The 230,686-nt window shown below is 61.3% G+C and carries 184 protein-coding genes, 10 tRNA genes and 1 other RNA gene (2 of these 195 only partly in view); 125 read left to right on the forward strand and 70 right to left on the reverse strand.

Annotated features, from left to right (window positions below; genetic code table 11):
• Positions 1-1,710 carry the 5' portion of a xanthine dehydrogenase molybdopterin binding subunit gene (gene xdhB, locus EIY71_RS04235; protein WP_134020600.1) on the reverse strand. 684 nt of this gene lie to the left of the window's left edge, so the window shows 1,710 of its 2,394 coding nt (coding positions 1-1,710); the start codon lies at positions 1,708-1,710; its stop codon lies off the left edge, out of view.
• Positions 1,703-3,157, reverse strand: coding sequence for a xanthine dehydrogenase small subunit (xdhA, locus tag EIY71_RS04240; protein WP_134020603.1), 1,455 nt, complete (start codon positions 3,155-3,157; stop codon positions 1,703-1,705). Before xdhA ends, xdhB begins: the two co-directional genes overlap by 8 nt.
• Positions 3,158-3,423: 266 nt before the next feature.
• On the opposite strand from xdhA, the gene EIY71_RS04245 reads away from it, so the two are divergent.
• From EIY71_RS04245 to EIY71_RS04275, 7 genes are all read left to right on the forward strand, one after another.
• Positions 3,424-4,083 carry a GntR family transcriptional regulator gene (locus EIY71_RS04245; protein ID WP_011333269.1) on the forward strand — a complete coding sequence of 220 codons (660 nt, stop codon included), beginning with the start codon at positions 3,424-3,426 and terminating at the stop codon, positions 4,081-4,083.
• 2 nt (positions 4,084-4,085) lie between these two features.
• Positions 4,086-7,574, forward strand: a complete 3,489-nt coding sequence (smc, locus tag EIY71_RS04250; protein ID WP_134020606.1) for a chromosome segregation protein SMC — start codon at positions 4,086-4,088, stop codon at positions 7,572-7,574.
• 259 nt (positions 7,575-7,833) lie between these two features.
• A complete protein-coding gene (gene zipA / locus EIY71_RS04255; RefSeq protein WP_064378762.1) occupies positions 7,834-8,700 on the forward strand; it encodes a cell division protein ZipA in 867 nt (288 codons plus the stop codon).
• Between the two features lie 87 nt (positions 8,701-8,787).
• Positions 8,788-11,145, forward strand: a complete 2,358-nt coding sequence (gene ligA, locus EIY71_RS04260) for an NAD-dependent DNA ligase LigA (RefSeq protein ID WP_134020609.1) — start codon at positions 8,788-8,790, stop codon at positions 11,143-11,145.
• Between the two features lie 92 nt (positions 11,146-11,237).
• Positions 11,238-12,404 (forward strand): putative zinc-binding metallopeptidase, encoded by a 1,167-nt coding sequence (locus tag EIY71_RS04265; protein WP_134020612.1) that lies wholly within the window; start codon positions 11,238-11,240, stop codon positions 12,402-12,404.
• A gap of 111 nt (positions 12,405-12,515) precedes the next feature.
• Positions 12,516-12,612: signal recognition particle sRNA small type (ffs, locus tag EIY71_RS04270), an RNA gene on the forward strand.
• A gap of 230 nt (positions 12,613-12,842) precedes the next feature.
• Positions 12,843-14,798 carry a hypothetical protein gene (locus tag EIY71_RS04275; RefSeq protein WP_134020615.1) on the forward strand — a complete coding sequence of 652 codons (1,956 nt, stop codon included), beginning with the start codon at positions 12,843-12,845 and terminating at the stop codon, positions 14,796-14,798.
• A gap of 9 nt (positions 14,799-14,807) precedes the next feature.
• Here EIY71_RS04275 and EIY71_RS04280 read toward each other — a convergent pair whose 3' ends face one another.
• Positions 14,808-15,557: an ABC transporter substrate-binding protein gene (locus EIY71_RS04280; protein WP_134020618.1), complete on the reverse strand. Its 750-nt coding sequence runs from the start codon at positions 15,555-15,557 to the stop codon at positions 14,808-14,810.
• Positions 15,558-15,702: 145 nt separating this feature from the next.
• Between EIY71_RS04280 and dnaX the strand changes: the two genes are divergently transcribed.
• The 5 genes from dnaX to EIY71_RS04305 all read left to right on the forward strand — a co-directional run bounded on the left by dnaX (position 15,703) and on the right by EIY71_RS04305 (position 21,405).
• Positions 15,703-17,787 carry a DNA polymerase III subunit gamma/tau gene (gene dnaX / locus EIY71_RS04285; RefSeq protein ID WP_134020621.1) on the forward strand — a complete coding sequence of 695 codons (2,085 nt, stop codon included), beginning with the start codon at positions 15,703-15,705 and terminating at the stop codon, positions 17,785-17,787.
• Positions 17,788-17,854: 67 nt separating this feature from the next.
• Positions 17,855-18,193: a YbaB/EbfC family nucleoid-associated protein gene (locus EIY71_RS04290; RefSeq protein WP_007951650.1), complete on the forward strand. Its 339-nt coding sequence runs from the start codon at positions 17,855-17,857 to the stop codon at positions 18,191-18,193.
• Between the two features lie 288 nt (positions 18,194-18,481).
• Positions 18,482-19,516, forward strand: a complete 1,035-nt coding sequence (locus tag EIY71_RS04295) for an NADP-dependent oxidoreductase (RefSeq protein WP_085747889.1) — start codon at positions 18,482-18,484, stop codon at positions 19,514-19,516.
• 66 nt (positions 19,517-19,582) lie between these two features.
• Positions 19,583-20,185 (forward strand): recombination mediator RecR, encoded by a 603-nt coding sequence (recR, locus tag EIY71_RS04300; RefSeq protein WP_007951652.1) that lies wholly within the window; start codon positions 19,583-19,585, stop codon positions 20,183-20,185.
• Between the two features lie 71 nt (positions 20,186-20,256).
• Positions 20,257-21,405 (forward strand): acyl-CoA dehydrogenase family protein, encoded by a 1,149-nt coding sequence (locus EIY71_RS04305; protein ID WP_134020623.1) that lies wholly within the window; start codon positions 20,257-20,259, stop codon positions 21,403-21,405.
• Between the two features lie 58 nt (positions 21,406-21,463).
• Here the strand turns inward: EIY71_RS04305 and EIY71_RS04310 are convergent, their stop codons facing one another.
• Both EIY71_RS04310 and fnr read right to left on the reverse strand, forming a co-directional pair.
• Positions 21,464-22,012, reverse strand: coding sequence for an adenine phosphoribosyltransferase (locus EIY71_RS04310; RefSeq protein ID WP_003223345.1), 549 nt, complete (start codon positions 22,010-22,012; stop codon positions 21,464-21,466).
• Positions 22,013-22,090: 78 nt separating this feature from the next.
• The gene (gene fnr, locus EIY71_RS04315; protein WP_007951654.1) at positions 22,091-22,825 is read right to left on the reverse strand and encodes a fumarate/nitrate reduction transcriptional regulator Fnr; all 735 of its coding nucleotides are present in this window, start codon (positions 22,823-22,825) and stop codon (positions 22,091-22,093) included.
• Between the two features lie 155 nt (positions 22,826-22,980).
• On the opposite strand from fnr, the gene EIY71_RS04320 reads away from it, so the two are divergent.
• Positions 22,981-23,463 (forward strand): hypothetical protein, encoded by a 483-nt coding sequence (locus EIY71_RS04320; RefSeq protein ID WP_085747887.1) that lies wholly within the window; start codon positions 22,981-22,983, stop codon positions 23,461-23,463.
• Here the strand turns inward: EIY71_RS04320 and hemN are convergent.
• The 6 genes from hemN to ccoG all read right to left on the reverse strand — a co-directional run bounded on the left by hemN (position 23,460) and on the right by ccoG (position 30,466).
• Entirely contained in the window at positions 23,460-24,842 is a 1,383-nt protein-coding gene (gene hemN, locus EIY71_RS04325; RefSeq protein WP_134020626.1) for an oxygen-independent coproporphyrinogen III oxidase, read from the reverse strand. The two genes, EIY71_RS04320 and hemN, sit on opposite strands and share 4 nt — an antisense overlap.
• A gap of 82 nt (positions 24,843-24,924) precedes the next feature.
• A complete protein-coding gene (locus tag EIY71_RS04330; protein WP_134020629.1) occupies positions 24,925-25,608 on the reverse strand; it encodes a sulfite exporter TauE/SafE family protein in 684 nt (227 codons plus the stop codon).
• Positions 25,601-25,813: a cbb3-type cytochrome oxidase assembly protein CcoS gene (gene ccoS / locus EIY71_RS04335; RefSeq protein WP_007951659.1), complete on the reverse strand. Its 213-nt coding sequence runs from the start codon at positions 25,811-25,813 to the stop codon at positions 25,601-25,603. The genes EIY71_RS04330 and ccoS overlap by 8 nt, the downstream gene beginning before the upstream one ends.
• Positions 25,814-25,835: 22 nt before the next feature.
• Positions 25,836-28,286 (reverse strand): heavy metal translocating P-type ATPase, encoded by a 2,451-nt coding sequence (locus EIY71_RS04340; RefSeq protein WP_134020632.1) that lies wholly within the window; start codon positions 28,284-28,286, stop codon positions 25,836-25,838.
• Positions 28,287-28,499: 213 nt separating this feature from the next.
• The gene (locus EIY71_RS04345) at positions 28,500-29,039 is read right to left on the reverse strand and encodes a FixH family protein (RefSeq protein WP_007951661.1); all 540 of its coding nucleotides are present in this window, start codon (positions 29,037-29,039) and stop codon (positions 28,500-28,502) included.
• 11 nt (positions 29,040-29,050) lie between these two features.
• The gene (gene ccoG / locus EIY71_RS04350) at positions 29,051-30,466 is read right to left on the reverse strand and encodes a cytochrome c oxidase accessory protein CcoG (RefSeq protein ID WP_085747882.1); all 1,416 of its coding nucleotides are present in this window, start codon (positions 30,464-30,466) and stop codon (positions 29,051-29,053) included.
• A 541-nt stretch (positions 30,467-31,007) separates the two neighbouring features.
• Between ccoG and EIY71_RS04355 the strand changes: the two genes are divergently transcribed.
• Positions 31,008-32,003 (forward strand): metallophosphoesterase, encoded by a 996-nt coding sequence (locus tag EIY71_RS04355; RefSeq protein WP_134020635.1) that lies wholly within the window; start codon positions 31,008-31,010, stop codon positions 32,001-32,003.
• Between the two features lie 68 nt (positions 32,004-32,071).
• Positions 32,072-32,329: a hypothetical protein gene (locus EIY71_RS04360; RefSeq protein ID WP_085747881.1), complete on the forward strand. Its 258-nt coding sequence runs from the start codon at positions 32,072-32,074 to the stop codon at positions 32,327-32,329.
• A 75-nt stretch (positions 32,330-32,404) separates the two neighbouring features.
• Here EIY71_RS04360 and ccoP (EIY71_RS04365) read toward each other — a convergent pair whose 3' ends face one another.
• From ccoP (EIY71_RS04365) to ccoN (EIY71_RS04400), 8 genes are all read right to left on the reverse strand, one after another.
• A complete protein-coding gene (gene ccoP, locus EIY71_RS04365) occupies positions 32,405-33,388 on the reverse strand; it encodes a cytochrome-c oxidase, cbb3-type subunit III (protein WP_039770046.1) in 984 nt (327 codons plus the stop codon).
• The gene (locus EIY71_RS04370; protein ID WP_003175465.1) at positions 33,385-33,570 is read right to left on the reverse strand and encodes a CcoQ/FixQ family Cbb3-type cytochrome c oxidase assembly chaperone; all 186 of its coding nucleotides are present in this window, start codon (positions 33,568-33,570) and stop codon (positions 33,385-33,387) included. Before EIY71_RS04370 ends, ccoP (EIY71_RS04365) begins: the two co-directional genes overlap by 4 nt.
• 5 nt (positions 33,571-33,575) lie before the next feature.
• Positions 33,576-34,184: a cytochrome-c oxidase, cbb3-type subunit II gene (gene ccoO, locus EIY71_RS04375; protein ID WP_011333287.1), complete on the reverse strand. Its 609-nt coding sequence runs from the start codon at positions 34,182-34,184 to the stop codon at positions 33,576-33,578.
• Positions 34,184-35,626 carry a cytochrome-c oxidase, cbb3-type subunit I gene (gene ccoN, locus EIY71_RS04380; protein ID WP_134020637.1) on the reverse strand — a complete coding sequence of 481 codons (1,443 nt, stop codon included), beginning with the start codon at positions 35,624-35,626 and terminating at the stop codon, positions 34,184-34,186. Before ccoN (EIY71_RS04380) ends, ccoO (EIY71_RS04375) begins: the two co-directional genes overlap by 1 nt.
• A 500-nt stretch (positions 35,627-36,126) precedes the next feature.
• Entirely contained in the window at positions 36,127-37,083 is a 957-nt protein-coding gene (ccoP, locus tag EIY71_RS04385) for a cytochrome-c oxidase, cbb3-type subunit III (RefSeq protein WP_134020640.1), read from the reverse strand.
• The gene (locus EIY71_RS04390) at positions 37,080-37,277 is read right to left on the reverse strand and encodes a cbb3-type cytochrome c oxidase subunit 3 (RefSeq protein WP_011333290.1); all 198 of its coding nucleotides are present in this window, start codon (positions 37,275-37,277) and stop codon (positions 37,080-37,082) included. The genes ccoP (EIY71_RS04385) and EIY71_RS04390 overlap by 4 nt, the downstream gene beginning before the upstream one ends.
• A gap of 5 nt (positions 37,278-37,282) precedes the next feature.
• On the reverse strand, positions 37,283-37,891 hold the full coding sequence (gene ccoO, locus EIY71_RS04395; RefSeq protein WP_039770055.1) for a cytochrome-c oxidase, cbb3-type subunit II: 609 nt from the start codon (positions 37,889-37,891) through the stop codon (positions 37,283-37,285).
• Between the two features lie 10 nt (positions 37,892-37,901).
• Positions 37,902-39,326, reverse strand: a complete 1,425-nt coding sequence (gene ccoN, locus EIY71_RS04400; protein WP_102717704.1) for a cytochrome-c oxidase, cbb3-type subunit I — start codon at positions 39,324-39,326, stop codon at positions 37,902-37,904.
• A gap of 86 nt (positions 39,327-39,412) precedes the next feature.
• On the opposite strand from ccoN (EIY71_RS04400), the gene EIY71_RS04405 reads away from it, so the two are divergent.
• Positions 39,413-40,090, forward strand: coding sequence for an alpha/beta family hydrolase (locus EIY71_RS04405; RefSeq protein WP_134020643.1), 678 nt, complete (start codon positions 39,413-39,415; stop codon positions 40,088-40,090).
• Between the two features lie 876 nt (positions 40,091-40,966).
• A complete protein-coding gene (locus tag EIY71_RS04410; RefSeq protein WP_134020646.1) occupies positions 40,967-41,326 on the forward strand; it encodes a DUF6124 family protein in 360 nt (119 codons plus the stop codon).
• Between the two features lie 106 nt (positions 41,327-41,432).
• Here the strand turns inward: EIY71_RS04410 and EIY71_RS04415 are convergent, their stop codons facing one another.
• From EIY71_RS04415 to inhA, 5 genes are all read right to left on the reverse strand, one after another.
• Positions 41,433-41,852 (reverse strand): type II toxin-antitoxin system YafO family toxin, encoded by a 420-nt coding sequence (locus EIY71_RS04415; RefSeq protein WP_039770062.1) that lies wholly within the window; start codon positions 41,850-41,852, stop codon positions 41,433-41,435.
• Between the two features lie 6 nt (positions 41,853-41,858).
• On the reverse strand, positions 41,859-42,005 hold the full coding sequence (locus tag EIY71_RS28530; protein ID WP_165369536.1) for a hypothetical protein: 147 nt from the start codon (positions 42,003-42,005) through the stop codon (positions 41,859-41,861).
• A gap of 208 nt (positions 42,006-42,213) precedes the next feature.
• A complete protein-coding gene (locus EIY71_RS04420) occupies positions 42,214-43,779 on the reverse strand; it encodes a PAS domain-containing methyl-accepting chemotaxis protein (protein ID WP_064594745.1) in 1,566 nt (521 codons plus the stop codon).
• A gap of 102 nt (positions 43,780-43,881) precedes the next feature.
• On the reverse strand, positions 43,882-44,673 hold the full coding sequence (locus EIY71_RS04425; protein WP_085609004.1) for a CPBP family intramembrane glutamic endopeptidase: 792 nt from the start codon (positions 44,671-44,673) through the stop codon (positions 43,882-43,884).
• A 242-nt stretch (positions 44,674-44,915) separates the two neighbouring features.
• Positions 44,916-45,602 carry an isonitrile hydratase gene (gene inhA, locus EIY71_RS04430; protein ID WP_134020649.1) on the reverse strand — a complete coding sequence of 229 codons (687 nt, stop codon included), beginning with the start codon at positions 45,600-45,602 and terminating at the stop codon, positions 44,916-44,918.
• 90 nt (positions 45,603-45,692) lie between these two features.
• Here inhA and EIY71_RS04435 point away from each other — a divergent pair, with 90 nt between their 5' ends.
• Positions 45,693-46,676: a GlxA family transcriptional regulator gene (locus tag EIY71_RS04435; protein ID WP_102717698.1), complete on the forward strand. Its 984-nt coding sequence runs from the start codon at positions 45,693-45,695 to the stop codon at positions 46,674-46,676.
• On the opposite strand, the gene EIY71_RS04440 is transcribed toward EIY71_RS04435, so the two are convergent.
• The 4 genes from EIY71_RS04440 to EIY71_RS04455 all read right to left on the reverse strand — a co-directional run bounded on the left by EIY71_RS04440 (position 46,645) and on the right by EIY71_RS04455 (position 50,876).
• The gene (locus tag EIY71_RS04440; RefSeq protein WP_134020652.1) at positions 46,645-47,544 is read right to left on the reverse strand and encodes an alpha/beta fold hydrolase; all 900 of its coding nucleotides are present in this window, start codon (positions 47,542-47,544) and stop codon (positions 46,645-46,647) included. The genes EIY71_RS04435 and EIY71_RS04440 overlap by 32 nt on opposite strands.
• A gap of 11 nt (positions 47,545-47,555) precedes the next feature.
• Positions 47,556-47,945: a hypothetical protein gene (locus EIY71_RS04445; RefSeq protein ID WP_085747873.1), complete on the reverse strand. Its 390-nt coding sequence runs from the start codon at positions 47,943-47,945 to the stop codon at positions 47,556-47,558.
• 308 nt (positions 47,946-48,253) lie between these two features.
• Positions 48,254-50,083 (reverse strand): glycoside hydrolase family 15 protein, encoded by a 1,830-nt coding sequence (locus EIY71_RS04450; protein WP_134020654.1) that lies wholly within the window; start codon positions 50,081-50,083, stop codon positions 48,254-48,256.
• A complete protein-coding gene (locus EIY71_RS04455) occupies positions 50,076-50,876 on the reverse strand; it encodes a glucose 1-dehydrogenase (RefSeq protein WP_134020657.1) in 801 nt (266 codons plus the stop codon). The genes EIY71_RS04450 and EIY71_RS04455 overlap by 8 nt, the downstream gene beginning before the upstream one ends.
• A 208-nt stretch (positions 50,877-51,084) precedes the next feature.
• Between EIY71_RS04455 and EIY71_RS04460 the strand changes: the two genes are divergently transcribed.
• From EIY71_RS04460 to EIY71_RS04490, 7 genes are all read left to right on the forward strand, one after another.
• The gene (locus EIY71_RS04460; protein ID WP_085747871.1) at positions 51,085-52,257 is read left to right on the forward strand and encodes an MFS transporter; all 1,173 of its coding nucleotides are present in this window, start codon (positions 51,085-51,087) and stop codon (positions 52,255-52,257) included.
• Between the two features lie 71 nt (positions 52,258-52,328).
• Complete coding sequence (locus tag EIY71_RS04465; RefSeq protein ID WP_039770083.1) at positions 52,329-53,069, forward strand: thioesterase II family protein; 741 nt, start codon at positions 52,329-52,331, stop codon at positions 53,067-53,069.
• A gap of 39 nt (positions 53,070-53,108) precedes the next feature.
• Positions 53,109-54,092 (forward strand): TauD/TfdA family dioxygenase, encoded by a 984-nt coding sequence (locus EIY71_RS04470; RefSeq protein ID WP_085747869.1) that lies wholly within the window; start codon positions 53,109-53,111, stop codon positions 54,090-54,092.
• A gap of 187 nt (positions 54,093-54,279) precedes the next feature.
• Entirely contained in the window at positions 54,280-57,681 is a 3,402-nt protein-coding gene (locus EIY71_RS04475; protein ID WP_134020659.1) for a non-ribosomal peptide synthetase, read from the forward strand.
• Positions 57,678-65,513 carry a non-ribosomal peptide synthetase gene (locus tag EIY71_RS04480; protein WP_134020662.1) on the forward strand — a complete coding sequence of 2,612 codons (7,836 nt, stop codon included), beginning with the start codon at positions 57,678-57,680 and terminating at the stop codon, positions 65,511-65,513. Before EIY71_RS04475 ends, EIY71_RS04480 begins: the two co-directional genes overlap by 4 nt.
• 13 nt (positions 65,514-65,526) lie before the next feature.
• Entirely contained in the window at positions 65,527-77,853 is a 12,327-nt protein-coding gene (locus EIY71_RS04485) for a non-ribosomal peptide synthase/polyketide synthase (RefSeq protein ID WP_134020665.1), read from the forward strand.
• Between the two features lie 75 nt (positions 77,854-77,928).
• Positions 77,929-78,885 (forward strand): alpha/beta hydrolase, encoded by a 957-nt coding sequence (locus EIY71_RS04490; RefSeq protein ID WP_134020668.1) that lies wholly within the window; start codon positions 77,929-77,931, stop codon positions 78,883-78,885.
• A 64-nt stretch (positions 78,886-78,949) separates the two neighbouring features.
• On the opposite strand, the gene EIY71_RS04495 is transcribed toward EIY71_RS04490, so the two are convergent.
• The 5 genes from EIY71_RS04495 to pvdM all read right to left on the reverse strand — a co-directional run bounded on the left by EIY71_RS04495 (position 78,950) and on the right by pvdM (position 86,874).
• Positions 78,950-81,430: a TonB-dependent receptor gene (locus EIY71_RS04495; RefSeq protein ID WP_134020671.1), complete on the reverse strand. Its 2,481-nt coding sequence runs from the start codon at positions 81,428-81,430 to the stop codon at positions 78,950-78,952.
• A gap of 113 nt (positions 81,431-81,543) precedes the next feature.
• Positions 81,544-83,193, reverse strand: coding sequence for a cyclic peptide export ABC transporter (locus tag EIY71_RS04500; RefSeq protein ID WP_085747863.1), 1,650 nt, complete (start codon positions 83,191-83,193; stop codon positions 81,544-81,546).
• 109 nt (positions 83,194-83,302) lie between these two features.
• Positions 83,303-84,190 (reverse strand): formylglycine-generating enzyme family protein, encoded by an 888-nt coding sequence (locus tag EIY71_RS04505; RefSeq protein ID WP_102686980.1) that lies wholly within the window; start codon positions 84,188-84,190, stop codon positions 83,303-83,305.
• Between the two features lie 39 nt (positions 84,191-84,229).
• On the reverse strand, positions 84,230-85,507 hold the full coding sequence (locus tag EIY71_RS04510; protein ID WP_134020674.1) for an aminotransferase class V-fold PLP-dependent enzyme: 1,278 nt from the start codon (positions 85,505-85,507) through the stop codon (positions 84,230-84,232).
• Positions 85,504-86,874: a pyoverdine-tailoring dipeptidase-like protein PvdM gene (gene pvdM, locus EIY71_RS04515; protein WP_102686982.1), complete on the reverse strand. Its 1,371-nt coding sequence runs from the start codon at positions 86,872-86,874 to the stop codon at positions 85,504-85,506. Before pvdM ends, EIY71_RS04510 begins: the two co-directional genes overlap by 4 nt.
• A gap of 218 nt (positions 86,875-87,092) precedes the next feature.
• Between pvdM and EIY71_RS04520 the strand changes: the two genes are divergently transcribed.
• Positions 87,093-88,718 carry a PvdJ/PvdD/PvdP-like protein gene (locus EIY71_RS04520; protein WP_134020677.1) on the forward strand — a complete coding sequence of 542 codons (1,626 nt, stop codon included), beginning with the start codon at positions 87,093-87,095 and terminating at the stop codon, positions 88,716-88,718.
• A gap of 58 nt (positions 88,719-88,776) precedes the next feature.
• Here EIY71_RS04520 and EIY71_RS04525 read toward each other — a convergent pair whose 3' ends face one another.
• Genes EIY71_RS04525 through EIY71_RS04535 form a run of 3 tightly spaced genes read right to left on the reverse strand, consistent with a single transcriptional unit; the run spans position 88,777 to position 93,316 of the window.
• Positions 88,777-90,171, reverse strand: coding sequence for an efflux transporter outer membrane subunit (locus tag EIY71_RS04525; RefSeq protein WP_134020680.1), 1,395 nt, complete (start codon positions 90,169-90,171; stop codon positions 88,777-88,779).
• Between the two features lie 7 nt (positions 90,172-90,178).
• On the reverse strand, positions 90,179-92,152 hold the full coding sequence (locus EIY71_RS04530) for a MacB family efflux pump subunit (RefSeq protein WP_134020683.1): 1,974 nt from the start codon (positions 92,150-92,152) through the stop codon (positions 90,179-90,181).
• A complete protein-coding gene (locus EIY71_RS04535) occupies positions 92,153-93,316 on the reverse strand; it encodes an efflux RND transporter periplasmic adaptor subunit (RefSeq protein ID WP_085747856.1) in 1,164 nt (387 codons plus the stop codon).
• A gap of 321 nt (positions 93,317-93,637) precedes the next feature.
• Here EIY71_RS04535 and EIY71_RS04540 point away from each other — a divergent pair, with 321 nt between their 5' ends.
• From EIY71_RS04540 to EIY71_RS04570, 7 genes are all read left to right on the forward strand, one after another.
• Complete coding sequence (locus EIY71_RS04540; RefSeq protein ID WP_085747855.1) at positions 93,638-94,120, forward strand: sigma-70 family RNA polymerase sigma factor; 483 nt, start codon at positions 93,638-93,640, stop codon at positions 94,118-94,120.
• Between the two features lie 113 nt (positions 94,121-94,233).
• Positions 94,234-95,571, forward strand: coding sequence for a lysine N(6)-hydroxylase/L-ornithine N(5)-oxygenase family protein (locus EIY71_RS04545; protein WP_102717682.1), 1,338 nt, complete (start codon positions 94,234-94,236; stop codon positions 95,569-95,571).
• Between the two features lie 589 nt (positions 95,572-96,160).
• Positions 96,161-98,860: a magnesium-translocating P-type ATPase gene (gene mgtA, locus EIY71_RS04550; RefSeq protein ID WP_134020686.1), complete on the forward strand. Its 2,700-nt coding sequence runs from the start codon at positions 96,161-96,163 to the stop codon at positions 98,858-98,860.
• Positions 98,861-98,914: 54 nt separating this feature from the next.
• Positions 98,915-99,631, forward strand: coding sequence for an MgtC/SapB family protein (locus tag EIY71_RS04555; RefSeq protein WP_085607898.1), 717 nt, complete (start codon positions 98,915-98,917; stop codon positions 99,629-99,631).
• A gap of 109 nt (positions 99,632-99,740) precedes the next feature.
• Positions 99,741-100,175 (forward strand): chemotaxis protein CheY, encoded by a 435-nt coding sequence (locus EIY71_RS04560; protein ID WP_085747852.1) that lies wholly within the window; start codon positions 99,741-99,743, stop codon positions 100,173-100,175.
• 107 nt (positions 100,176-100,282) lie between these two features.
• Positions 100,283-100,909 carry a response regulator transcription factor gene (locus tag EIY71_RS04565; protein WP_085747851.1) on the forward strand — a complete coding sequence of 209 codons (627 nt, stop codon included), beginning with the start codon at positions 100,283-100,285 and terminating at the stop codon, positions 100,907-100,909.
• Positions 100,910-100,919: 10 nt separating this feature from the next.
• Entirely contained in the window at positions 100,920-104,132 is a 3,213-nt protein-coding gene (locus tag EIY71_RS04570; protein ID WP_134020689.1) for an ATP-binding protein, read from the forward strand.
• A 4-nt stretch (positions 104,133-104,136) separates the two neighbouring features.
• Here the strand turns inward: EIY71_RS04570 and dkgB are convergent, their stop codons facing one another.
• A complete protein-coding gene (dkgB, locus tag EIY71_RS04575; protein WP_134020692.1) occupies positions 104,137-104,940 on the reverse strand; it encodes a 2,5-didehydrogluconate reductase DkgB in 804 nt (267 codons plus the stop codon).
• Between the two features lie 221 nt (positions 104,941-105,161).
• On the opposite strand from dkgB, the gene EIY71_RS04580 reads away from it, so the two are divergent.
• Both EIY71_RS04580 and EIY71_RS04585 read left to right on the forward strand, forming a co-directional pair.
• Positions 105,162-106,028 (forward strand): pirin family protein, encoded by an 867-nt coding sequence (locus EIY71_RS04580; RefSeq protein WP_134020695.1) that lies wholly within the window; start codon positions 105,162-105,164, stop codon positions 106,026-106,028.
• Positions 106,029-106,167: 139 nt separating this feature from the next.
• Positions 106,168-107,610, forward strand: a complete 1,443-nt coding sequence (locus tag EIY71_RS04585) for a mechanosensitive ion channel family protein (RefSeq protein WP_134020698.1) — start codon at positions 106,168-106,170, stop codon at positions 107,608-107,610.
• 4 nt (positions 107,611-107,614) lie between these two features.
• On the opposite strand, the gene EIY71_RS04590 is transcribed toward EIY71_RS04585, so the two are convergent.
• Positions 107,615-108,202, reverse strand: coding sequence for a GNAT family N-acetyltransferase (locus tag EIY71_RS04590; protein WP_134020701.1), 588 nt, complete (start codon positions 108,200-108,202; stop codon positions 107,615-107,617).
• 117 nt (positions 108,203-108,319) lie between these two features.
• On the opposite strand from EIY71_RS04590, the gene EIY71_RS04595 reads away from it, so the two are divergent.
• Both EIY71_RS04595 and EIY71_RS04600 read left to right on the forward strand, forming a co-directional pair.
• The gene (locus EIY71_RS04595; RefSeq protein WP_085747846.1) at positions 108,320-109,114 is read left to right on the forward strand and encodes an exodeoxyribonuclease III; all 795 of its coding nucleotides are present in this window, start codon (positions 108,320-108,322) and stop codon (positions 109,112-109,114) included.
• 101 nt (positions 109,115-109,215) lie between these two features.
• Positions 109,216-110,043, forward strand: a complete 828-nt coding sequence (locus EIY71_RS04600; RefSeq protein WP_134020704.1) for an arylamine N-acetyltransferase — start codon at positions 109,216-109,218, stop codon at positions 110,041-110,043.
• Positions 110,044-110,046: 3 nt separating this feature from the next.
• Here EIY71_RS04600 and EIY71_RS04605 read toward each other — a convergent pair whose 3' ends face one another.
• Positions 110,047-110,376, reverse strand: a complete 330-nt coding sequence (locus EIY71_RS04605; RefSeq protein WP_085747844.1) for a BrnA antitoxin family protein — start codon at positions 110,374-110,376, stop codon at positions 110,047-110,049.
• 346 nt (positions 110,377-110,722) lie between these two features.
• Between EIY71_RS04605 and EIY71_RS04610 the strand changes: the two genes are divergently transcribed.
• Positions 110,723-112,243, forward strand: a complete 1,521-nt coding sequence (locus EIY71_RS04610; protein ID WP_085747843.1) for a nucleobase:cation symporter-2 family protein — start codon at positions 110,723-110,725, stop codon at positions 112,241-112,243.
• 121 nt (positions 112,244-112,364) lie between these two features.
• Here EIY71_RS04610 and EIY71_RS04615 read toward each other — a convergent pair.
• Positions 112,365-112,440 (reverse strand) — tRNA-Asn (locus EIY71_RS04615).
• A gap of 226 nt (positions 112,441-112,666) precedes the next feature.
• On the opposite strand from EIY71_RS04615, the gene EIY71_RS04620 reads away from it, so the two are divergent.
• Positions 112,667-112,897, forward strand: a complete 231-nt coding sequence (locus EIY71_RS04620) for a hypothetical protein (RefSeq protein ID WP_011333336.1) — start codon at positions 112,667-112,669, stop codon at positions 112,895-112,897.
• Here the strand turns inward: EIY71_RS04620 and EIY71_RS04625 are convergent.
• Both EIY71_RS04625 and EIY71_RS04630 read right to left on the reverse strand, forming a co-directional pair.
• Entirely contained in the window at positions 112,894-113,094 is a 201-nt protein-coding gene (locus tag EIY71_RS04625; protein ID WP_007956421.1) for a hypothetical protein, read from the reverse strand. The genes EIY71_RS04620 and EIY71_RS04625 overlap by 4 nt on opposite strands.
• Positions 113,095-113,206: 112 nt before the next feature.
• Positions 113,207-114,403, reverse strand: coding sequence for an amino acid aminotransferase (locus tag EIY71_RS04630; protein ID WP_134020707.1), 1,197 nt, complete (start codon positions 114,401-114,403; stop codon positions 113,207-113,209).
• A 335-nt stretch (positions 114,404-114,738) separates the two neighbouring features.
• Between EIY71_RS04630 and uvrB the strand changes: the two genes are divergently transcribed.
• The gene (gene uvrB, locus EIY71_RS04635) at positions 114,739-116,754 is read left to right on the forward strand and encodes an excinuclease ABC subunit UvrB (RefSeq protein WP_129973129.1); all 2,016 of its coding nucleotides are present in this window, start codon (positions 114,739-114,741) and stop codon (positions 116,752-116,754) included.
• A 60-nt stretch (positions 116,755-116,814) separates the two neighbouring features.
• Here the strand turns inward: uvrB and EIY71_RS04640 are convergent, their stop codons facing one another.
• Together EIY71_RS04640 and EIY71_RS04645 are read right to left on the reverse strand one after the other, a co-directional pair.
• Positions 116,815-118,305, reverse strand: coding sequence for an MDR family MFS transporter (locus EIY71_RS04640; RefSeq protein WP_170844900.1), 1,491 nt, complete (start codon positions 118,303-118,305; stop codon positions 116,815-116,817).
• Positions 118,306-118,354: 49 nt separating this feature from the next.
• Positions 118,355-119,404 (reverse strand): HlyD family secretion protein, encoded by a 1,050-nt coding sequence (locus EIY71_RS04645; RefSeq protein WP_134020710.1) that lies wholly within the window; start codon positions 119,402-119,404, stop codon positions 118,355-118,357.
• Between the two features lie 230 nt (positions 119,405-119,634).
• Between EIY71_RS04645 and gltX the strand changes: the two genes are divergently transcribed.
• The 12 genes from gltX to EIY71_RS04705 all read left to right on the forward strand — a co-directional run bounded on the left by gltX (position 119,635) and on the right by EIY71_RS04705 (position 129,061).
• Complete coding sequence (gltX, locus tag EIY71_RS04650) at positions 119,635-121,116, forward strand: glutamate--tRNA ligase (protein WP_134020713.1); 1,482 nt, start codon at positions 119,635-119,637, stop codon at positions 121,114-121,116.
• 201 nt (positions 121,117-121,317) lie between these two features.
• Positions 121,318-121,393, forward strand: a tRNA-Ala gene (locus EIY71_RS04655).
• 79 nt (positions 121,394-121,472) lie between these two features.
• A tRNA-Glu gene (locus tag EIY71_RS04660) sits at positions 121,473-121,548 on the forward strand.
• Positions 121,549-121,601: 53 nt separating this feature from the next.
• Positions 121,602-121,677 (forward strand) — tRNA-Ala (locus EIY71_RS04665).
• Between the two features lie 78 nt (positions 121,678-121,755).
• A tRNA-Glu gene (locus EIY71_RS04670) sits at positions 121,756-121,831 on the forward strand.
• 183 nt (positions 121,832-122,014) lie between these two features.
• A complete protein-coding gene (locus EIY71_RS04675; protein WP_007956432.1) occupies positions 122,015-122,554 on the forward strand; it encodes a TetR/AcrR family transcriptional regulator in 540 nt (179 codons plus the stop codon).
• Positions 122,555-122,584: 30 nt separating this feature from the next.
• Positions 122,585-123,418 carry an alpha/beta fold hydrolase gene (locus EIY71_RS04680; RefSeq protein ID WP_102687000.1) on the forward strand — a complete coding sequence of 278 codons (834 nt, stop codon included), beginning with the start codon at positions 122,585-122,587 and terminating at the stop codon, positions 123,416-123,418.
• Positions 123,419-123,465: 47 nt separating this feature from the next.
• The gene (locus EIY71_RS04685) at positions 123,466-123,927 is read left to right on the forward strand and encodes a thioesterase family protein (RefSeq protein WP_011333342.1); all 462 of its coding nucleotides are present in this window, start codon (positions 123,466-123,468) and stop codon (positions 123,925-123,927) included.
• A 35-nt stretch (positions 123,928-123,962) separates the two neighbouring features.
• The gene (locus tag EIY71_RS04690; RefSeq protein WP_129974179.1) at positions 123,963-124,922 is read left to right on the forward strand and encodes a tRNA-dihydrouridine synthase; all 960 of its coding nucleotides are present in this window, start codon (positions 123,963-123,965) and stop codon (positions 124,920-124,922) included.
• Positions 124,923-125,042: 120 nt separating this feature from the next.
• Positions 125,043-125,486: an Hsp20 family protein gene (locus tag EIY71_RS04695; protein WP_011333344.1), complete on the forward strand. Its 444-nt coding sequence runs from the start codon at positions 125,043-125,045 to the stop codon at positions 125,484-125,486.
• A 186-nt stretch (positions 125,487-125,672) separates the two neighbouring features.
• The gene (locus EIY71_RS04700) at positions 125,673-126,368 is read left to right on the forward strand and encodes a DUF1266 domain-containing protein (protein ID WP_102687002.1); all 696 of its coding nucleotides are present in this window, start codon (positions 125,673-125,675) and stop codon (positions 126,366-126,368) included.
• On the forward strand, positions 126,365-129,061 hold the full coding sequence (locus EIY71_RS04705) for a J domain-containing protein (protein ID WP_134020716.1): 2,697 nt from the start codon (positions 126,365-126,367) through the stop codon (positions 129,059-129,061). Before EIY71_RS04700 ends, EIY71_RS04705 begins: the two co-directional genes overlap by 4 nt.
• Here EIY71_RS04705 and EIY71_RS04710 read toward each other — a convergent pair.
• The 3 genes from EIY71_RS04710 to EIY71_RS04720 all read right to left on the reverse strand — a co-directional run bounded on the left by EIY71_RS04710 (position 129,058) and on the right by EIY71_RS04720 (position 135,094).
• Positions 129,058-130,749: a molecular chaperone HscC gene (locus EIY71_RS04710; protein ID WP_134020719.1), complete on the reverse strand. Its 1,692-nt coding sequence runs from the start codon at positions 130,747-130,749 to the stop codon at positions 129,058-129,060. The two genes, EIY71_RS04705 and EIY71_RS04710, sit on opposite strands and share 4 nt — an antisense overlap.
• A gap of 107 nt (positions 130,750-130,856) precedes the next feature.
• Positions 130,857-134,135, reverse strand: coding sequence for a bifunctional diguanylate cyclase/phosphodiesterase (locus EIY71_RS04715; protein WP_085747835.1), 3,279 nt, complete (start codon positions 134,133-134,135; stop codon positions 130,857-130,859).
• A gap of 68 nt (positions 134,136-134,203) precedes the next feature.
• Complete coding sequence (locus EIY71_RS04720) at positions 134,204-135,094, reverse strand: LysR family transcriptional regulator (protein ID WP_007956444.1); 891 nt, start codon at positions 135,092-135,094, stop codon at positions 134,204-134,206.
• A gap of 140 nt (positions 135,095-135,234) precedes the next feature.
• Between EIY71_RS04720 and leuC the strand changes: the two genes are divergently transcribed.
• The 23 genes from leuC to EIY71_RS04835 all read left to right on the forward strand — a co-directional run bounded on the left by leuC (position 135,235) and on the right by EIY71_RS04835 (position 159,938).
• Complete coding sequence (gene leuC / locus EIY71_RS04725; RefSeq protein WP_011333350.1) at positions 135,235-136,653, forward strand: 3-isopropylmalate dehydratase large subunit; 1,419 nt, start codon at positions 135,235-135,237, stop codon at positions 136,651-136,653.
• Positions 136,654-136,664: 11 nt separating this feature from the next.
• Positions 136,665-137,309, forward strand: coding sequence for a 3-isopropylmalate dehydratase small subunit (leuD, locus tag EIY71_RS04730; RefSeq protein ID WP_007956446.1), 645 nt, complete (start codon positions 136,665-136,667; stop codon positions 137,307-137,309).
• Between the two features lie 35 nt (positions 137,310-137,344).
• Positions 137,345-138,109 (forward strand): class I SAM-dependent methyltransferase, encoded by a 765-nt coding sequence (locus EIY71_RS04735; RefSeq protein ID WP_085747833.1) that lies wholly within the window; start codon positions 137,345-137,347, stop codon positions 138,107-138,109.
• A 69-nt stretch (positions 138,110-138,178) separates the two neighbouring features.
• Positions 138,179-139,261 carry a 3-isopropylmalate dehydrogenase gene (gene leuB / locus EIY71_RS04740; protein WP_134020722.1) on the forward strand — a complete coding sequence of 361 codons (1,083 nt, stop codon included), beginning with the start codon at positions 138,179-138,181 and terminating at the stop codon, positions 139,259-139,261.
• Between the two features lie 66 nt (positions 139,262-139,327).
• Positions 139,328-140,440: an aspartate-semialdehyde dehydrogenase gene (gene asd, locus EIY71_RS04745; protein WP_003226428.1), complete on the forward strand. Its 1,113-nt coding sequence runs from the start codon at positions 139,328-139,330 to the stop codon at positions 140,438-140,440.
• 193 nt (positions 140,441-140,633) lie between these two features.
• The gene (locus EIY71_RS04750; protein ID WP_102687006.1) at positions 140,634-141,644 is read left to right on the forward strand and encodes an aspartate-semialdehyde dehydrogenase; all 1,011 of its coding nucleotides are present in this window, start codon (positions 140,634-140,636) and stop codon (positions 141,642-141,644) included.
• A 209-nt stretch (positions 141,645-141,853) separates the two neighbouring features.
• Positions 141,854-144,478 (forward strand): FimV/HubP family polar landmark protein, encoded by a 2,625-nt coding sequence (locus EIY71_RS04755; RefSeq protein ID WP_134020725.1) that lies wholly within the window; start codon positions 141,854-141,856, stop codon positions 144,476-144,478.
• A gap of 150 nt (positions 144,479-144,628) precedes the next feature.
• Positions 144,629-145,453, forward strand: coding sequence for a tRNA pseudouridine(38-40) synthase TruA (gene truA, locus EIY71_RS04760; protein ID WP_085607862.1), 825 nt, complete (start codon positions 144,629-144,631; stop codon positions 145,451-145,453).
• Between the two features lie 64 nt (positions 145,454-145,517).
• Complete coding sequence (locus tag EIY71_RS04765) at positions 145,518-146,132, forward strand: phosphoribosylanthranilate isomerase (protein WP_085747830.1); 615 nt, start codon at positions 145,518-145,520, stop codon at positions 146,130-146,132.
• Between the two features lie 192 nt (positions 146,133-146,324).
• Positions 146,325-147,245 carry an acetyl-CoA carboxylase, carboxyltransferase subunit beta gene (accD, locus tag EIY71_RS04770; RefSeq protein ID WP_064378840.1) on the forward strand — a complete coding sequence of 307 codons (921 nt, stop codon included), beginning with the start codon at positions 146,325-146,327 and terminating at the stop codon, positions 147,243-147,245.
• Positions 147,242-148,549, forward strand: coding sequence for a bifunctional tetrahydrofolate synthase/dihydrofolate synthase (folC, locus tag EIY71_RS04775; protein WP_134020728.1), 1,308 nt, complete (start codon positions 147,242-147,244; stop codon positions 148,547-148,549). The genes accD and folC overlap by 4 nt, the downstream gene beginning before the upstream one ends.
• Positions 148,533-149,201, forward strand: coding sequence for an SPOR domain-containing protein (locus EIY71_RS04780; protein WP_134020731.1), 669 nt, complete (start codon positions 148,533-148,535; stop codon positions 149,199-149,201). Before folC ends, EIY71_RS04780 begins: the two co-directional genes overlap by 17 nt.
• 98 nt (positions 149,202-149,299) lie before the next feature.
• On the forward strand, positions 149,300-149,860 hold the full coding sequence (locus tag EIY71_RS04785; protein WP_007956464.1) for a CvpA family protein: 561 nt from the start codon (positions 149,300-149,302) through the stop codon (positions 149,858-149,860).
• 41 nt (positions 149,861-149,901) lie between these two features.
• Positions 149,902-151,407, forward strand: a complete 1,506-nt coding sequence (gene purF, locus EIY71_RS04790; protein WP_007956466.1) for an amidophosphoribosyltransferase — start codon at positions 149,902-149,904, stop codon at positions 151,405-151,407.
• Between the two features lie 80 nt (positions 151,408-151,487).
• Positions 151,488-152,699: an O-succinylhomoserine sulfhydrylase gene (locus EIY71_RS04795; protein ID WP_085747827.1), complete on the forward strand. Its 1,212-nt coding sequence runs from the start codon at positions 151,488-151,490 to the stop codon at positions 152,697-152,699.
• Positions 152,696-153,472 carry an SDR family oxidoreductase gene (locus EIY71_RS04800; protein WP_085747826.1) on the forward strand — a complete coding sequence of 259 codons (777 nt, stop codon included), beginning with the start codon at positions 152,696-152,698 and terminating at the stop codon, positions 153,470-153,472. Before EIY71_RS04795 ends, EIY71_RS04800 begins: the two co-directional genes overlap by 4 nt.
• 90 nt (positions 153,473-153,562) lie before the next feature.
• A tRNA-Val gene (locus EIY71_RS04805) sits at positions 153,563-153,638 on the forward strand.
• Between the two features lie 55 nt (positions 153,639-153,693).
• A tRNA-Asp gene (locus EIY71_RS04810) sits at positions 153,694-153,770 on the forward strand.
• Between the two features lie 93 nt (positions 153,771-153,863).
• Positions 153,864-153,940: transfer RNA gene (locus EIY71_RS04815), tRNA-Asp, on the forward strand.
• A gap of 422 nt (positions 153,941-154,362) precedes the next feature.
• The gene (locus EIY71_RS04820; protein ID WP_134020734.1) at positions 154,363-157,194 is read left to right on the forward strand and encodes a xanthine dehydrogenase family protein molybdopterin-binding subunit; all 2,832 of its coding nucleotides are present in this window, start codon (positions 154,363-154,365) and stop codon (positions 157,192-157,194) included.
• Positions 157,187-157,726 carry a (2Fe-2S)-binding protein gene (locus EIY71_RS04825; protein WP_007956473.1) on the forward strand — a complete coding sequence of 180 codons (540 nt, stop codon included), beginning with the start codon at positions 157,187-157,189 and terminating at the stop codon, positions 157,724-157,726. The genes EIY71_RS04820 and EIY71_RS04825 overlap by 8 nt, the downstream gene beginning before the upstream one ends.
• A gap of 2 nt (positions 157,727-157,728) precedes the next feature.
• Positions 157,729-158,964 (forward strand): cytochrome c, encoded by a 1,236-nt coding sequence (locus EIY71_RS04830; protein WP_102688382.1) that lies wholly within the window; start codon positions 157,729-157,731, stop codon positions 158,962-158,964.
• 2 nt (positions 158,965-158,966) lie between these two features.
• The gene (locus EIY71_RS04835) at positions 158,967-159,938 is read left to right on the forward strand and encodes an XdhC family protein (RefSeq protein WP_102688383.1); all 972 of its coding nucleotides are present in this window, start codon (positions 158,967-158,969) and stop codon (positions 159,936-159,938) included.
• A gap of 52 nt (positions 159,939-159,990) precedes the next feature.
• Here EIY71_RS04835 and EIY71_RS04840 read toward each other — a convergent pair whose 3' ends face one another.
• Positions 159,991-161,274 carry an FAD-binding oxidoreductase gene (locus EIY71_RS04840; protein WP_102717968.1) on the reverse strand — a complete coding sequence of 428 codons (1,284 nt, stop codon included), beginning with the start codon at positions 161,272-161,274 and terminating at the stop codon, positions 159,991-159,993.
• 184 nt (positions 161,275-161,458) lie between these two features.
• Here EIY71_RS04840 and EIY71_RS04845 point away from each other — a divergent pair.
• The 3 genes from EIY71_RS04845 (at position 161,459) to EIY71_RS04855 (ending at position 162,936) form a co-directional block, all read left to right on the forward strand.
• Positions 161,459-161,535, forward strand: a tRNA-Val gene (locus tag EIY71_RS04845).
• Positions 161,536-161,677: 142 nt separating this feature from the next.
• A complete protein-coding gene (locus tag EIY71_RS04850; protein WP_102688385.1) occupies positions 161,678-162,133 on the forward strand; it encodes a GNAT family N-acetyltransferase in 456 nt (151 codons plus the stop codon).
• 347 nt (positions 162,134-162,480) lie between these two features.
• On the forward strand, positions 162,481-162,936 hold the full coding sequence (locus EIY71_RS04855; RefSeq protein WP_102717969.1) for a DUF2214 family protein: 456 nt from the start codon (positions 162,481-162,483) through the stop codon (positions 162,934-162,936).
• 205 nt (positions 162,937-163,141) lie between these two features.
• Here the strand turns inward: EIY71_RS04855 and csrA are convergent, their stop codons facing one another.
• Positions 163,142-163,336 (reverse strand): carbon storage regulator CsrA, encoded by a 195-nt coding sequence (gene csrA, locus EIY71_RS04860; protein WP_003179932.1) that lies wholly within the window; start codon positions 163,334-163,336, stop codon positions 163,142-163,144.
• 251 nt (positions 163,337-163,587) lie between these two features.
• Here csrA and EIY71_RS04865 point away from each other — a divergent pair, with 251 nt between their 5' ends.
• Positions 163,588-163,953, forward strand: a complete 366-nt coding sequence (locus tag EIY71_RS04865; protein WP_102688387.1) for an SPOR domain-containing protein — start codon at positions 163,588-163,590, stop codon at positions 163,951-163,953.
• An 86-nt stretch (positions 163,954-164,039) separates the two neighbouring features.
• Positions 164,040-164,942, forward strand: coding sequence for a siderophore-interacting protein (locus tag EIY71_RS04870; protein WP_134020737.1), 903 nt, complete (start codon positions 164,040-164,042; stop codon positions 164,940-164,942).
• 54 nt (positions 164,943-164,996) lie between these two features.
• Here the strand turns inward: EIY71_RS04870 and EIY71_RS04875 are convergent, their stop codons facing one another.
• The 3 genes from EIY71_RS04875 to EIY71_RS04885 all read right to left on the reverse strand — a co-directional run bounded on the left by EIY71_RS04875 (position 164,997) and on the right by EIY71_RS04885 (position 167,235).
• A complete protein-coding gene (locus EIY71_RS04875; RefSeq protein WP_085612799.1) occupies positions 164,997-165,686 on the reverse strand; it encodes an endonuclease in 690 nt (229 codons plus the stop codon).
• Between the two features lie 4 nt (positions 165,687-165,690).
• Positions 165,691-165,960 (reverse strand): DUF1654 domain-containing protein, encoded by a 270-nt coding sequence (locus EIY71_RS04880; RefSeq protein WP_371857356.1) that lies wholly within the window; start codon positions 165,958-165,960, stop codon positions 165,691-165,693.
• A gap of 186 nt (positions 165,961-166,146) precedes the next feature.
• The gene (locus EIY71_RS04885; protein WP_011333374.1) at positions 166,147-167,235 is read right to left on the reverse strand and encodes an asparaginase; all 1,089 of its coding nucleotides are present in this window, start codon (positions 167,233-167,235) and stop codon (positions 166,147-166,149) included.
• Between the two features lie 349 nt (positions 167,236-167,584).
• On the opposite strand from EIY71_RS04885, the gene EIY71_RS04890 reads away from it, so the two are divergent.
• From EIY71_RS04890 to EIY71_RS04925, 8 genes are all read left to right on the forward strand, one after another.
• Positions 167,585-168,037 (forward strand): hypothetical protein, encoded by a 453-nt coding sequence (locus tag EIY71_RS04890; protein WP_134020740.1) that lies wholly within the window; start codon positions 167,585-167,587, stop codon positions 168,035-168,037.
• Between the two features lie 201 nt (positions 168,038-168,238).
• Entirely contained in the window at positions 168,239-169,195 is a 957-nt protein-coding gene (locus tag EIY71_RS04895) for a sugar ABC transporter substrate-binding protein (RefSeq protein WP_007956008.1), read from the forward strand.
• A gap of 55 nt (positions 169,196-169,250) precedes the next feature.
• Positions 169,251-170,804: a sugar ABC transporter ATP-binding protein gene (locus EIY71_RS04900; protein WP_085747806.1), complete on the forward strand. Its 1,554-nt coding sequence runs from the start codon at positions 169,251-169,253 to the stop codon at positions 170,802-170,804.
• Positions 170,801-171,778: an ABC transporter permease gene (locus EIY71_RS04905; protein WP_064594871.1), complete on the forward strand. Its 978-nt coding sequence runs from the start codon at positions 170,801-170,803 to the stop codon at positions 171,776-171,778. Before EIY71_RS04900 ends, EIY71_RS04905 begins: the two co-directional genes overlap by 4 nt.
• Positions 171,779-171,781: 3 nt before the next feature.
• A complete protein-coding gene (locus EIY71_RS04910; RefSeq protein ID WP_102688390.1) occupies positions 171,782-172,801 on the forward strand; it encodes a LacI family DNA-binding transcriptional regulator in 1,020 nt (339 codons plus the stop codon).
• A 24-nt stretch (positions 172,802-172,825) separates the two neighbouring features.
• The gene (rbsK, locus tag EIY71_RS04915) at positions 172,826-173,743 is read left to right on the forward strand and encodes a ribokinase (RefSeq protein WP_129973554.1); all 918 of its coding nucleotides are present in this window, start codon (positions 172,826-172,828) and stop codon (positions 173,741-173,743) included.
• A complete protein-coding gene (gene rbsD / locus EIY71_RS04920; RefSeq protein ID WP_007956017.1) occupies positions 173,740-174,144 on the forward strand; it encodes a D-ribose pyranase in 405 nt (134 codons plus the stop codon). The genes rbsK and rbsD overlap by 4 nt, the downstream gene beginning before the upstream one ends.
• A gap of 44 nt (positions 174,145-174,188) precedes the next feature.
• Positions 174,189-175,217 (forward strand): nucleoside hydrolase, encoded by a 1,029-nt coding sequence (locus EIY71_RS04925; protein ID WP_134020742.1) that lies wholly within the window; start codon positions 174,189-174,191, stop codon positions 175,215-175,217.
• Between the two features lie 33 nt (positions 175,218-175,250).
• On the opposite strand, the gene EIY71_RS04930 is transcribed toward EIY71_RS04925, so the two are convergent.
• Complete coding sequence (locus EIY71_RS04930) at positions 175,251-175,463, reverse strand: hypothetical protein (RefSeq protein WP_102688393.1); 213 nt, start codon at positions 175,461-175,463, stop codon at positions 175,251-175,253.
• 129 nt (positions 175,464-175,592) lie between these two features.
• On the opposite strand from EIY71_RS04930, the gene EIY71_RS04935 reads away from it, so the two are divergent.
• Both EIY71_RS04935 and EIY71_RS04940 read left to right on the forward strand, forming a co-directional pair.
• Positions 175,593-175,898: a hypothetical protein gene (locus tag EIY71_RS04935; RefSeq protein WP_102688394.1), complete on the forward strand. Its 306-nt coding sequence runs from the start codon at positions 175,593-175,595 to the stop codon at positions 175,896-175,898.
• A 167-nt stretch (positions 175,899-176,065) separates the two neighbouring features.
• Positions 176,066-176,383 (forward strand): I78 family peptidase inhibitor, encoded by a 318-nt coding sequence (locus tag EIY71_RS04940; protein WP_085747800.1) that lies wholly within the window; start codon positions 176,066-176,068, stop codon positions 176,381-176,383.
• Positions 176,384-176,455: 72 nt separating this feature from the next.
• Here the strand turns inward: EIY71_RS04940 and EIY71_RS04945 are convergent, their stop codons facing one another.
• Entirely contained in the window at positions 176,456-176,668 is a 213-nt protein-coding gene (locus EIY71_RS04945) for a cold-shock protein (RefSeq protein ID WP_003179963.1), read from the reverse strand.
• A 290-nt stretch (positions 176,669-176,958) separates the two neighbouring features.
• Positions 176,959-177,261 (reverse strand): hypothetical protein, encoded by a 303-nt coding sequence (locus tag EIY71_RS04950; RefSeq protein WP_085747799.1) that lies wholly within the window; start codon positions 177,259-177,261, stop codon positions 176,959-176,961.
• Between the two features lie 371 nt (positions 177,262-177,632).
• On the opposite strand from EIY71_RS04950, the gene thrS reads away from it, so the two are divergent.
• From thrS to EIY71_RS04995, 9 genes are all read left to right on the forward strand, one after another.
• Positions 177,633-179,555 carry a threonine--tRNA ligase gene (gene thrS / locus EIY71_RS04955; protein WP_085747798.1) on the forward strand — a complete coding sequence of 641 codons (1,923 nt, stop codon included), beginning with the start codon at positions 177,633-177,635 and terminating at the stop codon, positions 179,553-179,555.
• A complete protein-coding gene (gene infC, locus EIY71_RS04960; RefSeq protein ID WP_169432615.1) occupies positions 179,555-180,106 on the forward strand; it encodes a translation initiation factor IF-3 in 552 nt (183 codons plus the stop codon). The genes thrS and infC overlap by 1 nt, the downstream gene beginning before the upstream one ends.
• Positions 180,107-180,166: 60 nt before the next feature.
• The gene (gene rpmI / locus EIY71_RS04965; RefSeq protein ID WP_002553160.1) at positions 180,167-180,361 is read left to right on the forward strand and encodes a 50S ribosomal protein L35; all 195 of its coding nucleotides are present in this window, start codon (positions 180,167-180,169) and stop codon (positions 180,359-180,361) included.
• Positions 180,362-180,391: 30 nt separating this feature from the next.
• Positions 180,392-180,748 (forward strand): 50S ribosomal protein L20, encoded by a 357-nt coding sequence (gene rplT, locus EIY71_RS04970; RefSeq protein WP_002553161.1) that lies wholly within the window; start codon positions 180,392-180,394, stop codon positions 180,746-180,748.
• Between the two features lie 109 nt (positions 180,749-180,857).
• Entirely contained in the window at positions 180,858-181,874 is a 1,017-nt protein-coding gene (pheS, locus tag EIY71_RS04975) for a phenylalanine--tRNA ligase subunit alpha (protein ID WP_011333387.1), read from the forward strand.
• Positions 181,875-181,900: 26 nt separating this feature from the next.
• Positions 181,901-184,279 (forward strand): phenylalanine--tRNA ligase subunit beta, encoded by a 2,379-nt coding sequence (gene pheT / locus EIY71_RS04980; RefSeq protein ID WP_129973551.1) that lies wholly within the window; start codon positions 181,901-181,903, stop codon positions 184,277-184,279.
• Positions 184,280-184,282: 3 nt separating this feature from the next.
• Entirely contained in the window at positions 184,283-184,585 is a 303-nt protein-coding gene (ihfA, locus tag EIY71_RS04985; protein WP_002553164.1) for an integration host factor subunit alpha, read from the forward strand.
• Complete coding sequence (locus EIY71_RS04990) at positions 184,566-184,922, forward strand: MerR family transcriptional regulator (protein WP_003179985.1); 357 nt, start codon at positions 184,566-184,568, stop codon at positions 184,920-184,922. The genes ihfA and EIY71_RS04990 overlap by 20 nt, the downstream gene beginning before the upstream one ends.
• An 89-nt stretch (positions 184,923-185,011) precedes the next feature.
• Positions 185,012-185,088 (forward strand) — tRNA-Pro (locus tag EIY71_RS04995).
• A 143-nt stretch (positions 185,089-185,231) separates the two neighbouring features.
• Here the strand turns inward: EIY71_RS04995 and EIY71_RS05000 are convergent.
• Together EIY71_RS05000 and EIY71_RS05005 are read right to left on the reverse strand one after the other, a co-directional pair.
• A complete protein-coding gene (locus EIY71_RS05000) occupies positions 185,232-186,353 on the reverse strand; it encodes a Gfo/Idh/MocA family protein (RefSeq protein ID WP_134020745.1) in 1,122 nt (373 codons plus the stop codon).
• A 120-nt stretch (positions 186,354-186,473) separates the two neighbouring features.
• On the reverse strand, positions 186,474-187,394 hold the full coding sequence (locus EIY71_RS05005; protein WP_085747795.1) for a MurR/RpiR family transcriptional regulator: 921 nt from the start codon (positions 187,392-187,394) through the stop codon (positions 186,474-186,476).
• Positions 187,395-187,702: 308 nt separating this feature from the next.
• Here EIY71_RS05005 and iolC point away from each other — a divergent pair, with 308 nt between their 5' ends.
• From iolC to EIY71_RS05060, 11 genes are all read left to right on the forward strand, one after another.
• Positions 187,703-189,640, forward strand: a complete 1,938-nt coding sequence (gene iolC / locus EIY71_RS05010) for a 5-dehydro-2-deoxygluconokinase (RefSeq protein WP_134020748.1) — start codon at positions 187,703-187,705, stop codon at positions 189,638-189,640.
• Positions 189,641-189,683: 43 nt separating this feature from the next.
• Positions 189,684-190,577, forward strand: a complete 894-nt coding sequence (iolE, locus tag EIY71_RS05015) for a myo-inosose-2 dehydratase (RefSeq protein WP_134020751.1) — start codon at positions 189,684-189,686, stop codon at positions 190,575-190,577.
• Positions 190,574-191,383, forward strand: a complete 810-nt coding sequence (gene iolB, locus EIY71_RS05020) for a 5-deoxy-glucuronate isomerase (protein WP_085747792.1) — start codon at positions 190,574-190,576, stop codon at positions 191,381-191,383. The genes iolE and iolB overlap by 4 nt, the downstream gene beginning before the upstream one ends.
• Positions 191,384-191,413: 30 nt before the next feature.
• Positions 191,414-192,916, forward strand: a complete 1,503-nt coding sequence (locus tag EIY71_RS05025; RefSeq protein WP_134020754.1) for a CoA-acylating methylmalonate-semialdehyde dehydrogenase — start codon at positions 191,414-191,416, stop codon at positions 192,914-192,916.
• Between the two features lie 25 nt (positions 192,917-192,941).
• On the forward strand, positions 192,942-193,763 hold the full coding sequence (locus EIY71_RS05030; RefSeq protein WP_102688400.1) for a TIM barrel protein: 822 nt from the start codon (positions 192,942-192,944) through the stop codon (positions 193,761-193,763).
• A gap of 45 nt (positions 193,764-193,808) precedes the next feature.
• On the forward strand, positions 193,809-195,740 hold the full coding sequence (gene iolD, locus EIY71_RS05035; RefSeq protein ID WP_134020757.1) for a 3D-(3,5/4)-trihydroxycyclohexane-1,2-dione acylhydrolase (decyclizing): 1,932 nt from the start codon (positions 193,809-193,811) through the stop codon (positions 195,738-195,740).
• Between the two features lie 35 nt (positions 195,741-195,775).
• Positions 195,776-196,801: a Gfo/Idh/MocA family protein gene (locus tag EIY71_RS05040; protein ID WP_102717978.1), complete on the forward strand. Its 1,026-nt coding sequence runs from the start codon at positions 195,776-195,778 to the stop codon at positions 196,799-196,801.
• A 131-nt stretch (positions 196,802-196,932) separates the two neighbouring features.
• Positions 196,933-197,982, forward strand: coding sequence for a Gfo/Idh/MocA family oxidoreductase (locus tag EIY71_RS05045; protein ID WP_134020759.1), 1,050 nt, complete (start codon positions 196,933-196,935; stop codon positions 197,980-197,982).
• Positions 197,983-198,142: 160 nt separating this feature from the next.
• Positions 198,143-199,069 (forward strand): sugar ABC transporter substrate-binding protein, encoded by a 927-nt coding sequence (locus EIY71_RS05050; protein ID WP_134020762.1) that lies wholly within the window; start codon positions 198,143-198,145, stop codon positions 199,067-199,069.
• 70 nt (positions 199,070-199,139) lie between these two features.
• The gene (locus EIY71_RS05055; RefSeq protein ID WP_134020765.1) at positions 199,140-200,705 is read left to right on the forward strand and encodes a sugar ABC transporter ATP-binding protein; all 1,566 of its coding nucleotides are present in this window, start codon (positions 199,140-199,142) and stop codon (positions 200,703-200,705) included.
• Between the two features lie 57 nt (positions 200,706-200,762).
• Complete coding sequence (locus EIY71_RS05060) at positions 200,763-201,785, forward strand: ABC transporter permease (protein WP_007956055.1); 1,023 nt, start codon at positions 200,763-200,765, stop codon at positions 201,783-201,785.
• A gap of 99 nt (positions 201,786-201,884) precedes the next feature.
• Here the strand turns inward: EIY71_RS05060 and EIY71_RS05065 are convergent, their stop codons facing one another.
• Positions 201,885-202,142, reverse strand: a complete 258-nt coding sequence (locus EIY71_RS05065) for a hypothetical protein (RefSeq protein WP_007956057.1) — start codon at positions 202,140-202,142, stop codon at positions 201,885-201,887.
• A 225-nt stretch (positions 202,143-202,367) separates the two neighbouring features.
• Here EIY71_RS05065 and EIY71_RS05070 point away from each other — a divergent pair, with 225 nt between their 5' ends.
• On the forward strand, positions 202,368-202,697 hold the full coding sequence (locus EIY71_RS05070) for a hypothetical protein (RefSeq protein ID WP_085747785.1): 330 nt from the start codon (positions 202,368-202,370) through the stop codon (positions 202,695-202,697).
• 57 nt (positions 202,698-202,754) lie between these two features.
• On the opposite strand, the gene EIY71_RS05075 is transcribed toward EIY71_RS05070, so the two are convergent.
• The 4 genes from EIY71_RS05075 to EIY71_RS05090 all read right to left on the reverse strand — a co-directional run bounded on the left by EIY71_RS05075 (position 202,755) and on the right by EIY71_RS05090 (position 206,668).
• Positions 202,755-203,168, reverse strand: coding sequence for a VOC family protein (locus tag EIY71_RS05075; RefSeq protein ID WP_134020767.1), 414 nt, complete (start codon positions 203,166-203,168; stop codon positions 202,755-202,757).
• 160 nt (positions 203,169-203,328) lie between these two features.
• A complete protein-coding gene (locus EIY71_RS05080) occupies positions 203,329-204,273 on the reverse strand; it encodes an alpha/beta hydrolase (protein ID WP_085747783.1) in 945 nt (314 codons plus the stop codon).
• 112 nt (positions 204,274-204,385) lie between these two features.
• On the reverse strand, positions 204,386-205,384 hold the full coding sequence (locus EIY71_RS05085; RefSeq protein WP_085747782.1) for an NAD(P)H-quinone oxidoreductase: 999 nt from the start codon (positions 205,382-205,384) through the stop codon (positions 204,386-204,388).
• 63 nt (positions 205,385-205,447) lie between these two features.
• Complete coding sequence (locus tag EIY71_RS05090) at positions 205,448-206,668, reverse strand: YbfB/YjiJ family MFS transporter (protein WP_085747781.1); 1,221 nt, start codon at positions 206,666-206,668, stop codon at positions 205,448-205,450.
• Positions 206,669-206,779: 111 nt separating this feature from the next.
• On the opposite strand from EIY71_RS05090, the gene EIY71_RS05095 reads away from it, so the two are divergent.
• The gene (locus EIY71_RS05095; RefSeq protein ID WP_085747780.1) at positions 206,780-207,655 is read left to right on the forward strand and encodes a LysR family transcriptional regulator; all 876 of its coding nucleotides are present in this window, start codon (positions 206,780-206,782) and stop codon (positions 207,653-207,655) included.
• A 326-nt stretch (positions 207,656-207,981) separates the two neighbouring features.
• Positions 207,982-208,809 (forward strand): hypothetical protein, encoded by an 828-nt coding sequence (locus tag EIY71_RS05100; protein ID WP_134020770.1) that lies wholly within the window; start codon positions 207,982-207,984, stop codon positions 208,807-208,809.
• Between the two features lie 51 nt (positions 208,810-208,860).
• Here EIY71_RS05100 and EIY71_RS05105 read toward each other — a convergent pair whose 3' ends face one another.
• Positions 208,861-209,583 carry a pirin family protein gene (locus tag EIY71_RS05105; RefSeq protein WP_085689135.1) on the reverse strand — a complete coding sequence of 241 codons (723 nt, stop codon included), beginning with the start codon at positions 209,581-209,583 and terminating at the stop codon, positions 208,861-208,863.
• 211 nt (positions 209,584-209,794) lie between these two features.
• Here EIY71_RS05105 and EIY71_RS05110 point away from each other — a divergent pair, with 211 nt between their 5' ends.
• Together EIY71_RS05110 and EIY71_RS05115 are read left to right on the forward strand one after the other, a co-directional pair.
• A complete protein-coding gene (locus EIY71_RS05110; protein ID WP_064378886.1) occupies positions 209,795-210,745 on the forward strand; it encodes a GlxA family transcriptional regulator in 951 nt (316 codons plus the stop codon).
• 90 nt (positions 210,746-210,835) lie between these two features.
• Positions 210,836-212,302 carry a winged helix-turn-helix domain-containing protein gene (locus EIY71_RS05115; protein WP_134020773.1) on the forward strand — a complete coding sequence of 489 codons (1,467 nt, stop codon included), beginning with the start codon at positions 210,836-210,838 and terminating at the stop codon, positions 212,300-212,302.
• On the opposite strand, the gene EIY71_RS05120 is transcribed toward EIY71_RS05115, so the two are convergent.
• Positions 212,270-215,056, reverse strand: a complete 2,787-nt coding sequence (locus tag EIY71_RS05120) for a winged helix-turn-helix domain-containing protein (RefSeq protein ID WP_134020776.1) — start codon at positions 215,054-215,056, stop codon at positions 212,270-212,272. The two genes, EIY71_RS05115 and EIY71_RS05120, sit on opposite strands and share 33 nt — an antisense overlap.
• 333 nt (positions 215,057-215,389) lie before the next feature.
• Here EIY71_RS05120 and EIY71_RS05125 point away from each other — a divergent pair, with 333 nt between their 5' ends.
• Positions 215,390-215,959, forward strand: a complete 570-nt coding sequence (locus EIY71_RS05125) for a flavodoxin family protein (RefSeq protein ID WP_102717987.1) — start codon at positions 215,390-215,392, stop codon at positions 215,957-215,959.
• A gap of 7 nt (positions 215,960-215,966) precedes the next feature.
• Here the strand turns inward: EIY71_RS05125 and EIY71_RS05130 are convergent, their stop codons facing one another.
• On the reverse strand, positions 215,967-216,368 hold the full coding sequence (locus EIY71_RS05130) for a helix-turn-helix domain-containing protein (RefSeq protein ID WP_085747774.1): 402 nt from the start codon (positions 216,366-216,368) through the stop codon (positions 215,967-215,969).
• 248 nt (positions 216,369-216,616) lie between these two features.
• On the opposite strand from EIY71_RS05130, the gene EIY71_RS05135 reads away from it, so the two are divergent.
• The 7 genes from EIY71_RS05135 to ycaC all read left to right on the forward strand — a co-directional run bounded on the left by EIY71_RS05135 (position 216,617) and on the right by ycaC (position 224,126).
• On the forward strand, positions 216,617-217,600 hold the full coding sequence (locus EIY71_RS05135; protein ID WP_129973536.1) for an MBL fold metallo-hydrolase: 984 nt from the start codon (positions 216,617-216,619) through the stop codon (positions 217,598-217,600).
• Positions 217,601-217,645: 45 nt separating this feature from the next.
• Positions 217,646-218,569 (forward strand): LysR family transcriptional regulator, encoded by a 924-nt coding sequence (locus EIY71_RS05140; RefSeq protein ID WP_007956084.1) that lies wholly within the window; start codon positions 217,646-217,648, stop codon positions 218,567-218,569.
• Positions 218,570-218,684: 115 nt separating this feature from the next.
• On the forward strand, positions 218,685-220,415 hold the full coding sequence (locus tag EIY71_RS05145) for a hypothetical protein (RefSeq protein WP_085747772.1): 1,731 nt from the start codon (positions 218,685-218,687) through the stop codon (positions 220,413-220,415).
• Positions 220,416-220,511: 96 nt separating this feature from the next.
• Complete coding sequence (locus EIY71_RS05150; protein ID WP_039771512.1) at positions 220,512-220,928, forward strand: DoxX family protein; 417 nt, start codon at positions 220,512-220,514, stop codon at positions 220,926-220,928.
• Complete coding sequence (locus EIY71_RS05155) at positions 220,921-221,547, forward strand: antibiotic biosynthesis monooxygenase (protein ID WP_085747771.1); 627 nt, start codon at positions 220,921-220,923, stop codon at positions 221,545-221,547. Before EIY71_RS05150 ends, EIY71_RS05155 begins: the two co-directional genes overlap by 8 nt.
• Before the next feature lie 45 nt (positions 221,548-221,592).
• Complete coding sequence (locus tag EIY71_RS05160) at positions 221,593-223,431, forward strand: amidohydrolase (protein ID WP_085747770.1); 1,839 nt, start codon at positions 221,593-221,595, stop codon at positions 223,429-223,431.
• 68 nt (positions 223,432-223,499) lie between these two features.
• Positions 223,500-224,126 (forward strand): isochorismate family cysteine hydrolase YcaC, encoded by a 627-nt coding sequence (ycaC, locus tag EIY71_RS05165; protein WP_039771508.1) that lies wholly within the window; start codon positions 223,500-223,502, stop codon positions 224,124-224,126.
• A 294-nt stretch (positions 224,127-224,420) separates the two neighbouring features.
• Here the strand turns inward: ycaC and EIY71_RS05170 are convergent, their stop codons facing one another.
• A complete protein-coding gene (locus EIY71_RS05170) occupies positions 224,421-225,848 on the reverse strand; it encodes a mechanosensitive ion channel family protein (RefSeq protein ID WP_134020779.1) in 1,428 nt (475 codons plus the stop codon).
• Positions 225,849-225,911: 63 nt separating this feature from the next.
• On the reverse strand, positions 225,912-226,928 hold the full coding sequence (locus tag EIY71_RS05175) for an alpha/beta hydrolase (RefSeq protein WP_102717991.1): 1,017 nt from the start codon (positions 226,926-226,928) through the stop codon (positions 225,912-225,914).
• Positions 226,929-227,088: 160 nt separating this feature from the next.
• Between EIY71_RS05175 and EIY71_RS05180 the strand changes: the two genes are divergently transcribed.
• Positions 227,089-227,988 carry a LysR family transcriptional regulator gene (locus tag EIY71_RS05180; RefSeq protein ID WP_134020782.1) on the forward strand — a complete coding sequence of 300 codons (900 nt, stop codon included), beginning with the start codon at positions 227,089-227,091 and terminating at the stop codon, positions 227,986-227,988.
• 149 nt (positions 227,989-228,137) lie between these two features.
• On the opposite strand, the gene EIY71_RS28535 is transcribed toward EIY71_RS05180, so the two are convergent.
• The 3 genes from EIY71_RS28535 to gspG form a co-directional block, all read right to left on the reverse strand.
• On the reverse strand, positions 228,138-228,752 hold the full coding sequence (locus EIY71_RS28535) for a hypothetical protein (protein ID WP_256661082.1): 615 nt from the start codon (positions 228,750-228,752) through the stop codon (positions 228,138-228,140).
• Positions 228,753-228,829: 77 nt separating this feature from the next.
• Complete coding sequence (locus EIY71_RS05185; protein ID WP_007956102.1) at positions 228,830-230,017, reverse strand: type II secretion system F family protein; 1,188 nt, start codon at positions 230,015-230,017, stop codon at positions 228,830-228,832.
• A gap of 14 nt (positions 230,018-230,031) precedes the next feature.
• Positions 230,032-230,460 (reverse strand): type II secretion system major pseudopilin GspG, encoded by a 429-nt coding sequence (gspG, locus tag EIY71_RS05190; RefSeq protein ID WP_011333421.1) that lies wholly within the window; start codon positions 230,458-230,460, stop codon positions 230,032-230,034.
• A gap of 203 nt (positions 230,461-230,663) precedes the next feature.
• Here gspG and EIY71_RS05195 point away from each other — a divergent pair, with 203 nt between their 5' ends.
• Positions 230,664-230,686 carry the 5' portion of a lytic transglycosylase domain-containing protein gene (locus tag EIY71_RS05195; protein WP_085613420.1) on the forward strand. 589 nt of this gene lie beyond the right edge of the window, so the window shows 23 of its 612 coding nt (coding positions 1-23); the start codon lies at positions 230,664-230,666; its stop codon lies off the right edge, out of view.

The raw sequence follows: 230,686 nt of genomic DNA on the forward strand, positions 1-230,686 counted from the left end.
GTCTTCTTCGCTGACCTTGTAGTGGCGGGCTGCGAATTCGACCAGACGCCGCTTGATTGTCTCGGCAGCGTTCTGCGCCGCTTTGCCGTTGAGGTCGGCGCCGCTGGAGGCCGCGGTCGGCGAGGTGTTCGGCACCTTGTCGGTATTGGTCGCAGTGATCTGCACGCGGTCCATTTCCACCTGGAACACTTCGGCCACGACTTGCGCGACTTTGGTGTTCAGACCCTGGCCCATTTCCGTGCCGCCATGGTTCAGGTGGATGCTGCCGTCGGTGTAGACGTGTACCAAGGCACCTGCCTGGTTGAGGAAGCTGGCGGTGAAGGAAATGCCGAATTTCACCGGGGTCAGCGCCAGGCCTTTTTTCAGGATCGGGCTGTTGGCGTTGTAGCGACGGGTCGCTTCGCGGCGCTCGGCGTACTGGCTGCTTTCTTCCAGTTCAGCGGTCATCTCCTCGAGCATGTTGTGTTCGACGGTCTGGTAGTAGTGGGTGACGTTGCGCTCGGTCTTGCCGTAGTAGTTGGCCTTGCGCACGGCCAGCGGATCGAGGTTCAGGTGACGGGCGATGGCGTCCATCACTTCTTCGATCGCGACCATTCCTTGCGGGCCGCCGAAACCACGGTACGCGGTGTTCGACGCGGTGTTGGTCTTGCAGCGGTGACCATTGATGGTCGCGTCGCCCAGGTAGTACGAGTTGTCCGAGTGGAACATCGCCCGGTCAACGATCGAGGCCGACAGGTCAGGCGAGCAGCCGCAGTTACCGGCCAGATCCATCGCAATCCCGTGCAGGCGCCCGGTGCTGTCGAAGCCGACGTCGTACTCGACGTAGAACGGGTGACGCTTGCCGGTCATCAGCATGTCTTCGACCCGTGGCAGGCGCATCTTGGTCGGCTGGCCGGTGAGGTGCGCGATCACTGCGCACAGGCAGGCCGGGCTCGCGGCCTGAGTTTCCTTGCCGCCGAAACCACCGCCCATGCGGCGCATGTCCACCACGATCTTGTTCATCGACACGTCGAGAACTTCGGCCACCAGTTTCTGCACTTCGGTGGGGTTCTGGGTCGAGCAGTAAACGATCATGCCGCCATCTTCGGTCGGCATTACCGAGGAGATCTGGGTTTCCAGATAGAAGTGTTCCTGGCCGCCGATGTGCAGCGTGCCCTGAATACGATGTTCGGCCGTGGCCAGCGCCGTGGTCGAATCGCCGCGCTGATGGGTGTGGCTGTCGAGCACGAAGTGGCGCTTGCGCAGGGCTTCGACCACGTCCAGCACCGGCTCCAGATCTTCGTATTCGATGATCGCGGCCATGGCGGCCTTGCGTGCGGTTTCGAGGTCTTTCGCGGCAACGGCCAGCACCGGTTGACCGACGAACTGCACGTCATCGATGGCCAGCAGCGGATCGCCCGGCAGTAGCGGGCCGATGTCTTTCAGGCCCGGTACGTCTTCGTGGGTAATGGCGATGCGCACGCCTTCGAAGGCGTAGCAGGGCTTGGTGTCGATGCTGATGATTTTCGCGTGGGCGCGATCCGACAGCCGTGCGTAAACGTGCAACTGGTTTGGGAATTCCAGGCGGTCGTCGATGTACTGCGCTTCACCGGACACATGCTTGGCGGCGCTGTCGTGCTTGACGCTGCGGCCGACGCCGGTGGTCAGGTCCCTGGCGAACAATTCAGCCAGTTCAGCTTGAGTTTTCTCTACGCCGTGATGGTTAGACATAAGCGGTCACCCGAGTCTCGATGTGCGGTGTTTGCAGTTCGATGAAGTATTTGCGCAGCAGGTTCTGCGCGCTGAGCAGGCGGTATTCCTTGCTGGCGCGGAAGTCCGAGAGCGGGGTGAAATCCTCGCCCAGCGCGGTGCAGGCGCGTTCGACCACAGCGTTGTTGAACGGCTGACCGAGCAGCACGGCTTCGCAATGAGCGGCGCGTTTCGGGATTGCGGCCATGCCACCGAATGCGACGCGGGCGTCGGTGATGACGCCGTTCTCGACCCGCAGGTTGAACGCGGCGCAGACGGCAGAGATGTCGTCGTCCAGACGCTTGGAGACTTTGTAGGCGCGGAAGCGCTGCTCGGCCGTGGCGCGTGGGACGATGATCTTCTCGATGAACTCGCTTTCCTGACGTGCGGTAACCCGGTAATCGATGAAGTAATCCTCGAGGGCCAGCGTGCGGCGGGTCTCGCCCTTGCACAGCACGATCTGCGCGCCGAGGGCAATCAGCAGCGGTGGCGAGTCACCGATCGGCGAGGCGTTGCCGATGTTGCCGCCGAGGGTGCCCTGGTTGCGGATCTGCAGCGAGGCGAAGCGGTGCAGCAGTTCGCCGAAGTCCGGGTACTCGGCGTTCAGCGCTTCGTAGCAGTCGGAGAGGGCGGTGGCGGCGCCGATTTCGATGCGATCGTCGAAGTGCTCGATGCGCTTCATTTCGGCGACGTTGCCGACGTAGATCATCACCGGCAAGGTACGGTGGAACTGAGTGACTTCCAGCGCCAGATCAGTGCCGCCGGCCAGCAGGCGAGCCTGTGGATAAGCGTCGTAGAGATCGGCCAGATCGGCGACGGTCAGCGGCACCAGGCAGCGTTTGTCGCCGCTGTTGAGTTCGCCGATCGACGTCGGGGCAATGGCTTTGAGGCGGGAGATGGTTTCGGCTTCGCGAGCGTCGAACTGGTCCGGTTGCTTGCCGCAGCAGGATTGTTCGGCAGCGGCCAGGATCGGCCGGTAGCCGGTGCAGCGGCAGAGATTGCCCGCCAGCGCTTCGTGGGCCTTGGCCTGATCCGGTGCATCGCTGTTCTTTTGCAGGGCGAACAGCGACATCACGAAACCGGGGGTGCAGAAACCGCACTGCGAACCGTGGCATTCGACCATGGCTTTCTGCACGCTGTGCAGTTCGCCCTTGTGCTTGAGGTCTTCGACACTGATCAATTGCTTGCCGTGCAGCGACGAAACGAACGTCAGGCACGAGTTGAGGCTGCGATAGCGAATGTGCTCGCGGCCATCGTCATCCGTCTGCAACTCGCCGACCACCACCGTACACGCGCCGCAGTCACCGCTGGCGCAGCCTTCTTTGGTGCCGGATTTACCCACGTGTTCGCGCAGGTAGTTGAGCACAGTCAGGTTCGGGTCCAGGGCGTGCTCGCTACGGAGTTCCTGGTTAAGTAAAAACTGGATCACGGAAGGCCTCGCAGACTCATTATTGTTGTTGAGCGACTTGAGCCGAATTTAGCAGGTCTGACTTTTCGGTCAATGGTTTTCTGACTTAAAGGTCAGGAAAAACCGTTTTGTCGCTCAACCACGTGTCTCTTCAGTATTGACCCTCATTGGATCAAGCGCTTTTTTGCGGGATTCGTGCCAAAAACCGCTGTGCGGGCACTCCGCCATGACCGCGCATTGCGCTACACTGCGCCGCTTGTGCAGATCGAAGAGTTTGAAGGACAACCATGACGTTCAAGGCGCCGGACAGCCTCGCCGAGCAAATCGCTCACCACCTCGCCGAACGGATCATCCGCGGCGAAATGAAGCCGGGAGAGCGTATCCAGGAACAGAAGGTCACGCTGGCGCTGAACGTCAGCCGCGGCTCGGTCCGCGAAGCCTTGCTGATCCTCGAGCGCCGTCACCTGATCGCGATCCTGCCGCGCCGCGGCGCCCACGTCACTGAGCTGACGGCGCACAAGGTGCAGAGCCTGTGCACGCTGATGAGCGAGTTGTACATCCTGCTCGGCAACGCCGTGGCCAATGGCTGGCAGACCCAGGCCGACATGGCGCCGTTCGTGCAGATCCAGCAGCGCCTGACCGCCAGCTACGAGCGTCAGGACATCCGCACCTTCGTCGACGACAGCTTCAACGTGATGCGCGCGGCGTACCCGTTCGCCAACAACCCGTACCTGCAGGAAACGGTGGAAAACCTGCAACCGGCCATGAGCCGTGCGTACTTCCTAGCGCTGGAACAGCGCAAGGCCGAGATGAGCGAGTTCCTCGAACTGTTCGAACGCCTGCTCGCCGCCGTCCTCGCCCGTGACCTGCCGCAGATCCGCATCGTGCTGACGGCTTACGCCCAGCGCAGCTGCGATCTGGTGGTGTCCGCCCTGACGGTTGCCTGACCTTGCGGCTCAAGTGCATCAAGCTGGCGGGGTTCAAATCCTTCGTCGATCCGACCACGGTGAACTTCCCCAGTAACATGGCGGCGGTCGTCGGGCCGAACGGTTGCGGCAAGTCGAACATCATCGACGCCGTGCGCTGGGTGATGGGCGAAAGCTCGGCCAAGAACCTGCGTGGCGAGTCGATGACCGACGTCATCTTCAACGGCTCGACCAGCCGCAAACCGGTGAGCCAGGCGAGCATCGAACTGGTGTTCGACAACTCCGACGGCACGCTGCTGGGCGAGTGGGCGGCGTATGCGGAAATCTCGATTCGCCGCAAAGTGACCCGCGACAGCCAGACGACTTATTACCTCAACGGCGCCAAATGCCGTCGTCGCGACATCACCGACATTTTCCTCGGCACCGGCCTCGGCCCGCGCAGCTACTCGATCATCGAGCAGGGGATGATCTCCAAGCTGATCGAGTCCAAGCCGGAAGACCTGCGTAACTTCATCGAAGAAGCCGCCGGCATCTCCAAGTACAAGGAGCGTCGGCGCGAGACTGAAAACCGCATCCGCCGCACTCACGAAAACCTTGCCCGTCTGACTGACCTGCGCGAAGAACTCGAGCGCCAGCTCGAACGCCTGCACCGGCAGGCCGAGGCCGCCAAGAAGTATCAGGAATACAAGGCTGAAGAACGCCAGCTCAAGGCGCAACTGTCGGCCCTGCGCTGGCAGGATCTGAACGATCAGGTCGGTCAGCGCGAATCGATCATCGGCAACCAGGAAATCAGCTTTGAAGCGCTGGTCGCCGAACAGCGCAACGCCGACGCGGCGATTGAACGCCTGCGCGACGGGCACCATGACCTGTCCGAGCGCTTCAATCTGGTGCAGGGGCGCTTCTATTCGGTCGGCGGCGACATCGCCCGGGTCGAGCAGAGCATCCAGCACGGTCAGCAGCGCTTGCGCCAATTGCAGGACGATCTGAAAGAAGCCGAGCGCGCACGCCTCGAAACCGAATCGCACCTGGGCCACGACCGCACCTTGCTGCTGACCCTCGGCGAAGAGCTCGATCAACTGACCCCCGAGCAGGAAATCACCAACGCCGCCGCCGAAGAAGCCGCCGCTGCGCTGGAAGATTCCGAAACCGTGATGCACGGCTGGCAGGAGCAGTGGGACGCCTTCAACCTGACCGCCGCCGAACCCCGTCGTCAGGCCGAAGTGCAGCAGTCGCGCATCCAGCAGCTGGAAACCAGCATGGAGCGCCTGGCCGATCGGCAAAAGCGTCTGGGCGAAGAGCGCGCGCTGCTGTCGGCCGATCCGGAAGACGCGGCGATCATGGAACTCAGCGAACAGCTCGCCGAGTCCGAAGCCACCCTTGAAGATTTGCAGACCAGCGAAGAAGCCCAGGTCGAAAAACTTGAGCAACTGCGTCAGGAATTGCAGCAAGCGCTGACCGCGCAGCAACAGGCGCAGGGCGATTTGCAGCGCCTCAATGGTCGCCTTGCATCGCTGGAAGCCTTGCAGCAGGCCGCGCTCGATCCGGGCACCGGCACTGCCGAATGGCTGAAGGAACACAACCTCGCCGAGCGCCCGCGTCTCGCCGAAGGCCTGAAGGTCGAGGCCGGTTGGGAGCTGGCGGTGGAAACCGTGCTCGGCGCCGACCTGCAAGCGGTGCTGGTGGATGATTTCGACGGTTTCGATCTGTCCGGTTTTGCCCAGGGCGATCTGCGTTTGCTCAGCCCCGGCAATGACGGCGTGCGCGTGGCCGGCAGCCTGCTGGACAAGGTCGAGGCGCAGGTGGATTTGTCGCCATGGCTCGCTCAGGTCAAACCGGTCGATAGCCTTGAACAGGCGCTGGCTATGCGTGGCCAACTGGCTGCCGGGCAAAGCCTGATCAGCCGCGACGGTTACTGGGTCGGCCGGCATTTCCTGCGGGTGCGCCGCGCCAGCGAAGCCGAAAGCGGCATGCTCGCGCGCGGCCAGGAAATCGAATCGCTGCATGCCGAACGCGAAGAGCGTGAAGCCACGGTCGAGGCCATGGAAACCCGTCTGCAAACCCTGCGCGCGCAACAGCGTCAGCAGGAAAACGGTCGCGAACACCTACGTCGCTTGCTGCAAGACGAAGCCCGTCAGCAAGGCGAGTTGAAAGCTCAGCTGTCCGCCGGCAAAGCCAAGGCCGAGCAGTTGAACCTGCGTCGCACCCGTCTCGACGAAGAACTGGTCGAACTCGCCGAGCAGCGCGAGCTGGAACACGAAAACATCGGCGAAGCGCGGATCCAGTTGCAGGACGCTCTCGACGCCATGGCCCTCGACACCGAGCAGCGCGAATTGCTGCTGGCCCAGCGCGACAGCCTGCGCGAACGCCTGGATCGGGTGCGTCAGGAAGCCCGCCAACACAAGGATCACGCCCATCAATTGGCCGTGCGCCTCGGCTCGCTGCGCGCACAACACGATTCGACCCGACAGGCCCTTGAACGTCTGGAAATGCAGGCCGAGCGCCTCACCGAAAAGCGTGAACAGCTCAGCCTGAATCTGGAGGAGGGCGAGGCACCGCTGGAAGAGCTGCGCCTCAAACTCGAAGAGTTGCTCGACAAGCGCATGAGCGTCGACGACGAACTCAAGACCGCCCAGATCGCTTTGGAAGACGCAGACCGCGAACTGCGCGACGCGGAAAAACGCCGGACCCAGGCCGAGCAGCAATCGCAATTGATCCGTGGTCAGCTCGAACAGCAACGCATGGAATGGCAGGCCCTGACCGTGCGCCGCAAGGCTCTGCAAGATCAACTGCTGGAAGACGGCTACGATCTGCACGGCGTGCTCAACACCCTGACCGCCGAGGCCAGCGAGAAGGCTGCCGAAGAAGAACTTGAACGCATTGCCGCGCGCATTCAGCGCCTGGGCGCGATCAACCTCGCGGCGATCGACGAATACACGCAACAATCCGAGCGTAAACGTTATCTGGATGCCCAGGACGCCGATCTGGTCGAAGCCCTGGAGACCCTGGAAAATGTCATCCGCAAGATCGACAAGGAAACCCGTAACCGTTTCAAAGATACCTTTGATCAGATCAATGGCGGTTTACAGGCACTTTTCCCAAAAGTTTTCGGTGGCGGGCGGGCGTATTTGGAACTGACGGGCGAAGATCTACTCGATACAGGGGTGACGATCATGGCGCAGCCGCCCGGGAAGAAGAACAGCACCATCCATTTGCTCTCCGGTGGCGAGAAGGCCCTGACCGCGCTGGCACTGGTTTTTGCGATCTTCAAATTGAATCCGGCGCCGTTCTGCATGCTCGATGAAGTTGACGCACCACTGGATGACGCTAACGTTGGACGCTACGCACGATTGGTCAAAGAGATGTCGCAGACCGTGCAGTTCATCTATATCACCCACAACAAGATCGCCATGGAAATGGCTGACCAGTTGATGGGGGTGACGATGCATGAGCCGGGTTGTTCGCGACTGGTAGCCGTGGATGTCGAGGAGGCGATGGCGATGGTGGATGCCTGAGCCGGCGCGTGTCGGAAAATGTATTTGTAGTCTGTAGGACATATTTACCGGCTTCGACTTGCTGGCCAATCGACATAATCGCGCAAGCCAATGAGACAGACGGTGTAAAGTTGTCTTTGGTCGTGCTAGTTTAATGTCAATTTTTCGTATACGTGGGCAAAACGCCTGTCAGAACATAGAGTTGGCGCCACGTTTTAAAGCGGTTTGCACAGTGTAAACCCCTTATTTTTCAGCATTTTTTATAGAGGCACGGGATTACATGGAAATCGGTCTGCGCGAGTGGCTGATCGTCATCGGCATCATTGTGATAGCCGGTATTCTTTTCGATGGCTGGCGCCGTATGCGCGGCGGCAAGGGAAAACTGAAATTCCGTCTTGACCGAAGTCTGTCCAACCTGCCGGACGAGGACACCAGCGCTGAGCTGTTGGGCCCGGCCCGCGTGCTGGATACCCATAAAGAGCCGCAACTGGACGAACACGATCTGCCATCGGTGAGCATGCCGGCCCGCGAAGCACGCGAGCCTCGCGAATCCGGTTCCAAGCGCGGCAAGCGCGGCAGCAACGGTCCGGCCCAGGGCGACCTGAACCTCGATCTGGATCTGGACGGCGGCCCGAGCTTCAGCAGCCGTGACGATGATTTTGTCGAACCTGCCGCCAAGTCCTCGCCGGCAGTGGCCGACAAGGATCAGCCGCAAGCCGAAGAAGTGCTGGTGATCAGCGTGATCTGCCGCGACCCGGCCGGCTTCAAGGGCCCGGCACTGCTGCAGAACATTCTGGAAAGCGGTCTGCGTTTCGGCGAGATGGATATCTTCCACCGTCACGAAAGCATGGCCGGCAACGGTGAAGTGCTGTTCTCCATGGCCAACGCGGTCAAACCGGGCATTTTCGATCTGGACGACATCGACCATTTCAGTACCCCGGCGGTGAGCTTCTTCCTCGGCCTGCCAGGCCCGCGCCATCCGAAGCAGGCCTTCGACGTGATGGTCGCGGCAGCCCGCAAGCTGTCCCAGGAACTGAACGGCGAGTTGAAAGATGACCAGCGCAGCGTCCTGACCGCGCAGACCATCGAGCACTACCGTCAGCGCATCGTCGAATTCGAACGTCGCGCCCTGACCCAGAAGCGTTGATTGAAAAGGTTGCCTCGCAATAAAGGGGCAATCGGCAAAATAGATTGAGCAGCCTCGGCTGCTCTTTTGCTTTATGAGAGAACACCCATGACTGCCGCCAAAGACCGCATTCTAGAGCTGCGCGCTGAACTCGATCAGCACAACTACCGTTACCACGTCCTCGATGAGCCGAGCATTCCGGATGCCGAGTACGACCGGTTGTTCCACGAGCTCAAGGCGCTGGAAGCGGCCAATCCGGAATTGATCACCAGCGACTCGCCGACCCAGCGTGTCGGCAGCGTGGCGCTGACCGCGTTCACCCAGGTGCGTCACGAAGTGCCGATGCTCAGCCTCGGCAACGCCTTCGAAGAAACCGACATGCGCGAGTTCGATCGCCGGGTGACCGAAGGTCTGGATCTCCCGGCCGGCGACCTGTTCGGCGGTGGCGCGGCGGTGGAATACAGCTGCGAGCCGAAACTCGATGGTCTGGCGGTCAGCCTGCTGTATCAGGACGGCGTGCTGGTGCGCGGTGCCACGCGCGGCGACGGCACCACTGGCGAAGACATCAGCGTCAACGTGCGCACGGTGCGCAACATTCCGCTGAAATTGCACGGCACGGGCTGGCCGGCGACCCTGGAAGTGCGCGGCGAAGTGTTCATGTCCAAGGCCGGTTTCGAACGCCTCAACGCCTCGCAACTGGAAGTCGGCGGCAAGACCTTCGCCAACCCGCGCAACGCCGCCGCCGGCAGCCTGCGACAGCTGGATTCGAAGATCACCGCCAACCGTCCGCTGGAATTCTGCTGCTACGGCATCGGTCAGGTCTCCCACGATATTTCCGACACCCACATCGGCAACCTCAAGCAACTGCAAGCCTGGGGCATGCCGATCAGCCACGAATTGAAGCTGGCCAAGGGCATCGGCGAATGCCTGGATTACTACCGCGATATCGGCGAACGCCGTAACTCGCTGGCCTATGAAATCGACGGTGTGGTGTTCAAGGTCAACAGCATTGCCGATCAGCGCGAACTGGGTTTCCGCGCCCGTGAACCGCGCTGGGCCATCGCCCACAAGTTTCCGGCCATGGAAGAACTCACCGAACTGCTAGACGTGGAATTCCAGGTCGGCCGCACCGGCGCCGTCACCCCTGTGGCGCGGTTGAAACCGGTCAAGGTCGCCGGCGTCACCGTGGCCAACGCCACGCTGCACAACATGGACGAAGTCGCACGGTTGGGTCTGATGATCGGCGACACGGTGATCATTCGCCGCGCTGGCGATGTGATCCCGCAAGTGGTGCAAGTGGTCATGGAGCGCCGCCCTGAAGACGCGCGCCCTGTGCAGATTCCCGAGAGCTGCCCGGTTTGTGGCTCCCATGTCGAACGCACGCAACTGGTCAAACGCAGCAAGGGCAAGGAAACCATCAGCGAAGGTGCGGTGTATCGCTGCGTCGGCCGACTGGCCTGTGGTGCGCAGCTCAAGCAGGCGATCATTCACTTCGTCTCCCGTCGCGCGATGGACATCGAAGGCCTTGGCGACAAGAGCGTCGAGCAACTGGTGGACGAAGGTCTGGTCAGTTCGCCGGCCGATCTCTACGCGCTGAAGTTCGAAGACATCGTCGACCTCGAGGGCTTTGCCGAGGTTTCGAGCAACAAGTTGCTGGCTGCGATTGAAGACAGCAAGAAGCCGGGTCTGGCGCGCTTCATCTATGCGCTGGGCATTCCGGATGTCGGCGAAGAGACGGCCAAGGTGCTGGCGCGTTCGCTGGGGTCGCTGGAGCGTGTTCAGCAAGCCTTGCCGCAGGTGCTGACGTACTTGCCGGACATCGGCCTGGAAGTGGCGCACGAGATTCACAGCTTCTTCGAAGATGCGCACAACCAGCAGGTGATCACCGAGCTGCTGGGCCACGGTTTGCAGATTCAGGATCAGGGCGAGCTGGGCGCCGAGTTTGCCGCGAGCACCACGCTGGGCGGCTTCCTCGACAAGCTGCACATTCCTTCGGTCGGGCCGGGCGGGGCGCAGAAGCTGGCGGACAAGTTCGAAACGCTGGAAGGGGTGATGAACGCTGACTGGCTGGACATGCGCCAGGCATTGCCGGAGAAGCAGGCGAACTCGGTTCGCGAGTTCTTTGCCTTGCCCGAGCATCGTCAACTGGCTGAAGACGCCGAGAAGCAACTGCGCGATTTCGGTATGCACTGGCAGAGCGAAAAGAAAGTCGTCGAAGGTCTGCCACTTTCCGGGGAAACCTGGGTGCTGACCGGCAAGGTCGAGCTGATGAGCCGCGACGTCGCCAAGGAACACCTGGAAAGTCTCGGCGCTAAGGTCGCCGGCTCCGTGTCGGCCAAGACCCATTGCGTGGTCGCCGGGCCGGGCGCCGGGTCGAAACTGACCAAGGCCAACGAACTGGGCGTGAAAGTGATGGATGAGGAGGCGTTTATCGCGTTCCTGAAAGGGCACGGTATCAGCGCCTGACTGATCGACAGGTGATCGTTCCCACGCAGAGCGTGGGAACGATCTTTGGGCGGGAATGATCTAGTCTTGGCAAGCCCAAGGGAGAGATCGCCATGTACCGCTTTTTCGAGCAGCTCAGTTCCCGCATCGTCGCGCCGTTCATGGGCGAATCCTCGCGCAACAGCAAAGTCTGGCCGTGCCGCTGCGGCCAGTCGCTGTTCTTTCGCAACAGTCAGTGCCTGGCCTGCAACGCGGCACTGGGTTATCAACCGGAACACAGTCGCCTGACCTCGCTGCAACCGGGGCCGCAAGAGGGTACCTGGACGCTGGACGTCGATCCCGACGCCGGGCTGTTCCGGCGCTGCGCCAACCTTGATACGCCGGCGGCCTGTAACTGGCTGCTGCCCGCCAATGATCACGACACCCTGTGCGCGGCCTGTGCTCTGAATCGCACCATCCCCGATCTGTCCGTCCCGGAAAACCCCGAACGCTGGCGCAAGGTGGAAATCGCCAAGCGCCGACTGGTGGCGCAACTGATCAGCCTCGGCCTGCCGGTCGTCCCGAAAACCGTCGACGAAGCCACCGGCCTGGCCTTCGATTTCATCGGCGTCGATCTGCAAGGCAATGCACCCATGACCGGCCACGCCAACGGCCTGATCACCCTCGACATCGAAGAGGCCGACGACGCCCACCGCGAGCGCGTCCGGGCGCAGATGCACGAACCTTATCGCACGCTGCTCGGGCACTTTCGCCATGAGGTCGGGCATTACTACTGGGATCGCCTGATCGACAACGGCCCGTGGCTCGGTTCCTTCCGCAGCCTGTTCGGCGACGAACGCGTCAGTTATGCCGAGGCGCTTGAACGGCATTATCAACAGGGCGCGCCGGCGGACTGGCCGCAGCATTACGTCAGCGCCTACGCCACCATGCACCCGTGGGAAGACTGGGCGGAAACCTGGGCGCATTACCTGCACATGATGGACGCGGTGGATACGGCGCTGGGCTTCGGCATGAGCGCCCGGGAGATGGACCTGGATTACCAGCCGTTTCCGTCAAGCACCCTGTACGACCCCGAACATCCCGGCGGCGCGGCATTCCTGTCGTTCGTCAATGCGTGGATCGAACTGGCCGGCATGCTCAACGAACTGTCGCGCAGCATGGGCCAGCCGGATTTCTATCCGTTCGTCCTGCCGCCGGCGGCGATCGCCAAGCTGCACTTCATTCATCTGGTGATCCAGCAGGAGGGCGGCCGCGCGGACGAGGTGCTGCAGGCGCAATAGCAAGTGCTTGAAGCCCTTCATATTTTTAATCTGCAACCAGCGGTTGTAACTTCGTCTCAGATAGGTACAATGGCGCGGCTCGCCGACAGGCGAGTGTCGTTATGGTGACCCTATCGGTCCCCCCGCAACGATTACCCGTGAACCTGGTCAGAGCCGGAAGGCAGCAGCCACAGCGGGAACATTGTGTGCCGGGGTGTGGCTGGTAGGGTTACCACCTTAACGAACATCGAACGCGTCGACTGAACTGCATGGGTTTCGCCCACTGCGGTTTTTTTATGTCTGCGATTTGTCGGTTCGTACCCAAACCTCCTGCTCCCGAGTGCGCCGACACGGGGTAATCATTTCCTCTGCAATCGCGCATACTCGCAGCCACCGAAATAAATGAAGAGTCTGGCCAGGATCGACCTTGCAAGGTCTGCGCCCTGGCCGCGAGGTTTTATGCTCCCGGAACATTCCGATCTATCCAGCCCTGTGTTCTTGCCCGTCACGGATGAAACCTGCGCGAACCTGTTGCAGGCGGGTGGGGCCAAAACCCTCGAAAGCCTGACCGATCCGGAGTTGGCGGCGGTGCTGGTCATCCAGAATCTGGTGCAGACGAAAGAGCAGGATCTCGGCGCCGTGGCGGCAGAGAAAATTCTGGCCAAGCTGTTGGCGTGGGCTGTCGATACTCGTCAGGCAACGACCGCGGGCCTGCTGTCGGAAGCGCAGCGACTGTTCGATCCGCGCAAACTGTATTTCGGCCTGAAGGTCCTTAACCCTCTGAACCTGCGTTTTCTGCTGGCCGAAGAAATATCGGCACGCGACTACTTGTTGCCCGATGGCCAGTGGGATTTCGAATACAAAGTCCGGCGCCATCGCAGCCATGACCCGTTCACCCAGCCGATCGTGACGCCCCGGCAGCGCGAGCGCTGGTTAAGCCCGGCGCAGGACAAACTGGTCAGAACCTTCCGCGCCAACCTGGACGAAGACCTGCACGTTCAAGGTTACGCGGGGATCGGCAAAAGCCATCTGCTGGTCGCTTTGCTGGAACATCTACGCCCGGAAAAAACCCTGTTGCTGGCGCGCACCCCGGCCAAGCTGGAAGTCCTTCGTCAGCGCATGCTGGGGCCGAGCGAGAAGAAGGCCGGCAAGACCTTCCTGGCATTTGCGCAGTCGCTGATGCTCGGGCGCAGGCCTCAGGCGGAGGCGGGGCGAATCCCGACCCGTCAGGCGCTGGCGCAGGAACTGAATATCTTCGGTTTCCGCCACCACGACGGGCCGGCGACCCTTGAGCTCTGCCTCAAAGTGATCGAGCGCTACTGCCGCTTCCGCGATCACACGTTTTCGGCGAAGCATCTGCCGCATTTCAACCAGCCGCTCTCCAGCGTCGACGCTCAGGTGTTGCTGGAGTATTCGAGCCGGGTGTGGGGCTACCTCGAGCTCAACCCGGCGTGGGGCAGTCAGACCGGGTTCGAAGCGCTGCTGATGATCAAGCGCGCCTGCATCGCCGGCTGCGTGGTGCCGGCGCGCTACACGCACGTGTTGATCGATGAGAGCCAGGACATTCCCGGATCGCTGTTGCAGATCATCGAGCGCGGTCGTCAGGTGCTGATCACCCTCGGCGACGAGTACCAGCAGGCCAGCGGTGTGCCGGTCAAACGGCACCGTGAGGTTCGCCAAAGCGATATCAGCTATTCCGTGCGTTCGGGTCGCAACGTCGAACGGCTGGTCAATCCGCTGATCGCCCGGCACTCGCAGAAGGGCAAGATTCCGTTCGAAGGCGCCAGTGACGCCGATGTTGTTATCAAGGAGTACCCGGAAGGTTTCGTACCGTCCGAGGGTTGCGTAGTGCTGACGGCATCGCCGTGGGACAGCATGATCTGGGCTATCCACCTGCACGATTCCAACTGCAAGTTCAGATTCCCCGACAAGCGAACCCAGGATGAACTCAAGCATTTCATGGCCACCGCCATCGAACTGTTCAAACCTGACTTCTACCGTTCCGAATTCAGCGAAAACGGCGTGCATCCGTACTTCAGCGACCTGCCCGACTGGCAGGCGGTGTGTGACGCCAACCGGTTCGACGAGTCTTTTCTGCGGGTCAAGGCCAAGCTGGAGAACGGCTTCATGATTGCCGACCTGACGCGCCTGAACCGAATGATCGACAACGCCGGCAACGGCTGCCTGCTGATGCTCGCGGAAGAGGCGGGGGGCATGGAGTTCGACAAGGTGCTGCTGACTCCCGGCCTGCTGACCAACGAGAAATTCAAGGATGCCTACGCGTTCGATCAACGGATCTGCGCCGTGTACATCGCCATCTCCCGCGCCAGGCTGAAGCTTTACGTGCCGTACGATGTGGTGGCGTGGGTCGAGTATCACGAGTACCAGCGGTTTCGTGATACGGCGGGGCATTGAGGGTCTGGCTTAAGGCTCGCCGCCCGAACCACCGGTATACAACCGGATAATGTCATCAATCTCCCCCGACATTTTCATCCGCAGCAACGCCCTCAATATCCGCTGCACCGGCACATTCGGGTCGTTGCGCACATAGCAGCCGACCTTCTGCTCCTGCAACACCGCCACCGCTTGCAGTTGCTGCCCCGGCAGCAGGCGCTGGTTGAACCAGTCCAGGGTCCATTGATTGCTCACGGCGTAGCGGTAGCGCCCGGCCAACAGTTTGTCGAGCACCTGCTCCTGATTGCGCGCGTCTTCGCGCCAGAGTCGATCGGCGTCGAATATCGGTTGTAGCGTGGGGTAGCTGTAGCCGAGCACGGTGCCGATCGACTGGCGGGGCAGGTGGGCCGGATCGGCGCTGGGTGGTTCGTCCTGACGGCTGATCAGCAGGTCGCGCTGGAAGAACAGCGGGAGGCTCCAGATGTAATCGCCAGACAGGTTCGGCAGCCAGGATTGTGCGGCATAGCAGCGCACGTCGACTTCGCCGTGTTCCATGGCGTTCTGCACCCGGGCGCGGGGCAGGACGTGAAATTGTGCTGGCACGCCGATCTGGGTCGCCAGGCTGAGCATCATGTCGTAGAGGATGCCCTGGGTCGGGCGGCCGCGTTCGATCTGCACCATCGGCATCGCCCAGCTGTCGGCAACCACGAAGCGCAGCGGCGGTTGCGACGCCATCGCGCTCAGGCTCAATCCCAGTAATGCCCCCACGGCCCACCGCATAAACGCTCCGGTAATTCCCGATCCCGAGCCGACAAAAGCCCTCGCTCATGCAGCTTAGCCAGAATAGACGAGCACACCGGATGCAATTTTGCCCTTGCTCCGCTAGCATTAGCCGCTTCTGCTTCCTTTGCCGCGACGGTTTTCGATGAGTTATCAGGTTCTTGCACGTAAATGGCGTCCGCGCTCGTTCCGCGAAATGGTCGGCCAGACCCATGTGCTCAAGGCTCTGATCAATGCCTTGGACAGCCAGCGGCTGCACCACGCCTACCTCTTCACGGGTACGCGGGGCGTCGGCAAGACCACGATTGCGCGGATCATTGCCAAATGCCTGAACTGTGAAACAGGTATCACTTCAAGCCCTTGTGGCGAGTGTTCGGTGTGCCGCGAGATCGATGAAGGCCGCTTCGTCGACCTGATCGAGATCGACGCCGCGAGCCGGACCAAGGTCGAGGACACCCGCGAGCTGCTCGACAACGTGCAGTACGCACCAAGCCGCGGGCGCTTCAAGGTCTACCTGATCGACGAAGTGCACATGCTCTCCAGCCATTCCTTCAATGCGCTGCTGAAAACCCTCGAAGAGCCGCCGCCCTACGTCAAGTTCATCCTGGCGACTACCGACCCGCAGAAACTTCCGGCAACGATTTTGTCGCGATGCCTGCAGTTCTCCCTGAAGAACATGACCCCGGAGCGGGTGGTCGAGCATCTGACCCACGTTCTGGGCGCCGAAAACGTCCCGTTTGAAGACGACGCCTTGTGGCTGCTCGGCCGCGCGGCCGACGGTTCGATGCGTGACGCCATGAGCCTGACCGATCAGGCCATCGCCTTCGGTGAAGGCAAGGTATTGGCCGCCGACGTGCGGGCGATGCTCGGTACGCTGGATCACGGTCAGGTCTACGACGTGCTGCATGCGCTGATCGAAGGCGACGCCAAGGCGTTGCTCGAAGCCGTGCGCCATCTGGCCGAACAGGGGCCGGACTGGAACGGCGTGCTCTCGGAAATTCTCAACGTGCTGCACCGCGTCGCCATCGCCCAGGCCTTGCCGGAAGGTGTCGACAACGGTCACGGCGACCGTGACCGGGTGCTGGCACTGGCCCAGGCCTTGCCGGCCGAAGACGTGCAGTTCTATTACCAGATGGGCCTGATCGGTCGCCGCGACTTGCCGCTGGCGCCGGACCCGCGAGGCGGTTTCGAAATGGTGCTGCTGCGGATGCTGGCCTTCCGGCCGGCAGACACGGCGGACGCCCCGAGGCAACCGCTAAAGCCAGTGGGGATCAGCCAGGCCACAGTTGATTCCGCAAATTCAGTGGCTGCCGCGCCGAAACCTGCGCCGGTAGTTGCTGCGGCTGTTGCGCCCGCGCCAGCGCCGGTGGTTGCACCTGCGCCGGCTCCCGAGCCTGCACCGGTTGCCCCGGTGATTGCGCCTGAAACCGTTCCTGAGCCAGAGCCCGAGCCGGTCGCCGTTGAAGAAGTCGTCGACCTGCCGTGGAACGACCCGGTAGAACCGGCGCCTGTGCAGCAGCCAGCGGTAGAGCCGGTGCTGGAAACCACCGCCGAACAACCGGATTTGCCGCCGATGCCGCTGCCGACCCCGGACAGCGTCGTGCCGGACGCCCCGGAGTGGGCCGCCGCGCCGATTCCCGAGCCGTCAGTGGCCGAGGTCGATGCCGCCACACCGGGCATGGACATGGACGACGAGCCGCCGCTCGACGAGGACTACATCGAACCGGACATGGATTCGGCCTTCAGTTACCTCGACGATCTGGCCAGCGAACACGCCGCAGAACCGGCCCCGGAGCCCGAGCCGGAACCTGCCGCCGCGCCGGCCACCGGTCTGGCCCTGCAATGGCTGGAGCTGTTCCCGCAACTGCCGATCTCCGGCATGACCGGCAGCATCGCCGCCAACTGCACGCTGATTGCGGTCGATGGCGACAACTGGCTGATGCACCTGGACCCGGCCCACAGCGCCTTGTTCAACGCCACTCAGCAGCGTCGTCTGAACGATGCGCTGAACCAGTTCCACGGGCGCACGCTGACCCTGACCATCGAGCTGATCAAGCCCGAGCAGGAAACCCCGGCCCAGGCCGCGTCCCGGCGCCGTGCCAACCGTCAGCGCGAGGCGGAGGAATCGATCCACGGCGATCCGTTCATCCAGCAGATGGTGCAGCAGTTCGGTGCGATCGTGCGACACGATACTATTGAACCTGTCGACGCCCTGGTCAGTCAGGGCTAATAACTGAGGGCGTCCGGCCTGTCTGGCCGGGCGCTGTTTTGATCCAAGTACTTTTGAGGTGATTCCCATGATGAAAGGTGGCATGGCCGGCCTGATGAAGCAGGCGCAGCAGATGCAGGAAAAAATGGCCAAGATGCAGGAAGAACTGGCCAACGCCGAAGTCACCGGCAAAGCCGGTGGCGATCTGGTCACCGTGGTGATGACCGGTCGTCATGACGTGAAAAAAGTCAGCATCGACCCGAGCGTACTGCCGGGCCTGGACGAAGACGACCGCGAAGTGGTCGAGGATCTGGTGGCCGCTGCCGTCAACGCCGCCGTGCGTCAGATCGAAGCCAACAGCCAGGCGAAAATGGGCAGCATGACCGCTGGCATGAACCTGCCGGCCGGTATGAAACTGCCGTTCTGATTCGCCTTTGCGGGTTGGATGAGCTACAAAAAATGCCAGGCATCGCGCCTGGCATTTTTGTTTCCGCCCGATCGTTCCCACGTCGAGGCGTCGAACCGTCTGCGTGGGAATGCAGCCGGGGACGCTTCGCGTCCCAAATCCAACGCCGTACACGGAGCGTCCGTTAAGCTATTCCCGCGTGGGCAGATCGAGACCTCGAACGGACAACGATTATCAAGCGGAACGCACCATGCCCACCAAGGTCTGCTCCCTATACCGCCGAATTCACCATTCACAGGAGACGCTGACATGTCCGACCCTCTGACCCTCAATCAACGCTTCGTGCTGGCTTCGCGGCCGGTGGGCGCGCCAACGCCCGAGAACTTCCGTCTGGAGCGCGAGGCGCTGCCGGACCTTGAAGACGGCCAGGTGTTGCTCAAGACCCTGTACCTGTCGCTCGATCCCTACATGCGCGGGCGCATGAGTGACGCGCCGTCCTACGCGGCGCCGGTACAAATCGGCGAGGTGATGACCGGCGGCGCTGTCAGCCGGGTCGAACAGTCGCGTCATCCGAAATTCCATCCCGGCGATCTGGTCGTCGGTGCCACTGGCTGGCAAAGCCACAGCATCAGCGATGGCCGCAACATCATCCCGATCCCGTCCGGGCTGCCGAGCCCGTCGATGGCGCTCGGGGTACTGGGCATGCCTGGCATGACCGCGTACATGGGACTGATGGACATTGGCCAGCCGAAAGAAGGGGAGACCCTGGTGGTCGCCGCCGCTTCCGGCGCAGTGGGTTCGGTGGTCGGCCAGGTTGCCAAGATCAAAGGCCTGCGCGCCGTCGGCGTGGCCGGTGGTGCCGAGAAGTGCAAATACGTGGTCGAGGAACTGGGCTTCGACGCCTGTATCGATCACAAGGCACCGGACTTCGCCGAGCAACTGGCCAAGGCCTGCCCCAATGGTATCGACATCTATTATGAAAATGTCGGCGGCCATGTCTTCGATGCGGTCGTCCCGCTGCTCAATCCCAAGGCTCGAATCCCGCTGTGCGGCCTGATCGCCGGCTACAACGCCTCGGAAGCGCCGAAAGGCCCGGATCGTTTGCCCGCCTTGCAACGCACCTTGCTGACCAAACGCGCACGTATTCAGGGTTTCATCGTGTTCGACGACTACGGCGACCGTCAGCCTGAATTCATCAGCGCCATGGTGCCTTGGGTGCGTGACGGCAAGGTCAAATTCCGCGAAGACGTGGTCGATGGCCTGGAGCAGGCGCCGCAAGCGTTTATCGGTCTGCTGGAGGGGCGCAACTTCGGCAAACTGGTGGTGAAGGTCGCCCAGGACTGAGGATTTGACGCTGGCCGGAGGCGCGGGTATAAACCGCGTCTCGTTGTTTTGTCGGACTTTTTCCCCATGAGCTTCAGCCCTTTGATTCGCCAACTGATCGACGCCCTGCGAACTTTGCCGGGCGTGGGTCAGAAAACTGCTCAGCGTATGGCGTTGCAGTTGCTCGAACGTGACCGCAGCGGCGGTACGCGTCTGGCCCAGGCCTTGAGCCAGGCCATGGAAGGGGTCGGACACTGCCGCCAGTGCCGCACGCTGACCGAAGACGATCTGTGCCCGCAATGTGCCGACACCCGCCGCGACGACACGCTGCTGTGCGTGGTGGAAGGGCCGATGGACGTTTACGCGGTCGAGCAGACCGGATTTCGCGGTCGCTATTTCGTGCTCAAGGGGCACCTGTCCCCGTTGGACGGGCTCGGCCCGGAGGCCATCGGCATTCCGCAATTGATGGCGCGGATCGAAGAGGCGGGCACCTTCACCGAAGTCATCCTCGCCACCAACCCGACGGTAGAAGGCGAAGCAACCGCCCACTACATCGCCCAGTTGCTGCAGAACAAAGGCCTGATCGCCTCGCGCATCGCCCACGGCGTACCGTTGGGTGGCGAACTGGAACTGGTGGACGGCGGCACGCTGGCGCACTCGTTTGCCGGGCGCAAGCCGATTTCCCTCTGAGCCACACAATCCTGTTGAAAACCAAGCAAGCGCTCGGTTAAGTTCGGCGAACCCTTCCATGGAGTTCGCCGATGCCCGCCTTCCAGGAATACTTCGACCCCAGCCACCAAATGATCCGCGACAGCGTCAGACGTTTCGTCGAGCGTGAGATCCTGCCGGACATTGATGCGTGGGAAGAAGCCGAAAGCTTCCCTCGTGAGCTGTACCTCAAGGCCGGTGCGGCCGGCCTCCTCGGCATCGGTTACCCCGAAGCGCTGGGCGGCAGTCACGAAGGTGATCTGTTCGCCAAGATCGCCGCCAGCGAAGAACTGATGCGCTGCGGCTCCGGCGGGCTGGTGGCCGGGCTTGGTTCGCTCGATATCGGTTTGCCGCCGATCGTCAAATGGGCCCGGCCTGAAGTCCGTGACCGGGTCGTCCCCCAAGTGCTCCGCGGCGAGAAGATCAGCGCCTTGGCCGTCACCGAGCCGGGCGGCGGTTCCGACGTCGCCAACCTGCAGACCCGCGCCGTACGCGATGGCGATTATTACCGGGTCAGTGGCAGCAAAACCTTTATCACCAGTGGCGTACGCGCCGACTACTACACCGTCGCGGTGCGTACCGGTGCGCCCGGTTTTGGTGGCATCAGCCTGCTGTTGATCGAGAAGGGTACGCCGGGTTTCACCGTCGGCCGGCAACTGAAGAAAATGGGCTGGTGGGCGTCGGACACGGCTGAATTGTTCTTCGACGATTGTCGTGTGCCTGTGGGAAATCTGATCGGCGCGGAGAACATGGGCTTTGCCTGCATCATGGGCAACTTCCAGAGCGAGCGTCTGGCCCTTGCGTTGATGGCCAACATGACCGCGCAACTGGCGCTGGAAGAAAGCCTGAAGTGGGCGAAGGAGCGGCAAGCGTTCGGCAAACCCATCGGCAAGTTCCAGGTGATCAAGCATCGCCTCGCGGAAATGGCCACGGCGCTGGAAGTCTCGCGGGAGTTCACCTACCGGCAGGCGGCGAAGATGGCGGCGGGGCAGAGCGTGATCAAGGAGATTTCCATGGCCAAGAACTTTGCCACGGACACTTCGGATCGCATCACCAACGAGGCGGTGCAGATTCTTGGCGGGTTGGGTTATATGCGCGAAAGCCTGGTGGAGCGGCTGTACCGGGATAACCGCATCTTGTCGATTGGCGGCGGGACGCGGGAAGTGATGAACGAGATCATCAGCAAGCAGATGGGACTGTAATCTTCGGTGTTCGATCGTTCCCACGCGGAGCGTGGGAACGATCGAGGCGCGGGGCTGATTATTTATCAGTCAACGCAAACTGCGTCAGGCAGAACGTCGGAATCCCCATGTCCTCAAGACGCTGCGAACCACCCAGTTCCGGCAGATCGATGATCGCCGCCGCTTCATGAACGCGGGCGCCCATGCGGCGGATCAGGTTGGCCGCTGCGATCAGCGTGCCACCGGTGGCGATCAGGTCATCGAACATCACCACCGAATCGCCTTCGCACAGGCTGTCGGCGTGTACTTCCAGAAACGCTTCGCCGTACTCGGTCGCGTACCCTTCAGCCAGCACGTCCGCCGGCAGTTTGCCTTGCTTGCGGAACAGCACCAGCGGCTTGTTCAGTTGATAGGCCAGCACCGAACCGATCAGGAAACCGCGCGCATCCATCGCGCCGATGTGGGTGAAGTCGGCTTCGACGTAGCGGTGGGCGAAGCTGTCCATCACCAGGCGCAGGGCCTTGGGCGACTGGAACAGCGGGGTGATGTCGCGAAAGATCACGCCCGGTTTCGGGAAGTCGATCACGGGGCGGATCAGGGATTTGATGTCGAAGGAGTCGAAGACCATCGTCGAGGTGTCCTGGCAGGGCTGCAAACGGCGCAGTATACCCGCGGCTGAAACGATTCGCTCGGCCGCGGGTCGAGATCAGACTTCGAGCGAGCCGCCGGCCAGGGCGCAGAGCTGGATCGGGTCGAGGATATGGATTTCCTTGCCTTCGGCGGCGATCAGTTCGTTCTGCTGGAAGCGGGTGAAGACCCGGGACACGGTTTCCACTGCCAGCCCAAGGTAGTTGCCGATTTCATTGCGCGACATGCTCAGGCGGAACTGGTTGGCCGAGAACCCGCGAGCGCGGAAGCGTGCCGACAGGTTGACCAGGAACGTGGCGATGCGCTCGTCGGCGGTTTTCTTCGACAGCAGCAACATCATTTGCTGGTCGTCGCGGATTTCGCGGCTCATCACGCGCATCAACTGGCGGCGCAGCTGCGGCAATTGCAGGGCCAGCTCGTCGAGGCGTTCGAACGGAATCTCGCAGACCGAAGTGGTTTCCAGCGCCTGGGCGGAAACCGGGTGTTTCTCGGTGTCCATGCCGGACAGCCCGACCAGTTCGCTCGGCAGGTGGAAGCCGGTCAGTTGCTCTTCGCCGGTGTCGCTCAGGCTGAAGGTCTTGAGGGCGCCGGAGCGTACTGCATAAACGGAATCGAAGGTGTCGCCCTGGCGGAACAGGAACTCACCCTTTTTCAACGGGCGGCCACGTTTAACGATTTCGTCCAGCGCATCCATGTCTTCCAGATTCAGCGAAAGTGGCAGGCAGAGAGGGGCCAGGCTGCAATCCTTGCAATTAGCCTGGTTGTGAGCGCGCAGTTTAACTGGCTCGGACATTTCTTAAATCCTTGTGGGAAAACACACATAAGGCGTAAGGGTAACCCAGCGGAGGACATTCAGGCCAGCCTGTGGCGAGATTGCCCCCACGGCATAAAGCCGCAGGGATGACGGCCGATAAACAGGTATCTGACGGCATGCAAGGAACCGCTTCGATGACTGCTATTGGTACGCTGACCCCCGGTAACAGTGGCGTTGCGTCGTTGCTGGAAAGTGCTGAAACCTCCGTTGACGATGAGTCCGGCACAGACGCGGCATCGTTGGGAAGCCCGACCTTGGTCGAGGGCGTCAAAGTGTCGCTGTCCGGTGCCGCCATTGCAAAATCCGCCGGCTCCGGCGGAAAAAACCGCGATATCGAAGAAAGCGGGCTGCCTGAAAACGTCCAGCAATTGCTGAAGATGATTCGCAAGTTTCGCCAGCAGATCGCCGAAAAGAACGCCCAGATCAACGCGCTGATGGCCAACAAGACCCTTTCCAACGAAGAGCGGTTCGCCAAGATCGCTGCCCTCAAAGGCGCCATCTCCGCCCTCAACAACGGTCTGATCACCGCCAATCTGTCCCTGGCCAAGGTCATCGACCAATCGGGCCTGACCGCTGACCAGAACCTGAAAACCAACTCGCTGTTGATGAAGAGCTAAATCACCCGCGAAAAACGCTGGCGGTTCTGCTGTTCCAGATACGCGTCGAACACCATGCACACCGAACGCACCAGCAGGCGCCCGGCCGGCAGCACGGTGATGCGCTCGCGATCCAGTTCGATCAGCCCGTCCTGCGCCATGCCTTGCAGTTGCGGCCAGAGCGCGCCGAAGTAGCCCTGAAAATCGATGTTGAAGCTGCGCTCGATCTCGGCGAAATCCAGGCTGAAATTGCAGATCAGTTGCTGAATCACCGCGCGGCGCAAGCGGTCGTCGGCGTTGCACACCAGGCCTCGGCTGGTGGCCAGTTGCGCGCCGGCGAGGGTGTTCTGGTAGTGATTGAGGTCGCTGCTGTTCTGGCAGTACAGGTCGCCGATCTGGCTGATGGCCGACACGCCCAGGCCGATCAAGTCGCAATGGCCGTGGGTGGTGTAGCCCTGGAAATTGCGTTGCAGGGTTGATTCTTCCTGAGCAATCGCCAGTTCATCGTCGGGCAGGGCGAAATGGTCCATGCCGATGTAGCGATAGCCAGCAGCGGTCAGTTGTTCGATGGTGCGTTGCAGCATTTCCAGTTTCTGCGCCGGGCTCGGCAGTTCGTTGCCGTTGATCCGCCGCTGCGGCATGAAGCGTTCCGGCAGGTGCGCGTAGTTGAACACCGACAGACGGTCCGGTTGCAGGCTGATGACTTCCTCGACGGTGCGGGCGAAGTTGTCCGGGGTCTGCTTGGGCAGGCCGTAGATCAGGTCGATGTTGATCGAACGAAATTGCAGTGTCCGTGCTGCATCGATCACCGCACGGGTTTCTTCCAGGCTTTGCAGGCGATTGACCGCCCGTTGCACCGCCGGGTCGAGATCCTGCAGGCCGATACTGACTCGGTTGAAACCAAGTTCGCGCAGCAGGCCCATGGTCGACCAGTCGGCTTCGCGCGGGTCGATCTCGATGCCGTAATCACCGGAGCCATCGTCCAGCAGATTGAAATGTTTGCGCAGGTGCGCCATCAACTGGCGCAATTCGTCGTGGCTGAGAAAGGTCGGCGTGCCGCCGCCGAAATGCAGTTGTTCGACTTTCTGCGCCGGGTCGAGGTGGCAGGCGATCAGCTGGATTTCCTGCTCGAGCCGTTGCAGATACGGCAGCGCACGGCCGCGATCCTTGGTGATGACCTTGTTGCAGGCGCAGTAATAGCAAATGTTCGCGCAGAACGGCACGTGCACGTACAGCGACAACGGGCGCAGGGCCTTGCGGCTATCGCGCAGGGCGTGGAACAGGTCGAAGGTGCCGACCTGACTGTGAAATTGCACGGCCGTCGGGTACGAGGTGTAACGCGGCCCCGCCAGGTCGTAGCGGCGGATCAAATCGGTGTCCCAACGAATGGCGTCGAGCATGCGGGCATTCCCCCGGATAGGCTGGCAGTGTGCCAAGTCTAGGGGAGGGCGCGAAAAGGCATCTTGATTTGCATCAACGGGATCAGTGGCCCATCAGCCAGTGCTGGTGCGGCCCCGGCAGAGTCCAGATGCCGAACAGGATCACCAGCAGGCCGCCGACCATGCGCACGCTGCGTTTGCGCAACAACGCGGTCACTCGTTCGGCGGCGAGGCCGGTCGCCAGCAACACCGGCCAGGTACCGAGCCCGAAGGCGAGCATCAGCAACGCGCTGTCCAGCGCATTGCCCTGACTGGCCGACCACAGCAACGTGCTGTAAACCAGCCCGCACGGCAGCCAGCCCCACAGCGCGCCGAGCAGCAAGGCCCGGGACAGGCTCGACACCGGCAGCAGGCGATTGGCGACTGGCTGAATGTAACGCCACAGTCCACGACCCAGGCTCTCAATGCGGGTCAGGCCGCTCCACCAGCCCGCCAGGTACAAGCCCATGGCGATCAGCAGCAACCCGGCCAGAACTCGCATAAACAGCGCAGCAGGACTGTTGGCCACGGCCCATCCCGCTAGCCCGATCAGCAATCCGGCCGTGGCATAACTGAGGATTCGCCCAAGGTTATAGGCCAGCAGCAATCGAAAGCGTCGGCTGCGTTGCTCCTTGGGAATCGCCAGGGTCAGCGCGCCCATCAGGCCGCCGCACATGCCCAGGCAATGCCCGCCGCCGAGCAGGCCGAGAATCAACGCAGACACCAGCAGTGGCGCCAGTTCAAGCATGGGGTGGCGCCTTGTCGTCCGGTTTGGCCGGGTTGGCTTCGTCCACGGCGGCGGTGTGGTTCGGGTCCTGGTCGTCGAACAGGATACTGTGGGCCGGACCGTCGAGGTCGTCGTACTGGCCGCTGTCCACCGCCCAGAAGAAGATGTAGACGGCGATGGCCACGATCAGCAGCGCGGCCGGAATCATCACGTAGAGAGCTGGCATCTGTACTCCATGCCCGCGCGGCTCAGGCCGGCAGCGGGCGGGTTTCTGACGTGGCGCTGACGGCCGGCGCACTCGGCAGGCGAGTCAGGCGCAGGGCGTTGAGCACCACGGTCAGCGAACTGATCGACATGCCGACGGCGGCCCATACCGGAGTGATCCAGCCGAGGGCGGCGAACGGCAACATGAGGCCATTGTACAGCGCGGCCCACAACAGGTTCTCGATGATCACCCGACGGGTGCGGCGGGCCAGTGTGAAGGCTTGTACCAAGGCGTCGAGGCGGTTGGACAGCAGCACCGCGTCGGCACTGGTTTTCGCCAGATCGGTAGCCGAGCCCATGGCCACGCTGATGTCCGCAGCGGCCAGCACCGGCACGTCGTTGACCCCATCGCCGAGCATCAACACCTTGCGGCCGTCCCTGTGCAGTTGTTGCAGCACTTGCAGCTTGTCGTCCGGGCGCAAGCCGCCACGGGCCTCGTCGATACCCAGTTCGTCGGCGACACTGGCGACCATCGGCGAACTGTCGCCCGACAGCAGCAGTGTGCGCCAGCCGCGCGCCTTGCAGGCGGCGAGCAGGGCCGGAGCGTCGTCGCGCAGACGGTCGTCGAGGGCGAACCAGGCCAGCGGTCCCTGGAGGTCACCGAGCAGCAGCCATTGCCCCGGCTCCTTCGGCATCGACGGCACAGGCGCGGCGCTGAGATCGCAGACAAAATCCGCCTGACCGATGCGCAAACGTTGTTCGCCGACCAATCCTTCAAGCCCCAGGCCCGGCGTGCTGTGGACATCTTCGGCAGCCAGCGGTGCGCGACCGAAGGCGCGGGCGATCGGGTGTTCGGAACGGTTCTCCAGAGCCGCGGCGAGGCTCAGGCATTGATCGCTGTCGAGGGCGCCAAGCGGGCGGATCGAACGCAGCACCAACCGGCCTTCGGTGAGGGTGCCGGTCTTGTCGAAGATCACCGTGTCGATCTGGTTCAGGCCTTCCAGCACATGACCGCGGGTCAGCAGCAGGCCGAGTTTATGCAGGGTGCCGGTGGCGGCGGTGAGGGCGGTCGGCGTCGCCAGCGACAGCGCGCACGGGCAGGTTGCAACCAGCATCGCGAGGACGATCCAGAACGCTCGCGACGAATCCAGCTCCCACCACAGCAGGCCGATGGCGGCGGCTGCGATCAACGACAACAACAGGAACCATTGCGCGGCGCGGTCGGCGATTTCCGCCAGCCGTGGTTTTTCCGCCTGGGCGCGATCCAGCAGGCGAACAATGGCCGAGAGTCGCGTGTCCTGGCCGAGCGCCTGCACCTCGACGGTCAGCGCGCCTTCCACGTTCAGCGTGCCGGCGGTGACGGCATCGCCCTTGGTACGCGGCTGCGGCAGGTATTCGCCGGTCAGCACCGATTCGTCGATGCTCGATTGACCGTCGAGAATCTTGCCGTCCGCCGGCAGCACAGAACCCGGTTGCACCAGCACGCGATCACCGAGGCGCAGTTCGCTGAGCAGGATGCGTTCGCTCTGGCCGGCGTCGTCGAGGCGCAGGCACGAGGCGGGCAACAGATTGACCAGTTGTGCGGTGGCAGCGGCGGTGCGCTCGCGGGCGCGACGTTCGAGGTAGCGCCCGGCGAGCAGGAACAGGGCGAACATGCCTACCGCGTCGAAGTACAGCTCGCCGACCCCGGTGATCGAAGTCCAGATCCCGGCAACATACGCCGCGCCGATCGCCAGTGATACCGAGACGTCCATGGTCAGGTGACGGGTGCGCAGGTCGCGCATGGCCCCTTTGAAAAACGGCGCGCAGCTGTAGAACACGATCGGCGTGGTGAGGAACAGCGCGACCCAGCGCAGGATCGTGTGCAGTTCCGGGCTGAGGTCGATGTTGAATTCCGGCCAGGTCGCCATGGTCGCCATCATCGCCTGAAACCACAGCAGCCCGGCGACCCCGAGTTGGCGCAGGGCAAGGCGGTTTTCGCTGGCCAGTTGTTCGCTGGCGCGGTCGGCCTGATACGGGTGTGCGGCGTAGCCGATGTGGCGCAGTTCGCCGAGGATCTGGCTCAGCGGCAACTGAGTGTCTGCCCAGCGCACATGCAGGCGATGGTTGGACAGGTTCAGCCGCGCCTCGGCCACAGCGGGCAGGGTGCGCAGGTGTTTCTCGATCAGCCAGCCGCAGGCGGCGCAACTGATGCCTTCCATCAGCAACGTGGTTTCGGCCAGTTCACCTTCGTGGCGCACGAACGGTTGCTGCACGTCGGCGCGGTCGTACAGCTCAAGTTCATCGACCAGTTGCACCGGCAGCGCTTCGGGGTTGGCCGAAGCTTCGCTGCGATGCTGGTAATAACTTTCCAGGCCGCCGGCGACGATGGCTTCGGCCACGGCCTGGCAGCCGGGGCAGCAGAACTCGCGGGACTCCCCGAGCACGACGGCGGTGAAGCGGCTGCCGGCCGGGACGGGCAGGGCGCAGTGGTAGCAGGGGATTGGAATGGTCATGGCATTGTCGAGGGAATAAACCCTTGGAATCGAGTGGTCCGCTTGCCCTCACCCCAGCCCTCTCCCGGAGGGAGAGGGGGCCGATCGGTGGTGGCCGGATTAATGGGTTCAGTCAGCGACATCGTCACTGGCATACATGGCGCGTGCAAGCGTCCGAGATCAGTTCCCTCTCCAGGGGGAGAGGGCCAGGGTGAGGGGGCACTTGCAGGCTGCTTACTTCTTCAAATCCTCAGCGCCTTGAAGCGGCTCATCCCCCAGCAACAAATCCTTGTCATGGCTGACCAGCTCTTCTTCGAACATCCGCCAAACGTGATCGTCCTGAGTGCCCAGCAATTCAACAAAACGCCGACCTTCGATCTTGTCGCTCAACTGGCCGATGTAACGACCCGTTTCAGTCTCGCTGCGGGCCAGGACGATCTTGCGATCCTTCTCCGGCTGGGTCGGCGAGATCAGGTTCAGTTCCAGGGTTTTCGGCTGGCTGTCGCCGCTCAGGCGCAGGTCGACTTCGCCGGTCACATCATCCAGATGCACGGCAGCGCGCATCTTCAGGGTCTGGGCCAGCAGTTCGCGATCCAGCGAACGGTTGATGCCTTTGCCGGCCTCGTAGTAGTTGTCGTTGACCAGGTTGTCCGGGTTGTTCACCGCGATGGTCACCATGGACAGCGTCAGGGTCACCGAACAGGCCAGAATCCCGATGATGATCCATGGCCAAAGGTGCTTGTACCAGGGACTTGCGGCGTTTGCTGCGGGCATGTTCAGTTCTCTCAACGATTTTGTGGGCCGATGAAACGGCTCTTGGCTTCTACGTGGACGCTGTCGTCATCGGCATCCTTGAGGATGAATTTCACCTCGTTGGTGCTCGATGGCAATTGTTCAGGCGCGCTCGACAGCTCGACCGGCATGCTGAAGATTTCTCCGGCAGGCACCTTGATCTCGCGCTTGCCTTGCAGGCGCAGATCCGGCAATCCGGCGGCTTCCAGCACGTAGGTGTGGTCGCGCTGATCCTTGTTCATGATCTTCAGGCTATAGACGTTTTCGATCCGGCCTTCAGCGTTTTCACGGTACAGCACGCGGTCCTTGCTGACGTCGAAACCCACTAGCGAACGCATGAAGAAGGCTGTCACTAACAGGCTGATCATCGCCAGCAGCACCACGGCATAACCGATCAGGCGCGGCCGCAGTTTATGGGTTTTCTGCCCGGACAAGTTGTGCTCGGTGGTGTAGCTGATCAGCCCGCGCGGGTAATCCATCTTGTCCATGATGCTGTCGCAGGCGTCGATGCACGCGGCGCAACCGATGCATTCGATCTGCAGGCCGTCGCGAATGTCGATGCCGGTCGGGCAGACCTGGACGCACATGGTGCAATCAATGCAGTCGCCCAGGCCTTGGGCCTTGTAGTCGACGCCTTTCTTGCGCGGGCCACGGCTTTCACCGCGACGCGGGTCGTAGGAAACGATCAGGGTGTCCTTGTCGAACATCACGCTTTGAAAGCGCGCATACGGACACATGTAGATGCACACCTGCTCGCGCAGCCAGCCGGCGTTGCCGTACGTGGCGAGGGTGAAGAAACCGACCCAGAAATACGACCAGCCATCGGCTTGCCCGGTGAAGAACTCGAAGACCAGTTCGCGGATCGGCGAGAAGTAGCCGACGAAGGTCATGCCGGTGACGAAACCGATCAACAGCCACAACGCATGCTTGGCGAATTTACGCAGAAACTTGTTGGCGCTCATCGGCGCCTTGTCGAGTTTGATGCGCTGGTTGCGGTCGCCTTCGGTGACCTTCTCGCACCACATGAAAATCCACGTCCACACGCTTTGCGGGCAGGTGTACCCGCACCAGACCCGGCCGGCATACACGGTGATGAAGAACAGGCCGAACGCCGCAATGATCAACAGGCCCGAGAGCAGAATGAAGTCCTGCGGCCAGAACGTGGCGCCGAAAATGAAGAACTTGCGTTCCGGCAGGTTCCACCACACGGCCTGATGGCCGCCCCAGTTCAGCCAGACCGTACCGAAATACAGCAGGAACAAGGCAGCGCCGCCCATCATCCGCAGATTGCGGAACAGGCCGGTGAAAGCACGGGTGTAGATTTTTTCTCGAGAGGCGTAAAGGTCGACGCTGTTGTTCGCGTTCTTGTTGGGGGGCGTGACGTCGTGTACCGGAATCTGGTTGCTCATCATTGCATCCCACGGCAGTGGAAAAATGCCTCGGTCGATACGTGCCGGCCGGGGTCAAAAAGGGGTGTTGCAGTGGCCCAATGATACGCCTGTCATACCGACGAACGGGTGCGACCTTTGGTCGCGTTGGGGAAAAATCATGGATGGTGTAGCGAATGTAACAAAGCGTGATGCAGATCAATTGACTTGTTGAGTATGGACGGTTTTTTCCGGGTGGCGAGTCGAATCGTCCAACACGCCTGGGGGGCAGCCTTGGCTCAGGATGCCGTTTGCTTCAGGGGCATCCGGCGGAGTTATTGCAAGTCTCAAGCTGAAAAGCGCTGGAAGGTTTAACTTTTTATAGAGTCGATTGAATAGTTAAGTTGGGCTGTGTGTTGTGGGTATTAGTTGTTGCATGAAGTGTTTTGCTCGGGCTTGAAATATATGAAATCAATTGCTGGTTGTCGGGTATTTGAAATAAACATCGTTCTCGAATAGTTTGCGTCTGCGGCTGTTCGCAGATGAGTTTAACTATTATTTATATGAGCAAGGATTGAGCTGTATGTTTATCAAGGAAGTAACAAGGCTGGTGGCGTGTCTGTGTGTATTGTTTGCACCGTTCGCGCTGTCCAGTGAAATGATGCCGCGGCATATGGTTTGCGCATCGGATCCTCAGTACCCATGGACGGACAGAACGGATAGTGGCCAGGCAGAGTCGGATGAGGATTTTGAAAAGCGCGCCAAATGGCTCGTGGATAGCCAGTTTGCGAGCATTGTGGAGTTTCGCAGCAAAATGGGTGGTCAGGCTGAAGTGCCATTGATGATCAACGGCGATATCACGGCTTTCGGTCATCCTTATCAGATTTCATACATGAAGTCCGCGCTGAAAAAATACTTTGGCAGTGATTATTTATATGGATTGGGGAATCATGACTATCAGAATAACGTCGATGATTGTCTGGGTAATCGCTGCGCCGTAAACAGCGTCGTCGAATACCATGAACATCATGCTGGCAAGGTCGATGATTTTGATGTGCGTGTGACGGGTGGCGGATTTGGCAAACAGTATGATGGCAGTCTTGCCTACTCGAAGAATATCGGTCAGGTGCACCTTGTTCAGTTGAACAATGAGCCTACTTACGAAGTTCAACTCAAACATCCGTTGCACGACATGAAAATCAGCCAGTCCCTGGATTGGCTTGAGAAAGACTTGAGGGTTGCGTGGGCTCAGGGTTACGCAATCATCATCAATATGCACAAGCCCGATGACTGGGAGGGCGATGCGCAGCAGTGGCAGCGTTTTCAGGACATGATCGAAAAGTATGAGGTCACGGCCATTTTTGCCGGCCACTACCACACGCGGGGAGGCTCCAGAAAATGGTGGGGTAACGTCCCGGTTTTTCTCAGCGGCGGGACTTCCCAACAGACCTACCTGACGGCGAGCTTCACCGAGGATGGCAAGCAAATGCACGTCAACCTGGTCGAGAACAATGAGTGGCAAAAGCCGCGATTCGTGCACACGGTTCCGGTGAAATCCATCTGGGCCAGTCGCCCGTAAATAATTGCCTGGGCATCGCTTTTATTGGCGTTGCCCGGGACAGCTGACACTTTTCAAGGATGAAACGTATGAACAAAAGCAAGATCAAGGCACTCGGCATTACTCAGAAAGAAATCGATGCATTGGACGTCATTCTCAATAGCGCCATTCCGGGGGCTTCCCTGGCCGTCGCGTACCTGCAAGCGGCTTTGGGAACGATTGAGTCGGCTGAAGATGGAGAGGGCACGAAGCAGCCGGGTGGCCCGAACAGCAACCGGCCTGATGACGCTGGCAAGCAGCGCAAGCCCTCAGGCCTGGACAGTCTCGGTGGAGGCAACATTCTTTGAATCAGCACTGAGGTGAAACAAAACGGCCCCGCCAATTCTCATGGGCGGGGCCGTTTTTTGCTTCAAGCGTTGGCCTTACTGGGCCTCGGCTTCCGCTGGTTTTTCACCGTGGGACAGGCTGTAAACGTACGCCGCCAGCAGGTGAACCTTGTCGTTGCCTTGCAGTTGTTCCTGGGCAGGCATCTGGCCCTGACGGCCGTAACGGATGGTCTGCTGCAGTTGGGCGAAGCTCGAACCGTAGATGAATGCGGCCGGGTGGGTCAGGTCAGGTGCACCCATCGCTGGCGTACCTTTACCCGCCGGGCCGTGGCACGCCACGCAGTTGGCGGCGAACAGTTTCTGGCCGTTGGCCGGATCTGCCTTGGTGCCTTCCGGCAGCTTGCGGCCATCCAGATTGGTCAGCACGAATGCGGCTACATCGGCCACGCCTTGCTCGCCGATCACTTCTGCCCAGGCCGGCATCACCGCGTGACGACCGCCCATGATGGTGGTCTTGATGGTTTCCGGCTCGCCGCCCCAGCGCCAGTCGGCGTCGGTCAGGTTAGGGAAACCATAAGCGCCCTTGGCGTCGGAACCGTGGCAGACCGAGCAGTTGGAGGCGAACAGACGGCCACCCATCTTCAGGGCTTGCGGATCCTTCGCCACTTCTTCGATCGGCATGGCGGCGAACTTGGCGAAGATCGGACCGAACTTGGCGTCCGAGCGAGCCATTTCCTTTTCCCACTCGTGAACGCCGGTCCAGCCGGTCTGGCCGTTGGCGAACGCGGTCTGCTTCTCGGTATCGAGGTAGTTGTAACCCGGCAGCAGGCCTTTCCAGTTGCCCAGGCCCGGGTACAGCACCAGATAACCCAGAGCGAAGACGATGGTGCCCACGAACAGCATGAACCACCATTTCGGCAGCGGGTTGTCGTACTCCTCGATCCCGTCGAAGGAGTGGCCCACTGTCTCGTCCGTCTGTTCGCTGCGCTGGCCCTTGCGGGTCGACAGCAGCAGCCAGGTCAGGGAAAAGATCGTACCGAGACTGAGGACTGTGACGTACAGACTCCAGAATGTAGTCATTCTTTGTTACTCCTAGAAGCTTGCTCGACGTGCTTGATGGCTTCGGGATCATCCGCGAAGGGCAGCAAGGTCGCGTCTTCAAACTCCGACTTGCGCTTGGGGCTGAACACCCACAACGCCAGGCCGATGAAGGCAACCATCACGACAACGGTGCCCAGGCCTCGAATCATCCCGATATCCATCAGAATCACCGTTTGCTTTTGATGATGGTGCCCAGGCCTTGCAGATAGGCCACCAGCGCGTCCATTTCGGTTTTACCCTTCACGGCATCTCTTGCACCGGCGATGTCTTCGTCGGTGTAAGGGACGCCGAGCGTGCGCAACACTTCCATTTTCTTGGCCGTGTCTTTGCCGTCGAGCTTGTTTTCCACGAGGAACGGGTAAGCCGGCATTTTCGACTCAGGCACGACGTTGCGCGGGTTGTACAAGTGCGCACGCTGCCAGTCATCGGAGTAACGACCGCCGACACGGGCCAGGTCTGGGCCGGTACGTTTGGAACCCCACAGGAACGGGTGATCCCAGACGCTTTCACCGGCGACCGAGTAGTGGCCGTAGCGTTCGGTTTCGGCACGGAACGGACGGATCATCTGCGAGTGGCAGCCGACACAGCCGTTGGCGATGTAAACGTCGCGGCCTTCCAGTTCAAGGGCGGTGCGCGGCTTCATGCCTTCGACCGGCTTGTTGGTGACATCCTGGAAGAACAGCGGAACGATTTGGGTCAGGCCACCGACGCTGACGGCGATGACCATGAAGAAGGCCAGCAGGCCAATATTCTTCTCGACAGCTTCATGCTTCATCAGTGAGCTCCAACTACGGCGATCTTGGCGGCGGCTTCAGCTTCAGCCGGGTCCGAGGCGCGAACGGTGCGCCACACGTTGTAGGCCATCAGGAACATGCCGCTGGCGAAGAACGCACCGCCCAGGGCGCGAACGATGTAGCCAGGGTGGCTGGCCTGCAGCGCTTCGACGAACGAGTAGGTGAGGGTGCCGTCGTCGTTGATTGCACGCCACATCAGGCCCTGAGTGATGCCGTTGACCCACATCGAAGCGATGTACAGAACGGTACCGATGGTCGCGAGCCAGAAGTGCGCGTTGATCAGGCCGGTGCTGTGCATCTGCGCACGGCCGAACAGTTTCGGGACCATGTGGTAGATCGCGCCGATCGAGATCATCGCTACCCAGCCGAGCGCGCCGGCGTGTACGTGGCCGATGGTCCAGTCGGTGTAGTGCGACAGCGAGTTGACGGTCTTGATCGCCATCATCGGACCTTCGAAGGTCGACATGCCGTAGAACGCCAGCGATACCACGAGGAAGCGCAGGATCGGGTCGGTGCGCAGCTTATGCCAGGCGCCCGACAGGGTCATCATGCCGTTGATCATGCCGCCCCAGCTCGGTGCCAGCAGGATGATCGACATCGCCATGCCCAGCGACTGTGCCCAGTCCGGCAGTGCGGTGTAGTGCAGGTGGTGCGGGCCGGCCCAGATGTACAGGGTGATCAGTGCCCAGAAGTGCACGATCGACAGACGATAAGAGTAGATCGGACGTTCGGCCTGTTTCGGCACGAAGTAGTACATCATCCCCAGGAAGCCGGTGGTCAGGAAGAAGCCCACGGCGTTGTGGCCGTACCACCACTGGATCATCGCGTCGGTGGCGCCCGAGTAGGCCGAGTAGGACTTGAACAGGCTGACCGGCAACGACATGTGGTTGACGATGTGCAGCATCGCGGTCACCACGATGAACGCACCGTAGAACCAGTTGCCGACATAGATGTGCTTGGTCTTGCGCTTGGTGATGGTGCCGAAGAACACCAGACCGTAGGTGACCCAGACAATGGCCAGCAGAATGGCGAGGGGCCATTCCAGTTCCGCGTATTCCTTGGTGGTGGTGTAACCCAGCGGCAAGGTAATGATCGCGCCGACGATCACCGCTTGCCATCCCCAGAAGGTGAAGGCCGCGAGGCTGTCGGAAATCAGTCGCGTCTGGCAGGTTCGCTGCACGACATAGTAGGAAGTGGCAAACAGTGCACAACCACCGAAGGCGAAAATCACCAGGTTTGTGTGCAACGGGCGCAGGCGTCCAAAGCTCGTCCACGGCAGACCGAAATTCAACTCCGGCCAGACCAGTTGCGAGGCGATGAAGACACCAAGCCCCATGCCAAGGATCCCCCAGACCACCGTCATGATGGCGAACTGGCGGACTACCTTATAGTTATAAGCAGTCGGACTGATTGCTGTGCTCATTCTAAGGTTCCACGGTTTGGGTGTTTTATTAGGATTAAAATCGGCCGCAAGTATGTAGAAAGCAGGGGGTCAATGCAACGCGCCATGACCTGGGTCAATGCTTTCCAACGCTGATTCTGCGGCCTTTCCATGCGCCGCGTAAGGACAAAATTGCCCTCGGGCAAAATGTCGCAGCGGACGAAAAAAGCGAGGGGTCCCGGTCGGATGTAACGGGGTGTGTTCGAACGCTCGGTTCGGGTGACGGACGGTAATTGGCACGACAGCCGGTATCTACCGGCCTTTGCGGCCATGTCAGTCAGCTGATTCGTTCAACGCCTCGCTCGGGGTCGACCTGGAACCGGCACGGGCCAGTCCGCATCGAGCAAGCGTAGACCCGAATCCGGGTAACCGAAAGGAGAGGGGGTGAAGGGGTGCGACAAAAGGAAGCAGCTGCAAGCTGCAAGCTGCAAGCGACAAGACGAATCATGTCGCCTGCAGGATTGTATACATTGCTTGTGATTTTACTTGGAGCTTTCAGCTTGAAGCTTGTCGCTCAACTGCTCAGTATTTTTTGACAGACTGTATACGTAAGCGGCGAGCAGTTGCACTTTATCGTTGCCCAGCAGCTCGTTCTGAGCTGGCATGTGGCCTTGACGGCCATGGCGAATGGTCTGCTCGAGCTGGGTCAGGCTGGTGCCGTAGATGAAACCGGCCGGGTGCGTCAGGTTCGGTGCGCCCATGGCTTCGGTGCCCTGGCCGTTTGCCCCGTGACAGGCGGTGCAAGTTGTGCTGAACGCCTGCTGACCCGCTTGGAGATCAGCCTTGTTGTCCGCCTGCAGTGGCAGCCCCGCCAGTTCATGACGCACATAGGCGGCGACGTTTTTCACCCCAGCCTCGCCCAGCACTTCACCCCACGCCGGCATCGCCGCCATCCGGCCACCCATGATGGTGGTCTTGATGGTGTCGGCGCTACCGCCCCAACGCCAGTCCTTGTCGGCGAGGTTAGGGAAACCGAACGCGCCCTTGGCGTCCGAGCCGTGGCACACCGAGCAATTGGAGGCGAACAGACGGCCACCCATTTTCAGCGCCTGCGGATCCTTCGCCACTTCTTCCACCGGCATCGCGGCGAACTTGGCGAAGATCGGCCCGAATTTGGCGTCGGCCTTGCTCATTTCCTTTTCCCACTCGTGGACGCCGGTCCAGCCGTCCTCGTAGCCGGGCAGGATGCCTTTCCAGTTGCCCAGGCCCGGATAAAGGATCAGATAACCCACGGAAAACACCAGCGTGCCGGCGAACAGCATGAACCACCACTGCGGCAGCGGGTTGTCGTACTCCTCGATGCCGTCGAAGCTGTGGCCCATGGTCTGGTCGACGCTGCCCTTGGTTTCGCCCCGACGGGTGCCGACCAGCAGCCAGGTCAGGCCGATCAGGCTGCCGATGGTCAGTACGCAGATCCACGTACTCCAGAAGGTGGTCATGGCCGGGTACTCCTTGTTTCATTAACTTGGGTAGTGTCGGGTTGCGGCTCGTCGGCGAACGGCAGCAGGCGTGCTTCGGCGAATTCCGGCGTGCGCTTGCGGTTGAACACCCACAGGGTCAGGCCGACGAAGGCCACGAACACCACGACCGTGCCGAGGCCGCGAATCAGCCCCGCGCTCATTTCAAAGGCCATCTCGATCACCTCTTGCTCTTGATCGCAGTGCCGAGCACTTGCAGGTAGGAGACGAGGGCGTCCATTTCGGTCTTGCCCTTGAGGCTGGCCACCGCGCCGCTGATGTCGTCGTCGGTGTAGGGCACGCCGAGGGTGCGCATGGTCTTGAGCTTGGTTTCGGTGTGGCTGCTGTCGACCGGTTGGGTGACCAGCCATGGGTAGGCCGGCATTTTCGATTCCGGTACAACGTTGCGCGGGTTGTACAAGTGCGCGCGGTGCCAGTCATCCGAGTAGCGCGCGCCAACCCGGGCCAGGTCCGGACCGGTACGCTTGGAACCCCACAGGAACGGGTGATCCCACACGCTTTCACCGGCCACCGAGTAGTGCCCGTAGCGTTCGGTTTCGGCGCGGAACGGACGGATCATCTGCGAGTGGCAGCCGACGCAGCCTTCGCGGATGTAGATGTCGCGGCCTTCCAGTTGCAGCGCGGTGTAGGGCTTCATGCCTTCCACCGGTTTGTTGGTCACGTCCTGGAAGAACAGCGGGACGATCTGGGTCAGGCCGCCGATGCTCACGGCGAACACCATCAGCAGCATCAGCAGGCCGACGTTCTTTTCAATCGTTTCGTGTTTCATGGCGGACTCCTCAGGCCATCTGCGCGGCAGCAACGACGTCAGCAGGCTGCGAGGCCCGCACGGTGCGCCAGGTGTTGTAAGCCATCAGGAACATGCCGCTGAGGAAGATCGCCCCGCCAATCAGCCGCACGACGAAGCCAGGGTGGCTGGCCACCAGGGTTTCGACGAAGGAGTAGGTCAGCGTGCCGTCCTCGTTCACCGCACGCCACATCAGGCCCTGGGCGATGCCGTTGACCCACATCGAGGCGATGTAGAGCACGGTGCCGATGGTCGCGAGCCAGAAGTGCGCATTGATCAGGCCGATGCTGTGCATCTGCTCTTTGCCGAAGACTTTCGGGATCATGTGATACAGCGCGCCGATGGAAATCATCGCCACCCAGCCGAGTGCGCCGGCGTGTACGTGGCCGATGGTCCAGTCGGTGTAGTGGGAGAGGGCGTTGACGGTTTTGATCGCCATCATCGGACCTTCGAAGGTCGACATGCCGTAGAACGCCAGCGACACCACCAGGAAGCGCAGGATCGGATCGCTGCGCAACTTATGCCAGGCGCCCGAGAGGGTCATCATGCCGTTGATCATGCCGCCCCAGCTCGGGGCCAGCAGTACGAGCGACATCACCATGCCCAGCGACTGCGCCCAGTCCGGCAGCGCGGTGTAGTGCAAGTGGTGCGGGCCGGCCCAGATGTACAAGGTGATCAGCGCCCAGAAGTGCACGATCGACAGGCGATACGAATACACCGGACGTTCGGCCTGTTTCGGCACGAAGTAGTACATCATCCCGAGGAAGCCGGCGGTGAGGAAAAAGCCTACGGCGTTGTGGCCGTACCACCATTGCACCATCGCGTCGGTCGCACCGGCGTACACCGAGTAGGACTTGGTGAAACTCACCGGCAACTCAAGGTTGTTGACGATGTGCAGAATCGCCACGGTGATGATGAACGCGCCGAAGAACCAGTTGCCCACATAAATGTGTTTGGTCTTGCGCTGCATGATCGTGCCGAAGAACACGATGGCGTAGGCGACCCAGACGATGGTGATCAGAATGTCGATCGGCCATTCCAGCTCGGCATATTCCTTGGAGCTGGTGTAACCCAGTGGCAGGCTGATGGCTGCCAGCAGGATCACCAGTTGCCAGCCCCAGAAGCAGAACGCGGCGACTTTCGGCGCAAACAGCTGGGTCTGGCAGGTGCGCTGCACCGAGTAGAACGAACTGGCGAACAAGGCACAGCCGCCGAACGCGAAGATCACCGCGTTGGTGTGCAGCGGGCGCAGGCGTCCGAAGCTGGTCCACGGCAGGTTGAAGTTGAGTTCGGGCCAGACCAATTGAGCCGCGAGAAAAACCCCGAGCCCCATGCCGACGATGCCCCACACCACCGTCATAATGGCGAATTGGCGGACCACCTTGTAGTTGTAGGCGGTACTGATAGAAGTGTTCATGGTTCCCCATCCACGGTTCAGCCGAAGTGAGCGCCAACAGCGCGTCCTTCGCCTGGAGTTATAGGCAGACTAAAAGCGAGGCAAGCATGGACAAACAGCACAAGGCCAGTATTGACGGGGATCAATGGGCACAGTGTGTGCGGGATCGTGGGTGGCTGTGGGATGGCGCTGTTGGTGAGGCTTCGGCGACGCTCATTCTCGCGCATGGGGCGGGGGCGCCGATGGATAGCGACTGGATGAACGATATGGCTGGGCGCCTTGCCGGGCTGGGCGTGAACGTGTTGCGGTTTGAGTTTCCTTATATGGCGCAGCGGCGGGTTGATGGGGTTAAGCGACCGCCGAATCCTGCGGGGAAATTGCAGGAGTGCTGGCGTGAGGTTTTCGCTGAAGTGCGACGTCATGTCGCTGGGGTTTTGGCGGTTGGCGGGAAGTCGATGGGGGGGCGGATGGCGAGTTTGCTTGCCGATGAGCTTGGCGTTGATGCGTTGGTTTGTCTGGGCTATCCGTTTTATGCGGTTGGGAAACCGGAGAAACCACGGGTCGAACATCTCGCTGGGTTGAAGACTCGGACGTTGATTGTTCAGGGGGAGCGAGATGCGCTGGGGAATCGCGAAGCGGTCGAAGGTTATTCGTTATCGCCGGAAATTGAAGTGTTTTGGCTGGCGGCGGGGGATCATGATTTGAAGCCGCTCAAGGTGTCCGGGTTTACGCATGAGCAGCATTTGGCTTCGGCTGCGGAGAAGGTTGCCGGGTTTCTTCGTTGAGGTTTGGTTGGGGGTGTATATCCGTTGCTGCGGTTATGGCTGCTTAGGGTTCCGCCCTTACGGCGGGTCACTTTTGGCAAACGCCCCAAAAGTAACCAAAAGGTCTAGGCCCCGGCGTTCGGCCCCTCGCTGAGGCTCGGGGTTCCTTCGTTCCGGGATTCGTCCGGGGGGCATCGCCTACGGTTTGCTTCGCTGCACCTCCTCTCGATGTGTTTGGCTTCGCCAAACGGTCGCTGCGCTCCCACCCCCGGACGAATCCCTCCACTCAGCCTGCCGAAGGGGCCCGAAGATCAAAAGCTTTACTCGAGCTAACGCTCATCGTGTTGAGTGGTTAGAAGCGGGATGTTTGCTTTTTAAGGCCAGAGTTCACCTCGGTATTTCACGTCGGCGTACCTCGTCCAAACACCTCGGTCAGTCCCCTCTCCCTCGGGGAGAGGGCTAGGGTGAGGGGAAGGTTTCACTGACACACCACCAAAACTGAAAGCTCCCCCAGCCCGGCATTTCCAGCGCATAAACACGATCGCGTAACCACGTTTAAAGTACACGAACCGTTACGCCATAAGGGCTACGACACCTTGCGTCGTTGCCTACGCCTACGCCAGAATCCGCCGGCTTACGCAGCTTGGAGAGGGCTATATCGTTTCCCTGTCACTGAAAAGTGGCTGGGTTTGGTAGCCCGATTCGAGTTGTGGTTATTGCGACACCTTCAATGCTGTCTCTTTTTGAGGTGCAGCTTTGTATGGTGGGCATGCGTGGGGCTCATTCGTGAGCGCCGGATTTCCCAATTCGACCGGTCTACCAACCCGCGCATGGCCGCCACCCGCCGTTTGGTAGCGAGGGTGATGGCTCTCATTTTTTCGAATTGGAGTTTTATCCATGTTCAAAGCCACACCCAATCCACCAGTAACCGATCCAACCTCCAACGACCCCGAGCTCGAGTCCAAAAAGACAAAAGAATCCGCCGATCGCGCACTCGACTATTACCTCGGCCCCGAAATCCCGAAGTACTTCCCGCCCAAGTCCCGCCCCATCTACATGGTCGACCCCACACTCGATGACGAAACACTGCTCGTCGAAGCCAGTGAATCACTGTCGTCCGCCAATGCCATGGCCGGCAATATCGCCAACTTGGTAAAAGGCCCGGAGCGCAAGCCGCTGCTGGCGCTGCAACAACTGATCATGTTGAACGAGTTGCTGGTGAATCGACTGCTGGACAGGCTGCGCTTGCCGCAGTAACCGCGTGTAACGCCAAATCAAAAACAAAAAACCGGATAGCTCTCACTATCCGGTTTTTTGTTATCACCCACTCAATACATTTTCCGAGAACTGGCCAGCCAGTTAATCAAAAGTCGTCGAGGTCCAGATAGATGACTTTTCCCACGACCCATGGCTCAACAATCTCGTAATGCACCGTTCGCAGAAATGAACCCCACTCACTCCGGTTATGGGCATCCGGGCCTGTGATTGTCAGCAAAAGGTATTCATCCCGGAAAGCATCGTAGGCGTAGATAAGCCAGAAGTCGTTGTCAGGATCGTCAACCAGGGCAGTTCGATAATACTGGCGGTCTATTTTTGCCCACCGCGCCTGGGTCGCTTGGGTACTGGCCAGGTGGATGTGATGCATATCGCTGAGGTCGAGTCGTTCGTCTCGCCCAAAAATAGCGGGCAGTTCACCGCACACTTTGTAGTTATAAAAATGAGCGGCGAAGTTTTTCCAGTTGTTGATTTGTTCGAAAAGCGCAGAGATTTTGACTGCTGGCATCTATGGCTACTTTGTTATGGGTAGCTTGCCAGTGATCACATATTTATCGAACGCTTTCTGCCCATCACGCGCGGCTTGCCGGACATCAAGAAAAGTCAGTTCATCGCGAATGACTTTTTTAACCGGCTTGTCGATCTTTCTGGTGGTGGCCATCGGAGCCTCCAAAGGAGATGTATTCATACTGACCAGCTTAAGGGATTGGATTTCTACCGGCAAACGATAGAACCGACCCCAAAGGTGCACCAGTCAGCGGATTCTGGCGTGCTTGTAGGGCATAGCGCCCCTATGTGTAGTCACGCCGTAAGCCACAATAAAAAACCCGGAAGCTCTCGCTATCCGGGTTTTTTCTATTGCAGAACAATCAGCGGTTAAACCGCTCCACCAACGAATACTGCGTATTAGCCGTCTTCGTCAGCTCTTCACTCAGCAACGCCGAGTTATGCGCCTGTTCCGAGGTCTGGTCCGCCAGTTCCGAGATGTTGCTGATGTTGCGGCTGATTTCTTCAGCCACGGCACTTTGCTCTTCGGTCGCGGCGGCGATCTGGGTGGTCATGTCGGTGATGTTGGCCACCGCTTCGCTGATGCCGACCAAGGCCTGGTCCGCTTCCAGAACCCGCGCTACACCTTCTTCCGCCTGGCGATGCCCGGCTTCCATGGTTTGTACGGCGCTGGACGCAGTCTGTTGCAACTTGGCGATCAGGGCGTGGATCTGGCCGGTGGATTCGCTGGTGCGTTGTGCCAGTTGGCGGACTTCGTCGGCGACTACGGCAAAACCACGGCCCATTTCGCCGGCACGCGCTGCTTCGATCGCGGCGTTGAGTGCGAGCAGGTTGGTCTGATCGGCAATGCCTTTGATCACGTCGACCACGCCGCCGATTTCGTCGCTGTCCTTGGCCAGTTGGGTGACGGTCAGGCCGGTTTCACCGACGACGACCGACAGACGCTGGATGGCTTCGCGGGTTTCCCCGGCGATGTCGCGGCCGCGGCCGGTCAGACGATTGGCTTCCTGGGTGGCGTCGGCGGTGCGCTGGACGTGGCTCGCCACTTCCTGGGTGGTGGCGGCCATCTGGTTGACGGCGGTGGCGACCTGTTCGGTTTCCACGCGCTGACGTTCCAGACCGCTGGAGCTGTTGTGCGCCAGGGCGTCGGACTGTTTGGCCTGATCGGTCAGGTGCTCGGCGGTGTCCTGCAGACGGGTCAGGCAGGTTTTCAGGCGCGCTTCCTGGCTGAGGATCGACATTTCCAGACGCGCCTGGGCGCCACGGCTGTCGGTGTACATCTGCGCGATCAACGGGTCGGAGGTGGTCTGCTCGGCCAGACGCAGCAGGCGCTTGAGCCCGCGTTGTTGCCATTGCAGGCCCAGCAGGCCCAGCGGCACCGACAGACCGGCGGCGAGGGCGAAGCCCCACTGCGAGTTCAGGGTGGCGCCGATCATGAAGCTCAACTGGCTGACCAGAATGAACGGCAGCCAGTCCTGCACAATCGGCAGCCACTTGTCGCTCGAAGGAATCGCCGACTTGCCCTGGTTGATGCGTTGGTAGAGCGCTTCGGCACGGCGGATCTGTTCGGCGGTGGGTTTGACCCGCACCGACTCGTAACCGACCACCTGATTGCCGTCGAACACCGGCGTTACATAGGCGTTCACCCAGTAGTGATCACCGGTCTTGCAGCGATTCTTGACAATGCCCATCCATGGCAAGCCTTGTTTCAGTGTGCCCCACATGTGCGAAAACACCGCCGCCGGCACGTCAGGGTGACGAACCAGGTTGTGCGGCGCACGGATCAGTTCCTCACGCGAAAACCCGCTGATTTCGACGAAAGCGTCGTTGCAGTAGGTGATCACGCCCTTGGCGTCGGTTGTGGAAATCAACCGTTGCTGAGCCGGGAAAGTCCGTTCGCGTTGTGTAATGGGCTGGTTGTTACGCATGGTTTTTCAATCCGCAAGGCTTTGAAAGGTTGTCGGCGGGGTCGGCCATTTATTGAAATTTTTTTTCATTTATAAGTACGGCGTCGCAAAACGGCCCTTGCTTCAACCCGCGAGCATCGGATAGGTGAACAGGCCGAAATGCAGCAGGTTCAGGCCAAAATGCGTGGCGATCGCCGCACCGAGCCCGCCAAAACGGTAGGCCAGACCATAGCCGACACCCGCCAGGCTCGCCAGCAACACCCATTGCCAGCCAGCGCCCACATGCACCAGGCCGAACAGCAGGGACGCCAGCAGCAGCGCGAGGTTTTCGCCGTAGGGCAGGTGTTTGAAACGTCGGCTCAGGCCGCCCTGGATATAGCCGCGAAACAGCGCCTCTTCGACCAGCGTCACCAGCAGCAGATTGTTCAGCACCCACAGCCACGCCTGATCCGGCCATTTCGGCGCCCAGGTGATCATGCCCAGCAACACCGCACCGCCGAGCGCCAGAATCACACTCAACGTCAGTGCCAGCGCGGTGGCGTAAACCGTCAGGCGCAACGAACGACGCGCGACGATCCACGGGCAGACCAGCAGCAGCCAGAAGCCAATCAGCGGTTTGTCGAGATTCAGGTACATCGAGAACGGCACGGCGTTGTCGGTGAAGCGCTGCGGTTCGATGGCCCGGCCGTTGTAGAAACCCGGCAGCCAGTGCAGGGCCAGCGCCAGGGCCAACACGATAAACAGGCCATGGCCGAGATAACGCCCGACCGGCACGGTTTGCTGGCGCACGGCATAACCGGCGAAAACCAGCAGTGCAATGGAGATCAGCGCCAGCCAGCCGAGCTGGCCGAAACTCAGCGCCAATCCGTAACCAAGGCTGAGAAGCCCGAGATAGAGCCATGGCAGAGCTGTCATGGAAAGTCCTTGTGCACGATTTGTGGACAGGCTTTCTACACGGGTGGGGGCGAGGGGACAAGTGAAGGTGTGGCGAGAAACCGGGACAACTCGCAAACCTGTGGCTGACACTGAGACCTGTGAGAGATCTGTGGGAGCTGGCTTGCCAGCGATGGCGTCTGCACAGTCGACATCTTCATTGACTGACTCACCGCTATCGCTGGCAAGCCAGCTCCCACAAGTTCTCGGGTGTGGCTGAAATGTCAGCGCAGGTTGAGCTTTGCCGCCGCGCGCTCGGTGATTTCCGTGCGCAACTTCAGCGAAGGCGCCGCACGCTTGCGCGCTTCATCGACAACAGCACTCGGCGCCGTGTCCGGGCTGCCCGAATCAAACGGCGGCGCCGGCGCATATTCCAGCTGCAACTGCACCAGTTGTGCCGTATCGACTCCCACCAGTTCCTGCGCCAGGGTCAGAGCAAAATCGATCCCGGCCGTAATGCCGCCCCCGGTAAACAGATTGCCGTCGCGCACCACCCGATCCTTCACCGGGATCGCACCCAGTGTCGGCAGCAGATCGTGATAGGCCCAGTGCGTGGTCGCCCGCTTACCTTGCAACAGACCCGCCGCGCCGAGCACCAGCGAACCGGTGCACACCGACGTCACGTACCGCGCCTGCGCCGCTTGCGATTTGATGAACGCCAGCGTCTGCTCATCCTCCATCAACGGCCCGACGCCCGCACCGCCGGGAACGCAAATCACATCCAGATCCGGGCAGTCCTCGAAGGTGGTCGTCGGTTTCAGCACCAGCCCGGTGCTGGCGGTGACCGGCACCAGATCCTTCCAGATCAGGTGCACCTGCACGTCCGGCAATGAGGCCAGCACGTCGTACGGGCCGGTCAGGTCGAGTTGCTGCACTTGGGGAAACAACAGAAAACCGATCTGCAACGCCATGGTTCTTCTCCGTGAAAAGGGGGGTAGACGGCTTTACTGTAGGCGCGTAGGTTTTGGCGCATACGCCAATCAGCCCACGAATTACGCCAAATGCCGAAAACCATCCACGTCCTCGCGTTCGCCAATGTGCAATTGCTCGATGTCACCGGGCCGTTGCAGGTCTTCGCCTCGGCCAACGACATCGCCCGCCAGCAGGGTTTGCCTGCGCCGTACGCGCCAACGGTGATTGCCAGCGGTGGCGGGGCGGTGAACTCGTCCGCCGGGTTGGCGATGTTGGCCGAGCCGCTGCCGCCGCAGCCCAGCGATACGCTGATCATCGCCGGCGGCTGGGGCGTCTACGCCGCTGCCGAAGACGCCGAATTGGTGAGTTGGGTGCGTGAGCACGCCAACGGATGCCGGCGCGTGGCCTCGGTCTGCACCGGCGCCTTTCTTCTGGCTGCCAGCGGCTGGCTCGACGGCCGGCGAGTCGTCACCCACTGGACCCGCTGCGAACAACTGGCGCAGCAACACCCACGCTTGCAGGTCGAGCCCAATCCGATCTTCATCAACGACGGCCCGGTCTGGACCTCGGCGGGCGTCACCGCCGGCATCGACCTGGCGCTGGCCATGGTCGAAGACGATCTCGGCCGCGACATGGCCCTGGACGTCGCCCGGCAACTGGTGGTGTTCCTCAAACGCCCGGGCGGGCAGTCGCAATTCAGCGTGACGCTGTCGCTGCAAAAACAGGGCAACCGCTTCGATGATCTGCACGCGTGGATCGCCGAACACCTGACCTGCGACTTGGGCATCCCGACCCTCGCGGAACAGGCCGGCATGAGCGAACGCAGCTTCGTGCGCCACTACCGCGCCGACACCGGCCAGACCCCGGCCCGGGCCATCGAACTGATCCGCGTCGAAACCGCCCGCCGATTGCTGAGCGACACCGGATTGCCGATCAAACGGGTGGCGGCGAATTGTGGATTTGGCAGTGAAGAAACCTTGAGACGCAGTTTCCTGCGGGCCATGGGTGTGACGCCGCAGGCTTATCGGGAGCGGTTTTCGGTCAGCGCTGGAGCAGATCCAGTAATGCCTTGAGCGTTTCGCCCGGCGCTTCCTCGGGAATGTTATGCCCGACACCCGCCAGCACCCGCCGCTCGTAAATCCCGGTGAAGTGGTGGGCATCTTCATCGTCTTCCGGCGCCGGGCCAACGCCATCATCCGCACCGCACAGCGAAATCGTCGGCACGCCGATCGCCGGTTGTTTCTCCAGCGCCTGCTCCATCCACTCCAGCGCCGGATCGCCCGGCGCATACATGAAGCGATGGCGATAAGAGTGAATCACCACCTCGACGAAGTCCGGGTTATCGAACGCCGGCGCGCTCAGCGGATAACGCTCGGCGTTCCGCGCCCAGGTCGGTGACCACAACTGCCAGAGCAACTCGCACAGCGCCCGCCGGTTTTGCGTCAGCCCTTCAACGCCACGGGGCGTATGGAAGTAGTACTGATACCAGTAGCGATGCTCGCTCTGCGGATCCAGCGGCTGGATCGAATTCGGAATGTCTTGCAGGTTATAGCCATCGCCCGTCACCAACCCGCGCACGCGCTCGGGATACAACGCCGCCACAATGCACGCCGCCCGACCGCCCCAGTCGTAACCGCACAATGTCGCTTGTTCGATCCCCAGTGCATCCATCAGATCCAGCAGATCCTGCGCCAGCGCCGCTTGCTGGCCGGAACGCGGCGTGTCCGGGCTGTTGAAACGGGTCGGTCCGTAGCCGCGCAGGTACGGCACGATTACCCGATAACCCTTGGCGGCTAGGGGCGGGGCGATTTCGTCGTAGGCGCGGGGGGAGTAGGGGAAGCCGTGGAGCAGGATGACCGGTGTGCCGTTTTCCGGGCCGTGATGCTCATAGGCGATGGTCAGGCTTGGAGTTTGGCTGAATCGGATTTCGGCACGGGTCATGGAAAGTCTCCTTACACCTCGGCTTCCGCCACCTGATTGAAATACTTGCTCCGATCCGGCGTAAACGTCACCACCATTTTCGTCCGCGAGCAGGTCATGACGCGCTCGGCACCCAGGTCAATATCCAGATCTTCCCCGCGCAGACCCTGCCACTGGGCAAGGTATTTCAGCGATCCGTATTTTTCATTCTTCTTCAGGCTGCGACTGACCCCGCCTTTCCAGCCCAGTACCGGCAGTTCATCGGCACTGCAGCGTTGGGCGAGGTCGGGGAAACGGGCGGCGCGCTGGCGGCCGATTTCCCAGCATTTGATCAGGCCCTTGTCGGCGGCTTCCCACAGTTCGTCGCGCTTGAGGCCGGTGCGCAGTGGGGTATCGATCTGGCGGTGGATGCGTTGGCTCATTCTGGTTCCTTGAATCGGGTTTTTATTGGACAGCTCCGCTGTGCCCGTTGCGGTGGATGGTAGGGGGCGATGTAACAGCTGGCAACAAGGTATTTCGGGGTGTAAGTGTGAGTTGCGGGCCAAGCGTTACACGGGGTTGGCAGGTTTCTGTAGGCCGTGCCATCAACAAGTTGTATCGAAAGGAATCGATTGTGTGGGCCAGCCCTTCAACCGCAAGGCTCGGGGGTGTTTGCCGTTCGTAGGTAGCCATCCTACAAACGGCGATTGGAGTTGGGATCTTTCTTACAGACTCTGGCGAAGAAGGATGACTACGGCTGCCAGTAATTCTTCTCCCCACTCAACTTGCGATCCAGAAAACTCGCCGCGCTGATCAGCGCCAGATGCGTCAATGCCTGTGGCGTGTTGCCCAGATGCCGGCCTCGGTTGTCGAACTCTTCCGCGTACAACCCCAGCGGATTGGCGTAGCGCAGCAATTGTTCGAATTCCAGGTGGGCCTTTTCTACTTGCCCGGCGCGGGCCAGACATTCCACGTACCAGAATGAACACGCGGCGAAGGCGCCTTCGGTGCCGGACAATCCGTCGATACCCGCATCGTCATTGCGATAGCGATAAACCATGCCGTCACGCACCAAGTGTTTTTCGATGGCTTCCAGCGTCGCCAGCCATTTCGGATCCTTGGCGCTGACGAACCTCACCAACGGCATCAGCAACATCGAGCCGTCCAGCGCCGTGCCGCCCTGGTACTGCACGAAATGCCCGCGCTCTTCGTTCCAGAAGTTGTCCCAGATGTCGGCATGAATCGCCTGACGGGTCTGGTCCCAGCGGGCGAAGGGCGCCGGCAGCGAGCGTTTCGAGGCCAGGCGGATGGCCCGGTCCAGCGCCACCCAGCACATCAGTCGCGAGTGCAGGAAGTGATGTTGCTCACCGCGCATTTCCCAGATGCCTACGTCCTTGGTCTGCCAGGTCTCACAGACCTGATCGACCACTTCCATCACGTGTTGCCAGCCTTCGTGGGAAATCGCGTCGCCGTATTTGTTGACCAGATAAACGGCGTCCATCAGTTCGCCGAAGATATCCAGTTGAATCTGGTCGTAGGCGCCATTGCCGATGCGCACCGGTTTTGCACCGCCATGGCCGGACAAATGCGTGAGTTCGGTTTCCGGCAGTTCCTGGCGGCCGTCGATCGCATAGAGGATGTTCAGCTTCATCGACGACTGGCCGCTGCAATCGCTGACCCGCCCGCGCAGCCAGCGCATGTAGGCATTGGCTTCGTCGACAAAGCCCAGGCGCATGAAAGCGTAAACGGTGAACGAGGCGTCGCGGATCCAGGTGTAGCGGTAGTCCCAGTTGCGTTCGCCGCCGGGTGTTTCCGGCAGGCCGAAGGTGGCGGCAGCGAGAATTGCGCCGTGCTGGCGTGAGGTCAGCAACTTCAGAGCGAGGGCCGAGCGGTTGACCATTTCCCGCCAGCGACCGCGATAGTTGGACTGGCCGATCCAGTCGCGCCAGAACTTCAGCGTGCGTTCGATGCACAGCTGCGCGGCGCCTTCGGCAAAGCGCGGATCGTCGCTGGCGCCGAGCATGAACGCCGCCGTTTGATCCTGTTTGAGGGTGAATTGCGCAGCCGCCGCATTGTTATCGACGTTCAGGGTTTGATCCGAGGCCAGGCGCAGCGTCGGCTGCCCGCTGGCGCTGAACAGCACATCCTGTTTATCGATGACGGCGCGGGTCTCAGCGCGGGCGTAGTCATGCCGCACCGCGCAGCGCAGATGAAACGTCGCCTGCCCGCTGACCATCCGCACTCGGCGCATCAACAGCGGCAAGGCATCGTCGTTGTCGCCAATCGGCAGCAGGTCGGTGATTTCCACCACGGCGTGATCGCTGAGCCAGCGGGTTTGCAGGACGTTGGTGTCCGGCAGGTAAATCTGCTCGCGTCGGGCATCGGGCAGATCCGGAGCCAACTGGAAAATCCCCGCGTCGGGGGTATCGAGCAGCGAACAGAAGATCGACGGACTGTCGAACTCCGGCCAGCAGAAAAAATCCACGCTGCCCTTGTCATTGACCAGCGCCGCGCTGCGCATGTCGCCAATGATGCCGTGGGCGTCGATGGGGCTTTGTCGTTCGGATTGATGCTCAGCCATTGCCACGGAACTCCGGATAGAGGCTCATGCCGCCGTCGATGAACAGGGTGGTGCCGACGATGTAGTCGGAGGCGTCGGAGGCGAGAAACACCACCGCGTTGGCCACGTCCTCGACATCGCCGATGCGCCCGTAGGGGATGAGTTTGAGCAGGTCCTTTGCGGCGTCGCCTTCGGTGGCGTCCTTATTGATGGCCGTGCGGATCGCCCCCGGTGCGATGCCGTTGATGCGGATTCGCTGGTGGCTGACTTCCTGGGCCAGGGTCTGCATCAACTGATCGACGCCGCCCTTGGACGCTGCGTAGTTAACGTGCCCGGCCCAGGGAATATGCTGGTGCACCGAGCTCATGTGGATGATCTTGCCGGCGGCTCGCGACACGCCTTCGCGCACGCCCTGGCGATTGAAGATCCGCAGCGCGGCGCGGGCGCAGAGGAACTGGCCGGTGAGGTTGACGCCGATCACTGCGTTCCAGTCGGCCAGCGACATATCCACAGCCGCCGCGTCTTTTTGCAGGCCGGAATTGGCCACCAGAATGTCCAGCGTGCCGAAGGTGTCGAGGGTCTGCTGGAACAGCCGCTCCACGTCTTCCTCCTTCGAAACGTCGGCGCCGATGGCGATGGCCTGACCACCGTCGGCGACGATCTGCCGGGCCAGCGCTTCGGCGGGTTCGGCCTGACGGTTGTAGTTGATGACCACGGCGGCACCGGCGGCGGCCAGGGCTTTGGCAGCGCCGTGGCCGATGCCGGAGCTGGCGCCGGTGACCAGTGCCACTTGGCGGGCGAGGGAAATCTGCATGCAGGGTCGCGCCTTGGGTTGAGAGCTTATTTAGCTGACTGATGGGCGGCGGCGAGAGTTCATCCGCGTACATGAAATCATCGACAGGTTTATGCGGCAGCGATTGGCCCTGCGTGCGTTGGGGACTTCACATTCCACCAACAATTCCTTGCTTCCCCGGCCGTCAGGCTTTGTGGCAACTTGGCCGCCCCTGATGAGGCTGCATCCGATGGCAAACCCTTACCGCGAACTGTTCAACGCCCCCGGCGCCCGGGCTTTTGTGATTGCCGCGATGATCGCGCGCATGCCGATTTCCATGACCGGCATCGGCGTGATCACCATGCTTTCGCAATTGACCGGCGGCTATGCGTTGGCGGGTGGGGTGGCGGCGACGTTTGCGTTGGCCACGGCGTTTTGCGCGCCGCAGGTGTCACGACTGGTGGACCGCTTTGGTCAGGGGCGGGTGCTGCCGGTGGCGGCGCTGATCGGCGGGGGCGCGCTGCTGATGTTGCTGCTGTGCACCCGCTTGCAGGCGCCGACCTGGACACTGTTTGTCTGCGCAGCACTGGCCGGTTGCATGCCGAGCATGTCGGCGATGGCGCGGGCGCGCTGGACCGAAATCTATCGCGGCCAGCCGCAGTTGCAGACCGCTTATGCGCTGGAGTCGGTGCTCGACGAAGTCTGCTTTATCGTCGGCCCGCCGCTGTCGGTAGGCTTGTGCGTCGGTGTGTTTCCCGAGGCCGGACCGCTGGCGGCACTGTTGATGCTGGCCATCGGCGTCACGGCATTCGTCGCCCAGCGCAGCACCGAGCCGCCGGTACATCCGCACGAATCAGAGCATAAAGGCTCGATCATTCGTTCGACCGACGTGCAATGGCTGCTGGCGTTGATGCTCGCCATGGGCGTGATTGTCGGCGTGGTGGATGTGGTCAGCGTCGCGTTCGCCCAGCAGCAGGGTCAGCCGGCGGCGGCCAGCATCGTGCTCTCGGTGTACGCCATCGGTTCCTGTCTGGCCGGTATCGCCTTCGGTGCGATGCGCTCGAAGCTGCCGTTGCCGCGGCTGTTTCTCTACGGCGGTCTGGCGACAGCGGTGACCACGCTGCCGTTGCTGCTGGCGACCAACATCTTCGGGTTGGCCGTCGCGGTGTTCATCGCCGGCCTGTTCTTCTCCCCGACCCTGATCGTGGCGATGGCGCTGATCGAGCGCATCGTGCCGCCGGCCAAACTCACCGAAGGCCTGACCTGGCTGGTGACCGGTCTGAGCATCGGCGTGGCCATCGGCGCTGCCGGTTCCGGCGCGCTGGTGGACGCATTCGGTGCGCGCAGCGGCTTCTGGCTGGCGATTGCCGCCGGGGCGGTGGTGCTGGGCTCGGCGGTGCAGAGTTTCCGTCATTTGAAGTGATCGTCACCCGGACTAATTCCCGTCGTGCCTCATCCGTTCTCTTTTACAGATAACCCATTGAGGTAAACGCGGTGACAAAGCTGACACTGCTGTGCCTGCCCTATTCGGGCGCCAGCGCCATGGTCTACAGCCGCTGGCGGCGCCAGCTGCCGTCGTGGATGCAACTGCAACCGGTGGAGTTGCCCGGACGCGGCGCGCGCTACGACGAACCCCTGCAAATCGACATGCGGGCCCTGGCCCGGCAACTGGCTCGCGAGCATAAACCTTCGCTGCAGGCGCCCTATGCGCTGTTCGGGCATAGCCTGGGTGCGCTGCTCGCGTGCGAGCTGGCCCACGCCTTTCGCGATCTTGGTGCGCCCGAGCCGGTGGCGCTGTTCGCCTCCGGCACCGCCGCCCCGAGCATGCGCAGCGATTACGATCGTGGTTTTTCCGAGCCGCGCAGCGACGAAGAGCTGATCGAACAGCTGCGCACTTTTCAGGGCACCAGCGAAGAAGTACTGGCCAATCAGGAGCTGATGAGCCTGACGCTGCCGGTCCTGCGCGCCGATTTCATGATGTGCGGACGCTTCACGCCGATCGAGCGGCCACTGCTCAATTGCCCGGTGCATGTGCTGGGCGGCAAGGAAGACCGGGCGACCACCGAACAGTTGATCGGCTGGAGCAAAGAGACGCTGGGCAGTTTCTCGGTGGACATGATGACCGGCGGGCACTTTTTCATTCATGAGCATGAAGCCCGGGTCATCCGCACGCTCAAGAATCACCTGGAAGCCCATCACCGGCGCCATGCGCTGTCGGCGGCACCGGCGCTGTAAAGCGCGGTTCACCAATCGAGTGTTTTGAGGAGGCCAGTCATGGCTGTTGCTGAGGGATTTTCCGTCCGTCCGTTGTTGCCGCATCGCGGTCGCCTGCCGCTGCTGGTGGAGGCGAGCGACGCCGATACCGACTTGCTGGCGGTGTTCGACGAATTGAAAGAGCTGGTCGATAAGCATCTGCTGCAAGACGGCGGTTTGCTGTTTCGTGGATTCCGGCTGGAGGGCGCGGAGCGCTTTCGCGAGTTTGCGGCGAGCTTCGGCCATCCGCTGCTGAACTATGAGTTCGGCTCCACGCCACGGACCAACGTGACCCAGGGGGTGTACACCTCCACCGAATACCCGGCGCACCAGAGTATTCCGCTGCACAACGAGCAGGCCTACTCCCGGGACTGGCCGATGAAGATCTGGTTCTACAGCATGATCGCGGCCAGGTCCGGTGGCGAAACGCCGATTGCCGACAGTCGCGAAGTGTATCGCCGGATTCCGGTGGCGATCCGCGAGCGCTTCGTCAGCAAGGGTCTGATGTATGTGCGCAACTTCGGCAACGGCCTGGATGTGGCCTGGGAAGATGTGTTCAACACCGAAGACCAGGCCGAGGTCGAGGCCTACTGCCAGGCCCACGGCATTGTCTGCGAATGGAAGGACGACGGCGAACTGCGTACCCGCCAGACCTGCCAGGCAGTGGCCCGGCATCCGGTCACCGGGGACATGGTCTGGTTCAATCAGGCGCACCTGTTCCACATCTCCAACCTGCAACCGGAGGTGCGCGAGAGCCTGCTGGACATCGTCGATGAAGAGGACCTGCCGCGTAACGTCTACTACGGTGACGGTTCGCCCATCGAGGATGAAGTGTTGAGCCAGATTCGGGCGGTGCTCGACGAATGTGCCATCAGCTTCCCGTGGCAGGAAGGCGATGTGCTGATGCTAGACAACATGTTGTCGGCCCATGCCCGCTCGCCGTTCGAAGGCCCGCGCAAGGTGATCGTGGCCATGGCCGAAGGTCACTCCCAGGACGCACTCTGACCCGTCGCAGCAGGTGAGCGGGTGGTTGTCGAAGCCGGTCGAGAGCCGGCTTCGGCGTTTGTGCGTCAGTCCCGGCGACCGTCGGCCGGGGAATGTCCGGCCCCGCTAAATCATGGCGTTTGTCATTCGTTCTTGTTGATACGACCGGGCCTCCTGGTCACGCCGCCGATCAGCAAGGACCCAATGCATGAATGCCGCAGACGCACAGAAACTCGCCCGCCGCTTTATCGAATTGCCTCAGGACAAACGTCGTTTGTTCCTCGCCGGCATGGCCCGTGAAGGGATCAATTTTGCGCAGCTGCCCATGACCGCCTGCATCGGGGCCGCCGAGCGTGACGGCTTGTCCTATGCCCAGCAGCGGATGTGGTTTCTCTGGCAGATGGATCCGCAAAGCGCCGCCTACAACCTGCCAATGGCCGTGCGCCTGAGCGGTGAGTTGCAGCCCGAGGCGCTGGAGCAGGCGTTCAGCCTGCTGGCGGCGCGGCATGAGTGCCTGCGCACCACGTTCGGTCAGGAGGGCGAACAAGCCTTCCAGAAAGTCGCCGAACCGCAGCCCGTCAAGTTGACCCTCACTGACCTGAGCGCGTTGCCCGAGGATCAGCGCTGGCCGCTGGCCCGGCAGCACATGATGGCGGAGGCCACGCAAGCCTTCGATCTGGAAAACGGGCCTTTGCTGAGCCTGCGTCTGCTGCGGCTGGACGCGCAGGAACACGTGCTGTTGCTGACGTTGCACCACATCATCGCCGACGGCTGGTCGATGAACATTCTCATCGATGAATTCATGCGCACCTACGATGCGCTGGTGGCCGGGCGCGAGCCACAATTGCCGGCGATCACCGTGCACTACCGCGACTATGCGCTATGGCAACGCAGCTGGCTGGAAGCGGGCGAGCGCGAGCGGCAGCTCGACTACTGGCGCGCGCAACTGGGCGACGAACATCCGGTGCTTGAACTGCCGACCGACCGCGCGTACCCGGCCCAGGCCAGTCACCGTGGAGCGCGTCTGGAAACGGTCATCGACGCCGGCCTGCGCCAGGATCTGAAGAATCTCGCGCAACGTCAGGGCGTGACCCTGTTCGTGGTTCTGCTGGCGGCGTTCAAGACCTTGCTGCATCGCTACAGCGGCCAGACCGACATTCGCGTCGGCGGCCTGATCGCCAACCGTACCCGCAGCGAAACCGAAGGCTTGATCGGCTTCTTCGTCAATACGCAGATCCTGCGCAGCGTGGTCACCGCCAACAGCCGTTTCGCCGATCTGTTGCAGAGCCTGCGCCAGTCCGCGGCCGGCGCGCAGTCCCATCAGGATCTGCCGTTCGATGCCTTGATCGAAGCCCTGCAACCGGCCCGCAGTCAGAGCCATAACCCACTGTTCCAGGTGATGTTCAACCATCAGCCGCTGGTGACCGATTTGCAGCAGGCGCAGTTGGCGTCCGGCTTGCGGGTCGGTTACCTGACCGAGGAACAACTGACCGGCAGCGGCCGCGAACATGCGGCCACCAGCGATCTGATGCTCGACACCCGTGAAGAGGGCGAGCAACTGTTCGCCGCGTTCACCTACGCCACCGATATTTTCGACGAGTCCACCATCGCCGCGCTGGCCGGGCACTGGCGTAATGTGCTGGTGTCGGTCTGCCGTGACCCGCAGCAGTTGATCGGCAACATTCGGATGCTGGACGTCGCCGAGCAGCAGGGCTTGATCCAGATCGCCGAAACGAGCCCGCGACTGGCCAGCTTTCAGACCCTGTTCGAAGCGCAAGTGGCCCGTACCCCCGAGGCACCGGCGGTGATTCTGGCGAGCGAGCCGTCACCCTCGATCAGCTATGCCGAACTGAACCGGCGCAGCAATCGCCTGGCCCATCAACTGCGCGCCCGGGGTGTCGGCCCGGACGTGCTGGTCGGCGTGGCACTGGGGCGTTCGCTGGAACTGGCCGTCGCCTTGCTGGCCGTGCTCAAGGCCGGCGGCGCCTATGTGCCGCTGGATCCGCAGACGCCGGGCGAGCGCCTGCGCCATGTGCTCGACGACAGTGGGCTGAAACTGTTGCTGACCGACCGTCAGACGCTGGCCGCTCTGCCGGCTCTCGACGGTGTGCAAAGCCTGTGCCTGGACACGCTGCCGGATGATGGCGCCAGCGACAATCTGCCGGTGACGGTCGAGCCGCAGAACCTGGCCTACGTAATCTATACCTCCGGCTCGACCGGTCGGCCCAAGGGCGTGGCGATCAGTCATGCCGCGCTGAGCGAGTTCATCGAGCGCGCCATCGACTACAGCGACCTGCGCGAAGGCGACCGGGTCTTGCAGTTCGCGACCAGCAGCTTTGACGGGTTCGTCGAGCAGTTTTTCCCGCCGCTCTGTCACGGTGCGAGCGTGGTGCTGCGCGACGCGCGTCTGTGGGACAGCGCGACATTGCATCAGGTGATCCTCGAGCACGGCATTACCCTGGCCGACTTGCCGGCGGCGTACTGGTACTGGCTGGTGCAGGAATATGCCGCCAATCCTCCAGCGCATTTCGGTGCGCTGCGCCAGATTCACGTGGGCGGAGAGGCGATGGCGGTGGACGGCCTGCGCCTGTGGCAGCAGGCCGGGTTGGGTCATGTACGCCTGCTCAATACCTACGGGCCGACCGAGGCCACCGTGGTGTCGACGATCCACGACTGCTCGGCACTGACCCCTGACGCCGTGTCGTGGCGCGGCATTCCGATTGGTCAGGGTCTGGCCGCACGTCGCCTGTACGTGCTGGACGATGATTTGAACCTGCTGCCGCAAGGCGCGGTGGGCGAGTTGTACATCGGTGGCCCGGGCCTGGCGCGCGGCTACCACCGACAACCGACCCTGAGCGCCGAGCGTTTCATAGCCGACCCGTTTGCCAGCGGCGAGCGCCTGTACCGCACCGGCGACCGCGCACGTTTGCGCGCCGATGGCGCGGTGGAATACGTCGGTCGCGTGGACCATCAAGTAAAGATCCGCGGTTTCCGTATCGAGCTGGGTGAAATCGAATCGCGCCTGCAGCAATGCCCGGGCATCCGCGAGGCCGTGGTGCTGGCCTTGTCGCTGAACGGCAGCCTGCAACTGGTGGCATATCTGGTGGCCGATCAGGACGTGCTCGACGGGGTCGCCGGTCAGTCGGCGTTCCGTCAGCAGGTCAGGGCTTCGCTGCAGGCCAGGCTGCCGGACTACATGGTGCCGGGCCATCTGCTGCTGTTGGCGGAGTTGCCGCTGACGCCGAGCGGCAAGCTTGATCGCAAGGCCTTGCCGGCGCCGGACATGGATCAATTGCAGGTCGACTACCGCGCCCCGCAATCGGACATCGAACAAGCCCTGGCGCATATCTGGGCGGATGTGCTGCAAGTGCCGCGCGTCGGTCTGGACGATCACTTCTTCGAGCTGGGCGGCCATTCGCTGCTGGCGGCGCAAGTGATCGGCCGGATCAAGAAACAGCTGAACGTGGTGTTGCCGCTGCGCAACCTGTTCGAAAAGCCGCTGCTCGGTGAACTGGCCCAGGCAGTGGCGCAGTTGGCCGACGGTGCAGCGGATAACGACTGGTCCGACATGGACCTGTTCATGAATGAATTGGAAGGAGAAGAAGTATGAGCGGCACCATGGCGGAGCGTATCGCTAAAAGATTCGTCGGCTTGCCGCTTGAGCAGCGTCGGCTGTTTCTGGCCAAGCTGCGCGAAGAGGGCAAGGATTTCAGCCTGCTGCCGCTGCCGGTCAGTCGTCACGACTGCGCGCAGATCCCGCTGTCGTTCGCCCAGCAGCGTTTGCTGTTTCTCTGGCAGCTCGAACCACAGAGCGCCGCGTACAACATGGCCGCCGGCCTGCGCCTGAAAGGGCGGCTGGACGAAGCGGCGTTGACCCGCTCGTTCGATCACCTGCTGGCGCGCCATGAAGTGCTGCGCACGGTGTTCCGCGCCGACGGCGACCAGCCGCATCAAGTGATCCTCGAACCGCAGGGCGTTGCGCTGGAACGCATCGACTTGAACGGTGTTGCCGCGCAAGAACGCGAGCAGACGCTGGCCGAGCACGTGCAGAAGGTGACGGCGCAGCCGTTCGATCTGCGCCACGGCCCGTTGCTGCGCGCCAGTCTGTTTTGCCTGGCGGACGATGAGTTCGTGCTGGTGGTGAGCATGCACCACATCGTCTCCGACGGCTGGTCGATGGACGTGATGGTCAAGGAATTCGTGCAGTGCTATCAGGCGTTCAGCCTGCAGCGCGAACCGCAGTTGCCGGCGCTGGCCTTGCAATACGCCGACTACGCCATCTGGCAGCGGCGCTGGCTGGAAGCCGGCGAGGGCGAGCGTCAACTCGATTACTGGCGTCAGCAACTGGGTGAGGAACATCCGCTGCTGGAGGTCGCCCCGGACTTCGCCCGGCCGCTGACCCAGAGTTTTGAAGGCCAGACTTTGAGCTTCGATTTTGGCGCGGATCTGTCACGTCAGCTCAACGGGTTCGCCCGTGCTCAAGGCATCAGTCTGTTCATGCTGGTGCTCGCAGGGTTCTCGCTGTTCCTCTCGCGTCAGGCCGGAGAGCGTGACATCCGCGTCGGCGTGCCCAACGCCAACCGCAGTCGCGCCGAGGTCGAAGGGCTGATCGGCTTCTTCGTCAATACGCAGGTGCTGCGCTGCGAGGTGGATGAGCGAGGCAGTTTCGAGGATCTGCTGGCGCGGGTGCGCGAGGCGTCATTCGGCGCGCAGGCCCATCAGGAGCTGCCGTTCGAGCAACTGGTGGACGAGTTGGTCGCCGAGCGTACGTTGGGGCACAACCCGTTGTTCCAGGCCAAGTTCAACCAGAACGTCGGCATGCAGAAGCAGCGCTCGATGGCGTTGCCGGGCCTGACCGTGGCGGAGTATCCGCTGGACAAGGACGGCACGCACTTCGATCTGGCGCTGGACATCACCGACGACGGCACGTTGATCCACGGGCAGATGACCTACGCCAGCGACCTCTATCGACACGCAACCGTCGAAGGTTTTGTCTCGGCCTTGCTCGGTCTGTTCGGTGCGCTGCTGAAAGCGCCGCAAGCGCCGCTGCACACCGTGGCGACGGCATTGCCGAGCGCGCTCGCGGCACCGCGTGAACCGGCACAGTCGATGTTGCAGCACTGGGAGCGCGAAGTCGCGCGCCAGCCGCAAGCGCTGGCCGCGCGGGATCTGAACGGCGGCTTGAGCTTTGAGGCGCTGGATCAGGCTGCCAATCGCCTCGCGCATCATCTGCTGGCCCAAGGCGCGGTTGCCGGTCAACCGGTGGCGGTGCTGATGGAGCGCTCGCTCGACTGGCTGACGTGCGTGCTGGCGATCATCAAGGCTGGGGCGGTGTACATGCCGCTGGACGTCAAGGCCCCGACCGCGCGCTTGCAGCAGATGCTCGGCGCCGCGATGGCTCGGGCAGTGCTGTGTGCCGAGGGGGATTCGCGGGTTTCGGAACTGGCGGTCGCCGGTTGTCAGGGGCTGGCGTTCGATGCACAGCAATGGCAACAGCAGCCGGTGACGGCCCCGGCCTGTGAGTTGTCGGCGCAGTCGCCGGCCTATGTGATTCACACCTCCGGTTCCACCGGTCAACCCAAGGGCGTGCTGGTCAGCCACGGTGCGTTGGCCAGTTACGTGCGCGGGGTGCTGGAGCGTCTCGATCCGGCGCCGGACACCAGCATGGCGCTGGTCTCCACCATCGCGGCGGACCTGGGTTTCACCGTGCTGTTCGGTGCGCTGTGCTCGGGCCGGTTGCTGCATGTATTGCCGGAAGAGCTGGGCTTCGATCCGGATCGCTTCGCCGAGTACATGGCCGGGCACCGGGTGGGCATGCTGAAAATCGTTCCGGGACATCTGGCGGCCTTGTTGCAGGCGTCGCGTGCAGCCGATGTGCTGCCGGAGCAGGCGCTGATTGTCGGCGGCGAAGCGTGTTCGCCGGCGCTGGTGGAGCGTGTGCGTCAGCTCAAGCCGGGTTGCCGGGTCATCAACCACTACGGCCCGAGCGAAACCACCGTCGGTGTACTGGCCCACGAAGTCGGTTCGCTGGAACCGGGGGCTCGCAGTGTGCCGGTCGGCACGCCATTGGCCGGGGCCCATGTGTATGTGCTTGACGATGTACTCAACAGCGTGGCCGATCAGGTTGCGGGCGAGCTGTACATCGGCGGCGACAGTGTTGCCCTCGGTTACCTTGGGCAGCCGGGGCTGACGGCCGAGCGCTTCGTTCCCGATCCGTTCGGGCCGGCCGGTGCGCGGGTCTATCGCAGTGGCGACCGGGTGCGTCGCAATCGCCAGCAGGCGGTGGAGTTCATCGGGCGCGCGGACGATCAGGTCAAGGTGCGCGGGTATCGGGTAGAACCGGCGGAAGTCGCCCGGGTGCTGCTCGGCCTGGACGGTGTCAGCGAAGCGGCGGTACTCGCGTTGGCGCTGGATGACGACCCGGCACGCCTGCAATTGGTGGCCTGGTGCGTGCCGGCGGCAGATGCAGCGCTGAAGGCGGAAACACTGCGCGAGCAACTGCAAGCCCGTCTGCCGGATTACATGGTGCCGGCGCAGGTTGTCCTGCTGGAGCAATTGCCGCTGACCGCCAACGGCAAACTGGACAAGCGCGCCTTGCCGGTGCCGGGCGTGGTGACGCAGCGCTTCGTCGCGCCGGTGGGCGAGGTCGAGGAAAAACTCGCGGCGATCTGGGCCGATGTGCTCAAGCTCGAGCGTGTGGGCAGCACCGACAATTTCTTCGAACTGGGCGGTGACTCGATCCTCAGCCTGCAAATCATTGCCCGGGCCAAGCGCCAGGGCATCAAGCTCAGCCCCAAGCAATTGTTCGAGAAGCAGACTGTCGGCCAGTTGGCGGCGGTGGCTAAACTGATCGAAGCCAAGCCCATGGCGACAGCGCCGCAGAAGGTTGGCGGACAGCTGGCACTGTTGCCGATTCAGGCGCGATTCTTCGAAACGCCGATTGCCCGGCGAGAGCACTGGAACCAGTCGGTGATGCTGCAACCGCAGGCGCCGCTTGATGCCAGCCATCTGCAGGCCGCGCTGGCGGCACTGATCGAGCAGCATGATGCACTGGCCTTGAATTTCCAGGCGTCGGGCGATGTGTGGCAGGCAACCTTCCAGACGCAACGCGACCCGGAGCTGCTGTGGGTGCGCGAGCTGGACAGCCTGGATCAACTGACGGCGCTGGCGGATCTGGCTCAGCGCAGTCTGGATCTGCAACAGGGGCGACTGCTGCGGGCGGTGCTGGCGAATCTGCCCGGCGGTGAACAGCGCCTGTTGCTGGTGATCCATCACCTGGTGGTCGATGGCGTGTCCTGGCGCGTCCTGCTGGAAGACTTGCAGCTCGGTTACACCGCACTGGCCTCGGGCAAGCCGCTGGTGTTGCCGGGCAAGAGCAGTTCGCTGCAGAGCTGGGCCGAGCATCTGCACCGTTATGCCCAAAGCGAAACACTGGGCCGCGAGCGCGAGTATTGGCAGGCGACCCTGAGTGCCGATGACGTGGAGTTACCACGGGACTTTGCACAGGACGTGCAGACTCAGGAGCAGGCGCAACGCGTCAGTTCGCGCCTGAGCCAGGCACTGACCCACAAGTTGCTCAAGGTTGCTCCGGCCGCGTATCGCACGCAGATCAACGATCTGCTGCTCACGGCGCTGGCGCGGGTGCTGTGTGACTGGAGCCGACAGCCGTCGGTGCTGATCCAGCTTGAGGGCCATGGTCGCGAAGACCTGTTCGAGGAACTCGATCTGAGTCGTACGGTGGGCTGGTTCAGCAGCCTGTTCCCGGTGCGTCTGACACCGCAGGCAGGGCCGGGCGAATCGTTGTGCGCGATCAAGGAGCAACTGCGCGCCGTGCCGGGCAAAGGCATCGGTTACGGCGTGCTGCGCTACCTGACCGGTGCCGCCGAGCTGCGTTCGCTGGCCCCGCCACGGGTGACCTTCAACTATCTCGGCCAGTTCGACGGCGACTTCAGTGCCGCCGAGGGCGCCCTGTTCGTGCCGTCCGGCGAAAGCACCGGGGCCAATCAGGACGCCACGGCACCGTTGGGCAACTGGTTGAGCATTGACGGTCAGGTGTATGGCGGCGAGCTGGAACTGACCTGGACATTCGGTTCGGGCATGTACCGTACCGACACGGTGCAGGCACTGGCCGAGGCTTATCGCCTGGAGCTGGAACGGCTGATCGAGCACTGCTGCGACAGCGGCGAGGCCGGCGTCACGCCGTCCGATTTCAGTCTGGTGAGCCTGACGCAGGCGCAACTTTCGGCACTGCCGATTCCGGCCCGGGAGATCACCGATCTGTACCCGCTGTCGCCGATGCAGCAAGGCATTCTGTTCCACAGCCTCAACGACCCCGACAGCCCGGCTTACACCAACCAGCTGCGGGTCGACGTGCAACATCTGGAGGCCGAGCGTTTCCGTCAGGCCTGGCAGCAGACCCTCGACGCCCACGACATTCTGCGTACCGCGTTTGTCTGGCCGAGCGACGCCGCTGCAGCGGTGCAAGTGGTTCGCCAGAGCGTGCAAATGCCGTGGAGCGTGCAGGACTGGCGGGGTCGAACCGACCTCGACACTGCGCTGGAACAACTGGCCGGCGATGATCTGGCCAACGGTTTCGAGCTGACGGGCGCGCCGCTGTTGCGGGTTTCGCTGGTGCGTACCGATGATTCGACGCATCACCTGATCTACACCTGCCATCACATCCTGATGGATGGCTGGAGTACCTCGCAGTTGTTCGGTGAAGTGCTGCAGCGTTATGCGGGCCTGACTCCGGTTGCTGCCCAGGGACGTTATCGCGACTACATCGAATGGCTGGGTCAGCGCGATCAGCCGGCGAGCCGGGAGTTCTGGAAGCACGCGCTGGCCGAGCTCGAAGAGCCGACGCGTCTGGCCAGTGCCGTGCCGACGCAGCCGTCCGGCGTCAGCGGTTATGCCGATCACCAGCACGTGTTCAGCGAACAGCTGACGGCGGACCTGAACCGTTTCGCCCGGGAGCAGAAAGTCACCCTCAACACCCTGGTGCAAGCGGCGTGGCTGGTGCTGTTGCAGCGTTACACCGGTCAGGACAGCGTGGCCTTCGGCGCTACGGTGGCCGGACGTCCGACCGATCTGCCCGGCGTTGAGCAGCAGATCGGCCTGTTCATCAACACCTTGCCGGTCGTGGCGGCGCCGTCCGCCGAGATGCCGGTCGAGCGCTGGTTGCAACACGTGCAGGGCCTCAACCTGGCGCTGCGCGAGCATGAGCACACGCCGCTCTACGAGATTCAGCGCTGGGCCGGACTCGGTGCGGGAGCGCTGTTCGACAGCATTCTGGTGTTCGAGAACTACCCGATGGCCGAAGCCCTGCAACAGGGGCCGGATACCGGTCTGGTGTTCTCGGCGATCCGCCGTCAGGAGCAGACCAACTACCCGCTGACGCTGGTGGCGGTCACCGGTCGCGAGCTGAGCCTGGGCGTCAGTTACGATCAGGCCCTGTTCGGTGCTGCGACGATCGTCGGCCTGAGTCGTCAGCTCGAAAGTCTGTTGAGCCAGTTCCTCGGCAACGCCACGCAACCGTTGGGCACCTTGCAATTGCTCGACGAGCCGCAGCGCAAGCAAGCGATCGACTGGGGCAAGGCCGGCGTCACGGCGACCGATTCGCGCACGGTGCTCGAGTTCATCGAGTCCCGCGTTGCACTGCGACCGGATGCAGCGGCGGTGATCTACGCCGAACAGCAGATCGACTATCGCCACCTCGACCTGCGGGCCAATCGTCTGGCGCACAAACTGCAAGCGCTGGGCGTGGGGCCGGAGGTGCGGGTCGGTGTGTGCATGCGCCGTACCCCGGACATGCTGGTCGCGCTGTTGGCAATTCTCAAGGCCGGTGGCGCCTATGTGCCGCTGGACCCGGATTACCCGCAGGAACGTCTGCTGCACATGCTCGACGACAGCCGCGCCGCGGTATTGCTGACCGAGCCGGCAGCGCAGGCGATGCTGCCTGACGCGTTGAGCGCTCAGGTGGTGCTGGTGGAGGAGGGCGAGCAATCGCTGGCCGGGTATCCGACCACTGCGCCGGTGGCCGGGATCACCGGGCAAAACCTGGCTTATGTCATTTACACCTCGGGTTCCACCGGCAAGCCCAAGGGTGTGGCCATCAGTCACGCCAACCTCACTGCGCTGATCCAGTGGTCGCAAGGGGTGTACCGCGAGGAGCAACTGCGCGGTGTGCTGGCGTCGACTTCGATCTGCTTCGACCTGTCGGTCTGGGAGATCTTTGTCACCCTGGCCAGCGGTGGCTGCATGGTGCTGGCGGACAACGCGCTGGCCCTGGCGGAGTTGCCGGCCCGCGAGCGGGTCACGCTGATCAACACGGTGCCGTCGGCGATTGCCGCGCTGCAACGGGCCGGGCAGATTCCATCGTCGGTCGCGACCATCAATCTGGCCGGCGAGCCGCTGAAACAGAGCCTGGTAGACACGCTGTACGCGACCCCATCGGTCAGGCAGGTCTACGACCTGTACGGTCCATCGGAAGACACCACGTATTCGACGTTTACCCTGCGCACCGCGCATGGTCAGGCGAACATCGGCCGGCCGCTGGACAACACCGTGGCGTACCTGCTCGACACGCAGCTCAATGGCTTGCCGGCCGGTGTGGCGGCCGAGTTGTACCTGGGCGGCGCCGGCGTGACCCGGGGCTATCTGATGCGCCCGGGGCTGACCGCCGAACGCTTCGTGCCCAACCCGTATGCCGGCAACGGCGAGCGGCTTTACCGCACCGGCGACCTGGTGCGCCAGGGCGCGGATGACAATATCGAGTACCTGGGGCGCGCCGACCATCAGGTGAAGATCCGTGGTTTCCGTATCGAGCTGAGCGAGGTCGAAGCGCGCCTGCTGGAGCAGGACGAGGTGCGCGAAGCGGTGGTGCTGGCGCAGGACGGCGCGGCGGGCAAGCACCTGCACGGCTACGTCGTGGCGGCGCAACCGGCGACCGACCCGGCGGCGCTGACCGAGCGCCTGCGCGCCGCATTGGCCAGTCGTTTGCCGGCGCACATGGTGCCGGGGCATCTGCATGTGATCGAGGCGGTGCCGCTGACCCCGAACGGCAAGCTCGACCGCAAGGCGCTGATGGCATTGGGCGACAGCCCGACGCAGCAGCAGTACGAAGCGCCGCAGACCGACTTGCAATGGGAGGTGGCGACGGTCTGGCAGGAAGTGCTGGAAGTCGAGCGCGTGGGCCTGGCGGACAACTTCTTCCAGCTCGGCGGCCATTCGTTGCTGGCGACGCTGGTGGTGACCCGGATCAAGGAGCGGCTGGGCGACAAGGTGCCACTCAAGGAGCTGTTCGAAGCCGATACGCTGAAAGCGTTCTGCAACCGGATCGAGGCGCTGCGCGTCGAAATGTCGCCCGTTCAGGATGAATTGGCTAAATCCCTGGAGGCCCTCAAACGTCTATCCCTCGATGATCTGGAAAAACTGATTTCTTGAGAGGGAAAAACGCGTGCAAGAGTTAATCGAGTCGGTAGGACAACTTTCGGCTAAGCAAAGAAAGGCTCTGGCGGTTCTGCTCAAGCAGAAAGGCGTCAACCTCTTTGACATTGCTCCGGTTTTCAAGCGCACGGCCGAAGAGCCGCTGCTGCTGTCCTACGCCCAGCAGCGCCAGTGGTTTCTCTGGCAGTGGGCGCCGCACAGCGCGGCCTACAACATTCCGACGGCCCTGCGTTTGCAGGGTCCGCTGGATGAGTCGGCGCTGGAGCGCAGCCTTCAGGCGCTGATCGAACGACACGAAACCTTGCGCACGGTGTTCTCCCAGGAAACCGAACAACCGCTGCAAACGATCCTGCCGCCAGGACCGTTTGCGCTGGAAACCTACCCGTTGAGCCCTGAGCTGGCGAGCGACCCGGAGGCCTCGATCCAGGCATTCGTCCAGACTCAGAGCCAGAAGACTTTCGATCTGCAGCAAGGCCCGCTGCTGCGCGCGGCCCTGTTGCAGGTCAATCCGAACGACCATGTGCTGGTGCTGACCTTGCACCACATCGTCTCTGACGGCTGGTCGCTGCAAGTGATGATCGAAGAGCTGGTGCAGCTCTATGCCGGTTTCAGCCTCGGTCACGATGCCGGTCTGCCGCCCCTGCCGATTCAATACGCCGACTACGCCTTGTGGCAGCGCCAGTGGATGGAAGCCGGCGAGCAGGCGCGGCAACTGGCCTACTGGCAGGAAAAACTTGGCGGCGAACAACCGGTGCTGGAGCTGCCGCTCGACCGCGCGCGCAGTGTCGATCAGAGCTTTGCCGGGGCCAGCCACAACCTGATTCTCGATGCGCAGCTGAGCCAGGGCCTGAAAGCCTTTGCGCGGCGAGAAAACGTCACGCTGTTCGTCTTGCTGCTGGCGTCTTTCCAGGCACTGTTGCACCGCTACAGCGGGCAGTCGGACATCCGTGTCGGCGTGCCGGTGGCCAACCGTGGCCGGGTGGAAATCGAGCGTCTGATCGGTTTCTTCGTCAACACGCAGGTGCTCAAGGCCGACGTTGACAGCCAGACCTCGTTTGTCGATTTGCTGCGTCAGGTCAAACAGACCGCACAGGAAGCCCAGGCCCATCAGGACTTGCCTTTCGAGCAACTGGTGGAAGCCCTGGAACCGGGTCGCAGCCTGAGCCACAGTCCGCTGTTTCAGGTCATGTTCAACCATCAGGCGGAACGCCGCAGCAGTGTTGAGACGCGCCTCAACGGCCTGAGCATCGAGCCGCTGGAATGGCAGAGCCAGACCGCCCAGTTCGACCTGACGCTGAACACCACCGAACAGGCCCACGGCATCGAAGCGGTGCTCAAGTACGCCACCGATCTGTTCGATGCGGCGACCATCGAGCGTCTGGCACAGCACTGGATCGCGCTGCTGCAGGCGATCGTCGCCGACCCGTCGCGCAGCATCGGGCAGTTGCCGATGCTCGATGACGCACGTCAGCAACAACTGCTGAGCCAATGGAATCCGACACGGGTCGAGCACCCGGTCGAGCAGTGCATTCATCAGGCCATCGAAGCCCAGGCGGAACGTCATCCCGAGGCGGTCGCCGTGACCTTTGCCGGGCAACGGCTGACCTACGCCGAGCTCAATCGCCGGGCCAATCAGTGGGCGCACCGGTTGATCGCGAACGGCGTCGGCCCGGATGTGCGGGTCGGTGTGGCGGTCGAGCGTTCGCTGGACATGATCGTCGCCATCGTCGCCGTGCTGAAAGCCGGCGGTGCCTACGTGCCGCTGGATCCGGGCTACCCGCAAGACCGCCTGAGTTACATGATCGAGGACAGTGGCATCGGTCTACTGCTGACCCAAGGCCATTTGCAGGCACAGCTGCCGATTCCGCCGGGCCTCACCTGCCTGGACCTGAGCCAGACACTGGAGCCGGGCAACAGCGAAAACCCGGTGTGCCTGACCACCCCGGACAACCTGGCGTACGTCATCTACACCTCCGGTTCGACCGGCAAACCCAAAGGTGCATTGCTGCCGCACAGCAACGTCATCCGCCTGTTCAGCGCCACCGACCACTGGTTCGGTTTCGGCCCGGACGACAGCTGGACCCTGTTCCATTCCTACGCGTTCGACTTCTCGGTCTGGGAAATTTTCGGCGCGCTGCTGTACGGCGGAAAACTGGTGGTCGTACCCCACGACGTCACCCGTTCCCCGGAAGATTTCTACACCCTGCTGTGCGATGAACACGTCACGGTGCTGAACCAGACGCCATCGGCGTTCAAGCCGCTGATGCAACTGGCCAGTGAATCCACGCGCGACCATTCGCTGCGTTACGTGGTGTTCGGTGGCGAAGCGCTGGAGGTGCAGAACCTGCGGCCATGGTTCGAGCGTTTCGGCGACCGTGCACCGACGCTGGTGAACATGTATGGCATCACTGAAACCACCGTGCACGTGACGTACCGTCCATTGTCGATGGCCGACCTTGAGCAAAGTCACAGCAGCCCGATCGGCGAGCCGATCGTCGACCTGTCGTGGTACCTGCTCGACAGCGCGCTGAACCTGGTGCCGCAAGGTTGCATCGGCGAGCTGTACATCGCCGGTGCCGGTCTGGCCCGGGGTTACCTGAATCAACCGGGCATGAGCGCTACGCGTTTTGTGCCCGACCCGTTCAACCCGCAGGCCGGCGAGCGCCTGTACCGCACCGGCGACCTGGCGCGCCTGCGCGGCGACGGGGTGATCGAGTACATCGGTCGTATCGACCATCAAGTGAAGATCCGCGGTTTCCGTATCGAGCTGGGGGAAATCGAAACCCGGCTGCTCAAGCACCCGGCGGTGCGCGAGGCGGTGGTGCTGGCGGTCGAAGGCCCGAGCGGTCAGCAACTGGCGACCTGGATCGTGCCGAACGAGGCACTGCAAGCCGATGCCGAGGCGACGCTGCGCGATTCGATCAAGGCGCAACTGCGCGAAGCCTTGCCGGACTACATGGTGCCGGTCAGCTGGGCATTCCTCGAGCGCCTGCCGCTGACCGCCAACGGCAAACTCGATCGCAAGCAACTGCCGCAGCCACAGGTCGCTCAGGTGCAGGAAGCGTATGCCGCGCCGCGCAGTGAACTGGAACAGCAATTGGCCGCCATCTGGCAGGACGTGCTGAAGGTCGAGCGTGTCGGCCTCAACGACAATTTCTTCGAGCTGGGCGGCGACTCGATCATTTCGATTCAGGTGGTCAGCCGCGCCCGTCAGGCGGGCATCCGTTTCACGCCCAAGGACATCTTCCAGCATCAGACGGTGCAACGCCTGGCCACGGTCGCGCAGCAGAGCGACGTGGTACTCGCGACCCAGGGCGATGTGCTCGGCGAGGCGGTGCTGACGCCGATCCAGCAGTATTTTTTCCACAGCGATATCCCGGCGCGGCATCACTGGAACCAGTCGATCCTGCTGACCCCGACCGCACCGCTGGCGGCGGCTGCACTGGAGCAGGCGTTGCAGCACTTGCAACGGCACCATGACGCCTTGCGTCTGCGTTACCGCGACCTGGAGGGTGGCTGGCAACAGACCCACGCGCCGGTCGAAAACAATCTGGAGCTGCTGCGCACCGTGACCTTGCAGGACAGCGCGGCCTTGCCGGCGCTGTGCCAGGAACTGCAACGCAGCCTCGATCTGGACAACGGCCCGCTGATCCGCGCGGTGCTGGTGGACTTGCCGGACGCCAGCCAGCGCCTGTTGCTGGTGATCCATCACCTGGTGGTCGACGGGGTGTCCTGGCGGATCGTGCTGGAAGACCTGCAAACCGTTTACCAACAGCTGACGGCGGGGCAGGTTATGCGCCTGCCGGCCAAGACCACCGCATTCAAGGACTGGGGCGCGCGCCTGCAAGGGCATGCGCGCAGTGCCGTGCTGGAAGCCGAGCTGGATTACTGGCGCGGGCAGTTGAGCGGCGCGGGCATCGAGCTGCCGCTGGACAACCCGCAAGGTCAGTTGAGCAACCGTTTCGAGCGCAGCGTCGATACGCGTCTGGATGCCGAGCGCACCCGGCAGCTGCTGCAACAGGCCCCGGCGGTCTACCGCACCCAGGTCAACGACCTGTTGCTGACTGCGCTGGCCAAGGTGCTGTGTGAATGGACCGGTGCCGAGAGCGCGCTGGTGCAGCTCGAGGGTCATGGTCGTGAAGACCTGTTCGACGATGTCGATCTGAGCCGCACGGTGGGCTGGTTCACCAGCATGTTCCCGGTGCGTCTGACCCCCGGCGCCGGTTTCGAAACCTCGATCAAGGGCATCAAGGAACAGCTGCGGGCGATCCCCAACAAAGGCATTGGCTACGGCCTGTTGCGATATCTGGGCAGCGCCGAGGCACAGGCTGCCCTGAGCGGCGCGGCGCAGCCGAAGGTGACGTTCAACTACCTCGGCCAGTTCGACAACAACTTCGGTGAAGGCGCGTTGTGGGTGCCGGCCACCGAAGACAAGGGCGCCGGGCAGGACGAGCGCGCGCCGATGGCCAACACGCTGACCATCGATGGCCGGGTCTATCAGGGGCAGTTGAGCCTGACCTGGACCTACAGCGGCGATGTGTTCGAAGACGCGACCATCCATGCGCTGGCACGTGCCTATGAAGGCGCGCTGGCCGAGTTGATCGACCATTGCCTGAATCACGCGAGCGGTGGTCTGACACCGTCCGACGTGCCGCTGGCCGGGTTGTCCCAGACCCATCTGGACAACCTGCCGATCGTTGCCCAGCGGATCGAAGACATCTATCCGCTGGCGCCGATGCAGCAGGGCATTCTGTTCCACAGTCTCTATGACGCCGATGCCAGCGCTTATGTCTATCAGATGCTGCTGGACATCGAAGGTCTGGACGTCGCGCGCTTCCAGCAGGCCTGGCAGCGAGTGGTGGATCGCCATGAAGTGCTGCGCGCCGGTTTCATCTGGGGTCGCGACGGTCTCGACACGCCACTGCAAGTCATTCATCGCCAGCTGACCCTGGAAATGCCGGAAGTGGACATGCGCCACGAGCCGGACCTGGCCGTGGCCATGGAAGCGCGGGCACGGGCTGATCTGGAGCGCGGTTTCGATTTGCAGAACCCGCCGCTGCTGCGTCTGTGCCTGTTGCGCACGGCTGATGATCGCCATCGCCTGATCTTTACCTGCCACCACATCCTGATGGATGGCTGGAGCAACTCGCGGATGTTCGGTGAGGTGCTGCAGGATTACGCCGGCCATCCGGTGCCGGGTGCGCAGGGCCGTTACCGGGACTTCCTGGCCTGGCTGCAAGGCCAGGACAAACAGGCCGCGCAGGCTTTCTGGCGCGGACAACTGGCCGAGCTCGACGAGCCGACCCGTCTGGCCTCGGCGTGCCCGGGCAACGTGCAGCCGGGGGCGGGCAAGGGCGTGCATCGCCTGACGTTCGATGCAGCGTTCACGCGCCGCCTGAACAGTTTCTCGCGCCAGCAGCAGGTCACTCTGAACAGTCTGGTGCAGGCAGCATGGCTGTTGATTCTGCAACGCTACACCGGCCAGCCCACGGTCGCGTTCGGCGCCACGGTGTCCGGGCGTCCGGTGGATTTGCCGGGCATCGAGCAGCAACTGGGGCTGTTCATTAACACCTTGCCGGTGATCGCCAGCCCGCAACCGGGCGTCAGCGTGCGCGACTGGGTGCGCAGCGTGCAGGACAAGAACCTGCTGCTGCGCGACTTCGAACAGACGCCGCTGCAAGACATCCAGCGACTTGCCGAGCTCAACGGCGAAGCGCTGTTCGACACCTTGCTGGTGTTTGAAAACTACCCGGTGTCGGAGACGCTGGAGGCCAATCCGGGCGGCCTGCGCTTCGGTGGTCTGGAACACCGCGAGCAGACCAACTACGGCCTGACCCTGATCGCCGGTGCCGGCGAGGTCCTGAGCCTGGACTTCAACTACCTGACCGAGCAGTTTTCCGAGCGCGGCGTATTTGGGTTGGCCACGCACCTGGAAGTAGTGTTGCAACAGTTCCTTGAGTCGCCGCAACGCCTGTTGGGTGAAGTCGGGCTGCTGTCGGGTGCCGAGCACAACACGTTGGCGCAGTGGAACGACAATCACGCCGCGTATCCGGCTGAGCGTCTGATTCATCAAGGCTTCGAAGCGCAGGTCCTGGCCCGTCCGCACGCTGTGGCTCTGAGCCATGGCGGTGTGGCCCTGAGTTATGCCGAACTCAATCGCCGGGCCAACCAGCTGGCCCGTCATCTGTCGACGCTGGGCGTCGGCGCCGAGGTCCGGGTGGGCGTGGCGATGCCGCGCTCGGCGGAACTGGTGATCGCCCTGATGGCGGTGCTCAAGGCCGGTGGCACCTATGTGCCGCTGGACCCGGACTATCCGGCCGACCGCGTGGCGTACATGCTGGAAGACAGTCAGGCGAAAGTCCTGCTGACGCAACAATCGTTGCTGGCGCAACTGCCGCAGACCGATGCACAGGTGGTGCTGGTGGAGGCGGGCGGCGATGCCTTTGCCGATGAGGCTGCCGATAACCTCGACGTGCGTGGCGATTCGGCGAACCTGGCCTACGTCATCTACACCTCCGGTTCCACCGGCAAACCTAAAGGCGTAGCGATTGCCCACCGTAACGTCCAGGCACTGATCCACTGGTCCGCCGACGTTTACAGCGAAGCCGATCTGCAAGGTGTGCTGGCATCGACCTCGGTCTGCTTCGACCTGTCGGTGTGGGAGATTTTCGTCACCCTCGCGCGGGGCGGTTCGATCGTCATGGCGCGCAATGCTCTGGAACTGCCGGACCTGCCGGAGCGCGATCAGGTGCGTCTGATCAACACCGTGCCGTCGGCGATCGCTGCCTTGCACCGTGCCGGGCATATTCCGAATGGCGTGCGGATCATCAATCTGGCCGGCGAGCCGCTCAAGCAAAGTGTGGTCGACAGCCTGTACCGCGAGACCTCGGTCGAGCACGTCTATGACCTGTACGGGCCGTCGGAAGACACCACCTATTCGACCTGGACCCGCCGCGAAGCCGGCGGCCAGGCGAACATCGGCCGGCCGCTGGTCAACACCACCGCGTACCTGCTGGACGGGCAACTGCAAGCGTCGCCGATCGGGGTGGCGGCCGAGCTGTATCTGGCCGGTGACGGCATCACCCGCGGTTACCTGTTCCGTCCGGGCCTGACCGCCGAGCGTTTTGTGCCGAACCCGGCCTCGACCAGCGGCGAACGGATGTACCGCACCGGCGACCTGACGCGCCTGGGTGACGACGGTCGGATCGAATACGTGGGCCGCATCGACCATCAGGTCAAGGTGCGCGGTTTCCGCATCGAACTGGGTGAAATCGAAGCGCGCCTGCTGGCCCATGACCGCGTGCGTGAAGGCGTGGTGCTGGCGGTGGACGGCCTCAGCGGTCAACAACTGGTGGCGTATGTGGTGCCGACCCAATCCGGCCTCAGCCTTCAGGAGCAGGATGAGCTGAGCGAATCGCTGCAATCCGCCCTCAAGGCGCACCTGCCGGATTACATGGTGCCTGCGCAGTGGCTGTACCTCGAGGCGCTGCCGCTGACCCCCAACGGCAAGCTGGACCGCAAAGCCTTGCCGGCACCGGACGCCAATCAGTCGGCCCGGGACTATGTCGCCCCGTCAACGGAGCTTGAGCAACAGCTGGTCGTGGTCTGGCAGGACATCCTGAAGATTGACCGGGTCGGTGTGACCGATAACTTCTTCAGCCTGGGGGGTGATTCGATCATCTCCATCCAGCTGGTCAGCCGTGCGCGCCAGCAGGGCATCCGCTTTACCCCCAAGGATCTGTTCCAGCAACAGACCGTGCAGAAACTGGCGACGGTGGCGTCGGTGGAGTCCGCGCAGCAGGCCGACGGCACGCCGGAAAACTACCCGCTGGCGCGTCTGGAGCAGGCGCAGCTCGATGCGTTGCCGGTGCCGGCGGATCGGATCGAGGACGTTTATCCGCTGTCGCCGATGCAGGAGGGCATGCTGTTCCACACGCTCTCGGACAATGGCAGCAGCCTGTACGTCAACCAGGTCAGCTTGCCGATCCAGGGCCTGGATGTGGAGCGTTTCCGGGGCGCCTGGGAATTTGTCATCGATCGCCAGGCGATCCTGCGGACCAGTTTTCACTGGCAGGACGGGCTGGCCAAGCCGTTGCAAGTGGTCCATCGTCAGGCCCCGCTGCAGATGCAGGTGCTCGACTGGCGCGAGCGTGAGGTCAGCGATGAGTTGATCGCCGAATTCGCCAGCGATGATCGTGCCCTCGGCTTCGATCTGTCCCAGGCACGTCTGCAGCGGGTGACGCTGTTGCGCCTGAGCGATGACCGCTATCAGATGATCTGGACCAGCCACCACATCTTGATGGACGGCTGGAGCAGTTCGCGCCTGTTCGGCGAAGTCTTGCAGTACTACTCCAGGGGCAAGGTCAGCGGTGAGAACGGTCGTTACCGCGACTTCATCGCCTGGTTGCAGGCACAGGACCAGGACGCGCAGGAGCTGTTCTGGAAAGCGCGTCTGGCGGCGGTCAACGAGCCGACGGCGTTGAGCCAGGCGATCCATCCGCGCCATTCGGCCGATGTCTCCGGCCACGATGCGATCTACTCGAACTGGGATCAGGCGCAAACCGCACGCCTGCTGCAGTTCTGCCGCGACCTGCGCATCACCCCCAACACGTTGATTCAGGGTGCCTGGCTGCTGCTGTTGCAGCGCTACACCGGGCAGCGCACGGTCACGTTCGGTGCCACGGTTTCGGGGCGTCCCGAAGGGCTGGCGAATGTCGGCAACATGCTGGGTCTGTTCATCAACACCTTGCCGATCATCCAGACGCCGCAGGCCGATCAGCGCCTGGCGGACTGGCTGGGCGAAGTGCAGGCCTACAACCTGGACATTCGTGACTATTCCCAGGCGCCGCTGGCTGATGTGCAGCGCTGGTCCAACCTCGGTGGCCAGGCACTGTTCGACAGCATCATCGTGTTCGAGAACTTCCCGATCGATGATCGCCTGCAAGAAGAAAACGACACCGACCTGACCTTCGGCAAATCCATCGGCCACGGCGTGACCAACGTACCGATGGACCTCGCGGTAATGCTGGGTGACGAGCTGTCGATCGAGTACCTGTACCTGCGCAGCCACTTCAGCGCCGAGGCCGTGGAAGGCATTCGCCTGACGCTGGAAAACACCCTCGAAGCGATGATGCGTGCGCCTTACGAGCGACTGGGCAATCTGCAGCGCCTGTCGAACGAGCAGTGGCAGGCGATCCAGGCCTGGAGCGCCGAACCGGTCTCCAGCCACGAACCGGTGCTGTTGCCGCAACTGATCAGCCGGCATGCGCAGCAGCAGCCAGAGGCTATCGCCCTGCAGTGCGCCGGATTGAGCCTGAGCTATGCCGAACTCGAACAGCGGGCCAATCGTCTGGCCCACTGCCTGACCGAACACGGTGCGGGCCCGGAAGTGGTGATCGGCGTGGCGCTGCCGCGCTCGCTGGAAATGGTCGTCAGCTTCCTCGCCGTGCTCAAGAGCGGTGCGGCGTACGTGCCGCTGGATATCGATTATCCGCCTGAGCGACTGGCGTACATGATCGAGGATTCGGGCATGGCACTGTTGCTGACCCAGAGCAGCCTGCGCGCCACCTTGCCGGCGCCCGAGGGACTGCTGCGTCTGGAAATCGATCATCTCGACGAGTCCCGCTACCCCGATCACGCGCCGGTTTCCCGTGTGCAGGAGCAAGGGCTGGCGTATCTGGTCTATACCTCCGGTTCCACCGGTCGGCCGAAGGGCGTTGCGGTCACGCAAGGGCCGTTGAGCATGCACTGTCAGGCCATCGCCGAGCTGTATGAAATGGACGCCAGCAGCTGCGAGCTGCACTTCATGTCGTTCGCCTTCGACGGTGCCCATGAACGCTGGTTGAGCACGCTCTACAGCGGTGGCCGTCTGGTGATTCGCGACGGTTGCCTGTGGACGCCGGAGCAGACCTACGCTGCCCTGCATGAGTATGGTGTCACCATCGCCTGCTTCCCGCCGGCCTACCTCAAGCAGTTGGCCGAGTACGCGGCGGCCAGCGGCATCGCGCCGCCACCGGTGCGCATCTACTGCTTCGGCGGCGATGCCGTGCCGGACCAGACCTTCGAACAGGTGAAGGCGGCCCTGCGCCCCGAGTACTTCACCAACGGTTATGGCCCGACGGAAACCGTGGTCACGCCGATGCTCTGGAAGGTGCCGGTCAGCCAGCATTGTGAAGCGGCCTATGCTCCGATCGGTCGTGCCGTCGGCGCACGTTCGCTGTACGTGCTGGACGAGGATCTGAATCCGCTGCCGCCAGGTTTTGCCGGTGAGCTGTACATCGGCGGTTACGGGGTTGCCCGTGGTTACCACGGCCGTGCGGATCTGACCTGCGAGCGCTTCGTACCCAATCCGTTCGCGGTCGGCGAGCGCCTGTATCGCAGCGGCGACCTGGTGCGTTTGCGTCAGGACGGCGTGGTCGATTACGTCGGGCGCATCGACCATCAGGTCAAGGTACGCGGTTTCCGCATCGAGCTGGGTGAAGTCGAGGCCAGCCTGCGTCAACTGGAGGGGGTGACCGATGCGCTGGTGATCGCCCGGGACAATGCGTCCGGCAAGCAATTGATCGGTTATGTGGTGACGCCGACGGGCGAAGACGTGGGCGATGAACTGAAGGCCGGGCTGCGCGCCTCGCTGCCGGAGTACATGGTGCCGGCGCAGATTGTCTGCCTGAATGCTTTCCCGGTCACGCCCAACGGCAAACTCGACCGCAAGGCGCTGCCGGAGCCGGACTTCAAGAGCGAGGAATATGTCGCCCCGCGCAACGAGCAGGAAACACTGCTGGCCGAGATCTGGGCCCAGGTGCTGCAAGTCGAGCAGGTGGGCATCACGGATAACTTCTTCGAACTGGGCGGCGACTCGATTCTCAGCCTGCAGGTCATTTCCCGGGTCAGGAACCACCCGACGTTGCAGATGGATCTGAAGCTGCGCGATCTGATGCGCTATCAGACCATCGCTGGCATCGTCGAACAGAACGTGACGAAGGAAGGCGCCGGACAGCCACTGGTGGACGTCACGCAGGTGGCGGGCGAGGGGTTGTTCAATCTGTTGCCGATTCAGGAGTGGTTCTTCGCCGAGGGCATGTCCGAAGCCCATCACTACAACCAGTCACTGCTGTTGAGTGCGCGCCAGCCACTGGATCTGGATGCGCTCGAGCAGGCCCTGGGCTGGATCGAGCAACACCATGACTCGCTGCGCCTGCGCTTCACTCGGGAGAGCGGGCGCTGGCTGCAACGCTACTGCACCGCCAACGAACAGGGCGAGGCGGTGCTCTGGCGCCGTGAAGCCGAGAACAGCGAACAGGTCGAAGCGCTGGCCAACCTTGCCCAGCGCAGCCTCAAGCTGGACGACGGGCCGGTCTGGCGGGTGATGCATGTCGCCCTGCCGGACGGTCAGGCGCGACTGCTGGTGGTGATTCATCACCTGGTGGTCGACACCGTGTCCTGGCGGATCCTGCTCGATGACCTGAAAACCGCTTATGAAGCGTGTGTGCAAGGGCTGGCGCCGCAACTGCCGATTCGTACCAGCAGCTATCGTTCGTTTGCCGAGGCCTTGCAGGCACAGGCCCCGGCGATTGCCGAACAGGAGCTGGCGTACTGGCTGGAGCAGCTCGATCAACCGGGCGTCGATCTGCCGTGCGACAACTACCGTGGCAAGAATCAGGTGCGCCAGCAGGCGCAGGCGCGGCTCAAATTGTCCCGCGAGCACACCGAACAATTGCTCAAGCAGGCGCCGGCGGTCTATCGCACGCAAATCAACGACCTGCTGCTGTCGGCACTCGGTCGGGCACTGTGCCGCTGGAGCGGTCAGCCATCGGCGCTGATTTTGCTGGAAGGGCACGGCCGCGAGGATCTGTTCGAATCCATCGACCTGAGCCGCAGCCTTGGCTGGTTCACCAGCATGTTCCCGGTCCGGTTGCGTCCGGACAGCGACGATATCGGACGTTCGATCATCGACGTACAGGCGCAGTTGGCGGCGGTGCCGCAGAAGGGCATCGGTTATGGCGTGCTGCGTCATCTGGCGGGCGCCGAGGTGTCCCGGCAACTGGCGGATCTGCCGCAGGCGCGGGTGACGTTCAACTACCTGGGGCAGTTCGACCAGAGTTTCGACGAGCAGGCTCTGCTGGTGCCGGCGCTGGAAGAAACCGGTGACAACTACAGCCTGAAGGCGAACCTGGGCAACTGGCTGGAAATTGTCGGCCAGGTGTATGACGGCCAGTTGGCGTTGCGCTGCATCTACAGCAGCCAGCGTTACCGCGCCGGCACCATGGACGCACTGATGCAGGATTACCAGCGTGAACTTGAAGCGCTGATCGAGCATTGCATGGCGCGTGTGGGCTGATCGCTGCACGCTGGATCAATTTTGGGGGGCGTTGCCGAGGCGCGCCCCTTTTTTGCTGATACAAGGATCTTCGCGATGTCGTTACACCCTGATCTGGAAGCCTTTCTCGACCTGGCTCAAGACAGCCAGGATGCCGGTCTGCCGGCGCTGCACCAAATGACCCCGGCCCAGGCCCGGGACACCTTCGAACAAACCACCGTGCAGTTGCGCTGGAAGGCGCCCGAAGACCTGGACGTGCAGGCCATCAGCGCGACCGCTGGGGACGGTGCGCCGCTGGCACTGCGACTTTATCGCCCGCAAGGTGTGTCGGCGCCAATGCCGGTGCTGGTGTATTTCCACGGTGGCGGGTTCGTGGTCGGAAGCCTCGATTCCCATGACGGCGTGTGTCGCGAGTTCTGCCGGCGCACGCCATGCGCGGTGCTCTCCGTGGGCTATCGACTGGCGCCGGAGCACCGTTTCCCGACGGCACTGGAAGACGGTGAGGACGCCTTGTCTTGGTTGGCCGAACACGCGGCTTCGTTGGGGCTGGACTCGGGGCGGGTCGCGTTCGGCGGTGACAGCGCCGGGGCCACGCTGGCCACCGTACTGGCGGTGCAAGCGGTGGTTCAGCCGCACACCGTGGCCATCGCACCCAAGGTTCAGTTGTTGTGCTATCCGGTCACCGACGCCTCCCGTGCCCATGATTCGCGGGCCCTGTTCAGCGAAGGCTATCTGCTGGAAGACGAGACACTGGACTGGTTTTACGGGCATTACGCGCGCACCCCGGAAGATTATCTGGACTGGCGTTTCTCGCCGTTGCTGGCCGAAGATCTGCGTGGCGTCGCCCCGGCCATTGTCGTGCTGGCCGGGTTCGATCCGCTGCTCGATGAGGGCCAGGCGTATGTCGACAAGTTGCGTGAGCACGGTGTGAGCGTCGAGCTCGAGCACTGCCCGGGGCTGACCCACGACTTGCTGAGGCTGGCGTCGGTGATGCCCGATGTCCTGCAGGTACACGAAACCCTGAGCCGTGCGCTGCATCGCGCATTGAGCTGAACCCGGACAAATTCGCAGGCCAAAAAAAACCCCGCAATGCGGGGTTTTTTCATGGTCGCTGTAATCAGAAGTCAGCTTTGACCGACATCACGAAATTGCGCGGGTCGCCGTAGAAGTTACCGAAACCTTCGGTGCCCACAGTGGCGTAGTAGCGTTTGTCGAACAGGTTGTTGCCGTTGAGGGCGACGGACCAGGTGTCATCGATGCGGTAGCCGATGCGACCGTTCCAGACCGCGTAACCCGACTGGGTGATGTTGTCACCGCCCAGTGGCGAGGTGCGGTAGTTGCCGCTCTGGGCGTTGACGCCGGCACCGATGGTGACGCGATCCAGAGGGCCGCTCAGGCTGTAATCACCCCAGACGCGCAGCAGGTGACGTGGTACGTAGGAGTTGTAGATCACGCCGTCCTGGGTGGCGTCGGCGTCTTCCAGCACTTTGGTCTGGGTGTAGGTGTAGCCGGCCAGCAGTTGCAGGCGATCGATCACTTCACCGCTGACTTCCGCTTCGAAGCCCTGGGCGCGGACCTTGCCGGAGTTCAGCGAGCAGGAACTGTCTTCACAGCGTGGGTCATCCTGGGCCGCATCTTTCTGAATGGTGCGGAACAGGTTGAAGGAGCTGTTCAGGCGACCGTCGAACCACTCGCCCTTGATCCCCAGCTCGTAGCTCTGGCCGATCAGGGGTTTGAGGGTGCCGCCGTCGATGGTCTTGTAGCCGCCTTGCGGGGTGAAGATATCGGTGTAGCTGGCGTACGCGGTCAGGTTGTCGTTGAGATCGAACAACAGCCCGGCAAACGGGGTGACCTGTCCGGTTTCGGTGGACTTGGTGTTGACCGGGGTGCCTTCGCCGCGGAAGTACTGCACGGAGTCGGTGTCGGACTTGTACCAGCTGACACGGCTGCCCAGCACGAAGGTCAGTGGATCTGCCAGCTTCAGGCGGGCGGTGGAGTAAACACCGTATTGCTTGATGTGCATATCTACCGGACCGCCCCGGGAGGCATTGGCCAGGTAGTAGCTTTCGTCAGGCTGGGGCAGGTGATGGTTCGGGTTCAGTACGTTCTGGCGCTGTGGCAAGGCCGCCACGGCGTAGAAGTCATCCTTGTGGGAACGGCTGGCGTTGGCGCCGACGGTGAGTTCGTGCTGCTGGCCGAACGCGTCGAATTTGCCGTCCACGTAGGCATCGAAGCCGTAGTCGGTCTGCTCGTAGTCGTAGATGCTCCCCAGCATCAGCGTGTTGGAGCTGGTGGCGCCTACCGGCACCGCGCCGCTCGGGAACGCGTATTCCATGTCCTGGGTGTTGCGCGAGAAGACCCCGGCCACTTTCAGGGACCAGTCGTCGTTGAACTGGTGTTTCACGTCGCCGAAGTAGGTGGCGCGTTTGCTGCGCTGGTTGTTCCACGAGGTGTTCAGGCAGGTGGAGCGCTTGAGGTGCAGGTCGGAGCCATCGGCGTAGCGCGGCAGACCGCCCCAGCAAGGCGTGGCGTCGACGTCTTCATAGGCCATGCCCAGGCCCAGGGTGGTGTCGGGGCTGAGGTCGAAGTCCAGCGCACCGTAGTAGATCTGGTCCTTGCGGCTGGCCACGTCATAGAAGTACTGGCGGGTCTGCTGAGTGACCACGGCGCGGCCACGGAGGGTGCCGGCGTCGTTCAGCGGGCCGCCGGTGTCGACCTGACCACGATAGTTGTCCCACGAGCCTGCCGACAGCGACAGTTGGGTGTGCGGGGTGTCCTGGCCGCGCTTGCGCACGAAGTTGACGCCACCGGCCGTACCGCCTGCGCCTTTCATCATGCCGGCAGCACCGCGCAGCACTTCGACGCGGTCATAAATGGCCATGTCGCTGTTGAAGCTGTCGGCCTGTACGTAGCTGCTGCCGATGTCCAGCGGCACGCCGTCGTACTGGTACTGGCCGGTCATGCGAAAACCGCGCGAGTAGAAATACTTGCCGCCCATGGGCGAGTCGTAAACGGTGATGCCCGGAGTCTTTTCCATCACTTGTTCGATGGTGTTGAGGTTCTGGTCGTCCAGCATCTTGCGGGTCATGACCGTGACCGACTGCGGGGTTTCCTTCAGCGAGTGCACGCCCTTGCCGATGGTCACGCCACCGGTGGTGTAGGAGTTGCTGCCTTCGGTAGTGGCCGTCAGTCGTTGCCCGTCGATGTTGGTCGGTGCCAGTTCCATCGCGCTGCCGGTGGCGGGGGCCAGCAGGGTCACGGTATTGCCCTCACGCTGATGACGGATGCCGGTGCCCTTGAGGATGGCCGCGATTGCGCTGTCGTCCGCGTACCGGCCGTTCAGGGCGGTGGAGCGCAGGCCTTGCAGGCTTTCCGGGCTGTAGATGATTTGCAGGCTGGTCTGCTGACCGAGCGATTGCAGGGCCTGGGCCAAAGGTTGCGCCGGGATGTTCAGGGTCCATTCCTGGGCCTGGACATACGGGGCGACGGCCAGCGTCATTGCCAGTCCCAGGCCGGTGGTGGCCAGACGGGAGCGGGTAGCACCGTGCATGAGCAGGGCTCGGGTCAGTGGGCGAAGCATGAAGCGGGATGCGGACATGAGGTTAAGACCTTGGCAGGTATAGTTGTTAATGGTTCTTATTCATCTCATTAAGACGAGGAAGCCGCGGTAAACCGGAAAATATTTTTCCGGCCTGGCCGCGGCTTCGTCGATCAAGCGGTTTGCAGTTCGCTTTTGACCTTTCCGGCCTCCATGCGCACTAGCTGATCGGCAACGTCGAAGTAACGGTCATCGTGGGAAATCACGATGATGGTCTTGCCCAGCCGTTTCAGGTCGGGCAGGAGTTCGGTGTAGAAAATCCGCCGGAATGTCGGGTCCTGATCGGCGGCCCATTCGTCGAACACCAGCACCGGGCGCTCTTCGAGCCAGGCGTTGACCAGTGCCAGACGCTTGCGCTGGCCGGTGGACAGATCGGTGGTGGTGAAGGCGCCATCGCGTACGCTGACCTTGTGCGCGATCTCCAGGCGTTCGAGGTAGCGGGTAGCGTCCTGCGGCACTTCGCGGTCACCCTGGATCAGGTCGTCGAACAGGTAGTAGTCGGCAAAGATCGTGGTGAAGTTCTGGCGGTAGTCGTCACGGTTCAACGCGGTGATCGGCTGGCCGTTGACCCGGATCTCGCCTTCGGTCGGCGCATACAGGCCCAACAGCAGTTTGATCAGGGTGGTTTTGCCGCAGCCGTTTTCACCGACGATGAACACGATGTCGCCTTGCTCGATGCGCAGGTTGACCGGTCCGAGGCGGAACGGTTCGCTGCCTGCAACCGGCGGGAAGGCATAACGCACATTGTTCAATTCCAGACGGTTGACGGCACCGGGCTTCTTGCCCTGGTCTTCCAGCAGCAGGTGCGGCTCGGGCGAGGAGAACTGCTCGCTCAGTTCGGCAATCCGGCGGAAGGCAATCTGCGCGCGGCTGATGATCGGCAGTGTGCTGACCAGATGTTCCAGCGGGCCCTTCATGTACAGCAGCACCAGCACGAAGCCGCTCATCACGGCCTTGTCACCGCTCGGCCAGAACGATTGCAGGGCCAGGGCCATGCCGATCACCACGAAGAACAGCATCGATCCGAAGGACTTGGCGATCACGAACGTGTTGATGGATTTGATCTGGGTGTCGCAGATCTTTTCGGCAGTCTTCTGGATACCCGACACAAACATGCGCTGGCGGCGCGGGCGATGGATGCGCAGCTCCTTGGCACCTTCGGCGATCGCGTTGTAGTGCTTTTGCAGTTCGTCTTCGGAGTCGCGCGCCGCATAAAAACCGCGCATACCCTTGGCGCGGGCAATCGCCTGGATGGTGGTGCCGATGGCGATCGCCACCAGCATCATCAGGAACATCGGCCAGGACAGCATCGCCAGGTAGCCGAGGCAACCCAGGGTCACGGTCATGGAAATGGCCAGTGGTGCAAACGCGAAAGCGAAGTCGCTGATGGTGTCCACGTCGTGGGTCAGCACCGGAATCAGGCGGTGGCTGCGATAGCGTTCGATCTGGTCGATCGGTGCCGACAGCACTTTCTCCCCCAGCTCTTTGCGCAGGCGGGCAATGATGTGCTGGCCGACGTAGTTGGTGCCGATGTCGGACAGGATCGTGGTCAGCAAGGCCAGGGCGCAGAGCCCGGCGAAAATCATGACCACGGTGCGGGTCAGTCCGTCGGCCGAGTGCAAGGCGTTGTTGATGGTCGCCAGCAGCACGGTGACGCTCAGGCCGCCGATCATGCCGAGCACGATGGACACGCAGACAATCAGGCGGAAGGGCTTGAGCAGGGCGAACAATTCGTTGATCGCCCCACGCGTTGGCTTGGTCATGGAGGATTCCTGCTTCGGTGCGGAGGGAGTGCCGGTATGTAAGGAAAACGAATGGTCACGGGGTTTCTTTAAACGACCGCAGACGGGCTGCGGTCGCTGACAGGCGGGATCAGAGGTCGCGCACTACGCGAAAGCCCAGCCAGTCACCCTTGCTGGTCGGCCAACTGCTGTTGCGGTTGCCGGAACGGGAAAACACCGGTGCCTCGCCCCAGTCGTTGCCGCGCATGACCTGGCGTTCGCAGTTTTCCTGTACCCATGGGCGGCCGTCGTTGGGTACGCCGGAGTAATCCTTGTGATAACAGTCGGCTGTCCATTCGTAGACGTTGCCGTGGGCGTCGTACACGCCAAAGGCGTTGGCCGGGAAGGTGCCGGCCGGGGACGTGAAGTTGTAACCGTCGGCGGCGCCGTAGGTGTTGGCGTGTTTGGAAATCTGGTAGTCGCTGCCTTCGTCGAACGGGAAGGGGAACGATCCGGTGCTGCCGCCACGGGCCGCGTATTCACGGATCGATTCGCTCGGCAGGCGGTAGCTGTGGCCGGTCTTTTTCGACAGCCAGTCGATGTAGCCCTGGGCTTCGGCCACGTTCATGCAGACGGCCGGGTCGCGTTTGGTCTGTTTGAACTCGGGCTTGCCGGCGGTGCAGCGGCGGCCCGGGCGATCATCGAAGTCATAGGGCTTGGCGCCGGTCTCGCGGACATATGCATCCCACTCGCCGACCAGCACCTGAAAGCGGCTGATGGCGAACGGTCGGGTGAAGGTCACTTCGTGGCGCGGGCCTTCGTCGGGTTCGCGGCCGACTTCGTCGTCCGGTGTGCCCATGGTGTAAGTGCCGGTCGGCAACACCACCATTTCCGGACAATCCTTGCAGTCCTTGAACACTTTGCCGGGGGCCGGCGGGGTAGCTGCCAGGGCGGCGCCCGGCAGAAGGCCCGCGCACAGGGCGGTCAGGGCCAGGGCGGGCAATGCCTTGAAGGTGATTGAGGCGTGAGGCTTTTTCATGAGTCGTCTCTGTTTAAAGTAAAACCGGGGGCGCAGGGGTCAGGCGCGCAGCGTCTTGCCCAGCAAATCGAGGAAACGGTCCACTTCGGCTTCAGTGTTGAGCAGACCGGGCGCGGTCCGGATCACCGGGCCGACGTCGCGGCTGACGGCATCACAGACCACGCGGTGTTTCATCAGGCGAGCGGCGATGTCATCGCTGTCACGGCCCTTGACCCGGAAGAAGCTGAAACCGGCAGAGAACTCCGGATCGACCGGGGTCACCAGTTCGACATTCGGCTGTTCCAGCAAGCGCTGCTTCAAATAGCTGTTGAGCTGATGGATGCGCGCCTGCACGTCGGCCTTGCCCAGTTGCAGGTGCAGCTTGAACGCTTCGTCCACCGCCCAGCGATGTTCGAAGGCGTGATAGCCGCCGGGCGTCATGGTGTTGGCGAAGGTCGTGGCTTCGGAGAAGGTCGGCACGCTGGGGCTGACGTATTTCACTTCGTCACTGCGACTGCAGACGATGCCGGTGCCGCGCGGGCCGAACATCCATTTGTGCGTGCCGGCGATGAAGAAATCGCAGTTCATCTGCGGGAAGCTCAGGTCTTCGACACCGAAACCGTGCACGCCGTCGACCACGTAAATGATCCGGTCCTTGTCGTCGCGGTTTCGGTTGTGTTCGTCGACGAGGCGGGCAATGTCGGCGATCGGCAGTTTCACGCCGCTGCCCGAATGCACCCAGGTCATGCCGAGGACGCGGGTTTCGGGGCGGATGTTGCGATTGATGATGTCGAGCACCTGATCCGTCGAAACGCTTTGCGGGTTCTCGAACAGCGTGAGCTTGCGCACCCGGGTGCCGTCGCGGGCGGTGCGGAAGTCGAGGATGTTGCGGGTGGAGTAATGCTCGTGAACCGTGGTCAGGATTTCCTGGTCCGGGCGTACGTGCACACTGCCGTAGATCATCGCCAGACCTTCGGTGGTGCTGCCGGTGAGGGCGATCTGGCTCGGCCTGGCCTGCAAGTACTGGCCGGCCCAGACCCGCACGTTTTCTTCGCGCTGTTCGGTGACGCCCAGATCCCAGTCCATGGCCAGGCCCGGATTGCGGTCGATGTCCGCACGATGGCGAGCGATAGCCTCGCGCACGGGCCTTGGGTGCGATGTCACCAGGAAGTTGGCGAAGTGGATCGCGTCCGGATCCTGTTCGAACATCCCGCGCAAGGCCAACCATTTGTCCTGCGGCGAAGCGGCGGCGCGGGCCGGTTCAGCCAGGCTCACGCCCAGAGGCAGAGCGGCGGCCAGTACGCCGGCCTGCTTCAGAAAAGTGCGGCGGTCAGTCATGGTCGGGTCGTGTCCTGACGGGAGATCAGGGCAGGTTTGGCGGCTTTCTGCACCTGATCCCAGACCCGCAGGAAGTTGCCGCCCCACAGCTTGGCGATGTCGGCTTCGGAGTAACCGCGCTGGATCAGTTCGGCGGTGACGTTGCGGATCTCGCCGACGTTTTCCCAGCCCCTGATTCCGCCGCCGTCATTGAAGTCCGAAGAGATGCCGACGTGGTCGATGCCGATCTTGCGCACGGTGTAGTCGATGGCGTCGCCGAAGTCCTTGAGAGTGGCTTTCGGTTCTTCTTCGAGAATCCCGTACAGGCCGCTGGCGTACTGACCGAGTTTCTGTTCCGACCAGGCGGTGATGATCGGGTCGCCCGGCATCAGCGCCATGGCCAGGTTCGGCAGAGGCGGCAGATCGAAGCGGGCGCGCAGGGCGTTGAGTTTGTCCTGGGTGCCCTGGGTCAGCGGTTTGAGGTACTGCGAGAAACCGACCACCTGCACCACGCCGCCGCTGTTCTTGATCAGTTGCAGCTCTTTGTCGCTGAGGTTGCGCGGAATGTCCACGGCCGCCCTCGGCGCCGAGTGCGAAGCCACCAGCGGGGTGCGGCTCAGTTGCGCAACCTGCTCCAGGCCCTTGGTCGACATCTGCGAGACGTCGATGATCACGCCCAGGTCGTTCAGGCGGTGCACGGCCTGTTTGCCGATGTCCGAGAGGCCGTCGAGCGCATCCGGGGAATCATTGAAAAACGGCAACGGGCGCGAGGAGTCTGCCCAGCTGTTGTTGCCGATATAGCTGAAGCCGAACATGCGCATGCCACGACCGGCCCACAGGTCCAGTTTGCTCAGGTCGTTACCCAGCGGGTAGGCGTTGAGCATGCTGATGAAAATCGCAAACTTGCCTTCGCCGTGCAGGCGGCGGAAATCGTCAGGGGTATAGGCGATGCCGACCTGATTGGGGAAGTCGCGCACCAGGCCCGAGATGATCTTGTAGCGCACTTCCTGTTGATTGCGGGCCTCTTCGACGAAACCGTCGGTGGGGCGGTGAGGCGCGTTCGGGCCGTTCCACATTTCTGGCCAGCCGAACACCGTCAGCGCCGCGCCGGACAGCCGTCCACGGTTGGCCTTGATCAGGTCGAACTGCCCGGAGCCGTCCTTGTCGGCTTCATTGCCATGGGCGCCGAAACTCAAGGGCACGGTGATGTGGCTGTCGAACGACAGGATCCGCTCCTGCAGTTCGGTGGCCTGTTTCATCACCTTGACCGGGTAGCCGGGGTTGTCCCTGAACCAGTAATCCCAGGCCAGAAAGCCTGCGCCGGCGCTGATCGCCAAGGCCAGCGGCAGGCCGATGTATAGAGCCTTTTTCGAACGCGGTTTTGTCATTGCCATCTCATTCAGGTTCGCCGTCGAGGTACAGGCGCAGGGGCCTTTGCTATCTGGGAGGAACGACTGGGGAGGCAAAGAATTTAGCGAGGCGGCAAAAGAACGCGTGGACGCGGTCGGGGCCTTTGTAGATCTTTTCGGGCAGGCGATAAATTTACCGCACCAGCAAACGTTCTAGCTTGGATAAAGCCTGCTTCATGGCTGACACAGGTAGGGCAATGACGATCTCTCGACGCTGGTTCATGGCGGGCATGGCACTCACGGGCGCTGCGCTGCCTGCCGCTTTTTATGCACATCGTGAGCTGACCCGCGAGGAGGAGCCGATCACGCCGGGCGAGGCCACGGTGGATCTGGCGGACACTGCCGGCCAGCAGTTGGCCGACAACCTGCGCGGTGTCTGGGACATCCGTTTCACAGGCGCCGATGCCGGACTCGACGGCCTGCCCCGTGAAGGCCTGGAGTTGTTTCTCGATATTGCCCAGCGCGGGCGCGGCTTGCGCGGCTGTCTCGACACCGGCGCGCGGTTGCGGGACGACGGTTTGCCCCGCTATGACGTCATTGGCGATCTGGTCTCGGGCAATGGCGCGCAGTTGTACTGGCGTCTGATGCGCACGGACCAGCCACAGGCGCCGGCGGTCTACGAGCTCGATGTCAAACTGGACGAAGTCTGGGCGGCCTTCGGCAATGCCGGCAGCGGCACTTTCACCGGGCAGGTGCTGCGCCTGGATCGGCCGTTGGGTCTGCCGGAGCTCGATAACCGTTTCATCGCCATCAAGCGTCGTTTCCCCGAGGCGCGTGAGCGAACCGGTCTGAACCCGACCTTGCTGGCGTGGCTGGTATCGCCTGAGCATCGCCTGTTTCACCAGCTCTGGCATGCCTCGCGGGACAAGTGGCACAAACTGTCCGAGAAAAAACGCGATGCGTTGCGCGGCATCGGCTGGCAACCCGGCCCGCGTTACAACGAGCGTGATGCGCGCGGTCCGCGCAAGGATCGCAACGGCTCGGGCATCGACTTCTTCTTCATGCACCGGCACATGCTGGGCACTGCCCGTTCGATGCAGGACTTGCCGTCCTGGTTGAAATTCCCCGCGCCGCAACCGGAGCTCGAGCGTGATCGTCTGGGGTTCGCCCGCTACTTCGACAACCACGACGGCGATGCCTTGCCGCCGACCTGGCTGACGGAAGGCGATGACGAATACACACAGTGGGTCAGCGACATCAAGACGGCCGAGACCTACCACAGCAACTTCCAGGTCTGGGAATCGCAGTACACCGATCCGCGCTATCTCTCGAAGCTGACGCTCGGCCAGTTCGGCTCGGAAGTCGAGCTGGGCCTGCACGACTGGCTGCACATGCGCTGGGCATCGGTGGCTCGTGATCCGTCCAACGATATTCCGGTGCCGATGGCCCGGGATCAGGCTGATTTCGCGGCGCGCTGGTATGCCCCGGAAAACGATTTTCTCGGCGATCCGTTTTCCTCCCATGTGAACCCGGTGTTCTGGCGTTTCCATGGCTGGATCGACGACCGCATCGAAGACTGGTATCGCGCTCACGAACGCTTTCATCCAGGTGAAGTGAGCCGCCTGCAAGTCAATGGCGTCCAATGGTTTGCACCGGGGCGCTGGGTCGAGGTCGATGATCCGTGGCTCGGCCCCGACACCCATGGTTGCAGCACCGTTCCCGGCCTTCAGGCAGGACGCTCGGTAGAGATGGATCCGGAAACCATGAAGCTGGCATTGCGCATCACGTTCGGCGATGAAGACAACATGGCCGACCTGTTCCGCAAAGTGCCGCAGCGGCCGTGGTACGCCAGGCATCTGAAGGTCAAGGGGCGACAACTCTGAAGGCAAAAAAAATCGCAGCGTCGGGCTGCGATTTTTTTTGCCTTGAACAAAGCGCTGTTCAGATGACTTGCCAACCCCCGCCCAGCGCCTTGTACAGCGCGATGCTGGCCTGCAGGCGTGACAGCCGCAGCTGCACGTTCATGTCCTGGGCGGCATACAGCGTGCGTTGAGTCTGCAACACCGTCAGCAGATCCTCGGCGCCGGCCTGATAGCGGCTCTGGGCGATATCGAACGCGGTCTGTGCCTGGCGCAGTTCCTCGCCTTGCCATTGACGCTGTTCATCGAGGCCGCGAATGCTCGTCAGGGCTTTTTCCACGTCCGCAAAGCCATTGATGATTGCGCCGCGATAGGTCTCCAGCAATTCTTCCTGGCGCGCCGTGGCCTTGTCGCGTTCGGCACGCAGGCGGCCATTGTTGAAGATCGGTGCCACCAGACCTGACGACAGGTTGTAGAAGGTCGTGCGCAGCAGATTCGATGCGAGGTCCGCGCCGGTGCCGAGGCTGGCGGTCAGCGTGACCTTGGGCAGCATGGCGGCGCGGGCGACGGTCACATCGGCCTGGGCGGCGGCCAGTCTGGCTTCGGCGCTGGCGATGTCCGGGCGCCGTTGCAGCAGATCGCTGGGCACACCGCTGGCGATGTCCGGCCATTTCAGTTGGGCGAAAGCCTGTCGGGGTATCGGCAACTCCTGCACCGGTTGGCCGAGCAGCGCGGCCAGGGTGATCAGTGCCTCGCGGGCCTGTTGTTGTACCAGCGGCAGTTTGCGCTGTTGTTCGGCGACCAGGCTTTTCTGCTGGGCCAGTTCCAGCGCGGTGGCGCTGCCGGCGTCGTAGCGGGTCTGCACCAGATGCAGAACGCTTTGCGCATTGGTCAGATTGAGTTCGGCGATCCGCGCCTGTTCGCGCAGCGCCAGGGCCTGGGTGTAGCTGTTGGCGACGGCACTTTGCAGGGTCAGTTCCACCGTCGAGCGATCGAACTCGCTGGCCTGCACGCCGAACACCGCGCTGTCCCGGGCGGCGCGTTTGCCGCCCCAGAAATCGATTTCGTAACTGGCGCTCAACTCGGCGTCGTAGTAATCCAGCGAGCGGTTGTCGGGGTTCACGTCGAGCTGGCTGTAGCCTTTGCCGTGCAGGAGTTTCTGGCGATTGGCATTCAGCCCGGCCTTGACCTCGGGCAGCAGCGGCGCACCGGCGATTGTCGCGCTGGCCTGCGCCTGCCTCACTCGGGCGACGGCGGCGGCCAGGTCATGGCTGCCCAGCCGGGCCTGTTCGATCAGATGATCGAGTTCCGTGCTGCCGAAATGCGTCCACCATTGTCGATCGCTTTGGCTGGCGCCGGGATGTTCGGGCGATTGCCAGGCGGGCGGTGGTTGCAGGCCGCTGTCGGGTCGTGGCGCGGGGCTGCCGCACGCCGCCAGCAAAACGCTGGCGGCGAGAAGTGTCAGGTGGGCTTTCATAGGTCGATCATTCACTGGTGAGGGCCTTGACCGGATCGAGCCGGGCGGCCTTGCGGGCAGGCATGAAGCCGAAGATGACACCGGTGGCCAGCGCGCAACCGAAGGCGCCGAACACCGCGATCCACTGGAACGCCATGGCGACGCCGCTGATTTGCAGCACACCGCCGACCAGCATCGCCAGGCTGATCCCGGCAACGCCGCCGACCACCGAGAGCATCACTGCCTCGGTCAGGAACTGGCGCAGGATGTCGCGCTGACGGGCGCCGGTGGCCATGCGGATGCCGATTTCCCGGGTGCGCTCGCGCACGGTCATGAGCATGATGTTCATCACGCCGATGCCGCCCACCAGCAGGGAAATGGCGGCGATCGCGCCGAGCATCAGCGACAGCGTGCCCTGGGTTCGCGCCTCGGCCTGAATCATGGCGGCGTTGTTGGTCAGCTCGAAATCCTTTTTGCCGTTGTGCCGGCTCAGCATCGATTGCTCGATGGCTTGCTCAGCCTCTTTGACCTTGCGGGCGTCCCGCGCGGCGATGACCACATACTCGGGATTGCGGCTGCCGAACAGGCGCATGCTGGCGGCGGAGTAGGGCACGGCGATCCGGTTGTCACTGTCCGAGTCGCCGGAGCTGGAGCCTTTTTCAGCGAGGACTCCGAGCACCTGGAACGGTACGTTTTCGATCAGGATGTATTGACCGACGGGATCGGCGACATCCTTGAGCAGTTTGTCGCGAACCTTGGTGCCGATCACCGCCACGGCAGCGGCGCTGTCCTCGTCGGCTTGCGTGAAGTAGCTGCCCTGGACCACCGGCCAATTGAAAATGGTCGGGAAATTGGTGTCATTGCCGCCCACGTAACTGGTGTGGTCGGCATTGCCGAAGCGCACGCCGGCGGTCGAGCCGTTGACCGGCATGATGCGCTCCACCTGGGGCAGGGCGGCCAGTTCGGCAACGTCATCGAGGGTGATGATGCCCGGTGGGGTGCGCGGGTTGGGGGCGGCGCCGCTGAGGTAAATGATGTTGGAGCCGAAGGCGCCCATTTGCGCCATTACCTGGCGCTTGCTGCCTTCGCCCACCGCCAGCATCACCACCACGGACGCGACGCCGATGACGATGCCCAGCAGGGTCAGCGCGGTGCGGAATCGGTTGACCCACATCACTCGCCACGCCGCTTGCACGGCGTCCACCAATTCGCCTTTCCAGGCGCCGGTCTGGGTGCTGCCGGTGTTCAGGCGCTCACGCAGATCCACAGCTTGCAACGCACCGGACCCGGAGGCGGGTGAGGGGGGCGATGACGGATCGGCGGTGTCGCTGATGATCAGGCCGTCACGGATTTCGATGATGCGCTTGGCACGTTGCGCGACTTCGCGGTCGTGGGTGATGAGAATCACCACATGGCCCTGATCCGCCAGTTCATCGAGCAGGGTCATGACTTCGGCGCCGCTGTGGCTGTCGAGCGCACCGGTGGGTTCGTCGGCGAGAATGATATGACCGCCATTCATCAGCGCACGGGCAATCGATACCCGCTGCTGCTGTCCGCCGGAGAGTTGGTGCGGGCGGTTGGCGGTGCGCCCGGCAAGGCCCAGGCGAGTCAGCAACGCATGGGCCCGGGCGTGGCGTTCGGCGGCCGGTGTGCCTGCGTAGATGGCCGGCATTTCGACGTTTTCCTGGGCCGAACCGGACGGAATCAGGTGATAGCCCTGAAACACGAAGCCGAACGCCTCGCGTCGCAGCCAGGCCAGAGCGTCGGTGTCCAGCCGCGCGACCTCTTCACCGGCAAACAGGTATTCGCCGCTGGTCGGTCGGTCGAGGCAGCCGAGGATGTTCATCAGTGTCGATTTGCCGGAACCGGACGCGCCGACGATCGCCACGAATTCGCCGGCATGAATCGACAGATCTATGCCGCGCAGCACTTCCACCCGCGGACTGTCGCCGCCGCCGTAGGCTTTGCGGATCTGCCGCAGGTCAATCAAGGGCGTTTGCATTCAGCCTCCGTTGCCAGTGGCCGGGCTGCTCAGGACATGATCGCCTTCGACAAGTCCTTCAAGGATCTGCGTGCGCAAGCGGTCGCGGATGCCGGTGCGCACTTCCCGGGACTGGACGTCGCCATTGGCGGCGACCACCTGCGCCAGTTGCCAGTCCGCGCGAGCGCTGTGTTGCAGGGCGGCGGTGGGCACGGTCAGGGTGTTCTGTGCCTGCTGCGAAACAAAGAACACCTGGGCGGTCATGTCGGTCATCAGGGTGTTGTCGGCGTTATCGACATCCAGCAATACCGTGTAAAGCACCACCCGTTCGCTGCCACTGCGACCGCTGGTGGGGCTGGCGCCCTGGCTCTGTTCGAGCGGGCGCGGCGGCACCGGCAGAATCTGCCGTACGGTACTGCTCCAGCGACGGCTGCCGCCGCTGAGGGTGGTGAAGTAAGCGGTCATGCCCGGTTTGACGTGACCGATGTCGGCTTCGGAGACCTCGGCCCACACGGTCATCGGGGAGAGCCGCGCGATCCGCAGAATCAGCGGGGTCTGCTGTTGCGCGTTGAGTGTCTGGCCTTCCCGGGCGCCTACCGCCACCACCGTGCCGGACATCGGCGCATAGATGCGTGTGTAACCGAGCTCGGCTTCGTCGCTGCGCAAACTGGCCTGCGCCTGGCGGATCTGCGCCTGGAACATGTCGATGCGGGCCTGCGTGGCGCGCACTTCGGCCCGGGCGGTCTGGACGTCTTCCTCGCGGGTGGCGCCGCCGGCGGCGAGTTTTTGCTGGCGCTGGTACTTTTGCTGCGCCAGCTCATGCTGGGCGCGTTGCTCCTGCAACTGCGCCTTGAGGTTCTCGATGGAGAACCGGCCTGCGTCGAGCTTGGCCTTTTGCGTGGACGGGTCGATTTCCACCAGCAACTGGCCTTCCTTGACCACATCGCCGGCCTCGACATGAATTTTCTGGATCTGCCCGGACGCCTGGGCACCGACATCCACATAGCGCCTCGGTTGCAGGGTGCCGAGTGCGGTCACGCTGTTTTCGATATCGCCGCGTGTCACTTGAACGGTGGCGAGGGTCTCGCGGCCCGGCGGCAACACCTGCCATGCAGCAACAGCGATGACAGGGATCAGGCAAAGGGCAACGAACAGGGCGCGTCGGGCGGGGCGGGGACGTTTCATGCAGGGTTCCGGCCAGTGGAATTCGGCCCGTCGTTCAGCAGGTGAACAGGTTCGGTGGGTCGCTGAACGCTGTCGCAAGGCACGACAGACACGGGGAGCTGTCCTGTAAACGATGAATGCGCAAGGGAATTTAAGTGCTCACACACGAAGTTACAGGTTGCCCGGCAGGACTATTTGTCTGGTGAAGAGAATCACTACTTTAAATCTATATGAGAATTACTATAAATTACGCCCCTCAAGTTGCCACTATCTTGCTACTGCCCACTGGGCGGTCAGGATCGGGCTCAAGGACAGAAACCGCACCCCACGCGGCCGGGAGTCATGTTGGAAAACTACTATCGCGAATTGGTGTGTTTCCTGAACGCCAAGCTCGGCAACCGCCAGGTCGCCGAAGATGTGGTGCATGACGCTTATGTGCGGGTGCTGGAGCGCTCCAGCGACACGCCGATCGAGCAACCCCGGGCTTTCCTCTACCGCACCGCGCTCAATCTGGTAATCGACGACCATCGGCGCAATGCCCTGCGTCAGGTTGAATCACTGGATGTGCTCGACAGCGAAGAACGCTATTTCACTCCGTCCCCTCACAGTACCTTCGACCACAGTCAGCGCCTGGAGATGCTTCAGCGTGCCCTGGCAGAACTTTCGCCGCTGTGCCGCGAAAGTTTTCTGCTGCGCAAGATCGAAGGTCTGTCGCACCCCGAGATTGCCGAACACCTAGGGATTTCCAAGGCTCTGGTGGAAAAGCACATCGTCAACGCCATGAAGCATTGCCGCCTGCGCATCAAACAATGGGACGCCCATTGAGCCGTCGTCGTTAAATTTTATTTCACTGTCCTCGTTCCTACTCAACAGACGATCTGCTGTCCTGCTCAAGGCCGGTCAGGTCACTCAGGCTTTTCGTCCAGAGGACACTGGAAATGACACAGGCAATTGCATCGCCCATCGTTCACGACCTGATCGGCGTCGGTTTCGGCCCTTCGAACCTGGCGCTGGCCATCGCTCTGCAGGAGCGCGGCCCGACCCAGGGGGAACTGGATGTTCTGTTTCTCGACAAACAACCCAACTACAGCTGGCACGGCAACACCCTGTCGACCCAGAGCGAGTTGCAGATTTCCTTCCTCAAGGATCTGGTGACCCTGCGCAATCCGACCAGCCCGTACTCGTTCGTCAACTACCTCAAGCACCACGGTCGCCTGGTTGACTTCATCAACCTCGGCACCTTCTACCCGTGCCGCATGGAGTACAACGACTACCTGCGCTGGGTCGCCGCGCAGTTCACCGAGCAGAGCCGCTACGGCGAAGAAGTGCTGACCATCGAGCCGGTGCTGCACAACCATCAGGTCGAAGCGCTGCGGGTGATTTCCCGTGATACCGAAGGCCAGCAATTCGTGCGCACCGCGCGTTCGGTGGTGGTCAGCGCCGGTGGTACGCCGCGCATTCCCGAGGCGTTCAAGGCACTGAAGGGCGACGGTCGGGTGTTCCATCACTCGCAATACCTGGCCGAGATGGCCAAGCAGCCGTGCAACAACAACCAGCCGATGAGCATCGCGATCATCGGTGGCGGCCAGAGCGCGGCGGAAGCCTTCATCGACTTGAACGATTCGTTCCCGTCGGTGCAGGTCGACATGATCCTGCGCGGCTCGGCCCTGAAACCGGCGGACGACAGCCCGTTCGTCAACGAAGTGTTCTCGCCGGAATTCACCGACCTGATCTTCCAGCAGAAGAGCAGCGAGCGTGAGCGTCTGGTCAACGAGTACCACAACACCAACTACTCGGTGGTCGACATCGACCTGATCGAGCGCATCTACGGCATCTTCTATCGCCAGAAGGTTTCCGGTGTTGCGCGCCATGCGTTCCGCACTCTGACCACGGTCGAGAAAGCCACCGCCACCGAGCGCGGTATCGAACTGACCGTGCACAACAACGCCACCGGCGAAGTCACCGTGCGTGCCTACGACGCGGTCGTTCTGGCCACCGGTTACGAGCGTCAGATGCATCGCAAACTGCTGGCGCCGCTGGAGGAATACCTGGGCGATTTCGAGGTCGACCGCAATTACCGGCTGATCACCGACGAGCGCTGCAAGGCCGGTCTGTACATGCAGGGCTTCTGCCAGGCCAGCCACGGTCTGAGCGATACGCTGCTGTCGATCCTGCCGATCCGCGCGGACGAGATTGCCGGCTCGCTGTATGAGCATGGCAAGAACCGCGGGCACAGCCGTTCGGTGATGGACTTGTTGCTGGCGACTGCCAGCTAAGTATCCTTTCAGCCTCCACACTGATCGTTCCCACGCTCTGCGTGGGAATGCCTCAAGGGACGCTCCGCGTTCCAATGGGGCGCAGAGCGTCCCCGGCTGCATTCCCACGCAGAGCGTGGGAACGATCTCGGCGATCTCGGGGGCAATCCTGAACCCTTCCTGAACACCCGCCACATTCCCCGACACACTTCCTTTTGCGGGTTTACTCTCCAGACATCGGGGCGTAAGCTTCGCGCGTTTTCATCAATAGCGGAGACCCACAGTGGGTACTTGTTCGAGTGACAGTTGTCGGCCGGTCCTTGTAACCGGCGGATTCTCGGCAAGATAACGCGCATTCCTTTGTGCCGTTGTCTCGCCGAACAGCGAGCAGCGGCATCCCGATCATGACCGGTCCCGGTCATGTCCCGACGTCCTTCTCATCGACACTGAAAAGCCTGTGAAGTCGACTTTATCGTCGTCATTTGCAGCCCTATCGACACGCCTGTCTTTTCTGACCGGCGCGCCACGCCTTGCCGTGCCGGTTTTCCGGTGCCCGAGACGAGGACGTACCTGCTCGACGGTTTCCCGGCTGACCATAGGGGCAACAGCCATGAAACTTACGCTCAAGGAATTTTTCGCAGGCTTCCTGCGGACCCGCCACATCGCCCGGCATTTCCGTCGCCTGGCCTTGCTGGAAACCCTCAACGACACCACGGTCAGCCGTGAAGTGCCGCCGACTCTCGCCAATACACTGGTGGACGCCGCCCATTGCGACAGCGGCGTGCTGCTGTCGAACCTCGGCACCCACACCGACGGTCTGACCGATTTCGAAGTCGATGTGCTGCGCGCGCAGCATGGCCTCAACGAAGTCGAACACGAGCAACCGCTGCCATGGTGGACCCATCTGTGGCACTGCTACAAAAACCCGTTCAACCTGCTGCTGACCCTGTTGGCGGTGATCTCGTGGCTGACCGAAGACCTCAAGGCCGCCATCGTGATTTTCTCGATGGTGGTGCTGTCGACGCTGCTGCGCTTCTGGCAGGAAAGCAAATCCAACCAGGCCGCCGACGCGCTCAAGGCGATGGTCAGCAACACCGCCACCGTGCTGCGCCGGGATGCGCCGCGTGCTGAACTGCCGATCAAGCAACTGGTGCCCGGCGATCTGATCGTGCTCTCGGCCGGCGACATGATTCCTGCCGATTGCCGGGTGCTCAGCGCCAAGGATCTGTTCGTCAGCCAGGCGGCGATGACCGGCGAATCGATGCCGGTGGAAAAATTCCCGCGTCAGGCCGATCGTGACACGCGCAATCCGCTGGAGCTCGACAACATTCTGTTTATGGGCACCAACGTGGTGTCCGGCACGGCGGTGGCGGTGATTCTCACCACCGGCAACAGCACCTATTTCGGTGCACTGGCACAGCGGGTCGGGGCGACGGATCGTGCGGTGACTTCGTTCCAGCAAGGGGTGAACAAAGTCAGCTGGCTGCTGATCCGCTTCATGTTCGTCATGGCGCCGCTGGTGTTGTTTATCAACGGTTTCACCAAGGGCGACTGGACCGAAGCGCTGCTGTTCGCGTTGTCGATTGCCGTGGGCCTGACCCCGGAAATGCTGCCGATGATCGTCACCTCGACGCTGGCCAAGGGCGCGGTGTTCCTGTCGCGCAAGAAAGTCATCGTCAAACGCCTGGATGCGATCCAGAACTTCGGCGCCATGGACGTGCTGTGCACCGACAAGACCGGCACCCTGACCCAGGACAAGATCTTTCTGGCGCGCAATGTCGACGTCTGGGGCGAAGACTCCGATGACGTGCTGGAAATGGCTTACCTCAACAGCTACTACCAGACCGGCCTGAAAAACCTGCTCGACGTGGCGGTGCTGGAACACGTGGAAATCCACCGTGAGCTGAAGGTCGGCACGGCGTTTCGCAAGGTCGACGAGATCCCGTTCGACTTCAACCGCCGGCGCATGTCGGTGGTCGTCGAGGGACGCGGTCAGCCGCATCAACTGATCTGCAAAGGCGCGGTGGAGGAGATTCTGTCGGTGTGCAGCCGGGTTCGTCACGGTGAAGTCGACGAAGCCTTGAGCGATGAATTGCTGGCGAAAATCCGTCAGGTCACTGCAGCATTCAACGCTGAAGGCTTGCGTGTGGTAGCGGTGGCAGCACGGTCGATGCCGGAGGGGCGTGACACTTACAGCCTGAGCGACGAGCAGGGGCTGACGCTGATCGGTTATGTGGCGTTCCTCGATCCACCGAAGGAAAGCACCGCACCAGCGCTGAAGGCCCTGGCCGAACACGGCGTGGCGGTAAAAGTGCTGACCGGCGACAACGAACTGGTGACCGCCAAGATCTGCCGCGAAGTGGGCCTGGCCCAGCAAGGCCTGCTGATGGGCAATGACATCGAGCGTATGAGTGACGCCGAACTGGCGGTGGCGGTGGAAACCACCAATGTGTTCGCCAAGCTGACGCCGTCGCACAAGGAACGCATCGTGCGCATCCTCAAGGGTAATGGTCACGTGGTCGGGTTCATGGGCGACGGCATCAACGACGCCCCGGCGCTGCGCACCGCAGACATCGGGATTTCCGTGGACAGCGCAGTGGACATCGCCAAGGAAGCGGCCGACATCATCCTGCTGGAGAAGAGCCTGATGGTGCTGGAGGAGGGCGTGCTGGAAGGGCGCCGGACCTTCGCCAACATGCTCAAGTACATCAAGATGACCGCCAGCTCGAACTTCGGCAACGTGTTCTCGGTGCTGGTGGCCAGCGCGTTCATTCCGTTCCTGCCTATGCTGCCGATGCACCTGCTGGTGCAGAACCTGCTGTATGACATTTCGCAGATTGCGATCCCGTTCGACAACGTCGACGACGAGATGCTGAAACAGCCACAACGCTGGCAGCCGGGCGATGTCGGGCGCTTCATGCTGTTCTTCGGTCCGATCAGTTCGATCTTCGACATCACAACGTTCGCCTTGATGTGGTACGTGTTCGATGCCAACACCCCGGATCACCAGACCCTGTTCCAGTCCGGCTGGTTCGTGGTGGGGCTGCTGACCCAGACGCTGATCGTGCACATGATCCGCACGCCGAAGATTCCGTTCCTGCAAAGCCGCGCGGCCATGCCGTTGCTGGTGATGACCGGAATCATCATGGCCGTGGGCATCTTCCTGCCGATGGGGCCGCTGGCGCACTACTTCAAATTGCAGGCGCTGCCGTCGATGTACTTCGTGTTCCTGCCGGTGATCCTGCTGGCGTACATGGCACTGACCCAGGCCGTCAAAGGCTTCTACATCCGCCGCTTCGGCTGGCAGTAACAGGCAAGATTCCCCCCTTGTGGGAGCAAGGGGGGCGGTTTCAAGGAGTTCGACATGCAAGCGATCAACAATCTCAACCTCACCTCATTGCTCGACACTTTGGTCAGCCTCAGCGCGGCGTTCATCCTCGGCGGCCTGATCGGCTTCGAGCGCCAGTACCGGCAACGCACGGCGGGCTTGCGCACCAATGTGCTGGTGGCGGTCGGCGCGGCGATTTTCGTCGACATGGCCAACCGTCTCGCCGGTGCCGAAGGCGCGGTCCGGGTGGTCGCGTATGTGGTCTCCGGCATCGGCTTTCTCGGTGCCGGGGTGATCATGCGCGAAGAGGGCAACGTGCGCGGCCTCAACACCGCCGCCACGCTCTGGACCTCGGCGGCCGTCGGCGCCTGCGCTGGTGCCGACCTGCTGGCCGAAGCGGTGCTGGGCACCTTGTTCGTGCTCGCCGCCAATACCTTGCTGCGGCCGATCGTCAACAACATCAACCGTCAGCCGCTCGATGTGGTCTCGGCGGAAGTCACCAACATCGTCTACGTCATCGCCCGGCGTTCGCAGCAAACGGCCGTGTTCGCCTTGCTTGAAGCCGAGCTCGAACGCAGCAACTACCCGGCCAGTGACGTCGATGTGCACGCCTTCGGGGCCGATGAAATCGAGATCGAAGCGACGCTGGCGACCACTTCGGTGGACGGCGATGAGCTGGATGCACTGGTGAAGCGGATTTCCACTTCAAGCCTGGTGGTGCAGGCTTTCTGGAGTCCGAGCACTACGGAATAAAGCGTTCAATGCGGATGAATGACGGTGTTTTTCGGAAAAGTCCTACAGAGTGCGCCTCGGCGCTTGGGTAGTCTTGCCGCCACTTGAAGCGACTACCCGGACCTCCACGTTGACCGACAAAACCCTGCGTATCCTGATCGCCGACTTGCAGCATTTTCAGCGGATGAAGATCGAACGAATGTTCAACGGCCTCGATTACTACCGTATTGCACCGGTGCAAAACCTTGCCGAACTGCTGACGCTGGTCGACTACGGCTGTCAGCCGTTCGATGTCCTGGTGATCAACGCCGAACTGGCGGTCGGGATCGCGGATCTTCGCGGTTTCCTGTTTGACCATCCGCAAATCCGGCGGGCGCTGGTCTATGGTGAGCCGGCGGATTCTTCAGGTGTTCCCCGGCAATTCGGGGCAAAGATCATCACCAGTCCTGCGCCGTTGCCATCCATCCGAGCCATCGAGCAGTTGATGACCTCAGTCGAGGCATCGCTTGGGCGCTCTTCGCGTGTTCGATCACAGATCGGTCTGGCGCACAACTGTCAGATCTGACAGGTGAAGCAACGTGCACAGCGTGTAACAGTTGTGGCGCAGCTACCAATAGTCCCGTTCATGCAAGATCGGTGGCGTCATGTCATGTATTCGCCCCGGGAGTGTTCATGGGTTCAGCATTGATCGTCGATGATCATCCCGTTGTGGTCAGTGCCGTTCGCCTGGTTCTGGAGTCGCTCGGCTACAAGCCGGTTTATGTCACCTCGGACAGTAGTGAGGTGGTGTCGTTGGTCCGTTTATACGAGCCGGATCTCATGGTGCTCGATCTGAACTTACCAGGCCCGGGTGGCCTGGAAACGCTGGAGCACCTAAAGAAAGTCGGACTGTCCTGTAAAGTCGTGGTTTTTTCCACTGCCAATCCCGATCAATTTCTGATGCGTTGCCGGCGAGCCGGTGCGATGGCCTTCGTCACCAAATCCGCCGAATTGCAGCAGCTGCAGAGTGCGATCAAGGCTGTCCGCGCGGGCTATAGCTATTTCCTGGACTTGCCGAACGTCACCGCAGGGCAGACTGAGTTGCACAGTGATGAAGGCAAGCTGATCGCGTCGCTGTCCGATCGCGAGTTGCAAATCCTGATAGAGCTGGCGCGAGGTATATCGAACAAGCAGATTGCCGAGGATATGAACCGAAGTCACAAAACCATCAGCACCTACAAGACCCGCTTGATGCTCAAGCTCGGGATCAAGTCGTCGGTGGTACTGCGAGAGTTTGCCATTCGCAACCATTTGCTCTGAGAGGATCCCCATGATGAGCCTTTTGCGATGCGTCCTGCTGCTGATGCTGCTTGCGGGCACAGCGCAGGCGGCGACTAGCGCGCAAAGGCTGGAAATAGTCTCCCGCACCCGTCTGGAAGGCGTGCAGGTCCGCCTTGATGAGCAGGATAAACAGTGGCTGAGCGCCAACCCGGTATTGCGCATCGGCGCCTCCTGGCCGGATTACCCGCCGTTTGAGTTGACCCGCAAACGCCATGAACTGGAAGGTCTTACGGCCGATTACGCCGACGCGATTGCACAGATTTTGAACATCGGCGTCGAAGTCTGGTGCTATCCCGACCGCGCAAGCGCCATGGCTGCGCTCGTGGCTGGTAAAGTGCACCTTCTGGGCACGTCGAACAAGTTTGAAGACGCTAATCCTCGCCTGATGCTGTCCCGTGCCTACGCTGAAGATCAGCCGATGTGGGTCACTCGGATCGACAATCCGTTGCCTGGCGATCTGGCTGGCAAGCGCATTGCCATGGTGGACGACTACCTGCCAGCCTCGACCATCGAAGAGGCTTACCCGCAAGCTTCCCTGCAGCGTTATCGATCGATTCTCGATGCCCTCGGCGCTGTCGCGTTCGGTCGGGATGATCTGTACCTGGGCGACTTCATCAGCGCCAGTTACCTGATCAACACCCATTTTCACAACGATTTGCAACTGGCCGGGCCTTCGGGCCTTGATGCCAACCCTTTCGGCTTTGCCCTGGCCCGCAGCAACCCGCGTTTGAAACGTCTGGTCGACAAGGCCCTGCTGGCCATTCCCATGGAGCAGCGCCTGGCCATGGAGCTGCGCTGGAGCGCCGGTCGCGCCGACATGGCGGCGCAGTCGCGGGTGAGCCTGAGCGACAGCGAGCAACAATGGCTGGATCAGCATCCGGTGATACGGGTCGGCGCTGTCGATGATTTTGCCCCGCTGACATACTTTGACGCCGATGGCCGTTTCAGTGGTCTGGCCGCTCAATTGCTCAACCTGATCAGTCAGCGCAGCGGCCTGACCTTCGAGGTGGTGCGCGGTCAAACTCTGGATCATCAGGTCGAGCAGCTCAAAAGCGGTGAGCTGGACCTGTTGCCGGTGATGACACCGAGCCGCGAGCGCGAAACTGCAATGCTGTTCACTCGGTCGTACGTGAACAGCCCCTTTGTGCTCATTACCGACTCGAAGGCGCAGGCTCCGCGCAGTCTGGACGACATGGCGGGTAAACGTCTGGCGCTTTATCGCCGTAGTCCGTTGCACGATTATCTGCTGGAGAACGTGCCGCAGATCCGCCTGATCGAGTTGCCAAGTCCGGCCGACGGCACGCAGGCGCTGCTCGACGGCAAGGCTGACGCGACATTGAGTTCGTTGCTGGTGGCGCGCTACCAGATCGATCACCAGTACCGCGATCGTTTGCGGATTGTCTCCACGCTGGGTGATTTGCCGGCGCGGGTTGCCATGGCGACGTCGCTTGAGGCCCCGCAGCTGCAATCGATTCTGAACAAGGCACTGCTGAGCATCGCACCCCAGGAAATCGACGGACTGGTCGCGCGTTGGAGTCGTAACGTGGTGCTGCAAGACAGTTACTGGCAGCGTCATCAAATGCAAATACTGCGCGGGTTTGCAGTGGCGGCAGGGCTGTTGCTGTTGGCGTTGGGCTGGATCGGCTTTCAGCGTCGGCAGATCCGCCAGCGCCAGCAATGGCTACGGCAATTGCAGGAGGCCAAGGACGCAGCCGATGAAGCCAATCGCGCCAAGAGCACGTTTCTGGCGACCATGAGCCATGAAATCCGCACACCGATGAACGCCCTGATCGGCATGCTCGAACTGGCCCTCAAGCGTGCCGATGAAGGCGTGACCGATCGCCAGGCGATCGAGGTGGCGTCCAGCGCCGGGCAGCAACTGCTGGCATTGATCGGCGATATTCTCGACATCGCACGCATCGAGTCCGGGCATCTGTCGCTGGCCCCCGAGCGCGTCAATCTGCATGAAGTGGTGGCGTCGGTGTGTCGGATTTTCGAAGGCCTGGCCCGGCAGAAACAATTGTTGTGGCATGTAGAAATGGATGAGCGCAGCAACGTCGTGGTGATGCTCGATCCCCTGCGGTTCAAACAAGTGCTGTCGAACCTGCTGAGCAATGCAATCAAGTTCACCGAGGACGGCGAGGTGAGCCTGCGCCTGCGCGTGTTCGGCGAACAGGACGGGCTGATTGAAGCGGGCGTGATCATCGAAGACAGTGGCCGAGGGATCAGCGCCGAGGATCAGCAGCGGTTGTTCCGCCCGTTTGTGCAGGTCGGCGATCATCAGTCTGTGGCGCATGGCGGTTCTGGTCTGGGGCTGGTGATCAGCCGCAACCTGTGCCGGATGATGGGCGGTGATTTGTGGATGACCAGCGAACCGAGAAGGGGCACTCAGGTCATGCTGCGAATGGAACTGCCGGTGCTGGCGCCGCTTGCGCAAGAGGCTGCGCCGGCGCCAGCGGCGACGATGGTTAATTCGCTGAGCGTGCTGGTGGTGGATGACCATCCGGTGAATCGCCTGCTGCTGTGTCGGCAGTTGAGTGAACTCGGGCATCGTGCCGTTGACGCCGGTGGCGGTGAGGAGGGGCTGGCGCTTTGGCGCGGGCACGCCTTCGATGCACTGATCACCGACTGCAACATGCCGGGGCTCAACGGTTACGAGCTGACGCGAGCGGTGCGTCAGGAAGAGGCCGCGACGGGCAGGGCGCCTTGTCTGATCCTCGGATTTACCGCCAATGCGCAGATGGAAGAGAAGCAGCGATGCCGGGCGGCCGGGATGGACGATTGCCTGTTCAAGCCGGTGCTGCTGCGTGAATTGAGCCAGGCGCTGATGGCCGCCGCATCCGGGGGAGCGCCAGTCGAGAGCGTAGACGATCCGGCAGTGGCCGAATTCGATCTGAGTGCGCTGTTGCAACTGGCGGGTGCGGATAACCCGCTGATCGGGCAGTTGCGTGAGGAGGTGCTGAGCAGCCTGCGCATCGACCTGAAGCGCCTGGACGCATCAGGTCGGGATCGCGAAGTCTTGCGTGATCTGGCGCATCACGTCACAGGCGGGGCGCACATGATCGGTGCCGAACGCGTGGTTTCGGCGTGTCGGGTGCTCGAACAGGCTTGCCGTGACGATGAGCCCGAAGCGGCATTGACGACCGCCATCGAATTGCTGCGCGTGGCCATGCACGACCTCGCGCAGCAGCTTCAGGCCTGATCGGTCAATCCCACTGCGGCGCGATGCCTTTGGGGCTGGTCAGGCGATGACCCCGGTCCAGTGTGGCGATCAGCGCCATGTCGGCGTCGCTCAGGGTCAGCGCCGTGGCGCCGAGGTTGCCTTGCAGGTTGGCGCGTTTGGTCGACGACGGAATCACCGCGTAACCCGATTGCATCGCCCACGCGAGGGTGACCTGCGCCGGGGTGGCTTGCAGACGCTCGGCGATCTGCACGATCAGCGGATCCTTCAACACTTCGCCATAGGCCAGGGTCATGTACGACGTGATCTGGATGCCCTGACTCTGGGCGAATTCCACGACCTTGCGGTTTTGCAGGTACGGGTGCAATTCGATCTGATTGGTAGCGATATTTTCCGCGCCGACCGCAGCGATCGCCTGTTTCATCAGGTCGATGGTGAAGTTGGACACGCCGATCTGCCGGGTCAGGCCCAGGCGTTTGGCTTCCATCAGCGCGCCCATGAATTCTTCGACCGGCACCTGATCTTCCGGCGACGGCCAGTGGATCAGCGTAAGGTCGAGGTAATCGGTCTGCAGCTTTTGCAGGCTCTCCTTTAGGCTTTCGATCAAGCGATCCTTGGCGAAGTTGGCGATCCAGATCTTGCTGGTGATGAACAGCTCTTGGCGGGCGATGCCGCTGGCAGCGATGGCCTCGCCAACGTCGGCTTCGTTTTCGTAGATCTGAGCGGTGTCGATGACCCGGTAACCGAGCTCAAGGGCAGTGCTCACCGAATTGATGACCACCTGACCTTGCAGGCGAAACGTACCAAGACCGAATGCGGGAACAGACATGCAGGAACTCCAGGGTTGCAGTGGGAATGGGCAGAAGTATCCGCGTCTGATTCCTTGGGAAAAACCGCTGTCGGGGCAAAGTACTGTTGACTGGAAGTCACGAATCACCGCAATCGGTATCGTTCCACCAATAGAACGATGAGGACGGTTTTGGCTGACTAGTACTAAATACGTGGTGAATTTATGATCGTTCCATGATCAACCTGATGACGGAGTCCACCATGAAAAACCTGATCGGTCTCTACACCAGCCCTCGCGGCCACTGGGTCGGCGATGGGTTTCCGGTGCGTACCCTGTTTTCCTACGACAACCTGGGCAAGCACATCAGTCCGTTCCTGCTGCTGGACCACGCCGGCCCGGCGCAATTTACCCCGACCACCGAACGCCGTGGCGTGGGTCAGCATCCGCACCGTGGCTTCGAGACCGTGACCATCGTTTACGAAGGCGAAGTGCAGCACCGCGATTCCACCGGCAGCGGCGGCACCATCGGCCCGGGCGATGTGCAATGGATGACGGCGGCTTCCGGAATCCTGCATGAGGAATTCCATTCGGAAAACTTCGCTCGAACCGGCGGCAACCTGGAAATGGTGCAGCTGTGGGTGAATCTGCCGGCCAAGGACAAAATGGCCGCGCCGGGTTACCAGACCATTCTGGACAGTGAGATTCCGAATATCGCGCTCAAGGATGACGCCGGCAGCCTGCGTCTGATCGCCGGTGAGTTCGACGGTCACAAGGGGCCATCCCGCACGTTCACGCCTATCGATGTGTGGGATCTGCGGCTGAACACCGGCAAGTTGCTCTCGCTCGATCTGCACGAAGGCCGCAACACCGCACTGGTGGTGTTAAAGGGTTCGGTACAGATCAACGGTGTGGAGACGATGCGCGAAGGGCAGTTGGCGCTGTTCGAGCGTGATGGCGATCGCATCACCCTCGAAGCCAGCCAGGACGCGGTAGTGCTGCTGCTCAGCGGCGAGCCGATCGACGAGCCGATCGTCGGCCACGGCCCGTTCGTGATGAACACCGAGCAGGAAATCCATCAGGCTTTCGCCGACTTCCAGTCCGGCCGTTTCGGCCAGATGCACGGCTGAAAATCCCGGCAGGTGCCACGTGCGCCTGCCGGTTTTTTTCGAGCGCGTTCGGTGGCGCTCATCCCGCCAAATCAATTACTCCTACACTGAGCCCAATCTGTGCGATCTTCTCGCGACTGGCCCCTGTCGGAGTTGTTTGATGCTGTCTCTGCTCACCGATCATCCGTTGTTTTGCGCCTTGATCCTGATCCTGATCGATCTCGGTCTGTGGCGTCTGATCAGCTCCCACGGCAGTTCGTGGAAACTGTTGGTGCGGGTACTGATTTTTGCCCTGTTCAGCATTTTGCTGTTCAACGAAGGGCTCAATCCGATGGAGCCTGCGCCGTGGGCCGACAACGTGCCGTTGCACCTGGCGGCGACCGGGTTGCAGATTGGCTGGTGGCTGTTCGGCGCGCGGACCCTGACGGTGTTGATCGGCGCGGTGATGATGCAGCGGGTCGGGCACACCGGGCGGTTGTTGCAGGATCTGCTCGGTGCGGTGATTTTCCTGATCGCAATCATCGCGGCGCTTGCCTACGTGCTGGACCTGCCGGTCAAAGGCGTGCTGGCAACCTCCGGGGCGCTGGCGATCATCGTCGGTCTGGCGTTGCAGAGCACCTTGAGTGACGTGTTTTCCGGGATCGTGCTCAACACCACCAAGCCTTATCAACTGGATGACTGGATCTCCATCGACGGCACCGAAGGCCGGGTCACCGACATCGACTGGCGCGCCACGCGGCTGCAAACCAGTCAGGGCAGCATGGCGGTGATTCCCAACTCGCTGGCGGCCAAGGCCAAGATCATCAACTTCAGCCGGCCGAGCAATATGTTCGGGGTTGCCGTCAGCGTGCAGGTCAGTCCCCATGCTCGGCCCAGCTCGGTGATTGATGCCCTGGAGCGGGCGATGCAGGGTTGCCGCCAATTGCTGGAGAGCCCCGCGCCGAGCGTTGCGCTGAAGAACTCCAGCAGTGCCGGCACCGAATATGAAATCAGCGGGTTTGTCGCCTCGATGAGTGAAAAACGTGTGGTGCGCAATCAGCTGTTCGACCTGGCGTACCGACACCTGCAAGCGTCCGGGGTCAATCTGCTGTCGAGCGATGAGCCTGGCGTGCCGAGCAATCTCTCAAGGCCACGGGCGTTGCTCGACAGCTCGCCGATTTTCTCCACGCTGCGTCAGGAGGAGAAGGAAACCTTCAGCCAGAACATGACCCTGCAGACTTTCCGTGCCGGCGAGGTGATCCTCGCGGGCGGCGAGGTCAGCGATCACCTGTTCATCATCGAGTCCGGCGTGGTCTCGGTGACGCTCAAACGCCACGGCACACCGTTCGAGTCCGGGCGGATGGGCCCGGGCGAAGTGATCGGCGAGGCGGGGATTCTGTCCGATACATCATTGCCGGCCGACTTCTCCGCCAAGACTTTCTGCGCGCTGTACCGCATCGAGAAGTCTTATCTCAAGCCGTGCCTGGACGCCCGTCACGACATCAACGACGCGATGCAGGCGCTGCTCGATTTCCGTCTGCACAAGGCGCAATCCCTGACCGAAGAAACGCCGGTAACTGCGCCGAAGAAAGGTTTCCTGCAATGGCTGCGCAATCGCGTCTGACCGTTCAGTGCAGGCCGTAATCCGCCAGTTTGCGTTCCAGGTTCAGGCGTACTTGCGGCCATTCGTCATCGATGATGCTGAAGCGCACCGAGTTGCGCTTGCGGCCGTCCGGCATGATGCGTTCGTGGCGGACGATGCCTTCCTGTTGCGCGCCGAGCCGCAGGATCGCATTACGCGATTTCTGGTTGTTTTCGTCGGTGGTGAACTGCACGCGCACGCAATCGAGCACCTCGAAGGCGTGGCGCAGCATCAGGTACTTGGCCTCGGTGTTGACGAAGGTCTTCTGAAAGCGTGCCGAGATCCAGCTGCTGCCGATCTCCAGCTTGCGGTTGAGCGGGTCGATCTTCCAGAACCGGGTCGAGCCGATCACTTCGCCGGTTTCCTTCAGCACGATGACAAACGGCATGACCGTCCCAGCCTCACGGCCGTCGAGGGCTTTCTTCAGGTAAGCGTCGACGGTAGAGGCTGACGGCACCACGGTGACCGTGAGATTCCACAGTTCACCGTCGGCGGCAGCGCGGAGCAGGGCATCGGCGTCGGAGTATTGAAGCGGGCGCAGGATGATGCCCTGACCTTGCAGCGTGGTTTGCATGTGGGGATTCTCGGCGATCGGGCGAGGGCTTATTACGCCGTACGGGATGGATCCGACGCAACCGTCGCGGTGGGTGGATGTCACAGTTTTTATCGGTCAATGGCAGGAATTCGCACGATGAAAAAAATGCGCATTGCCACGTTCAACGTCAACGGCCTGCGGGCCCGACTGCCGAACCTGCTGGAATGGCTCAGGCGCGAGCAGCCGGACATCGCCTGCTTGCAGGAGCTGAAACTGGTGGACAGCGCGTTTCCTGCCGCCGATCTGGAGGCCGCCGGTTATGGCGCCATCTGGCACGGACAGGCGTCATGGAACGGCGTGGCGATTCTTGCCCGCGATGCGCAACCGCTGGAGAGCCGGCGCGGCCTGCCCGGCGATCCCGACGATAAACACAGCCGCTACCTCGAAGCGGCGGTGCATGGAGTGCTGGTGGGGTGCCTGTACCTGCCCAATGGCAACCCGCAACCGGGGCCGAAGTTCGACTACAAACTGGCCTGGTTCGAACGCCTGATCAAATACGCCCGGGATTTGCAAAGCAGCGATCATCCGGTGGTACTGGCCGGCGATTACAACGTGGTGCCTACCGATCTGGATATCTACAACACCCGTTCGTGGCTCAAGGATGCGTTGTTGCAACCGGAGAGCCGCGAGTGCTATCAGCGCCTGCTGGATCAGGGTTGGACGGACTCTTTGCGGCATCTGTATCCCGAAGATCGGCTGTACACCTTCTGGGATTATTTCCGCCAACACTGGCAGAAGAACTCCGGGCTGCGGATCGACCATCTGCTGCTCAATCCAAAGCTGAGCCCTTATCTGCACGAGGCCGGTGTGGATGCCTGGGTGCGCAACGAACCGCATGCCAGCGACCACGCGCCGACGTGGATTCGCATCGATTCGCGTAAAAGGCGCTAGCAGGTGATTGGTTAATTCAATTGTCGATTCGATGCCCGGATCCCGTATACATGGCGACCATCGGCGGAACGATCCGCGCCCCCATGCAGAAGGACCCAGCCATGAGCGAGCCACGCCTGACGAATCTGAAACAGTACCTGCAACGCCTGGGATTCGATGCGCCCCCGGCACCGACCCTTGAAACCCTGCGCTCGTTGCAATTGCGCCACACCGGCGCCTTTCCTTTCGAAAACCTGTCGACGCTCAGTGGCGAACCCGTCCTGATCGATCTGCCGTCCATCGAGCGAAAAGTTTTGAATGACGCCCGGGGCGGTTACTGCTACGAGCTGAACAATCTGTTTCTGGCGTTGCTGTTGGAGCTGGGGTTCGATGCGCGGGGGATCAGCGGGCGCGTGGTCATGAATCAGCCCGAGGGCAGCTGGACGGCGCGCACTCACCGCTTGAGCCTGGTGACCATTGACGACGTGCGTTACATCACCGACGTCGGCTTCGGTGGCATGGTGCCGACCGCACCGCTGGTGCTCGATACCGACGCCGAGCAATCCACGCCGCATGAACCGTATCGCATCGAAGTGCAGGCGGATGGCTACATGCTGCGGGCCAAGGTTGCTGGCGAATGGCGGCCGATGTATCTGTTCGACCTGCAACGCCAGGAAGACATCGATTACACCCTCGGCAACTGGTACGTCTCGACCCACCCGGACTCGCCATTTGCCCAGCGCCTGATGGTTGCGCGTACCGGCGACGGCTGGCGGCGCACACTGAACAACGGCAGTTTCGCGATCCATCGCATGGGCGCCGAGAGCGAGCGGCGTGAAGTGACGGATGTCGATGAACTGATCGAATTGCTGGAACGGGAGTTCGGCCTGCACTTGCCGCACCAGCCCGGTGCACGAGAGGCTCTGGCGCGCTTGATTCAGCCAGTTTGAACGCTACGGTTTGACGTCCGGTTCCAGTACCCGCCGGATCTCGTTCACGGCCGCCGACAGTTTTTTCTCAAGGCTCTTGAGGTCGGTGGCGGTGATGCCTTGCTTGAATGGCCCGCTGGAATGTTCGAGTTCCTCGGTAGCGCCACGGCTGTTAAGCAATGCGTGGCGCAGGGTGTTGTTGATGACCGTCTGATAGCCAAACCCCTCGCTTTCAGCGACCTCGCGCGCGGCTTCGATCACCGCGTCATCGAGCATGATGGTGATGCGCGTTTTACCCTTGGTGGGAGCAATGGCGCCGCGTTTACCGTCGCTGAAATTGTATTCATCTTTCATTGATCACCTCTGCACAAAGTTGCCATCGCTCGCTGGGCTCGAATGCGTTGGCAGCATTCTTGCTTTTATCGGACCGAATCTTGAATGACTTCATTATGCATACTTTATATGTATAAAAAGAACGCGACCGCGCCGTCGGTTGCCATGAACACTTCAGCTTGGGCGGATAAAGCGTGGAATCGATTGGGGATGTGTTGCCGAATTTGTGGGATGAAAGCAGCGAGATAGAAGGTTGGGTGGCTAGCTAACCATTATGTGACTGATAAGTTGTATACAAGTCTATGGACATTTGTCCTAACTCTTGCATACAGTGTGCGCATAACAAAAACCAGGGAACTCCCCCACCATGAAAACGCCCCATGTTTCACACCAACGGCCCGAGGACGAGAATCTCGGGGTCGGCGCGAATATGGCTTACGGCCTGCAACACGTTCTGACCATGTATGGCGGTATCGTCGCGGTGCCACTGATCATCGGTCAGGCCGCCGGGCTTTCGCCGGCGGACATCGGTCTGTTGATTGCTGCTTCATTGTTTGCGGGGGGGCTGGCCACGTTGCTGCAAACCCTGGGTTTACCGTTTTTCGGCTGTCAGTTGCCGCTGGTGCAGGGCGTGTCGTTCTCCGGCGTTGCCACCATGGTGGCGATTGTCAGCAGTGGCGGGGAGGGCGGCTTCCAGTCGGTGCTTGGCGCGGTGATTGCGGCGTCGCTGATCGGCTTGCTGATCACGCCGGTTTTTTCGCGAATCACCAAGTTCTTTCCTCCGCTTGTTACCGGCATCGTGATCACTACCATCGGCCTGACGCTGATGCCGGTGGCCGCACGCTGGGCCATGGGCGGTAACAGCCACGCGCCTGACTTCGGCAGCATGCAGAACATCGGTCTGGCGGCGGTCACGCTGGTGCTGGTGTTGCTGCTGAGCAAGGTTGGCAGTTCCACCATCTCGCGTCTGTCGATCCTGTTGGCCATGGTGATCGGCACGGTGCTGGCGGTGTTCCTCGGCATGGCGGATTTCTCCAACGTCACCCAGGGCCCGATGTTCGGCTTCCCGACGCCGTTCCATTTCGGCATGCCGACCTTCCACTTCGCCGCGATCCTGTCGATGTGCATCGTGGTCATGGTGACCCTGGTGGAAACCTCGGCGGACATTCTGGCGGTCGGTGAAATCATCGGCACCAAGGTCGACTCCAAACGCCTGGGCAACGGCCTGCGGGCGGACATGCTGTCGAGCATGTTTGCACCGATCTTCGGCTCGTTCACCCAAAGCGCCTTCGCCCAGAACGTCGGGCTGGTGGCGGTGACCGGGATCAAGAGCCGCTATGTGGTGGCGACCGGCGGTATCTTCCTGGTGATCCTCGGCCTGCTGCCGTTCATGGGCCGGGTCATCGCAGCGGTGCCGACCTCGGTACTCGGTGGTGCCGGTATCGTGCTGTTCGGCACCGTGGCGGCGAGCGGTATCCGCACGCTGTCCAAGGTCGATTATCGCAACAACGTCAACCTGATCATCGTCGCCACCTCGATCGGCTTCGGCATGATCCCGATTGCCGCACCGAACTTCTATGATCACTTCCCGAGCTGGTTCGCGACCATTTTCCATTCGGGCATCAGCTCGTCGGCAATCATGGCGATCCTGCTGAACCTGGCATTCAACCACTTCACGGCGGGCAACTCGGATCAGCAGTCGGTGTTTGCGGCGGCAGAAGAGCGGACCCTGCGTTATCGCGATCTGGCAGCGTTGCGTGAAGGCGACTACTTCAGCGACGGCAAACTGCATGACTGCGACGGCAATGAAGTGCCGGTGATCGATCCGGATGCGGATCACGGTCACGGCGTGCCGAAGGTACATGCCAAGAGCAGCGAGCACGTCTGACCGTTGTAGTTGAATGAAAAGGGCCGATCAGTTGCGAAACTGATCGGCCCTTTTTATGGCGCTGACTTTTTCAATGCCCACAAAAAAGCCCCTGAATCTTTCGATTCAGGGGCTCTGTATTTGGCTCCACAACCTGGACTCGAACCAGGGACCCAGTGATTAACAGTCACTTGCTCTACCAACTGAGCTATTGCGGAATTGGTGCGTATGTTACTGATTTAAAAAGACTAGTCAAGCGCGAGATGTAAATTTGTTGGAAAGGTCAGGACGGGCGGCGGTTTATCGGCGATTGGCGGTTACCAGAACCGTAGCAGAGGTCTACCATGGCCGCCCGGAAGTGGTCACACGCTGCCGGCCATTCGCCGAAAAGGTACGCGCCATGAATAGCCCCATCCTCACCCATCGTCCTGTCGAGGTGTTCGCATGAGCACCGCACAAATCAGCCTGCCCAAAGGCGTTGGTCCACACGCCGAAAAGCTTTTCGACGCGATCACTCAGGCCGCCACGGCTGAAGAGCTGAACCGTGCAGGCGGCAAGGCCGAAGGTTTTGTCCTCGGTCTGGAAAGCACCAAGGCCATCAAGAGCCAGATCGCCGAATCGCTCTACGTCGTTTATGACGATGCGGCGACTCAGCGTGCAGCGGAACTGGCTTAACCGCCGAACGTGAAGGTGCCGAGCATCAGTTTGGCGTACAGCATCGTTGCGCCCAGTTGCACCAGCCACAGCGCCAGCCCGCCGAGAAACACCCCGGCCGCGACTTGCAGCACCAGGTTGTTGCCGCGTTTGGCCGGGGCGCGGGGGATGAAGTCATCCAGATCGTCGCGGTCGGCGCGCAGGTCATCGTTTTTCATGTCGTCTCTCTGAAATATCGTTTGGGTGCAGTCTAGAGGGTGTATCGGTTTTTCTTTAGACAAATAAAAAACGGGAAGCCCGAAAGCTTCCCGTTTTTAGTGCCGCGTCGGGTCAGATGACCTGAACGATGGCGTCTGTCACGGCTTCGATGTTGCTCTGGTTCAGCGCAGCGACGCAAATGCGGCCGGTGTCCAGGGCGTAGATGCCGAACTCGTTGCGCAGGCGGTGAACCTGTTCGGTGGTCAGGCCGGAGTAGGAGAACATGCCGCGCTGACGACCGACGAAGCTGAAGTCACGCTGCGGGGCTTTCTTGGCCAGCAGAGCAACCATCTGCTCGCGCATACCGCGAATGCGCAGGCGCATTTCAGCCAGTTCGGCTTCCCACTGAGCGCGCAGTTCCGGGCTGTTCAGCACGGCGGCGACGATGCTTGCACCGTGGGTCGGCGGGTTGGAGTAGTTGGTGCGGATCACGCGTTTGACTTGCGACAGGACGCGGGCGCTTTCTTCTTTCGATTCGCTGATGATCGACAGTGCACCGACACGCTCGCCATACAGCGAGAACGACTTGGAGAACGAGCTCGAGACGAAGAAGGTCAGGGCGGATTCAGCAAACAGACGCACGGCAGCGGCGTCTTCGGCGATGCCGTCACCGAAACCCTGGTAAGCCATATCGAGGAACGGCACGTGACCTTTGGTCTTGACCGCTTCCAGCACGTTGTTCCAGTCCGCCGGGCTCAGGTCGACGCCGGTCGGGTTGTGGCAGCAGGCGTGCAGCACGACGATCGAGCCGTTCGGCAGGGCGTTGAGGTCTTCCAGCAGGCCGGCACGGTTCACGTCGTGGGTGGCGGCGTCGTAGTAGCGGTAGTTCTGCACCGGGAAACCGGCGGTTTCGAACAGCGCGCGGTGGTTTTCCCAGCTCGGGTCGCTGATGGCCACGACGGCATTGGGCAGCAATTGCTTGAGGAAGTCGGCACCGATTTTCAGTGCGCCGGTACCGCCGACGGCCTGAGTGGTGACAACGCGGCCAGCTGCAAGCAGTGGCGAATCATTGCCGAACAGCAGCTTTTGCACGGCCTGGTCGTAGGCCGCGATGCCGTCGATTGGCAGGTAGCCGCGCGAGGCGTGCTGAGCGGCGCGAATGGTTTCGGCTTCGATGACGGCGCGCAGGAGTGGAATTCGCCCCTCTTCGTTGCAGTACACACCTACCCCGAGGTTGACCTTATTGGTCCGGGTATCGGCGTTGAATGCTTCGTTGAGGCCCAGGATTGGATCGCGGGGTGCCATTTCGACAGCGGAGAACAGGCTCATTTTTACGGCAGCTCTATTGGAGAGTGGAGGGACGTGTGGCGCTCCAGCCGAATGCACTAGAGCGGTGCACAAACGGGGAGCTAGTATAGAGGCCATCATCGATCAATGGCGACAGGCGAATCGGCTTTTAAGGTAAGTTTTTCCGATTATTTCTCGACCGTTAGTCGAATGAACCTGTCAGAGACTTTACCGGATGTAGGACGTTTGCCTTGAAAGGCGAGGCAATCGGCTCCACATTCAGCACAATCTTCGTTTTTCCTTGCGCGACATCGGTCGTTTGCGGTCTTTCTCGTGGTGCTGCGGTTACCCGCCGCATCGCGATTCCAGAGGTGTTTATGTCTGAATTCCAGCTCGTCACCCGTTTCGACCCTGCCGGCGATCAGCCTGAAGCCATTCGCCTGATGGTCGAAGGCATCGAAGCCGGGCTGTCGCACCAGACGCTGCTCGGGGTGACCGGGTCGGGCAAGACCTTCAGCATCGCCAACGTGATCGCCCAGGTGCAGCGTCCGACCCTGGTTCTGGCGCCGAACAAGACCCTGGCCGCGCAGTTGTACGGCGAGTTCAAGTCGTTCTTCCCGAACAACGCTGTCGAGTACTTCGTTTCCTACTACGACTACTACCAGCCCGAAGCCTATGTGCCGTCGTCCGACACCTTCATCGAGAAGGATGCGTCGATCAACGACCACATCGAGCAGATGCGTCTGTCAGCGACCAAGGCATTGCTCGAGCGCAAGGACGCGATCATCGTCACCACGGTGTCGTGCATCTACGGTCTGGGCAGCCCGGAAACCTATTTGAAAATGGTCTTGCATGTCGATCGCGGCGACAAGCTCGACCAGCGTGCGCTGGTGCGGCGCCTGGCCGACCTGCAATACACCCGCAATGACATGGATTTCGCCCGTGCGACCTTCCGGGTGCGCGGCGATGTGATCGACATCTACCCGGCGGAATCCGACCTGGAAGCGATCCGCATCGAGTTGTTCGATGACGAGGTGGAAAGCATTTCCGCGTTCGACCCGCTGACCGGTGAAGTCATCCGCAAGCTGCCGCGCTTCACCTTCTATCCGAAGAGCCACTACGTGACGCCGCGGGAAACCCTGCTCGACGCCATCGAAGGGATCAAGGTCGAGTTGCAGGAGCGCCTCGAGTATCTGCGCAACAACAACAAATTGGTGGAAGCCCAGCGTCTTGAGCAGCGCACCCGGTTCGACCTGGAGATGATCCTCGAGCTCGGCTACTGCAACGGCATCGAAAACTACTCGCGCTATCTGTCGGGTCGTCCGGCCGGCGCTGCGCCGCCAACGCTCTACGATTACCTGCCGGCCGACGCCTTGCTGGTGATCGACGAATCCCACGTCAGCGTGCCGCAAGTCGGCGCGATGTATAAGGGCGACCGTTCGCGTAAGGAAACTCTCGTGGAGTATGGCTTCCGCCTGCCGTCGGCGCTGGACAACCGGCCGATGCGCTTCGACGAGTGGGAAGCGGTGAGCCCACAGACGATTTTCGTCTCGGCCACGCCCGGCAACTACGAAGCCGAACACGCAGGTCGGGTGATCGAGCAAGTGGTGCGCCCCACCGGTCTGGTCGACCCGCAGGTTGAAGTACGCCCGGCGCTGACTCAGGTCGACGATCTATTGTCGGAAATCACCAAACGTGTTGCGGTGGAGGAGCGAGTGCTGGTCACCACGCTGACCAAACGCATGGCTGAAGACTTGACCGATTACCTGGCCGATCACGGCGTGCGCGTGCGTTATCTGCACTCGGACATCGACACCGTCGAGCGGGTCGAAATCATCCGCGACCTGCGTCTGGGTACTTTTGATGTGCTGGTGGGGATCAACCTGCTGCGTGAAGGTCTGGACATGCCCGAAGTATCGCTGGTGGCGATTCTCGACGCGGACAAGGAGGGTTTCCTGCGTTCCGAGCGTTCGCTGATCCAGACCATCGGCCGCGCGGCGCGGAACCTCAATGGCCGGGCGATTCTCTACGCGGACCGCATTACTGGTTCGATGGAGAGGGCTATTGGTGAAACCGAGCGTCGTCGCGACAAGCAGATCGCCTTCAACCTGGCCAACGGCATCACGCCGAAGGGCGTGTTCAAGGACGTCGCCGACATCATGGAAGGCGCCACCGTGCCCGGTTCGCGCAGCAAGAAGCGCAAGGGCATGGCCAAGGCCGCCGAAGAGAACGCCAAGTACGAAGCCGAATTGCGCTCGCCGAGCGAGATCACCAAACGCATTCGCCAACTGGAAGAGAAGATGTACCAACTGGCCCGCGACCTGGAATTCGAAGCGGCAGCGCAGATGCGCGACGAAATTGCCAAGCTGCGTGAGCGGCTGTTGGCTGTCTGACTGATCGTTCCCACGCTCTGCGTGGGAATGCAGCCCTGGACGCTCTGCGTCCGCTCAAGGTTAATGCGCCTCGCCGGCCTTCAGTCCGGCGGGCAGTTTCTTGGTCAGCAAAATCGCCAGCATGCTGATCCCCAGCGCAATCCCGACAAAGTGAAACGCATCGTTGTAGGCCATGATCAGCGCCTGCTGATGGACAATTTCGCTCAACTTGCCCAACGCCGCCGTGTCACTGCCGAACCGATCGGTCATCGACGCCAGGCGTTCGGCCACCTGCGGATTGGTCGGCACCACCGCTTCGCGCAGGTAATCGAAGTAGGTCTTGGTGCGCGCGTCCAGCAGTGTGGCGAGCAGGGCGATGCCGATGGCGCCGCCGAGGTTGCGCAGGATGTTGAACAGGCTCGACGCCGAACCCGCGTCCTGCGGCAGGATGTACGCCGTGGCGATCAGCGAAATGGTCACCATGATCAGCGGCTGACCCAAGGCGCGGATAATCTGGATCTGGTTGAACTGCGGCCCGGCGAAATCAGGGTTGAGCACCCCGGATGAAAAACTCGCCAGCCCGAACAGGCCGAAACCGATCGTACACAGCCATTTCGGCGAGACGAACTTCATCAGCTTCGGCACCAGTGGAATCAGAAACAGCTGCGGCACGCCCATCCACATGATCACTTCGCCGATCTGCAAGGCGTTGTAGTTCTGGATCTGCGCCAGATACAGCGGCAGCAGATAGATCGAACCGTACAGCCCGACGCCCATGCCGAGGCTGGAAATACTCGACAGCCCAAAATTGCGATTGCGCAGGATGCCGAGGTTGATCAGCGGGTTGGGCTTGGAAATCTGCACGATCACGAAGGTGATCAGGCTCAGCAGGGCGATGCTGCCCAGCGTCACGATCAGGCTCGATTCCAGCCAGTCCTTGCGATGGCCTTCCTCAAGAAAAACCTGCAGGCAACCGAGGCCGATGCCCAGCGTGAGAATGCCGGTGTAATCGGTGCTTTTCAGCAGTTCCCAATGCGCTTCTTTCTTCTCCAGCCCGTACATCAGCCCGGCGATCATGATCAGCCCCGGCGGGATGTTGATATAGAAGATGTACTCCCAGCCCCAGTTTTCCGTGAGCCAGCCGCCGAGGGTCGGGCCGATGGACGGGGCGAAGGTGGCGGTCATGGCGAACATCGCCATGCCTTTGGCCCGGTGGTGTTCGGGGAGTTTGATCAGAGTCAGGGTGAACGCCAGCGGGATCAGCGCGCCGCCGGTGAATCCCTGCATGGCGCGAAACACGATCATGCTCTCCAGGCTCCAGGCCATCGAGCACAACAGCGACGAAATCAGAAATCCCAGCGACACCCACACCGCCAGCCGACGGGCCGACAACAACTGCACCAGCCAGGCGGTCAGCGGAATCATGATGATTTCCGCCACCAGATAAGACGTCGAGATCCACGAGCCTTCTTCCAGCGTCGCCGACAGGGCGCCCTGAATGTCCTTGAGCGAGGAGTTGGTGATCTGGATGTCGAGCACCGCCATGAAGGCGCCGAGCATCACGCTCATCACCGCGATCCAGTCCCGCCGGGTCGGTTCGCCGACCGGGCGGATCAGTGAATCACCGGCCATTGTCCGGGGCGTCTTTGATGTTCACGGTGGCGGTGACGGACATGCCCGGACGGATCTTGCCGTGCAGCGGGTTATCGGCCTTGAAGGTCAGCTTGACCGGAATCCGCTGCACGACCTTGGTGAAGTTGCCGGTGGCGTTGTCCGGCGGCAACAGGCTGAACTGCGCGCCAGAGGCGGCGAACAGGCTGTCGACCCGGGCTTCTATCGGCGTATCACCATAGGCGTCGAAGAGCAGTTCGGCCTTCTGGCCCGGCTGCATGTGGCCGATCTGGGTTTCCTTGAAGTTGGCCTGCACCCAGATGTCCTCGTCCGGAACGATCGACAAAAGATACGCGCCGGCCTGTACCACTTGACCATTGCGCGCGGCACGCTGGCCGATCAGGCCGCTGATCGGCGCGTGGATTTCGCTGCGGGTCAGGTTCAGTTCGGCCTGGGCGAGGTCGGCGCGGGCGTTGGCGATCTGCGCGTCGAGGCGTTTGATTTCGGCGGTCAGTGCGTTGACCTGCTGGCGCTGGCTTTGGGCATCGGCCTGGGCCTTGGCCACTTGCGAGCGAGCGATGCGGGCGTCGGCGGAGAGGGTGGTGACCCGCTCCTCGGAAACGTAGCCGGGTTTGCGCAGGGTTTCTGCCCGCGACAAATCCACCTGCGAACGGCCGAGCGTCGCCTGGGTCGTGGCTACTTGCGCGTCGCTGGCGGCGATCAGGCTGGCTTGCTGGGTCAGTTTGCTCTGAGCTTGCAGGCGTTCGGCCTCGCGGGTGGCGAGGGCGGCGTTGGCGCGATCGACGGCGAGGCGGAAGTCATCGCCTTCGAGACGGATCAGCAACTGGCCTTTTTCCACGTGCTGATTGTCCTGCACCAGGACTTCGTCGATGCGTGCGCTCAACTGGCTCGACACGCGGGTGATTTCACCCTGGACATAGGCGTTGTCGGTGCTTTCATAAAAGCGTCCCTTGAAAAACCAATGAGCGAAAAAGCCCCCGGCAATCAACAGGACCAGCAACAGGAAAATGAACAGGCGACGCTTGAGTTGGGCAGGCATGGGCAAACTGTAGTCGAGGAATTGTAAGGAAAGTTATCAGCAGGCGAATCTGGCATACAGCCGATGAGCGGTAAATGCTGTCTGTTGATATTCGGCCATTCACCACGGCCAACGGGCGTTCCAGACGCAACCTTGGCTTAAATGCCCTGCCCGCTGGAGCGGGGCGGGTGTCGCCTGTTACCATTCGCCGCTTGATCGTTCTTTGCTTTTCATTCTTTTCGAGACATGCCATGACCACCGTCCGCACTCGCATCGCGCCATCGCCTACCGGGGATCCCCACGTAGGTACCGCTTACATCGCACTGTTCAACTACTGCTTTGCCAAGCAGCACGGCGGTGAGTTCATCCTGCGGATCGAAGACACCGATCAGTTGCGTTCGACCCGCGAGTCCGAACAGCAGATCTTCGACGCCCTGCGCTGGCTGGGCATCGACTGGAGCGAAGGCCCGGACGTTGGCGGCCCGCACGGCCCGTACCGTCAGAGCGAGCGCGGCGATATCTACCGGAAGTATTGCCAGCAACTGGTCGACATGGGCCACGCCTTCCCGTGCTTCTGCACCGCCGAAGAGCTGGACCAGATGCGCGCCGAGCAAATGGCACGCGGCGAAACCCCGCGTTACGACGGCCGTGCGCTGTTGCTGTCCAAGGAAGAAGTCGCCCGTCGCCTGGCTGCCGGCGAGCCGCACGTGATCCGCATGAAGGTGCCGAGCGAAGGCGTCTGCGTGGTTCCGGACATGCTGCGTGGCGACGTCGAGATCCCGTGGGATCGCATGGACATGCAAGTGCTGATGAAGACCGACGGTCTGCCGACGTACTTCCTGGCCAACGTGGTTGACGATCACCTGATGGGTATCACCCACGTGCTGCGCGGTGAAGAATGGCTGCCATCGGCGCCTAAACTGATCCTGCTCTACGAGTACTTCGGCTGGGAACAACCGGAGCTGTGCTACATGCCGCTGCTGCGCAACCCGGACAAGAGCAAGCTGTCCAAACGCAAAAACCCGACTTCGGTGACGTTCTACGAGCGCATGGGCTTCATGCCTGAGGCGATGCTCAACTACCTGGGCCGCATGGGCTGGTCGATGCCGGACGAGCGCGAGAAGTTCTCGCTGCAGGAAATGGTCGACAACTTTGACCTCAAGCGTGTGTCGCTGGGCGGTCCGATCTTCGACATCGAGAAACTGTCGTGGCTCAACGGCCAGTGGCTGCGTGATCTGCCGGTGGAAGAGTTCGCCGCTCGCGTGCAGAAGTGGGCGTTCAATTCCGAATACATGATGAAGATCGCGCCGCACGTTCAGGGCCGTGTCGAAACCTTCAGCCAGGTTGCACCGCTGGCCGGGTTCTTCTTCTCCGGTGGCGTGAACCCGGATGCCAAGCTGTTCGAATCGAAAAAGCTCTCGGGCGATCAGGTTCGTCAACTGATGCAGTTGATCCTGTGGAAGCTTGAGAGCCTGCGTCAGTGGGAGAAGGACAGCATCACCGCGACGATTCAGGCGGTGGTCGAATCCCTCGAGCTGAAGCTGCGTGATGCAATGCCGCTGATGTTTGCCGCGATCACCGGGCAGGCGAGTTCGGTGTCGGTGCTCGATGCGATGGAAATCCTCGGGCCGGACCTGACCCGTTTCCGTCTGCGCCAGGCGATTGACCTGCTGGGCGGTGTGTCGAAGAAAGAAAACAAAGAGTGGGAAAAGCTGTTGGGCGCCATCGCCTGATTGCGTTTGACTCTGCAGGACGCACCGAAGGTCAGGATCTTTTGATCCTGTCCTTCGGTGTTTTCCCCCGAATTTACGGGGGAGGGCGGTAAGTGATTGTAATGCCGACAAAAAATTTTGAATTTTTTCAAAAATAAGTTTGACAGCCTTTCGATACGCCCTTAAGATTCGCCCCGTCCTCAGCGATGACATCAACGATGAGGGGCTATAGCTCAGCTGGGAGAGCGCTTGCATGGCATGCAAGAGGTCGACGGTTCGATCCCGTCTAGCTCCACCAATTTACACTTCGAAGCCTGGCCACACCGGCTTCGAAGCGATCAACACTCAGCGTTGATCAGTTGTATAGAAGGGTTTGCGTCCCCTTCGTCTAGTGGCCTAGGACACCGCCCTTTCACGGCGGTAACAGGGGTTCGAGTCCCCTAGGGGACGCCAGTTTTACAGAAGCGATGTTGCAAGATGTCGCTCCGCCGAGAGGCGAAAAATCCGGGGCTATAGCTCAGCTGGGAGAGCGCCTGCATGGCATGCAGGAGGTCAGCGGTTCGATCCCGCTTAGCTCCACCAATTTACAGTTCAAGGTCTGGCCACACCGGCCTTGAATCGATCAGTACTCAGCGCTGATCATTTGTATAGAAGGTTTGTGTCCCCTTCGTCTAGTGGCCTAGGACACCGCCCTTTCACGGCGGTAACAGGGGTTCGAGTCCCCTAGGGGACGCCACGATTACCCGCTCTGCGGGATTTTATAAGGGTCATTCAATTATTGAATGGCCCTTTTGTTTGTCTGGCGTTTGGCCAAATCCTCTTTTTCCTTAACACTGTGCTTCAGACCAGCGGTCACGCTTGTGACTTGCGGAATATTATTATGAGAATAATATTGCTATCGTAATATTCGGAGGCGACGATGAACGACAAGAAAGCTCAAACCCGCGAACGCATTCTCAAGGCCGCCAGCGCTGCACTGATCCAGCGCGGCCCGGCTGAACCGAGCGTGGGCGAAGTGATGGGTGCAGCCGGCCTGACCGTCGGTGGCTTCTACGCCCACTTCGAAAGCAAGGACGCAATGATGCTTGAGGCGTTCAAGCAATTGCTCGGTCGCCGTCGCGACCTGATTGCCGACATGGACAGCGAGCTGACCGGTGAAGAGCGCCGCGCCCTTGTGGCTGCGTTCTATCTGTCGCGCAAGCATCGCGATTCCAGCGATTCGGCCTGCCCGATTCCGGCCTCCATCGGCGAGCTTGGGCGGCTGCCGGAAGAATTCCGCATAGCGCTGAACGAGCACCTGGAACTGATGATTGCGCAGTTGGCTTCAAGCCCTGAAGACATCGATAAAGCGTTGGCCGACGTGGCCTTGATGGTAGGTGGTCTGGCGCTCTCAAGGGCGTTGGGCCCTGGGGATTTATCCGATCGATTGCTGCGTGCTGCCAAGTCGGCGGTGCGTTGACCTGAAGGCTACAAGCCCGAGGAGAGAGCGATGAGCACGTTGAAGTGGGTTCGCGGCGTTAATGGCACCTTGGGCTGGTTCGCACCGAAACTGGTGGCGAGCAAAATGCGGCTGGCGTTCATGACGCCGCGCGCGAATGCACCGCGGGACTGGGAACTGCCGCTGCTGGCCAAATCCGAGCGCATTACCTTGCGTTTCGGTCTCTCGGCCCTGCGTTGGGGGCAAGGCCCGACTGTCTTGCTGATGCACGGTTGGGAAGGGCGGCCCACCCAGTTTGCTGCATTGATCACTGCGCTGGTCGAAGCGGGCTACACCGTAGTCGCGCTTGATGGTCCGGCCCACGGCCGCTCGCCGGGGCGTGAAGCCAATGTCGTGCTGTTCGCTCGTGCGATGCTTGAGGCCGCTGCCGAATTACCACCGCTGCAAGCGGTCATCGGCCACTCCATGGGCGGCGCCAGCGCCATGCTCGCTGTGCAACTGGGGTTGCGTACCGAGACCTTGGTGAGCATTGCCGCTCCGGCGCGAATTCTTGGTGTTTTGCGCGGATTTGCCCGCTACGTCGGCATGCCACCCAGAGCTCGTTCCGCGTTCATTCGCGAGGTTGAACAGGACGTCGGCATGCGCGCCGCCACCCTCGATGTCGCCCACTATCAACTGGATATACCGGGCCTGATCGTGCATGCCGAAGACGACACTTTCGTTTCGGTCAAGGAATCCCAACTGATCCACGAATCCTGGTTCGACAGTCGCTTGCTGCGTCTGGAAGCCGGCGGCCATCAACGCGTACTGGCCGACCCTCGGGTGATTGATGGCGTGTTATCACTGCTGGCCGGGCGCAGCCTTCAGGCGCGGCAATCGGCCTAGTCATCCGTTACACTGCCCCGGTTGAATCATTTGACCGGGAGTAGGGCATGGGCTGGGATCGGGCAACGCCGTTTACCATTGATCTGCAAGTGGGCGCCGAGGACATCGACGGGCTGGGCCACGCCAACAACGCGGTCTACGTGACCTGGCTCGAGCGCTGCGCCTGGCGCCACTCGCAGCGTCTGGGTCTGGATCTGGTCGAGTACCGGCGTCTGGATCGGGCGATGGCCGTTGTGCGCCACGAAATCGATTACCTGGCCGCCGCCTATGAAGGCGACGAGCTGCAACTGGCGACCTGGATCGTCGATTGGGATCAGCGCCTGAAAATGACCCGTCACTTCCAGCTGATTCGCCCCAGCGACAACGCCACGCTGCTGCGCGCCCAGACCACCTTCGTCTGCATCGAACTGTCCACCGGCAGGCCCAAGCGCATGCCCGCCGAGTTCATCGAAGGCTACGGCCCGGCCATACAGACGGCGGACATGGGTTTAACCCGCGAAACCCAGTAAACTGCCGCACGTTTTTCCTTGAGTGTGTGTTTCCCATGCAAATTGCTCTGGCGCCGATGGAAGGGTTGGTCGACGACATCCTGCGCGATGTCCTGACCCGTGTCGGCGGTATTGACTGGTGCGTGACCGAGTTCATTCGGGTCAACGATCAGTTGCTGACCCCGGCCTATTTCCACAAGTTCGGCCCTGAACTGCTCAACGGTGCGCGCACCGCTTCCGGCGTGCCACTGCGCGTGCAATTGCTCGGATCCGATCCGGTGTGCCTGGCAGAAAACGCGGCGCTGGCCTGCGAGCTCGGTTCTGAAGTGATCGACCTGAACTTCGGTTGTCCGGCAAAAACGGTCAACAAATCCCGTGGCGGTGCGGTGCTGCTCAAGGAGCCGGAACTGCTCAACCGGATCGTCGAACACGTGCGTCGTGCCGTTCCTGCACACATTCCGGTTACCGCCAAGATGCGCCTGGGTTTCGACAGCCCCGACGGCTCGCTGGTCTGCGCCACGGCGCTGGCCGAGGGCGGTGCCGAGCACATCGTGGTTCACGCCCGGACCAAGGTCGACGGCTACAAGCCGCCGGCGCATTGGGAGTGGATTCCGCGCGTGCAGGACGTGGTCAAGGTGCCGGTGTTTGCCAACGGTGACATCTGGAGCGTCGAAGACTGGCGCCGCTGCCGGGAAATCAGCGGCGTAGAAGACATCATGCTCGGTCGCGGTCTTGTATCGCGTCCGGATCTGGCCAAACAGATCGCCGCTGCCCGTGCCGGCGAGGAAGTCGTCGAGATGACCTGGACCGAACTGATGCCGCTGATCCAGGACTTCTGGCTGCAAGCCAAAGCTCAAATGACCGCGCGCCAATCGCCGGGCCGTTTGAAGCAATGGCTGGCCATGTTGACCCGCAATTATCCCGAAGCCGTCGAGCTGTTTACCGTGCTGCGCCGGGAGACCGAGCCGGATCAGGTCTCGCGTTTGCTGGGTTTGCCGGTCGCTGAAGCCGCCTGAAAAAATCTTCAAACGATCTCTTGAAAACAAAACGCAGGTCCCTATCTAAGGGTTACGCGATGCCGAATTCGGGTCGCGGAGACAAAAAAACTTGCTGATTGTTTTCAGGAGATTTGAATCATGAGTACTGCATTTTCCCTCGCTCCACTGTTCCGTTCTTCGGTGGGTTTCGACCGTTTCAACGACCTGTTCGAAACCGCTCTGCGCAACGAGCCAGGCAGCACCTATCCGCCTTACAACGTGGAAAAACACGGTGACGATCAATACCGCATCGTCGTGGCGGCGGCCGGTTTCCAGGAAGAAGACCTGGAACTGCAAGTCGAGAAAGGCGTGCTGACCATCAGTGGCGGCAAGCGTGATGCCAACGAAGGCGTCACGTTCCTGCACCAGGGCATTGCCCAGCGTGCATTCAAGTTGTCCTTCCGTCTGGCCGATCACATCGAGATCAAGGCCGCCGGCCTGAGCAACGGTCTGTTGAGCATCGACCTGTTGCGCGTGATCCCGGAAGAGGCGAAAGCCAAGCGCATCCCGATCAACGGAGCGCAGCCGGCTCTGCAACACTGAGTCACTTGCAGAAACAAATCGTCTGAACGGGCGATAAGCCGCTGAATGAAGGCCCCGATACGTCGGGGCCTTTTTTGTGGGCGCAAGAAAATGGCTGTTCGACTTTGCCGCCAGCGGCGGTTTCTCTACAATCCGCCGCAGTTTTGCCGACCCCCATCCTTATCGGTCGGCCTGGAGCCTTTTTTCATGGACGATATTCAACAGCGCTGGCTGTGCGCCCTTTCTGCGCCAATGGCAGCGCTCAACACCGGCGCCGGGTATGACGACCCTGCCTTCTGCGACGACCGCTATATCGACCTGAAAGGCAGCTGGGGAATCGATGACCGGCGACAATTGTTCGACATGCTTCAATGGATGACGGACGACGGACATGCCAAGCACCTGAGTGGCGCCTATTCGGCGTGGCAACGTTGTCTGCCGAATGAATGGCAACGCCTGCTCGAAGAGCTGAGCCCTCGCGAGCGTGTTCTGCATGAGTTTGCCAGTCGCACTTTTGGCGGTTGTGGTCCCGGAGGAATTTTGTCCTGGGACTACGGGCGGATGGGATTTCTCCTACGTTGCGCGGTGCGCAATCAGTGGATTGATCTGGCCGAAAGCAACTGGCTGCACAGTCGTTTGGCCGTCAGGGCGCAGTTTCACTACGGTAACTGGATGTCCTACTTCAATGGCTTTGTTGTGGGTCGCAGCTTTTGGTGCTGCCTGAACACAAGCGACGACGAGTTAGCCTGGGAGTTGGAGCGGCAGGGGGACAGTGCTCATAACCTGCGAATCACCCGCGGCCTCGCCCAGAACATCCCGCACTTTCTGGCCGACCTGCCCTGGCACATGGAAATTGATGCGTTACCCCGTCCGGCATCGCTCAAGGAGTTCGACTGGTCATGAGTTGCTGGATTCGCCTGGGCATCGAGCCCACCTCCGACGAAACCCGGATTCGTGATGCCTACCGCGCACGTTTGCCGTCGCATCATCCGGAAACCGATCCGGAAGGTTTTCAGGCGCTGCGTATGGCCTACGAAAACGCGTTGCGTCTGGCGCGGGAAGGCGAGGAAGAAGCGCCCGAGGAAGAAACTGAAGATTCAGGGCAGGAGGATGTCGAGGTCCCGCAGGCGTTCGTGGATTTCTGCGAATTACTTGACGATCCCGCGCGGCGGTTCAATGTCGGGGCATGGCAGGCATTTGTCCGGGCGCTTGATGAGCTGTCGCTGGAACAGCTTGATGAACTCAGTTGGGGGCTCTACCACCGGCTGGCCGACGCCGGTCCGCTGTCTTACCGCTGCGCGAATTTGTTGGCCAGGCGAATGGCCTGGGATCAGCAGTTGCTGGATCTGGAATTCGAAGACGCACAGCGGGTTGAAGCCTTTCTGCAACGAATTGAAACGCCTGACCCGTTCGATACCGATCTGATGAGCGCTTGGTCAGAGGCTGCGCAGACCGAAACACTCTGGTACGCACGCAGCCTTGACTTCATTTTCGCCAAGCGTCCACTCCATGAGTTTGCCGACTTCGCCGGTCAGCACACCTGTCTGCCGTTGCCGGATGATGCTGCGTTCATCAAGCGTTTGCTGGTGCAGTTCACTCAGGCGGGCATCGGTGCATCGACATTTTTGCAGTGCTGCGTCGAAAAGCAGCTGGAGGCACCTGATGACGTGGACTGGCTTTACCTGTTGGCGTGTCAGAGCAGTCTGCTGGGGCGGGACGATCAGGCATTGCCTTGCTGGATCCGACTGTGGAACGAGTTCCGCCATCCGATGGCCGAAAGTCGTCTGCTGGAATTATGCGCCAAGCGGCAACCGACTTTTCTGCCTCTGCTGATTCAGGCGTTCGATTGTCTGGGCGATTTCTCCGAGTGGCCTGCGGATCTCGGGGATGACGCGCAGGTATACGGCAGTCCGTCACAACGCCCCGAGACGCTGAACCGTTGGTTGGGTGTTGGACGGTTGAAGCTCGATAGCCTGGCGCAAAGTTTTGTCGATTGGCGCATGACAGGCGATGAGCTCCCGTTGCTTGCCCAACTGCTGGGTGAGAATGCCGACAGCAGGCTGCTGCAACTGTACCGGCATGCCTGGGCGCTGCATCGCGGTGATGCGGTCTTGCTGCAGCGGATTCTGGATCAGCCGCTCCCGGTCGATGCGCTTGAATGCCTGGTGTTGAGCGGGTTCAAAGTTCAGGCCGGACAACATCTGCGCTGGTTGGAGAATGCGCCGATTGCGCAGGCTATGAGCGTATTCAGCGAAGCGGATTCAATATCGCAGCAATTGCCGCAGGAACTGACAACAGGCGAGCTGCACAAGGTCTGTCGTCTGTGGCTGCGTCGCTTGCGGCCCTACAGTGACACCGCCCTGGAGCGCATCGCAGAAGCGTTCAAATTGGGCGCCGTCAAAGACGACTGTGACTTGTCCGAGCTCGATCTGCTCCTTCAGTTGAGCCGTCGCGGGATAGGGTTGCCGCCGGTGGGGCTGGGCGAGGCTGCCTGGGAGTGGCACGCTCAAACCGTGTTTTTGCTGGCGTTGCTGGATCAGCCGGAGCGCTGGCTGCCAATGATCGATGGGCAGTGCCTGGAGCGTCTGCCGTTCAGTCCGGCTCATCCTTTGAGTCGACTGCAGCCACTGTTGCGGCGGTTGCAACGCGAGCAAGGCAATTGCGACGGTTTACTGGGCTGGCTGCAAGGCAATGATCCGGTGCACGGCTTGTTGGTGCAGCAATTGTTCAGCGTGCAGCAGGCACTCGACAGCGCCCGATTGCCTGCCAATACCCTGCTTTACACCTGCATCGAGAGCGACCGCGCTGCGTGTGGCGACGATCTGTTGGGGCTGTTGATGTTCTGGGGCGTGCTCTATCACGACCCGAGCCTGAGCGCCGAGCAGCATCGTGCCTTGCTGCAGTCCATCGCGGCAGTCAGTTGCGAGGATGACTGGTTCGAAGGGTTTCGTGACGGCTTGATCAAGGGCGAGCCGGTGTGGCCGCCGCGCAAGGTGTTGACGGATTTTGGGGTCGACAAACTGTTGGCATACGAAGCCCTCGATTCGCTCAAGGCCATGGTTCGCTATGGCGCTGCCGGAGTGCCGAAAACGCGAGTGCTGCGCCAATTGCAGCAGGGCAAGGATGACGTGAAGAACAGTATCGGCTTGCGCCTGGCGCTGTGTGCCTTGCTGTCCTGGTCGGAGCGTTTGATGTTGGCCAAAAGTGATATTCAGCCGGTGCCAGCAGGGGCGATCTGGCGCCTGGGGTCGCGGCTGGGGCGCAAGGCTTTTATCGCCCAGGTCCTGGGGGGGGTGGTGATTACGCCGGTGGCAGGATTGATCAGCGGTACCACATTCTTTGGCATTCTGATCCTGTTACTGGGTGTTCTGCTGTTATTCGGTGCCACTCTGCGCCGTTTGCATGATATGGGACGAGGCCTGCCCACATTGCTGATATTCATGGCCTTGTCGCCGGTCTTGCCCTTCCTGCCGCTGCTGCTGTTCGGCTTTCCCGGTGACAAGTTGCCCAACCAGTACGGGGCACCACCGGACAGCGGCGGTGGTGAAATGCTGTCCGGTGGTTTGCAGGCTGCTCTGCGGCGACTCAACGGTTAGAGGCGCAGTTGATCCAGCGCCTTGTTGAGCTCTGAGCGGTGGCTGGCGATCTCGGCCGGCTGCTGTCCGCCGAGTACCGTGGTGAAGTTGTGCAGCCACTCGGCAATGTGTTCGCGCTGCGTGCCCAGACTTTGCATCCATGCCCGCTCCAGACGGGCCAGCAGTGTGCGGTTGGGCAATGCGTCGCGTGGATGGACCTTCAGCGTCGACAGACGGTTATGGCTGTCTCTGCGTGCTTGTTCATTCAGCCCGGTGGGACTGCGGTCGATGCTGTGGCTGTGGCGTTCGCCGGTCTGGAGCAGCGTGACGTCGACCTCGAGTAAACCGTTGATGTCGTAACTGAAGCGTACGTCCAACTCCTGAATGTTATCGGTGGGCGTCAAGGTGACATCGAAAGCGTCAATGAGGATGTTGTCACGTACCCACGGCCGCTCACCCTGATAAACGGCAATGCGCAGCAGCTCCTGCCGGGGATGGGTTGTGTGGTAGCGCTCGACCCGTGACGTCGGGATGATGGTGTTGCGTTCGATGATCGGTGAAAAGGCGCCGTCGATGCCTTTGCCACGCATGGTTGCGATGCCCAGCGTATACGGGCAGACATCGGTCAGAATCAGTTCTTCGATCGCACCATCGCGCGCCTTGCAGGCCGCTTGCGTGGCCGCACCCAGTGCAACGAGGGTGTCGGGATCAAGATGTCGGTAGGGCAGGCGTCCGAACAGTGTGGCGACCAACTGTTGTACCGCAGGCATCCGCGTTGCCCCACCGACCAGCACCAGACTGTCGAGATCCCGTGGTTTCAGGCGCGCATCGCGCAGGGCCTGTTCGATCGGCGCGCGCAATCGTGCCAGCAACGGTTCCCAGATCTTCACGGCAGCGGCTTCATCCAGCGACCATTCGTACAGTTCGTCGGCATGGCGCCAGTTCAGCGATTGAGGTCCTTCGCCGAGTTTGCATTTGAGTTGTTCCAGGGCATCGCCCAGGCTGGCCATGCCTTGCGGATCAATCATCGACGGGGTCAGTTGCCAGCTTTTCAGACAGGCATTCAGCAGTGCAGCGGTAAAGTCCTCCCCACCCAAAAAGTTGTCGCCGGTGGACGCATGCACTTCAATCAGCGGCAACGCATATTCCAGCACCGTGACATCGAACGTCCCGCCGCCCAGATCGAAGATCAGCGTGCGTTCGAATTTCTGCTCGTGCAGCCCGTACGCCATTGCAGCGGCGGTCGGCTCGTTGATCAGTCGGGAAACCTTCAGGCCCGCCAGTTCGGCGGCGAACAGCGTGCGTTTGCGTTGCTCGTCACTGAAATACGCCGGCACGGAAATCACCGCTTCAGCCACCGGGTGGCCGAGAAAGGCTTCGGCGTCCTGCTTGAGTGAGCCCAGCACCAGTGCCGATAACTCTTCGGGGCTGAAGGTTTTGGTGCCGAGTTCGATCTGCCGGTCGCTGCCCATGAATCGCTTGAACGCGGCGGCTGTTCGTTCCGGGTGGGTCGTCAGGCGTGCGCGTGCGGCTTTGCCGACCAGAATGGTCTCGTCTTCATCGAGGCTGACCACCGAAGGGGTCAGTACCTCGCCGAGGGCGTTGGGGATCAATCGGGCCTGACCGTCCTGCCAGACGGCGATCAAACTGTTGGTGGTGCCAAGGTCAATGCCCAGCAGGGCCGGGCGGGGGAGGGTTGCATCCTGCATGATCGATCTCGAAACAGCGCGAAAAAACGCGACCCTACAGGTTGCCGCCAACCCTGGCAATTACCGGCCTGGGTCAATACTTGCGACAAGCAATCGCAGGTGTCGGGTCATTTCAGCAATCCCTTCAACCCTTCCAGCGGCAACGGCCGGCTGTGCAGATAACCCTGATACAAATGGCAGCCCAGCCCTTGCAGGAAGGCCAGCTGTTCCGGGGTTTCCACGCCTTCGGCGATCACTTCCAGTTCCAGGCTGCGGGCCATGGCGACGATGGCGCGGATGATTTCGGCGTCGTTGGGGTCGGTGGTGGCGTCGCGGATGAACGACTGATCGATCTTCAGCGTGTCCACCGGCAATCGTTTCAGGTAGGTCAGCGATGAATAGCCGGTGCCGAAATCGTCCATGGCAAAACTCACGCCGAGTTTTTTCAGACGACGCATTTTGCTGATGGTGTCTTCCAGATTCTGAATGACGATGCCTTCGGTGATTTCCAGTTTCAGCAAGGAGCAGGGCAGGCCGTGGCTGCTCATGCTGCGCTCGATGCGCTCGACGAAGTCATTCTGGCGGAACTGCCGGGGGCTGATGTTCACGCACAGGCTGAAGGCCAGAGGGTCGATCAGTTTTTCGGCGATCAATTGCTTGAAGGCTTCGCACGCCTCATCGAGGATCCAGGTGCCGACTTCCAGAATCAGCCCGCTGTCCTCCAGCACCTTGATGAATTCGGTGGGCGATTGCGCGCCGAGTTCCGGGTGATTCCAGCGCACCAGGGCTTCGGCGCCGATGATGCGGTTGTCCCGGGCGTCGATTTGCGGTTGGTAGTGCACGTCGAACTCGCCCCGGGACAGCGCCAGGCGCAGGTCGGTCTCCATGCGCAGCCGTTCGCTGGCCGCCTTTTGCATGGTGTTGTGGTACATCTGCGTGGTGTTGCGCCCCGAATCCTTGGCCCGGTACAGCGCAATATCGGCGCGTTTGAGCAGGTCGGTCGGGGTCGAGCCGTGATCGGGAATCAGCGCCACGCCGATGCTCGGCGTCACTTGCAGGCGCTGGCCGTCGAGGAACATCGGCTCTGACAGCAGTTCGCGAATGGTGTCGGCCAGCTCGCGTACTTGCGCGCTGACTTCGTTGCGCGTGCCCTCCAGACCGCTGAGCAACACCACGAATTCATCGCCACCGAGCCGCGCCACGGTGTCTTCCATGCGCACGCTGGCTTCAAGCCGCGCGGTGATGATTTTCAGCACCGTGTCGCCAACCGGGTGACCCAGCGAGTCGTTGATGTGCTTGAAGTGATCCAGATCGAGAAACAGTAGCGCACCGCGCAGGTTGTGGCGCTTGAGCAGGGCAATCTGCTGGCTCAGGCGATCCATCAGCAGTGCGCGGTTGGGCAGGTTGGTCAGTGGATCGTGATAGGCCAGGTGGCGGATCTGCGCCTCGGCGTTCTTCAGCAGGCTGACGTCCCGGGCGGTGAGCAGCAGGCAGGCGGTTTCGTTGAGAGTGATCGGTTCGACCGAGACTTCCACCGTCAGGATCTCGCCGCGCTTGTTGCGCCCGAGCATTTCCTGATGGTGCACGCGGCCCTTGATCTGCAGCTCGGCGAGCAGTGCCGAGCGTTGTTTTTCCTCGGCCCAGATACCGACCTGATACACGGTTTTGCCCACCACTTCGTCGGCGCGGTAGCCGGTGAGGCGGCAGAAACCGTCGTTGACCTCAAGATAACGTCCGGTGTCGCGCTCGGTGATGGTGATGGCGTCGGGGCTGGAGTGGAACGCCTTGGCGAATTTCTCTTCGCTGGCCTTGAGCGCCGCTTCCGAGCGCTGTTGCTGGGTGATGTCGCGCAGCGTGGTAACGATGCACGGCTGGTTGCCGACGCTGATCTGACGGCTGGAAATCACGCAGGTCAGCGACTGGCCGTCCTTGTGCTGGACGATGATCGCAACATTGCTCAGGCCCTGTTCGCGGATCACCCGTTCGATGCGTTGCAGGCTTTTCGCCGAGGCGTCCCACAGGCCGATTTCTTCGGCGGTGTGGCCGATCACATCGCTGGCGCTCCAGCCGAAGGTTTGGGAGAAACTGGAGTTGATCTCGATGAATTCCCCGGTTTCCTGACGCGTGACGCAGATCGGGTCGGGACTGACCTGGAACAGCGTGGCGAATTTCTCTTCCGAAGCCACCAGCCGTTGCTCGCGTTCAACCTGATCGGTGATGTCCAGCAGGGTGCCGGCCATCCGCAACGGTACGCCGTTGTCGTCGCGATAGAGGCGGGCGCGGCTTTCCAGATAACGCGAGCTGCCGTCGGGCAGTTGTACGCGGTAAGTCAGCTGGTAATTGCCGGCCGGGCCTTCGCGCAGGCTGCGATAGGCGTCGCGCATGCTGTCGCGCTCTTCGCCGGGGACGCCCTCGAAGAACTCTTCGAACGACTCATGGAACGGTTTTGGCTCCAGACCGTGTAATTGCGCAGCGCGGGCCGAGCCATAGAGCATGCCGCTGGGAATGTGCCAGTCCCAGGTGCCGAGCTGCGCCGAATCCAGCGCCAGGTCGAGGCGTTCCTGGCTGTCTTTCAGGGCATGTTCGGCGGCTTTGCGTTCAGTGGTGTCGAGGAAGGTACTGAGCAGGTACGGCTGGCCTTCGAGTTCGACCTTTTGCGCGCTAAGGATGCCGTCGTGGATCTGGCCGTTGCTGGCGCGAAACTGCACCTCCATGCTGATCAGTTCGCCCTTGGCCTTGGTCTTCTTGACCAGCTCGGCCCGTTGCTCGGGATGCACCCACAGGCCCAGTTCCAGGGTGGTGCGACCGATGGCGCTCTGCACCGGCCAGCCGAACAGGCTTTCGAAATACTGGTTGGCCTCGCTGATCAGGCCGTCTTCCTGACGGGTCAGCAGTACCATGTTCGGGCACAGGTGAAACAGTGTCGCAAAACGTTTCTCCGAACTGCTGAGCGCCTGTTCCCGTTGCCGCTGGTGGGTGATTTCGCGGATCACCCCGATCATTCGGGGGCGACCGTGTTTGTCCGGCAACAGGCTTCCGTTGATCTCCAGCCAGTGCAGGCTGCCGTCGGGCCAGCGGATGCGGTGGTGCATCGCCTGTTCCAGCGGCGCACCGGCAATCACCGCGTGGAAGGCGCGGATGGTTTTCGCCCGGTCTTCCGGCGGCAGCAGGTCAAGGTATTCCAGGTCTTCGGGCAGCGGTTGCCGCGGATCGAAGCCGAACAAGGCCTGAGTGCCGCGCGACCAACTGATCTGCCCGCGCTCGATGTCCCAGTACCAGGCGCCGAGGCGGGCACCGTTGAGCGCCGCGAGCAATTGCGGCGCGCTCTCCCAGCTCTGCTCGGATCGCCGTGGATCAATGGCCTGAATACGCGGCATCGGCGGAATACGGTCAACAGATTTCGGCATTGTTAAGGGGCCTTGAGCTGATTTGGGCGTTAGGCACAGGGACGGCAGCTCTATAGGAGTAGCACAAGTTAGCCGAGAGTCCCTGGCAGATCGATTTGAGCGTCCAGCAGGGCCATAAACGCCCGTGCAGCATTCGACAGCGTCCTTTCAGTGTGCAGGATATAGCCTAGCTGGCGACTGAGCTGTATGCCCGGTAAAGGTATGCGCGCCACCTGTTCATCGAGCATCGTGCGCGGCAAAACGCTCCAGGCCAGGCCGATCGACACCATCATCTTGATGGTTTCCAGGTAGTTGGTGCTCATGGCGATGTTCGGCGTCAGGCCCTGAGCCTCGAACAGCCGTTGGACAATATGGTGAGTAAAGGTGTTGCCGCCGGGGAAAACCGCCGGATGGCCGGCAATGTCCGCCAATGTGACGGCGCCGTTGCTGATCAATGAATGCTCCGGGGCGACCACGAAATCCAGCGGGTCATCCCAGACTGGCGTGGCCTTGACCAGCGTATGTGGCTCCGGCGCCAGGGTGATGACCGCCAGCTCTGCGCGGCCGTGGAGGATTTCTTCGTAGGCCACTTCCGAATCGAGGAACTGAATATCCAGCGCCACCTGTGGGTAGCGGCGAGTGTATTCCCTCAACAGCGGTGGCAAGCGGTGCAGGCCGATGTGGTGACTGGTGGCCAAAGTCAGGCGACCCGTAACTTCTCCGGTCAGGTTGGTCAGAGCACGGCGCGTGTCGTCCAGTACGTTGAGAATCTGATAAGCCCTTGGCAGCAGGGCCCGGCCGGCCTCGGTCAGGCCCACTTCACGACCGAGCCGGTCGAACAGCCGCACATTCAATTGCTGCTCCAGCCCGGCGATGCGTTTGCTGATCGCTGGTTGTGTCAGGTGCAGCCGTTCACCGGCGCCGGAGAAGCTTCCGGTCTCGGCAATCGCGATAAAAGCATTGAGGTTGGCCAGGTCCATGTTCGTATTCCAGTTGGTTATCCAAAGCATAAAAAATATGAATTTGAGTTATTTAATCTAACCCCATAGGATCGGCCTCACAAGCCAAAGGGTTATTGATAAGCCCAGGGCATAGAAACAAGCTGATGAGGAACCGTCTGATGGCCGGCAAAACGCTCTACGACAAGCTCTGGGATTCGCATTTGGTCAAGCAGCGCGACGATGGCTCGGCGCTGATCTATATCGATCGTCACATCATCCACGAAGTGACCTCGCCGCAAGCCTTCGAAGGCCTGCGTCTGGCCGGGCGAAAGCCGTGGCGCATCGATGCCAACATCGCCACCCCGGACCACAACGTACCGACCACCCCGGAGCGCAAGGGCGGCATCGAAGCCATTGCCGACCAGGTCTCGCGTTTGCAGGTTCAGACCCTCGACGACAACTGCGATGAATACGGCATCGTCGAATTCAAGATGAACGACGTGCGCCAGGGCATCGTTCACGTGATCAGCCCGGAGCAGGGCGCGACCTTGCCGGGCATGACCGTGGTCTGCGGCGACTCGCACACCTCGACCCACGGCGCGTTCGGCGCCTTGGCTCACGGGATCGGCACCTCCGAGGTCGAGCACGTGCTCGCCACTCAGTGCCTGGTCGCCAAGAAAATGAAGAACATGCTGGTGCGCGTCGAAGGCCAGTTGCCGTTCGGCGTGACCGCCAAGGACATCGTCCTCGCCGTCATTGGCAAGATCGGCACCGCCGGCGGTAACGGCCATGCCATCGAATTCGCCGGCAGCGCGATCCGCGACCTGTCCATCGAAGGCCGCATGACCATCTGCAACATGTCCATCGAAGCCGGCGCCCGCGTGGGCCTGGTGGCGGCGGACCAGAAGACTGTGGATTACGTCAAGGGTCGTCCTTTCGCACCGAAAGGTGCCGAGTGGGATCTGGCGGTCGAATCCTGGAAAGACCTGGTGTCCGACGCCGACGCGCATTTCGACACCGTGGTCGAGCTCGACGCCACGCAGATCAAGCCGCAGGTCAGCTGGGGCACTTCGCCGGAAATGGTGTTGGCCGTTGATCAGAACGTGCCGGACCCGGCTAAAGAGATGGATCTGGTCAAGCGCGACTCGATCGTCCGCGCCTTGAAATACATGGGTTTGACCGCCAATCAGGCGATCACCGACATTCAGCTCGACCGCGTATTCATCGGTTCCTGCACCAACTCGCGGATCGAAGACTTGCGCGCTGCGGCGGTGATTGCCAAGGGCCGCAAGGTTGCGTCGACCATCAAGCAGGCCATCGTCGTGCCGGGCTCGGGTCTGGTAAAGGCGCAGGCCGAGGCCGAAGGTCTGGACAAGATCTTCCTCGAAGCCGGTTTCGAATGGCGCGAGCCGGGTTGCTCGATGTGTCTGGCGATGAACCCGGACCGTCTGGAGTCCGGCGAACATTGCGCCTCGACCTCCAACCGTAACTTCGAAGGCCGTCAGGGCGCCGGTGGCCGTACCCACCTCGTCAGCCCGGCCATGGCCGCTGCGGCGGCGGTGAACGGTCGTTTCATCGACGTTCGTGAATTGATCTAAAGGAGCGCAGCATGAAAGCTTTTACCCAGCACACTGGTCTCGTCGCGCCTCTGGATCGTGCCAACGTCGACACCGACCAGATCATTCCGAAACAGTTTCTGAAGTCGATCAAGCGCACCGGTTTCGGCCCGAACCTGTTCGACGAGTGGCGTTACCTCGATGTGGGTCAGCCGTATCAGGACAACTCCAAACGTCCACTGAACAAGGAATTCGTGCTCAACGCCGAGCGTTATCAAGGCGCCAGCGTGTTGCTGGCCCGCGAGAACTTCGGTTGCGGCTCCAGCCGTGAACACGCGCCGTGGGCGCTGGAAGAGTACGGTTTCCGCAGCATCATCGCGCCGAGCTATGCCGACATCTTCTTCAACAACAGCTTCAAGAACGGCTTGCTGCCGATCATCCTGAGCGACGCCGAAGTCGACGAGCTGTTCAAGCAGGTCGAAGCCGCGCCGGGCTATCAGTTGCAGATCGATCTGCACGAGCAGACCGTCACCAGCCCGAACGGCAAGGTCTACCGCTTCGAGATCGACGCCTTCCGCAAACACTGCCTGCTCAACGGCCTGGACGACATCGGCCTGACCCTGCAGGACGGCGATGCGATTGCCGCGTTTGAAGCCAAGCATCGCGCGAGCCAGCCTTGGTTGTTCCGCGACGCGTGAATCTGAAAGGTTGAAACCCAGAAAAGGACGTACCCATGACCAGCACCGCCCACAGTCAGGTTGTACAAAAGCAATTCGGTGAACAGGCCGCCGCCTACCTGAGCAGCGCCGTTCACGCTCAAGGCACTGAATTTGCGCTGCTGCAGGCTGAACTGACGGGGCAGGGCGAGGCTCGGGTGCTGGACCTGGGTTGCGGCGCCGGTCACGTGAGTTTTCACGTCGCCCCGTTGGTGAAAGAAGTGGTGGCCTATGACCTGTCGCAGCAGATGCTCGACGTGGTGGCCGCCGCTGCCGTTGATCGCGGTTTGAGCAACGTGTCCACGGTCAACGGCGCCGCCGAGCGTCTGCCGTTCGCCGATGGCGAGTTCGACTTCGTGTTCAGCCGTTATTCGGCGCACCATTGGAGCGATCTCGGCGTGGCCTTGCGCGAAGTGCGCCGGGTGCTGAAACCGGGCGGCGTGGCGGCGTTCATCGATGTACTGTCGCCGGGCAGTCCGCTGTTCGACACCTATTTGCAGAGCGTCGAAGTGCTGCGCGACACCAGCCATGTGCGCGATTATTCGGCCGGTGAGTGGTTGCGCCAGGTCAGCGAGGCCGGGCTGCACACCCGCAGCACCACGCGTCAGCGCCTGCGTCTGGAGTACAACAGCTGGGTCGAGCGCATGCGCACACCCGAAGTGATGCGCGCCGCGATCCGCCAGTTGCAGCAATCGATGGGCAACGAAGTGCGCGAATATTTTGAGATTGAGGCCGATGGTTCGTTCAGTACAGATGTACTGGTGCTCTGGGCTGAAAAGTAATCCTGAAACGATAAGTATTTTTCCGGGCGCGCCAGTCGATGGCGCACCGACTGAAGACACGAGGAAAGCATGAGCAAGCAGATTCTGATTCTCCCAGGCGACGGTATTGGTCCGGAAATCATGGCCGAAGCGGTCAAGGTGCTGGAGCTGGCCAACCACAAGTACAGCCTGGGCTTCGAGCTGAGCCATGACGTGATCGGTGGTGCCGCCATCGACAAGCACGGCGTGCCGCTGGCCGACGAAACCCTCGACCGCGCTCGCGCTGCCGATGCCGTTCTGCTGGGCGCCGTGGGCGGCCCGAAATGGGACACCATCGAACGTGACATCCGCCCTGAACGCGGCCTGCTGAAAATCCGCGCGCAACTGGGCCTGTTCGGCAACCTGCGTCCGGCGATCCTGTACCCGCAACTGGCCGACGCTTCGAGCCTGAAGCCGGAAATCGTTGCCGGCCTGGACATCCTGATCGTCCGTGAGCTGACCGGCGGCATCTACTTCGGCGCGCCGCGCGGTACCCGTACTCTGGAAAACGGCGAGCGCCAGTCTTACGACACGCTGCCGTACAGCGAAAGCGAAATCCGCCGTATCGCCCGTGTCGGTTTCGACATGGCCCGCGTGCGTGGCAAGAAACTGTGCTCGGTGGACAAGGCCAACGTACTGGCGTCCAGCCAACTGTGGCGTGAAGTGGTCGAGCAGGTCGCCAAGGATTACCCGGACGTCGAGCTGAGCCACATGTACGTCGACAACGCCGCGATGCAACTGGTGCGTGCACCGAAGCAGTTCGACGTGATCGTCACCGACAACATGTTCGGCGACATCCTGTCCGACGAAGCGTCGATGCTCACCGGCTCCATCGGCATGCTGCCGTCGGCCTCGCTGGATGCCAACAACAAGGGCATGTACGAGCCTTGCCACGGTTCGGCGCCGGACATCGCGGGCAAAGGCATCGCCAACCCGCTGGCGACCATTCTGTCGGTATCGATGATGCTGCGTTACAGCTTCAATCTGCACGAAGCGGCGGACGCCATCGAGAAAGCGGTCAGCGTGGTGCTGGATCAAGGTCTGCGCACCGGCGATATCTTTTCGACCGGTTGCACTAAAGTCGGTACGCAGGAAATGGGTGACGCAGTAGTCGCCGCGCTGCGGAATCTGTAATCTCTCGGGCCCGCTGCGAAATTCAATACAAAGCAGCGGCCCACTTTTCAAGAAGGTGTAGTTGCGATGAAACGTGTAGGTCTGATCGGTTGGCGCGGCATGGTCGGTTCCGTGCTCATGCAGCGGATGCTGGAAGAGCAGGATTTCGATCTTATCGAGCCGGTGTTTTTCACCACTTCCAATGTCGGTGGCCAAGGCCCGTCCGTGGGCAAGGACATTGCTCCGCTCAAGGACGCATACAGCATTGAAGAGCTGAAGACCCTCGACGTGATCCTGACCTGCCAGGGCGGCGACTACACCAGTGAAGTATTCCCGAAGCTGCGCGAAGCCGGCTGGCAGGGTTACTGGATCGACGCGGCCTCGAGCCTGCGGATGAACGACGACGCCGTCATCATCCTCGATCCGGTCAACCGCAAGGTCATCGACCAGCAGCTCGACGCGGGCACCAAGAACTACATCGGCGGCAACTGCACCGTCAGCCTGATGCTGATGGGCCTGGGCGGTCTGTTCGAGGCCGGTCTGGTCGAGTGGATGAGTGCCATGACCTATCAGGCGGCCTCCGGTGCCGGCGCGCAGAACATGCGTGAACTGATCAAGCAGATGGGCGCGACCCACGCCGCTGTCGCCGATCAACTGGCCGATCCTGCCAGCGCGATCCTCGACATCGACCGTCGTGTGGCCGAAGCCATGCGCAGCGACGCGTACCCGACCGAAAACTTCGGCGTACCGCTGGCCGGCAGCCTGATCCCGTGGATCGACAAGGAACTGCCGAACGGCCAGAGCCGCGAAGAGTGGAAGGCCCAGGCCGAGACCAACAAGATCCTCGGTCGCTTCAAGAGCCCGATCCCGGTCGACGGCATCTGCGTGCGCATCGGCGCCATGCGTTGCCACAGCCAGGCGCTGACCATCAAGCTGAACAAAGACGTGCCGATCGCCGACATCGAAGGGCTGATCAGCCAGCACAACCCTTGGGTCAAGCTGGTGCCAAACAACCGCGATATCAGCATGCAGGAGCTGAGCCCGACGAAAGTCACCGGCACCCTGAACGTACCGGTTGGTCGTCTGCGCAAGCTGAACATGGGTTCGCAGTTCGTCGGTGCTTTCACCGTCGGCGACCAACTGCTGTGGGGCGCGGCCGAACCGCTGCGTCGCATGCTGCGGATCCTGCTTGAGCGTTGATCGCTTGATGCAATGAGAGAACCCGCGCCTCGCAAGAGGCGCGGGTTTTTTTGTACCTGTTGATCGTTCCCATGCTCTGCGTGGGAATACAGCCATGGACGCTCCGCGTCCGCTCTTCGCGGCGGGCGCGAATTGCCTGCGTGCGACTCACCCGGTAAAGTGCCGCTCCCCCCGTTTCGCCAGAGGTAGCAACATGACCCAGACCCTTGATATTGCCGTGATCGGCGCCACCGGTACTGTCGGCGAAACCCTCGTGCAGATTCTCGAAGAGCGCGACTTTCCGGTGGGCACGTTGCACCTGCTGGCCAGCAGCGAATCCGCCGGCAGCTCGGTGCTGTTTCGCAACAAGAACGTGCGCGTGCGTGAAGTCGACGAGTTCGATTTCAGCAAGGTCAAGCTGGCGTTCTTCGCCGCCGGCCCGGCCATTACTCTGAGTTACGCCGCCCGCGCTCACGCGGCAGGTTGCTCGCTGGTCGACTTGTCCGGCGCCTTGCCGGCGGATCAGGCGCCGCAAGTGGTGCCGGAAGCCAATGCCGCTGTGCTGGCCGGTTTGAAAGTACCGTTCCAGGTCAGCAGTCCGAGCCCGTCGGCCACCACATTGGCCGTGGTGCTGGCGCCGCTGCTCGATCTGATCGAGCTGCAATACGTGCATGTCACCGCCAATCTGGCGGTTTCCGCCCAGGGCCGCGAAGCCGTGACCGAGCTGGCGCGCCAGACCGCCGAGTTGTTGAACATGCGTCCGCTGGAGCCGACATTCTTCGACCGGCAGATGGCTTTCAACCTGCTGGCTCAGGTCGGCACGCCCGACGCGCAAGGCCATACGCTGCTGGAAAAACGTCTGGTGCGCGAGCTGCGTCAGGTGCTGGCCAAGCCTTTATTAAAGATTTCCGCAACTTGCGTTCAAGCCCCGGTGTTTTTTGGCGATAGCTTTAGCGTGACCTTGCAGTCAGCGAGCGCGGTCGACCTGGAAAAGGTCAACGCCGCGCTTGAAGAGGCCGAGGGCATCGAGCTGGTCGAGGCCGGCGATTATCCGACCGCCGTCGGTGACGCGGTGGGGCAGGACGTGGTCTACGTCGGGCGGGTGCGTGCCGGTGTCGACGAACCGTCGGAACTTAATCTGTGGTTGACGTCAGATAACGTACGCAAAGGTGCGGCCCTCAACGCCGTGCAGGTCGCCGAGTTGTTGATAAAAGACCTGCTGTAAAAGATACTTGGCAACAATTTGTCGACTGATTCTAGGCGAGCGCTATGCTTGGCCGGAGCACTCGATGACGTGTCACCCTCCGGGACTTTCCGGGGCATCAAAGAAATGATCGCGCGCGGCATGCTGTCGTCGTCGCGCGCAATGCCTTACGGCAGCGACAATCAACATCTTCTCGCTGGCCGAGGAACGTTCAAACAAAGGAAGAGGCTATGGTTCAAGTTCGCAAACTGGTGTTAGCAATAGCGGCCGCCTCGGCGCTGTCCTCCGGTATGGCGCATGCCCTCGGGCTCGGGGAGCTGACCCTGAAGTCGACCCTGAACCAGCCGCTGGTGGCGGAAATCGAGCTGCTCGATGTCAAGGATCTGACCGCTGCCGAAGTGGTGCCGAGCCTGGCCTCGCCGGAAGATTTCGCCAAGGCCGGCGTCGATCGCCAGGCCTTCCTCAATGATCTGACCTTTACCCCGGTACTCAACGCCAACGGCAAAAGCGTGCTGCGTGTAACGTCGAGCAAGCCGCTGTCGGAACCGATGGTGAAATTCCTCGTGCAGGTGATGTGGCCGAACGGCCGTCTGCTACGTGATTACAGCGTGCTGCTGGATCCGTCGAAGTTCTCGCCGCAGACCGCTGATGCCGCCGCTCAACCAGCGCCGGCACAAACCATCACCGCACCGACCACCGGCGCCACGCATTCGACCCACACCACCACGCCGCGCGACACCCTGTGGGAAATCGCCGCCAAGGCGCGCACCGGCGGTTCGGTGCAGCAGACCATGCTGGCGATCCAGGCCTTGAACCCGGACGCGTTCATCGGCGGCAACATCAACCGCCTGAAGACCGGACAGGTGCTGCGTCTGCCGGATCAGGTGCAAAGCACCGCGCTGCCTCAGTCCAAAGCGATTGCTGAAGTGGCTGCGCAGAACGAAGCCTGGCGTCAGGGCCGTCGTTATGTGGCCAAGCCGGGCACCGGTCAGCAGCAACTCGATGCGACCAATCGTGGCCGCGCCAATGCCGGCGCTGCGCAAAACGCCAAGGACAACCTGAGCCTGGTGTCCGCCGAAAGCGCCAAGGCGCGTGGCAAGGGCCCGGCCGGCGACGCCAAGGCCCTGAGCAACAAACTGGCGGTGACCCAGGAAAGTCTCGACACCACCCGTCGTGACAACGAAGAACTGAAAAGCCGCATGGCCGATCTGCAAAGCCAGCTGGACAAGCTGCAGCGCCTGATCGAGCTGAAGAACAATCAACTGGCGAAAATGCAGGCCGAAGGCTCGGGCGCTGCTCCCGCGACCGCCGCCACTGCGCCAGTGGTGCCGGCGATCACCGCGGAACTGGCGGCCACGCCGCCGGCTACTCCGGCAGAGGCTGCTCCGGCCGCACCTGCGCCTGAGGCTGCTGCTCCCGCACCGGTAGAGCCGGTTGTCGAGCCTGTGGTTGAAACCACGCCGGCCGCCAATGACGAAAAAACCTTCAACGAACTGCTGACCAATCCGATCCTGTTGGGTCTGGTCGGTGGCGGTGCAGTGGTTCTGCTGCTCCTGCTGTTGCTGCTGGCTCGTCGCCGCAAGGCCCAGCAGGAAGCCGAAAAACACCTGCGAATGGCCCGTGCCCTGGAGGAGCAATCGTTCTCCCAGGACCTCGATCTGCCGGAAAGCAGCTTCGAAGGTCTGGAAGTGCCAGCCGCCAGCGTCAAGCTGAACCCAGCCCCAGCCGCTGCTGCTGTAGTTGCTCCAGTCGTGATGGCCGAGCCGATCGCCGCGCCGTTGGTGGCACCTGCCGCCGAGCGTTCCGACGACGTGCTGGACAAGGCGCAGTCGCACATCGACGGCGGTCGCCTGAATCAAGCGGCCGCGCTGCTGGAGGAGGGCGTGAGTCTGGAGCCGCAGCGCAGCGATCTGCGTCTGAAATTGATGGAAGTTTACGGTCGCCAAGGTGATCGCGATGCCTTCGTCGGTCAGGAGCGCCAACTGGTTGCCAATGGCGACAACTTCGCCAAGGTCGAAGAGCTGAAAAGCCGCTTCCCGGCCATGGCGGTCGTCGCGGCCAGCGGTCTGGCGGCAGCGGCCATTGCCGCCGAGCTGGACGAGGATTACGTCAAGGAGCTGTTGCTCGACGAGCCTGAAGCGCCTGCTGCGGCAGATGCCGAACTGGACAGCGCTTTCGATCTGAGCCTTGACGATCTCGACAACATCACGCCGGTTGAACCTGTGGCGGCTGTCGAGCCGGAAGCGCCGGTCGAACTCGACGCATTCCCGACTGACGACGATCTGAGCTTCGAATCGGTGCTGCAGCAGCAGACCGATATCAAGGAAAACCTCGACGACCTGTCGGACTTCGACCTGGATCTGGACCTCGGTGCCGATCCTGCGCCTGCGCCGGTCGAGCTGGCAGACGATGATTTCCTGCTGGATCTGGACGAGGGCGTAAAGGATCTGCCGCTGGTCGACACCCCAACCGTGGCCGACGTGCCGCAGGACGATCTGGAGCTGCCAGCCGATTTCGACCTGTCACTGGCTGACGAAATGGACGCGGCGCCTGCCGAGCCGGATGCGTTCGCCGCCGAACTGGACGACGTCAACGCCGAGCTGGATCGTCTGTCGAGCAGCATCAATGAGCCAAGCTTCACCGAAGCTGATGCCGCGTTGGGCGACGATCTAGGTGAGGATGACTTCGACTTCCTGTCCGGTACCGACGAAGCCGCGACCAAGCTCGATCTGGCTCAGGCCTACATCGACATGGGCGACAACGACGGCGCGCGCGATATCCTCAATGAAGTCATCAGCGAGGGCAACGACAAACAGAAGAGCGAAGCGAGCGAAATGCTTTCGCATCTGGCCTGAGTCGGCATTCAGCGGTAAACAAAGCGGCAGCCCATGAGGCTGCCGTTTTTGTTTGGGTCTGGTTTCCCCGTCCCGTCGCCTTATAATGCCCGCCTTTGTAGATCAGCAGGCTGTCCCGACTTGGCAAACATAGATAACCCGGCCGCCGAAATGGCACCCGAAGGCTTTTTCCGCGTCGCGCTGGGCGTTGAATACAAGGGCTCGCGCTACAGCGGCTGGCAGCGCCAGTCCACCGGTGTGCTCACCGTGCAGGAAACCCTGGAAAAAGCCCTGTCGAAGGTCGCCGACTCGCCGATCTCGCTGCAATGTGCCGGGCGCACCGACGCCGGTGTGCATGCCTGCGGGCAAGTGGTGCATTTCGATACCCAGGTCGACCGTTCGCTGAAAGCCTGGGTCATGGGCGCCAACATCAATCTGCCCCACGACATCAGCGTCAGTTGGGCGAAGGTCATGCCGGCGCATTTCCATGCGCGATTCAAGGCGATTGCCCGGCGCTATCGCTACGTGATCTACAACGATCAGATCCGCCCGGCGCATCTCAACGAAGAAATCACCTGGAATCACCGTCCGCTGGACGTCGAGCGCATGGCCGAAGCCGCGCAGTACCTGATCGGTACCCATGATTTCAGCGCGTTCCGTGCCGGCCAGTGCCAGGCCAAGTCGCCGATCAAAAAGATGCATCATCTGCGCGTGACCCGTCACGGCAAAATGATCGTTCTGGACATCCGCGCCAATGCGTTCCTGCACCACATGGTGCGCAACATTGCCGGGGTGCTGATGACTATTGGCGCCGGCGAGCGGCCCGTGGAGTGGATGAAAGAAGTGCTGGAGAGCCGCGAGCGGCGTTCCGGCGGGGTCACGGCGCATCCGTTCGGCCTGTATCTGGTACAGGTCGAGTACCACGACGAGTTCCCGTTGCCCGAGCGTTTCATCGGGCCACATTTCCTTACGGGTTTCTCGGAACTTGACGGCTGACGCCCTCGAACGCATTTGTTACCATCCGGGACTTTCTCGGATTTGCCTTGGGGTTTTTATCGACATGTCAGCCGTTCGCAGCAAGATTTGCGGGATTACCCGCATGGAAGATGCGTTGGCAGCCGTCGAGGCCGGGGCCGATGCCATCGGTTTTGTGTTCTACGCTAAAAGTCCCCGGGCCGTGACCGTGCAGCAGGCGCGGGCGATCATCGCCGCCTTGCCGCCGTTCGTGACCACGGTCGGGTTGTTCGTCAATGCCAGCCGCTGCGAACTCGGGGAAATCCTCGATGCCGTGCCGCTGGATCTGCTGCAGTTCCACGGCGACGAAACCGCCGCCGAGTGTGAAGGCTGGCACCGGCCGTACATCAAGGCTTTGCGGGTCAAGGCGGGCGATGACATTGCCGCTGCCTGCGATGCCTACCCGAGCGCCAGCGGCGTGCTGCTCGACACTTATGTCGAAGGCGTGCCCGGCGGAACCGGCGAGGCGTTCGACTGGTCACTGATTCCGCAGGGTTTGAGCAAGCCTTTGATTCTGGCCGGCGGCCTGACGCCGGAAAACGTCGCCGATGCGATCGCCCGGGTGCGGCCGTATGCCGTGGATGTCAGCGGCGGGGTAGAGGCGAGCAAGGGCATCAAGGATCACGCAAGGATTCGTGCATTCATCAACGCCGTACGCTGATGTGACGGCTGGCAGACTGCCGCCGTCCACAGCTCTGTAGAAAAGAGGCTGAGGGTCTTTTCGGGGTGTACGCAGGTCAGTTCCGCTGACCCGGCAGTCCGGACGATCATCGCCACACATGAATTTAGCTGAAGGGCATACGCGGGGCCGCGAACCAGAGCGTTCGGGCCGCCGGTACTGGAGAAAGAAAGCATGAGCAACTGGTTGGTAGACAAGCTGATCCCTTCGATCATGCGTTCCGAGGTCAAGAAGAGCTCGGTCCCTGAAGGTCTGTGGCACAAATGCCCGTCCTGCGAGGCTGTGCTGTATCGTCCGGAGCTGGAAAAGACCCTGGACGTTTGCCCTAAGTGCAACCACCACATGCGCATCGGCGCACGTGCGCGCATCGACATCTTCCTGGACGCCGAAGGCCGTGCCGAGCTGGGCGCCGATCTGGAGCCGGTTGACCGTCTGAAATTCCGCGACGGCAAGAAGTACAAGGACCGTCTGGTCGCCGCCCAGAAGCAGACCGGCGAGAAAGACGCACTGGTTTCCATGAGCGGCACTCTGCTGGGCATGCCGGTTGTGGTTTCGGCGTTCGAATTCAGCTTCATGGGCGGTTCCATGGGCGCCATCGTCGGTGAGCGCTTCGTACGCGCCGCCAACTACGCGCTGGAAAACCGTTGCCCGATGGTCTGCTTCTCCGCCTCCGGTGGCGCGCGGATGCAGGAAGCCCTGATCTCGCTGATGCAGATGGCCAAGACCTCGGCCGTGCTGGCGCGTCTGCGTGAAGAAGGCATTCCGTTCATCTCCGTGCTGACCGACCCGGTCTACGGCGGCGTTTCCGCCAGTCTGGCGATGCTGGGCGACGTGATCGTCGGCGAGCCTAAAGCCCTGATCGGCTTCGCCGGTCCACGCGTGATCGAGCAGACCGTGCGCGAAAAACTGCCGGAAGGCTTCCAGCGCAGCGAGTTCCTGCTGGAGCACGGCGCCATCGACCTGATTATCGACCGTCGCGAATTGCGTCCGCGTCTGGGCAACCTGCTGGCGCAACTGACCGGCAAGCCGACGCCTAAATTCGTTGCTGCGCCGATCGAGCCGATCGTCGTTCCGCCGGTGCCTGCCAACGTATGACCGAGCGCACCCTTGGCGAGTGGCTCGCCTACCTTGAGCAGTTGCATCCATCGGCCATCGACATGGGGCTGGAGCGTTCGCAACAGGTAGCGTCCCGCATGGGACTGGGCCAGCCGGCGCCACGGGTGATTACGGTCACCGGCACCAACGGCAAGGGTTCGACCTGCGCTTTCGTGGCTTCATTGCTGCGGGCGCAGGGCCTGAACGTCGGTGTCTACAATTCTCCGCACCTGCTGCGTTACAACGAGCGGGTGCAGCTCAATGGCGTCGAAGCCACTGACGCGCAGCTGTGCGAAGCCTTCGCGGCGGTCGAAGCGGGGCGCGGCGAGACTTCCCTGACTTACTTCGAAATGGGCACTCTGGCGGCGTTCTGGCTGTTTCAACAGGCCGGGCTCGACGCGGTGGTGCTGGAAGTCGGGCTGGGCGGGCGTCTGGATACGGTCAACGTGGTCGATGCCGATATCGCGCTGGTCACCAGCATCGGTGTCGACCATGCCGATTACCTGGGCAATACCCGCGAATCCGTGGCCTTCGAGAAGGCCGGGATTTTCCGTCAGGGCAAGCCTGCGCTGTGCGGCGATCTGAATCCTCCACAACCCCTGCTGGACAAGGCGCGTGAGCTTGCTTGTCCGTTCTTCCTGCGCGGGCGGGATTTCGATCTGGGTATCACGGATCAATTCTGGCAGTGGCGCGGTACCGATGCTGACGGTCAGGTCGTCGAGCTGCGCGATTTGCCGCTGCTCGATCTGCCGATGGAAAACGCCGCGCTGGCGTTGCAGGCGTATCTGCTGCTCGGTTTGCCATGGGATGCCGAACAGATTGTTGCGGCGTTGCAGGCGACTCGCGTGGTCGGTCGCCTTGATCGTCGTTCGTTCGTATGGAACGGCAAGCGCTTGAATCTGCTGCTGGACGTTGGCCATAACCCGCATGCGGCGGAGTATCTGGCGCGGCGTCTGGCTGCTCGTCCACCGGTCGGCAAGCGTCTGGCGGTGTTCGGCCTGTTGGCGGACAAGGATCTGGACGGTGTCATCGGTGAATTGAATGCCAGCGTCCAGCATTGGGCGGTGGCGCCGCTGGATTCGCCGCGTGCGCGGCCGGTGGCTGAATTGAATGTTGCACTGCAGAACCTTGGCGCATCGGTCACGTCTTATGACAGTGTGGCGGCTGCGCTGGAGGGGCAGTGTGCAGTGGCCACCAGCGACGACGAGATCTTGCTGTTCGGATCATTTTATTGTGTCGCCGAGGCCCTCGAATGGCTGTCTCGGCGCTCCACGGAGGAAGCGGCAAATGGCTTTGCTGGATAAAGCGTACAAACAGCGCATGGTCGGTGCCCTGGTGCTGGTGGCGCTGGCGGTGATTTTTCTGCCGATGCTGTTTTCCCGTCAGGATGAGCAGCGTCAGGTGACCGTCGATGCGCCGGCCGCACCGCAGGCGCCTGCCGTGGCGCAGATCCAGATGGAAACCGTGGCCGTGCCCGAGCCCCAGGTTCTGCCGCAAGAGCCAGTGCCGAGCGATGACGAAGTCGCCGAGCAGGCAGTGCCAACGGCACCAATTGCTTCCGCCGCGCCAGCCCCGGCTCCGGCGCCGGTAGCCAAACCGGTTGCACCGGCGCCTGCTCCGGCTCCTGTGGTCAAGCCAACCACAGCCCCGGCCCAGCCGATCGCTGCGCTGTCTGCCAAACCGGATACCACTCAAAGCCGCGTCGATGCCAATGGCCTGTCGGTGAGCTGGTCGGTGCAACTGGCCAGTCTGTCGAGCCGCGCCAGCGCCGAAAGCCTGCAGAAAACCCTGCGCAGCCAGGGCTATAACGCTTACATCCGTTCCGCCGATGGCAAGAACCGGGTGTTCGTCGGCCCGCTGATCGAGCGTGCCGAAGCCGATCGCCTGCGCGATCTGCTGAGCCGTCAGCAGAACCTCAAGGGGTTTGTGGTGCGCTTCCAGCCCGAACGCGGCTGATATCTATCACCTCGATAGAAATGCACTGAAAATCGCAGCTTACCGACAGCCATGCGCTCTGCTAAAATGCGCCGCCTTATCCGTCTGTAGGCTGCACTGTGCCATTTACCTGGGTTGACTGGGCGATCGTTGCAATCATCGCCATTTCCGCTTTGATCAGTTTGAGCCGCGGCTTCGTCAAAGAAGCATTGTCGCTGGTGACCTGGATCATCGCAGGAGCCGTTGCCTGGATGTTTGGTGGCTCACTGTCCGAGTACCTCGCCGGATACATTCAAACACCGTCGGCTCGTGTGATCACGGGCTGTGCCATCATGTTTGTCGCCACACTGATCGTGGGCGCAATGATCAATTATCTTATCGGCGAGTTGGTTCGCGTCACCGGGTTGTCCGGGACCGATCGATTCCTCGGCATGGCCTTCGGCGCTGCGCGTGGCGTGTTGCTGGTGGTCGTGGCGGTCGGGCTGTTGAGCCTGGGGCCGGTACAGCAGGACGGGTGGTGGAAAGAATCACAGCTCGTGCCAAAGTTTCTATTGGTCGCAGACTGGTCCAAGAACCTGATTCTCGGGTGGAGCAGTCAGTGGCTTGCCAGCGGAATCAGCGTACCCGCTGATATTCCGTTCAAGGAGCAACTCTTGCCGTCGGCGAAAACGCCTCAGTGAGTGTTGTTCAGTTCAGATCCATTAAGTAGGGGTTGCGTCGCATGTGTGGCATCGTCGGTATCGTCGGTAAGTCGAACGTCAATCAGGCGCTGTATGACGCGCTAACCGTGCTCCAGCACCGCGGCCAGGACGCTGCCGGTATCGTGACCAGCCATGATGGCCGGTTGTTCTTGCGCAAGGACAATGGCCTGGTGCGTGACGTGTTTCAACAGCGTCACATGCAGCGCCTGGTCGGCCACATGGGGATCGGCCACGTCCGTTACCCGACTGCCGGCAGCTCGACCTCGGCCGAGGCTCAGCCGTTCTACGTCAACTCGCCGTACGGCATCACCCTGGCGCACAACGGTAACCTGACCAACGTTGAACAGTTGGCCAAAGAGATCTACGAATCCGATCTGCGTCACGTCAACACCAGCTCCGACTCGGAAGTGTTGCTCAACGTGTTCGCCCACGAGCTGGCCCAGCGCGGCAAGCTGCAACCGACCGAAGAAGACGTGTTTGCCGCCGTGACCGACGTGCACAACCGTTGCGTCGGTGGTTACGCCGTCGTGGCGATGGTGACCGGTTACGGCATCGTCGGTTTCCGTGACCCGCACGGCATCCGCCCGATCGTGTTCGGCCAGCGTCACACCGACGAAGGCGTCGAGTACATGATCGCCTCCGAAAGCGTTTCGCTCGACGTGCTCGGCTTCACCCTGATCCGCGACCTGGCACCGGGCGAAGCGGTCTACATCACTGAAGACGGCAAGCTGCACACCCGTCAGTGCGCGACCAATCCGTCCCTGACCCCGTGCATTTTCGAACACGTCTACCTGGCGCGTCCGGACTCGATCATCGACGGCGTGTCGGTCTACAAGGCCCGTCTGCGCATGGGTGAGAAGCTGGCCGAGAAGATCCTGCGCGAGCGTCCGGAGCACGACATCGACGTGGTCATCCCGATTCCGGACACCAGCCGCACTGCCGCGCTGGAGCTGGCCAATCATCTGGGCGTGAAATTCCGCGAAGGCTTCGTCAAGAACCGTTACATCGGCCGTACCTTCATCATGCCCGGCCAGGCCGCGCGCAAGAAATCGGTACGTCAGAAGCTCAACGCCATCGAGCTGGAATTTCGCGGCAAGAACGTGATGCTGGTGGACGACTCGATCGTTCGCGGCACCACCTGCAAGCAGATCATCCAGATGGCCCGCGAAGCCGGCGCGAAAAACGTCTACTTCTGCTCGGCCGCTCCGGCTGTACGCTTCCCGAACGTGTACGGCATCGACATGCCGAGCGCTCACGAGCTGATCGCCCACAACCGTTCGACTCAGGATGTCGCTGATCTGATCGGCGCCGACTGGCTGATCTATCAGGACCTGCCTGACTTGATCGAAGCGGTCGGCGGCGGCAAGATCAAGATCGAAAACTTCGATTGCGCAGTGTTTGACGGCAAGTACGTCACCGGCGACGTCGACGAGGCTTACCTGAACAAGATCGAACAGGCACGCAACGATGCCTCGAAGGTCAAGACCCAGGCGGTCAGTGCGATCATCGATCTGTACAACAACTGAGTTTCAACCGGCCCTTAGGGGCCGGTTTTGTATCTGGCAAAAGACTTTTATTTATCGAGAACAGGGCAAGGAGTGACAGCATGAGTCAGGAATGGGATGCCGGTCGGCTGGACAGCGACCTCGAAGGCGTAGCGTTCGATACCCTGGCCGTACGTGCCGGTCAGCACCGTACGCCGGAAGGCGAGCACGGTGATCCGATGTTCTTCACTTCCAGCTACGTGTTCCGTACCGCCGCTGACGCCGCCGCACGGTTTGCCGGGGAAGTGCCGGGCAACGTTTACTCGCGTTACACCAACCCGACCGTTCGCGCGTTCGAAGAGCGTATTGCCGCGCTGGAAAGCGCCGAGCAAGCGGTTGCTACCGCCACGGGCATGGCTGCGATCATGGCGGTGGTGATGAGCCTGTGCAGCGCCGGCGACCATGTGCTGGTGTCGCGCAGCGTGTTCGGTTCGACCATCAGCCTGTTCGAGAAGTACTTCAAGCGTTTCGGTGTGGAAGTTGATTACGTGCCGCTGGCCGATCTGTCGGCCTGGGACGCAGCGATCAAGTCCAACACCAAATTGCTGTTCGTCGAATCGCCGTCCAATCCGTTGGCTGAGCTGGTGGATATCACCGCGCTGTCGGAAATCGCGCACGCCAAGGGTGCGATGCTGGTGGTCGACAACTGCTTCTGCACGCCGGCGTTGCAGCAGCCGTTGAAATTGGGCGCAGACATCGTTGTGCACTCGGCCACCAAGTTCATCGATGGCCAGGGCCGTTGCATGGGCGGTGTGGTTGCCGGTCGCAGCGAGCAGATGAAAGAAATCGTCGGTTTCCTGCGTACCGCTGGGCCGACCCTGAGCCCGTTCAATGCCTGGATCTTCCTCAAAGGTCTGGAAACCCTGAACCTGCGGATGAAGGCGCACTGCGCCAACGCCCAGCAATTGGCCGAATGGCTGGAGCAGCAGGAAGGTATCGAGAAGGTGCATTACGCCGGACTCAAGAGCCATCCGCAGCACGAGCTGGCCCAGCGTCAGCAGAAGGGTTTTGGTGCGGTGGTGAGCTTTGAGGTCAAGGGCGGCAAAGAGGGCGCCTGGCGCTTCATCGATGCGACCCGTTTGATTTCGATCACGGCCAACCTGGGTGACAGCAAAACCACCATCACCCACCCGAGCACCACGTCCCACGGCCGTCTGGCGCCGCAGGAGCGTGAGGCAGCCGGCATTCGTGACAGCCTGATCCGTATCGCGGTCGGTCTGGAAGATGTCGCTGACCTGCAAGCCGACCTGTCGCGCGGTCTGGCGGCGTTGTGATCGAGTTGTCTACGCCAAAGATCGGCACCCATGGCCGCGTTGCATTGGTCACGGGTGCCGCGCGCGGGATCGGTCTGGGCATCGCTGCGTGGCTGATCAGCGAAGGCTGGCAGGTGGTGTTGACGGACCTGGATCGTACACGGGGTTCGAAAGTGGCGAAGGTGTTGGGTGAGAACGCCTGGTTCATCGCCATGGACGTCGCGGACGAAAGCCAGGTGGCGTTGGGTGTCGCTGAGGTGCTGGGGCAGTTTGGTCGTCTGGATGCGTTGGTGTGCAATGCTGCCGTGGCGGACCCCCACAACATCACGCTGGAAAGTCTCGATCTGGCTTACTGGAATCGGGTGTTGGCGGTGAACCTCGGTGGGCCGATGTTGCTGGCAAAGCACTGTGCGCCATATCTGCGTGCGCACAACGGGGCGATCGTCAATCTGGCCTCGACCCGAGCGGCGCAGTCGGAGCCTGATACGGAGGCCTATGCGGCGAGCAAGGGCGGTTTGCTGGCGCTGACTCACGCACTGGCGATCAGTCTCGGGCCGGAGATTCGCGTCAACGCGGTCAGTCCTGGATGGATCGATGCGCGGGACCCTTCCGCCCGACGCGCGGAGCCGTTGACCGATACCGATCATGCCCAGCATCCGGCGGGCAGGGTAGGGACGGTCGAGGATGTGGCGGCGATGGTGGCGTGGTTGCTGTCGAAGAATGCAGGGTTTGTGACGGGGCAGGAATTCGTGGTCGATGGCGGCATGACCAAGAAGATGATTTATAAGGAATGAAGCAATTTCGTCTTTTTTAGAAAAACTTCAATCCTGCTATTGACTTAGGTTCGCTACCTGCGTAAATTTCGCGGCCTCGGAGATGCAAACGGGTGATTAGCTCAGCTGGGAGAGCGTCTGCCTTACAAGCAGAATGTCGGCGGTTCGATCCCGTCATCACCCACCACTCCCGAGATACTTGCGTAAGCAAGCGCGTAGGCTGAAAGTGCCTGCACCGACGCGCAGCGGTAGTTCAGTCGGTTAGAATACCGGCCTGTCACGCCGGGGGTCGCGGGTTCGAGTCCCGTCCGCTGCGCCATATTTAACGAGTCAGACACTGTCTGGTTCGCGATTGAAAAGCACCGAAGCTTTCAGTCAAACGAGTTACTTGAGCGTCAGCTCAAAGCGATACGCAGCGGTAGTTCAGTCGGTTAGAATACCGGCCTGTCACGCCGGGGGTCGCGGGTTCGAGTCCCGTCCGCTGCGCCATATCTGTTTCAAGGACCACTGAACGCCTTGAAACACCGAAAGCAACCTCGGGTTGATTCGGCATCGATAGCAAAGACCCTGGTCGAAAGACCGGGGTTTTTTGTGTCTGAAATTTGACCTTTCCCCAATTCCTCCTTTGTAGCCGGCGACGAACGCAAGCCGTGGCTCGTTCGATGCTGTCGCGCAATCTGCGCCTGCGTCCATGGGTCGCTGCGATGCGATGCCGCATTGATTTTTGATTCTTTGGTCAAATTTTTGTAACTGGTTGTTTGCTGCGAGCGCAGAAACCTTTAAAGTTAACCTTTCGGTCAGCTTTGCACTGTCATCACGCCCTTTGTTTAGCCAAAAAGGGCTTCTGCAAGACTCGAGATTCCCAGTAGATAACCAGAAGGGCGGATCCATAACCGCCCAGAGGATGATCCATGTCCAACCGTGAAATATCCCGGCGCTCGTTCCTTCAGGGCGGGCTGGTGGCGGGTGTGAGCGTTACGTTCACACCGCTCAGCAGTCAGGCGCTGGCTGCCTTGATGGAAAACAGCGTGACCGTGCCGTCCGAGCAGTGGCTCGGCAACAACGGCAAGGCGCGCCAGCGTAATGATGCCTTGTCCAAGGTCTGCGGCAGCAAGGTGTTTGCCCGCGACATCCGTTCCAAGGACATGCCGGGCTGGCCCCAGCAGCAAGGCCACGCCATGTTGCTGAAAACCATCAAGGCCGACCGCATCTACGACGGTTACGACCTGTCGTGGCTCGGCGCCGATCTGCAGCCTGATCGTATCGTTACCGCCGCCGACCTGGACAAGGACGGCATCGTGTTCCCTGAAGAGCACGCACCGGATCCGCTGCTGCCGGAAGGCAAAGTGCCGATGTTCATCGGCCACCCGGTTGCGATCCTGATCTGGAACGACTTCGAGCGTTTCCGCCAGGCCAAGAACAAACTCAAATTCAATGACAAAGCGATTCGTTACGGTGCGCAAGTACCGTTCTACGAAGGCGATCCCTATGGCAGTTTTCGCTACGTGCGCGTCGGTGGCCCGACGTCGGCGGACGAAGACGAGTTCGCCAGCCTCAAGGACTCGATCCTGTTCCCGATGCTGAAAAACCGTCGTCCGGTGTGGAATTCCCAGCCGAACCTGCACGGCAACCTTACCGAGCGCGGCCTGTTCTACGCCGATCGCATGAAAAAAGAGATCGACACCCCCCCGGACAACTGGCTGGTGTTCGACGAACGCTACAAAACCCCGTCAATCGAACCCGCTGCGATGGAGCCGGACAACGGCAACGGCTGGTACGACCCGGCGACCAAGACCCTTCATTTCGTCGTCGCCACTCAGTGCCCGCTGGAAACCGCCACCGAGACCGCGAAGATGATCGGGCCGTCGCGTTTCGGCCTGGCGAACCTGAACATGCACCCGTGCTACACCGTCGGTTACGGCTCCAAAGACCACAATATTTTCGTCTACTACGCGGCCCTGGCGGCGTTGTACGGCGCAGGTGTGCCGATTCGCCTGGCCAACGACCGCTACGAGCAGTTCCAGAGCGGCATCAAGCGTCACCCGTTCGACATCCGCTACCAATTGGCAGTGGACAAGACCGATCACAGCTTCAAGATTTTCCGTGCCGAGATGAGTGTCGACGGTGGTGGCCGGATCAACTACAGCCCGTCGGTGGCCGCCGTTGGCGCCACTGCGGCGCAGTCGATCTACTACATGCCGCAGAACGACCTGCAGGTCACCGCTTACCATTCCCGCGCCGTTGAAGCGGGTTCGATGCGCGGCTACGGCACGCTGCAGAGCATGGCCTCCACCGAAATGATGGTCGACGAAATCGCCGATCGCCTTGGTGTCGATGCCATTGATCTGCGCCGCAAGAACGCGCTGCGCTCGGGAATGAAAAACACTCAGGGCGCGATCCCGGCCGGTGCGTTGCGCCTGCACGAGATTCTCGACAAGGCTTCGCTGCACGAAGTCTGGAAAAACCGCGACGCGATCAAAAAGCAGCGCGAAGCGGCAGACCCGGACAACTGGTACGGCGTAGGTTTCGCCATTTGCCAGAAAGACTTCGGCACCGGTTCCGAAGCGCCGATGGCCAGCATCGAGTTCACTGCTGACGGGCGCATTTCCCTGCGTCACATCGGCATCGAGATCGGCACCGGCATGTCCACCTCGCAAGCGTTGGTGGTGGCTGATTTCCTCGGCAGCGCGGCTCACGATGTGAAGACCGGTGAAACCGAGTGGGATGAAATGCAGTTGGTCACCGCCGGCAACCCTTACATCATGAGCCAGGCCGAGCAGGACAACTTCCTGCGTAACCCACGCTGGGTCGGCAAGCTGGCATCGGCCTCGTCCGCGACCAACTCCGCCTACTACTTCAGCCACGCCACCCGTGAAGCGGCGCGCGTGCTGTTCAACCACGGTCTGTGGCCGGCGGCGCTGGAGATCTGGCGTCAGGGCCCGTACGGCGGCCAAGCCAACCCTTACGTGGTGCGTCGCGAAGATGCGCATTGGGTCGACGGCAAGCTGACCGCCAACGGCATGCAGCCGCTGACCTTCGAAGAGCTGGCCAAGCGTGCTCACGAGCGCGGTCTGGTCACCGGCGCCACGGTTCACGGTTTTAACCGCTGGAGCTGGGCCGAAGCTGAATACAGCATCGACGGCGTGCGCGAGCGTCTGCCGCTCGACGGTCTGGCGGTGAAGTACGGCGACGGCGCCCCGAAAGCGAAAAAGGCGCAGATGACCAGCGCCGGTTTCCACCTGCTGGATCGGCAGAACATCGCCTACCCGGTGGTTCAGTTGAACAACGCCGCCGTGACCTACTACAGCCCAGTCGCAACGCTGGTCGAGTTGAAGGTCAACAAAGGTTCGGCAGAAGTCGAAGTGCTCAACCATCACTCGTGGCTGGAATGCGGCCGGGTGCTGGTCGAAGAACTGGTTCGCGGCCAGCTCGAAGGCGGGATCGCCATGGGCATCGGTCACGCCTTGATGGAAGAGATGCCGTTGTACGAAGGCGGACCGGGGGAGGGTGACTGGAACTTCAACCGTTATCGCCTGCCGATGGCGCGCCATGTGGCGGTATGGAAGCAGACGTCGGAAATCCTGCCACCGCTGTCCCCGAGCGACCCGTCCAAAGGCATCGCCGAAGTGGTGATGATCCCGGTGGTCGGCGCCATCGGTAACGCCGTGGCCCACGCCATCGGTAAACGTGTTCGCGATCTGCCAATCACTGCTGCGCGCATCAAGGAGGCCCTCAATGGCTAACCGTCCGCTTCAACTGACCCTCAACGGTCAATCCGTCGGCCCGGTGGACATCCCTGATGACCTGCCGATGATCGATTACCTGCACGAATACAAAAACCTCACCGGTTCGCGCCTGGGCTGCGGCCAGGGCATCTGCCACGCCTGTGTGGTGATCGTCGACAACCCGGACGGCACCAGCGAAGAAGTGCGCACCTGCATCACCGGCGCGCATTACTTCGAGGGCAAGAAAGTCCGCACCATCGAAGGTCACGCCAAGCGCGACGAGCAGGGCCAAGTCACCGAGCTGAACCCGATCCAGCAGCGTTTCGTCGACGAATTCGCCTTCCAGTGCAGCTACTGCGCACCGGGCTTCGTCAACGCAGCGACCGTGCTGGTGGAAAAGCTGCAGCGCCAGCCAATCGTCAAGAGCAAACTGGAACAAGTCATCGAGGACAGCCTCGGCCATCACGTCTGCCGCTGCACCGGGTACGTGCGTTACTACAACGCCACCCGCAACGTGCTGACCGATCTCGGCCTGGTCAAGGAGGGTTAAGCATGAAGCAATTACTGACCCGCCTGACCCTGGCGGTCGGGCTGGCTGTGCCTGTGTTGGCGGTGCACGCGGATGATCAGGTCAAGCGCGGCGAATACCTCGCCCGCGCGGCCGACTGCATGGCGTGCCACACGGCGCCCGGCGGCGCGCCATTTGCTGGCGGCCTGCCGATCGTGTCGCCGTTCGGCACGATCTACGGCACCAACATCACTCCAAGCAAAGAGCACGGCATCGGTTTGTACAACGACGACGAGTTTTTCGCTGCGCTGACTGAAGGCAAGCGCCGTGACGGCGCGAACCTATATCCGGCGATGCCGTACACCTCGTATCACTTGATGCCGCGTGCGGATTCGGATGCGATTCACGCGTATCTGAAAACCATCGAGCCAATCGAGCGTGCCGCACCGGTGACCAGCCTTAGCTTTCCGTTCAACGTGCGTCCGGGCCTGATCGGCTGGAACATGATGTACGGCAAAGCCTTGAAGCTCGAATCTGCCGAAGGCAAAAGCGACGCCTGGAAACGCGGCCAGTACATGGTCGAAGTGCTCGGCCATTGCGGCGAATGCCATACGCCACGCGGCCTGCCGGGCGCGATGCAACTGGACAAGCGCCTGACCGGCGGCATCCTCAACGGCTATCTGGCACCGAGCCTGCTGGCCACTGATCTGGCGGCCCGCGGCTGGAACCATCAGGACCTGAGCACGTTCCTCAAGCACGGCATGAGCGCCCAGGGCACGATGTTCAACGAGATGTTCCCGGTGTTCCACAACAGCACTCAGGGCCTGAATGATCCGGATCTGGCGGCGATGGCGATGTTCCTGCTGGGCGACAAGCCTCCGGCGGCGAAAGAGCTGACCGACGTGCCGGTGGAAAAACTCAGTGCCAGCGCTCAACGCGGTCGTCAGGAATACTTGAACGTCTGCGCCGGCTGTCACGCGGCCGGTGGCGAGGGTAAGCCGCACATCGCGGTGGCCATGCGCGGCAACACCACGCTGCGTCTGGAAGACCCGCGCAACCTGTTGCGAGTGATCGAGGATGGTATCGGCGAACAGAAATTCGCCGGATTCGAACACATGCAGCCGATGCCGGGTTTCGCCGACAAGCTGAGTGCTGATCAACTGACCGATCTGCTGAACTACCTGCGTCAGGGTTGGGGTGGTCAGTCGGCCGAGCTGGCGGTCAGCGATGTGCAGAAGCTTCAGGCTGACGCCCCGTCCATCGAGCACAAGGCGCACTGATCATGCAGCATCTCGATCTGCAGGTTGTGCGTCGGGCGCTGGAGTGGTCGACGGCGGGGCAGCGCATCTGGCTTTGCACCGTGCTGACCACCTACGGCTCGGCGCCGCGCGCGCCGGGTTCACTGCTGGCGGTGAACGACGGCGGACAGTGGATCGGGTCGCTGTCCGGTGGTTGCGTCGAGGAAGACTTTCTCGAACGCGTCGCCGAAGGTGCGTTTCTCGATGCGATCAATGTCGTGCGTTATGGCGAAGGTGACGATCCGCGCTCGCGGGTCAGCCTGCCGTGCGGCGGCATTCTCGACGTGCTGGTAGAGAAATTTGACGCCGGCTGCGATGTGCAGGCGCACCTGCGTGAACTCGAATCGGCGTTGCTGGGGCGGCGCCGGTTGATTCGCGAGGTCGATCTGACCACGGGCGCGCGTAGCCTGTTTGCCGATCGCGAACAGGGTGCGCGGATCGAGCGTGAAATCGACCGGGTACGGATCCGCATCGGCGCCGCTCAGCGCTTGCTGCTGGCGGGGTATTCCAGCGTGGCGCAGGCGTGTGCGGAGTTCGCGGTGGGTCTCGGCTTCGAAGTGATTCTCTGCGACCCACGTCATGAGGTGCTGGAAGGCGCGGTGCTCAATGGCGTGGAGATCCGCCGGCAATTGCCGTCGGTGTTTATCGCCGATGGTGGTTGTCACCGGGATACGGCGGTGGTGGCGTTGACCCACGATCCGCGTATCGACGATCTGGCGATGATGGAAGCGGTGCGTACCGAAGCGTTCTACATTGGCGTAATGGGTTCGCAGCAGACGTCGCAGAAGCGCTTCGAGCGATTGCGCCGGATTGGCGGTCTGGGGGAAAGCGAACTGGCGCGGATTCATGCGCCGATCGGTCTTAACCTCGGCAGCAAGACGCCGTCGGAAATCGCTTTGGCGGTGCTCGCGGATATCCTGCGGATTCGCAGCGGGATTGCGCGGGATCAGTTGTGATTTGAGCTGAATGTAAAAAGGGCCGCTATTCAGCGGCCCTTTTTTTGGCTCGTCAGAAACCGAGCTTGTCGCGCAGTCCGTAGTACCACGCGCCCAGCGCGGCAAACGGTGTGCGCAGCAGTTGCCCGCCGGGGAACGGGTAGTGCGGCAAGTCGGCAAACGCATCGAAGCGCTCGGCTTGCCCGCGCAGCGCCTCGGCCAATACCTTGCCGGCCAGATGCGTGTAGGTCACGCCGTGGCCGCTGCAGCCCTGGGAGTAATAGATGTTGTCGCCCAGGCGCCCAACCTGAGGCAGACGCGACAGGGTCAGCAGGAAATTGCCGGTCCAGGCGTAGTCGATCTTCACGTCCTTGAGCTGCGGGAAGGCCTTGAGCATTTTCGGGCGGATGATCGCCTCGATGTTTGCCGGATCCCGCGCGCCATACACCACACCGCCGCCGAAGATCAGACGTTTGTCGCCGGTGAGGCGGTAGTAGTCGAGCAGGTAGTTGCAGTCTTCGACGCAGTAGTCCTGCGGCAGAAGGGATTTCGCCAGCTCATCGCCCAATGGCTCGGTGGTGATGACCTGAGTGCCGCACGGCATCGATTTGGCCGCCAGTTCCGGCACCAGATTGCCGAGGTAGGCGTTGCCGGCCACGATGATGAATTTGGCTCTGACCTTGCCCTGCGGTGTATGCACGACCGGATTGGCGCCGCGTTCGATGCGTACGGCCGGCGACTGTTCATAGATGGTGCCGCCCAGGGATTCCACGGCAGCAGCTTCGCCCAATGCCAGGTTAAGCGGGTGGATATGGCCACCGCTCATGTCGAGCATGCCGCCGACATATTGATCGCAGGCGACCACTTCACGGATGCGGCGCTGATCGAGCAGTTCCAGTCGGGTATGGCCGAAGCGTTCCCACAGGCGCTTCTGCGATTCGAGGTGGCCCATTTGCTTGGCGGTGAGGGCGGCGAATACGCCACCGTCTTTCAGGTCGCACTGGATGTTGTACTTGCTGACGCGTTCACGAATGATCCGGCCGCCCTCGAACGCCATCTGCCCGAGCAGTTGTGCCTGTTTCGGGCCGACGCTGCGTTCGATCACATCGATGTCACGGCTGTAGCTGTTGACGATTTGTCCTCCATTGCGCCCCGAAGCGCCGAAGCCGACCTTGGCGGCTTCCAGCACGGTCACGCGAAAACCGTTCTCGAGCAGGAACAGGGCCGAGGAAAGTCCCGTATAACCAGCGCCGATCACACAGACATCCGTCTCCACGTCATCCTGCAGGGCAGGGCGTGGTGGCACGGCGTTGGCCGACGCAGCGTAATAAGACTCTGGGTAAGGGGTGTTCGCCATCCTGCAGCCTCTGTTTAATATATTTTACGAGTGCAGCGATCCTACCCCAGTTGAAAAACCTCCGCCAGCCACCGGGAAATCTTCTTGCGGCGGGTCGAAATTAAATATTTTGCATATTCATAGGGTTAGGTGAAAAAAAGGTGTTGACACCCCTTCGGAATTCCGTAGAATGCCGCCTCACAGCAGGCACGTAGCTCAGTTGGTTAGAGCACCACCTTGACATGGTGGGGGTCGTTGGTTCGAGTCCAATCGCGCCTACCAAACAAAATCCGCTCTGCTGGGCGGTCTGGAAGGGCTCACCGAAAGGTGGGCCCTTTTTTGTTGTCTGCGATTTCAGAACCTTTGCAAAATTTCGGTTTGGTCGACCGCAGCTACACTCCGGCACATTTGCAGAGGTGTATTCATGAGTCGCCAATTCAGGCGCGCCGGTCCAGGCGATATCGAAAGCCTGTTGAAGATTGATCCTGTCGCTGAAAAAGATAGCTGCCGTCGCGAGTACATCGCGAGGGCTGTACGGGCGCAGGAGTGCTGGGTTGTCTGCGAGGCGGACGATCCTGGCGCTCCCGTCGGCTACGGATGTCTGGATCGAAGCTTTCTTGGAGAGTGGTTCATACCTCTCGTGATCGTCTCCAGTGCGAACAGGCGTTCCGGCGTGGGGCGGCAGATCGTGAGCGGTCTGGAGCAGCATGCTTGTGCAGAAAAGATCTTCACGTCGACCAATACGTCCAACTCGCCGATGCGACAGCTGCTTACAAATCTTGGATATCAGCACAGCGGAATGGTAGAGAATCTGGATCCGGGGGATCCCGAGCTCATTTTTGTAAAATTCTTGAGCCAAGCGCGTATTGATCGTGATTGATTTTGATCCATTCGTCGCCGACCGTCGCGAGCGACCTTTTAAATAGTGTGGATATTTAAGGGGTTACGGATTTTATTAACCATCCGGTTATCAAAAATACGTTGTTACATACTGGAAAAATCAGTAATATCCGCCCCGCGTTCACCACCACGGTTTATGCATTTTTAAATCCCAAGCTTCCATCAGCTGCTTGGGATTTTTTTTGCCCGCGATTTGCCTTTCCCGCACCTCTGCCCAGCCTCTCGTCTCGCCCGTTCCTGTTTTCCGGGAGCGGTGACAGGCAAGTCCATATTTTTTCGACTACTACTGTCAGGCTGATTTCAGCTCTGCCGGACAGGAGTTCATCGATGCTGATTCATTGGTTTCTTGCAGCGATTCATTTACTGGCTTTTGCCATGGGCTTCTGGGCGGTGTTGACGCGTGGGACGGCCTTCAGTCGTTTGGCGTCCGGCTCCGGTGATGTCGGGCGAGTGTTGCTAGCCGACAATCTTTGGGGGCTTTCGGCGTTGGTGTTGCTCATCACCGGCGGCATGCGCGCCTTCGCAGGTTATGAGAAGGGAACCGACTATTACCTGCATCAGCCACTGTTTCATCTGAAGATGACGCTGTTCGTGCTGATTCTGCTTCTGGAGCTCATGCCGATGATCACCCTGATCAAATGGCGCGTGTCCAAGGCGCGCGGCGCTGTCCCTGACACGGGGCGTGCAAAGATGTTCGCGCGGATCAGTCATGCCGAAGCGCTTCTGTTGGTATTGATGGTCGTGGCGGCCACCGGAATGGCGCGTGGCGTTACATTCGGCTAGTCGGGCGAGATTCCCAGCCGCTATTCGGAAATGTCCGACAGCCAGCTCGTTGAATGACGGTTAGTATCGGTTGCGAGAAGGGTTGAGGCAGGAAGTGGCGTGGCACGCGCCGTCACCAGGGAGGTGGGGGATGGCAATACGGCGCTTGAATCTTTAGCCAGTCATTGCGCGCAGGCAAACGAACTGGCTACTGACTGCTTAGGGCTCAGGGCGTTTGTGGCTTGTCCGGTGCGGTCAGGCCAGCCTGGATGCGCTGGTAGATCTCTTCCCGGTGCACTGCAACGTTCTTCGGAGCATTGATGCCGATTCGAACTTGCTGGCCGCTGACGCCGAGAATGGTGATCGTGATGTCATCACCAATGTTTATGCTTTCACCGACTTTGCGGGTGAGTATCAGCATGGTCTTCTCCTTGATTGCTTTGTAGGGCACCTGATTCAGACAGTGCAGAGGTCGGTGGTACGTATAGATTAGTGCGAAGTCTTACAGTTTGGGTGCCTCTTTCTGACGCGCAGCAGCGGCATTAATTCCCAGCGCGTAACTATACAGGGGCCGTCGGCATCAATCTCGTAGTTTTATGCCGCAATTTGCGGGGCTCGGAAAGTATTCTCGAATGTTAAGATCGCCGCTTTGAGAATTCAGAGGGAAGCGTTGTGCGCAAATTGGTCTGGGTAGTCGCGGCACTGGCATTGGCAGGATGTGGCGAAGGCAAGAGTGTGGATGCGCAAAAGCCGAAACCGGCGGTGGTAGCGGCGCCTGCTGCGGTGGGCCCGCAGTGGGATCTCGAAGTGCGCGGTGAAACCCCTCAGGCCGTCAGCGACCTCAGCGGCTGGCTGATAGAGCATGGCTTTGTGGCCAGTGTCATCAAGGACGCCAGCGGCAAGACCCGGATCCTGCTCGGCCCTTTCAATTCGAAGGCTGACGCCGAGGCGCGCCAGGCAGATGTGAACGCCGCATTGATCAAGGCGAAGAAGCAGAACATCGAAACGCTGGTGATCGAGCGCACGGCGACGCAATAAGGGGCCTTTCGACGGAGCTGACTAAAGGGTGTCCCCCGTGATTCGTTTTTCAAGGAGTCACTGAAGATACCCAGAAGGAGCTCCGCATGGCCTCCGCCAATCCTTACAAGTTGTTCGACGTCGTTTTGCGTCACAAGCAGCAATTGAGCCCGCATCTCATGCGGATCACGCTCGCAAGCCCCACGGTCACCGAGATGGCGACCTGGGCGCCGGATCAGCGAGTGAAGCTGTTTTTCCCGGCAGCCGACGGTTCATCCGCCAAGCTTTCTCAGGGCGAAGGGTGGTACGCCCGTTTCCGCTCGATGCTGGTTGATCGTCGCCCGGCGATGCGCACTTACACCATCCGTCATTTGCGTGCCGAGTCGGGTGAAGTCGATATCGATTTCGTCCTGCACGGCGAAACCGGCCCGGCCTCCCGTTGGGCGTTGCGAGCGCAACCTGGCGAGTCGATGCAGATTCTGGCGCCCGACAGCCGATTCTCGGCACAAGAGGCGGGGGGATTTGAATGGAAGCCACCGCAAACGCTCAAGCAACTTCTGTTGGTCGCCGACGCCACAGCGTTGCCGGCCGCCATGGGGATCCTGGAAGAACTGGCGACACTGACTGAACCGCCGCAGGCCCAGGCGTTTTTTGAAGTCGACAGTCGTGAGGATATGTTGGCGGTTCCTGACTGGCCCGGACTTTCGGTGCAATGGCTGATCCGCGATCACGCAACTGCCGGCACGTTGATGGTGGAAGCCGTGCAGCAGGCGACGTTGCCTGTCGATGCATCGCCGGTTGGGCAAGCGGTCGAGCTGGCGGATGTCGACATCGAAGAAGAGATTCTGTGGGAGATCGCCGATACGGCCAGCGAGTGTTTCTATGGTTGGATCGCCGGAGAATCCGCTGCGGTCATGAGCCTGCGCAAATACCTCATCAAGGAGCGCGGCATTCCGCGCGAGTCACTCAATCTGATGGGCTACTGGCGTCACAACAAATCCGGCGGTTGAGCACAAAAAAGGCCTTGAGTTTATCGCTCAAGGCCTTTTCTTTTGATCAGACAATCAACCGCAGGCTTTCAGGTTCACCGGGCCGACAAATTCGTTGCCGCGCCCCATCACACACGCCACGCTCTGATTACGCTGGCGCTCCCAGTCTTGCACCGGGTAAGTCTTGTCCCAGGCTTCGTACAGTTGTCGATCCTGCTTCGACAAGCGCAAGCCGTATTGTTTGCTCATGTAAAAGTAGGTGCGGGCGATCATGCCGCGGATCGAAGGGCGGGGCATGACCTTCTTCGCCTTGAAGTCGACCTGAGTCAGGCAGGAGCCGTACTGACCTTTTTCGACCGGCAGCCAGCCGTAGCTGAAATTGCTGCGGTCGCCATTCACCTCGCCGATGCTCGGCACCAGGTTGTGCAGGTCGGCTTCGGCTTTCTGATAGCTCGGGTCGTAGCGGGTGCAATTCTTGCGGCCGCCTTCCTGCCAGCATTGACGCTGATGGCCGAACTGCCAGGCCGGAACAATGTGCTCCCATTCGATGCGGGACGCTCGCTTGGCGTTCTTGCGCGGGACGTAGCCGCAGGCGGCAAGATCGACCTTGTTGCCGGTGTATTTGCACCCGCAATAGAACTCGGTGGATTGTGGTGCGTACAGCTTCCAGGCGACCTTCTTGGCTTCGGTGAACGTACGCGGCGCGCCAGCTTGCGCACCCAGGGAAATGAACAGCAACAGCACAGCAGCAAAACGCAGAATCATTGAATCAATCTTCCTTCGGCACAACCCAGAAAATCTGTACACCGCCATCGTCGCGGTAGGCGAGGGTGACGTTGTCGTTCTCGTCGATCTCTTCCAGCAAGCGCTCCCAGTCATCCACCGGCTCGTCCGGAAGGCGGAAGATCAGTGCGGCTTTGGCTTTTTGTGCGGTGGGGGAATTGATGATTTTTTGAACGCGCATGCCCATGCGTTCGTAAGCGTCAGGAGCATCAGGGGAAGTGGCCACGAGGTTATCCTTATTAAGCTGTACGTGCATACAGTATTTAACTGTAGGCATTTTCGCAACTGCTTAAAATTCAAGAAAATCCTCTGACAGCGGTTTTCCGGGTTTGATGTCACTCAGGTGAAATTTATCTTTGGAGGAGGCGCAAGCTTCACCCTCCGTCAAGTTGACGAAGGGTGAAGTCAGTGCCCGATCAGGAAAGGATCAGGCGAGGATGAATCAGTATTCCCAGAACATCCGTTGCAGCTCTTTGCTGTCGTTGGTCTTGGTCAGCGCGACCATGGCCAGGATGCGGGCTTTCTGTGGGTTCAGGTCGTGAGCAACCACCCAGTCGTATTTGTCGTCAGGCTGTTCGGCGTTGCGCAGGACGAAACCACCGGCATTGACGTGAGACGAGCGAATGATCTGCACGCCGTCCTTGCGCAGCGCCTGCAGGGTCGGAACCACGCGGGAGGAAACCGAGCCGTTGCCGGTACCGGCGTGGATGATCGCCTTGGCGCCGGACTGGGCGAGGGCCTTGTAGGCTGTGTCGCTGACATTGCCGTAGGAATAGGCGATTTCTACATCAGGAAGGCTCTTGATGTTTTTGATGTCGAATTCCGAATCCATGGTGTGGCGCTTGGCTGGCAGGCGGAACCAGTAGGATTTGCCTTCTACCACCATGCCGAGCGGGCCCCAGGCGCTTTTGAAGGCTTCGGTCTTGATGTTGATCATCTTGCTGACATCGCGACCCGACTGGATTTCATCGTTCAGGGTCACCAGTACGCCTTTGCCGCGCGCTTCTTTGCTGCTGGCGACGGCCACGGCGTTGTACAGGTTTAGCATGCCGTCCGCCGACATGGCGGTGCCCGGGCGCATGGAGCCGACGACGATGATCGGCTTGTCGGTTTTTTCCACCAGGTTCAGGAAGTACGCGGTCTCTTCCAGGGTATCGGTGCCGTGGGTGATGACGATGCCATCGACGTCTTTGCTGTCGGCCAGTTCGGAAACGCGACGTCCCAGTTGCAGGAGGTTTTCGTTGGTGATGCTTTCCGAGGCGATTTGCATGACCTGTTCGCCGCGCACGTTGGCCAGCGTGCTCAGTTCGGGAATGCCGGCGATCAATTGTTCGATGCCCACTTTCGCGGCCTGATAAGTCGCGCTGTTGGCAGCGCTGGCGCCCGCGCCGGCAATGGTGCCGCCGGTGGCCAAGACCACTACATTGGCCAGTTTGGTCTGGGTTTCAGCTTCTTTTGCCTGGAGGGCGGTTGGCAGGAGCAGGAGGAGGGCCAAAGCGCCCGGAACGAAACTCTTCAAAGCAGATGTCATTATTTTTCTCTCTAGTAGTGAGACGGTGCTGATGCAGGTTCATCTAGATGCGCCCCGGGCCGATCTGAATGCCAGGGGTGCAGGGAGGGAGCAGGATCTGTACCAGTCGTACTGTGCTTGAGAGAAATGTTTAACCTTATGATTTGAATCAAGATTTATTTTAAGAGTGGTTGTGAGCTTGCCTCGCTCATCCGGGTTTCCGAACACGGGATGTTTTCTCGTTCGGCTCACCGAAAAGGACTACGAGCCTCGTCCACAGACTGAACTGGCTGCTTTTCAGATCTCTGCTAAAGAAAACGGCGCGCTGGCCGATGCGCCTTGATAGGGATCCAATTTTTCAGGAGTTCAAATGTCATTGACTATCGGTTTTTCAAATCCCGGTTCGGTCACGATCGGCGGCAAAACGGCCGCTACGATCAATGCAATGAGTGAAGCTGAAGCCGACGCGTCTGCCGAGGCACTGGGTACCGAAAAGGTTGAAACCAATCAGGTCAGAACCGGTGGTCCTGCTCAGGAAGCAAGCGCAAGCGAGGCTGAAGGCGGTGACAATCTGAGCATCACTATCAAGACGCTGCTCAAACGGATGCAGGAACTGCAGAAGCAGCTTCAGGAGCAGCAACAGCAACTGGCTGCCGCGCAGGCTGCGAGTTATCCAACCCCCGAAGCCAAGTCGCAGGCGGTGATGTCCATACAGGGGCAGATCGCTCAAACCAGCGGTGCGTTGCTGGAAGTCTCGGCTGCATTGGTCAAGGAAATGTCGAAGGGTTCTTCTGCCGGTAACGTGGTCAACACCACGGCTTGAGTACTCAAGGGGCGGATCGATGGATTCGCCCTGCAACGCAATACCGATTTCTGATTGTTGACAAATTTCGGCGTGATTCGCATAGTTCGGTCTACGCAAACGTTTGCGCGGCCTTCGCGATGGATTTAATTGTCGTGGGGTGCAGCGAGCTTACGCCAGCGCAAGCGTTGCTCACAATAATCATAAGATCGGAGTGAACCCATGAAGCTGCCATTCGCTGGACGTCTTCTTGCTGTCGCCATGCTGGCTGCCGCATCCGCCGCACTGCCTGTCTCTTCGGCTTTCGCCGAATCCCCTGAAAAACCCAAAGTCGCCCTGGTCATGAAATCCCTGGCCAACGAATTCTTCCTGACCATGGAAGACGGCGCCAAGGCCTACCAGAAAGAACACTCCGCCGATTTCGACCTGATCTCCAACGGCATCAAGGACGAAACCGACACGGCGGGGCAGACGCGCATCGTCGAGCAGATGATTCTGGCAAAGGTCAACGCGCTGGTCATCGCACCGTCTGATTCCAAGGCGATGGTGCCGGTGATCAAGAAAGCCGTCGATGCCGGTATCACTGTGATCAACATCGACAACCAGCTCGATCCGGCTGTGATCAAAAGCAAGAACATCAGCGTTCCGTTCGTAGGCCCGGACAACCGCAAAGGCGCGCGTCTGGTGGGCGAGTACCTGGCCAAGCAACTGAAGGCCGGTGACGAAGTCGGCATCATTGAAGGCGTCTCCACGACGACCAACGCCCAGCAGCGTACCGCTGGCTTCAAGGATGCGATGGAGGCTGCGCAGATCAAGGTTGTTTCCCTGCAGTCCGGCGATTGGGAAATCGACAAGGGCAACAAGGTGGCCGCTTCGATTCTCAGCGAGTACCCGGACGTCAAGGCGCTGCTGGCCGGTAACGACAGCATGGCCGTGGGTGCCGTTTCCGCCGTGCGCGCTGCCGGCAAAGCCGGTCAGGTGCAGGTTGTCGGTTACGACAACATCAATGCCATCAAGCCCATGCTGAAGGACGGCCGCGTTCTGGCGACGGCCGACCAGTACGCTGCGAAGCAAGCGGTGTTCGGTATCGAGACCGCGCTGAAAATCATCAAGGGCGAGAAAGTCGACAGCGGTGCCAATGGCGTGATCGAGACGCCTGTCGAGCTGGTCACCAAGTAAGTCCTTTGGCGACACAATGGCGCTCGTCCGTCCGGGCGAGCGCATGGAGATTTTTATGTCAGTTTCCGCTCCGAACGCTGTCCTCTCGGTCAGCGGTATCGGCAAGACCTATGCGCAACCGGTTCTGACCGGCATCGACCTGACGTTGATGCGCGGTGAAGTGCTGGCGCTGACCGGTGAGAACGGTGCCGGCAAAAGCACCCTGTCGAAGATCATCGGCGGGCTGGTCACACCTACCACCGGCCAGATGCAGTTCCAGGGCAAGGACTATCGCCCCGGCAGTCGCACGCAGGCTGAAGAGCTGGGTGTGCGCATGGTCATGCAAGAGCTCAATCTGCTGCCGACGCTTTCGGTGGCGGAGAACCTGTTCCTCGACAACCTGCCAAGTAACGGTGGCTGGATCAGTCGCAAGCAGCTGCGCAAGGCCGCCATCGAAGCCATGGCTCAAGTCGGCCTCGATGCCATCGACCCGGACACACTGGTCGGCGAATTGGGCATCGGTCACCAGCAAATGGTCGAGATCGCTCGCAACCTGATCGGCGATTGCCATGTGCTGATCCTCGACGAACCGACCGCAATGCTCACCGCTCGCGAAGTTGAAATGCTTTTCGAGCAGATCACCCGGTTGCAGGCGCGCGGCGTCTCGATCATCTACATCTCGCATCGCCTCGAAGAGCTGGCCCGGGTAGCACAGCGCATTGCCGTGTTGCGCGACGGCAACCTGGTCTGTGTCGAGCCAATGGCCAATTACAACAGCGAGCAACTGGTCACCCTGATGGTTGGTCGGGAGCTGGGCGAGCATATCGATCTGGGGGCTCGCAACATCGGCGCGCCGGCCCTGACGGTCAAAGGTCTGACCCGCTCCGACAAGGTGCGTGACGTGTCCTTTGAGGTTCGCGCCGGTGAGATTTTCGGCATTTCGGGGCTGATCGGAGCAGGGCGCACCGAGCTTTTGCGGCTGATCTTCGGCGCCGATGTCGCGGACAGCGGCACGGTGGCACTCGGTTCGCCGGCAAAAACGGTGAGCATTCGCTCGCCAGTCGATGCAGTGCGCAACGGTATCGCCTTGATCACCGAGGATCGCAAGGGCGAAGGCCTGCTGCTGAGTCAGTCGATCAGCGCCAACATTGCCTTGGGCAACATGCCGGAAATTTCCAGCGGCGGGTTCGTCAACAACGGCGATGAAACTAAGCTCGCGCAACGGCAGATCGACGCCATGCGCATCCGCAGTTCCAGCCCGACGCAGCTGGTGTCCGAGCTGTCCGGCGGCAACCAGCAAAAGGTGGTGATCGGGCGCTGGCTCGAGCGCGACTGTTCGGTGCTGCTGTTCGACGAGCCGACTCGCGGTATCGATGTCGGCGCCAAGTTCGATATTTATGCCTTGCTCGGCGAACTGACTCGGCAGGGCAAAGCGCTGGTCGTGGTGTCCAGCGATTTGCGCGAGCTGATGCTGATCTGCGACCGCATCGGTGTGTTGTCGGCAGGGCGCCTGATCGACACGTTCGAGCGCGACAGCTGGACCCAGGATGACTTGCTTGCCGCCGCGTTCGCCGGCTACCAGAAACGTGATGCGTTGCTCAACGAAGCAGCGCCTAGGGATCTCCCATGAAAACTGCATCTTCCGCCGGCAAATCCAGTGGCAATTTCTACGGCCTCGGCACTTATCTGGGCCTGGCAGGCGCGTTGCTGGCAATGATTGCGCTGTTCTCGGTCATGAGCAGCCATTTCCTGTCGTATAACACCTTCAGCACCCTGGCCAACCAGATTCCCGACCTGATGGTTCTGGCGGTGGGCATGACGTTCGTCCTGATCATCGGCGGGATCGACCTGTCGGTAGGCTCGGTACTGGCGCTCGCGGCATCTACCGTCAGCGTGGCGATTCTTGGCTGGGGCTGGAGCGTATTGCCGGCTGCCTTGTTGGGTATGGCCGTTGCAGCGTTGGCCGGCACGGTGACCGGCTCGATTACCGTGGCGTGGCGAATTCCGTCATTCATTGTGTCGCTCGGTGTTCTGGAAATGGCCCGTGGCCTGGCTTATCAGATGACCGGTTCGCGCACGGCCTATATCGGTGATTCCTTCGCCTGGCTGTCGAACCCGATCGCCTTCGGCATTTCGCCGTCGTTCATCATCGCCTTGCTGGTCATTTTCGTTGCCCAGGCCGTTCTGACCCGTACCGTGTTCGGCCGCTATCTGATCGGCATTGGCACCAACGAAGAAGCGGTGCGTCTGGCGGGGATCAATCCCAAGCCCTACAAAATTCTGGTGTTCAGCCTGATGGGGCTGCTCGCCGGCATTGCGGCGCTGTTCCAGATTTCCCGGCTGGAAGCGGCCGACCCGAACGCTGGTTCCGGCCTTGAGCTGCAAGTCATCGCTGCCGTGGTGATCGGCGGCACCAGCCTGATGGGCGGACGTGGTTCGGTGATCAGCACCTTTTTCGGTGTGTTGATCATCTCCGTCCTGGCGGCCGGTCTGGCGCAGATTGGCGCGACCGAGCCGACCAAGCGCATCATCACCGGTGCGGTGATCGTGATCGCCGTGGTGCTCGACACCTATCGCAGTCAACGCGCAAGCCGACGGGGCTGATAAATGGCAACGATCAAGGATGTGGCGGCACTTGCAGGAATTTCCTACACGACCGTGTCCCACGTAGTAAACAAGACCCGACCGGTGAGCGAAGAAGTGCGGCTCAAGGTCGAGGCGGCGATCAAGAGTCTCGACTATGTACCGAGCGCCGTGGCCCGATCGCTGAAAGCGAAAACCACCGCCACCATCGGTTTGCTGGTGCCCAACAGCCTCAACCCGTACTTCGCCGAACTGGCGCGCGGGATCGAGGATTACTGCGAGCGTAACGGCTACTGCGTGATTCTCTGCAACTCCGACGACAACCCGGACAAGCAGCGCAGCTACCTGCGGGTCCTGCTGGAAAAGCGCATCGACGGATTGATCGTCGCCTCGGCAGGTGGCGACAGTGGTCTGGCGCAAGGACTGGCGGGCGTAAAGACGCCGATGGTGATCGTCGACCGTGGACTCGAAGGCGTGGACGCCGACCTGGTGCGCATCGATCACGAATATGGCGCGTACCTCGCGACGCGGCATTTGCTTGAGCTCGGTCATCGCGATATCGCCACGATCGGTGGTCCGACGAGTACCAGCGTCGCGCAAATGCGTCAGGCCGGTTTTGCTCGAGCGCTGAAAGAGGCGGGTGTTGAAGTGGCCCCGTCGCGCATGCTGGAAAGCGACTTCACCAGCACCGGCGGTTACAACGCGGCTTCGGTTCTGCTTGAGCACAACCCGCCGAGCGCGATTTTTGCCGGTAACGACATGATCGGCATTGGCGTGTTGCGAGCGGCGGCGGAACGTAACGTGCGCGTGCCCGCCGAGCTGTCGGTGATCGGCTTCGACGATATCCAGATGAGTCGCTATGTGTATCCAGCGTTGACGACCGTGGGCCAGTCGATCCTGCAACTGGGCGAGATGGCCGCGGAAGTGTTGTTGCGAAGAATTGCCACCCCGGATCTGGCGACGGATCAGCGGATCGTGACCCCGAGTATTGTCCTGCGCGAATCGACTGCACCGCTGTCCGGGGTGTTCACCGAATACCGCTGAAACCGAATTGATGAGTAATGATGTATGTCCGCAAATGTAGTGGTAATAGGCAGCCTGAACATGGACCTGGTCACTCGGGCGCCGCGCTTGCCCCGGGGCGGTGAGACGCTGATCGGCCATTCTTTCGCGACTGTGTCCGGCGGCAAGGGCGCCAATCAGGCGGTAGCCGCTGCACGGCTGGGTGCGCAGGTGTCGATGGTCGGCTGTGTCGGCAACGATGACTATGGCGTGCAATTGCGCGACGCGTTGCTGGCCGAGCAGATCGATTGTCAGGCGGTCAGCGTGGTGGAGGATTCCAGTGGCGTGGCGCTGATCGTGGTCGATGACAACAGTCAGAACGCGATTGTCATCGTGGCCGGCGCCAATGGTTCGATGACCCCGGCGGTCATCGACCGGTTCGACGCCGTGCTGCAAGCGGCCGACGTGATCATCTGCCAATTGGAAATCCCCGACGCCACGGTAGGCCATGCGCTGAAACGTGGACGTGAACTGGGCAAGACGGTCATCCTCAACCCTGCGCCGGCCAGTCGCCCGCTGCCGGCAGACTGGTTTGCCGCCATCGATTACCTGATTCCCAACGAGAGCGAGGCCGCCGCCCTCAGCGGTTTGCCGGTGGACTCGCTGGCGACCGCTGAAAAAGCCGCTGCGCACCTGATGTCACTGGGCGCCGGCAAGGTCATCATCACGCTGGGGGCTCAAGGCTCGTTGTTCGCCAACGGCACGGGTTACCAGCATTTTCCTGCACCCAAAGTGAAGGCGGTCGATACCACCGCCGCCGGGGATACGTTTGTCGGCGGATTTTCGGCGGCACTGGCGGCCGGCAGAACCGAGGACGAGGCCATTCGTTTCGGGCAGGTCGCTGCGGCCCTGTCGGTTACCCGGGCAGGTGCCCAGCCGTCCATTCCCACCACCTCCGACGTACAGGCATTCAAACCCGCATGAAAAAGACTCCTTTGCTCAATGTCGCCCTGTCGCGGCTGATTGCTTCCCTTGGGCATGGCGACATGGTCGTGATCGGCGATGCCGGCCTGCCGGTGCCGCCGGGTGTCGAGTTGATCGACTTGGCGTTGACGCACGGCGTTCCGGATTTCGTCAGCACCCTGAAAGTCGTGCTCAGCGAAATGCAGGTGGAAAGCCACGCGCTGGCCAAGGAGATTTTCGACAAGCAACCGACCGCGCTGTCCACGCTGGACGAGCTGAATGACGAAGGCTCGCTGGGGCGGCGTGACCTGCTCAGTCACGAGCAATTCAAAGTACTCAGCCGACAGGCACGAGCGATTGTTCGTACGGGCGAATGCCAGCCGTACTGCAACATCGTGCTGGTGTCTGGAGTTACGTTCTAAACAGGGTTCGCCCCTTTTGATTTCATCTGCACAAGGAATGCGCCATGCAGCGCTATGCTCAAAAAATGCATCAATTGATTCGGAGTCTGCTGCTTTTGTCCGTGATAACCGCGACCGGCGCCCAAGCGGCGGAAAAGATCGACCTGATCATCGACACCGATCCGGGCGCCGACGACGTGGTCGCCCTGTTGTTAGCCATGGCCTCACCGGAGGAGCTGAACATTCGCGCGTTCACCACCGTGGCCGGCAACGTGCGTCTGGACAAGACTTCGCGCAATGCGCGGTTGGCCCGTGAGTGGGCAGAGCGGGAAGAGATTCCGGTGTACGCCGGCGCGCCAAAACCGTTGATGCGCACGCCGATCTACGCCGAAAACATCCATGGCAAGGAAGGCCTGTCGGGTGTCACCGTGCACGAACCGAAAAAAGGCCTGGCCGAGGGCAATGCGGTCAACTACTTGATCGACACACTGAAAAAAGCCAAGCCGCACAGCATCACAATCGCGATGCTCGGCCCGCAGACCAACCTGGCTCTGGCGCTGATCCAGGAGCCGGAGATTGTTCAGGGGATCAAGGAAGTGGTGATCATGGGTGGCGCCCACTTCAATGGCGGCAACATCACGCCAGTGGCCGAATTCAACCTGTACGCCGACCCGCAAGCGGCAGAAGTGGTGCTTAAAAGCGGGGTGAAACTGACCTACCTGCCGCTGGACGTGACCCACAAGATCCTGACCAGTGATGCGCGCCTGAAGCAGATCGCGGCGCTGAACAACAATGCGAGCAAGATTGTCGGCGACATCCTCAACGAGTACATCAAAGGCGATATGGAGCACTACGGCATTCCGGGTGGTCCTGTGCATGACGCCACCGTCGTGGCTTATCTGCTCAAGCCTGAGCTGTTCACTGGCCGGTCGGTGAATGTGGTGGTCGACAGCCGTGAAGGCCCGACCTTCGGCCAGACTATTGTCGACTGGTATGACGGCCTCAAGGCGCCGAAGAACGCCTTCTGGGTGGAGAACGGCGACGCCCAAGGCTTTTTCGATCTGCTGACCGAGCGTCTGAAACGTCTGAAGTAAGCGATACGCCCGCAGGTGCCAGCTTGCGGGCTTTTACTCCCTCTCGGTGTCCGATGTGCCTTTGAAGTCATCGGGATACTTTTCGAACAACTGGGCGATGAACGACTGCGCGCCTTGCGTTCCCAGCGCCTTCACCAGCAAGTCAATGCTGATCAATGCCAATTCCTCCGGACTGCCCGGACTGTAAGAGCTGTGCCCTTGCGGCCAGGCGGCCTTGATGTCGGCGGTAATGCTTACGGTGGTCATGGCAAGGCTCGGTCGCGGGATCGGAGTTTTGAGTTAACCACTTTGCCGAGCGTTTGGCACTGCGACTTAGGCATGAGCGCAGGGCTATGCGACACTTGGTCGTTTCCGCAAAAAAACAAGGATTGCGCTGTGCAGATCGATTTGAATAGCCCCGACGGCCTGACCCTTGATGCTGTCCGCCGGATGCTGGCGTCAGCCAGTGATGACGAACACACTCAACTGCGCGTGACCAAGGGCGGGATTGCGTATATCTCTTCGGGTGTCACTGGTGGTCAAGACATAGATGGCCTGCTATTTCGTCTGGAGACCTGGGCAAAAGGCTCGGGATACGTGGGAAATGTCGCGGCCAACGACGAAGTCTGGGTCATGCAGATCTTCAACGCGCTCAAGGACAACTGGCCAAATCCTCCCTTCGATTACATAGATGTCTACTGAGCGTCATTAATATTCAGTGACGTTTTACGGGGTGAAGCTTCAGACGTTGCTCAGGCACACTCAGTGTTTTTCCGATTGTGGGGCGGGGTGATAGCACTCACCGTGAAACCAAACGCCGTATTGGCGGTCGCACGATCTCTGCTCAAAATTGAAATAAGGAGGCTTCAATGCCTTGGAAGTTCGCGTCACTGGGTGCACTGATGGCCGTTGCTCTGTTGGCTGGTTGCTCTACGACCTCCAGCGAGTCGCAGAAGGATCCCGTGGCGACTGAGGCCGGACATGGTCGTTGTGAAGCATCGGCTGCGGAGTTCGCTCTCGGCAAGAAAGCTTCGCCGGAACTATTGGAGCAAGCGCGCAAGAAAGCCGGTGCGCAGAACGCCCGATTCCTCAAGCCAAATGACATGATCACTTTGGAGTACCGCTCCGATCGCCTCAACCTGAATACCGATCAGAACCTGGTAGTCACCCGCGTCAACTGCGGCTGAGCCTTTCGGGCGTTTGTTTCACCCATAAAAAACCCCGTCACATGGACGGGGTTTTTTTAGTGCGCCGGGAAATTACTCTGGGCGAACTTGTGCAGCTTGCATACCCTTTTGGCCTTTCTCAGCCACGAAGGAAACGGTCTGGCCTTCTTTCAGGCTTTTGAAACCGTCGGATTCGATAGCTTTGAAGTGTACGAACAGGTCGTCACCGCCACCTTGAGGAGTGATGAAGCCGAAGCCTTTTTCATCGTTGAACCATTTAACGGTGCCGGTTTGGCGATTAGACATGGTGTATCTCCAAGAAACATATATTTTCAGTAGTACTGTGCTGCTCAGGCCAACTGGGCACACTGGGGTATCATAGTCGAAATGTTCGCTTTGGTAGCCCCCCGGACGTGCTGTTTGCCAATCAGTCGTGTTTTCTTTACTGCCTGTTTCGGCTGGAGGCCCCGGTTTAAAAGGCTTCTGGCGAAAAATAAAGACAATAAAAAAACCTGTAAAACCTGCATAAATCGTACGAAAAGGCCTGAATCAGATGCTTTTCAGCGGTGCTGGGGGCAGTGAAAAGGCCTGTTTCATCATTTTTTCGCCGGGGTATTGGCCTTGCATTTGGCAATTTGCCCCAGGGCTTTCTGCTGCAGTTCCTGGCTGGCCTTGTTGTCCATCAGTGCCTGAATGTCGCTGGCCGGGTAGGACTTGATCGCATCGGCACCGCACGCGCAGTGGGACTTTGCGGCAGCGGCACCGATTTGCGGAGTGGCCGCCTGGGTGCACTGAGCCATGTATTTCTCACGCTCGCCCTTCGGCCAGTCGGCGTGGGCGCTCAACGGCAGCAGCAAAACGAGGGGGGCGACTGCAGCAAGCAGGGTGTTAAGACGCATGCGAGGATGCTCCTTGTGGGTCAATGTCTTGTTATCTGAGGGGCCTAAGGCCGATCAAGTTCAGCACTCTGGCATAAAACGGACGATTTGCCTCCCGGTAAAACCAGAGTGCATCGGTGACCGTTCATCTGTGCTAGCATGCCTGGCTCGGGCGTTCGCAAGCTCCGGATGACCTTCAGTCCTGGCAGCGGCAGCGTACGAATTTTCTGATTTGAATCCCAGTCACTCTGGTTCGGTTTTCCGGTTGGCCGCAAGGCTCCTGCCGCTGTAAGGCAGGCGTTCGTCATTGAATGGCCTGGATCGGATCTTGTACTGGCTCATCCCAACCCACGTGACCTTTGGTAGGGGTCACCACTAGGAGAGGAGGCGCCATGCCAACTATTACTCTTCCCGACGGCAGTCAACGTTCATTCGATCACCCGGTTTCCGTAGCCGAGGTCGCCGCATCCATCGGTGCAGGCCTGGCCAAGGCCACCCTGGCCGGCAAGGTGAACGGCAAGCTGGTTGACGCCAGCGACATCATCGACAGCGACGCAACGCTGCAAATCATCACGCCAAAGGATGAAGAGGGGCTGGAGATCATTCGCCACTCTTGCGCCCACCTGGTTGGCCACGCGGTCAAGCAGTTGTACCCGACGGCCAAAATGGTCATCGGTCCGGTCATTGATGAAGGCTTCTATTACGACATCGCCTTCGAGCGTCCTTTTACGCCGGACGACATGGCGGCCATCGAACAGCGCATGCAACAGCTGATCGACACTGAATACGACGTCATCAAGAAAGTCACTCCGCGTGCCGAAGTGATCGAAGTGTTCAAGGCTCGTGGCGAAGATTACAAGCTGCGTCTGGTCGAGGACATGCCGAACGAGCAGGCCATGGGCCTGTACTATCACGAAGAATACGTCGACATGTGCCGCGGTCCGCACGTGCCGAACACTCGCTTCCTGAAATCCTTCAAGCTGACCAAGCTGTCCGGCGCCTACTGGCGCGGTGATGCCAAGAACGAGCAATTGCAGCGCGTTTACGGCACCGCGTGGGCTGACAAGAAGCAACTGGCTGCTTACATCCAGCGTATCGAAGAAGCTGAAAAGCGCGATCACCGCAAGATCGGCAAGCGCCTGGGCCTGTTCCACACCCAGGAAGAAGCGCCGGGCATGGTGTTCTGGCACCCGAATGGCTGGACGCTTTACCAGGTTCTCGAGCAGTACATGCGCAAAGTGCAGCGCGACAACGGCTATCTCGAGATCAAGACGCCGCAAGTCGTTGACCGCAGCCTGTGGGAGAAATCCGGGCACTGGGCCAACTACGCCGACAACATGTTCACCACCGAGTCGGAAAGCCGCGACTACGCCATCAAGCCGATGAACTGCCCTTGCCACGTGCAGGTGTTCAACCAGGGTCTGAAGAGCTACCGCGAGCTGCCGATGCGCTTGGCCGAGTTCGGTGCCTGCCATCGCAACGAGCCGTCGGGTGCGCTGCACGGCATCATGCGTGTGCGTGCGTTCACTCAGGACGACGCCCACATCTTCTGCACCGAAGAACAGATGCAGGCTGAATCCGCAGCGTTCATCAAGCTGACCATGGATGTTTATGCCGACTTCGGCTTTAAAGACATCGAGATGAAGCTGTCCACTCGTCCGGAAAAACGCGTCGGTTCCGACGAGCTGTGGGATCGCGCCGAAGCGGCCCTGGCTGCAGCGCTTGATAGCGCTGGTCTGCCGTACGATCTGCAGCCGGGTGAGGGCGCTTTCTACGGTCCGAAGATTGAATTCTCGCTGAAAGATTGCCTCGGTCGCGTGTGGCAGTGTGGTACCTTGCAGCTCGATTTCAACCTGCCGGTGCGTCTGGGAGCCGAATACGTCTCCGAAGACAACAGCCGCAAGCATCCGGTGATGTTGCACCGTGCGATCCTCGGTTCGTTCGAGCGTTTCGTCGGGATTCTGATCGAGCACTACGAAGGTGCATTCCCTGCGTGGCTGGCGCCAACCCAGGCAGTGATCATGAATATCACTGATAAACAGGCAGATTTCGTCGCTCAGGTCGAAAAAACTCTCAACGAAAGCGGGTTTCGTGCCAAGTCCGACTTGAGAAATGAAAAGATCGGCTTTAAAATCCGCGAGCATACTTTGCTCAAGGTTCCATATCTCTTGGTTATTGGGGATAAGGAAGTCGAGATGCAGACTGTCGCTGTGCGTACTCGTGAAGGTGCTGACCTGGGCTCGATGCCCGTCGCCCAGTTCGCTGAGTTTCTCGCGCAAGCGGTTTCCCGGCGTGGTCGCCCAGATTCGGAGTAATTATTATTAAGCGTGAAATGAGACAAGATAAACGAGCTGCACCGAAAGCCCCGATCAACGAGAATATCTCGGCACGCGAGGTTCGGTTAATTGGCGCTGATGGCGAGCAGATTGGCATCGTCTCGATTGATGAAGCGCTTCGTATTGCTGAAGAAGCAAAGCTTGATCTGGTAGAAATCTCTGCCGACGCAGTCCCGCCGGTTTGCCGGGTGATGGACTACGGCAAATCGATCTTCGAAAAGAAGAAGCAGATTGCTGCGGCGAAGAAGAACCAGAAGCAGATTCAGGTAAAAGAAATCAAGTTTCGTCCAGGGACGGAGGAAGGGGATTACCAGGTAAAACTGCGCAACCTGGTACGTTTCCTGAGTGACGGGGACAGGGCCAAGGTATCCTTGCGATTCCGCGGCCGTGAGATGGCCCACCAGGAGCTGGGGATGGAACTCCTCAAGCGGGTTGAACAAGACCTGCTCGAGTACGGTTCGGTCGAACAGCATCCTAAGATGGAAGGACGCCAGCTGATCATGGTCATCGCCCCGAAAAAGAAGAAGTAATCAACAGGGCACGGCAGGCCTTCTGATTATGTTTATCAACTGAATGCGGAGTATCCGAACATGCCAAAGATGAAAACCAAAAGTGGTGCTGCTAAGCGGTTTCTGAAAACTGCTAACGGTATCAAGCACAAGCACGCTTTCAAGAGCCACATCCTGACCAAAATGTCGACCAAGCGTAAGCGTCAACTGCGCGGTAGCAGCTTGCTGCATCCGTCTGACGTGGCAAAAGTCGAGCGCATGCTGCGCCTTCGTTAATTTTTGGATCAAGAATAGAGGAAGTAACTCATGGCTCGTGTAAAGCGTGGCGTCATTGCCCGTAAACGTCACAAAAAAATTCTGAAACTTGCTAAAGGCTACTACGGCGCACGCTCCCGCGTATTCCGTGTTGCCAAGCAAGCGGTAATCAAGGCAGGCCAATACGCCTACCGTGACCGTCGTCAGAAAAAACGTCAGTTCCGCGCTCTGTGGATCGCTCGTATCAACGCTGGTGCTCGTGTTAACGGTCTGTCCTACAGCCGTTTCATCGCTGGCCTGAAAAAAGCGTCCATCGAGATCGACCGTAAGGTTCTGGCTGATCTGGCAGTGAACGAAAAAGCGGCGTTTGCTGCGATTGTCGAGAAAGCTAAAGCCACCTTGGCTTAAGTACCCCCGACAGTCACCTGGCCACACCTCTGTGGGGCCAGGTGTTAAACGTCATAAATAGGGGAAGAGCCTTCAAGCTCTTCCCCTATTTTGTATCTGGAGTCTGTACATGGAAAACCTGGATGCGCTGGTCTCTCAAGCACTAGAGGCTGTGCAAAGCGCTGAAGATATCAATGCCCTGGAGCAAATCCGGGTTCAATACCTTGGCAAAAAGGGTGAATTGACTCAGGTGATGAAGACCCTGGGGAATTTGCCGGCAGAAGAGCGTCCGCAGGTCGGCGCCCTGATCAACGTTGCCAAGGAACGTGTTACAGGCGTTCTCAATGCGCGCATGGCTCTGTTTGAAGAAGCCGAACTGGCTGCCAAACTGTCTGCCGAATCGATTGACGTGACCCTGCCGGGCCGCGGTCAGACCTCCGGTGGTCTGCATCCGGTAACCCGGACTCTGGAACGTATCGAACAGTTCTTCACCCATATCGGCTACGGCATTGCCGAAGGCCCTGAGGTTGAAGACGACTATCACAACTTCGAGGCGCTCAACATCCCAGGCCACCACCCGGCCCGGTCGATGCATGACACCTTCTATTTCAACGCCAACATGTTGCTGCGCACCCATACCTCGCCGGTACAGGTCCGCACCATGGAATCGAAAAAGCCGCCGATCCGCATTGTCTGCCCAGGCCGTGTGTACCGCAGCGACTCCGATATCACCCATTCGCCGATGTTCCACCAGGTCGAAGGCCTGCTGGTCGATCGCGATATCAACTTCGCCGACCTCAAAGGCACGATCGAAGAGTTCTTGCGGGTGTTCTTCGAGAAAGAGCTGGCGGTGCGTTTCCGTCCTTCGTACTTCCCGTTCACCGAGCCTTCCGCCGAAGTCGACATGGAATGCGTGATGTGCAGTGGTAAAGGCTGCCGCGTCTGCAAACAGACCGGCTGGCTGGAAGTGATGGGCTGCGGCATGGTTCACCCGAACGTGTTGCGCATGTCCGGGATCGATCCGGAAGAGTTCTCGGGCTTCGCCTTCGGCATGGGCGTTGAGCGTCTGGCCATGCTGCGTTACGGCGTGAACGACTTGCGTCTGTTCTTCGACAACGACTTGCGGTTCCTCGCGCAATTTCGCTAGTCGTAACGAATTCTTAGGAGAGCAGGATGAAATTCAGTGAACAATGGCTGCGTGGCTGGGTCAGCCCGCAGGTAGATCGCGACGCGCTGGTTGCCCGTCTGTCGATGGCCGGTCTTGAGGTCGATAGCGTTACGCCGGCCGCCGGTGTTTTCAGTGGCGTGGTGGTGGGTGAGGTGCTGAGCACCGAGCAGCACCCCGATGCCGACAAATTGCGCGTGTGCCAGGTCAGCAATGGCGCGGAAACTTTCCAGGTCGTGTGCGGTGCGCCAAACGTGCGTCCAGGCCTGAAGATTCCGTTCGCGATGATCGGTGCCGAGCTGCCGGGCGACTTCAAGATCAAGAAGGCCAAGCTGCGCGGTGTCGAGTCCAACGGCATGCTGTGCTCGCAATCCGAGCTGCAGGTCGGTGAAGGCAATGACGGTCTGATGGAGCTGCCGGCCGATGCGCCGGTGGGCGAAGATTTCCGTGTTTATCTGGACCTGGAAGACGCCAGCATCGAAGTCGATCTGACTCCGAACCGTGGCGACTGCCTGTCCCTGGCCGGTCTGGCCCGTGAAGTCGGCGCGCTGTACGACGCTCCGGTCACTCGCCCGGTGGTGATGACCGTTCCGGCTGTGCACGATGAAGTGCGCTCGGTAGAAGTCCTGGCACCTGCTGCCTGCCCGCGTTACCTGGGCCGTGTCATCCGTAACGTTGACCTGTCCAGGCCGACGCCGCTGTGGATGGTTGAGCGTCTGCGTCGCGCCGAAGTCCGCAGCATCGACGCCGCCGTCGACATCACTAACTACGTGATGCTCGAGCTGGGCCAGCCTCTGCACGCCTTCGATCTCGCCGAAATCAATGGCGGCATCCGTGTGCGCATGGCGGAAGAGGGCGAGAAGCTCGTTCTGCTCGACGGTCAGGAAGTCAGCCTGCGCAGCGATACGCTGGTGATCGCCGACCACACTCGCGCTCTGGCGATTGCCGGCGTGATGGGTGGCGAGCACAGTGGCGTTTCCGCGACCACTCGCGACGTGTTCCTTGAAAGTGCGTTCTTCGACCAGATCGCTGTCGCGGGCAAGGCTCGTTCGTATGGTCTGCACACTGACGCTTCGCACCGCTATGAGCGCGGTGTGGACTGGCAACTGGCCCGTGAAGCCATGGAGCGCGCCACCGGCCTGCTGCTGGAAATCACCGGTGGTGAAGCCGGCCCGATCATCGAGACCGTCAGCGAGCAGCACTTGCCGTCGATCGCGCCGATCACCCTGCGCGCTCAGCGCATCACCCAGATGCTGGGCATGGAAATGGATTCGGCCGAAGTCGAGCGTCTGCTCAATGCTTTGGGTCTGAAGGTTTCCGCCGACGGAGCAGGGCAGTGGCGCGTAGAAGTGCCAAGCCATCGCTTCGACATCAGCCTGGAAGTCGATCTGATCGAAGAGCTGGCTCGTCTGTACGGTTACAACCGCCTGCCGGTTCGTTACCCGCAAGCTCGTCTGGCGCCACAGGCCAAGGCCGAAGCGCGCAGCGATCTGCCGGAGCTGCGTCGTCTGCTGGTTGCCCGTGGCTACCAGGAAGCGATCACCTACAGCTTCATCGATCCGAAGCAGTTCGAGCTGTTCAACCCGGGCGTGGAGCCGCTGCTGTTGGCGAACCCGATCTCCAATGACATGGCCGCCATGCGTTCGTCGCTGTGGCCGGGTCTGGTCAAGGCGTTGCAGCACAACCTCAACCGTCAGCAGGATCGTGTTCGTCTGTTCGAGAGCGGTCTGCGCTTTGTCGGTCAGCTGGAAGGTCTGAAGCAAGAGCCGATGATCGCCGGTGTGGTATGCGGCAGCCGTCTGCCGGAAGGCTGGGCGCAAGGTCGCGATACCGTGGACTTCTTCGACGTCAAGGCTGACGTAGAAGCAGTGCTGGGCTTTGCCGGTGCGCTGGATCAGTTCACTTTTGCACCGGGCAAACACCCTGCGCTGCATCCGGGCCAGACCGCACGCATCGAGCGGGAAGGGCGTGAAGTCGGCTTTATCGGCGCGATTCACCCTGAACTGTCGAAGTCCCTGGGTCTCGACCGTCCGGTCTTCGTCTTCGAGCTGGTTCTGCCTGAAGTCGCTCTGGGTAAAATGCCGAAATTCCACGAGTTGTCGCGCTTTCCTGAAGTGCGTCGTGACCTGGCACTGATTGCGCACAAAGACGTTGCAGCCTCGGCTGTACTGGACGTAATCCGTGAAAATGCAGGCGAATGGCTGACAGACCTCAGGCTATTTGACGTATATCAGGGTAAAGGCATTGATCCTGATAGAAAAAGCCTCGCAGTCGGCTTGACCTGGCAGCATCCATCGCGCACTCTTAATGACGATGAGGTGAATTCGACGACGCAAAATATCCTCACCTCGCTCGAACAAAGGTTGAACGCCACGTTAAGGAAGTGACGTATGGGGGCTTTGACGAAAGCTGAGATGGCGGAACGTCTGTATGAAGAGCTGGGCCTGAACAAGCGGGAAGCCAAGGAATTGGTTGAACTGTTTTTCGAGGAAATCAGGCACGCTCTTGAAGACAACGAGCAGGTCAAATTGTCGGGTTTCGGCAATTTCGACCTTCGGGACAAACGCCAGCGGCCTGGCCGCAACCCGAAAACGGGGGAAGAAATCCCGATCACGGCTCGCCGTGTGGTCACCTTTCGTCCAGGGCAGAAGTTGAAGGCCCGAGTTGAGGCTTATGCTGGAACCAAGTCATAACGACGAACTCCCCGTCATCCCGGGCAAACGCTACTTCACCATTGGTGAAGTCAGCGAGCTGTGTGCGGTAAAACCGCACGTGCTGCGCTACTGGGAGCAGGAGTTTCCTCAGCTCAACCCCGTCAAACGCCGCGGAAACCGCCGGTATTATCAGCGCCAGGACGTGCTGATGATCCGGCAGATCCGCGCGCTCCTTTACGATCAGGGGTTTACCATCGGCGGCGCGCGACTGCGTCTGTCCGGCGATGAAGCCAAAGACGACACCACCCAATACAAGCAAATGATCCGCCAGATGATCGCCGAGCTCGAAGATGTTCTGGTGGTTCTCAAGAAATAATTTCCTGCTTTTAAATACTTCCAGTTTTCAAAAGCTTGCGATATATTCTTGAGCGTTCTTCGAGATGGAGAACGAGTTTCAAACCTAGTCGGGGCGTAGCGCAGTCCGGTAGCGCACTAGCATGGGGTGCTAGGGGTCGAGTGTTCGAATCACTCCGTCCCGACCATATAATTCAATGACTTAGCCCAACTTTAGCGAGTTGGGCTTTTTCATGCGCAGGGACTTTTACAGGGGATCCAGTTTACTTCCTCATCAAAGTCCGACACTCAAGCCGATCACCTAGATCGGCTTTTTTGTGCCCGCACAAAACTACCCAGTGATTTCACTGACAGACACCCAGCGTCGTTCCTCAGCCGCGACCCGAATCGCCGTCGCCAGCCTCTCAACTTCTAATGCCTCTTCAAAATCAGTCCCGGTCTGCCCGCTCCCGGCCAACGCCATGATCAGCTCATGCACTTCCAGTGTCTTCAGCTCGTTGTAGCCCAGCTGATGCCCCGGCGCCGGGCTGAACGCGGCGTAGCCGGGCAAATCCGGTCCGGCGAGTAAACGCTGGAAGCCACCTTCGCCGGCGCGACACAGGCGTAGCTCGTTCAAGCGCTCCTGATCAAACGCCAGGGTGCCTCGGGTGCCGCTGATCTCGAAGCTCAGATGATTCTTGTAGCCATGCTTGAGCCAGCTGCTGCTGAAGGTACCCCGCGCGCCACTGGCGAAACGCAGCAAGGCATGGGCCTGATCGTCGACCGCAATGCGACGTCGTTCCTGGCTGCCGGTTGTGGTCGGGCGTTGGCCATGGACTGTCTGGGAGTCGGCGCACACCGCTTCGACATCGCCCAGCAGGTAGCGCGCCATGGCGAGCAGGTGGCTGCCCAGATCCGCCAATGCTCCACCGGCATGTTCCGGTTCGCAGCGCCACGACCAGGGGGAGGCCGGATCGGCCATGAAGTCTTCGCTGAACTCACCTTGAAAGCTGATGATCTCGCCGAGTTCGCCACTCAGGATCAGCTCTCTCGCCAGGCCGATGATCGGGTTGTGCTGATAGTTGTAGCCGACCCGGGTGACGACGCCGGCATGCTTCGCCGCCACGTGCATGGCATGAGCTTGCTCAAGATTCACCGCCAGCGGCTTTTCGCAGTAAACCGGCTTACCGGCGGCGAGGGCGGCCATGGCCATCGGGTAGTGCAGGTGATTGGGAGTGGTGATGGCGATCAGGTTGACCTTGGGGTCGTCGATCAATCGCTGCCAGTCGCCATGGGCTTGATCGAAGCCCCAGGCGGTTGCGCAGGCTTGTGCGCGTGCGGGATCGGCGTCAGCCAGGGCGGCCAGGCGAAGGGTGAAGGGCAGTTCGAATGCCCCGCTGACGTTGCGAAAGGCCAGGGCGTGGGCGCGCCCCATGAAGCCCGTGCCGATCAGGCCGATTCCGAGTTCACGCATGACAGGATCCTTTGAGTTTTTGTTTTCAGAGATCCTGTTTATAGAATAAATATTCCCTGTATTCAAATAATGGAATAAATATTTTGAATTGCCACATTCGTTGAGATGACGGTGCTCCGATCAGTCCTCGAACCCGACCTGCTCGTGAATCTCGTCCACCTTCAACTCCAGTCGATAGGCCACGGCGATAAACAGCGCCTGGCAAAGGCACAAAGTCGCACTCAAGGATCGGAACGCAAACGAGCTACCTTCATTGACCAGCAGCAGGGTGTTGGCGCGCTTGGCCAGGGGCGAGAGATTGCTGTCAGTGATGATCAGGGTTTTCGCCTGATGGTGCTGGGCGATGCGCAGGCAGTGCTGGGTTTCCTTACCATACGGCGTAAAGCTGATGGCGATCACCAGGTCATTGGCGCGCACGCTGCGCATCTGCTCGCGATAGCTGCCGCCGAGGCCCGAGACCAGATGAATGCGCTTGTTGGTGTGTTGCAGGTTGTAGACCAGATAGTCGGCCACGGCGAACGAGCGGCGCACCCCGACCACGTAGATATTGTCGGCATTGACCACAAGATCCACGGCCTTTTCAAAGGCCTGGTCATCCAGTTCCTGGCCCAGGCGTTCGATGCCCGAAAGGGTGGCGTCGATGCACTCGCGGGCCAGGTCGCCGCCGCTGGCTTTCTGCGACTTGTTGGCGATCATGCTGCGAATGCGCTGCTGGTAGTTCTGTACCGGCGTGGCTTTGTGGGTATACGCCTCGCGGAACAGCGCCTGCATTTCACTGAATCCGCTGAAACCGAAACGCTGGGAAAACCGCACGATGGCCGACGGGTGCACTTCGCACTCGCGGGCGATGTCGCTGATGCGGTCGACCATGATCCGGTCGCTTTGCTGGCTCATGTAACTGGCGATGCGTTTGAGCTGGCGCGGAAGGCTTTCGTATTCAGTGGTGATGAGCTGCAGCAGACGCTCGGCATTGATCGGGGGGCTGGCAAGATCGCTCTCGGGCGTGCTCTCGGCGGTAGCCGGCTGATCGGTGCTGGACATAAATAATCCTTTTGGCTTGTTCTTATAGGGACGGTTACGTCTCGTCCCCTGACAATAGTTTGGCTGTGCGCAGTCTACAGGCTCGGCCCGGACAAAATCTTGGGCTTGCGCCAGCGGGATGCCTGCTGAAACGATGCACTGCGTCTGGAGCGCCCGCACTGAAGCTTATTGGAAAAAATATTCCACGTGAAAAATAATTGGAATATTTATTGATTGTTCGATCCGGCTCGTTTTAGTCTGCATCCACCAAGAGTGTCCGGCGCGGTCACCGCGTTGGGCACAGGCTGATAAAAATAACAGGAGCCAGCATGGGCCAGACTCGTTTTGCCAGTGGACGTCAATTGGATCTGATTTGCCTCGGACGCCTCGGCGTCGACCTCTATGCGCAGCAAGTCGGGGCACGGCTGGAGGATGTGAGCAGCTTCGCCAAATACCTCGGCGGCTCGTCCGCCAACATCGCGTTCGGCACCGCCCGGCTGGGGCTCAGGTCGGCGATGCTGAGCCGGACCGGCGACGATCATATGGGGCGTTTCCTGATCGAGTCGCTGGCCCGTGAAGGCTGCGATGTCAGCGGCATCAAGGTCGATCCGGAGCGACTGACCGCCATGGTGCTGCTGGGTCTCAAGGATCGGGAAACCTTTCCCCTGGTCTTCTACCGTGAGAATTGCGCCGACATGGCGCTGCGGGCCGAAGACATCAGCGAAGCCTTTATCGCCTCCAGCAAAGCCTTACTGATCACCGGCACTCATTTCTCCACCGATGGCGTCTACAAGGCGAGCACCCAGGCGCTGGACTACGCCGAAAAGCACAACGTCAAACGGGTGCTGGACATCGACTACCGCCCGGTCCTGTGGGGACTCGCCGGCAAGGCGGACGGCGAAACCCGTTTCGTTGCCGATCAGAACGTCACTCAACATGTGCAACAAATCCTCCCGCGCTTCGACCTTGTGGTCGGGACGGAAGAAGAGTTTCTGCTGGCCGGCGGTTCCGAGGATTTGCTCACCGCCCTGCGCAATGTCCGGCGCTTGAGCGCAGCGACCTTGGTGGTCAAGCTCGGTCCGCAAGGTTGCACGGTGATCCACGGGGAGATTCCACAACGTCTTGAAGACGGCGCGATTTATCCCGGCGTGCGGGTCGAGGTGCTGAACGTACTGGGCGCCGGCGATGCGTTCATGTCGGGTTTCCTCAGCGGTTGGCTGGAGGATGCCAGCGACGAGCGTTGCTGCCAGTTGGCCAACGCCTGCGGTGGTCTGGTGGTGTCGCGCCATGCCTGCGCGCCGGCGATGCCGACCCGTGCCGAACTCGATTACCTGTTCAGCAGCCCGGTACCGATTACCCGGCCGGATCAGGACGTCACCCTGCAACGCCTGCATCAGGTCAGTGTGCCGCGCAAACAGTGGAAGCAACTGTTCATCTTTGCCTTCGACCATCGCGGACAACTGGTGGAACTGGCCCAGAAGGGCGGACGCGACCTCGGCGCCATCGGCGAACTCAAGCAACTGTTTATCAAGGCCGTGGAGCGGGTCGAAAACGATTTGCGCGAGCAGAGCATCGAAGCCGATGTCGGGCTGCTGGCGGATCAGCGTTTCGGTCAGGACTCGCTGAACGCCGCCACCGGTCGAGGCTGGTGGGTGGCGCGGCCTGTCGAGGTGCAGGGCTCGCGGCCGTTGGCCTTCGAGCACGGGCGCTCGATCGGCAGCAACCTGATCGCCTGGCCGCAGGAACAAATCATCAAATGCCTGGTGCAATTCCATCCGGACGACGAACCGATGCTGCGGCTGGAACAGGAAGCACAGATCAAGGCGCTGTATCAGGCATCGCAAGTCAGCGGTCACGAACTGCTGCTGGAAATCATCCCGCCCAAGGATCACCCCTCACCGCATCCCGACGTGTTGTATCGCGCGCTCAAGCGCCTCTACAACCTGGGTATCTACCCGGCGTGGTGGAAGATCGAAGCGCAGAGCGCCGAGGAATGGCAACAGCTCGACGAACTGATCCAGGCGCGCGATCCCTATTGCCGAGGCGTGGTGCTGCTGGGCCTGAATGCCCCGGCATCCGCATTGGCCGAAGGCTTCCAGCAGGCCAGTCAGAGCCAGACCTGCCGCGGGTTCGCCGTGGGCCGGACGATTTTCCAGGAACCGAGCCGCGCCTGGCTGGCCGGCGAAATCGACGACGAGACGCTGATCCGTCAGGTACAGGGCACCTTCGTCGAGCTGATCGATGCCTGGCGTACAGCCCGGGCCTGAGCCGCGGTTGAACATTCTAGAAATAACAATAAAAGGTGCAGCCATGCCCGCTATCCGAATTGGCATCAACCCGATTTCCTGGAGCAACGACGACCTGCCGTCCCTCGGCGGTGAAACGCCGCTGAGCACCGCCCTCAGCGAAGGCAAGGCCATCGGTTATGAAGGCTTCGAACTCAACGGCAAGTTTCCCAAGGACGCCAAAGGTGTTGGCGACGTGCTGCGTCCGTATGACCTGGCGCTGGTGTCCGGCTGGTATTCCAGTCGTCTGGCGCGGCGTTCGGTGGCCGAGGAAATCGATGCGATTGCCAGCCATGTCGAGCTGCTGGCGAAGAACGGCGCGAACGTGCTGGTTTACGGTGAGGTCGCCGATTCCATTCAGGGCCAACGAATTCCGCTGGTCGAGCGCCCGCGTTTTCATACCGAACAGGCGTGGCAACAATACGCCGACAAGCTGACCGAGCTGGCGCGCTTCACCCTGTCCCAGGGCGTGCGTCTGGCGTATCACCACCATATGGGTGCCTACGTCGAATCGCCGTCGGACATCGACACCCTGATGGCGTTGACCGGTAATGAAGTCGGGCTGCTGTTCGATTCGGGCCATTGCTACATGGGCGGTGGTGAACCCTTGCAGGTGCTGCGCAAACACCTGTCGCGCATCTGCCACGTGCATTTCAAGGACGTGCGCAAACCGGTGGTACAACTGGCGCGCAACAACCTGTGGAGCTTCCCCGACTGCATCATCAACGGCACCTTCACCGTGCCAGGGGATGGTGACATCGACTTCTCCGAGTTGCTGGACGTGCTGCTGGCGGCCGATTACCACGGTTGGCTGGTGGTCGAGGCCGAGCAGGATCCGGCAGTGGCGCCGAGTTATGTCTACGCGAAAAAAGGCTTCGACACCTTGCGTGCGTTGCTCGACGCGAGGACTGCACGATGAGCCTGCTGGTCAAAAGCAATGCCCGTGGCCGGACCATGGTCGAGCTGGCTGAAGGTGAGCTGCAATACGTCGGTTTCGCCGCCTATCGCTTGAGCCTGGGTGAAACCTTGCCTGTCGCAGCGGGCGACAAGGAGCTGTGCCTGGTGCTGCTCAGCGGCCGGGTCGGCATCCACGGCGAAGCGCCGGGGCAAGGCGCCTTCAACTGGGACAACCTCGGTGATCGCCAGTCGGTGTTCGAAGACAAATCCCCGTTCGCCGCGTACCTGCCACTCGGCAGTCAGGCGCAGGTGGTGGCATTGAGTGATGCGCAAGTGGCGGTTTGCGCCGCTCCCGGTTCGACCACCACGGGCCTCGGCCCGCGCCTGATCAGGCCTGAAACCATGAAGCGCAGCGTGCGCGGCAAGGGTGCCAATACTCGCTATGTCTGCGACATCCTGCCGGACAGCGAGCCGGCCCATTCGCTGCTGGTGGTGGAAGTCCGTACGCCGTCGGGGCATTCCTCGAGCTACCCGCCGCACAAGCACGACACCGACGACCTGCCGCACCAGAGCTTTCTCGAAGAAACCTACTACCACCAGATCAACCCGCCCCAGGGCTTCGTGTTCCAGCGGGTCTACACCGACGACCGCAGCATCGATCAGGCCATGGCCGTGGAAAACAGCGACCTCGTGGTCGTGCCCAAGGGCTATCACCCGGTCAGCGTGCCGTATGGCTACGAGTCCTACTACCTGAACGTGATGGCCGGACCGAAACGCGTCTGGCAGTTCCATAACGACCCTCAGCACAGCTGGCTGCTGGATCTCTGAATTCCAACTTTCGCACGGAGAACAAGAACAATGGGCGACGCCCCGGTCATAGGCCACTACATCGATGGTCAGGTGCAGGACAGCGGTAGCGAACGATTCAGCGATGTCTTCAATCCGGCCACCGGTGCCGTTCAGGCGCGAGTCGGGCTGGCCAGTCAGAAGACCGTGGACGCTGCTGTCGCTTCGGCGCTCAAGGCATTCCCGGCCTGGTCCGAGCAATCGTCCCTGCGCCGTTCGCGGGTGATGTTCAAGTTCAAGGAATTGCTCGATCGTCATCACGACGAACTGGCCGAAATCATCAGCCGCGAACACGGCAAGGTGTTTTCCGACGCCAGGGGCGAAGTCACCCGAGGCATTGAAATCGTCGAGTACGCCTGCGGTGCGCCGAGTCTGTTGAAGACCGAGTTCAGCGACAACATCGGCGGCGGCATCGACAACTGGAACCTGCGTCAGCCACTCGGCGTCTGCGCCGGGGTCACGCCGTTCAACTTCCCGGTGATGGTGCCGCTGTGGATGATTCCGCTGGCGCTGGTTACCGGCAACTGCTTCATCCTCAAACCGTCCGAGCGCGATCCGTCCGCCAGTTTGCTGATGGCTCGACTGTTGACCGAAGCCGGTTTGCCGGACGGCGTGTTCAACGTGGTTCAGGGCGACAAGACGGCGGTCGACGCCTTGCTGCAGCACCCGGACATCGAGGCGATTTCGTTTGTCGGTTCGACGCCGATTGCCGAGTACATCCACCAGCAGGCCATCGCGCGCGGCAAGCGGGTGCAGGCGCTGGGCGGCGCGAAAAATCACATGATCGTCATGCCCGACGCGGATCTGGATCAAGCGGCGGATGCCTTGATCGGCGCCGCTTACGGATCGGCCGGTGAGCGCTGCATGGCGATTTCGATTGCGGTCGCGGTCGGTGAAGTCGGCGATCAACTGATCGCCAAACTGCTGCCGCGGATCGATCAGTTGAAAGTCGGCAACGGTCTGCAAGGCGACAACGACATGGGCCCGCTGGTCACCGCCGAACACAAGGCCAGGGTGGAGGGTTTTATCGATCAGGGCGTGGCTCAGGGTGCGCAGCTGATTGTCGACGGCCGGCACTTCAAGGTGCCGGGCGCCGAGGCGGGCTTTTTCGTCGGCGCGACGCTGTTCGATCACGTCACCACCGACATGAGCATTTATCAGCAGGAAATCTTCGGCCCGGTGCTGGGCGTCGTGCGCGTGCCGGATTTCGCCAGTGCCGTGGCATTGATCAACGCCCATGAATTCGGCAACGGCGTGTCGTGCTTCACCAGCGATGGCGGGATCGCCCGCGCCTTCGCCCGCAGCATCAAGGTCGGCATGGTCGGCATCAACGTGCCGATTCCGGTGCCCATGGCCTGGCACTCGTTCGGAGGCTGGAAGCGCTCGCTGTTCGGCGATCACCATGCCTACGGGGAGGAAGGCATTCGTTTCTACAGTCGCTACAAAAGCGTGATGCAGCGCTGGCCCGACAGCATTGCCAAGGGCCCGGAGTTCAGCATGCCGACGGCCAAATAAATCATCTGCGCGGAGAACAACAAGAATGAGTACTCCACTGCGTTTTGCCCTGAACCGAATGGTCGCTCCACGTTTGTCCCTGCCGGCGTTCATCGAATTGGCGGTGACCCTCAAGGCCGACGCCATCGAGATCCGCAACGACCTCAAAGGCATCGAGATCGAGGACGGCACCGCGCCCGGACACGTGCGTGAGTTGTGCACGGCACATGGCATCAGCGTGCTGTCGATCAACGCGTTGTATCCGTTTGACGTGTGGAATGACGAGCGCCGCGCGCAGGCCTTGAAACTGGCGGCCTATGCCCGCGATTGCGGTGCGCGGGGGCTGGTGATGTGCCCGTTGAACGACCGCGCCGATCCGCGCAGCGTCGCCGAACGAGCGTCGGGCCTGCGCACCGCGTTGAGTGAGCTGGCGCCGATCCTGCGCGATCACGGCCTGCTGGGATACATCGAGCCGCTGGGTTTCAAAGCCTGCTCGCTGCGCCGCAAACGCACGGCGGTGGAGGCGATCAAGGCAGTCGGCGGGCTGGATGTGTTCCGTCTGGTTCACGACACCTTTCATCACCATTTGGCCGGTGAGCAGGAGTTTTTCCCTGAGCTGACCGGGCTGGTGCACATCTCCGGTGTCGAGGAAACCGAGGCGCCGCTGGCGACCCTTGGCGATGGTCACCGGGTGCTGGTGGGCGCGGACGACATTCTCGGTAACGCGGCACAAATCAACAGCCTGCTTGCTGGCGGCTACAGCGGCTACCTGTCGTTTGAACCGTTTGCAGACAGCGTCCATGGCCTGGCGGATATCCAGACGGCGATCGGCGCGAGCATGGAACACCTGAGCAAATCCCTGGGTTGACAGTGCCCCTCGCAGGGATCGGATCTGAATTTGAAAGGTGCGGTTATGACCACAACAAGACTGACCATGGCCCAGGCCCTGGTGAAATTCCTCGACAACCAGTACATCGAGGTCGATGGCGTTCAGAGCAAGTTCGTCGCCGGGATCTTTACCATTTTCGGCCACGGCAACGTGCTGGGTCTGGGGCAGGCGCTGGAGCAGGACAGCGGTGACCTGATCGTCCATCAGGGCCGCAACGAACAAGGCATGGCCCATGCGGCGATCGGTTTCGCCAAGCAGCATCTGCGGCGCAAGATCTACGCCTGTACCTCGTCCGTGGGGCCGGGCGCGGCGAACATGCTGACCGCTGCCGCGACCGCGACCGCCAACCGGATTCCCTTGCTGCTGTTGCCGGGTGATGTCTATGCCTGCCGTCAACCGGACCCGGTGTTGCAACAGATCGAGCAGTTCCACGACCTGAGCATCAGCACCAACGATGCGTTCAAGGCCGTGAGCAAATACTGGGATCGCATCAACCGTCCCGAACAATTGATGACCGCAGCAATCCACGCCATGCGTGTGCTCACGGATCCCGCCGAAACCGGCGCCGTGACCCTGGCCCTGCCGCAGGACGTGCAGGCCGAGGCCTACGACTATCCCGATTATTTCCTGCAAAAACGCGTGCATCGCATCGAGCGTCGTCCGGCCACTGAAGCGATGCTCGGCGATGCCGTGGCACTGTTCAAAGGCAAGCGCAAACCGCTGATCATCTGTGGTGGCGGCGTCAAATACTCGGGCGCCAATGCGGCGTTGCAGGCGTTTGCCGAGCGCTTCGATATTCCTTTCGCCGAAACCCAGGCCGGCAAAAGCGCGCTGGTGTCCAGCCATCCGCTGAACGTCGGCGGCATTGGCGAAACCGGTTGCCTGGCGGCAAACCTGCTGGCCAGGGAAGCGGATCTGATCATCGGGGTCGGCACCCGCTACAGCGATTTCACCACCGCGTCGAAATCCTTGTTCCAGCACCCTGACGTGCGATTTCTCAACCTCAACATCAGCCCGTGCGATGCCCTGAAACTCGACGGCGTGCAACTGCTGGCGGATGCCCGGACAGGTTTGTCGGCGCTGGCCGAAGCGCTGGGCGACTACCGTTCCGGCTGGGGCGATCAACCCCGTCAGGCCCGGGCGCAACTGGATGAGGAAGTGAATCGCCTGTATCAGATTGACTATCAGGCGCGGGATTTCATCCCGGAAATCAACGACCACCTCGATCCGGCGGTGTTGCGCGAATTCATCGAGCTGACCGGTTCCTGCCTGACCCAGAGCCGCGTGCTAGGCGTGCTCAATGAAACCCTCGCTGATGACGCAGTGATCGTCGCCGCCGCCGGCAGCCTGCCCGGTGACTTGCAGCGCAGCTGGCGCAGCAAGGGCGTTAACACCTATCACGTCGAATACGGATATTCGTGCATGGGCTATGAGGTGAACGCGGCGCTGGGCGTGAAGCTCGCCGAGCCTGAGCGCGAGGTTTATGCGCTGGTGGGCGACGGCTCCTACATGATGCTGCACTCGGAGCTCGCCACCTCGATCCAGGAGCGGCGCAAGATCAACGTGGTGCTGTTCGACAACATGACCTTCGGTTGCATCAACAACCTGCAGATGGGCAACGGCATGGACAGCTTTGCCACCGAGTTCCGTTACCGCAACCCGCAGAGCGGCAAGCTCGACGGTGCTTTCGTGCCGGTGGATTTCGCCATGAGCGCGGCGGCCTACGGCTGCAAGACCTACAAGGTGAACACCGTTGAAGAACTGCAGGCGGCGCTGGCCGATGCGCGCTTGCAGACGGTCTCGACCCTGATCGACATCAAGGTTCTGCCCAAGACCATGATTCACGGTTATCTGTCGTGGTGGCGGGTCGGCGTGGCGCAAGTCTCCACCAGCGCCCGCACCGACGCGGTAGCCAAAACCCTGAACGAACGACTGGCCAAGGCCCGTCAGTACTGATTGCCCTGAATCGAACAACCACAAGGAATCCTTTCATGTCATTGCTTTCCCAAGCGTTGCGGCTAGGCGTCATCGGCACCGGGGCCATCGGCCAGGACCACATCCGTCGTTGCAGCCAGACCTTGCTCAACAGTCAGGTCGTGGCGGTCACCGACATCAATCTGCAGCAGGCGGCCAAGGTCGTCGCTGACCTGAAGCTGACCGCCGAGGTTTATCCCGACGGCCACGCGCTGATCCAGGCGCCGGACGTCGAGGCGATCCTCGTCACCTCCTGGGGCCCGAGCCACGAGGAGTTCGTGCTGGCCGCCATCGCGGCGGGCAAGCCGGTGTTCTGCGAGAAACCACTGGCGGTCACCGCCGAAGGCTGCCGCAAGATCGTCGAGGCCGAAGTCGCCCACGGCAAACGGCTGGTGCAGGTCGGTTTCATGCGTCCGTACGATGAAGGTTATCGCGCGTTGAAGTCGGTGATCGACAGCGGCCAGATCGGCGAACCGTTGATGCTGCATTGCGCGCACCGTAACCCGAGCGTGGGTCAAAACTACAAGACCGACATGGCGATCACCGACACGTTGATCCATGAGCTGGACGTACTGCGCTGGTTGCTCGATGACGATTACGTCTCGGTGCAGGTGGTGTTCCCGCGCAAGAGCAGCAAAGCCCTCGCGCATTTGAAAGATCCGCAGATCGTGCTGCTGGAAACCGCCAAGGGCACGCGCATCGACGTGGAAGTCTTCGTCAATTGCCAGTACGGCTACGACATCCAGTGCGAAGTGGTGGGGGAGACCGGCATCGCCAAATTGCCGGAGCCGTCCCAGGTTCAATTGCGCAGCGGGGCCAAGCTGTCCAACGCGATTCTGATGGACTGGAAGGATCGCTTCATCGCGGCCTATGACGTCGAGTTGCAGGCGTTCATCGATGGCGTGCGGGCGGGGCAGGTGGGTGGACCGTCGGCGTGGGATGGCTTCGCCGCCGCTGTTGCTGCCGACGCGTGCATCGAAGCGCAGAACAGCGGCGCGATCGTCAACGTTGCACTGCCGGACCGTCCCCATTTCTACAGCTGACGCAAATCCCTGTGGGACCGAGCTTGCTCGCGATTGCGGTCTGTCAGGGCACATCAATGTGGAATGTGCCGCCGCCATCGCGGGCAAGCCCGCTCCCACAGGGTCCGCGTTTTATTCAGGGAAATACTTGTATGCGCATCGGACTTGTCGGTTACGGCCATGGCGGCCGGTTTTTTCATGCTCCGCTGATCAGCAGTCTGCCGGCGGCGACGTTCGTCGGCGTGGTCACCCGTTCAGCGGAGCGCCGACAGTTGCTGGCGGCGGAGCATCCGGGTGTGCCGGCCTTCGACAGCATCGGCCAGTTGGTGGAAGCCGGGATTGATGTGCTGGTGGTATCGACGCCCCTCAAGGGCCGGCCGGCACTGGTGCTCGACGGCATCGAACACGGCGTGGCGGTGGTCAGCGACAAGCCGTTCGCCGCCGACTGGCAGCAGGCGCAAACCCTGATCACCATGGCCGAGCGCCAAAATGTACCGCTCAGCGTCTATCAGAACCGGCGCTGGGATTCGGACTTTTTAACCGTGCGCAAACTCATCGAATCCGGCGCGTTGGGCCAGGTCAGCCGGTTCGAGTCGCGTATCGAGCGTTACTCGCCGTCGTCGGTTCACAACGGCAGCGGCGGTGGTTTCCTGCGCGACCTTGGCAGTCATCTGGTCGATCAGGCGCTGTTGCTGTTCGGTCCGGTGACACGGGTCTACGCCGAACTGGACTACCTGGAAAAAGACCAGGCCTTCGATCACGGCTTCTTCATGTCCCTGACCCACGTCAACGGCGTGACCTCGCATCTGGGTGGCAGTTGCCTGCAAAACAGCCCTGGCCCGCGCTTTCGGGTGAGCGGCACGCTGGGCTGTTACAGCGTCGAGGGTCTGGACGGGCAAGAGGCCCAGGCGCTGGCCGGGCTCTCGCCGAAAACCGAAGGCGAGCACTGGGGCGTCGAGGAGCACCGCCGCTGGGGCTGGTTTGAACACGGAGACGAGCGTGAGCGGGTTCCGTCTGAGCGCGGCTGCTGGAGTCAGTTCTATTTGCAGCTACAAATCGCGTTGCAAAACGGTGGCCCACTGCCCGTGGACGCCCGTGATGCACTGGCGACAACCCGCGTGCTAGACGCTGCGCGCCTGAGTTTCAAACGTCGTCAGGTAGTGGAACTGAGTGAGTTTGCAAGCCATGGAATAAAATCATAATAAAATTCTAAAACAGGTTGATATGGAAAATATTTTCCAATAAAGTCGATTCCAGATTCACTGTCTCGGGATACGTTCCAACGCTTCGACTGCTTGTCCGCTTACTGAAATCGTCATGCCTCATCCATAAAACCAACAAGAATGTGGAGAAAGACTTTTCATGAAGATCAAGACCCGTTTTGCCTCACTGGCCTTGTCCCTGATGTTCGCCAGCGGCGCTGCGCTGGCCGATATGAAGATCGGCGTCAGCATGTCCCAGTTCGATGACACCTGGCTGACCTACCTGCGCGAATCCATGGACAAGAAAGCCAAGTCCTATCCCGACGGCGTCAAGCTGCAGTTCGAAGACGCCCGCAGCGATGTGGTCAAGCAACTGAGCCAGGTCGAGAGCTTCATCAGCCAGAAAGTCGACGCCATCGTGGTCAATCCGGTGGATACCGCCGCCACCAAAAAGATTACTGAAGCGGCAGTGAAGGCCGGCATTCCGCTGGTCTACGTCAACCGCCGCCCCGATGACCTGAACCTGCCCAAAGGCGTGGTAACCGTTGCTTCCAACGACCTGGAGGCCGGCGAGATGCAGATGCAGTACCTGGCCGACAAGATGGGCGGCAAGGGCGATATCGTGATTCTGCTGGGGGACCTGGCGAACAACTCCACCACCAACCGCACCAAGGGCGTTAAAGAGGTGCTGGCCAAATACCCGGACATCAAGGTCGAGCAGGAGCAGAGCGGCGTATGGCTACGGGACAAGGGCATGACCCTGGTCAACGACTGGCTGACCCAGGGCCGCAAGTTCGACGCGGTGGTCTCCAACAACGACGAAATGGCCATCGGTGCCGCCATGGCCCTGCAACAGGCCGGCGTCGCCAAAGGCAGCGTGCTGATTGCGGGGGTCGACGGTACGCCGGACGGTTTGAATGCCGTGAAGAAGGGCTCCCTGGCCGCTTCCGTGTTCCAGGACGCCAAGGGTCAGGCCGACGGTTCCATCGATACGGCGGTGAGAATGGCGAAGAATGAGCCGGTCGAGCCGGCGGTCTGGGTGCCATTCCGCCTGATCACGCCGCAAAACGTTGACCAGTTCAAATAGTCCGTCCGTTCAATAACAACAATAAGCCCGCAAGGTGGCGATCGCGACCTTGCTGATGGAGTACCTGATCATGTTCGCTTCAGCGACTGCTTCGAGCACCCCTTTGACGGGGAGCCCGCCCACTGCAATACCTGTCGAAGAGCCGTACCTGCTGGAGATCCTCAACGTCAGCAAGGGTTTCCCCGGTGTGGTGGCGTTGTCCGATGTGCAACTGCGGGTACGCCCCGGTTCCGTGCTGGCGCTCATGGGCGAGAATGGCGCGGGCAAATCCACCCTGATGAAAATCATCGCCGGCATCTACCAGCCAGACGCCGGCGAGCTGCGCCTGCGGGGCAAACCGGTGGTGTTCGAAACGCCACTGGCAGCGCTTCAGGCCGGGATCGCGATGATCCACCAGGAACTCAACCTGATGCCGCACATGAGCATCGCCGAAAACATCTGGATCGGTCGCGAGCAGCTCAACGGCTTTCACATGATCGACCATCGGGAAATGCACCGCTGCACGGCGAAACTGCTGGAGCGCCTGCGGATCAACCTTGATCCCGAAGAGCAGGTCGGCAATCTGAGTATCGCCGAGCGGCAGATGGTCGAGATCGCCAAAGCCGTGTCCTACGACTCCGACATCCTGATCATGGACGAACCGACATCGGCCATCACCGACAAGGAAGTCGCCCATCTGTTCTCGATCATTGCCGACCTGAAAAACCAGGGCAAAGGCATCATCTACATCACCCACAAAATGAACGAAGTGTTCGCGATCGCCGATGAAGTGGCGGTGTTTCGCGACGGCGCCTACATCGGCCTGCAGCGGGCCGATTCCATGGACAGCGACAGCCTGATCTCGATGATGGTCGGTCGCGAATTGAGCCAGTTGTTTCCGGTGCGCGAAAAGCCGATCGGCGATCTGTTGCTGTCGGTGCGCGACCTCAAGCTCAATGGCATCTTCAAAGGTGTTTCCTTCGACCTGCACGCCGGGGAAATCCTCGGCATCGCCGGGTTGATGGGCTCCGGCCGGACCAATGTGGCCGAAGCGATCTTCGGCATCACGCCCAGCGACGGTGGCGAGATCCGTCTCGATGGCGAAGTGGTGCGCATCAGCGATCCGCACATGGCGATCGAGAAGGGCTTCGCGCTGTTGACCGAGGATCGCAAACTCAGCGGTCTGTTCCCGTGCCTCTCGGTGCTGGAAAACATGGAAATGGCCGTCCTGCCACACTACGCCGGCCACGGGTTCATCCAGCAAAAAGCCTTGCGCGCCTTGTGCGAAGACATGTGCAAGAAGTTGCGGGTGAAAACCCCGTCGCTGGAGCAATGCATCGACACACTGTCGGGTGGCAATCAGCAGAAGGCCTTGCTGGCCCGCTGGCTGATGACCAATCCGCGCATCCTGATTCTCGACGAGCCGACCCGTGGCATCGATGTAGGTGCCAAGGCCGAGATTTACCGGCTCATCACCTACCTCGCCAGCGAAGGCATGGCGGTGATCATGATTTCTTCGGAACTGCCGGAAGTGCTCGGCATGAGTGACCGGGTGATGGTCATGCACGAGGGCGACCTGATGGGCACCCTCGACCGCAGCGAGGCGACTCAGGAGCGGGTGATGCAACTGGCCTCGGGCCTGTCCTCGGTTCATTAATGGATACCGCTGGTGGCCGAGGCCGCCGTCGATGATGCGATAGAAAGGTGAGTGGTTATGAACGCGATACTGGAAAACAAACCGGCCACGGCACCGGTCAAGAGTCGCCGGCGCTTTCCGACGGAGCTGAGCATTTTTCTGGTGCTGATCGGCATCGGCCTGGTGTTCGAACTGTTCGGCTGGATCGTGCGCGACCAGAGCTTCCTGATGAACTCCCAGCGGCTGGTGTTGATGATCCTGCAAGTGTCGATCATCGGCCTGCTGGCGATTGGCGTGACCCAGGTGATCATCACCACCGGTATCGACCTGTCGTCGGGCTCGGTGCTCGCGTTGTCGGCGATGATCGCGGCCAGTCTGGCGCAGACCTCGGATTTCGCCCGGGCGGTGTTCCCGTCACTGACCGATTTGCCGGTCTGGATTCCGGTGATTGCCGGGCTCGGTGTCGGGCTGCTGGCGGGGGCGATCAACGGCAGCATCATCGCCATCACCGGGATTCCGCCGTTCATTGCCACACTGGGCATGATGGTTTCGGCCCGTGGCCTGGCGCGTTACTACACCGAAGGCCAGCCAGTGAGCATGCTCTCGGACTCCTACACGGCCATCGGCCACGGCGCGATGCCGGTGATCATTTTTCTGGTGGTGGCGGTGATCTTCCACATCGCGCTGCGCTACACCAAGTACGGCAAATACACCTACGCCATCGGCGGCAACATGCAGGCGGCGCGCACCTCAGGCATCAACGTCAAACGCCATCTGGTCATCGTCTACAGCATCGCCGGACTGCTGGCGGGGCTGGCCGGCGTAGTGGCTTCGGCCCGCGCCGCTACCGGGCAGGCCGGGATGGGCATGTCCTATGAGCTGGACGCGATTGCCGCGGCAGTTATCGGTGGTACCAGTCTGGCGGGTGGAGTGGGGCGCATCACCGGCACGGTAATCGGCGCTTTGATCCTTGGGGTGATGGCCAGCGGGTTCACGTTTGTCGGGGTCGATGCTTACATACAGGACATCATCAAAGGACTGATCATCGTGGTCGCGGTGGTGATCGACCAGTACCGCAACAAGCGCAAGCTCAAGCGCTGAAATTAATCGTCCTGGCCTGCCAAGGCGGGATCAGCGTCATATACAAAAGCCGATCGGAAAGATCGGCTTTTTTATGCCTGCGAAAACTGGCTAAGTGGTTCAGGGTTTCTTTTCTTCCATCCCATCCTTTGAGCCACTGGATGTTTGCGCATCCTTCTCTGTCTCGTGGGACTCTGCACCGGAGTTCGACCCCGAGGCTTCTTCACCCTTTTTGTCGGCCTTGTCTTCTTTGGATTCGGTGCCTCCCTGATTGACTCCGGGAATGCCGGTAGGGGGGACGCTGCTTCCCGCCATCGCCAGCGGTGCGGTGGCGGATAAAAGACTTCCAAGCATGAGGGCTGCAATGGTTCTGTTCATCGTCGGGCTTCCGCGTCGGGTGGATGTATCTTGGAAAATCAGAGGCGAAGCAAAGTGCCGGGCGGCTGACGGGCGGGAGAGGTGGGAGACGGGTGGCGGTGGAGCTGCGCATCTTTATGGCCATCCTTCGGCCGAGATTGGCTGAAAAAAGGCGGCAAATTGCTGGCCCCCGAATGTTTCAAGTCCCGGCAAACTCGCCTTTTTTCAAAAGGTTAGGTGGGCTATATGCGGACGATTGTCATCACTGTAGCAACGCTTTCCCTCGCTCTGCTCGCGGTGGAGGCCCAGGCCAGGGAACTGAGCAAGAGCCATCGTTTTGCGTGTACCTGGGGTTCGGACATCGCCGCCGGTGCGCAACAGTCGAAGCTGTCAGGGATTTCCCTGTATGGCGCGCGCAAGCGCCTGCAGGCGCGCAAGTTCCAGCAACCGTGGATGCGCATGACCGCCATGGGCATCACTGAGCAGACCTACGACAGCGCGTCGCGGCTGAAGCCGGCGGCCGTCAAGCAGACGTACTACGAACAGTGCGTTCGGCATGAGCTTGCACAGCGTTGAACGCAAAAGCCCGACCTGAAGAGGTCGGGCTTTTTCATGTCCGGTGCAATGACAGCGTCACTTGTCACTTTCGCAATTGACCATCCACGACACGCCAAAACGATCCACCAGCATGCCGAAACGCGCGGCCCAGAAGGTGGCTTCCAGCGGCATGTCGACGCGACCGTCCCTGGCCAGGGCGTTAAACACCCGTTCGGCCTCGGCGATGCTGTCGACATTCAGCGAAATCCAGCAACCGCTCATGCCTTGGGTGGGGCGGTCGGGTGTGGTGTCCGAAGCCATGAGCATCTGATCCCCGACTTTCAGGCAGGTGTGGATGATCAGGTTGTGGTGCTCTTTCGGTACATGTTCGGCGGCTGGCGTTTCGCCGAAGGTCATCATCGCTTCGAGTTTGCCTTGCAGGCATTGCTCGTAAAACGTGAAGGCTTCGCGGCAGTCGCCGTTGAAGATCAGGTACGGGTTGATTTTCATGGGGGTGCTCCCGAATAGGCAGTGGAACGCAGCGCGGCCGGGTGTGCCGAAGCAGCGTCATGGATTGACTCCATCCAGCAAAGCGTTAGAACGCCGGATTGCCAACCGATGCTGCAAGAGTTTCCTTTCGGGGTGACCGATGGTCTGCGGGGAAGGGGCGTCAGGAATCGCGCGGGTTCTTCTGTACCGCAGCGCCCGCCACTCGGGCGGCAGGTCGGGTTTGCATCAGCGCATCGATCGCCTTGCGATAGTTCTGTCCGCCCAGCGCCATGCTGTTGTTGTGCGTTGCGCCGGGCACCAGCAGCAGGCGTTTCGGTTGCCGGGCGGCGGCGAACAGTTGCTCGCTGAAGCGCGACGGCACGAAGGCGTCGGCCAAGCCGTGCACCACCAGCAAGGGCATGTGGATCTCGGCGATCTTGTCGATGGAGTCGAATTTCTGCGACAGCAACCAACGCACCGGAAGAGAGGTGTTGGCCACGGCAGCCGCAACATCTGCCAACGAGGTGAATGTGGATTCGATGACCAGCCCGCGCACCGGCAGTGGGGTGTGATTTCTGGCGGCATCGCGACCGAGTTCGGCAGCCAGATCGATGGCGACCGCGCCGCCCAGCGAGTGCCCGTAGATCAGGCGTTTGTTCGGATCGGGTTGCAACAGCTGGAAGCGTTCCCAGGCTACCCTGGCATCTTCGTACACCGTGCTTTCCGACGGCAGATCGCCGTGGCTCTGGCCGAAACCGCGATAGTCGATGGCCAATACCGAATAACCTGCCGCGCGCAATTGTTCGATACGAAACAGTTGCCCTGTCAGATTCCAGCGTACGCCATGCAAATAAAGAATGGCCGGTGCATCGGCGCGCTCTGCCGGCCACCACCAGGCGTGAATGTTTTGCCCGGCCTTAAAGCTTTTCGGTTGCAGGTCGAGTTCCTGCACGCTGCCGGGCAAACCGTGATACCAGCCGGCGGTGCCCGGTTCGATGCGAAACAGAAGCTTGCGCTCTGTGTGTTCCAGCACGGCACAACTCGCCGGCACGCCGACGATCAGGGCGGCCATGCAGGCGAACGCCAGACGGCGGCGTCGAACTCGGGTCATGAAGGCCAGGAACATTAAACGTTTCACCACTGCGTGGACAAAGAACGCTTTTTACCAGAAGCCTGGACCCGCGCGTGACATTTTCGACCGCCGCCCACCCGCAACGATTACAAAATGCTGCAACGACTCAGTCGATCTTCAGCACGATCTTGCCGATGTGGTCGCCCGCTTCCATGTGCGCATGGGCCTTGGCTGCGTCGGCGAGCGGGTAGACCTTGTCGATGATCGGCAGGCAGCGTCCGGCGGCCAGCGCCGGCCAGACGTGTTCGCGCAATTGATCGGCGATGGCGGCCTTTTCCGCCGAGGTACGTGCGCGAAGCAGGGAACCGGTGACCACCGCACGTTTGCCGAGGATCGCCAGCAGATCGATGTCATTGGCCCGCGCGCCACCGAGGAATCCGATCATTACCAACCGCCCATCCATTCCCAAGGCGCTGATGTTCCCGTTGAGGTACGAGCCGCCCATGATGTCGAGGATCACATTGACGCCCTGGCCGGCGGTTTTTTCAGCGATGACAGCGGCGAAATCCTGTTCCCGGTAGTTGATCGCTTCGCCGCCCAGATTGTGGATCGCTGCGCATTTATCGGCGCTTCCGGCGGTGGCAAAGGCCTCGATGCCAAACTCGCGGCACAGCATCAACGCGGTGGTGCCGATGCCGCTGGTGCCGCCGTGGATCAAGGCGCGCTGGCCACGGCTGGCGCCGCCGAGGCCGAACAGGTTGGCCCATACGGTGAAAAAGGTTTCCGGAATGGCCGCTGCCTGGATCCAGTCCAGCCCATCGGGAATCGGCAAGACCTGGCCCGCCGGAACCGCGCAATATTCGGCGTAACCGCCGCCATTGGTCAGCGCACACACCCGGTCACCCACCGCGAATGTGCTGACGCCATTGCCGACCGCCACGACTTCACCCGCCACTTCAAGGCCCGGGATCGGGTTCATGCCGGGCTTCATCGGGTATTTGCCGGCGCGTTGCAGGGCGTCTGGACGATTGACGCCGGCGGCATGCACGCGGATCAGTACTTCGCCTTCCGCGACGACCGGCAGCGGGACGCGCCGGGATTGCAGAACCTCGGGCCCGCCCGGTTCGGTGATTTCGATTCGGGTCATTTCATTGGGCAACGTCATTTTCGATTCCTCTTGAAAAAGTGATCAGTAGATGGGAACGCAGTCAGGGCGCAATGATTCCCGTCATTCGGCGCAGCAGCGTTGTTCGACGGAGGAGGGCAGCAGTTTCATGGCGTGCTCAAGTATCAGCGCGATCACGATGGCACCGCCGGCAATCACGAAGAGCAGCGCATGTTGTCCGCCCGTGGCGTTGAACAGCGCCGAATAGGCGAAGCCCGCCAGCGCCTGAAACGTGGCGAACGACACCGTGGCCCGGCTCCACGCCACCTGTTGGCGATGATGATCCGGCACCAGCTCATGCACCCGGGCCAATGCCAGCGGCACAATACCCGGCGGAAATGAACCAAGGACCACCGCCAGCAGCGCCAACGCCAGGAACGAATGCGAAACCGCCAGCAAACCCAGGGTGATCGCCTGCACCACCAGCACCAGACGAATGCCGGTGCGCGCGCCAAGATGATCGGCGAGGAAGCCATAACTCACCGGGCCGACGATGGCGCCCAGACCGTACATGACCCAGATCAGAGCGCCGACGTGCGACCCGGCGCCCAGCCCCCGGGCGACGTAATCCACCAGGAAGACCATGGCCGGTACCAGCCCGGCGGCCATGAATGCGTACTGGGCAAACAACAGATAAACAGCAGGCGGTGTCGGAGCGACCGGTTCCACTTCAGCGGTGGTGGTGATTGCATGGGGCAGCTCCGAAGGCCAGCCGAACCAGCTCAATGCCGTCAGTGCCAGTGACAAAACGCCCAATCCCAGCCACGTCGCTTGCAGGCCAAGGCTCAACAGCAGCGGAACAATCGTGCCCGATCCGGCGATGCCCAGACCGATGCCGAGGAAAATCGCGCCGCTGGCCAGGCCCTTGCGCGCGGCCGGTACATGGGGCAGCACGGTCGCGGCCACCAGCACCATGATCGCGCCGCCCGCGATCCCGGACAGCAGGCGCCAGCCGAAATACCAGCTCACCGACACGGGATACGCACAGGCAAAGAACGCCACGGTCACCGCCAGCATCATCAGTCGCAAGGCATTTCTCTGGGTGAGCCGGCGTGCCAGCGGTCGGCCAAGGAGGGCGCCGATCAGGTAACCGACCAGGTTGGCCGCACCCAGATAGACCACATCATGGGCGGAAAACCATTGCGCCTGAATCAGCGAAGGGATCAGCGGCGTGTAGGCGAAACGCGCCAGACCGATGCTGACCAGGCTGGCGCAAAGTCCGGCGAAGATCGCCAGCCAGACACTTGTGTCCGGACGTTCGGGCGAAGCAGTTGAAGTGTGCATGACGGCAATCCTTTGAAAGGTTTATGGCGCCCAGCATATCGGCTATCGTTGCTGCGTTAATGCAGCGATTTTGCGTGATAGTGATGCGTTTATGCATCAATGGAGAACGATATGAACTGGGATGATGCACGGGTGTTTCTTGCGGTCTGTCGCGAGTCGACATTGCGCGGTGCCGCGCGCGTGCTGGGCGTGGATCAGGCGACAGTAGGGCGACGCATCACGGCGCTGGAAAAGTCGCTGGGCGCGACCTTGTTTCTGCGCACCTCCGAGGGCTATGCACTGACGGCCGTCGGCGAAGCGGCGCTCAAGTCGGTAGAAAAAATGGAGCATTCGGCGCTGGAGCTGGAACGGCGTATCCAAGGCCTGGACGATCGCCTGACCGGCAGTGTGCGGGTCAGCACCACCGATTCGCTGGCCATCGATTTCCTGATCCCGGCCATTGCGCAGTTGCACGAACGGCATCCGGACGTGCGCGTGCAACTGGACGCCTCCACGCAGATCCTCAGCCTGGCCAAGCGTGAAGCGGACATCGCCGTGCGCAACACCCGCCCGGACAATCCGGACCTGATCGCCCGGCGCATCGCGCGTTGGCCGGTGGGGCTGTTTGCCTCGCAGGCCTACGTCGACAGCCATGGCGTGCCGACGCCGGGCAGTACGTTCGAGGGCCATGATCTGGTGGTGTACCAGCCGTATCTGCAAGGCAACAAGGACCTGACCCTGGTGACTGAACCCGTGACTCGCGGGCGGATCGTCGCCGGTCTGAGCTCCAGCCTGCTGGTACGCCGCTCGATTGCCGCCGGTCTGGGTGTAGGAGAAATCCCGGTCTACATGGGCGAGCGCGACGGTCTGGTCAGGCTGTGGCCGGAGCGTACGCGGCCGTTGCCTTATGAAGTGTGGCTGGTGACCCATGCGGATTTGCGCCATACCGCGCGGGTCAGGGCGGTGATCGAACACATAGTCGAAGCGTTTCTACTGGAGAATGAGTAGTCCTTGATGCCGTGTAGGACGGCTACATCAGCTGACGATCTTGCCTACAACAGCGCCAGAATCCGCTGGCTTGTGAGTTTTTTGGCCGGGCCCTATCGTTTCTCACACCCGGAGTGAGCAGGTGAAACGCTCCGAGGGATCAATCCAGGGAAGTGTTGATAAACGTCAGAGGTGCGGAATTGATTGCAAGGGAATTCAGCCAATTTCAAGCAAGCGACATGGCCGGGCAAACGGATAGTAGTGAGTGTATGAACTACATAACGCGAGACGAATTCAGCGCCAGGATCGAAGTCATCGAGACTAGAATCGATGCACGGATCGAGTCCATGTCCGCCAAGATCGATGGCTTTCTGACCCAACAGGCTGAGCGGGATCAGGCACGGTTGGAGCTCGAAAAAAGTCAGGAGCAGGGCCGGCTGGAGCAAAAACGCTCTATGGAGGAGGCACGGTTCGAGTGGGAGCGATCTCAGGAGGCGGCTCGGGTGGAGCGTGAGCGGTCCCAAGACGCGGCGCGTCTGGAGCAGAAACGAGAGCAGGAGGCAGCACGGCGGGAGTGGGAGAAGTCTCAGGAAAAGTCGCGCCTTGAGCGGGAAGAGGCCCAGGAGAAAGTGCGCCTTGAGCGGGAAGAGGCCCAGGAGAAAGTGCGCCTTGAGCGGGAAGAGGCCCAGGAGAAAGTGCGCCTTGAGCGGGAGCAGGCTCAGGAAAGAATCCAGCTGGCGCACGAGAAGAATCTCGAAAACCTGCGGCAGGAGCGCTTGAAGGCTCGGCTGGGGCATGAAAAGGTCTTGGAGACGGCCCGACAGGAGCGGGAGACCGCCCGGGTCGAGCGAGAGAAAGTCTACGAAAAGGTCAGACTGGAACAAGAAAAGGCTCATCTGGAGCGCGACCAGCGTTACGCGATCGTCTCGGCTCGCATTGACAGGTCTCTGGAGCGAATTGACGAAGCCGTCAGGCAGGTCTCGACGATCAAGGCGAATTACTGGGCGGCAACGGCCGTACATTTTCTCGGAATGGTTGCCATACTCGCGGGTTCTTACTACGCCAATCAGGCAAACGTGCTCGTCACGATGCAGACCACCCTGGCCATGATTCAATCGGTGAAAGAGGCTGGAAACCCTGCGCCGGCAGTGCTGATGAGCTTGCCAGCAGAATGAAAAACGGCCTTCAACGAAGGCCGTTTTTTTCGAGCGATGAAAACCACGGGCTTATGGCATTTCTGGCAGTTCCTGCGGGCGCAGGTCAAACACCAGGACTTCGGCATCCTGGCCATTGCTCAGGGTCAGTGCCTGTTCTTCACGAACCCGCACGCCGTCGCCTTCCTTCAACTGCACGCCGTTTAGTTCAACACTACCGCGAGCGACGTGCACATAGGCATAGCGGTTGGCAGGCAGCTTGAGGGTGGCGCTTTCCTCGCCATCGAACAGCCCGGCATACACCCGTGCATCCTGGCGCACTTTCAGCGAGCCGTGGCTGCCTTCGGGCGAAATGATCAGTTGCAGGCGACCGCGTTTTTTCTGTTCGCTGAAGTGCTCTTGCTGGTAACGCGGTTTCGCGCCGCTGACGTCCGGTACGATCCAGATCTGCAGGAAGTGCACAGGCTTGGTCGCCGAATGGTTGAACTCACTGTGGGCCACGCCGCTGCCGGCGCTCATCAGTTGCACATCGCCGGGGCGGATTACCGAACCGGTGCCGAGGGTGTCCTTGTGTTCCAGCGCACCTTCGAGCACATAGGAGAAAATCTCCATGTCACGGTGCGGGTGCTGGCCGAAGCCTTTGCCGGCGGCGACGCGGTCATCGTTGATCACCAGCAGGTCGGAGAAACCCTGTTCACGCGGGTCACGGTAGCTGGCGAAGGAAAAGGTGTGGAACGACTTCAACCAGCCATGATTGGCCAGACCACGGTCGGAAGCTTTACGAAGGGTCAGCATGATGAAATCTCCTTTCAGGACGTTGATTCGTCCGAGTAAGGAGAAGGTTACTGGTTACCCTGCGATGCAATAAGTAGATGAAAATTGAAATACTGTCCCGTATGAGTTGACAGTTGTGAGTACTGGATCACGCATTCTTTTCCAACGGTTCCACCGTATCTGGCCATAATGCGCAGACTTATGATTCCACATGGATTTTGGTGATACCCCCATGAAGACCGTGGCAATGGTGCTGTTTCCGGATTTTCTGCTGCTCGACATGGCTGGGCCGCTGGAAGTGTTTTCGGTTGCCAACCGCTACCTGAAACCGCAATCCCACTATCACCTGACCACCCTGGGCACCGAGCGCGGGCCGTTGCGTGCGTCCAATGGCGTGCTCGTGCACACCGATCGGCACATCGACGAAGCCGATGAGCGCTACGACTTGCTGCTGGTGCCGGGCGGCCCTGGCGCCTACAACGAAAAACACCCGCCGTTGCTCGCCTGGCTGCAAGGCGCGGTGACGCGTGCGGGGCAATACGGCTCGATCTGTACCGGCGCCTTCGTGCTGGGTCACGCCGGATTGCTCGACGGCTATCGTGTGACCACCCACTGGAATTACACCGAACGCCTGATCAAGGGCTTTCCGAAGGCAAACGTCGCGACCGACCAGATTTTTATTGAGGATCGCAACCTGATCACCTCCGGGGGCGTCACGGCCGGGATCGATATGGCGTTGGCGGTGGTCGCCCGCGATCATGGCAAAAAGATTGCCCAGGACGTGGCCAAAGTGCTGCTAGTGGTGATGAAACGTCAGGGCGGGCAAGCGCAGTTCAGTCCGCTGATGGCCGCGGTGGCCCCCCAGGAAACGCCGATCACCCGGGTGCAGAACCATGTGCTGGAGCATCTTGAGGAAGCCTTCACCGTCGAGCGCATGGCAAGTCTTGCGAACATGAGTGCACGACACTTCGCTCGGGTATTCGCCCGCGAGGTCAACATGACACCCATGGAATTCCTGCAAAGTGCGCGCATCGATTGCGCGCGCAATCTGCTGGAAACCAGCGATCTGCCGCTGAAAACCGTGGCCTACAAAAGCGGTTTCGGCAGCGTGCGGCACATGCGTTTTCTGTTCGGCGAAAAGCTTGGGCTGACCCCGACGCAATATCGCGAACAGTTCAGCTAGAGCGGTTCTGTCCGTTACGGGCATCCGGATGTCCGTGCTGGACCCCGCGTGGTGGTTGTACCGTCATCGAGGCCTGCGAAGATAACGGACATGAACAGCCTCAACGAATTGAACTCGGCGTCGGTCCTGCGTTTCGGGCCATACACGTTCCATTTGCGCCAACGGCTGATCCTCGAAGGGGATCGGCAATTGCGCATGGGCGGTCGTGCGCTGGACATTCTGCAAGTGCTGGTCGAGCGCGCCGGACGGGTGGTCAGTAAAGAGCAACTGATTTCGCTGGTGTGGCCGACGTCGGTGGTCGAGGAGATCAACCTGCGAGTGCACATCGCCGCGTTGCGCCGGGCTCTCGGTGATGGTGAAAACGGTCAGCGCTACATCGTCAATGTGCCGCAATGCGGGTACAGCTTCGTGGCACCGGTGCAGGGCGACAGCGTCGCCCAAGTGGTGTTCGAAAGCCTGCAAGCACCCCAACACAACTTGCCCGCACGGCTGACGCCGGTCACCGGTCGTGATTCACTGGTCGGTGGTCTGGTCCGGCAACTGCCGTTGACCCGGCTCCTGACGGTGACGGGACCTGCCGGTGTCGGTAAGAGCACCGTGGCATTGCGTGCAGCGGAACTGCTGCTGCAGCATTTTCGTGACGGCGTGTGGCAGGTGGATCTGTCGCAGACCGACGAAGACACTTCGCTCCTCGATCACCTGCTGAAAACCCTCGATATCGACTTCCCCACCCTGGCCGCGCGCCACGCCTTGTTGGTGCTGGACAACTGTGAGCATCTGCACGAAGCCTGCCGGAACCTGGTGCAAAAACTCCTCGACGCCGCGCCCCGTCTGTCGATCCTGGCCACCAGCCGCGAGCCGTTGCGTCTCGGTCTGGAAGTCCTCCAGCCGCTGCCACCGCTGACCCTTCCCAAAGCCTCGGCCCTCAATAGTGTCGCCGAGGTCATGGGCTATTCGGCGGTGCAGCTGTTTGTCAGTCGTGCCCGCGCCCGACAACACGGCTTCTGCCTGCGTGAGCAGGATCGGGAAACGGTGCGCGATATCTGTCGGCGGCTCGACGGTCTGCCATTGGCGATCGAACTGGCGGCGGCGCAGATCGATGCGCTGGCGCTGGTCGGCCTTCAGACCCAACTGGATCAAGGCCTGCAAGTTCTGAGTCACGGTCGCCGCACCGCCGTGCCACGCCACCAGTCGATGAAGGCTGCGCTGGACTGGAGCTATCAGCGCTTGAGCGAGCAGGAACAACGCGTGCTGCAACGCTTGTCGGTGTTCAAGATGGCATTCACCCTGGATGCCGCCATCGGCGTGATCAGTTGCGCGCAATTGCCACCCTCGACACTGGTGGCAGTGGTCGAGCAGCTGGCGGCCAAGTCGTTGCTGACCACAGATCGGTCCAGCGGGACGCTGCGCTATCGAATGTTCAACACCACGCGCCGCTACGCCCGCGAACAGCTGGAGCAGGGCGGCGAACTGAGTGATGTCGAGCGTCGGCACGCGCGCTACCTGGGTCGCACCCGGCCAGCTTCAAGCGGCCGACTGACCGCGCAGTTCGTCTAGCAGTAAACGCACTTTGCGCAAGTCCGGGGTGGCATAACCTTCGGTGAAGCGCTGGTAGATCGGTGTCAGCAATTCGAGTGCCTCACGGTAGCGCGACTGACGCTGCCACAACTGCGCCAGCGACGTGGCGCTGCGCAGTTCCCAGGCCAGCGCGCCTTGCGTCCGTGCAATCTCGAGCGATTGCTGCAAGGCGCTTTCGACCGTGTGATGGCAGGGCGATTCAGCCGCCAGCAATCGCTCGGCCCGGGCCCGCAAGATCTCCGCAGTACTCCATCCCGCCGCGCCACTTTGCGCGCGTTCGAGCAACGCATCATCAACGAAACCCGGATCCAGCGTGACCATGATTTCCCTGACCAGACCGCTGTCGGCGGGCGGGATGGCGGGGGCCTTGTCGGCGTCGATTACTTGCGCGTAGTGCCGCGCCCACGTGTAGAACAGCAGCACCGAATGCTTCTGCGCCTGTTCGAGCAACAGTTGCAGCAGTGCGCGGGCGTTCTGTACGTCGCCGTTGTAATGGGCGATCAGGCACGAGGCGAGTGCCAGGGTGTAGCAGATCGAAGTGCCGTGGTTGATCTGCACCGCGATGTCCAGCGCCTGCCGCGCCGTGCGCCAGGCCTGCTCGGGAAAACCTTGCAACCACAGCACTCGGGCGAGCACGGTCAGCGAGGCGACGCTCTGGTCGTATTGCACGCCGAAACCGTGAGTGAAACGGTTGAGGTGGCCGCTGTGGGCCATGCGCTGAATGACCTGTTCGGCGTGGATTCGCGCCTGATGCTGATCGCCGGCGTAATGCAGCGCGAGTACCCGCAAGCGATGGGTACTCAGGGACAACTGCGCATCGCCGTGCACACCGAGGCTTTCGAATTGCTCGCTCTGCTCCAGCGCCATCTGGTAATGCCCGCAACTGAGGTTGACCGCCATGTGTCCCGACACTGCGCGCAACTGGCCGGCCATGTCGTCGTGCCGTTGCGCCAATTGGCGAGCGCTGACGAAGGCTTCGATGGTTTCCGGTGTGCCACCCCAGGTGTGGTAACAGGCGCTGCCCAAGGCCAGTTTCAAGGCGATTTCCAGTCGCGGGCAGGGCGCGTCGGATGACGCCAGCAATGCGAGTGCCCGACGCACATGCACGCCGTACTCCTTGAGCAGGGACAACTCCTGCCACAACGGCGCCGACGTCGCCGTCAGTCGAACGCCGAGCGCGCGCGAGCCTTCATCGTTCAGCGTCCACTCAAGCGCCGCCCGCAGGTCTTCGAGGCCACGGGCGTAGCGCTCGATCCAGACTTCGGTCGCCGTGTTTTCCCAATCGGCCTGGGCCTGATGCATCAGCGCCAGGCTGCGTTCGGCATGACGCTCGCGGGTTTCGCCGAGTTCGTCAGCCTGATCGAGTTTTTCCAATGCATAGCGGCGGGTGGTGTCGAGCAGGCGATAGAACACTTCTTCATCGCCGACCTCGACGTTGAGCAGCGACTTGGCGACCAGTTGCGTGATCGACGCAAACACTTCGTTCGACTCGATGTGCTGACCGACGATAACCGCCGCCGCAGATTCCAGCGTGAACGCGCCACGAAACACACCCAGTCGGCGCAGGCCGGTCTGTTCGCAGCTGTTGAGCAGATTGAAACTCCAGTCCAGCGTAGCGCGCAGGGTTTCGTGCCGACCGAGGCGCGTCTGATTGCCTGCCGGCAAACGCCCCTGAAGCTGACTCAGCAAACCGTCCAGCCCGAGGCCCGCCACCTGCGCGGCGGCCAGTTCAAGCGCCAGTGGGATGCCATCGAGCCGTCGACAGATGTCGATGATCAAGGGCAGATCAGCGTTACCCGGCTCAAAGTGTTCGTGGGCCGCCATTGCCCGTTCGACGAACAGTTGCAGCGCAGAAAATCCCATCGCCTGATCGCGGTCGAGTACTGCAATCGGCGGCGGGCAATCGAGGGATTCCAGACGCTGAACGTACTCGCCCTCGGCGCGCAGGCTTTCGCGGCTGGTGGCCAGAATATGCACCTGCGGCGCGCCACGCAGAATGCTTTCACTCAGCAATGCCACGGCGTCGATCAAGTGCTCGCAGTTATCGATCACCAGCAGCATCTGCCGCTCGCGCAGGCTGTTGATCAGGCAAGCCATCGGTTCACTGGCATGCAGCGAAAGGTCCAGCAGGGCGGCGAGGTGCGAGCAGATCGAAGCGGGATCGTTGAGCGGTGTCAGATCCAGCAGACGAATTCCGTCACGATAGCGGCCAATCAGTTGTTCGGCGACGCGCAGGGCCACGGTGGTCTTGCCGATGCCGCCGGGGCCGACCAGGGTGATGCAGCGCTGGCGCGGCAGTTGCGTCATCAGGCTGTCGACCACCGACTGGCGACCGATCATCCGCGTGCGCCGCAATGGCAGGTTATGCCGGCCGAGGTTGGCGGCGGCGGGGCGTTGTTCGATGGATTGCAGCACGACCGGCGCGACGAAACTGTAACCGCGCTGCGCCACGGTGACGATGTAGCGTTGCCCGGCCTGACCGTCGCCGAGGGCCTTGCGCAGGGCGGCCATGTGCACCCGCAGATTGATGTCTTCCACCACGCTGTCCGGCCAGACCCCGGCGATCAGCTGCTGCTTGCTCACCACCTCACCGGCGTTGGCCAGCAGGATCAGCAGAATGTCCATGGCGCGACGGCCCAGGCGCAAAGGCTGGTCGCCTTCAAGCACCAGCCGCTGGCCGGGGTGGATCCGATAGGGGCCGAAACCGATGGCCTGATTCGGGGAAAGACTCAACCGCTCACTCCTTCGACGTTTTTTATGATCCTGGTCCGCCTCGGTGAAGAGTCCGTGACGGGCAGGGCGGAGATCGACTCGAGGGTCACGCAAGCCGTCTAATCCGCAGTATCCGGGCATATTCCTCAGGATTTGTCGCCAGTGCAACGTGCGCGCAACGCACGCGCCCCGGCATCGCTCGGCATCCAGTGCCGTCACCACTGTATTTAAAGGCCGGAACCTGTGCCGGCTCACCCGACAGCCGGGAAAAATTAACAACGATTAACTCGTCCGCGCCCGCTTCAAAGCCAAAACTCCGGGGCAATGGAATGCATACGTCCGGAGGACGCTGCGATGAGCAAGGTAGTGGTGGTCTATCACAGTGGCTACGGGCACACCCGCGTCATTGCGCAGGCAGTGGCCCAAGGTGTGGAGCGCCACGTGGGCAGCACTTGCCTGTTGCTGGCGGTGGAAGACGTGGAAGCCCACTGGGATGACCTGCACCGCGCCGACGCCATCATCTTCGGTGCACCGACCTACATGGGCAGCGCCTCGGCGGCGTTCAAGCAATTCATGGAGGCCACGGCCTCGTTCTACCTCGCCCGGCCGTGGCGCGACAAACTCGCGGCGGGCTTCACCAATTCCGGCAGCCTGTGCGGCGACAAGCTCAATACCTTGCTGCAAATGGCGGTGTTCGCGGCCCAGCATTCGATGATCTGGGTCGGGCTCGATCTGCTGCCGGCCCGTGCGTGCGAAGGTGTGTTCGACGGCCAGTTGAATCGCCTCGGCAGCTCCCTCGGCGCAATGTCCCAATCCAGCGTCGAGCAACCGCCCGAGCAGGCACCGCCTTTGGAGGACCAACAAACCGCCGCGCACCTGGGCGAGCGGGTGGCGCGACTGGCGCAGCGGATGGCTCGCGGATGAAACCGCTTCAGCGGTTTTTCATGACCTGACAACGCCACGCAAACGGATTGATCCCTTCGCTGCGAGTGAAGATGTGGCAGAAGTGCGCCTGATCGCAGAAGCCGCATTCCAGGCTGATTTGCGTGAGGCTGTGGTTCGTCTGCTGGATCAACAGCTTGGCCCGGGCAATGCGCTGGGTGCGGATCCAGTCTTGCGGCGAGTACCCGGTGCTGCACTTGAACGCCCGGGAAAAATGGCTGCGTGACAGTGAGCAGGCGTTGGCCAGCTCGGTGACTTCAAGGCTGTCGCCGAGGCGTTCGAGGATCAGTTGTTTCACCAGCCGCTCGCGCTGCGGGCTGAGGCCGCCGGTGCTGGTCTTGCGGGGTTCGCTGGCAGGGGCGCGGGCGACGGTTTGCTGTAAGTGAGCCATGGCCAAGGTCCGTGTCGGTGGGGAACGCACGGTCAGCGCTTTCCCTCAGGTCAATAAAACAACGCTGCGCAGAGGGATTCATTGTTTGACGAGGGGCGAAGGCTGACGAGTTAAACGTTGTTAATTCCACCGTCGGCTGCAACTCAGCACACCGCTGCAAGTCCCCATGACGGGAAGCGGGCAGGATGGCGACGATTGGGGGCGGGCCATAAGGGGCCGCAGAATCGGGCTCGGGCGAGAGGATGCATATGAAAGGTTTGTTCAACGGCGCAATCGGCGTGGCGTTGGTCGGTGTGATGTCTAGCGCCATGGCGCAGGCACCGCAGGTTGGCACGCAGGCGCCGGGTTATTTCCGGCTGGCGCTGGGCGATTACGAGGTGACGGCGCTGTTCGACGGCTACAACGATTTGTCGCCGAAGCTGCTGCAGGGCATGAGCCAGAGCCAGATTCGCGCGCTGCTGGCCCGTCGCTCGATTGAAACGCCGGGCGTGCAGACCGCGTTCAATGCGTTCCTGGTCAACACCGGCAAACAACTGATTCTGGTGGATACCGGCGCGGGCCAGTGCATCGGCGCCACTGCCGGCCAGCTCTCGGCGAACATGCAGGCAGCGGGTTACAAGCCTGAGCAGGTCGACGCGATTCTGCTGACGCACCTGCACCTGGATCACGTCTGTGGACTGGTCGACGGCCAGCAACGGCCGATCTTTGCCAATGCGACGGTTTACGCCGCCAAGGCAGAAGCCGATTACTGGCTCGACCCGCAGGCCCTCGCCAAGGCACCAGCCGGCGCGCGGGAGTTCTTCAAGATCGCTCAGGACTCTACCGCGCCATACGTCTCCGCCGGGCGCTTCAAGACATTCGCGGCGGGCCAGTCGCCGTTGCCGGGCTTGGTCGAAGCCACACTGGAAGCCGGGCACACGCCGGGCAGTACCACCTACCGTTTTACTTCACAGAATCAGAGCATCGTGTTCATGGGGGATCTGGTGCACAACCTCGCGGTGCAGTTCGATCATCCTGAGGTGGCGATCAGCTTCGACGTCAACAGCCAGCAAGCGATCAAGAGTCGTAATGCGGTGTTCAGTGCAGCGGCGGCCAGCAAGACCTGGGTCACGGCTGCGCACTTGCCGTTCCCGGGCATCGGTCACATTACCGCGGTCGACAAACACTTCCAGTGGGTGCCGGTCGAATACGGCCCCTACAAACGCGCGGCCAAAGTGCCGCTCATCGAGTAAAGTGCCCACCTTTCACGTCAGGCTCAAACAAGGAAAACGTGCCCCATGAACCGAAACGATCTGCGCCGCGTCGACATGAACCTGCTGGTGATTTTCGAAGCACTGATGTTCGAAAAGAACCTGACCCGCGTCGCCGAAAAACTGTTCATGGGCCAACCGGCGGTGAGCGCGGCGCTGGGCCGCTTGCGCGATCTGTTCGACGATCCGTTGTTGCTGCGCAATGGCCGGGGCATGGAACCGACGGCGCGGGCGCTGGCGATTCTTCGGGAACTGCAACCGGCGATGGACGTGATTTCCGGCGCGGTCAGCCGGGCCAAGGAATTCGATCCGGCGACCAGTTGCGACGTGTTCCGCATCGGTCTGTCGGATGACGCGGAGTTCGGCCTGTTCCCGCCGCTATTGCGCCAGTTGCAGGAAGAGGCGCCGGGGATCGTGGTCGTGGTGCGCCGCGCCAACTACCTGCTGATGCCGACGTTGCTGGCCTCCGGGGAAATCTCCGTCGGCGTGAGTTACACCACCGATCTGCCGGCCAACGCCAAGCGCAAGAAACTGCGCGACATTCCCTGCAAGGTCTTGCGCGGCGACAACCGGCCAGGCCCGCTGACCCTCGACGAATACTGCGAGCGACCCCATGCGATGGTGTCGTTCTCCGGCGATCTGAGCGGCAACATCGACGTGGACCTGGCCAAGGTCGGTCGCAGCCGCCGCGTGGTGCTCGGTGTTCCGCAATTCAGCGGTTTGCGCGCGCTGCTGGCGGGTACCGAGATGATCGCGACCGTGCCGGATTACGCGGCGTGTGCGTTGGTCGAAGGCTGTGCGTTGCGGGCTGAAGATCCGCCGTTTCCCATCGATGCGGCGCAACTGTCGATGGCGTGGAGCGGGGTGCATGACAACGACCCGGCGGAGAAATGGCTGCGGTCGCGGATCAGTCAGTTCATGTCGGTGACGCTGGATATTCCGGTGGTTTAAGCGTGCCGTTCGTCTGAATCAACCCGCAACCTGTTAGTTCTGACAGTGGTGCGTGCTCGTCTTCCCGTGTTTGATGGGCCAATGCCGAAGCGGCCAGCTATCAAGGGAAGTGAATATGGACACGCCGATTCCTGCGCTCACCCGTGACGATCTGCCACCACTGGCAATTGAAGAAAGTTCGAAGGGTTTCCTGGTGCCAGCGGCCGCCCGGTACAACCTGACGGTAACAATCGACTTCCCTTGGTTGCCAGGGGACTTTATTACGATCAAGGTGGCAGGAACTCCAGGTCCCGGTTCCTATACGTCGCCGCGAATCCCGATCGGCGGATTCAAACGCCCTTTTACGACCCACATTGACACCACATTGATAGCATTTAATCTCGGGCTAACTGTCAGCGCCTTTTATACGCTTCACCGTGGCACTGAACCGTCTGTGGAATCACAAACTTTGCCGCTTTACATACCGCTCATCAACCAACTTGATCTGCCCCTGCCGGTGATCAAGGAGGCAAGCGACGAAGGTGAGGGCACTCACCTGGATGTGAGCGAACTGGCTGAGGTTACATTGCGTATCAGGTCATGGCTGCTGAGCAGGCGCGAGCAGTTCTTCTGGCTCCGGCTTACAGGTGTGAAGCCCGACGGCAGTGTCTGGGAGGCCTGGTATTGGAAAGCACCGGAGAATGTCGTCGGTAATGGATTCAGTCTGGGATATAAAGAGGAAAGAGTCCCTGCTGCACCGCTGCAAGGTCTGCAAAATGGCAGCGTGCTGACGATGAGATTCTGGGCCGGGCTGCAAAACAGTCCGGAGCTTTCCGAGGCCCAGGCATTTGCCCATCGGAACTACACCGTCAATACAGTTGCAACCAATACGCCCGGCATATCGTCGGTCACCGATGCCGAGGGTGAAGTCCCCGATGGCGCAGACACCCGCTACACCAGCGTTACCCTGAGCGGTAGTGGTTTCGGCGCGATAGACGTCTTTGATGGTCAAACTTTTCTGGACACCGTCAACGCAGTGGGCGGTATCTGGACCTATTTGGCAAAGGCACTGACCGGAGGCCTGCATTCGTTCACGGTTCGTTTGGCAGATGGCAGCGGGGGAACGTCCAGTCCGAGGCGAATCAAGGTCGTCATTCAGAACCTCGAGGTGACGATTGCCGAGGCGCCCGATAATGGCAATGTTGATCCGTTGGCGGTAGAGATGAATCTGACGGCTGTCGTGAATTACGACATGCAGCCCAACGACCGGATCAGAGTCCGCTGGACTGCTGCGCCGGGGACTCCGGCGGCGGGCTCACACACCACCAATACCCTCACAGCCGGCCCCACGCGTCCCAGGAGAATCCCTTTGCCGCTTACGCTCGTGGCGTTCAGCCTGGGCAAGCGGGTCACGGTCAGCGCCGAATATGATCGCGGCACGGCTCAGCCCGTGCCTTTGGGGCCTATTCATCTGAATGTGGGGATGATCCCGGCGGACCGGTTCATTCCTCCCGTTTTTCTCGAGGCCAATGGTACGTCGGACCTGTTCTTGGCCAGCGTGCAGGGCGGCGCAACCTTGCGCTTTGGTGTATGGCCGCATATTGCGAGATTGCAGTCACTCTGGCTGGATCTGGAGGGCGAAGACATCAACGGTGCCCCCCATAATCTCGCGATGTGGACGGGCAACGTTACCGTCAACCAGAGCTGGGTCTTCAATAACGGTTACAGCGTCATTGTTTTGTTCAGTTACTTGAAGGATCTGCGCCCCGGCAGCACGTTGACTCTGCGTTTCAGGGTCAATCTGGACACCGTCGCGAATTCGTCAACGGCTCAGGCTTTTGTCCTGCGTCAGTACACGATTCGATAGAGCGGGCGATCAAGAGCAAAGAGAGCACACCCATCCAATTTCCCCCCCGATCAATCATTGCACTATTCCCTGCAATGATTGATCAAGGGTGGGCCCATGAACGCTGTACAACGCAATGACCAGGCGCAAGATCTCGGCCTGCTGTTCCTGCGGGTGACCGGCGGGTTGTTTCTGCTGTTCGTCCACGGCTTGCCCAAGCTGCTGGACTTCACCGCGCAACTGCAACTGATCGAAGACCCGTTCCACCTCGGTGCCCACCTCACTTTGATTCTGGCGATCTTCGCCGAAGTCCTCTGCCCGCTGCTGATCGTCGCCGGGGTGCTGGCGCGTCTGGCGTGCTTGCCTATTCTCTTTGTGCTGCTGGTGGCGTTGCTGCTCGTGCATCCGCAATGGAGTGTGGCCGAAGGGCAATTCGGCTGGTTGCTGTTGATCCTCTTCACCACTGTTCTGATCGCCGGGCCGGGACGGCTGGCGCTCAATGTTCGTTTGCCCGGAGTACTCCGTTATGCCTGATGCCCAGACCCTGAAAAAACCGGGACCCGAAGAAACCGTGACGCTGATCGTCAAACACCGGGTCAAGGCCGGTTTTGAAGCGCCTTACGAAGCCTGGCTGCGCAATATCGTCAGCGTGGCGGGGCGCGAAGAAGGGCATCTGGGCGTGGACGTGATGCGCAGCCAGCAGGGCGGGCTCGCACTGTTCACCTGCGTGCTGCGTTATTGCTCGACCGAGGCGATGCAGCGCTGGCTCGATTCGCCGCAGCGTCAGAAGCTGATCGATGAAGCGGCGCCGATGCTAGCCGACGGCGACCAGACCGAAGTCAACGCAGCCAACGAATTCTGGTTCACGCCGACGGCCGAGGCCGGATCGCCGCCGCCACGCTGGAAGCAGGCTGTAGTGACGCTGCTGGTGATCCTGCCGCACACCTTGCTGGTGCCGCTGATCTGGGGGCCGTTGCTGCAGCTCAATGCCTTTCTGTCCAACTACGTGGTCGCCACGTTCCTGATCACCCTGACCATCGTGGTGTCGGTGGTTTACGTGTTCATGCCGCCGGTGACCCGTCTGTTCGCGCCGTGGCTGGAAGCCGGTCAGTCACACAAACACCTCGAATCCAATGCCAACTCGCCACGCTGAAGCGGTGGGTCCGGGCTCCGTCTCACTTATCTCGAAGGAACTGCGATGAACGCCGATCTGATTCTGTTCAATGGCCAATTTCATACGGTAGACCGCGAAAAACCCCTCGCCAGTGCCGTGGCGATCAAGGACGGCCGCTTTGTCGTCGTCGGTAACGATACGCAAGCCATGGCCCTGCGCGGCGCCGGTACGCAAGTGGTCGACCTCAAGGGCCGCTGCGTGATTCCCGGCCTCAACGACTCGCACTTGCACCTGATCCGTGGCGGCTTGAACTACAACCTCGAACTGCGCTGGGAAGGTGTACCGTCGCTGGCCGATGCGCTGCGCATGCTCAAGGATCAGGCCGACCGCACACCGACCCCGCAATGGGTGCGCGTGGTCGGTGGCTGGAACGAATTCCAGTTCGCCGAAAAACGCATGCCGACCCTCGAAGAAATCAACCAGGCCGCGCCGGACACCCCGGTATTCATCCTGCACCTGTACGACCGTGCGTTGCTCAACCGCGCTGCGTTGCGCGTTGCCGGCTACACCCGCGACACGCCGAACCCGCCTGGCGGCGAGATCGTGCGCGATGCCAACGGCAACCCGACCGGCATGCTGGTGGCGCGGCCAAACGCGATGATTCTGTACTCGACGCTGGCCAAGGGGCCGAAGCTGCCGCTGGAATATCAGGTCAACTCGACCCGCCAGTTCATGCGCGAACTCAATCGCCTCGGCCTGACCAGCGCCATCGATGCCGGTGGCGGTTTCCAGAACTATCCGGACGATTATCAGGTGATCGAACAACTGGCCAAAGACGACCAGTTGACCGTGCGCATCGCCTACAACCTGTTCACCCAGAAGCCCAAAGAAGAGCTGACCGATTTCCAGAACTGGACCGGCAGCGTCAAGTTGCATCAGGGCGATGACTTCCTGCGTCACAACGGCGCCGGCGAGATGCTGGTGTTCTCGGCAGCGGATTTCGAAGACTTCCTCGAACCGCGCCCGGACCTGCCGCAGACCATGGAACAGGAACTGGAGCCGGTGGTGCGTCACCTGGTCGAACAGCGCTGGCCGTTCCGTCTGCACGCCACCTACAACGAATCGATCAGCCGCATGCTGGATGTGTTCGAGAAGGTCAACCGCGACATTCCGTTCAACGGTTTGCCGTGGTTCTTCGACCACGCCGAAACCATCACCCCGCAGAACATCGAGCGGGTGAAAGCGCTGGGCGGCGGCATCGCGATTCAGGATCGCATGGCGTTCCAGGGTGAATACTTCGTCGACCGCTACGGCAAGCAAGCCGCCGAAGCCACGCCACCGATCAAGCGCATGCTCGCCGAAGGCGTGCCGGTCGGCGCGGGCACCGATGCCACGCGGGTGTCCAGCTACAACCCGTGGACCTCGCTGTACTGGATGGTCAGCGGTCGCACCGTCGGCGGTCTGGCGCTGTACGAAGAAGGTTTGCCACGTACCACCGCGCTGGAGCTGTTCACCCATGGCAGCGCCTGGTTCTCGTCCGAGCAGGGCAAGAAGGGCCAGATCAAGGTCGGGCAACTGGCGGACCTGGCAGCGCTGAGCGCGGACTTCTTCCATGTCGAGGAAGAAGCGATCAAGTGGATCGAGTCGGTGCTGACCGTGGTCGGCGGCAAAATCGTTTATTCCGCCGGAGACTTCGAAGACCTAGGCCCACGTGCATTGCCGGTGCTGCCGGACTGGTCGCCGGTGGTGAAAGTCCCGGGCCACTGGCGCCCGAATTCGCCCTTGCAGGCCCAGGTGCACCAGTGCAGCGGCCCGTGCGCGGTGCATACCCACAGCCATGAAAAAGCGCGGATGTCGAATGCGCCGGTCAGCGACTTCGCCGGTTTCTGGGGCGCGTTCGGTTGCTCCTGCTTCGCGTTCTGATCCTTTTGAAAAGCGCCGCTCTGTGTGAGCGGCGCTCCCCGCAACAACCATCCATCGAGGAGTTTCACATGAGCAACGTTCCTTACAGCCGCCTGAACAAAGACGATGCCGTTGTACTGTTGGTCGACCACCAGACCGGTCTGATCTCGCTGGTACAGGATTTCTCGCCGAACGAGTTCAAGAACAACGTGCTGGCGCTGGGCGACATCGCCAAGTTCTTCAACCTGCCGACCATCCTCACCACCAGCTTCGATTCCGGCCCGAACGGCCCGATCGTGCCTGAGCTGAAAGAGCAATTCCCGGACGCACCGTTCATTGCCCGCCCTGGCCAGATCAACGCCTGGGACAACGAAGATTTCGTCAAGGCCATCAAGGCCACCGGCCGCAAGCAACTGATCATCGCCGGTGTGGTGACTGACGTGTGCGTGGCGTTCCCGACCCTGTCGGCCATTGCCGAAGGTTTTGAAGTGTTCGTGGTGACTGACGCTTCCGGCACTTTCAACACCACCGTGCAGCAGGCTGCCTGGGCGCGCATGTCCGCTGCCGGCGCACACCTGCTGAACTGGTTCGCTGTGGCCTGCGAGCTGCAAGTCGACTGGCGCAACGACATGGAAGGCCTGGCGAATCTGCTGTCGCAGCGTCTGCCTAACTATCGCAACCTGATCAACAGCTACACCAAGTTCACGGCCCAGTAATTGGCTGAACAAAATGCCCGCTGAAGAGCGGGCATTTTTTTGCGGTGTTGGTGAGTGTGTATTTTCACTTCGAAAACCAGCCCTCACCCCAGCCCTCTCCCGGACGGAGAGGGAGCTGACCGAGTGGTTCTTTCGAGGTACATCGACCTGAAAAATCGAGTCGAACTCAGGTTTTGAAAAGCACCGAGATCGGCTCCCTTTCCCCCTCGCCCCCCTGGGGGAGAGGGCTAGGCGGGCGGCGTTCCGATGAGGGGGTTGGATTTCGAAGTTAAAGAAGATTGAAAGCCCGGTGAATTATCGCTTCTGCAACCACCCCAAAAACCCACCCTTGCGAACCGGTACAGGCTTGGCCATCAGCGCCAACCGACTGTTCTGCTGCCGTACCGCCTGCAACTTGTTCAACGCCTGACCCACTTCACTGCGCTGTTCCATGCACTGGCGGGTCAGGTTCTTGTCGAGGCGATAAATGATCGACGACGTCAGCGCCGTGAACGTCGCCTGCGAAGGCGTATCCGCGAGGATGCTCTGTTCGCCCATGACCTCACTCGGCCCCATGCGCCCGGCCTCGGTGAAGCCGTTGCCGTCCGGTACGCTGGCGCTGACCACGCCGGTGGCGATCACGAACAGGCTGTCCGGGACTTCCTCCAGATTGAGCACTACCTGCCCGGCGCTGTACTGCTGCGCGACCATCGATTCGGCGAGGCGATCGCGTTCCTCATGGCTCAGCGAGCGGAAGATTTTCACTTCATCGAGCAAGGCGCGGGCGCGGGTCGAAGGTTCGATCACGCCGTCCGGGTGCCGCGAAATGCCAGCCGCTTCGAGATGGCGGTGGGCGAGGTCGAACAGTTGATTGCGCACCTCGCTTTTCTTGCCCAGTTCGGCGATGAACCCGCTGGCCACGTATTCCGACATTTCGTCGCCGGCCTCTTTCAGCACCGCTTTCGGCGCGGGCGTCAGCAACAGACTGCTGCTGCCTTGCAGCGTGCGCTCGAGGGCGTCGAGCACCCGGCGCGGGCGAATGTGGTTCGGCACCTTGATGCTGATCGACACGCCGTGCAGGTTGTTCGGGCGGCTGAGGTTGACGATCTTGGCCTTGGCCGCCACCGAGTTCGGCACCACGGCCAGAGTGCCGGTGCTGGACAGCAGGTGCGTGGCACGCCAGTTGATGTCGAGCACCTTGCCTTCGACGCCGTCGATGACCACCAGATCATCCACCTGATACGGCTTGGTGGTGTTAAGCACGATGCCGGAAAACACGTCGGCCAAGGTGCTTTGCAGCGCCAGACCGATGACGATCGCCACCACGCCGGAAGTCGCGAGCAGGCCTTTGACCGGCAGATCCAGCACATAACCGGCCGCCGCGACGATGGCCGCCAGAAACACCAGCGCCCCGATCACGTCCTGCAACAACCGGCCGCTGTGACCGATGCGGCGCATCAGGATCAGGCCGATGACTTCGGTCAGCACCCGCGCGGCGTACAGCCACCAGAGAATCCCCAGTGCCGTCGCCCCGAGTTGCGCCACCGGGTCATCGGCGAACAACGGCGCCTGCAACGGGCTGACACCGGCGTTGATGGCCAGTGCGTTGAAGCCCAGAAACAGCACCAGTCGCACAGCGACCCGTTGCGCGCGATGCTTGAACGGCACGAGATGCCAGAGCAAGGTGTCGAGCACCAGCAGCAGGGCGCTCCAGGACAGCAGGTGGGCAGAAAAAAGGCTCATGAGGTGAACTCCGGCGGGCACAAAAGAAAACGCCACACCCGAAGGTGTGGCGAGGGGTTGCACTCAGTTCAGATGGGTCTTGAGTTCCGCTGCGGCCTGGCGCACGGCGGCTTTCACTTCAGGAATCCCGTTCAGCGGGTTGAGCAGGCCGAAGTCGTGAATCATCCCGTTGTAACGCACCGAGGTCACTGCTACACCGGCCGCGTCGAGGTGGCGGGCGTAGCCTTCGCCTTCGTCACGCAGCACGTCGAACTCGGCGGTCTGCACCAGCGCGGCGGGCAGGCCCTTGAGCTGTTCGGCGCTGGCGTTGAGCGGCGAGGCATGGATCTGCGCACGCTCGGCCGGGTTGGTGGTGTAGTTGTCCCAGAACCACTGCATCATGCCCTTGGTCAGGAAATGGCCCTCGGCGAATTGCTGGTACGAGCCGTTATCAAACCCGGCGTTGGTCACCGGCCACATCAGCAACTGGAAGCGCAGGGCCGGGGTTTTCTGTTCCTTGGCCATCAGCGCCACGACTGCCGCCATGTTGCCGCCGACGCTGTTGCCGGCCACCGCCAGACGCTTGCCGTCGACTCCGATGTCCTTGCCGTGCTCGGCCACCCATTTGGTTGCCGCGTAAGCCTGATTGATCGCGGTCGGGTACTGCGCTTCCGGCGACGGCGTGTAGTCGACGTACACCGCGACCGCGCCGGAACCCACCACCAGATCACGGATCAAGCGTTGGTGGGTCGGGAAGTCGCCCAGCACCCAGCCGCCACCGTGGAAGAACATGAACACCGGCAACTCGCCTTTGACCTTGGCCGGACGCACCACTTTCAGGTTGATCGTCTGGCCGTCGACCTTGATCGCCTTGTCGCTGACTTCAACGCCGGACAGATCAACCTTCACCGAAGCCTGGGCACCGGTCAGCACCGCACGGGCGTCTTTCGGGCTCAGTTGCTCAAGGGGTTTGCCACCGCCGGCGGCGAGGGCATCGAGGAAGGCCTGAGTGTTGTGTTCGACCCCAGTGCTTTCGGCGGCGAATGCGTTGCCGATGGACAGGGCGAGGAGGGAAGCGGCGAGGGTTTTCTTGATGTTCATGTGCAAATCCTTTTTAAGTCGTTTGAGTTTTTATGCCTTGGGATCGGGCTGCTGTGGCGCTGGGCTTCAGGCCTCAGCAACACCGTGAGCACAGATTAATGAGGTGCCGGAAAGTGAAAAAGCGGTTATAAAGCGTTTAACTGTCAACCAGAGAGTGACAATGAACCCGTTCGAAGACATGCGTATTTTTTGCCAGGTCATGGACTCCGGCAGCTTCACGGCGGCGGCCGATCAGTTGGGTCTGTCCAAGCAGTTCGTCAGCCGTCGGTTGATGCAACTGGAGGAGCGCCTCGGCGTGCGATTGCTCAACCGTTCGACCCGGCGCCTGGACGTGACGCCGCTGGGCCAGAGCTATTACGAGTCGGCGCTGCGTTTGCTCGGTGAAGTGGAGTCGGTGGAGCAGGGCATCGCCGGGCAGACCGCAGAGCCGCGCGGGGCGATTCGCGTGAGTGCGCCGCTGTCGTTCGCGCTGGCGCATCTGGGCTGCTTGCTGCCGCCGTTTCTGCAGCGTTATCGCGAGGTCACGGTGGAAGTGGACCTGAGCGACCGGCCGGTGGATCTGCTGGGCGAGGGTTACGACCTGGCGTTGCGCATTGGCGTATTGGAGGACTCGACCCTGATCGCCCGACGCATCGCGTCAATCGAGCGGGTGTACTGCGCCAGTCCGGCGTATCTGGCCGAGCGCGGTACGCCGGTCAAACCGGAAGATTTGCTGGGCCACGACTGTCTGCCATACGGCCACGGGCGTTCGGTGCAGTGGCGGTTCAACGCGGGGCAGGGCAAGCCGCTGCTGGTGAATGTCACCGGGCGGATGCGCGTCAACAACGGTGAGTTGCTGCGGGATGCGGCGGTGGCGGGGATGGGGATTACCTATCTGCCTACGTTCATTGTCGGCGCGGCGCTGAAGGATGGGCGGCTGGTGCCGGTGCTGGACGAGTTTCGGCCGGAACCGCTGACGCTGTCGGCGGTGTACCCGCAGCATCGTCAGGCGTCTCGGCCGGTGCTGGCGTTGATCGAGTTTTTGCGGGAGCGGCTGGATCAGAATCATGTCGCTCTCTAGGTTTTGCGGTGAACTGGTGGGCACCGATGAGCCCTGTGGGAGTCGGGCTTGCCCGCGATAACGGTGGGTCAGTTAGTGATGCTTTAACTGACCAGGCCTCATCGCTGGCAAGCCAGCTCCCACAGGGATTGCGGTGCTTTCAGTTCGGGTCAGTTGGCGCGCTTGTCATCGCCAGGCTCGCCGCCGACGTGAACACCGCGATCATCACCGGGTTCGCCCGCGGCATGCAGGCCTCGGTCATCACCGATTTCGCCGGCACGATGTACGCCATGGTCGTCACCGATTTCACCAGCGCGATGTACACCGTGGTCATCGCCGACCTCTCCGGACCGATGCACACCGTGGTCGTCGCCGGGTTCAGAATGCGTGCCGCTGCGACCGGATGACGCCGTGTTGCCGGAGTGGCCCGAGCCGTGGTCACTGCCGCTGTGGCCAGTGTTGCCACCGCCGCCACTGCCACTGTTGCCGCCACTGCCGCTGCCGCCGTGACCACCACCATTGCCGCCACTGCCGCTGCCTCCGCCGTGACCACCACCGCTGCCGCCGCCACCACCATTACCGCCACCACCATTGCCGCCGCCACCGCCTCCGCCGCCACCCCCACCGTTTCCACCGCCGCCGCCACCGCCGCTTCCTCCACCACCACTTCCCCCATCCTTGGCCTGAACACTCGACACCCCGGACAGGCTGTCCGGAATCAGTACGGTAGACGCCGACAGGACTGCGCCGATGGCCATTGCGAGCACGAGCTTTTGAATGTGCATATCGTTCTCCGTCTTTGTTGTCTTGATTGGGAACGTGGATGTGCCTTGTTTGCGTGTGATCCGACCCGTTCCCGAGGTCAGTGGATACTCGAAGCCAGTTCGAAGATCGGGATGTACATCAGGATCACGATCACCCCGATCAACAGGCCGATGAAAGTCATGAGCAGCGGTTCGAACAACCTCACGAACCACTCGATCCAGCGGCTGATTTCCTCGTCGTAGAAATCGGCGCTGCGTTCCATCATTTGCCCGAGGTTGCCGGACTGCTCGCCAGCGCGCAGCAGGCGCAGGGACACGGGCGTCACCAGCCGGTTGAGCTCGAGGGCAGTGGACAACGATTGCCCCTCGCGCACCCGTTCGCAGGCCTGGTCCAGCCGCGCTCGCGAGGCCACGGTGAGCAGGCCCCGCACCATGCCCATGGCCGTCACCAGCGGAATCCCGCCTTGCAGCAGAATCCCCAGCGACCGGTAAAACCGCGCCAGCTCATACATGAAAATCCGCTGGTGCACGGCAGGCAGTTTCTCCACCAGCCGATCCAGCCCACGGCGAAACGCCGGTTGTTTTTGCAGCACGGCGAGGGCGATGACGATTGTCGCCAACAGGCCGAAAAACTCACCCTGATGGGCGTGAAGAAACATGCCACTGCTCATCAGTATCTGCGACAGCCACGGCAGGTTCGAGCCCAGCCCTTCGAACACCAGACTGAAGCGCGGCACCACGTAACCCATCAAGAACAGCACCACGCCACCGCCGACCACCAGCAACAGCAGCGGGTAGATCGAGGCACTGACGATCTTCTGCCGCACCTCGTCCATGCGCTGGCGATAGCTCACGTAACGGCCCAGCGCATCGCCGACCGCGCCGGTCTTCTCGCTGGACTGTACCAGCGCCACGTACAACGGCGGGAACACCGCCGACAACTGGCCGAGCGCCTGGGAGAAGGATTTGCCCTCGTACAGCAGCCGCACCAGCTCGCTCAAGGTTTTGCGGGCGGCGGGGGCGGTTTCTTTTTCGGCCAGGCTCTCCAGCGCATCGATCAGCGGCAGGCCGGCGTTGAGCAGGGTGGTCAGTTCCTGGCTGAACAGCACCAGGTTGAAAGTTTCACGCTTGCTCAGGCGCAACGAACGCCAGTGCCTCTCGGCGTGCAGGCTGACCACGCGCAAGCCCTGATCCTCGGCAATGCGCCGCGCCTCGCTCTGACCCGGCGCCTCGACGCTCAGCGACACCACCCCGGCCTTGCCCACTGCTTTGAGTTGAAATCGCATGCCGTGTGCTCCGCTTATTGCCAGTTGGTGACTTCGGCGTTTTCGCCCTCGCCGCCGGGCTGGCCGTCCTTGCCCATTGAGAGCAGGTCGTACTCGCTGTTTTCGCCGGGATAGCGGTAGGTGTAGTTACGCCCCCACGGATCCTGCGGCAGTTTTTTCTGCAAGTACGGGCCGGTCCATTTGGCTTCGTCGCTCGGTGCGGTCACCAGCGCCTGCAAGCCCTGTTCGGTGGACGGGTAATGGCCGACCTCCAGTCGATAGAGATCCAGCGCCTTGCTCAGGCCTTCGATCTGCGCCTTGGCGACCTTCACCTCGGAACGCCCCAGCTGGGCGAAATATTTGGGCGCGACGATCCCGGCCAACAGGCCGAGCACCACCAGCACCACGAGCAATTCGAGCAGGGTGAAACCGCGTTGGGCACGCGGACGAAATTGCAGCTTCATGATGACCTCCCGTGAGTGGCAGCCGTGTCGCCGAAAGGGCTTATGCAATTGCCATGCTCAGCCCCCGATAAATTCTGTGGTCGGGCTGAAGCCCTTGTATTACGGGCTTTTCAAGATTCGGCACAGTGCTTGCGTACGGCTGATCAACGACGGGTCAGTGGGGCATTTCCCCCAATTTTTCGGGGCCTGTCAGGGGAGGCCCAATGATCCATTCATTCACTGCAGG

Origin of the sequence: Pseudomonas sp. CH235 (assembly GCF_004368175.1) — a bacterium.
Taxonomy (GTDB): Bacteria; Pseudomonadota; Gammaproteobacteria; order Pseudomonadales; family Pseudomonadaceae; genus Aquipseudomonas; species Aquipseudomonas paraglycinae.

What these genes read in the sequence shown, in the direction of transcription:
- EIY71_RS04495 (WP_134020671.1), bottom strand. Translation starts at nt 81,430, where the DNA reads ATGTCCGCATCCCGCTTCATGCTTCGCCCACTGACCCGAGCCCTGCTC.
- EIY71_RS05115 (WP_134020773.1), top strand. Translation starts at nt 210,836, where the DNA reads ATGAACAGCCTCAACGAATTGAACTCGGCGTCGGTCCTGCGTTTCGGG.
- EIY71_RS04625 (WP_007956421.1), bottom strand. Translation starts at nt 113,094, where the DNA reads ATGAAAAACGATGACCTGCGCGCCGACCGCGACGATCTGGATGACTTC.
- ccoO (WP_039770055.1), bottom strand. Translation starts at nt 37,891, where the DNA reads ATGAAACACGAAACGATTGAAAAGAACGTCGGCCTGCTGATGCTGCTG.
- EIY71_RS05045 (WP_134020759.1), top strand. Translation starts at nt 196,933, where the DNA reads ATGCGCATCGGACTTGTCGGTTACGGCCATGGCGGCCGGTTTTTTCAT.
- EIY71_RS04680 (WP_102687000.1), top strand. Translation starts at nt 122,585, where the DNA reads ATGAGCACGTTGAAGTGGGTTCGCGGCGTTAATGGCACCTTGGGCTGG.
- rpmI (WP_002553160.1), top strand. Translation starts at nt 180,167, where the DNA reads ATGCCAAAGATGAAAACCAAAAGTGGTGCTGCTAAGCGGTTTCTGAAA.
- EIY71_RS05065 (WP_007956057.1), bottom strand. Translation starts at nt 202,142, where the DNA reads ATGAACAGAACCATTGCAGCCCTCATGCTTGGAAGTCTTTTATCCGCC.
- leuC (WP_011333350.1), top strand. Translation starts at nt 135,235, where the DNA reads ATGGCCGGCAAAACGCTCTACGACAAGCTCTGGGATTCGCATTTGGTC.
- EIY71_RS05060 (WP_007956055.1), top strand. Translation starts at nt 200,763, where the DNA reads ATGAACGCGATACTGGAAAACAAACCGGCCACGGCACCGGTCAAGAGT.
- fnr (WP_007951654.1), bottom strand. Translation starts at nt 22,825, where the DNA reads ATGTCCGAGCCAGTTAAACTGCGCGCTCACAACCAGGCTAATTGCAAG.
- EIY71_RS04880 (WP_371857356.1), bottom strand. Translation starts at nt 165,960, where the DNA reads ATGCACGTACAGCTTAATAAGGATAACCTCGTGGCCACTTCCCCTGAT.
- EIY71_RS04505 (WP_102686980.1), bottom strand. Translation starts at nt 84,190, where the DNA reads ATGAAAAAGCCTCACGCCTCAATCACCTTCAAGGCATTGCCCGCCCTG.
- EIY71_RS05040 (WP_102717978.1), top strand. Translation starts at nt 195,776, where the DNA reads ATGTCATTGCTTTCCCAAGCGTTGCGGCTAGGCGTCATCGGCACCGGG.
- EIY71_RS04925 (WP_134020742.1), top strand. Translation starts at nt 174,189, where the DNA reads ATGCAGCGCTATGCTCAAAAAATGCATCAATTGATTCGGAGTCTGCTG.
- EIY71_RS05075 (WP_134020767.1), bottom strand. Translation starts at nt 203,168, where the DNA reads ATGAAAATCAACCCGTACCTGATCTTCAACGGCGACTGCCGCGAAGCC.
- EIY71_RS04605 (WP_085747844.1), bottom strand. Translation starts at nt 110,376, where the DNA reads ATGAAAGATGAATACAATTTCAGCGACGGTAAACGCGGCGCCATTGCT.
- EIY71_RS04875 (WP_085612799.1), bottom strand. Translation starts at nt 165,686, where the DNA reads ATGATTCTGCGTTTTGCTGCTGTGCTGTTGCTGTTCATTTCCCTGGGT.
- thrS (WP_085747798.1), top strand. Translation starts at nt 177,633, where the DNA reads ATGCCAACTATTACTCTTCCCGACGGCAGTCAACGTTCATTCGATCAC.
- EIY71_RS05155 (WP_085747771.1), top strand. Translation starts at nt 220,921, where the DNA reads ATGCCTGATGCCCAGACCCTGAAAAAACCGGGACCCGAAGAAACCGTG.
- pvdM (WP_102686982.1), bottom strand. Translation starts at nt 86,874, where the DNA reads ATGACAAAACCGCGTTCGAAAAAGGCTCTATACATCGGCCTGCCGCTG.
- folC (WP_134020728.1), top strand. Translation starts at nt 147,242, where the DNA reads ATGACCGAGCGCACCCTTGGCGAGTGGCTCGCCTACCTTGAGCAGTTG.
- EIY71_RS04830 (WP_102688382.1), top strand. Translation starts at nt 157,729, where the DNA reads ATGAAGCAATTACTGACCCGCCTGACCCTGGCGGTCGGGCTGGCTGTG.
- EIY71_RS05055 (WP_134020765.1), top strand. Translation starts at nt 199,140, where the DNA reads ATGTTCGCTTCAGCGACTGCTTCGAGCACCCCTTTGACGGGGAGCCCG.
- pheT (WP_129973551.1), top strand. Translation starts at nt 181,901, where the DNA reads ATGAAATTCAGTGAACAATGGCTGCGTGGCTGGGTCAGCCCGCAGGTA.
- leuB (WP_134020722.1), top strand. Translation starts at nt 138,179, where the DNA reads ATGAGCAAGCAGATTCTGATTCTCCCAGGCGACGGTATTGGTCCGGAA.
- EIY71_RS05125 (WP_102717987.1), top strand. Translation starts at nt 215,390, where the DNA reads ATGAGCAAGGTAGTGGTGGTCTATCACAGTGGCTACGGGCACACCCGC.
- gltX (WP_134020713.1), top strand. Translation starts at nt 119,635, where the DNA reads ATGACCACCGTCCGCACTCGCATCGCGCCATCGCCTACCGGGGATCCC.
- EIY71_RS04565 (WP_085747851.1), top strand. Translation starts at nt 100,283, where the DNA reads ATGGGTTCAGCATTGATCGTCGATGATCATCCCGTTGTGGTCAGTGCC.
- EIY71_RS04305 (WP_134020623.1), top strand. Translation starts at nt 20,257, where the DNA reads ATGCCCGCCTTCCAGGAATACTTCGACCCCAGCCACCAAATGATCCGC.
- EIY71_RS05135 (WP_129973536.1), top strand. Translation starts at nt 216,617, where the DNA reads ATGAAAGGTTTGTTCAACGGCGCAATCGGCGTGGCGTTGGTCGGTGTG.
- EIY71_RS05025 (WP_134020754.1), top strand. Translation starts at nt 191,414, where the DNA reads ATGGGCGACGCCCCGGTCATAGGCCACTACATCGATGGTCAGGTGCAG.
- accD (WP_064378840.1), top strand. Translation starts at nt 146,325, where the DNA reads ATGAGCAACTGGTTGGTAGACAAGCTGATCCCTTCGATCATGCGTTCC.
- csrA (WP_003179932.1), bottom strand. Translation starts at nt 163,336, where the DNA reads ATGCTGATACTCACCCGCAAAGTCGGTGAAAGCATAAACATTGGTGAT.
- EIY71_RS04675 (WP_007956432.1), top strand. Translation starts at nt 122,015, where the DNA reads ATGAACGACAAGAAAGCTCAAACCCGCGAACGCATTCTCAAGGCCGCC.
- EIY71_RS04520 (WP_134020677.1), top strand. Translation starts at nt 87,093, where the DNA reads ATGACGATCTCTCGACGCTGGTTCATGGCGGGCATGGCACTCACGGGC.
- asd (WP_003226428.1), top strand. Translation starts at nt 139,328, where the DNA reads ATGAAACGTGTAGGTCTGATCGGTTGGCGCGGCATGGTCGGTTCCGTG.
- EIY71_RS04545 (WP_102717682.1), top strand. Translation starts at nt 94,234, where the DNA reads ATGACACAGGCAATTGCATCGCCCATCGTTCACGACCTGATCGGCGTC.
- dnaX (WP_134020621.1), top strand. Translation starts at nt 15,703, where the DNA reads ATGAGTTATCAGGTTCTTGCACGTAAATGGCGTCCGCGCTCGTTCCGC.
- EIY71_RS04765 (WP_085747830.1), top strand. Translation starts at nt 145,518, where the DNA reads ATGTCAGCCGTTCGCAGCAAGATTTGCGGGATTACCCGCATGGAAGAT.
- EIY71_RS04370 (WP_003175465.1), bottom strand. Translation starts at nt 33,570, where the DNA reads ATGGATATCGGGATGATTCGAGGCCTGGGCACCGTTGTCGTGATGGTT.
- EIY71_RS05130 (WP_085747774.1), bottom strand. Translation starts at nt 216,368, where the DNA reads ATGGCTCACTTACAGCAAACCGTCGCCCGCGCCCCTGCCAGCGAACCC.
- EIY71_RS04630 (WP_134020707.1), bottom strand. Translation starts at nt 114,403, where the DNA reads ATGAGCCTGTTCTCCGCTGTCGAAATGGCACCCCGCGATCCAATCCTG.
- EIY71_RS04580 (WP_134020695.1), top strand. Translation starts at nt 105,162, where the DNA reads ATGAAAAACCTGATCGGTCTCTACACCAGCCCTCGCGGCCACTGGGTC.
- EIY71_RS05175 (WP_102717991.1), bottom strand. Translation starts at nt 226,928, where the DNA reads ATGAACATCAAGAAAACCCTCGCCGCTTCCCTCCTCGCCCTGTCCATC.
- EIY71_RS04535 (WP_085747856.1), bottom strand. Translation starts at nt 93,316, where the DNA reads ATGAAACGTCCCCGCCCCGCCCGACGCGCCCTGTTCGTTGCCCTTTGC.
- EIY71_RS04310 (WP_003223345.1), bottom strand. Translation starts at nt 22,012, where the DNA reads ATGGTCTTCGACTCCTTCGACATCAAATCCCTGATCCGCCCCGTGATC.
- rbsD (WP_007956017.1), top strand. Translation starts at nt 173,740, where the DNA reads ATGAAAAAGACTCCTTTGCTCAATGTCGCCCTGTCGCGGCTGATTGCT.
- EIY71_RS04275 (WP_134020615.1), top strand. Translation starts at nt 12,843, where the DNA reads ATGCTCCCGGAACATTCCGATCTATCCAGCCCTGTGTTCTTGCCCGTC.
- ccoO (WP_011333287.1), bottom strand. Translation starts at nt 34,184, where the DNA reads ATGAAGCATGAAGCTGTCGAGAAGAATATTGGCCTGCTGGCCTTCTTC.
- EIY71_RS04525 (WP_134020680.1), bottom strand. Translation starts at nt 90,171, where the DNA reads ATGAAAGCCCACCTGACACTTCTCGCCGCCAGCGTTTTGCTGGCGGCG.
- EIY71_RS04570 (WP_134020689.1), top strand. Translation starts at nt 100,920, where the DNA reads ATGATGAGCCTTTTGCGATGCGTCCTGCTGCTGATGCTGCTTGCGGGC.
- EIY71_RS04945 (WP_003179963.1), bottom strand. Translation starts at nt 176,668, where the DNA reads ATGTCTAATCGCCAAACCGGCACCGTTAAATGGTTCAACGATGAAAAA.
- EIY71_RS04820 (WP_134020734.1), top strand. Translation starts at nt 154,363, where the DNA reads ATGTCCAACCGTGAAATATCCCGGCGCTCGTTCCTTCAGGGCGGGCTG.
- EIY71_RS04295 (WP_085747889.1), top strand. Translation starts at nt 18,482, where the DNA reads ATGTCCGACCCTCTGACCCTCAATCAACGCTTCGTGCTGGCTTCGCGG.
- EIY71_RS04265 (WP_134020612.1), top strand. Translation starts at nt 11,238, where the DNA reads ATGTACCGCTTTTTCGAGCAGCTCAGTTCCCGCATCGTCGCGCCGTTC.
- EIY71_RS05090 (WP_085747781.1), bottom strand. Translation starts at nt 206,668, where the DNA reads ATGCACACTTCAACTGCTTCGCCCGAACGTCCGGACACAAGTGTCTGG.
- EIY71_RS05050 (WP_134020762.1), top strand. Translation starts at nt 198,143, where the DNA reads ATGAAGATCAAGACCCGTTTTGCCTCACTGGCCTTGTCCCTGATGTTC.
- EIY71_RS04540 (WP_085747855.1), top strand. Translation starts at nt 93,638, where the DNA reads ATGTTGGAAAACTACTATCGCGAATTGGTGTGTTTCCTGAACGCCAAG.
- gspG (WP_011333421.1), bottom strand. Translation starts at nt 230,460, where the DNA reads ATGAAGCTGCAATTTCGTCCGCGTGCCCAACGCGGTTTCACCCTGCTC.
- EIY71_RS04990 (WP_003179985.1), top strand. Translation starts at nt 184,566, where the DNA reads ATGCTGGAACCAAGTCATAACGACGAACTCCCCGTCATCCCGGGCAAA.
- EIY71_RS04950 (WP_085747799.1), bottom strand. Translation starts at nt 177,261, where the DNA reads ATGCGTCTTAACACCCTGCTTGCTGCAGTCGCCCCCCTCGTTTTGCTG.
- EIY71_RS04835 (WP_102688383.1), top strand. Translation starts at nt 158,967, where the DNA reads ATGCAGCATCTCGATCTGCAGGTTGTGCGTCGGGCGCTGGAGTGGTCG.
- EIY71_RS04715 (WP_085747835.1), bottom strand. Translation starts at nt 134,135, where the DNA reads ATGCCGAAATCTGTTGACCGTATTCCGCCGATGCCGCGTATTCAGGCC.
- EIY71_RS04910 (WP_102688390.1), top strand. Translation starts at nt 171,782, where the DNA reads ATGGCAACGATCAAGGATGTGGCGGCACTTGCAGGAATTTCCTACACG.
- EIY71_RS05150 (WP_039771512.1), top strand. Translation starts at nt 220,512, where the DNA reads ATGAACGCTGTACAACGCAATGACCAGGCGCAAGATCTCGGCCTGCTG.
- ccoG (WP_085747882.1), bottom strand. Translation starts at nt 30,466, where the DNA reads ATGAGCAACCAGATTCCGGTACACGACGTCACGCCCCCCAACAAGAAC.
- inhA (WP_134020649.1), bottom strand. Translation starts at nt 45,602, where the DNA reads ATGGCGTTGCAGATCGGTTTTCTGTTGTTTCCCCAAGTGCAGCAACTC.
- EIY71_RS05180 (WP_134020782.1), top strand. Translation starts at nt 227,089, where the DNA reads ATGAACCCGTTCGAAGACATGCGTATTTTTTGCCAGGTCATGGACTCC.
- ccoP (WP_039770046.1), bottom strand. Translation starts at nt 33,388, where the DNA reads ATGACTACATTCTGGAGTCTGTACGTCACAGTCCTCAGTCTCGGTACG.
- ihfA (WP_002553164.1), top strand. Translation starts at nt 184,283, where the DNA reads ATGGGGGCTTTGACGAAAGCTGAGATGGCGGAACGTCTGTATGAAGAG.
- EIY71_RS04330 (WP_134020629.1), bottom strand. Translation starts at nt 25,608, where the DNA reads ATGCTTGAACTGGCGCCACTGCTGGTGTCTGCGTTGATTCTCGGCCTG.
- EIY71_RS04290 (WP_007951650.1), top strand. Translation starts at nt 17,855, where the DNA reads ATGATGAAAGGTGGCATGGCCGGCCTGATGAAGCAGGCGCAGCAGATG.
- ligA (WP_134020609.1), top strand. Translation starts at nt 8,788, where the DNA reads ATGACTGCCGCCAAAGACCGCATTCTAGAGCTGCGCGCTGAACTCGAT.
- EIY71_RS04700 (WP_102687002.1), top strand. Translation starts at nt 125,673, where the DNA reads ATGGACGATATTCAACAGCGCTGGCTGTGCGCCCTTTCTGCGCCAATG.
- hemN (WP_134020626.1), bottom strand. Translation starts at nt 24,842, where the DNA reads ATGCTCGACGCCATTCGTTGGGACACCGATTTGATCCGCCGCTACGAC.
- EIY71_RS04425 (WP_085609004.1), bottom strand. Translation starts at nt 44,673, where the DNA reads ATGACAGCTCTGCCATGGCTCTATCTCGGGCTTCTCAGCCTTGGTTAC.
- EIY71_RS04500 (WP_085747863.1), bottom strand. Translation starts at nt 83,193, where the DNA reads ATGACCAAGCCAACGCGTGGGGCGATCAACGAATTGTTCGCCCTGCTC.
- EIY71_RS05000 (WP_134020745.1), bottom strand. Translation starts at nt 186,353, where the DNA reads ATGCGTGAACTCGGAATCGGCCTGATCGGCACGGGCTTCATGGGGCGC.
- EIY71_RS04440 (WP_134020652.1), bottom strand. Translation starts at nt 47,544, where the DNA reads ATGACCCGTGCCGAAATCCGATTCAGCCAAACTCCAAGCCTGACCATC.
- EIY71_RS04455 (WP_134020657.1), bottom strand. Translation starts at nt 50,876, where the DNA reads ATGCAGATTTCCCTCGCCCGCCAAGTGGCACTGGTCACCGGCGCCAGC.
- EIY71_RS04900 (WP_085747806.1), top strand. Translation starts at nt 169,251, where the DNA reads ATGTCAGTTTCCGCTCCGAACGCTGTCCTCTCGGTCAGCGGTATCGGC.
- EIY71_RS04755 (WP_134020725.1), top strand. Translation starts at nt 141,854, where the DNA reads ATGGTTCAAGTTCGCAAACTGGTGTTAGCAATAGCGGCCGCCTCGGCG.
- EIY71_RS04510 (WP_134020674.1), bottom strand. Translation starts at nt 85,507, where the DNA reads ATGACTGACCGCCGCACTTTTCTGAAGCAGGCCGGCGTACTGGCCGCC.
- rbsK (WP_129973554.1), top strand. Translation starts at nt 172,826, where the DNA reads ATGTCCGCAAATGTAGTGGTAATAGGCAGCCTGAACATGGACCTGGTC.
- EIY71_RS04710 (WP_134020719.1), bottom strand. Translation starts at nt 130,749, where the DNA reads ATGCAGGATGCAACCCTCCCCCGCCCGGCCCTGCTGGGCATTGACCTT.
- EIY71_RS05005 (WP_085747795.1), bottom strand. Translation starts at nt 187,394, where the DNA reads ATGTCCAGCACCGATCAGCCGGCTACCGCCGAGAGCACGCCCGAGAGC.
- EIY71_RS04905 (WP_064594871.1), top strand. Translation starts at nt 170,801, where the DNA reads ATGAAAACTGCATCTTCCGCCGGCAAATCCAGTGGCAATTTCTACGGC.
- EIY71_RS05145 (WP_085747772.1), top strand. Translation starts at nt 218,685, where the DNA reads ATGGACACGCCGATTCCTGCGCTCACCCGTGACGATCTGCCACCACTG.
- ccoS (WP_007951659.1), bottom strand. Translation starts at nt 25,813, where the DNA reads ATGCCAGCTCTCTACGTGATGATTCCGGCCGCGCTGCTGATCGTGGCC.
- EIY71_RS05110 (WP_064378886.1), top strand. Translation starts at nt 209,795, where the DNA reads ATGAAGACCGTGGCAATGGTGCTGTTTCCGGATTTTCTGCTGCTCGAC.
- EIY71_RS04340 (WP_134020632.1), bottom strand. Translation starts at nt 28,286, where the DNA reads ATGACCATTCCAATCCCCTGCTACCACTGCGCCCTGCCCGTCCCGGCC.
- leuD (WP_007956446.1), top strand. Translation starts at nt 136,665, where the DNA reads ATGAAAGCTTTTACCCAGCACACTGGTCTCGTCGCGCCTCTGGATCGT.
- EIY71_RS05085 (WP_085747782.1), bottom strand. Translation starts at nt 205,384, where the DNA reads ATGACGTTGCCCAATGAAATGACCCGAATCGAAATCACCGAACCGGGC.
- EIY71_RS05170 (WP_134020779.1), bottom strand. Translation starts at nt 225,848, where the DNA reads ATGAGCCTTTTTTCTGCCCACCTGCTGTCCTGGAGCGCCCTGCTGCTG.
- EIY71_RS04470 (WP_085747869.1), top strand. Translation starts at nt 53,109, where the DNA reads ATGGCTGTTGCTGAGGGATTTTCCGTCCGTCCGTTGTTGCCGCATCGC.
- zipA (WP_064378762.1), top strand. Translation starts at nt 7,834, where the DNA reads ATGGAAATCGGTCTGCGCGAGTGGCTGATCGTCATCGGCATCATTGTG.
- EIY71_RS04885 (WP_011333374.1), bottom strand. Translation starts at nt 167,235, where the DNA reads ATGACATCTGCTTTGAAGAGTTTCGTTCCGGGCGCTTTGGCCCTCCTC.
- truA (WP_085607862.1), top strand. Translation starts at nt 144,629, where the DNA reads ATGGCACCCGAAGGCTTTTTCCGCGTCGCGCTGGGCGTTGAATACAAG.
- EIY71_RS04645 (WP_134020710.1), bottom strand. Translation starts at nt 119,404, where the DNA reads ATGCCTGCCCAACTCAAGCGTCGCCTGTTCATTTTCCTGTTGCTGGTC.
- ccoP (WP_134020640.1), bottom strand. Translation starts at nt 37,083, where the DNA reads ATGACCACCTTCTGGAGTACGTGGATCTGCGTACTGACCATCGGCAGC.
- EIY71_RS04690 (WP_129974179.1), top strand. Translation starts at nt 123,963, where the DNA reads ATGCAAATTGCTCTGGCGCCGATGGAAGGGTTGGTCGACGACATCCTG.
- EIY71_RS04345 (WP_007951661.1), bottom strand. Translation starts at nt 29,039, where the DNA reads ATGCCCGCAGCAAACGCCGCAAGTCCCTGGTACAAGCACCTTTGGCCA.
- EIY71_RS04610 (WP_085747843.1), top strand. Translation starts at nt 110,723, where the DNA reads ATGAAAACGCCCCATGTTTCACACCAACGGCCCGAGGACGAGAATCTC.
- ccoN (WP_102717704.1), bottom strand. Translation starts at nt 39,326, where the DNA reads ATGAACACTTCTATCAGTACCGCCTACAACTACAAGGTGGTCCGCCAA.
- iolB (WP_085747792.1), top strand. Translation starts at nt 190,574, where the DNA reads ATGAGCCTGCTGGTCAAAAGCAATGCCCGTGGCCGGACCATGGTCGAG.
- rplT (WP_002553161.1), top strand. Translation starts at nt 180,392, where the DNA reads ATGGCTCGTGTAAAGCGTGGCGTCATTGCCCGTAAACGTCACAAAAAA.
- EIY71_RS04825 (WP_007956473.1), top strand. Translation starts at nt 157,187, where the DNA reads ATGGCTAACCGTCCGCTTCAACTGACCCTCAACGGTCAATCCGTCGGC.
- EIY71_RS04590 (WP_134020701.1), bottom strand. Translation starts at nt 108,202, where the DNA reads ATGCAAACCACGCTGCAAGGTCAGGGCATCATCCTGCGCCCGCTTCAA.
- EIY71_RS04855 (WP_102717969.1), top strand. Translation starts at nt 162,481, where the DNA reads ATGCTGATTCATTGGTTTCTTGCAGCGATTCATTTACTGGCTTTTGCC.
- EIY71_RS04555 (WP_085607898.1), top strand. Translation starts at nt 98,915, where the DNA reads ATGCAAGCGATCAACAATCTCAACCTCACCTCATTGCTCGACACTTTG.
- ccoN (WP_134020637.1), bottom strand. Translation starts at nt 35,626, where the DNA reads ATGAGCACAGCAATCAGTCCGACTGCTTATAACTATAAGGTAGTCCGC.
- EIY71_RS04530 (WP_134020683.1), bottom strand. Translation starts at nt 92,152, where the DNA reads ATGCAAACGCCCTTGATTGACCTGCGGCAGATCCGCAAAGCCTACGGC.
- EIY71_RS04410 (WP_134020646.1), top strand. Translation starts at nt 40,967, where the DNA reads ATGTTCAAAGCCACACCCAATCCACCAGTAACCGATCCAACCTCCAAC.
- EIY71_RS04245 (WP_011333269.1), top strand. Translation starts at nt 3,424, where the DNA reads ATGACGTTCAAGGCGCCGGACAGCCTCGCCGAGCAAATCGCTCACCAC.
- EIY71_RS05095 (WP_085747780.1), top strand. Translation starts at nt 206,780, where the DNA reads ATGAACTGGGATGATGCACGGGTGTTTCTTGCGGTCTGTCGCGAGTCG.
- EIY71_RS04595 (WP_085747846.1), top strand. Translation starts at nt 108,320, where the DNA reads ATGAAAAAAATGCGCATTGCCACGTTCAACGTCAACGGCCTGCGGGCC.
- EIY71_RS04490 (WP_134020668.1), top strand. Translation starts at nt 77,929, where the DNA reads ATGTCGTTACACCCTGATCTGGAAGCCTTTCTCGACCTGGCTCAAGAC.
- iolE (WP_134020751.1), top strand. Translation starts at nt 189,684, where the DNA reads ATGCCCGCTATCCGAATTGGCATCAACCCGATTTCCTGGAGCAACGAC.
- EIY71_RS04480 (WP_134020662.1), top strand. Translation starts at nt 57,678, where the DNA reads ATGAGCGGCACCATGGCGGAGCGTATCGCTAAAAGATTCGTCGGCTTG.
- EIY71_RS04405 (WP_134020643.1), top strand. Translation starts at nt 39,413, where the DNA reads ATGGACAAACAGCACAAGGCCAGTATTGACGGGGATCAATGGGCACAG.
- uvrB (WP_129973129.1), top strand. Translation starts at nt 114,739, where the DNA reads ATGTCTGAATTCCAGCTCGTCACCCGTTTCGACCCTGCCGGCGATCAG.
- recR (WP_007951652.1), top strand. Translation starts at nt 19,583, where the DNA reads ATGAGCTTCAGCCCTTTGATTCGCCAACTGATCGACGCCCTGCGAACT.
- EIY71_RS05185 (WP_007956102.1), bottom strand. Translation starts at nt 230,017, where the DNA reads ATGCGATTTCAACTCAAAGCAGTGGGCAAGGCCGGGGTGGTGTCGCTG.
- EIY71_RS28530 (WP_165369536.1), bottom strand. Translation starts at nt 42,005, where the DNA reads ATGGCCACCACCAGAAAGATCGACAAGCCGGTTAAAAAAGTCATTCGC.
- EIY71_RS28535 (WP_256661082.1), bottom strand. Translation starts at nt 228,752, where the DNA reads ATGCACATTCAAAAGCTCGTGCTCGCAATGGCCATCGGCGCAGTCCTG.
- mgtA (WP_134020686.1), top strand. Translation starts at nt 96,161, where the DNA reads ATGAAACTTACGCTCAAGGAATTTTTCGCAGGCTTCCTGCGGACCCGC.
- EIY71_RS04850 (WP_102688385.1), top strand. Translation starts at nt 161,678, where the DNA reads ATGAGTCGCCAATTCAGGCGCGCCGGTCCAGGCGATATCGAAAGCCTG.
- dkgB (WP_134020692.1), bottom strand. Translation starts at nt 104,940, where the DNA reads ATGTCTGTTCCCGCATTCGGTCTTGGTACGTTTCGCCTGCAAGGTCAG.
- EIY71_RS04840 (WP_102717968.1), bottom strand. Translation starts at nt 161,274, where the DNA reads ATGGCGAACACCCCTTACCCAGAGTCTTATTACGCTGCGTCGGCCAAC.
- EIY71_RS05080 (WP_085747783.1), bottom strand. Translation starts at nt 204,273, where the DNA reads ATGTTCCTGGCCTTCATGACCCGAGTTCGACGCCGCCGTCTGGCGTTC.
- EIY71_RS04435 (WP_102717698.1), top strand. Translation starts at nt 45,693, where the DNA reads ATGCCGAAAACCATCCACGTCCTCGCGTTCGCCAATGTGCAATTGCTC.
- EIY71_RS04390 (WP_011333290.1), bottom strand. Translation starts at nt 37,277, where the DNA reads ATGGCCTTTGAAATGAGCGCGGGGCTGATTCGCGGCCTCGGCACGGTC.
- EIY71_RS04475 (WP_134020659.1), top strand. Translation starts at nt 54,280, where the DNA reads ATGAATGCCGCAGACGCACAGAAACTCGCCCGCCGCTTTATCGAATTG.
- iolD (WP_134020757.1), top strand. Translation starts at nt 193,809, where the DNA reads ATGACCACAACAAGACTGACCATGGCCCAGGCCCTGGTGAAATTCCTC.
- EIY71_RS05160 (WP_085747770.1), top strand. Translation starts at nt 221,593, where the DNA reads ATGAACGCCGATCTGATTCTGTTCAATGGCCAATTTCATACGGTAGAC.
- iolC (WP_134020748.1), top strand. Translation starts at nt 187,703, where the DNA reads ATGGGCCAGACTCGTTTTGCCAGTGGACGTCAATTGGATCTGATTTGC.
- EIY71_RS04585 (WP_134020698.1), top strand. Translation starts at nt 106,168, where the DNA reads ATGCTGTCTCTGCTCACCGATCATCCGTTGTTTTGCGCCTTGATCCTG.
- EIY71_RS04460 (WP_085747871.1), top strand. Translation starts at nt 51,085, where the DNA reads ATGGCAAACCCTTACCGCGAACTGTTCAACGCCCCCGGCGCCCGGGCT.
- purF (WP_007956466.1), top strand. Translation starts at nt 149,902, where the DNA reads ATGTGTGGCATCGTCGGTATCGTCGGTAAGTCGAACGTCAATCAGGCG.
- ycaC (WP_039771508.1), top strand. Translation starts at nt 223,500, where the DNA reads ATGAGCAACGTTCCTTACAGCCGCCTGAACAAAGACGATGCCGTTGTA.
- EIY71_RS04685 (WP_011333342.1), top strand. Translation starts at nt 123,466, where the DNA reads ATGGGCTGGGATCGGGCAACGCCGTTTACCATTGATCTGCAAGTGGGC.
- EIY71_RS04620 (WP_011333336.1), top strand. Translation starts at nt 112,667, where the DNA reads ATGAGCACCGCACAAATCAGCCTGCCCAAAGGCGTTGGTCCACACGCC.
- EIY71_RS05100 (WP_134020770.1), top strand. Translation starts at nt 207,982, where the DNA reads ATGTCCGCCAAGATCGATGGCTTTCTGACCCAACAGGCTGAGCGGGAT.
- EIY71_RS04280 (WP_134020618.1), bottom strand. Translation starts at nt 15,557, where the DNA reads ATGCGGTGGGCCGTGGGGGCATTACTGGGATTGAGCCTGAGCGCGATG.
- EIY71_RS04890 (WP_134020740.1), top strand. Translation starts at nt 167,585, where the DNA reads ATGTCATTGACTATCGGTTTTTCAAATCCCGGTTCGGTCACGATCGGC.
- EIY71_RS04600 (WP_134020704.1), top strand. Translation starts at nt 109,216, where the DNA reads ATGAGCGAGCCACGCCTGACGAATCTGAAACAGTACCTGCAACGCCTG.
- EIY71_RS04750 (WP_102687006.1), top strand. Translation starts at nt 140,634, where the DNA reads ATGACCCAGACCCTTGATATTGCCGTGATCGGCGCCACCGGTACTGTC.
- EIY71_RS04415 (WP_039770062.1), bottom strand. Translation starts at nt 41,852, where the DNA reads ATGCCAGCAGTCAAAATCTCTGCGCTTTTCGAACAAATCAACAACTGG.
- EIY71_RS04940 (WP_085747800.1), top strand. Translation starts at nt 176,066, where the DNA reads ATGCCTTGGAAGTTCGCGTCACTGGGTGCACTGATGGCCGTTGCTCTG.
- EIY71_RS05140 (WP_007956084.1), top strand. Translation starts at nt 217,646, where the DNA reads ATGAACCGAAACGATCTGCGCCGCGTCGACATGAACCTGCTGGTGATT.
- EIY71_RS04795 (WP_085747827.1), top strand. Translation starts at nt 151,488, where the DNA reads ATGAGTCAGGAATGGGATGCCGGTCGGCTGGACAGCGACCTCGAAGGC.
- EIY71_RS04870 (WP_134020737.1), top strand. Translation starts at nt 164,040, where the DNA reads ATGGCCTCCGCCAATCCTTACAAGTTGTTCGACGTCGTTTTGCGTCAC.
- EIY71_RS04355 (WP_134020635.1), top strand. Translation starts at nt 31,008, where the DNA reads ATGTTTATCAAGGAAGTAACAAGGCTGGTGGCGTGTCTGTGTGTATTG.
- EIY71_RS05070 (WP_085747785.1), top strand. Translation starts at nt 202,368, where the DNA reads ATGCGGACGATTGTCATCACTGTAGCAACGCTTTCCCTCGCTCTGCTC.
- EIY71_RS04320 (WP_085747887.1), top strand. Translation starts at nt 22,981, where the DNA reads ATGACTGCTATTGGTACGCTGACCCCCGGTAACAGTGGCGTTGCGTCG.
- EIY71_RS04780 (WP_134020731.1), top strand. Translation starts at nt 148,533, where the DNA reads ATGGCTTTGCTGGATAAAGCGTACAAACAGCGCATGGTCGGTGCCCTG.
- EIY71_RS04930 (WP_102688393.1), bottom strand. Translation starts at nt 175,463, where the DNA reads ATGACCACCGTAAGCATTACCGCCGACATCAAGGCCGCCTGGCCGCAA.
- EIY71_RS04705 (WP_134020716.1), top strand. Translation starts at nt 126,365, where the DNA reads ATGAGTTGCTGGATTCGCCTGGGCATCGAGCCCACCTCCGACGAAACC.
- EIY71_RS04445 (WP_085747873.1), bottom strand. Translation starts at nt 47,945, where the DNA reads ATGAGCCAACGCATCCACCGCCAGATCGATACCCCACTGCGCACCGGC.
- EIY71_RS05030 (WP_102688400.1), top strand. Translation starts at nt 192,942, where the DNA reads ATGAGTACTCCACTGCGTTTTGCCCTGAACCGAATGGTCGCTCCACGT.
- EIY71_RS04420 (WP_064594745.1), bottom strand. Translation starts at nt 43,779, where the DNA reads ATGCGTAACAACCAGCCCATTACACAACGCGAACGGACTTTCCCGGCT.
- EIY71_RS04720 (WP_007956444.1), bottom strand. Translation starts at nt 135,094, where the DNA reads ATGGACCTGGCCAACCTCAATGCTTTTATCGCGATTGCCGAGACCGGA.
- EIY71_RS04360 (WP_085747881.1), top strand. Translation starts at nt 32,072, where the DNA reads ATGAACAAAAGCAAGATCAAGGCACTCGGCATTACTCAGAAAGAAATC.
- EIY71_RS04735 (WP_085747833.1), top strand. Translation starts at nt 137,345, where the DNA reads ATGACCAGCACCGCCCACAGTCAGGTTGTACAAAAGCAATTCGGTGAA.
- EIY71_RS05105 (WP_085689135.1), bottom strand. Translation starts at nt 209,583, where the DNA reads ATGCTGACCCTTCGTAAAGCTTCCGACCGTGGTCTGGCCAATCATGGC.
- EIY71_RS04895 (WP_007956008.1), top strand. Translation starts at nt 168,239, where the DNA reads ATGAAGCTGCCATTCGCTGGACGTCTTCTTGCTGTCGCCATGCTGGCT.
- pheS (WP_011333387.1), top strand. Translation starts at nt 180,858, where the DNA reads ATGGAAAACCTGGATGCGCTGGTCTCTCAAGCACTAGAGGCTGTGCAA.
- EIY71_RS04450 (WP_134020654.1), bottom strand. Translation starts at nt 50,083, where the DNA reads ATGGCTGAGCATCAATCCGAACGACAAAGCCCCATCGACGCCCACGGC.
- EIY71_RS04695 (WP_011333344.1), top strand. Translation starts at nt 125,043, where the DNA reads ATGAGTACTGCATTTTCCCTCGCTCCACTGTTCCGTTCTTCGGTGGGT.